General features: G+C 57.1%; 230 protein-coding genes, 4 tRNA genes, 3 rRNA genes, 7 pseudogenes and 1 riboswitch (1 of these 245 cut by a window edge). Of the genes and pseudogenes, 124 read left to right on the forward strand and 120 right to left on the reverse strand.

Features of this window, described 5'->3' with window-relative positions:
• Positions 1-39: 39 nt before the first annotated feature.
• A complete protein-coding gene (locus tag SynMITS9220_RS10660; RefSeq protein WP_186989175.1) occupies positions 40-1,095 on the forward strand; it encodes a CapA family protein in 1,056 nt (351 codons plus the stop codon).
• Here the strand turns inward: SynMITS9220_RS10660 and SynMITS9220_RS10665 are convergent.
• Positions 1,092-1,658, reverse strand: a complete 567-nt coding sequence (locus SynMITS9220_RS10665; RefSeq protein ID WP_255483061.1) for a M23 family metallopeptidase — start codon at positions 1,656-1,658, stop codon at positions 1,092-1,094. The two genes, SynMITS9220_RS10660 and SynMITS9220_RS10665, sit on opposite strands and share 4 nt — an antisense overlap.
• 547 nt (positions 1,659-2,205) lie before the next feature.
• Complete coding sequence (locus SynMITS9220_RS10670) at positions 2,206-2,727, reverse strand: 30S ribosomal protein PSRP-3 (protein WP_115125577.1); 522 nt, start codon at positions 2,725-2,727, stop codon at positions 2,206-2,208.
• A 116-nt stretch (positions 2,728-2,843) separates the two neighbouring features.
• On the opposite strand from SynMITS9220_RS10670, the gene SynMITS9220_RS10675 reads away from it, so the two are divergent.
• A complete protein-coding gene (locus tag SynMITS9220_RS10675) occupies positions 2,844-3,593 on the forward strand; it encodes an HAD family hydrolase (protein WP_370594397.1) in 750 nt (249 codons plus the stop codon).
• A 13-nt stretch (positions 3,594-3,606) separates the two neighbouring features.
• On the opposite strand, the gene SynMITS9220_RS10680 is transcribed toward SynMITS9220_RS10675, so the two are convergent.
• On the reverse strand, positions 3,607-4,959 hold the full coding sequence (locus SynMITS9220_RS10680) for an aminopeptidase P N-terminal domain-containing protein (RefSeq protein ID WP_186989179.1): 1,353 nt from the start codon (positions 4,957-4,959) through the stop codon (positions 3,607-3,609).
• 53 nt (positions 4,960-5,012) lie between these two features.
• On the opposite strand from SynMITS9220_RS10680, the gene SynMITS9220_RS10685 reads away from it, so the two are divergent.
• From SynMITS9220_RS10685 to ald, 5 genes are read left to right on the forward strand one after another with little or no spacing between them, the layout of a single operon-like run.
• On the forward strand, positions 5,013-6,026 hold the full coding sequence (locus tag SynMITS9220_RS10685) for a CNNM domain-containing protein (RefSeq protein ID WP_115125579.1): 1,014 nt from the start codon (positions 5,013-5,015) through the stop codon (positions 6,024-6,026).
• Positions 6,023-7,333 carry a GTP-binding protein gene (locus SynMITS9220_RS10690; protein WP_186992126.1) on the forward strand — a complete coding sequence of 437 codons (1,311 nt, stop codon included), beginning with the start codon at positions 6,023-6,025 and terminating at the stop codon, positions 7,331-7,333. The genes SynMITS9220_RS10685 and SynMITS9220_RS10690 overlap by 4 nt, the downstream gene beginning before the upstream one ends.
• 2 nt (positions 7,334-7,335) lie before the next feature.
• Positions 7,336-7,926, forward strand: a complete 591-nt coding sequence (locus tag SynMITS9220_RS10695; RefSeq protein WP_186989181.1) for a nicotinate-nucleotide adenylyltransferase — start codon at positions 7,336-7,338, stop codon at positions 7,924-7,926.
• 6 nt (positions 7,927-7,932) lie between these two features.
• Positions 7,933-9,666: an NAD+ synthase gene (locus SynMITS9220_RS10700; RefSeq protein WP_186989183.1), complete on the forward strand. Its 1,734-nt coding sequence runs from the start codon at positions 7,933-7,935 to the stop codon at positions 9,664-9,666.
• 29 nt (positions 9,667-9,695) lie between these two features.
• Complete coding sequence (ald, locus tag SynMITS9220_RS10705) at positions 9,696-10,835, forward strand: alanine dehydrogenase (protein ID WP_067095824.1); 1,140 nt, start codon at positions 9,696-9,698, stop codon at positions 10,833-10,835.
• Positions 10,836-10,839: 4 nt separating this feature from the next.
• Here ald and SynMITS9220_RS10710 read toward each other — a convergent pair whose 3' ends face one another.
• The 13 genes from SynMITS9220_RS10710 to SynMITS9220_RS10770 form a co-directional block, all read right to left on the reverse strand.
• Positions 10,840-11,271 carry a YchJ family protein gene (locus SynMITS9220_RS10710; protein ID WP_186989185.1) on the reverse strand — a complete coding sequence of 144 codons (432 nt, stop codon included), beginning with the start codon at positions 11,269-11,271 and terminating at the stop codon, positions 10,840-10,842.
• On the reverse strand, positions 11,271-12,341 hold the full coding sequence (locus tag SynMITS9220_RS10715; protein ID WP_255483063.1) for a DUF3326 domain-containing protein: 1,071 nt from the start codon (positions 12,339-12,341) through the stop codon (positions 11,271-11,273). Before SynMITS9220_RS10715 ends, SynMITS9220_RS10710 begins: the two co-directional genes overlap by 1 nt.
• A complete protein-coding gene (locus SynMITS9220_RS10720; RefSeq protein WP_186989187.1) occupies positions 12,338-12,529 on the reverse strand; it encodes a hypothetical protein in 192 nt (63 codons plus the stop codon). Before SynMITS9220_RS10720 ends, SynMITS9220_RS10715 begins: the two co-directional genes overlap by 4 nt.
• 292 nt (positions 12,530-12,821) lie before the next feature.
• The gene (locus tag SynMITS9220_RS10725; protein ID WP_067095813.1) at positions 12,822-13,157 is read right to left on the reverse strand and encodes a 2Fe-2S iron-sulfur cluster-binding protein; all 336 of its coding nucleotides are present in this window, start codon (positions 13,155-13,157) and stop codon (positions 12,822-12,824) included.
• A 149-nt stretch (positions 13,158-13,306) separates the two neighbouring features.
• Positions 13,307-14,257: a F0F1 ATP synthase subunit gamma gene (locus SynMITS9220_RS10730; protein ID WP_186989189.1), complete on the reverse strand. Its 951-nt coding sequence runs from the start codon at positions 14,255-14,257 to the stop codon at positions 13,307-13,309.
• 11 nt (positions 14,258-14,268) lie between these two features.
• Complete coding sequence (atpA, locus tag SynMITS9220_RS10735; protein WP_186989191.1) at positions 14,269-15,789, reverse strand: F0F1 ATP synthase subunit alpha; 1,521 nt, start codon at positions 15,787-15,789, stop codon at positions 14,269-14,271.
• Positions 15,790-15,849: 60 nt separating this feature from the next.
• Positions 15,850-16,398 (reverse strand): ATP synthase F1 subunit delta, encoded by a 549-nt coding sequence (atpH, locus tag SynMITS9220_RS10740; RefSeq protein ID WP_067095801.1) that lies wholly within the window; start codon positions 16,396-16,398, stop codon positions 15,850-15,852.
• On the reverse strand, positions 16,398-16,919 hold the full coding sequence (locus SynMITS9220_RS10745) for a F0F1 ATP synthase subunit B (protein ID WP_186989193.1): 522 nt from the start codon (positions 16,917-16,919) through the stop codon (positions 16,398-16,400). The genes atpH and SynMITS9220_RS10745 overlap by 1 nt, the downstream gene beginning before the upstream one ends.
• Entirely contained in the window at positions 16,916-17,383 is a 468-nt protein-coding gene (locus SynMITS9220_RS10750; protein ID WP_067095796.1) for a F0F1 ATP synthase subunit B', read from the reverse strand. The genes SynMITS9220_RS10745 and SynMITS9220_RS10750 overlap by 4 nt, the downstream gene beginning before the upstream one ends.
• A 90-nt stretch (positions 17,384-17,473) precedes the next feature.
• Positions 17,474-17,722: an ATP synthase F0 subunit C gene (gene atpE / locus SynMITS9220_RS10755; protein ID WP_007098848.1), complete on the reverse strand. Its 249-nt coding sequence runs from the start codon at positions 17,720-17,722 to the stop codon at positions 17,474-17,476.
• Between the two features lie 170 nt (positions 17,723-17,892).
• Entirely contained in the window at positions 17,893-18,618 is a 726-nt protein-coding gene (atpB, locus tag SynMITS9220_RS10760; RefSeq protein ID WP_067095994.1) for a F0F1 ATP synthase subunit A, read from the reverse strand.
• 25 nt (positions 18,619-18,643) lie between these two features.
• The gene (locus tag SynMITS9220_RS10765) at positions 18,644-18,979 is read right to left on the reverse strand and encodes a hypothetical protein (RefSeq protein ID WP_186992130.1); all 336 of its coding nucleotides are present in this window, start codon (positions 18,977-18,979) and stop codon (positions 18,644-18,646) included.
• A gap of 104 nt (positions 18,980-19,083) precedes the next feature.
• Positions 19,084-20,286 carry a methyltransferase gene (locus SynMITS9220_RS10770; protein ID WP_186989195.1) on the reverse strand — a complete coding sequence of 401 codons (1,203 nt, stop codon included), beginning with the start codon at positions 20,284-20,286 and terminating at the stop codon, positions 19,084-19,086.
• A 159-nt stretch (positions 20,287-20,445) separates the two neighbouring features.
• On the opposite strand from SynMITS9220_RS10770, the gene SynMITS9220_RS10775 reads away from it, so the two are divergent.
• The 7 genes from SynMITS9220_RS10775 to SynMITS9220_RS10805 all read left to right on the forward strand — a co-directional run bounded on the left by SynMITS9220_RS10775 (position 20,446) and on the right by SynMITS9220_RS10805 (position 28,421).
• Positions 20,446-23,361 (forward strand): phycobilisome rod-core linker polypeptide, encoded by a 2,916-nt coding sequence (locus tag SynMITS9220_RS10775; protein ID WP_186992132.1) that lies wholly within the window; start codon positions 20,446-20,448, stop codon positions 23,359-23,361.
• Positions 23,362-23,773: 412 nt separating this feature from the next.
• Positions 23,774-24,259 carry an allophycocyanin gene (locus SynMITS9220_RS10780; RefSeq protein ID WP_067095786.1) on the forward strand — a complete coding sequence of 162 codons (486 nt, stop codon included), beginning with the start codon at positions 23,774-23,776 and terminating at the stop codon, positions 24,257-24,259.
• 39 nt (positions 24,260-24,298) lie between these two features.
• The gene (apcB, locus tag SynMITS9220_RS10785; RefSeq protein ID WP_067095780.1) at positions 24,299-24,787 is read left to right on the forward strand and encodes an allophycocyanin subunit beta; all 489 of its coding nucleotides are present in this window, start codon (positions 24,299-24,301) and stop codon (positions 24,785-24,787) included.
• Between the two features lie 5 nt (positions 24,788-24,792).
• Entirely contained in the window at positions 24,793-24,993 is a 201-nt protein-coding gene (locus SynMITS9220_RS10790; RefSeq protein WP_006851140.1) for a phycobilisome linker polypeptide, read from the forward strand.
• Between the two features lie 110 nt (positions 24,994-25,103).
• Complete coding sequence (locus SynMITS9220_RS10795; protein WP_186989197.1) at positions 25,104-26,372, forward strand: FtsW/RodA/SpoVE family cell cycle protein; 1,269 nt, start codon at positions 25,104-25,106, stop codon at positions 26,370-26,372.
• Positions 26,373-26,460: 88 nt separating this feature from the next.
• Positions 26,461-27,126, forward strand: a complete 666-nt coding sequence (locus tag SynMITS9220_RS10800; RefSeq protein ID WP_244276886.1) for a cytochrome c biogenesis CcdA family protein — start codon at positions 26,461-26,463, stop codon at positions 27,124-27,126.
• A 2-nt stretch (positions 27,127-27,128) separates the two neighbouring features.
• Complete coding sequence (locus tag SynMITS9220_RS10805) at positions 27,129-28,421, forward strand: cytochrome c biogenesis protein ResB (RefSeq protein WP_186989199.1); 1,293 nt, start codon at positions 27,129-27,131, stop codon at positions 28,419-28,421.
• Here the strand turns inward: SynMITS9220_RS10805 and queF are convergent.
• Complete coding sequence (queF, locus tag SynMITS9220_RS10810) at positions 28,393-28,803, reverse strand: preQ(1) synthase (RefSeq protein ID WP_067095761.1); 411 nt, start codon at positions 28,801-28,803, stop codon at positions 28,393-28,395. The genes SynMITS9220_RS10805 and queF overlap by 29 nt on opposite strands.
• Positions 28,804-28,962: 159 nt before the next feature.
• Positions 28,963-29,036: riboswitch (Glutamine riboswitch) on the forward strand.
• A 62-nt stretch (positions 29,037-29,098) separates the two neighbouring features.
• Here queF and SynMITS9220_RS10815 point away from each other — a divergent pair.
• The 3 genes from SynMITS9220_RS10815 to SynMITS9220_RS10825 all read left to right on the forward strand — a co-directional run bounded on the left by SynMITS9220_RS10815 (position 29,099) and on the right by SynMITS9220_RS10825 (position 29,983).
• Positions 29,099-29,314: a DUF4278 domain-containing protein gene (locus SynMITS9220_RS10815; protein ID WP_067095989.1), complete on the forward strand. Its 216-nt coding sequence runs from the start codon at positions 29,099-29,101 to the stop codon at positions 29,312-29,314.
• A 70-nt stretch (positions 29,315-29,384) separates the two neighbouring features.
• Complete coding sequence (locus SynMITS9220_RS10820; RefSeq protein WP_186989201.1) at positions 29,385-29,612, forward strand: hypothetical protein; 228 nt, start codon at positions 29,385-29,387, stop codon at positions 29,610-29,612.
• 32 nt (positions 29,613-29,644) lie between these two features.
• Entirely contained in the window at positions 29,645-29,983 is a 339-nt protein-coding gene (locus SynMITS9220_RS10825; RefSeq protein ID WP_067095755.1) for a P-II family nitrogen regulator, read from the forward strand.
• 17 nt (positions 29,984-30,000) lie between these two features.
• Here SynMITS9220_RS10825 and SynMITS9220_RS10830 read toward each other — a convergent pair whose 3' ends face one another.
• Positions 30,001-30,828, reverse strand: a complete 828-nt coding sequence (locus SynMITS9220_RS10830) for a TlyA family RNA methyltransferase (protein WP_186989203.1) — start codon at positions 30,826-30,828, stop codon at positions 30,001-30,003.
• A gap of 98 nt (positions 30,829-30,926) precedes the next feature.
• On the opposite strand from SynMITS9220_RS10830, the gene SynMITS9220_RS10835 reads away from it, so the two are divergent.
• From SynMITS9220_RS10835 to fumC, 4 genes are all read left to right on the forward strand, one after another.
• Positions 30,927-31,142 (forward strand): hypothetical protein, encoded by a 216-nt coding sequence (locus SynMITS9220_RS10835; protein ID WP_186989206.1) that lies wholly within the window; start codon positions 30,927-30,929, stop codon positions 31,140-31,142.
• Positions 31,143-31,203: 61 nt separating this feature from the next.
• Positions 31,204-32,499 carry an adenylosuccinate lyase gene (gene purB, locus SynMITS9220_RS10840; RefSeq protein ID WP_186989207.1) on the forward strand — a complete coding sequence of 432 codons (1,296 nt, stop codon included), beginning with the start codon at positions 31,204-31,206 and terminating at the stop codon, positions 32,497-32,499.
• Positions 32,500-32,514: 15 nt separating this feature from the next.
• Complete coding sequence (locus SynMITS9220_RS10845; protein WP_115125595.1) at positions 32,515-32,622, forward strand: adenylosuccinate lyase; 108 nt, start codon at positions 32,515-32,517, stop codon at positions 32,620-32,622.
• A gap of 19 nt (positions 32,623-32,641) precedes the next feature.
• Entirely contained in the window at positions 32,642-34,039 is a 1,398-nt protein-coding gene (fumC, locus tag SynMITS9220_RS10850; RefSeq protein ID WP_186989210.1) for a class II fumarate hydratase, read from the forward strand.
• An 11-nt stretch (positions 34,040-34,050) separates the two neighbouring features.
• Here the strand turns inward: fumC and SynMITS9220_RS10855 are convergent, their stop codons facing one another.
• Positions 34,051-36,825, reverse strand: coding sequence for an RNA helicase (locus SynMITS9220_RS10855; protein WP_186989212.1), 2,775 nt, complete (start codon positions 36,823-36,825; stop codon positions 34,051-34,053).
• A gap of 73 nt (positions 36,826-36,898) precedes the next feature.
• Between SynMITS9220_RS10855 and SynMITS9220_RS10860 the strand changes: the two genes are divergently transcribed.
• The 5 genes from SynMITS9220_RS10860 to SynMITS9220_RS10880 are packed head-to-tail and all read left to right on the forward strand — an operon-like array spanning position 36,899 to position 40,368.
• Positions 36,899-38,047, forward strand: a complete 1,149-nt coding sequence (locus SynMITS9220_RS10860; protein ID WP_186989214.1) for an aminotransferase class I/II-fold pyridoxal phosphate-dependent enzyme — start codon at positions 36,899-36,901, stop codon at positions 38,045-38,047.
• Complete coding sequence (locus SynMITS9220_RS10865; protein ID WP_186989215.1) at positions 38,047-38,787, forward strand: alpha/beta hydrolase; 741 nt, start codon at positions 38,047-38,049, stop codon at positions 38,785-38,787. The genes SynMITS9220_RS10860 and SynMITS9220_RS10865 overlap by 1 nt, the downstream gene beginning before the upstream one ends.
• Positions 38,787-39,548, forward strand: coding sequence for a methyltransferase (locus SynMITS9220_RS10870; RefSeq protein ID WP_186989217.1), 762 nt, complete (start codon positions 38,787-38,789; stop codon positions 39,546-39,548). Before SynMITS9220_RS10865 ends, SynMITS9220_RS10870 begins: the two co-directional genes overlap by 1 nt.
• On the forward strand, positions 39,545-40,216 hold the full coding sequence (gene bioD, locus SynMITS9220_RS10875) for a dethiobiotin synthase (protein WP_186989219.1): 672 nt from the start codon (positions 39,545-39,547) through the stop codon (positions 40,214-40,216). Before SynMITS9220_RS10870 ends, bioD begins: the two co-directional genes overlap by 4 nt.
• Positions 40,213-40,368 (forward strand): hypothetical protein, encoded by a 156-nt coding sequence (locus SynMITS9220_RS10880; RefSeq protein ID WP_186989221.1) that lies wholly within the window; start codon positions 40,213-40,215, stop codon positions 40,366-40,368. The genes bioD and SynMITS9220_RS10880 overlap by 4 nt, the downstream gene beginning before the upstream one ends.
• An 18-nt stretch (positions 40,369-40,386) precedes the next feature.
• Here SynMITS9220_RS10880 and SynMITS9220_RS10885 read toward each other — a convergent pair whose 3' ends face one another.
• On the reverse strand, positions 40,387-40,671 hold the full coding sequence (locus tag SynMITS9220_RS10885) for a hypothetical protein (RefSeq protein WP_255483065.1): 285 nt from the start codon (positions 40,669-40,671) through the stop codon (positions 40,387-40,389).
• Between the two features lie 60 nt (positions 40,672-40,731).
• On the opposite strand from SynMITS9220_RS10885, the gene bioA reads away from it, so the two are divergent.
• Complete coding sequence (gene bioA, locus SynMITS9220_RS10890) at positions 40,732-42,015, forward strand: adenosylmethionine--8-amino-7-oxononanoate transaminase (RefSeq protein WP_255483066.1); 1,284 nt, start codon at positions 40,732-40,734, stop codon at positions 42,013-42,015.
• Between the two features lie 23 nt (positions 42,016-42,038).
• Here the strand turns inward: bioA and SynMITS9220_RS10895 are convergent, their stop codons facing one another.
• Together SynMITS9220_RS10895 and SynMITS9220_RS10900 are read right to left on the reverse strand one after the other, a co-directional pair.
• Positions 42,039-42,305 (reverse strand): DUF3143 domain-containing protein, encoded by a 267-nt coding sequence (locus SynMITS9220_RS10895; protein WP_255483067.1) that lies wholly within the window; start codon positions 42,303-42,305, stop codon positions 42,039-42,041.
• Entirely contained in the window at positions 42,247-42,774 is a 528-nt protein-coding gene (locus SynMITS9220_RS10900) for a J domain-containing protein (protein ID WP_186989223.1), read from the reverse strand. The genes SynMITS9220_RS10895 and SynMITS9220_RS10900 overlap by 59 nt, the downstream gene beginning before the upstream one ends.
• A 60-nt stretch (positions 42,775-42,834) precedes the next feature.
• Here SynMITS9220_RS10900 and SynMITS9220_RS10905 point away from each other — a divergent pair, with 60 nt between their 5' ends.
• Positions 42,835-43,599, forward strand: coding sequence for a 16S rRNA (guanine(527)-N(7))-methyltransferase RsmG (locus tag SynMITS9220_RS10905; RefSeq protein ID WP_186989225.1), 765 nt, complete (start codon positions 42,835-42,837; stop codon positions 43,597-43,599).
• Here SynMITS9220_RS10905 and SynMITS9220_RS10910 read toward each other — a convergent pair.
• The 14 genes from SynMITS9220_RS10910 to rpsT form a co-directional block, all read right to left on the reverse strand.
• A complete protein-coding gene (locus SynMITS9220_RS10910) occupies positions 43,575-44,783 on the reverse strand; it encodes an aldo/keto reductase (protein WP_186989227.1) in 1,209 nt (402 codons plus the stop codon). The genes SynMITS9220_RS10905 and SynMITS9220_RS10910 overlap by 25 nt on opposite strands.
• Complete coding sequence (locus SynMITS9220_RS10915) at positions 44,783-45,181, reverse strand: ferredoxin (RefSeq protein WP_186989229.1); 399 nt, start codon at positions 45,179-45,181, stop codon at positions 44,783-44,785. The genes SynMITS9220_RS10910 and SynMITS9220_RS10915 overlap by 1 nt, the downstream gene beginning before the upstream one ends.
• Before the next feature lie 30 nt (positions 45,182-45,211).
• Positions 45,212-45,604: a DUF1257 domain-containing protein gene (locus SynMITS9220_RS10920; protein ID WP_115125607.1), complete on the reverse strand. Its 393-nt coding sequence runs from the start codon at positions 45,602-45,604 to the stop codon at positions 45,212-45,214.
• Entirely contained in the window at positions 45,604-45,813 is a 210-nt protein-coding gene (locus tag SynMITS9220_RS10925; RefSeq protein ID WP_067095710.1) for a DUF2997 domain-containing protein, read from the reverse strand. The genes SynMITS9220_RS10920 and SynMITS9220_RS10925 overlap by 1 nt, the downstream gene beginning before the upstream one ends.
• A 71-nt stretch (positions 45,814-45,884) precedes the next feature.
• Positions 45,885-46,694: a HEAT repeat domain-containing protein gene (locus tag SynMITS9220_RS10930; RefSeq protein WP_186989230.1), complete on the reverse strand. Its 810-nt coding sequence runs from the start codon at positions 46,692-46,694 to the stop codon at positions 45,885-45,887.
• Between the two features lie 15 nt (positions 46,695-46,709).
• On the reverse strand, positions 46,710-46,835 hold the full coding sequence (locus tag SynMITS9220_RS13400; RefSeq protein WP_255355652.1) for a hypothetical protein: 126 nt from the start codon (positions 46,833-46,835) through the stop codon (positions 46,710-46,712).
• A gap of 39 nt (positions 46,836-46,874) precedes the next feature.
• Positions 46,875-48,638: a sodium:solute symporter family protein gene (locus SynMITS9220_RS10935; RefSeq protein WP_186989232.1), complete on the reverse strand. Its 1,764-nt coding sequence runs from the start codon at positions 48,636-48,638 to the stop codon at positions 46,875-46,877.
• A 28-nt stretch (positions 48,639-48,666) separates the two neighbouring features.
• Positions 48,667-49,707 (reverse strand): 23S rRNA (adenine(2503)-C(2))-methyltransferase RlmN, encoded by a 1,041-nt coding sequence (gene rlmN / locus SynMITS9220_RS10940; RefSeq protein ID WP_186989234.1) that lies wholly within the window; start codon positions 49,705-49,707, stop codon positions 48,667-48,669.
• Positions 49,704-49,856: a high light inducible protein gene (locus tag SynMITS9220_RS10945; protein ID WP_066911119.1), complete on the reverse strand. Its 153-nt coding sequence runs from the start codon at positions 49,854-49,856 to the stop codon at positions 49,704-49,706. The genes rlmN and SynMITS9220_RS10945 overlap by 4 nt, the downstream gene beginning before the upstream one ends.
• 68 nt (positions 49,857-49,924) lie before the next feature.
• Positions 49,925-54,028, reverse strand: coding sequence for a DNA-directed RNA polymerase subunit beta' (locus SynMITS9220_RS10950; RefSeq protein ID WP_186989236.1), 4,104 nt, complete (start codon positions 54,026-54,028; stop codon positions 49,925-49,927).
• Positions 54,029-54,075: 47 nt separating this feature from the next.
• On the reverse strand, positions 54,076-55,980 hold the full coding sequence (locus SynMITS9220_RS10955; RefSeq protein WP_115125612.1) for a DNA-directed RNA polymerase subunit gamma: 1,905 nt from the start codon (positions 55,978-55,980) through the stop codon (positions 54,076-54,078).
• 48 nt (positions 55,981-56,028) lie between these two features.
• The gene (gene rpoB, locus SynMITS9220_RS10960; protein ID WP_115125613.1) at positions 56,029-59,322 is read right to left on the reverse strand and encodes a DNA-directed RNA polymerase subunit beta; all 3,294 of its coding nucleotides are present in this window, start codon (positions 59,320-59,322) and stop codon (positions 56,029-56,031) included.
• Positions 59,323-59,593: 271 nt separating this feature from the next.
• Positions 59,594-60,379: a TatD family hydrolase gene (locus SynMITS9220_RS10965; protein WP_186992138.1), complete on the reverse strand. Its 786-nt coding sequence runs from the start codon at positions 60,377-60,379 to the stop codon at positions 59,594-59,596.
• Between the two features lie 73 nt (positions 60,380-60,452).
• Complete coding sequence (gene rpsT, locus SynMITS9220_RS10970) at positions 60,453-60,758, reverse strand: 30S ribosomal protein S20 (protein WP_067095687.1); 306 nt, start codon at positions 60,756-60,758, stop codon at positions 60,453-60,455.
• Between the two features lie 110 nt (positions 60,759-60,868).
• Here rpsT and hisD point away from each other — a divergent pair, with 110 nt between their 5' ends.
• Entirely contained in the window at positions 60,869-62,191 is a 1,323-nt protein-coding gene (gene hisD / locus SynMITS9220_RS10975; protein WP_186989238.1) for a histidinol dehydrogenase, read from the forward strand.
• 3 nt (positions 62,192-62,194) lie between these two features.
• Here hisD and rpiA read toward each other — a convergent pair whose 3' ends face one another.
• Both rpiA and SynMITS9220_RS10985 read right to left on the reverse strand, forming a co-directional pair.
• The gene (gene rpiA / locus SynMITS9220_RS10980; RefSeq protein ID WP_186989240.1) at positions 62,195-62,911 is read right to left on the reverse strand and encodes a ribose-5-phosphate isomerase RpiA; all 717 of its coding nucleotides are present in this window, start codon (positions 62,909-62,911) and stop codon (positions 62,195-62,197) included.
• A gap of 37 nt (positions 62,912-62,948) precedes the next feature.
• Positions 62,949-64,025: a trypsin-like peptidase domain-containing protein gene (locus SynMITS9220_RS10985; protein ID WP_370594398.1), complete on the reverse strand. Its 1,077-nt coding sequence runs from the start codon at positions 64,023-64,025 to the stop codon at positions 62,949-62,951.
• Between the two features lie 323 nt (positions 64,026-64,348).
• Here SynMITS9220_RS10985 and grrP point away from each other — a divergent pair, with 323 nt between their 5' ends.
• The 8 genes and pseudogenes from grrP to SynMITS9220_RS11025 all read left to right on the forward strand — a co-directional run.
• Complete coding sequence (gene grrP, locus SynMITS9220_RS10990) at positions 64,349-65,269, forward strand: extracellular substrate binding-like orphan protein GrrP (RefSeq protein ID WP_186989242.1); 921 nt, start codon at positions 64,349-64,351, stop codon at positions 65,267-65,269.
• A 36-nt stretch (positions 65,270-65,305) separates the two neighbouring features.
• Positions 65,306-65,620, forward strand: coding sequence for a GrrA/OscA1 family cyclophane-containing rSAM-modified RiPP (gene grrA / locus SynMITS9220_RS10995; RefSeq protein ID WP_186989244.1), 315 nt, complete (start codon positions 65,306-65,308; stop codon positions 65,618-65,620).
• Entirely contained in the window at positions 65,617-66,762 is a 1,146-nt protein-coding gene (gene grrM / locus SynMITS9220_RS11000) for a cyclophane-forming radical SAM/SPASM peptide maturase GrrM/OscB (RefSeq protein WP_186989247.1), read from the forward strand. Before grrA ends, grrM begins: the two co-directional genes overlap by 4 nt.
• Positions 66,763-66,921: 159 nt before the next feature.
• On the forward strand, positions 66,922-67,389 hold the full coding sequence (gene rimP, locus SynMITS9220_RS11005; RefSeq protein ID WP_186992142.1) for a ribosome maturation factor RimP: 468 nt from the start codon (positions 66,922-66,924) through the stop codon (positions 67,387-67,389).
• A gap of 54 nt (positions 67,390-67,443) precedes the next feature.
• Positions 67,444-68,907 carry a transcription termination factor NusA gene (nusA, locus tag SynMITS9220_RS11010; RefSeq protein WP_186989249.1) on the forward strand — a complete coding sequence of 488 codons (1,464 nt, stop codon included), beginning with the start codon at positions 67,444-67,446 and terminating at the stop codon, positions 68,905-68,907.
• Positions 68,904-69,185 (forward strand): YlxR family protein, encoded by a 282-nt coding sequence (locus tag SynMITS9220_RS11015; protein WP_067095672.1) that lies wholly within the window; start codon positions 68,904-68,906, stop codon positions 69,183-69,185. Before nusA ends, SynMITS9220_RS11015 begins: the two co-directional genes overlap by 4 nt.
• Before the next feature lie 62 nt (positions 69,186-69,247).
• Entirely contained in the window at positions 69,248-72,634 is a 3,387-nt protein-coding gene (gene infB / locus SynMITS9220_RS11020) for a translation initiation factor IF-2 (protein ID WP_186989251.1), read from the forward strand.
• Positions 72,634-73,188: pseudogene (locus tag SynMITS9220_RS11025) on the forward strand (low-complexity tail membrane protein); the annotation flags it as partial. The gene infB and the pseudogene SynMITS9220_RS11025, both read left to right, overlap by 1 nt.
• 513 nt (positions 73,189-73,701) lie before the next feature.
• On the opposite strand, the gene SynMITS9220_RS11030 reads toward SynMITS9220_RS11025, so the two are convergent.
• The gene (locus SynMITS9220_RS11030; RefSeq protein WP_074160755.1) at positions 73,702-73,923 is read right to left on the reverse strand and encodes a DUF3493 domain-containing protein; all 222 of its coding nucleotides are present in this window, start codon (positions 73,921-73,923) and stop codon (positions 73,702-73,704) included.
• Positions 73,924-74,005: 82 nt separating this feature from the next.
• On the opposite strand from SynMITS9220_RS11030, the gene SynMITS9220_RS11035 reads away from it, so the two are divergent.
• Together SynMITS9220_RS11035 and SynMITS9220_RS11040 are read left to right on the forward strand one after the other, a co-directional pair.
• Positions 74,006-74,078, forward strand: a tRNA-Thr gene (locus SynMITS9220_RS11035).
• Between the two features lie 1,066 nt (positions 74,079-75,144).
• On the forward strand, positions 75,145-75,300 hold the full coding sequence (locus SynMITS9220_RS11040) for a hypothetical protein (protein ID WP_170951776.1): 156 nt from the start codon (positions 75,145-75,147) through the stop codon (positions 75,298-75,300).
• 320 nt (positions 75,301-75,620) lie between these two features.
• Here the strand turns inward: SynMITS9220_RS11040 and SynMITS9220_RS11045 are convergent, their stop codons facing one another.
• Together SynMITS9220_RS11045 and SynMITS9220_RS11050 are read right to left on the reverse strand one after the other, a co-directional pair.
• Positions 75,621-75,803: a hypothetical protein gene (locus tag SynMITS9220_RS11045; protein WP_115125626.1), complete on the reverse strand. Its 183-nt coding sequence runs from the start codon at positions 75,801-75,803 to the stop codon at positions 75,621-75,623.
• Positions 75,804-75,819: 16 nt separating this feature from the next.
• Positions 75,820-76,002 carry a hypothetical protein gene (locus SynMITS9220_RS11050; RefSeq protein WP_186989253.1) on the reverse strand — a complete coding sequence of 61 codons (183 nt, stop codon included), beginning with the start codon at positions 76,000-76,002 and terminating at the stop codon, positions 75,820-75,822.
• 151 nt (positions 76,003-76,153) lie between these two features.
• Here SynMITS9220_RS11050 and SynMITS9220_RS11055 point away from each other — a divergent pair, with 151 nt between their 5' ends.
• Positions 76,154-77,347 carry a DUF389 domain-containing protein gene (locus tag SynMITS9220_RS11055; RefSeq protein WP_370594335.1) on the forward strand — a complete coding sequence of 398 codons (1,194 nt, stop codon included), beginning with the start codon at positions 76,154-76,156 and terminating at the stop codon, positions 77,345-77,347.
• Between the two features lie 123 nt (positions 77,348-77,470).
• Positions 77,471-78,538, forward strand: a complete 1,068-nt coding sequence (locus SynMITS9220_RS11060; RefSeq protein WP_186989255.1) for a metallophosphoesterase — start codon at positions 77,471-77,473, stop codon at positions 78,536-78,538.
• Between the two features lie 98 nt (positions 78,539-78,636).
• Here the strand turns inward: SynMITS9220_RS11060 and psbA are convergent, their stop codons facing one another.
• The gene (gene psbA / locus SynMITS9220_RS11065; protein ID WP_186490358.1) at positions 78,637-79,716 is read right to left on the reverse strand and encodes a photosystem II q(b) protein; all 1,080 of its coding nucleotides are present in this window, start codon (positions 79,714-79,716) and stop codon (positions 78,637-78,639) included.
• A 193-nt stretch (positions 79,717-79,909) separates the two neighbouring features.
• On the opposite strand from psbA, the gene SynMITS9220_RS11070 reads away from it, so the two are divergent.
• From SynMITS9220_RS11070 to SynMITS9220_RS11085, 4 genes are all read left to right on the forward strand, one after another.
• Positions 79,910-80,068 (forward strand): hypothetical protein, encoded by a 159-nt coding sequence (locus SynMITS9220_RS11070; RefSeq protein WP_170951850.1) that lies wholly within the window; start codon positions 79,910-79,912, stop codon positions 80,066-80,068.
• Positions 80,069-80,103: 35 nt separating this feature from the next.
• Positions 80,104-80,457, forward strand: a complete 354-nt coding sequence (locus SynMITS9220_RS11075; RefSeq protein ID WP_255483069.1) for a hypothetical protein — start codon at positions 80,104-80,106, stop codon at positions 80,455-80,457.
• Between the two features lie 114 nt (positions 80,458-80,571).
• The gene (locus SynMITS9220_RS11080; protein WP_255483070.1) at positions 80,572-80,931 is read left to right on the forward strand and encodes a hypothetical protein; all 360 of its coding nucleotides are present in this window, start codon (positions 80,572-80,574) and stop codon (positions 80,929-80,931) included.
• Positions 80,932-81,010: 79 nt separating this feature from the next.
• Positions 81,011-81,379, forward strand: a complete 369-nt coding sequence (locus tag SynMITS9220_RS11085; RefSeq protein ID WP_186989257.1) for a hypothetical protein — start codon at positions 81,011-81,013, stop codon at positions 81,377-81,379.
• Here the strand turns inward: SynMITS9220_RS11085 and SynMITS9220_RS11090 are convergent.
• On the reverse strand, positions 81,358-82,305 hold the full coding sequence (locus tag SynMITS9220_RS11090) for an aspartoacylase (protein WP_186989259.1): 948 nt from the start codon (positions 82,303-82,305) through the stop codon (positions 81,358-81,360). The two genes, SynMITS9220_RS11085 and SynMITS9220_RS11090, sit on opposite strands and share 22 nt — an antisense overlap.
• A 55-nt stretch (positions 82,306-82,360) precedes the next feature.
• Here SynMITS9220_RS11090 and SynMITS9220_RS11095 point away from each other — a divergent pair, with 55 nt between their 5' ends.
• The 4 genes and pseudogenes from SynMITS9220_RS11095 to SynMITS9220_RS13510 all read left to right on the forward strand — a co-directional run bounded on the left by SynMITS9220_RS11095 (position 82,361) and on the right by SynMITS9220_RS13510 (position 85,892).
• Positions 82,361-83,350, forward strand: a complete 990-nt coding sequence (locus tag SynMITS9220_RS11095) for a glutathione S-transferase C-terminal domain-containing protein (RefSeq protein ID WP_186989261.1) — start codon at positions 82,361-82,363, stop codon at positions 83,348-83,350.
• Positions 83,347-83,985 (forward strand): DUF2301 domain-containing membrane protein, encoded by a 639-nt coding sequence (locus SynMITS9220_RS11100; protein WP_186989263.1) that lies wholly within the window; start codon positions 83,347-83,349, stop codon positions 83,983-83,985. The genes SynMITS9220_RS11095 and SynMITS9220_RS11100 overlap by 4 nt, the downstream gene beginning before the upstream one ends.
• Before the next feature lie 62 nt (positions 83,986-84,047).
• Positions 84,048-84,482 (forward strand): annotated as a pseudogene (locus tag SynMITS9220_RS13505) (ATP-binding cassette domain-containing protein); the annotation flags it as partial.
• Between the two features lie 180 nt (positions 84,483-84,662).
• Positions 84,663-85,892 carry an ABC-F family ATP-binding cassette domain-containing protein gene (locus SynMITS9220_RS13510; protein ID WP_370594399.1) on the forward strand — a complete coding sequence of 410 codons (1,230 nt, stop codon included), beginning with the start codon at positions 84,663-84,665 and terminating at the stop codon, positions 85,890-85,892.
• On the opposite strand, the gene SynMITS9220_RS11110 is transcribed toward SynMITS9220_RS13510, so the two are convergent.
• Positions 85,873-86,370 (reverse strand): hypothetical protein, encoded by a 498-nt coding sequence (locus SynMITS9220_RS11110; protein ID WP_186989267.1) that lies wholly within the window; start codon positions 86,368-86,370, stop codon positions 85,873-85,875. The genes SynMITS9220_RS13510 and SynMITS9220_RS11110 overlap by 20 nt on opposite strands.
• Before the next feature lie 157 nt (positions 86,371-86,527).
• On the opposite strand from SynMITS9220_RS11110, the gene SynMITS9220_RS11115 reads away from it, so the two are divergent.
• A complete protein-coding gene (locus SynMITS9220_RS11115) occupies positions 86,528-86,746 on the forward strand; it encodes a CP12 domain-containing protein (RefSeq protein ID WP_067096415.1) in 219 nt (72 codons plus the stop codon).
• A 106-nt stretch (positions 86,747-86,852) separates the two neighbouring features.
• Here SynMITS9220_RS11115 and SynMITS9220_RS11120 read toward each other — a convergent pair whose 3' ends face one another.
• Both SynMITS9220_RS11120 and cgtA read right to left on the reverse strand, forming a co-directional pair.
• Positions 86,853-87,035, reverse strand: a complete 183-nt coding sequence (locus SynMITS9220_RS11120) for a hypothetical protein (protein ID WP_067096726.1) — start codon at positions 87,033-87,035, stop codon at positions 86,853-86,855.
• Positions 87,036-87,151: 116 nt separating this feature from the next.
• On the reverse strand, positions 87,152-88,141 hold the full coding sequence (cgtA, locus tag SynMITS9220_RS11125; protein ID WP_186992150.1) for an Obg family GTPase CgtA: 990 nt from the start codon (positions 88,139-88,141) through the stop codon (positions 87,152-87,154).
• Positions 88,142-88,201: 60 nt separating this feature from the next.
• Between cgtA and SynMITS9220_RS11130 the strand changes: the two genes are divergently transcribed.
• Positions 88,202-89,434 carry an ABC transporter ATP-binding protein gene (locus tag SynMITS9220_RS11130; RefSeq protein ID WP_186989269.1) on the forward strand — a complete coding sequence of 411 codons (1,233 nt, stop codon included), beginning with the start codon at positions 88,202-88,204 and terminating at the stop codon, positions 89,432-89,434.
• Between the two features lie 13 nt (positions 89,435-89,447).
• Here SynMITS9220_RS11130 and SynMITS9220_RS11135 read toward each other — a convergent pair whose 3' ends face one another.
• The 4 genes from SynMITS9220_RS11135 to SynMITS9220_RS11150 all read right to left on the reverse strand — a co-directional run bounded on the left by SynMITS9220_RS11135 (position 89,448) and on the right by SynMITS9220_RS11150 (position 94,444).
• A complete protein-coding gene (locus SynMITS9220_RS11135) occupies positions 89,448-91,823 on the reverse strand; it encodes an endonuclease MutS2 (protein ID WP_186989271.1) in 2,376 nt (791 codons plus the stop codon).
• The gene (locus SynMITS9220_RS11140; RefSeq protein ID WP_186989273.1) at positions 91,823-92,221 is read right to left on the reverse strand and encodes a VOC family protein; all 399 of its coding nucleotides are present in this window, start codon (positions 92,219-92,221) and stop codon (positions 91,823-91,825) included. The genes SynMITS9220_RS11135 and SynMITS9220_RS11140 overlap by 1 nt, the downstream gene beginning before the upstream one ends.
• Positions 92,222-92,382: 161 nt before the next feature.
• Complete coding sequence (gene hemB, locus SynMITS9220_RS11145; RefSeq protein WP_186989275.1) at positions 92,383-93,384, reverse strand: porphobilinogen synthase; 1,002 nt, start codon at positions 93,382-93,384, stop codon at positions 92,383-92,385.
• 52 nt (positions 93,385-93,436) lie between these two features.
• On the reverse strand, positions 93,437-94,444 hold the full coding sequence (locus SynMITS9220_RS11150; protein WP_186992160.1) for a DnaJ C-terminal domain-containing protein: 1,008 nt from the start codon (positions 94,442-94,444) through the stop codon (positions 93,437-93,439).
• 117 nt (positions 94,445-94,561) lie between these two features.
• On the opposite strand from SynMITS9220_RS11150, the gene SynMITS9220_RS11155 reads away from it, so the two are divergent.
• The 4 genes from SynMITS9220_RS11155 (at position 94,562) to fldA (ending at position 97,690) form a co-directional block, all read left to right on the forward strand.
• Complete coding sequence (locus SynMITS9220_RS11155) at positions 94,562-94,930, forward strand: hypothetical protein (RefSeq protein ID WP_186989277.1); 369 nt, start codon at positions 94,562-94,564, stop codon at positions 94,928-94,930.
• A gap of 4 nt (positions 94,931-94,934) precedes the next feature.
• Positions 94,935-96,584 (forward strand): SulP family inorganic anion transporter, encoded by a 1,650-nt coding sequence (locus SynMITS9220_RS11160; protein ID WP_186989279.1) that lies wholly within the window; start codon positions 94,935-94,937, stop codon positions 96,582-96,584.
• A gap of 277 nt (positions 96,585-96,861) precedes the next feature.
• Positions 96,862-97,029: a hypothetical protein gene (locus SynMITS9220_RS11165; protein WP_186989281.1), complete on the forward strand. Its 168-nt coding sequence runs from the start codon at positions 96,862-96,864 to the stop codon at positions 97,027-97,029.
• Between the two features lie 154 nt (positions 97,030-97,183).
• Positions 97,184-97,690, forward strand: a complete 507-nt coding sequence (fldA, locus tag SynMITS9220_RS11170; RefSeq protein WP_186989283.1) for a flavodoxin FldA — start codon at positions 97,184-97,186, stop codon at positions 97,688-97,690.
• A gap of 54 nt (positions 97,691-97,744) precedes the next feature.
• Here fldA and SynMITS9220_RS11175 read toward each other — a convergent pair whose 3' ends face one another.
• The 8 genes from SynMITS9220_RS11175 to SynMITS9220_RS11210 all read right to left on the reverse strand — a co-directional run bounded on the left by SynMITS9220_RS11175 (position 97,745) and on the right by SynMITS9220_RS11210 (position 105,779).
• Positions 97,745-98,704 (reverse strand): NAD(P)/FAD-dependent oxidoreductase, encoded by a 960-nt coding sequence (locus SynMITS9220_RS11175; protein ID WP_186989285.1) that lies wholly within the window; start codon positions 98,702-98,704, stop codon positions 97,745-97,747.
• Positions 98,705-98,706: 2 nt separating this feature from the next.
• Positions 98,707-99,516, reverse strand: coding sequence for an alpha/beta fold hydrolase (locus SynMITS9220_RS11180; protein WP_186989287.1), 810 nt, complete (start codon positions 99,514-99,516; stop codon positions 98,707-98,709).
• Positions 99,517-100,135: 619 nt separating this feature from the next.
• Positions 100,136-101,170: a chlorophyll a/b binding light-harvesting protein gene (locus SynMITS9220_RS11185; protein ID WP_186992162.1), complete on the reverse strand. Its 1,035-nt coding sequence runs from the start codon at positions 101,168-101,170 to the stop codon at positions 100,136-100,138.
• 1,446 nt (positions 101,171-102,616) lie between these two features.
• Entirely contained in the window at positions 102,617-102,889 is a 273-nt protein-coding gene (locus tag SynMITS9220_RS11190; protein WP_186992164.1) for a DUF3303 domain-containing protein, read from the reverse strand.
• A gap of 453 nt (positions 102,890-103,342) precedes the next feature.
• Entirely contained in the window at positions 103,343-103,810 is a 468-nt protein-coding gene (locus SynMITS9220_RS11195; protein ID WP_186989289.1) for a hypothetical protein, read from the reverse strand.
• A gap of 319 nt (positions 103,811-104,129) precedes the next feature.
• Positions 104,130-104,393 carry a Nif11-like leader peptide family natural product precursor gene (locus SynMITS9220_RS11200; protein WP_186989291.1) on the reverse strand — a complete coding sequence of 88 codons (264 nt, stop codon included), beginning with the start codon at positions 104,391-104,393 and terminating at the stop codon, positions 104,130-104,132.
• 656 nt (positions 104,394-105,049) lie between these two features.
• Entirely contained in the window at positions 105,050-105,244 is a 195-nt protein-coding gene (locus SynMITS9220_RS11205) for a hypothetical protein (RefSeq protein WP_186989293.1), read from the reverse strand.
• Between the two features lie 232 nt (positions 105,245-105,476).
• Entirely contained in the window at positions 105,477-105,779 is a 303-nt protein-coding gene (locus tag SynMITS9220_RS11210; protein ID WP_186989295.1) for a hypothetical protein, read from the reverse strand.
• Positions 105,780-105,894: 115 nt separating this feature from the next.
• On the opposite strand from SynMITS9220_RS11210, the pseudogene psbE reads away from it, so the two are divergent.
• A pseudogene (gene psbE, locus SynMITS9220_RS13515) lies at positions 105,895-105,981 on the forward strand (cytochrome b559 subunit alpha); the annotation flags it as partial.
• A 473-nt stretch (positions 105,982-106,454) separates the two neighbouring features.
• Here psbE and SynMITS9220_RS11215 read toward each other — a convergent pair.
• Complete coding sequence (locus SynMITS9220_RS11215) at positions 106,455-106,907, reverse strand: MAPEG family protein (protein WP_186989297.1); 453 nt, start codon at positions 106,905-106,907, stop codon at positions 106,455-106,457.
• 302 nt (positions 106,908-107,209) lie between these two features.
• On the opposite strand from SynMITS9220_RS11215, the gene SynMITS9220_RS11220 reads away from it, so the two are divergent.
• Positions 107,210-107,914, forward strand: coding sequence for a response regulator transcription factor (locus tag SynMITS9220_RS11220; protein ID WP_186989300.1), 705 nt, complete (start codon positions 107,210-107,212; stop codon positions 107,912-107,914).
• 868 nt (positions 107,915-108,782) lie between these two features.
• Here the strand turns inward: SynMITS9220_RS11220 and SynMITS9220_RS11225 are convergent.
• Entirely contained in the window at positions 108,783-109,064 is a 282-nt protein-coding gene (locus tag SynMITS9220_RS11225) for a DUF3764 family protein (protein ID WP_186989302.1), read from the reverse strand.
• 988 nt (positions 109,065-110,052) lie between these two features.
• On the opposite strand from SynMITS9220_RS11225, the gene SynMITS9220_RS11230 reads away from it, so the two are divergent.
• A complete protein-coding gene (locus SynMITS9220_RS11230; protein WP_067096462.1) occupies positions 110,053-110,394 on the forward strand; it encodes a hypothetical protein in 342 nt (113 codons plus the stop codon).
• 122 nt (positions 110,395-110,516) lie between these two features.
• On the opposite strand, the gene SynMITS9220_RS13405 is transcribed toward SynMITS9220_RS11230, so the two are convergent.
• Both SynMITS9220_RS13405 and SynMITS9220_RS11235 read right to left on the reverse strand, forming a co-directional pair.
• Entirely contained in the window at positions 110,517-110,645 is a 129-nt protein-coding gene (locus SynMITS9220_RS13405) for a hypothetical protein (protein WP_255483073.1), read from the reverse strand.
• A gap of 52 nt (positions 110,646-110,697) precedes the next feature.
• Positions 110,698-110,922 carry a hypothetical protein gene (locus SynMITS9220_RS11235; protein WP_067096734.1) on the reverse strand — a complete coding sequence of 75 codons (225 nt, stop codon included), beginning with the start codon at positions 110,920-110,922 and terminating at the stop codon, positions 110,698-110,700.
• A 419-nt stretch (positions 110,923-111,341) separates the two neighbouring features.
• Between SynMITS9220_RS11235 and SynMITS9220_RS11245 the strand changes: the two genes are divergently transcribed.
• Positions 111,342-112,535, forward strand: a complete 1,194-nt coding sequence (locus SynMITS9220_RS11245) for a class I SAM-dependent RNA methyltransferase (protein ID WP_255483074.1) — start codon at positions 111,342-111,344, stop codon at positions 112,533-112,535.
• 11 nt (positions 112,536-112,546) lie between these two features.
• Here SynMITS9220_RS11245 and SynMITS9220_RS11250 read toward each other — a convergent pair whose 3' ends face one another.
• Together SynMITS9220_RS11250 and SynMITS9220_RS11255 are read right to left on the reverse strand one after the other, a co-directional pair.
• The gene (locus SynMITS9220_RS11250) at positions 112,547-112,945 is read right to left on the reverse strand and encodes a phage holin family protein (RefSeq protein WP_186989304.1); all 399 of its coding nucleotides are present in this window, start codon (positions 112,943-112,945) and stop codon (positions 112,547-112,549) included.
• Complete coding sequence (locus tag SynMITS9220_RS11255; protein WP_186989306.1) at positions 112,942-113,382, reverse strand: hypothetical protein; 441 nt, start codon at positions 113,380-113,382, stop codon at positions 112,942-112,944. The genes SynMITS9220_RS11250 and SynMITS9220_RS11255 overlap by 4 nt, the downstream gene beginning before the upstream one ends.
• A 64-nt stretch (positions 113,383-113,446) precedes the next feature.
• Here SynMITS9220_RS11255 and SynMITS9220_RS11260 point away from each other — a divergent pair, with 64 nt between their 5' ends.
• The 3 genes from SynMITS9220_RS11260 to SynMITS9220_RS11270 all read left to right on the forward strand — a co-directional run bounded on the left by SynMITS9220_RS11260 (position 113,447) and on the right by SynMITS9220_RS11270 (position 118,749).
• Positions 113,447-113,830, forward strand: a complete 384-nt coding sequence (locus SynMITS9220_RS11260) for a hypothetical protein (protein ID WP_186989308.1) — start codon at positions 113,447-113,449, stop codon at positions 113,828-113,830.
• A 131-nt stretch (positions 113,831-113,961) separates the two neighbouring features.
• On the forward strand, positions 113,962-117,513 hold the full coding sequence (smc, locus tag SynMITS9220_RS11265; RefSeq protein WP_370594336.1) for a chromosome segregation protein SMC: 3,552 nt from the start codon (positions 113,962-113,964) through the stop codon (positions 117,511-117,513).
• Between the two features lie 60 nt (positions 117,514-117,573).
• Complete coding sequence (locus tag SynMITS9220_RS11270; protein WP_186989310.1) at positions 117,574-118,749, forward strand: PRC-barrel domain-containing protein; 1,176 nt, start codon at positions 117,574-117,576, stop codon at positions 118,747-118,749.
• A gap of 41 nt (positions 118,750-118,790) precedes the next feature.
• Here the strand turns inward: SynMITS9220_RS11270 and msrB are convergent, their stop codons facing one another.
• From msrB to SynMITS9220_RS11285, 3 genes are all read right to left on the reverse strand, one after another.
• Positions 118,791-119,216, reverse strand: coding sequence for a peptide-methionine (R)-S-oxide reductase MsrB (msrB, locus tag SynMITS9220_RS11275; RefSeq protein WP_186989312.1), 426 nt, complete (start codon positions 119,214-119,216; stop codon positions 118,791-118,793).
• Between the two features lie 27 nt (positions 119,217-119,243).
• On the reverse strand, positions 119,244-120,530 hold the full coding sequence (locus SynMITS9220_RS11280) for a glycosyl transferase (RefSeq protein ID WP_186989314.1): 1,287 nt from the start codon (positions 120,528-120,530) through the stop codon (positions 119,244-119,246).
• Positions 120,531-120,559: 29 nt separating this feature from the next.
• Positions 120,560-120,641, reverse strand: a tRNA-Leu gene (locus SynMITS9220_RS11285).
• Positions 120,642-120,789: 148 nt separating this feature from the next.
• Here SynMITS9220_RS11285 and accC point away from each other — a divergent pair.
• Positions 120,790-122,136 (forward strand): acetyl-CoA carboxylase biotin carboxylase subunit, encoded by a 1,347-nt coding sequence (gene accC, locus SynMITS9220_RS11290; RefSeq protein ID WP_186989317.1) that lies wholly within the window; start codon positions 120,790-120,792, stop codon positions 122,134-122,136.
• Positions 122,137-122,158: 22 nt separating this feature from the next.
• Here accC and SynMITS9220_RS11295 read toward each other — a convergent pair whose 3' ends face one another.
• Complete coding sequence (locus SynMITS9220_RS11295; protein ID WP_186992170.1) at positions 122,159-122,488, reverse strand: YggT family protein; 330 nt, start codon at positions 122,486-122,488, stop codon at positions 122,159-122,161.
• A gap of 89 nt (positions 122,489-122,577) precedes the next feature.
• Here SynMITS9220_RS11295 and psbX point away from each other — a divergent pair, with 89 nt between their 5' ends.
• From psbX to SynMITS9220_RS11315, 4 genes are all read left to right on the forward strand, one after another.
• A complete protein-coding gene (gene psbX / locus SynMITS9220_RS11300) occupies positions 122,578-122,700 on the forward strand; it encodes a photosystem II reaction center X protein (RefSeq protein ID WP_066910860.1) in 123 nt (40 codons plus the stop codon).
• Positions 122,701-122,781: 81 nt separating this feature from the next.
• On the forward strand, positions 122,782-123,759 hold the full coding sequence (locus SynMITS9220_RS11305) for a Ycf66 family protein (RefSeq protein WP_186989319.1): 978 nt from the start codon (positions 122,782-122,784) through the stop codon (positions 123,757-123,759).
• Positions 123,760-123,800: 41 nt separating this feature from the next.
• The gene (locus SynMITS9220_RS11310; protein ID WP_186989321.1) at positions 123,801-124,289 is read left to right on the forward strand and encodes a Tol biopolymer transporter periplasmic protein; all 489 of its coding nucleotides are present in this window, start codon (positions 123,801-123,803) and stop codon (positions 124,287-124,289) included.
• A gap of 20 nt (positions 124,290-124,309) precedes the next feature.
• Positions 124,310-124,774 (forward strand): TolB family protein, encoded by a 465-nt coding sequence (locus SynMITS9220_RS11315; RefSeq protein ID WP_370594337.1) that lies wholly within the window; start codon positions 124,310-124,312, stop codon positions 124,772-124,774.
• Between the two features lie 14 nt (positions 124,775-124,788).
• Here SynMITS9220_RS11315 and SynMITS9220_RS11320 read toward each other — a convergent pair whose 3' ends face one another.
• Genes SynMITS9220_RS11320 through SynMITS9220_RS11330 form a run of 3 tightly spaced genes read right to left on the reverse strand, consistent with a single transcriptional unit; the run spans position 124,789 to position 127,377 of the window.
• Positions 124,789-124,998: a chlorophyll a/b-binding protein gene (locus tag SynMITS9220_RS11320; RefSeq protein ID WP_067096604.1), complete on the reverse strand. Its 210-nt coding sequence runs from the start codon at positions 124,996-124,998 to the stop codon at positions 124,789-124,791.
• A 6-nt stretch (positions 124,999-125,004) separates the two neighbouring features.
• Positions 125,005-127,011, reverse strand: a complete 2,007-nt coding sequence (locus SynMITS9220_RS11325; RefSeq protein ID WP_186989325.1) for an ABC transporter ATP-binding protein/permease — start codon at positions 127,009-127,011, stop codon at positions 125,005-125,007.
• 24 nt (positions 127,012-127,035) lie between these two features.
• Complete coding sequence (locus SynMITS9220_RS11330; protein WP_186992172.1) at positions 127,036-127,377, reverse strand: histidine triad nucleotide-binding protein; 342 nt, start codon at positions 127,375-127,377, stop codon at positions 127,036-127,038.
• 72 nt (positions 127,378-127,449) lie between these two features.
• On the opposite strand from SynMITS9220_RS11330, the gene SynMITS9220_RS11335 reads away from it, so the two are divergent.
• The gene (locus tag SynMITS9220_RS11335; protein ID WP_186989327.1) at positions 127,450-129,000 is read left to right on the forward strand and encodes a YifB family Mg chelatase-like AAA ATPase; all 1,551 of its coding nucleotides are present in this window, start codon (positions 127,450-127,452) and stop codon (positions 128,998-129,000) included.
• 31 nt (positions 129,001-129,031) lie between these two features.
• Here the strand turns inward: SynMITS9220_RS11335 and SynMITS9220_RS11340 are convergent, their stop codons facing one another.
• The 5 genes from SynMITS9220_RS11340 to def all read right to left on the reverse strand — a co-directional run bounded on the left by SynMITS9220_RS11340 (position 129,032) and on the right by def (position 131,022).
• The gene (locus SynMITS9220_RS11340; protein WP_170951854.1) at positions 129,032-129,175 is read right to left on the reverse strand and encodes a hypothetical protein; all 144 of its coding nucleotides are present in this window, start codon (positions 129,173-129,175) and stop codon (positions 129,032-129,034) included.
• 149 nt (positions 129,176-129,324) lie between these two features.
• The gene (gene rpsU, locus SynMITS9220_RS11345) at positions 129,325-129,495 is read right to left on the reverse strand and encodes a 30S ribosomal protein S21 (RefSeq protein WP_006043142.1); all 171 of its coding nucleotides are present in this window, start codon (positions 129,493-129,495) and stop codon (positions 129,325-129,327) included.
• Between the two features lie 53 nt (positions 129,496-129,548).
• A complete protein-coding gene (locus SynMITS9220_RS11350; RefSeq protein WP_115126628.1) occupies positions 129,549-130,157 on the reverse strand; it encodes a DUF3747 domain-containing protein in 609 nt (202 codons plus the stop codon).
• Positions 130,158-130,214: 57 nt separating this feature from the next.
• On the reverse strand, positions 130,215-130,412 hold the full coding sequence (locus tag SynMITS9220_RS11355) for a hypothetical protein (RefSeq protein WP_066910887.1): 198 nt from the start codon (positions 130,410-130,412) through the stop codon (positions 130,215-130,217).
• A 4-nt stretch (positions 130,413-130,416) separates the two neighbouring features.
• A complete protein-coding gene (gene def / locus SynMITS9220_RS11360; RefSeq protein ID WP_186989329.1) occupies positions 130,417-131,022 on the reverse strand; it encodes a peptide deformylase in 606 nt (201 codons plus the stop codon).
• Positions 131,023-131,087: 65 nt separating this feature from the next.
• Between def and SynMITS9220_RS11365 the strand changes: the two genes are divergently transcribed.
• Positions 131,088-133,001 carry a prolyl oligopeptidase family serine peptidase gene (locus tag SynMITS9220_RS11365; RefSeq protein WP_186989331.1) on the forward strand — a complete coding sequence of 638 codons (1,914 nt, stop codon included), beginning with the start codon at positions 131,088-131,090 and terminating at the stop codon, positions 132,999-133,001.
• On the opposite strand, the gene SynMITS9220_RS11370 is transcribed toward SynMITS9220_RS11365, so the two are convergent.
• From SynMITS9220_RS11370 to SynMITS9220_RS11400, 7 genes are all read right to left on the reverse strand, one after another.
• Positions 132,986-133,666, reverse strand: coding sequence for a class II aldolase/adducin family protein (locus SynMITS9220_RS11370; RefSeq protein WP_186989333.1), 681 nt, complete (start codon positions 133,664-133,666; stop codon positions 132,986-132,988). The two genes, SynMITS9220_RS11365 and SynMITS9220_RS11370, sit on opposite strands and share 16 nt — an antisense overlap.
• The gene (gene mtnA, locus SynMITS9220_RS11375; RefSeq protein WP_186989335.1) at positions 133,653-134,765 is read right to left on the reverse strand and encodes an S-methyl-5-thioribose-1-phosphate isomerase; all 1,113 of its coding nucleotides are present in this window, start codon (positions 134,763-134,765) and stop codon (positions 133,653-133,655) included. Before mtnA ends, SynMITS9220_RS11370 begins: the two co-directional genes overlap by 14 nt.
• A gap of 110 nt (positions 134,766-134,875) precedes the next feature.
• Positions 134,876-136,144: a SufS family cysteine desulfurase gene (locus tag SynMITS9220_RS11380; protein ID WP_186989337.1), complete on the reverse strand. Its 1,269-nt coding sequence runs from the start codon at positions 136,142-136,144 to the stop codon at positions 134,876-134,878.
• Complete coding sequence (locus SynMITS9220_RS11385; protein WP_186989339.1) at positions 136,141-137,337, reverse strand: SufD family Fe-S cluster assembly protein; 1,197 nt, start codon at positions 137,335-137,337, stop codon at positions 136,141-136,143. The genes SynMITS9220_RS11380 and SynMITS9220_RS11385 overlap by 4 nt, the downstream gene beginning before the upstream one ends.
• Before the next feature lie 2 nt (positions 137,338-137,339).
• A complete protein-coding gene (gene sufC, locus SynMITS9220_RS11390) occupies positions 137,340-138,128 on the reverse strand; it encodes a Fe-S cluster assembly ATPase SufC (protein ID WP_186989341.1) in 789 nt (262 codons plus the stop codon).
• Positions 138,129-138,182: 54 nt separating this feature from the next.
• Positions 138,183-139,622, reverse strand: coding sequence for a Fe-S cluster assembly protein SufB (sufB, locus tag SynMITS9220_RS11395; RefSeq protein WP_186989343.1), 1,440 nt, complete (start codon positions 139,620-139,622; stop codon positions 138,183-138,185).
• Positions 139,619-139,804: a hypothetical protein gene (locus SynMITS9220_RS11400; protein ID WP_186989345.1), complete on the reverse strand. Its 186-nt coding sequence runs from the start codon at positions 139,802-139,804 to the stop codon at positions 139,619-139,621. The genes sufB and SynMITS9220_RS11400 overlap by 4 nt, the downstream gene beginning before the upstream one ends.
• A gap of 470 nt (positions 139,805-140,274) precedes the next feature.
• Here SynMITS9220_RS11400 and sufR point away from each other — a divergent pair, with 470 nt between their 5' ends.
• The 7 genes from sufR to SynMITS9220_RS11435 all read left to right on the forward strand — a co-directional run bounded on the left by sufR (position 140,275) and on the right by SynMITS9220_RS11435 (position 145,791).
• A complete protein-coding gene (gene sufR / locus SynMITS9220_RS11405; RefSeq protein WP_186989347.1) occupies positions 140,275-140,949 on the forward strand; it encodes an iron-sulfur cluster biosynthesis transcriptional regulator SufR in 675 nt (224 codons plus the stop codon).
• On the forward strand, positions 140,946-141,329 hold the full coding sequence (locus SynMITS9220_RS11410; RefSeq protein ID WP_255483076.1) for a hypothetical protein: 384 nt from the start codon (positions 140,946-140,948) through the stop codon (positions 141,327-141,329). The genes sufR and SynMITS9220_RS11410 overlap by 4 nt, the downstream gene beginning before the upstream one ends.
• Positions 141,330-141,407: 78 nt before the next feature.
• The gene (locus tag SynMITS9220_RS11415) at positions 141,408-141,998 is read left to right on the forward strand and encodes a phycobiliprotein lyase (RefSeq protein ID WP_186992177.1); all 591 of its coding nucleotides are present in this window, start codon (positions 141,408-141,410) and stop codon (positions 141,996-141,998) included.
• Positions 141,999-142,091: 93 nt separating this feature from the next.
• Positions 142,092-142,850 (forward strand): phycobilisome rod-core linker polypeptide, encoded by a 759-nt coding sequence (locus tag SynMITS9220_RS11420; RefSeq protein WP_067096647.1) that lies wholly within the window; start codon positions 142,092-142,094, stop codon positions 142,848-142,850.
• 194 nt (positions 142,851-143,044) lie between these two features.
• Positions 143,045-144,118 (forward strand): DUF4912 domain-containing protein, encoded by a 1,074-nt coding sequence (locus tag SynMITS9220_RS11425; RefSeq protein WP_186989348.1) that lies wholly within the window; start codon positions 143,045-143,047, stop codon positions 144,116-144,118.
• 10 nt (positions 144,119-144,128) lie between these two features.
• Complete coding sequence (locus SynMITS9220_RS11430; RefSeq protein WP_170951853.1) at positions 144,129-144,311, forward strand: hypothetical protein; 183 nt, start codon at positions 144,129-144,131, stop codon at positions 144,309-144,311.
• Positions 144,312-144,327: 16 nt separating this feature from the next.
• Positions 144,328-145,791: a phosphatidylserine/phosphatidylglycerophosphate/cardiolipin synthase family protein gene (locus SynMITS9220_RS11435; RefSeq protein WP_186989349.1), complete on the forward strand. Its 1,464-nt coding sequence runs from the start codon at positions 144,328-144,330 to the stop codon at positions 145,789-145,791.
• Between the two features lie 63 nt (positions 145,792-145,854).
• Here SynMITS9220_RS11435 and SynMITS9220_RS11440 read toward each other — a convergent pair whose 3' ends face one another.
• Both SynMITS9220_RS11440 and SynMITS9220_RS11445 read right to left on the reverse strand, forming a co-directional pair.
• Positions 145,855-146,412, reverse strand: a complete 558-nt coding sequence (locus SynMITS9220_RS11440; RefSeq protein ID WP_186989350.1) for a hypothetical protein — start codon at positions 146,410-146,412, stop codon at positions 145,855-145,857.
• Between the two features lie 20 nt (positions 146,413-146,432).
• On the reverse strand, positions 146,433-146,642 hold the full coding sequence (locus SynMITS9220_RS11445; protein WP_186989351.1) for a hypothetical protein: 210 nt from the start codon (positions 146,640-146,642) through the stop codon (positions 146,433-146,435).
• A 406-nt stretch (positions 146,643-147,048) separates the two neighbouring features.
• On the opposite strand from SynMITS9220_RS11445, the pseudogene SynMITS9220_RS13410 reads away from it, so the two are divergent.
• From SynMITS9220_RS13410 to SynMITS9220_RS11460, 4 genes and pseudogenes are all read left to right on the forward strand, one after another.
• A pseudogene (locus tag SynMITS9220_RS13410) lies at positions 147,049-147,204 on the forward strand (phospholipase); the annotation flags it as partial.
• A 959-nt stretch (positions 147,205-148,163) separates the two neighbouring features.
• On the forward strand, positions 148,164-148,835 hold the full coding sequence (locus SynMITS9220_RS11450) for a hypothetical protein (protein ID WP_186989352.1): 672 nt from the start codon (positions 148,164-148,166) through the stop codon (positions 148,833-148,835).
• A 634-nt stretch (positions 148,836-149,469) separates the two neighbouring features.
• Positions 149,470-149,586: pseudogene (locus tag SynMITS9220_RS13520) on the forward strand (phospholipase D-like domain-containing protein); the annotation flags it as partial.
• Between the two features lie 39 nt (positions 149,587-149,625).
• Positions 149,626-149,904 (forward strand): hypothetical protein, encoded by a 279-nt coding sequence (locus tag SynMITS9220_RS11460; protein ID WP_186989353.1) that lies wholly within the window; start codon positions 149,626-149,628, stop codon positions 149,902-149,904.
• Positions 149,905-150,191: 287 nt separating this feature from the next.
• On the opposite strand, the gene SynMITS9220_RS11465 is transcribed toward SynMITS9220_RS11460, so the two are convergent.
• Positions 150,192-150,497, reverse strand: coding sequence for a hypothetical protein (locus SynMITS9220_RS11465; RefSeq protein ID WP_186989354.1), 306 nt, complete (start codon positions 150,495-150,497; stop codon positions 150,192-150,194).
• Between the two features lie 79 nt (positions 150,498-150,576).
• Between SynMITS9220_RS11465 and SynMITS9220_RS13420 the strand changes: the two are divergent.
• Both SynMITS9220_RS13420 and SynMITS9220_RS11470 read left to right on the forward strand, forming a co-directional pair.
• A pseudogene (locus SynMITS9220_RS13420) lies at positions 150,577-150,735 on the forward strand (phospholipase); the annotation flags it as partial.
• 39 nt (positions 150,736-150,774) lie between these two features.
• On the forward strand, positions 150,775-151,068 hold the full coding sequence (locus tag SynMITS9220_RS11470; protein WP_186989356.1) for a hypothetical protein: 294 nt from the start codon (positions 150,775-150,777) through the stop codon (positions 151,066-151,068).
• Between the two features lie 203 nt (positions 151,069-151,271).
• Here the strand turns inward: SynMITS9220_RS11470 and SynMITS9220_RS11475 are convergent, their stop codons facing one another.
• Positions 151,272-152,066 carry a hypothetical protein gene (locus tag SynMITS9220_RS11475; RefSeq protein ID WP_186989358.1) on the reverse strand — a complete coding sequence of 265 codons (795 nt, stop codon included), beginning with the start codon at positions 152,064-152,066 and terminating at the stop codon, positions 151,272-151,274.
• A 142-nt stretch (positions 152,067-152,208) separates the two neighbouring features.
• Between SynMITS9220_RS11475 and SynMITS9220_RS13425 the strand changes: the two are divergent.
• Positions 152,209-152,373, forward strand: a pseudogene (locus SynMITS9220_RS13425) (phospholipase); the annotation flags it as partial.
• Between the two features lie 39 nt (positions 152,374-152,412).
• Here the strand turns inward: SynMITS9220_RS13425 and SynMITS9220_RS11480 are convergent.
• A complete protein-coding gene (locus tag SynMITS9220_RS11480) occupies positions 152,413-153,327 on the reverse strand; it encodes a LysR substrate-binding domain-containing protein (RefSeq protein WP_186989360.1) in 915 nt (304 codons plus the stop codon).
• Positions 153,328-153,960: 633 nt separating this feature from the next.
• On the opposite strand from SynMITS9220_RS11480, the gene SynMITS9220_RS11485 reads away from it, so the two are divergent.
• Both SynMITS9220_RS11485 and SynMITS9220_RS11490 read left to right on the forward strand, forming a co-directional pair.
• The gene (locus tag SynMITS9220_RS11485; RefSeq protein WP_255483078.1) at positions 153,961-154,332 is read left to right on the forward strand and encodes a hypothetical protein; all 372 of its coding nucleotides are present in this window, start codon (positions 153,961-153,963) and stop codon (positions 154,330-154,332) included.
• A 177-nt stretch (positions 154,333-154,509) separates the two neighbouring features.
• Positions 154,510-156,168, forward strand: coding sequence for an alpha-D-glucose phosphate-specific phosphoglucomutase (locus SynMITS9220_RS11490; RefSeq protein WP_186989362.1), 1,659 nt, complete (start codon positions 154,510-154,512; stop codon positions 156,166-156,168).
• A 3-nt stretch (positions 156,169-156,171) separates the two neighbouring features.
• Here the strand turns inward: SynMITS9220_RS11490 and SynMITS9220_RS11495 are convergent, their stop codons facing one another.
• Genes SynMITS9220_RS11495 through SynMITS9220_RS11505 form a run of 3 tightly spaced genes read right to left on the reverse strand, consistent with a single transcriptional unit; the run spans position 156,172 to position 160,951 of the window.
• Complete coding sequence (locus SynMITS9220_RS11495; RefSeq protein ID WP_186989364.1) at positions 156,172-156,480, reverse strand: hypothetical protein; 309 nt, start codon at positions 156,478-156,480, stop codon at positions 156,172-156,174.
• The gene (locus tag SynMITS9220_RS11500) at positions 156,477-159,878 is read right to left on the reverse strand and encodes an efflux RND transporter permease subunit (RefSeq protein WP_186989366.1); all 3,402 of its coding nucleotides are present in this window, start codon (positions 159,876-159,878) and stop codon (positions 156,477-156,479) included. Before SynMITS9220_RS11500 ends, SynMITS9220_RS11495 begins: the two co-directional genes overlap by 4 nt.
• An 11-nt stretch (positions 159,879-159,889) precedes the next feature.
• Positions 159,890-160,951, reverse strand: a complete 1,062-nt coding sequence (locus tag SynMITS9220_RS11505) for an efflux RND transporter periplasmic adaptor subunit (protein WP_186992181.1) — start codon at positions 160,949-160,951, stop codon at positions 159,890-159,892.
• 146 nt (positions 160,952-161,097) lie between these two features.
• Between SynMITS9220_RS11505 and SynMITS9220_RS11510 the strand changes: the two genes are divergently transcribed.
• Entirely contained in the window at positions 161,098-163,302 is a 2,205-nt protein-coding gene (locus tag SynMITS9220_RS11510; protein ID WP_186992183.1) for an AAA family ATPase, read from the forward strand.
• A gap of 90 nt (positions 163,303-163,392) precedes the next feature.
• Here the strand turns inward: SynMITS9220_RS11510 and SynMITS9220_RS11515 are convergent, their stop codons facing one another.
• Both SynMITS9220_RS11515 and SynMITS9220_RS11520 read right to left on the reverse strand, forming a co-directional pair.
• Complete coding sequence (locus SynMITS9220_RS11515) at positions 163,393-164,016, reverse strand: alpha/beta hydrolase (protein WP_186989368.1); 624 nt, start codon at positions 164,014-164,016, stop codon at positions 163,393-163,395.
• A gap of 230 nt (positions 164,017-164,246) precedes the next feature.
• Entirely contained in the window at positions 164,247-164,915 is a 669-nt protein-coding gene (locus tag SynMITS9220_RS11520; protein ID WP_186989370.1) for a 4'-phosphopantetheinyl transferase superfamily protein, read from the reverse strand.
• On the opposite strand from SynMITS9220_RS11520, the gene bcp reads away from it, so the two are divergent.
• The gene (bcp, locus tag SynMITS9220_RS11525; RefSeq protein WP_186989372.1) at positions 164,914-165,381 is read left to right on the forward strand and encodes a thioredoxin-dependent thiol peroxidase; all 468 of its coding nucleotides are present in this window, start codon (positions 164,914-164,916) and stop codon (positions 165,379-165,381) included. The genes SynMITS9220_RS11520 and bcp overlap by 2 nt on opposite strands.
• On the opposite strand, the gene SynMITS9220_RS11530 is transcribed toward bcp, so the two are convergent.
• Together SynMITS9220_RS11530 and SynMITS9220_RS11535 are read right to left on the reverse strand one after the other, a co-directional pair.
• Positions 165,329-166,057: a type III pantothenate kinase gene (locus SynMITS9220_RS11530; protein ID WP_186989374.1), complete on the reverse strand. Its 729-nt coding sequence runs from the start codon at positions 166,055-166,057 to the stop codon at positions 165,329-165,331. The two genes, bcp and SynMITS9220_RS11530, sit on opposite strands and share 53 nt — an antisense overlap.
• 2 nt (positions 166,058-166,059) lie before the next feature.
• Positions 166,060-166,833, reverse strand: coding sequence for a phosphoadenylyl-sulfate reductase (locus tag SynMITS9220_RS11535; RefSeq protein ID WP_186989376.1), 774 nt, complete (start codon positions 166,831-166,833; stop codon positions 166,060-166,062).
• Positions 166,834-166,902: 69 nt separating this feature from the next.
• Here SynMITS9220_RS11535 and SynMITS9220_RS11540 point away from each other — a divergent pair, with 69 nt between their 5' ends.
• The 6 genes from SynMITS9220_RS11540 to SynMITS9220_RS11565 are packed head-to-tail and all read left to right on the forward strand — an operon-like array spanning position 166,903 to position 174,921.
• Complete coding sequence (locus SynMITS9220_RS11540; RefSeq protein WP_186989378.1) at positions 166,903-168,075, forward strand: NAD(P)/FAD-dependent oxidoreductase; 1,173 nt, start codon at positions 166,903-166,905, stop codon at positions 168,073-168,075.
• Positions 168,072-169,784 (forward strand): GTPase HflX, encoded by a 1,713-nt coding sequence (hflX, locus tag SynMITS9220_RS11545; RefSeq protein ID WP_186989380.1) that lies wholly within the window; start codon positions 168,072-168,074, stop codon positions 169,782-169,784. The genes SynMITS9220_RS11540 and hflX overlap by 4 nt, the downstream gene beginning before the upstream one ends.
• Entirely contained in the window at positions 169,777-171,621 is a 1,845-nt protein-coding gene (locus SynMITS9220_RS11550; protein ID WP_186989382.1) for an SLC13 family permease, read from the forward strand. Before hflX ends, SynMITS9220_RS11550 begins: the two co-directional genes overlap by 8 nt.
• Positions 171,622-171,625: 4 nt before the next feature.
• The gene (locus tag SynMITS9220_RS11555) at positions 171,626-173,029 is read left to right on the forward strand and encodes a TrkH family potassium uptake protein (protein ID WP_115126604.1); all 1,404 of its coding nucleotides are present in this window, start codon (positions 171,626-171,628) and stop codon (positions 173,027-173,029) included.
• 24 nt (positions 173,030-173,053) lie between these two features.
• Positions 173,054-173,758, forward strand: coding sequence for a TrkA family potassium uptake protein (locus SynMITS9220_RS11560; RefSeq protein ID WP_067096688.1), 705 nt, complete (start codon positions 173,054-173,056; stop codon positions 173,756-173,758).
• Positions 173,759-173,766: 8 nt separating this feature from the next.
• On the forward strand, positions 173,767-174,921 hold the full coding sequence (locus tag SynMITS9220_RS11565; RefSeq protein ID WP_186989384.1) for an anhydro-N-acetylmuramic acid kinase: 1,155 nt from the start codon (positions 173,767-173,769) through the stop codon (positions 174,919-174,921).
• A gap of 6 nt (positions 174,922-174,927) precedes the next feature.
• Here the strand turns inward: SynMITS9220_RS11565 and SynMITS9220_RS11570 are convergent, their stop codons facing one another.
• Positions 174,928-175,221, reverse strand: coding sequence for a hypothetical protein (locus SynMITS9220_RS11570; protein WP_186989386.1), 294 nt, complete (start codon positions 175,219-175,221; stop codon positions 174,928-174,930).
• A gap of 140 nt (positions 175,222-175,361) precedes the next feature.
• On the opposite strand from SynMITS9220_RS11570, the gene SynMITS9220_RS11575 reads away from it, so the two are divergent.
• On the forward strand, positions 175,362-175,676 hold the full coding sequence (locus tag SynMITS9220_RS11575; protein WP_186989388.1) for a hypothetical protein: 315 nt from the start codon (positions 175,362-175,364) through the stop codon (positions 175,674-175,676).
• A gap of 63 nt (positions 175,677-175,739) precedes the next feature.
• The gene (locus SynMITS9220_RS11580; RefSeq protein WP_067096700.1) at positions 175,740-175,967 is read left to right on the forward strand and encodes a hypothetical protein; all 228 of its coding nucleotides are present in this window, start codon (positions 175,740-175,742) and stop codon (positions 175,965-175,967) included.
• Here SynMITS9220_RS11580 and SynMITS9220_RS11585 read toward each other — a convergent pair.
• Positions 175,945-176,115, reverse strand: a complete 171-nt coding sequence (locus SynMITS9220_RS11585; RefSeq protein ID WP_186989391.1) for a hypothetical protein — start codon at positions 176,113-176,115, stop codon at positions 175,945-175,947. The two genes, SynMITS9220_RS11580 and SynMITS9220_RS11585, sit on opposite strands and share 23 nt — an antisense overlap.
• A gap of 77 nt (positions 176,116-176,192) precedes the next feature.
• On the opposite strand from SynMITS9220_RS11585, the gene SynMITS9220_RS11590 reads away from it, so the two are divergent.
• Positions 176,193-177,917, forward strand: a complete 1,725-nt coding sequence (locus SynMITS9220_RS11590) for an ABC-F family ATP-binding cassette domain-containing protein (protein ID WP_186989393.1) — start codon at positions 176,193-176,195, stop codon at positions 177,915-177,917.
• Between the two features lie 115 nt (positions 177,918-178,032).
• Entirely contained in the window at positions 178,033-178,224 is a 192-nt protein-coding gene (locus SynMITS9220_RS11595; RefSeq protein ID WP_186992288.1) for a hypothetical protein, read from the forward strand.
• Positions 178,225-178,230: 6 nt separating this feature from the next.
• Here the strand turns inward: SynMITS9220_RS11595 and SynMITS9220_RS11600 are convergent, their stop codons facing one another.
• Positions 178,231-179,412, reverse strand: coding sequence for a trypsin-like peptidase domain-containing protein (locus SynMITS9220_RS11600; protein WP_186992185.1), 1,182 nt, complete (start codon positions 179,410-179,412; stop codon positions 178,231-178,233).
• Between the two features lie 192 nt (positions 179,413-179,604).
• On the opposite strand from SynMITS9220_RS11600, the gene SynMITS9220_RS11605 reads away from it, so the two are divergent.
• The 9 genes from SynMITS9220_RS11605 (at position 179,605) to SynMITS9220_RS11645 (ending at position 185,435) form a co-directional block, all read left to right on the forward strand.
• Positions 179,605-179,868, forward strand: a complete 264-nt coding sequence (locus SynMITS9220_RS11605; protein WP_067096781.1) for a DUF2973 domain-containing protein — start codon at positions 179,605-179,607, stop codon at positions 179,866-179,868.
• Between the two features lie 56 nt (positions 179,869-179,924).
• A complete protein-coding gene (locus SynMITS9220_RS11610; RefSeq protein ID WP_066911878.1) occupies positions 179,925-180,308 on the forward strand; it encodes a hypothetical protein in 384 nt (127 codons plus the stop codon).
• Between the two features lie 55 nt (positions 180,309-180,363).
• The gene (locus tag SynMITS9220_RS11615; protein WP_186992290.1) at positions 180,364-180,540 is read left to right on the forward strand and encodes a hypothetical protein; all 177 of its coding nucleotides are present in this window, start codon (positions 180,364-180,366) and stop codon (positions 180,538-180,540) included.
• A gap of 15 nt (positions 180,541-180,555) precedes the next feature.
• The gene (gene hrpB, locus SynMITS9220_RS11620; RefSeq protein ID WP_186989395.1) at positions 180,556-183,093 is read left to right on the forward strand and encodes an ATP-dependent helicase HrpB; all 2,538 of its coding nucleotides are present in this window, start codon (positions 180,556-180,558) and stop codon (positions 183,091-183,093) included.
• A 69-nt stretch (positions 183,094-183,162) separates the two neighbouring features.
• A complete protein-coding gene (locus tag SynMITS9220_RS11625) occupies positions 183,163-183,306 on the forward strand; it encodes a chlorophyll a/b-binding protein (RefSeq protein ID WP_186989397.1) in 144 nt (47 codons plus the stop codon).
• 114 nt (positions 183,307-183,420) lie between these two features.
• A complete protein-coding gene (locus SynMITS9220_RS11630) occupies positions 183,421-183,597 on the forward strand; it encodes a hypothetical protein (protein WP_369818458.1) in 177 nt (58 codons plus the stop codon).
• Positions 183,587-184,744, forward strand: coding sequence for an exodeoxyribonuclease VII large subunit (gene xseA / locus SynMITS9220_RS11635; protein ID WP_186989398.1), 1,158 nt, complete (start codon positions 183,587-183,589; stop codon positions 184,742-184,744). The genes SynMITS9220_RS11630 and xseA overlap by 11 nt, the downstream gene beginning before the upstream one ends.
• Positions 184,745-184,789: 45 nt before the next feature.
• A complete protein-coding gene (xseB, locus tag SynMITS9220_RS11640) occupies positions 184,790-185,071 on the forward strand; it encodes an exodeoxyribonuclease VII small subunit (protein ID WP_186989401.1) in 282 nt (93 codons plus the stop codon).
• Positions 185,064-185,435, forward strand: a complete 372-nt coding sequence (locus SynMITS9220_RS11645) for a DUF2834 domain-containing protein (protein WP_186992187.1) — start codon at positions 185,064-185,066, stop codon at positions 185,433-185,435. Before xseB ends, SynMITS9220_RS11645 begins: the two co-directional genes overlap by 8 nt.
• 20 nt (positions 185,436-185,455) lie before the next feature.
• Here the strand turns inward: SynMITS9220_RS11645 and SynMITS9220_RS11650 are convergent, their stop codons facing one another.
• From SynMITS9220_RS11650 to SynMITS9220_RS11700, 11 genes are all read right to left on the reverse strand, one after another.
• Positions 185,456-185,806 carry a hypothetical protein gene (locus tag SynMITS9220_RS11650; RefSeq protein WP_186989403.1) on the reverse strand — a complete coding sequence of 117 codons (351 nt, stop codon included), beginning with the start codon at positions 185,804-185,806 and terminating at the stop codon, positions 185,456-185,458.
• A gap of 49 nt (positions 185,807-185,855) precedes the next feature.
• Positions 185,856-186,791, reverse strand: a complete 936-nt coding sequence (locus SynMITS9220_RS11655; protein ID WP_186989405.1) for a YihY/virulence factor BrkB family protein — start codon at positions 186,789-186,791, stop codon at positions 185,856-185,858.
• Positions 186,792-186,895: 104 nt separating this feature from the next.
• Positions 186,896-187,012: ribosomal RNA gene (gene rrf, locus SynMITS9220_RS11660) — 5S ribosomal RNA — on the reverse strand.
• A 116-nt stretch (positions 187,013-187,128) separates the two neighbouring features.
• Positions 187,129-189,994: ribosomal RNA gene (locus tag SynMITS9220_RS11665) — 23S ribosomal RNA — on the reverse strand.
• 394 nt (positions 189,995-190,388) lie between these two features.
• Positions 190,389-190,461, reverse strand: a tRNA-Ala gene (locus SynMITS9220_RS11670).
• Positions 190,462-190,470: 9 nt separating this feature from the next.
• Positions 190,471-190,544, reverse strand: a tRNA-Ile gene (locus tag SynMITS9220_RS11675).
• A 183-nt stretch (positions 190,545-190,727) separates the two neighbouring features.
• Positions 190,728-192,212, reverse strand: a 16S ribosomal RNA gene (locus SynMITS9220_RS11680).
• The 16S, 23S and 5S rRNA genes sit together here with 2 tRNA genes alongside, the layout of an rRNA operon.
• Positions 192,213-192,812: 600 nt before the next feature.
• Positions 192,813-193,559 (reverse strand): inositol monophosphatase family protein, encoded by a 747-nt coding sequence (locus SynMITS9220_RS11685; protein ID WP_186992189.1) that lies wholly within the window; start codon positions 193,557-193,559, stop codon positions 192,813-192,815.
• Between the two features lie 70 nt (positions 193,560-193,629).
• Entirely contained in the window at positions 193,630-195,303 is a 1,674-nt protein-coding gene (locus tag SynMITS9220_RS11690; protein ID WP_370594338.1) for a TolC family protein, read from the reverse strand.
• Positions 195,304-195,327: 24 nt separating this feature from the next.
• Positions 195,328-196,725: a TIGR03279 family radical SAM protein gene (locus SynMITS9220_RS11695; protein ID WP_186989407.1), complete on the reverse strand. Its 1,398-nt coding sequence runs from the start codon at positions 196,723-196,725 to the stop codon at positions 195,328-195,330.
• A gap of 19 nt (positions 196,726-196,744) precedes the next feature.
• Positions 196,745-197,653, reverse strand: a complete 909-nt coding sequence (locus SynMITS9220_RS11700; RefSeq protein WP_186989409.1) for an undecaprenyl-diphosphate phosphatase — start codon at positions 197,651-197,653, stop codon at positions 196,745-196,747.
• Between the two features lie 41 nt (positions 197,654-197,694).
• On the opposite strand from SynMITS9220_RS11700, the gene SynMITS9220_RS11705 reads away from it, so the two are divergent.
• The 3 genes from SynMITS9220_RS11705 (at position 197,695) to nadB (ending at position 200,740) form a co-directional block, all read left to right on the forward strand.
• Positions 197,695-198,468, forward strand: coding sequence for a DUF3120 domain-containing protein (locus SynMITS9220_RS11705; protein WP_186989411.1), 774 nt, complete (start codon positions 197,695-197,697; stop codon positions 198,466-198,468).
• A 117-nt stretch (positions 198,469-198,585) separates the two neighbouring features.
• Complete coding sequence (gene psbU / locus SynMITS9220_RS11710; RefSeq protein ID WP_067098846.1) at positions 198,586-198,963, forward strand: photosystem II complex extrinsic protein PsbU; 378 nt, start codon at positions 198,586-198,588, stop codon at positions 198,961-198,963.
• Between the two features lie 91 nt (positions 198,964-199,054).
• The gene (gene nadB / locus SynMITS9220_RS11715; RefSeq protein ID WP_186989413.1) at positions 199,055-200,740 is read left to right on the forward strand and encodes an L-aspartate oxidase; all 1,686 of its coding nucleotides are present in this window, start codon (positions 199,055-199,057) and stop codon (positions 200,738-200,740) included.
• 46 nt (positions 200,741-200,786) lie between these two features.
• Here nadB and SynMITS9220_RS11720 read toward each other — a convergent pair whose 3' ends face one another.
• Positions 200,787-201,728, reverse strand: coding sequence for a vitamin K epoxide reductase family protein (locus SynMITS9220_RS11720; RefSeq protein WP_186989415.1), 942 nt, complete (start codon positions 201,726-201,728; stop codon positions 200,787-200,789).
• A 75-nt stretch (positions 201,729-201,803) separates the two neighbouring features.
• Here SynMITS9220_RS11720 and rimO point away from each other — a divergent pair, with 75 nt between their 5' ends.
• The 3 genes from rimO to SynMITS9220_RS11735 all read left to right on the forward strand — a co-directional run bounded on the left by rimO (position 201,804) and on the right by SynMITS9220_RS11735 (position 206,239).
• Positions 201,804-203,204 (forward strand): 30S ribosomal protein S12 methylthiotransferase RimO, encoded by a 1,401-nt coding sequence (gene rimO, locus SynMITS9220_RS11725; protein ID WP_255483088.1) that lies wholly within the window; start codon positions 201,804-201,806, stop codon positions 203,202-203,204.
• Positions 203,201-204,427, forward strand: coding sequence for an MFS transporter (locus SynMITS9220_RS11730; RefSeq protein ID WP_186989417.1), 1,227 nt, complete (start codon positions 203,201-203,203; stop codon positions 204,425-204,427). Before rimO ends, SynMITS9220_RS11730 begins: the two co-directional genes overlap by 4 nt.
• Before the next feature lie 237 nt (positions 204,428-204,664).
• Positions 204,665-206,239, forward strand: coding sequence for a B12-binding domain-containing radical SAM protein (locus SynMITS9220_RS11735; protein WP_186989419.1), 1,575 nt, complete (start codon positions 204,665-204,667; stop codon positions 206,237-206,239).
• Positions 206,240-206,245: 6 nt separating this feature from the next.
• Here SynMITS9220_RS11735 and SynMITS9220_RS11740 read toward each other — a convergent pair whose 3' ends face one another.
• Positions 206,246-206,620 carry a DUF4346 domain-containing protein gene (locus tag SynMITS9220_RS11740; protein ID WP_186989421.1) on the reverse strand — a complete coding sequence of 125 codons (375 nt, stop codon included), beginning with the start codon at positions 206,618-206,620 and terminating at the stop codon, positions 206,246-206,248.
• 24 nt (positions 206,621-206,644) lie between these two features.
• Positions 206,645-207,826, reverse strand: coding sequence for a GNAT family N-acetyltransferase (locus SynMITS9220_RS11745; RefSeq protein WP_186989423.1), 1,182 nt, complete (start codon positions 207,824-207,826; stop codon positions 206,645-206,647).
• Between the two features lie 85 nt (positions 207,827-207,911).
• Here SynMITS9220_RS11745 and SynMITS9220_RS11750 point away from each other — a divergent pair, with 85 nt between their 5' ends.
• Positions 207,912-208,376, forward strand: a complete 465-nt coding sequence (locus SynMITS9220_RS11750; RefSeq protein WP_255483090.1) for a hypothetical protein — start codon at positions 207,912-207,914, stop codon at positions 208,374-208,376.
• Here the strand turns inward: SynMITS9220_RS11750 and SynMITS9220_RS11755 are convergent.
• Positions 208,334-209,050 (reverse strand): RibD family protein, encoded by a 717-nt coding sequence (locus tag SynMITS9220_RS11755; RefSeq protein WP_255483091.1) that lies wholly within the window; start codon positions 209,048-209,050, stop codon positions 208,334-208,336. The two genes, SynMITS9220_RS11750 and SynMITS9220_RS11755, sit on opposite strands and share 43 nt — an antisense overlap.
• On the reverse strand, positions 209,028-209,948 hold the full coding sequence (locus tag SynMITS9220_RS11760; RefSeq protein ID WP_186989425.1) for a 6-carboxytetrahydropterin synthase: 921 nt from the start codon (positions 209,946-209,948) through the stop codon (positions 209,028-209,030). The genes SynMITS9220_RS11755 and SynMITS9220_RS11760 overlap by 23 nt, the downstream gene beginning before the upstream one ends.
• A 51-nt stretch (positions 209,949-209,999) precedes the next feature.
• Here SynMITS9220_RS11760 and SynMITS9220_RS11765 point away from each other — a divergent pair, with 51 nt between their 5' ends.
• Positions 210,000-210,575 carry a shikimate kinase gene (locus SynMITS9220_RS11765; RefSeq protein WP_186989427.1) on the forward strand — a complete coding sequence of 192 codons (576 nt, stop codon included), beginning with the start codon at positions 210,000-210,002 and terminating at the stop codon, positions 210,573-210,575.
• 3 nt (positions 210,576-210,578) lie between these two features.
• Here the strand turns inward: SynMITS9220_RS11765 and SynMITS9220_RS11770 are convergent, their stop codons facing one another.
• Positions 210,579-210,842 carry a chlororespiratory reduction protein 7 gene (locus SynMITS9220_RS11770; protein WP_186989429.1) on the reverse strand — a complete coding sequence of 88 codons (264 nt, stop codon included), beginning with the start codon at positions 210,840-210,842 and terminating at the stop codon, positions 210,579-210,581.
• Here SynMITS9220_RS11770 and SynMITS9220_RS11775 point away from each other — a divergent pair.
• Entirely contained in the window at positions 210,841-211,551 is a 711-nt protein-coding gene (locus SynMITS9220_RS11775) for a DUF6816 family protein (RefSeq protein ID WP_255483094.1), read from the forward strand. The genes SynMITS9220_RS11770 and SynMITS9220_RS11775 overlap by 2 nt on opposite strands.
• Here SynMITS9220_RS11775 and SynMITS9220_RS11780 read toward each other — a convergent pair.
• Positions 211,523-212,251, reverse strand: coding sequence for a glutathione S-transferase family protein (locus SynMITS9220_RS11780; protein ID WP_186989431.1), 729 nt, complete (start codon positions 212,249-212,251; stop codon positions 211,523-211,525). The genes SynMITS9220_RS11775 and SynMITS9220_RS11780 overlap by 29 nt on opposite strands.
• A 296-nt stretch (positions 212,252-212,547) precedes the next feature.
• Between SynMITS9220_RS11780 and SynMITS9220_RS11785 the strand changes: the two genes are divergently transcribed.
• From SynMITS9220_RS11785 to SynMITS9220_RS11805, 5 genes are all read left to right on the forward strand, one after another.
• Positions 212,548-212,754, forward strand: a complete 207-nt coding sequence (locus SynMITS9220_RS11785; RefSeq protein WP_066911775.1) for a DUF751 family protein — start codon at positions 212,548-212,550, stop codon at positions 212,752-212,754.
• Between the two features lies 1 nt (position 212,755).
• A complete protein-coding gene (rbfA, locus tag SynMITS9220_RS11790; RefSeq protein ID WP_186989433.1) occupies positions 212,756-213,172 on the forward strand; it encodes a 30S ribosome-binding factor RbfA in 417 nt (138 codons plus the stop codon).
• Positions 213,165-214,781: a glycoside hydrolase family 3 N-terminal domain-containing protein gene (locus SynMITS9220_RS11795; protein WP_186989435.1), complete on the forward strand. Its 1,617-nt coding sequence runs from the start codon at positions 213,165-213,167 to the stop codon at positions 214,779-214,781. Before rbfA ends, SynMITS9220_RS11795 begins: the two co-directional genes overlap by 8 nt.
• Positions 214,782-214,850: 69 nt before the next feature.
• Positions 214,851-216,062 carry a TPR domain-containing glycosyltransferase gene (locus SynMITS9220_RS11800; RefSeq protein WP_186992201.1) on the forward strand — a complete coding sequence of 404 codons (1,212 nt, stop codon included), beginning with the start codon at positions 214,851-214,853 and terminating at the stop codon, positions 216,060-216,062.
• The gene (locus SynMITS9220_RS11805; RefSeq protein WP_186989437.1) at positions 216,059-216,868 is read left to right on the forward strand and encodes a uroporphyrinogen-III synthase; all 810 of its coding nucleotides are present in this window, start codon (positions 216,059-216,061) and stop codon (positions 216,866-216,868) included. The genes SynMITS9220_RS11800 and SynMITS9220_RS11805 overlap by 4 nt, the downstream gene beginning before the upstream one ends.
• Here the strand turns inward: SynMITS9220_RS11805 and SynMITS9220_RS11810 are convergent.
• Genes SynMITS9220_RS11810 through zds form a run of 3 tightly spaced genes read right to left on the reverse strand, consistent with a single transcriptional unit; the run spans position 216,847 to position 219,302 of the window.
• Entirely contained in the window at positions 216,847-217,431 is a 585-nt protein-coding gene (locus SynMITS9220_RS11810) for a hypothetical protein (RefSeq protein WP_186989439.1), read from the reverse strand. The two genes, SynMITS9220_RS11805 and SynMITS9220_RS11810, sit on opposite strands and share 22 nt — an antisense overlap.
• Positions 217,382-217,831, reverse strand: coding sequence for an SRPBCC family protein (locus SynMITS9220_RS11815; RefSeq protein WP_067098778.1), 450 nt, complete (start codon positions 217,829-217,831; stop codon positions 217,382-217,384). Before SynMITS9220_RS11815 ends, SynMITS9220_RS11810 begins: the two co-directional genes overlap by 50 nt.
• Before the next feature lie 4 nt (positions 217,832-217,835).
• The gene (gene zds, locus SynMITS9220_RS11820; RefSeq protein WP_186992203.1) at positions 217,836-219,302 is read right to left on the reverse strand and encodes a 9,9'-di-cis-zeta-carotene desaturase; all 1,467 of its coding nucleotides are present in this window, start codon (positions 219,300-219,302) and stop codon (positions 217,836-217,838) included.
• A 111-nt stretch (positions 219,303-219,413) separates the two neighbouring features.
• On the opposite strand from zds, the gene SynMITS9220_RS11825 reads away from it, so the two are divergent.
• The 4 genes from SynMITS9220_RS11825 to SynMITS9220_RS11840 all read left to right on the forward strand — a co-directional run bounded on the left by SynMITS9220_RS11825 (position 219,414) and on the right by SynMITS9220_RS11840 (position 221,786).
• Positions 219,414-219,824, forward strand: coding sequence for an iron-sulfur cluster assembly accessory protein (locus SynMITS9220_RS11825; RefSeq protein ID WP_186989441.1), 411 nt, complete (start codon positions 219,414-219,416; stop codon positions 219,822-219,824).
• A gap of 63 nt (positions 219,825-219,887) precedes the next feature.
• On the forward strand, positions 219,888-220,307 hold the full coding sequence (locus SynMITS9220_RS11830; RefSeq protein ID WP_186989443.1) for a hypothetical protein: 420 nt from the start codon (positions 219,888-219,890) through the stop codon (positions 220,305-220,307).
• Between the two features lies 1 nt (position 220,308).
• Entirely contained in the window at positions 220,309-221,514 is a 1,206-nt protein-coding gene (locus tag SynMITS9220_RS11835) for a lipid-A-disaccharide synthase-related protein (protein ID WP_186989445.1), read from the forward strand.
• Positions 221,511-221,786, forward strand: a complete 276-nt coding sequence (locus tag SynMITS9220_RS11840; RefSeq protein ID WP_186989447.1) for a hypothetical protein — start codon at positions 221,511-221,513, stop codon at positions 221,784-221,786. The genes SynMITS9220_RS11835 and SynMITS9220_RS11840 overlap by 4 nt, the downstream gene beginning before the upstream one ends.
• Here SynMITS9220_RS11840 and SynMITS9220_RS11845 read toward each other — a convergent pair.
• A protein-coding gene (locus tag SynMITS9220_RS11845) for a TIGR01777 family oxidoreductase (protein ID WP_186989449.1) crosses the window boundary here: on the reverse strand, positions 221,722-222,340 show its 3' portion. The gene runs 326 nt beyond the window's last position; only the last 619 of its 945 coding nucleotides appear in the window; its start codon lies beyond the right edge, outside the window — the gene reads right to left on this strand; its stop codon occupies positions 221,722-221,724. The two genes, SynMITS9220_RS11840 and SynMITS9220_RS11845, sit on opposite strands and share 65 nt — an antisense overlap.

Raw genomic sequence — 222,340 nt, forward strand, 5'->3', positions numbered from 1 at the left:
GGCAATAAAATAATCAAAAGCCATTCAAAATTACTACGCATGAAATCTAAACTGAAACTTGGCTTAGCGCTTAGCACATTTATAATTTGTGGGTGCGTCACAACTTCGCCATCCTTAACTGCAGAGACTGACATATCAGACTTTTACGAAAAAGCAGCTCCTAACGAAAACAGCAGCAAAGCCATTGAATTTACGTTTACTGCATTTGGTGACTCGGGATGGGCAAAAACACATACAAGCCGGCCAATCTATGAAGGCGGCTTTAAACAAGCCTTTAAGCGATTTGACCCTAACAAAACCACACTTGGAGACATTAATTACATTAACTGGGAAACAAGCATTGGCACACATTGCGAGCAATTCTGGAGCAAGTTATCTCCTAGCACCTATGCATTCTTAACACACCCCAAAGAACTTGAAGATACCATTGACCTTGGATTCAATGTTATTGGATTGGCTAACAATCATACCTTTGACTGCCTTCGCTCAAAAGAAGGCAACGGACCATTGCAAACCTATAATTTCGTCAAATCAATTCGAAGCCAAAATCCAAACATTGCCCTGAGTGGAGTTTACGAACAAAGGTTTCAAGAACCCATACAGAGCAATATCAAAACAAAACAAGGGATAGTCCCAATCACATTTGCGAGTGCTTATGTAGGAGGCAGCCAAAGCCATTGTGCAAATATGCTCTGTGTACTCAATTTGGGAGCAATCAAAAAGTCTTTTACTGACACGAGCAGGCTTAGAATTCTCGCCTTACACAGCTGGGATAAAGCAACTCACGCTAGGTTAAAAGCTGTATTAACAACCATGATTCAAGAAAATATGATTGATATTGGCATAGGATCTGGTCCTCATATCAAGGAGCAGATTAAAATCGTAAAAACAAGCCAAGGAAATAAGATACTGGCAACAAGCCTTGGCAATTTCATTCATCCAAGCCTTTCAGCGCAAGCAAAAAATGTAGCTCTTCAATCAATCTGGAGCTTTAATGAACAAACAAAAACCTTCAAGCTTCTAGAAGCAAATGGGATAAAGATCAGCTGCGACGGAGGCGAGTGCGTCAACAAAGGCAGGCAACGTGTCTTTTAAACATTATTCTGAACATTCATCTTGCCCAGAAATATTTCTGGATCCAGTGCGATTCCCTTTGGATCTCTAATCTCAAAATGGAGATGAGGACCAGTACTTCGCCCAGTATTTCCCATTTTTGCGATCACATCACCCCGAATAACAGCCTCACCAACTCGAACAAGAACCTCATCGCAATGCGCATAACGAGTCCTGTACCCATCAGGATGCTGAATTTCGACCATCAGCCCATAGGCACCTAAATACTCTGCGAAAACCACACGCCCAAACCGTGAAGCATGAATTGCTGTTCCAATGTGATTAGCAATATCAATTCCTGAATGATGCCGAGACCAGCGTGGCCCAAAGCCCGAGGTGAAAACACCTGAAGCAGGTAGAGAATAGGCCTTCAGCGACAACTCATTCAGGTAGTCGGCAAAGGATGCAAACGAACAGACTTGAGCAAGTGAATCGGGCGCCTCTCCAAAGCTTGCAGCAGCCCAAGCAGATTCAAGCAGCGAGGCAGAAGCAACTTCGACTGCGGCAGACTCATTAAAACAATGCTGCTCAAACAAAGCGACCATGGATCGCTTATTCAATAGTGGGGAAGAAGCCTGAAATACATTTTTCCCGCTCTTGCCGAGGAGGTCTGATCTCTCAGAATTCTGAATCCTTAATGGAGCGAGTCTGTTCAAAATCTCCATGCTTGATGTCACTGCGAATGTTGCAGAGGAGAGCCCAAGCGCGAGAAAAGAAGAGAAAGAAATCAACCCATTAAAAATATTTCGTGAGAGTGTAACAGACTATTGCGGAGATCCGACGTTCAAATTCGCGAGGATTGGTGATCAATATCACCATCGAAGAATCAAGCAATCATTCTGATGAATGGCGGCATCAAAACCCACTCATCGAAGACCCACCTTGAAGCAACACACTATTCCAGGCTGCAGGCAACAAGAGCCAAGCATCGCCGCAAACAATCAATTCAAATCAGCGTCGAGCAGGCATTCCGAATCATCCAATCGTTGCGACAAAGACTGCATGAAAATCTCCCTAAAAACGATTTCTCGACATAAAAAAAGCAGGCAATTGATTGCCTGCTGAACTCGACACAATGCTGATTGAGCTGAATCAAGCGGTACCGCAGAAGGTCACATCGGGGAACTTGAGCTTGGCATCGTCCAGACTCTTGCCCTTGCCCTCTTCCTGCCAGTAATTGATCACTTCAGTGGCTTTGTTCAACACCTCAACACGTTCGTTATCCGTGATCCAAGACTTGCCTTCGAGCTCACTTTTGAGAGTTTCCCAGGCGTCTTCACGAGGCCAGAAGAAATAGGCCGTCAAAGGACTGGGCCCGCCACCAACAATTTGATCAACGGCAAGCGCCACGTTGTCGGGCAACCAGAGAATCTTCAGCAGGAAGCGTCCCTCATCAGCCTTCGGGGTGTATCCCGATGGCACACCATCAGCATCGATCGTGGCTGATGCCAATGCAGCACTGCCGCCACGCATCACTGGACGACCTTCCTTCGGCTCCTGCTGCTGATCGGCCTCTGCGCTCTTAGGAGTCTCCGTGCTCTGAGGAGCCTGATCAGCTGCTGCTGCCTCGGTAGCGACCTCTTGGTCGACGGCAGCGCCTTCGGAAACCGTCATGGTGTCAGCGCTCAAGAATCAAGGACAAAGAACTAACCTACCAGCCGCCAAAACCCATCCCCCTGGACCGGCACGCATCCACCAGCCAGCTTCTGCTGTTCGATATCGACGGAGTGATCCGTGATGTGTCTGGCAGTTATCGCAAAGCCCTCCAGGCAACCGTTGAGCACTACAGCGGCTGGCTGCCGGCTCCGGCCTGCATTGATGCTCTCAAGGGCGAAGGACGCTGGAACAACGACTGGGATGCAAGCCTCGAGCTGCTGCGCAGGCACGGCACATCACTGCCAGCCAGGCACGACCTGATCGATGTCTTCAGCAATTTCTATTTTGGCGGCGATCCCGATGGCGATCCAGGCGCATGGACGGGGTACATCAGCGATGAACCCTTACGGGTACAACGCGACTTCTTTACCGCGCTGGACCAGAACGGCTGGGGTTGGGGTTTCGTGAGTGGCGCGGAACCTCCCTCGGCACGCTTCGTGCTGCAGCAGCGTCTGGAACTGGTCAATCCCCCCCTGATCGCCATGGGCGATGCCCCTGACAAACCTGACCCCACAGGTCTTGTGCAACTCAGCGACAGACTTTTACCCCGTCGCAGTGGAGGCGTTGTCGCCTACCTGGGTGACACGGTTGCTGATGTTCAGACTGTTCTCAACGCCAGAACCCAACGACCCGATCGGCAGTGGATCAGTCTCGCAGTGTCACCACCACATCTTCTGCCCGGAAGTCAGGAACGAAGCGCTTATGAGCAGCAGCTGATGTCCGCCGGTGCGGATCTGATCCTGCCCAGTACTGAAGCAGCGATCCAATGGTCGAAGGGCAGCCAAGGAGCTGACAGCCATGGGCACTCAGCGTCCATTCGCTGACGCAGTCCGACCGTTAGCGCTCCATGTCTGCAACCGCCTTGAGAGCTCCGGCAGTGAGTACTTCATGACCACAGGAGACGTCCTCAAGGTCCCTGACCGCGACATCGTCCTCAATGCGGATACCGATCCCCTTCCAGCGCTCGTCAATCGCAGGCTGTCCTTCGGGAACCGCAAGACGGTCACTGATGTAGAGACCAGGCTCCACCGTTAGGACGATGCCTGGTTCCAGCTGCACATGATGCTCGCCGAGCCGATAGGCACCGACGTCGTGAACATCCAGCCCGAGCCAGTGGCCAGTTCGATGCATGTACAGATGCCGGTAGCTTCCCTGCTCGATCAAGCCATCCACCTCTCCCACCAACAGTCCCAGATCCACAAGACCCTGCACCAGAACATGCACAGCCGCGTCATGCACGTCCTCGGCGGTGTGACCGGGTTTGACCATGGCAATCGCTGCTTCCTGTGCCTCAAGCACCAGGGAATAAAGCTCCCGCTGCTCTCCACTGAAACGGCCGCTCACCGGAAATGTCCGTGTGATGTCGCCGTTGTAGTAGTCGCGGAGGGAGCAGCCGGCGTCAATGAGCAGGAGATCCCCGTCCTGTAGGACTGCACTGTTGTCGATGTAGTGCAGCACGCAGGCGTTGTCGCCGCCGGCAACGATCGAGCCGTAGGCGGCTCCACGGGCTCCCAGCTCGAGGAAATGCTGTTCGATCAGAGCCTGAATTGTCCGCTCGGTCATTCCGGGATGCACGGCAGCCCTGGCCAGCTCATGGGCGGAGGCGGAGATCCTGCACGCCTCACGGAGCCGTTCCAGCTCAGCGGGTTGCTTGCGCAAGCGCATCCGATGCAGCAGCGGGCAGGGCGCCACCAGAGCCTGTGCGGCACTGCCGGTGCGTGAAACCCGATCGAGCTGCGCACCCCACGAACGCAACACCAGAGGTTCGATCGATGGATGACTACCAACACGAAAGGCGATGCCTTCCGCACCATCGAGGTACTGAGGAAGCAGGGCATCGAGCTCCACGCGCGGATGGGAGAGATCAGCTCCGAAGCGCTCCACCGCACCCTCACAACCCCAGCGCCGACCGGTCCAGACCTCAGCAGCAGGCTCGCGGGGATTCACGAAGAGCACAAACCGCTCACCCTCAGGGCGATGTGGCAGGAACAGGGCCACGGCATCGGGCTCATCAAACCCTGTCAGATACCAGAAATCGCTGTTCTGGCGAAACGGCCACTCCGTATCCGCATGGTGTGTGACCAGCGTCGCGGCAGGGATCACCGCGGCGACCCCGCCCAGTTCAGCCAGGAACCGCTCACGCCGATCCGCGAACAGCTGAGCATCAAAAACAGGGGCGAGATCAGCCACGACAGAGACAGGGCACCGGAGAAACGTCAGGATGGCAGTCAAAGCGCCCGAGCATGACCTCCGACCTGCTGATCCTTCTCTTGTTGGTGGTGGTGGTGCTGACCGGATCCGCCCTCTGCTCCGGAGTGGAAGCAGCGCTGCTCACCGTGAATCCGGTGCGCGTGCATGAACTTGCAGCCCGGCCGAAACCGGTAGCCGGAGCACGCAGGCTGGCCCAGCTAAGGCTGCGTCTGGGTCGGACTCTGTCGGTGCTGGCAATCACCAACAACGGCTTCAACATCTTCGGAAGCCTGATGCTCGGTGGCTACGCCTCCTGGGTGTTCACGGAAAAGATGGACGCGGGCAATGGAGCTCTGGCTCTGTTCTCGGTCAGCCTCACGGTTCTGGTGATCCTGCTTGGGGAGATCCTGCCCAAAGCGATCGGAAGCCGCCTGGCATTGCCGGTCTCCCTGGCAAGCGCTCCGGTTCTGCATTGGCTGGGCGTGATCATGCGACCACTGGTGCTACTGCTGGAGCGACTGCTTCCGGCGATTACCGAAGAGAGTGAGATCAGCACGGATGAGGAAGAGATCCGGCTGCTGGCAAAACTCGGATCTCAGAAAGGGCAGATCGAGGCCGATGAAGCCGCAATGATCTCCAAGGTCTTCCTGCTCAATGACCTCACTGCGCGTGATCTGATGACACCGCGAGTGGCAGCTCCAACACTGGATGGCGCCTGCAACATCGAGAAGTTGCGTGTTGAACTGCTTGAAAACGAAGCGCAGTGGTGGGTGGTCCTGGGTGACGCGGTGGACAAGGTTCTAGGCGTCGCCAACCGTGACCGTTTGCTGAGCGCCCTGGTGCGCAACAAGGGACATCTCACGCCAGCCGATCTCAGTGAGCCGGCTGAGTTCGTTCCCGAAATGATCCGAGCCGACCGCCTGCTGACCGGCTTCCATCGCGACAACAGCGGTGTACGGGTCGTGGTGGATGAATTCGGTGGCTTCGTTGGCGTGATTGGCCCGGAGGCCGTACTGGCCGTTCTGGCCGGCTGGTGGAGAAAGACCTCAGGCGAGGTAGCGCCATGAGGGCCATGGAGGATCGCTGCAGAGATCTGCTGCAGGGTTGGAGAGACAAGCTTGAACTGAATCGGCGCGAACAGGGTCTTCTGGCCGGCGCGCTCCAGCTTCTGGATCGCCAGCTTGAACGCCTGGATCAAAGCAGGCTTCGGATCTCGGTCTTCGGCCGAGTGGGCGTCGGCAAGTCCAGCTTGGTGAATGCCCTGGTCGGTCAGCAGCTGATGGCCACGGATGTGGCCCACGGCTGCACGCGTCAGCAGCAGGCCGTGGCTTGGCCAAGAACTGTTCCAGGCCTGCTGATCGTCGAACTGGTCGACACCCCTGGCATCGACGAAGTGGATGGTCCGGCTCGGGCCCGACTGGCGGCCAGGGTGGCGCTGCATGCCGATCTGGTGCTTCTCGTACTGGACGGCGACATCACACGTGTGGAACTTGAGGCCCTGGATACGCTCCAGACCATGGGCAAGCCGGTGTTGACGGTGCTGAACCGCAGCGATTGCTGGCCAGAGGATCAACTACCGGATCTGCTGCGCAGCATCCACAGCCGACTTCCAGCAGGACTGCCGACTCCACTGGCGGTGTCCGCCGCACCGCGCCGGGCTGTTCAACTGAGCGATGGCCGCATCCGCAGCCGTGAGCAACCGGCCGACGTGGACGCACTGGCGAGCGGTCTCAGCCGTCTGCTTGAACAACACGGTCAGAGCCTGCTGTTGCTGAACAGCCTGAAGCAGGCCACACGCATTCAGCAACAGCTGGAGACAGGCAGATTGCAGCGACGCCGGAGGGAAGCCCAGGGACTGATCGGGCGCTACGCCGCGCTCAAGGCCACCGGCGTTGCTGCCAACCCGCTGCTGCTTTTGGATCTGGCTGGGGGATTCGCCTGTGATGCGGCCCTTGTCCGCCAGCTTTGCTCTCTGTATGGCCTTCCTCTTGGGGGACCAGCGGCCCGCAAATTGATCCGCCAACTGAGTGGACAGAACGCTCTGCTGGGGGGAGCACAGCTGGGGCTCCAGGTCGTCTTGGGCGCGTTGCGCCAGCTGTTGCTGCTGGCCGCACCCTTCAGTGCTGGCCTGACACTGGCCCCTGCCGCACCCGTGGCCCTGGCCCAGGCGGCACTGGCCGTGCACACGACACGACGCACTGGTCGGATGACGGCACGCTGGCTACTGGAGGAACGGGGCCGAGGGCGCCGACTTCAGCCAGGGCCAGCCACTCTGATGCGACGGCTTGCACAGTCGGATCACGGCATCGTCGAGCTGATGCAGGAGTGGCCCCAGCAGCAGACACGTCCACCGCTGCCCTCGCTGTTGCCCTGACCATGGCGACAACGGCCAGAGCTGAGATTGCACTGCTCGGAACCAGTGCCGACCCTCCGACCGTGGGCCATCAGGCGCTGCTGGAAGGACTGTTAACCCAGTTTGACCGAGTCGCCACATGGGCCAGTGACAACCCGATGAAACGCCATGACGCCGATCTTGCTCAGCGTTTTGACCTGCTGAAAACCCTGGTTGAGTCGATCGCGAGCCCCCGGCTTCAACTGGCCCAGGAGCTGAGCAGCCCCTTTGCCGTTACAACACTGAAACGAGCCAGCGAACGTTGGCCTGACCACCGCCTCTGTTTTGTCGTGGGAAGCGATCTCGCTCAACAGATCCCAGCATGGAAAGAGTCTCAGCGCATGTTGCAGCAATGCAATCTCGGCATCGTGCCCCGTGAGGGATGGCCCCTGGAACCGTGCACTTTGGAGACCCTTCGCCAGATGGGTGCAGCTGCGCGAGTGCTGCCTCTGGTGATTCCCGCGGCTGCCAGTTCACAGGTGAAACAAAAGCAGAAACGACATCAGGTGCCGGAATGCCTCTGGCCGCTGCTGCTGAAGCACAATCTTTATGGCTTCAATGCCACCAACCCTTGAGTGCCGATGCGCGTTGCCCTGGCCCAGATCAATCCTGTTGTGGGCGACCTGCTGGGCAATGCCACCCGCATTTTGCAAGGCCTCGACAGCCTGATCGAGACCACGGGCCGCCAACCGGACCTGCTGGTCACGCCCGAGCTCTCGCTCTGGGGGTATCCACCAAGGGATCTTCTCTTCAGCCCCACGCACCTGCAACGGCAACGGGAGGCCCTCGACACGCTCCGCAGTGGCCTGGCCGCCCGTCAGTCGGACATCGCGCTTCTGGTGGGAGTCGCTGATCCAGCAGACGATGCCTTGCATCCTGCGCTGTACAACGCCATCACCCTCGTGCAAGTCGGCGGTGATCAGGTGGTGGCCCGAAAGCAACTTCTGCCCAGTTACGACGTCTTTGACGAAACGCGTTATTTCAGGCCAAGCCATGGAGCTGGACAGATCACACTCCATAACGGAGACCGCAACTGGCGACTGGGGATCACCATCTGCGAAGACCTGTGGGTCGACCAAGAACTACATGGCCGTCGCCTCGTGGGACCAGACCCTGTGGCCGATCTGATTCCCGCGCGGATCGATGCACTCATCAACTGCTCAGCCTCACCCTTTGGCCGCCGAAAGGCTGCCCTGCGGCGTCAGTTGGCCGCACGTGCGGCGCAGCGCCTTGGCTGCCCAGTGGTTTACGTCAATCAGGTGGGAGGTAATGACGAACTGGTGTTCGACGGAGCCAGCTTCGTGATGGGCAGCAACTGCGAGACGCCGCTTTTGCAGCTTCCGGTCTGCCGTGAAGCGATACAGATCTGGAATGCCACAGACAGGGCACCATCGGCAGCCAATCAATCAACCGCGACGCAGCGAATCCAGGCTGAACAGCAGGAGATGGAAGCGCTGTTCCGCACTCTGGTGATTGGAGTGAAGGACTATGCCGGCAAATGTGGCTTCCAGAACGTCCTGCTCGGCCTGAGTGGAGGCATCGACTCAGCGCTGGTGGCGGTGATCGCTGCCGCGGCCCTCGGGTCCGATCAGGTGCAAACTCTGCTGATGCCATCTCCGTGGAGTTCGGAAGCTTCACTCGCAGATGCCCTCAACCTTGCGGATCGACTGGGAATCGCCCACACCATCGTTCCGATCGAAACCCTGATGGATGGTTTCCAGACGACATTGACCCCAGCCCTGGAGAGCGTTCCCTCAGGGGTGACAGCCGAAAATCTGCAGTCGCGCATCCGCGGCACTCTGCTGATGGCCATGGCCAATCAGCAGGGACAGCTACTGCTCACCACCGGGAACAAATCGGAGCTCGCAGTGGGCTACTGCACCCTCTATGGCGATATGAACGGCGGCCTGGCCGTGATCGGTGATCTGTACAAATCAACCGTGTTTGCGTTGTGCCAATGGATCGACAGCAGCGAGGCAAGCCTGTGCCGCCAGCAACTGGCACTCCCTGCCGAGGGAGCGCTGATCGGCAGCGCAATCCTCGAGAAACCTCCCAGTGCCGAACTGCGGCCAGATCAGAAAGACAGTGACTCACTCCCCGACTACGACCGTCTTGACCTCCTGCTGATCGACATGATCGAACACCGTCTTAGCGGGCAGCAACTGATAACTGCTGGCCACAATCCTGCAGAGGTGCAACGGATCGAGAGCCTGTTCAGAAGGGCTGAATTCAAGCGCAGACAGGCAGCACCGTTGCTGAAGGTGAGTGCCCAGGCCTTCGGCAGTGGCTGGCGGCTGCCGATCGCCGCCGTCTGAGCCACATTGAAGAGACGACTCCGTCCTCCATGGCCCATTCCGTTCTGACGGCCCCGATGGCCAGTATCGGGGTCCCCACTGAGATCAAGGCCGATGAACAGCGTGTGGCGCTCACCCCGGATGCGGTCCGCGAACTGGTAACCCACGGCCTTGAGGTGCGGATTCAGAACGGAGCCGGGGCCGGGGCAGGCATTAGTGACGACGCTTTTGCAGCGGCAGGAGCCAGGCTTGTGAATCGCGAGGAAGCCTGGGCGGCTCACCTGGTGGTGAAAGTGAAGGAGCCGCAGCCGGAGGAGTTCAGTCTTCTGCGGGACGACATGGTGCTGTTCACCTACCTGCATCTGGCGGCTTACAGCCAGGTGGGAGAGGCCCTTCTGGATGCCGGCACCACAGGTGTGGCCTACGAAACGGTGCAGTTGGAGAACGGAAGCCTGCCGCTACTGGCCCCGATGAGCGAAATCGCAGGACGACTCGCTGCGCAGGTGGGAGCAAGGCTTCTGGAACGGCCCAATGGCGGCCGCGGCGTCTTGATGGGTGGTTGCACCGGCGTGCGTCCGGCCCGCGTTGTGGTGCTGGGAGCCGGCACGGTGGGCTGGAATGCGGCACGACTCGCTGCCGCGATGGATGCCGAGGTGCTGCTTCTGGATCGCTCCCCCGAGCGGTTACGCAGCCTTGAGGCCGACCGCCGTGGGCGGCTGATCAGCATGGTCAGCAGTCGTGGACTACTGGAGCGTTTGGTACCGACCGCGGATCTGCTGATCGGTGCGGTGCTGACCCCTGGCGGCCGGGCACCGACTCTGGTGGATGAGGAGATGGTCAAGCAGATGACGCCGGGATCAGCAATCGTCGACGTCGCTGTTGACCAGGGAGGGTGTGTGGCCACGAGCCGTGAAACCACGCACACGGATCCAACGGTGTTCATCCACGGCGTGCAGCACTATGCCGTTGGCAACATGCCCGGGGCCGTGCCCTTCACCTCCACCGAAGCTCTGGTGAGCGTGACCCTGCCCTACATCCTCGGCATCGCAGGCCGAGGCCTCGAGGAGGCCGTCACCGAGCGTCCAGAACTGCTCTCGGGTCTGAACACTGTCAAGGGAGCGGTCTGCCATCCAGGAGTCGCCAAAGCTCTGGGGGTTCCACCGCGCCACCCGATGGCCTGCCTGCGCTGATCGTTCAGTCCAGTGAGCGGATGTAGAGCCACTCCCCTGTCGCCACTCCATTTCGTCTGCGGAACAGCGAGTGTTCCTTCAACACGTGGCGTTGCCCACCGGCGCTGAAGACGGCCTCGAAACGCACGGTTCCCTCAAGATCATCCGAACATCCAGCCTCAGAGGCCAGCACCTTGAGGCCATGCCATCGGGTCTGGCGGCAACTGGCCCGCAGCTCTCGCCTTCGCTCAGCAGCTGCACTGGCGGCAACAGGGTGGGTGGCGATCAGATAATCCACCTCCGAGAGCGCGTAAGCGGAGTAGCGGGATCGCATCAATTGTTCGGCGGTCTCCGCCTTCAGCCTGCCTCGGTGAAGCGGTCCGCAGCACTGAAGCAGTGGATCTCCGCTTCCACATGGACAGGGACGGTCTCCGGAATTTGCAAAGCCCAGTGCCATCAATTCAGCTCCTGCATGGAGGGCAGAGGTCGAACGAGAGACGCCGTGGCGATGCCCTCGCGCAGGGCGGTCACCAGGCCCGCGGCTTCTGCGTAGGAACCGGCTTTCAGGATCTGATTCCCACAACCCAGAGCCTCTGCACTGACCGACAGCACGCCTGGATTGTTCACCGCGATCACAGGAACGCCACGTTCCAGGCTGGCAAGCACAGCCTCCCCTCCAAGCGCACCATCCGGCACCACAACGGCACCCAGCTGGTCGGCGACGAGATCATCTCCAGCCATCGAACAGCCTGAGGACAGATCCAGCAGATCAGGCGCCCTGCTCAGACCCACCAACACACAGGCAAGAAAGGTGTAGCCGAGTTCCTCCCCTGCAGCACGGGGATCAAGGTCAACGTCGAGGGGCAGGGCCTCCAGCGCTGGCGCGTGAGCGCAGGGAATCTGCAGATGCCGAACCAGCAGATGACTGATCACCGCTTCAGCGCCGGCGAGAGCATCGACACCCGTGCCGTGGCGATAGGCCGCCAACGTCTCAGTGTCCAGCTCGTCGGGGAATCGAGCCACCACTGCAATGGCGGTAGACCCTGCCGCCTTAAGGCGCTCTGCCGCTCTCAGGAGCGTATCGGGTCGATCCAAAGTCCCCCAGCTTGTGCCGCTGTCGCCGGCAGCCAGATGCACACCCAGAGGCTCATCAGTGCGGACCACCGCGTTGATATCAAGGCCAAGACTGGCCCTGCAGCCCTCCGCCACCTGACGATGTCGCAGCAGCAGGTCCGATTCGATGCCGGCATCCAGCAACAGGCCGATGCGCTGACTGCGCCTCGGGCGCAGTCCCCAGGCAGCTGCGGCAAAACGATCGAGGCTGTAACCCTCCACATAGTGAATGCGTGGATCACGCCAGTACAACGAGGCTCCATTGATCACATTGGGATGGGTGATCAGGCAACCGCTGGCTGCTGCCAACAGGCGGGCACTTGGCAGGGCATCGCCAGCGAACCCACCGATCTCACAGCCGATACCCGTCGGCACAACCATCAGCGTGGGCAACGGCGCAGCGAAGACCGTCATGGGTTGATCAGCACGGCTTCGACCTCAAGCGCAACCTGGGATGTTTCAGCGGAGCGTTGGATGGAGGTGATCGCCCAGCGCAACGGCTCACCCTCCCGTTGAAGCTGCTCGAGAACCCAGGAGCGAAGATCGTCGATAGCGCACAACTCGGGACTGATCAGCGACAACCTCCTGAAACTGAGCTTCATGACCAAAAGGCAAAGACCGAAAACAAATCAGGTGCCATCGCTGTGATCCTCGCAACCGATCCACTGCGCAAGTTTCAGGCCTCAGTGCTCGGGTTGACCGGTGCATTCGAGCAAGCCAGCAACACCGACAAACACTCTTTCCTCAAACAGATGTGAGAGAGGCACTGGAGAAGCTGCATTCCAGCAGCGGCAAAGAGCTGCGCGGCATGGATTACGACAGCTTCATGGAACTGCTGAACGCCGAGGCTTGAAAACATCCCTGCTGAGAGATGAACAGAACCCTGTTGAAGAATCAGCTCTGATACTGACCGAACTGAGCCTGATACAGGGCATCCTCCTGGCCAGCCACCGCCATGAGGTCACTACGAGGGAAGGAAACGCAGAGAAGAGCGAAGCCCTCATTGCGCAGATCCTCCTTGACCCCCATCGCATCAGGCTGGTGAACCTCACCCTCTTGGATGCGTGCAGCACAGGTGGTGCAGACTCCCGCGCAACAGGAACTGGGCACGGGCACTTCGGCCTCTTCAGCAGCGGACAACACGGTCTGGTTGTCACGGCACTGAAAATGGTGACGCTGGCCATCAAGCTCAAGGGTGATGGCATAAACAGCAGATGTGGTGTCGCTCATCTTTCTTGGAACACTCCCAACGATGGCTTCTGCTCAGCGTAGAGGCCGCCTGAATCCACCTCAGCGTCCTTGCATCAGCGCTGGCAAAAAAAAGCCGGCCTCATGGCCGGCTGAAAAATAAAGAGATGAGGCATCAGTCCGCAAGCGGATCAAGCCATTGCAGCGGCGCCACCCACAACCTCAAGAATTTCCTGCGTAATCGCCGCCTGACGCGCCTTGTTGTAATCAAGGGTGAGCGTCTTAGCGAGAGCCTTGGCGTTATCGCTGGCATTGTTCATCGCCATCATTCGGCTTGCAAGCTCAGAGGCTGCAGCCTCCTGAAGAGATCTCAGCAGCTGGTTCTGCAGGTAAAGGGGCAGAAGGGCATTGAGCAATTGGTCAGGGCTCTGCTCAAACACAATGTCCGAAGGCAGCTGGGGCTGGGTATTACCCGGCCCTGCTCCCGATTCAACCCGGAGCTCTCCGTCTTTGGTCGTGAGACGGAAAATCTCGTCATCAGCCTCAGCAATCCCCTGAGGATCAAGGGGGAGCAGAGTCTGAACAACAGGGTTACAGCTCACCAGGTTGATGAACTTGGTGTAGATGATCTCAACACGATCGGTGCTCTCGGAGAGGAACTCAGCGAACACCTCATTGGCGATCGATCCTGCTTCATCAGCTGTCGGGACCTGCTCAAGACCAGTGAAGGTGGCCTGAATGGGGTAGCTCCGATTCGTGAAATAGCTGATGGCTTTACGACCGATCAACACCAGATCAACCTTGTACCCCTTGCCCTGAAGCTCAGCAAAACGCGTCTCAGTGCGTTTGATGATGTTGGCGTTGTAGCCGCCACAGAGACCTCGGTCGCCGGTGACAGCAACCAGGGTGATGGTCTCGACATTGCGCTGCTCGAGAAGGGGAGCATCGGCATCTTCGAAACGCATACGTGCCTGGAGGTTTTCAAGCAAACGAGCGAGCCGATCCGCAAAGGGGCGACTGCGCAGGACCTGCTCCTGAGCACGACGAACCTTGGCCGCAGCCACGAGACGCATGGCCTCAGTGATCTTGCGGGTGTTCTTGACAGATTTGATCCGATCTCGGATCTCCTTCAGATTTGCCATGTCTCAGGGCCTCAGTTGGCGGAAGCCAACATGGTGGAGGTGACTTCGGAAATAGCCTCCTTGAGAATGGTTTCCGCCTCAGGGCTGAGCACCTTCTCGTCCTGAACCTTCTTGATGAACTCAGGCTTGTTGCTCTTCAGGTACTCGCGGAGCTCCCGGGAGAACTGAACCACCTGATCCTCGGGGACATCATCAATCAGGCCCTTAACGCCTGCATAAACAATGGCGACCTGCTCAGCCAGAATCAGTGGACTGAACTGAGGCTGCTTGAGAAGCTCGCGAAGACGCTTGCCGCGTCCGAGCTGTTTCTGCGTTGCTGCATCAAGATCGGAAGCGAACTGCGAGAACGCAGCCAGCTCATCGAACTGAGCGAGCTCAAGCTTGAGGGTGCCAGCAATTTTCTTGATGGCCTTGGTCTGGGCAGCACCACCAACTCGGCTCACTGAAATACCCACGTTGATGGCAGGACGCAGACCCGAGTTGAACAAATCGGAACTGAGGAACACCTGACCATCGGTGATCGAAATCACATTGGTGGGGATGTAGGCGGAAACGTCACCAGCCTGGGTCTCAATAATCGGCAGAGCCGTCATGGAACCCTTGCCCATGGCATCGGAAAGCTTGGCAGCTCGCTCGAGCAAACGGCTGTGGCAATAGAACACGTCGCCGGGGTAGGCCTCACGTCCGGGCGGACGACGGAGCAGCAACGACATCTGGCGGTAAGCCTGAGCTTGCTTGGAGAGGTCGTCGTAAATGACCAGGGTGGCCTTGCCCTTGTACATGAAGGCTTCAGCGATCGAAGCACCCGTGTATGGAGCGAGATATTGCAGTGCAGCAGGATCGGAGGCGTTTGCAGCAACGATCACCGTGTAATCCAGTGCGCCGCGCTCTCGCAGAACCTCCGTCACCTGGGCGACGTTTGCAGCTTTCTGACCAATGGCGACATACACACAGATCACGTCCTGATCGGCCTGATTCAGGATGGTGTCGATCGCGATAGCAGACTTGCCGGTCTGGCGGTCACCAATGATCAGCTCACGCTGGCCTCGGCCGATGGGAATCATCGCGTCGATGGCGGTGATGCCGGTCTGCATGGGCTCATGCACCGACTTGCGCTGAATGATGCCCGGAGCGGGAGACTCAATCAGACGAGTCTCAGTCGTTGCGAGATCACCTTTGCCGTCGAGAGGAACTCCAAGGGAATTCACGACACGACCCAGCAGAGCATCGCCGACAGGAACCGATGCGATCTTGCCGGTTGCACGGACGGTGCTGCCCTCCTGAATGCCGAGACCTTCACCCATCAGCAAGGCGCCGACATTGTCATCCTCGAGATTGAGGGCAATGCCTTCAGTGCCGTCTTCAAATTCAACGAGTTCACCGGCCATCACCTCTTGGAGGCCGTAAACGCGGGCGATGCCATCACCCACCTGCAGGACAGAACCAACGTTGCTGACAGATACAGACTTGTCGTAGTCCTCAATCTGCTGTTTGAGAATCGCGCTGATCTCGTCGGGACGGATGGAAACCATGGCTGGTAAACCCTTTGACGGGGAATAAGAGAAAAATCTGAAGGGTGAAGAAAAAAACGGTCAGCCCGCCTTAGCAAGCGAGAGACCGAGTCGCCTTACTTGGCCGGAAAGACTAGCGTCGATGACCTGAGAGCCCACATTGATCACGAAGCCGCCAATCAGGCTCGGATCGATGGTGAGGTCAATCTCAACGGACCCGCTGCCGACCATGGACTGAACCTTGGCGGTCAGAGATGCCTTTTGAGTGTCTGTCAGGGCCTGAGCCGAGCGGACATGGGCCAGCGAAATCTTGCGGGATTCGCGGTAAAGCTCGAGATACCGACTCAGAACGGCATCAAAAGCGGTGAGGCGGTAGCGATCGGCCAGGACCTTGAGCAGATTCAGCAATGAAGGCTGGATCTGCTCGCTCAGGAGCTGCTCAAGGGCTTTTTTCTTGGCCGTTGGCTCAAGCACCGGAGAGGTCATGGCATCTCGCAGTGACTCACTGCTGTCCCAGAGAGCAATGAGCTCCTTGCACTGGGCTGCCACGTCATCAGACTCATTGCGAGCATTGGTCACTTGCAACAACGCTTCGGCGTAAGGGGTGGCCAAGGTATTGAGAAGGGGCATCAGGCATCCTCCAGATTGTTGATGGAGGCGTCGATGAGACGGGCTTGAGCCGAAGCATCGAGACGTCCGGGCAGGTCGGCCATCACTTTGTCGATGGCGGCCAGAGCAGCTTCACGCCGTAGCTCCTCGGTCAGACGAGCACCTTCGGCGTTCAGATCAGCAAGGGCATCCTGCTTGAGGGCAGCCATTGCCGCGATGGTTCGCTGCTCACCGTCCGTACGGATGGCTTGTGCCCTGGCGTGGCCATCGGCACGGATCTTCTCAGCTTTTTCTTTGGCAGAACCGAGGTCGGCCTGCGCCTTACTCAGCTCTGTGGTGGCAGTTTTGAGCCTGTTTTCAGCATCGTTCAATTCCTTAAGAATCGATTCACGACGACGCTCAAGAATGCCGCCAAGCAATCCCTTAAGGAAGTAGACGAGCAACCCGATGACAATGACCAGATTGATCAGGTTTGTCTCAAGGGGATTGAGGTTGATCGCGAAACCACCCTCTGCAGCAAACAAGGTGACAAGAGACATCATGAAACAGCCAGCAGACGTTGAATGATCTTTGTGCTGAACTCATCGACCTTGCCCATCAGCTGCGACTGAGCCTGCTCTCGCTGTGCCTCAATCTCCCGACGGGCTTGTTCCCTCGTGCGATTGGCATCGGCTTCAGTTGTCGCGATGGCCTCGCGATACAGATTGTCGACCTCCTGCTCAGCTTCGAGGATGGCGGCCTGAGCGGCCTGGCGAGCGCCTCGGAGTTGTTCAGTGAGTTCAGCCTCAAGACGCTGGACTTGCTCAAGCTTTTGCTTGGCATCAGCAAGGCTTGTGGAGATGTAACCCTCACGATCTTCCACGACCTTGCCGACCGGCCGGAAGAAGAGGGAATTGAGCAGGAAGGTCAGGAGAACCACCTGGACTGCCATTAAAGGCAAGGTGGCATCGAGGTCAAAAAGACCTCCCTCCGGCACCGCTGCTTCAGCAAGCAGAAGCCAGGTCATGAAAAAGGAGCGCTGAGGAAAAGCTGATGAAGAGGAGAAGGATCACACCTGGGAGCAGCCATCAAGCTGAGGGAGCTCCCAGGAAATGGATCAACCGGCGAAGGGGTTGGCGAACAGAAGCACCAGAGCCACAACCAGGCCGTAGATCGTCAGCGACTCCATGAATGCCAGAGAAAGCAGCAGGGTGCCGCGGATCTTGCCTTCAGCTTCAGGCTGGCGGGCAATACCTTCAACAGCACCTTGGGAAGCGCTGCCCTGACCGATACCAGGGCCGATAGCCGCCAGGCCAACAGCCAGGCCAGCAGCAACGACGGAAGCTGCGGAAGTAATGGAATCCATGTTGAGAGCGTTGGGGGGGGGATGCGCAGTAGCGCTGAGCAAATGAAGTGGGGATTGGTTCCCCCTGCGCAGGGACACTCTCTGTTGCAAGAGAGCGGGCCCGAGTCATGAGCGTCGGACCTACGCGCAGAAGTGTTTAGCAGATCGCCTTAACGGCGAGCATTTGTCACCTAGTGGTGTTCATGCAGACCTTCGCCGATATAGAAGGCAGCCAATGTCGCGAAAATCAGAGCCTGGATCGCACTGGTGAACAGTCCAAGCAGCATCACAGGCAGAGGAACGATGAGAGGAACCAGATAAACAAGAACTCCAACCGCAAGTTCATCTGCCAGGATGTTTCCGAAAAGTCGGAAAGACAGTGAAAGTGGTTTTGTGAACTCCTCAATGATCTTGAAGGGGAGCATGATCGGAGTTGGCTCTACATAGAGCTCAAAAAATCTCAGACCCTTTTTGCTCAATCCCGCATAGAAGTAAGCGAGAGAGACGAGCAGAGCCATCGCCACTGTGGTGTTGATGTCTGCCGTAGGAGCACCCAGTTCACCTTCAGGAAGTTCAAAAACTTTCCAAGGAATCAGAGCGCCACCCCAATTGCTCACAAAAATGAACAGGAACAGGGTTCCAATGAAGGGCAGCCACTCTCGATAATATTTTTCTCCGATCTGATCACGAGCGAGATCACGCAGATAATCCCAGAGGAATTCGAGCAGGTTCTGCACGCCTCTTGGGTCGCGATCCAACTTGCGCGTACCAACAAGGACGAGAGCAAGGAGAGCGCCGATCAGGATCCAGGAACTCAGAAAGACCTGGCCGTGAAGATTGAGGTTGCCGATCTGCCAATACAGATGGTTCCCGACCTCCAGTTCAGCGAAAGGCAGTGTGAAAGGCAGCAAAGCCATTGAAAGCAGAAGGGGATGCGCGAGCTCAGCCGTCAATGACGGTCTGAAGAATCAAGGCGGGTTTATAGAGAAGGAAGCCGATGAAAGCAGGAAGGATCTCAAGCTGAGGGAACTTGGCCGCTGCAACAACGAGCAGCACAGGCACAACCAGCTGAAACCGACCCACTTGACGGGAACCTCCGCCGAGCCGAGCCACGCTGCGGGCGAGGAGGCGCAGGTAGAGAACACCAGCGCAAGAACCCACCAACAGGCTGCGGGCAACCATGGCGTCGAAACCAACTAGAGCGACAAGAACCGCAACTAGTGAAACCGCCAGAGTGGCCAGCATCAGGCGCCGTTGAAGTCTGGCGTAGTCGGCCATTCCAGAATCGATCGCAACGGTTGCCGCGGGTGATTCTGTGGGGTCGTTAGCCAGCAAACAGTGCCTGAGGAAGCGCGCGGAATCTATCACGCGTTTTCTCGCGCTCAGGTTCTGGAAGCTTCCAGAAGCAGCAGCCGGCGCGACAAGAGACCTCTTGCCACTGAAACGGTCTCAGGCCCGAGGTTGAGGTCACCCAAAGCCGTTTTGGGCTGGCGCTCAACAGCTTCAAGCAATGCCAGCTCGGATGCCGAGAGAGCAATCGGCTCCAGATCCGGACCCAAAAGGCTGGAGGAAGGCCAACCCCATAAACACGACTGTCGCCGACCAATGGCCTGGAGCAAGGCTGAATCGTCCTCCCAGCGGTTGGATTGCACGGGTTGCTTGGCCACAAAGAACTCGAAATGACTGATCTCAGGGTCGAGGTCTTCAACCAGCAGCCACTGTTCACGCTCAGGGAGCATGGCTGCACGCTCCAGCAGTTCACCTGACAGCAAACGGCTCAGATCCCATACGGCGGGATTCGAGAAGCCGGCGAACTGAAGTCCGGCGGCTTCGATCAGGTCGAACAGGCGCCTGAGGTCGTAACTGGTCTCCTGCGGATGGAGGTACATATCAGCGAAATTCGAATCGGCAGCGGTATCGATCAGCCAACGCTGCTCATAGTTCTGGCGCAGACGATTGCCCTCAGGCAAAACCTGAAAGAGTTCACGGCCAAGACGCAGACCTTCGGCTCCGCTACCAGCACCCAATCGGCACAACGCACGCTGGGTTCGATGAATCTCCCAACGTCCCCCATCGGCGTAGAGGAACAAGTGGATCAATCCTGTGTCTGCCAACAGCGAACCCAGAGCCTTCATTCCCGCCAGCGGCTCGCGCAGGTGATGCAGAACGCCCACGGAATTGATGTAGTCAAAGGGGCCCTCACCCTTGAGATCGAGAAGACTGCGCTGCTCCTGACGCAACGCATCCACCTGATCCGCGGCACCGGATCGCTGCAAGCGTTCACGGGCTACTTCAAGAGCTCCCGCACTGATATCCACCGCCAGGATCTGCGCTCCTGGATTGAGGTGACAGAGGTAATCCGTGCTGACGCCCGTCCCACAACCCGCATCAAGAATTCGCAGAGAAGCCGCTGGATCAGCCTGCGATGGCACTGCACCATGCACTGCTGCCAGAACGCTTTCATGGCACCAGCGCCAGTTGTAGCCGGGAGGCGGTCCGTCCTGAAGCGGATCCCCCGGATATGGGAACCGGTCATAAAAGTCACTCACCACAGGGGTGGCGGCATCCGAGGGCTTGGGGTTCATCGGCGCGTCGGTTTCCGATCTCATTATTCGGTCTGAACCATTTCAGGGTGGGCATCGAAAACGGGTCTGAAGGAGCAACCCCTGCAAACATTTGTTCATGCCTGTTCGAGAGCCCTCGGGACGAGCCGTAACGTGGCCGAATCCGGCTTGCTCCCGTTCATGACCGTGACCGCCAGCAGCGGCAGCCCAAGGGTTTCCCCACAGCTGTTCGACACCCTGCCGCTCTCCAGCGTTCGTCAGGCGGAACAACAGGACCGTTTCCCTGACGGGGGCGAACTCGACACGTTGATCACATTCTTCCGCAGCGGCAATGACCGCCTGGAAGCTTCAAAGATCATCGCCAGCAACGCTGAAGCGATCGTCGCCCGCGCGGCCAACAGAATTTTTGTCGGAGGAACTCCACTTTCGTTCCTCGAGGCGCCACTCAGCACAGGCGAAGTGTCCCGGGCACAGGCCGTCGATACCGCCCCGCTGGCGGCTGACCAGGCCGCCTTCGAACAATCCGTGCGCACCTTCACGGGTGACAGCAGCATCACCAAGCGCGGCAATTTCTTCACCCGGCTCCTTGATGTCGGCGGCGGCGATGCCGATGTACGCGTCGTTCTGCCCACGGGTTTCACCGCCATCAGCGTGGCCAAGTACGGCCCTGCATTCATGCGCAAATCGGTGCGCGACCTGGGCTGGTTTCTTCGCTATGTGGGCTACGCATTGGTGGCCGGAGACCCAAGCATCCTTGCGGTGAATACGCGCGGACTGCGCGACATCCTTCTCAAGAACTGTTCTCTGACCGCCACCAATGTGGCCCTTCAGGAGATGCGAGGAGCCTGCGCAGAGCTGCTTCGGGAGCGCCCAGAGGCCCGCCGACTCACCATCGACTGCTTCAACGTGCTCCTGAAGGAACTCGCCATTGCGACGCCTTCCACAAAACAGAAGCTCGGCAGCCGTGTCAGCCAAGGGCTTCAGCTCCCAGCGATCTACGCCCTGGCATCCGAATCAGCACAGCGTTTCGAAATGCGCCCTGGCCTGTCCGGAGCGGAGAAAACTGAAATCATTCGAGCCGCCTACAGACAGGTCTTTGAGCGCGACATCGCCAAGGGCTACTCCCAGACCCCCTGTCGTTCAGAAGCCAGCCAGCTGGTGCAGGGCAAGATTTCAATGCGGGAATTCATCCGCGCGCTGGGCCGAAGCAAGGAATACCGGAATCAGTTTTACGGACCCTTTGTCAACAGCCGGGTGGTGGAACTGGCCTACCGCCATTTCCTTGGACGCGGCATCAGCTCGCTCGAGGAATTCCGCAAAGCCTTTTCGATCGTCAGCGACCAGGGACTGAACGGTCTGATTGATGTGATCGTGAACAGCAGCGAATATGCGCAAACTTTTGGTGAGGAGACTGTTCCTTACTTGCGCGACCTGGGTGAAGAGGCACAGGAGAGTGCTGGCTGGGGATCGAACCGCCGTTTGTTCCGCTTCAGCGCACCGTTCGAGGGAGCACCCCAATACGTCACGCTGTATGCCTCTTACCGCCAGCCTCTCGCTGATCAGCATGTTTACGGCGGCGGCAATGATCCCGTCGGCAATCAGTACGGAGCGATCTTCCCTTCAGACACGGCTTCGGTGACGACGCGTCCCGCACCCTTCAGCTATGACACCCGCCGCCTGCTGGTGAGCAATGGCATGGCGCAACCGGGACAAATGGACAGTCCTCAGTTCCGGGGCAGCCGGCCTCGCAAGGTGGGACCGCGAGTGGTTCGACTCCAGCAGATCTCCACAGGCGGTTCGGCGCTTCCACGCCGCGGCGGCCAGCCGAGTATTCGCAACACCGAATCCTCAACCCAGGCGGTGATCAAAGCCGTCTACATCCAGGTGCTTGGCAACTCCGGCTACGAAGGAGAACGCCTCAACTCCCAGGAAGCCCGTCTGGAAAACGGAGACATCAGCCTCCGCGACTTCATCCGTAGCGTGGCTCGCTCGGATGCCTTTCGCCGTCGCTACTGGGAAGGCCTTTACATCGCCAAGTCCATCGAAGTGATGCACCGCCGCCTTCTGGGCAGGCCCACCTTCGGTCGCTGGGAGATCGATGCTCTCTTCGACACCGCAGCTCGCCGAGGGTTTTATGGCTTGGTCGATGCCTTGATCGACAGCAAGGACTACAGCGACTGCTTCGGTGAAGACACCGTTCCATACGAACGCTTCATTACGCCCAAAGACCTGACCACCCGTCGTGCTCCGGGATTACGCAGGGCATTGGATCCCTCGATCGGGGCCAGAGTCAACGTGTCAATGACTCCACGGCCAGAAGCGATCCGTCGAGAAGCACTCCGAACGACCGGTGACGTCACCAAGAGAAATATCGCTGACAAGAGTCAGCGCAGCCGCTTCGGCGGAAAGTGGACAGCCGACATCAGCGGCTTCACTCCCCCTGAACAGCTGGCCGCTTTCATGCTTCGGCGCTCATCCGGTTCCGCAGCCACGCTGAACCAGTGGTCCCGTCCATCCCAGTCCAACCGTGGACAAGCTGGGCTTCAGGCGGCACTTCCTCTTGGCGATGCCAGTGGTTACAAGCGACGCGAGGGCCTTCCCACCCAGGCATCCCTCGCGCGGGTGTCTAGTGAATCCGAGCTGCGCGAGATCCTTGATGCGACTTACCGACAACTGTTGAATCGCGTGCCACTGGAAACAGAGCGCCTGACGTCAGCGGAGTCATTACTCAGAAATGGGCAGATTGATCTCGATGGCTTCGTCGAATCAGTTGCCCTGAGCGAACCCTTCCAGGATCGACTCTCGCGGATGGCGCCACTTCGTGCTGCCACCGCAGCTAGCCTTGCTCTGCTTGGAAGAGCCTCCACCCCATCGGAGACCAGCCGTTTCCTCCAGGTGAGAGCTGAATCTGGCCAACCGACTGCCGTGCGCAATCTGCTGGAACTCCGCGCCGAAACCGGTTCTGAGCCTTCGGATGTACCTGGGCTCAGCACACTGAGTTCACGCAGTGGCGTGCCGCAGTCAACCATCACTCGAACGGCAAGTCTCTACGGCGGCAATGCGGGCCTGACCCCACGACCCGATCAAGCACTCTGAACATTACGTTCAAAAGAAAGTTTTACTGTCAAAGAACATCAATTAACGTAAAAGTCAGAGTGACTAACTCCTCCTAGTTTGTGCTGGCTGTTTATAAAAAAGAACCTCAATAAACAACAAGAAGTTCAAACAGCGCAGGGCACACTGGCAATGAAGATCTGTTACCAGGACACAGACTCTCCAGATCGCTGCCTGAGAATTAAGAAGGCAGATGTGTCCCTCGCCTTGCGAGGAGCATGCATTCCACAACGGAAGATCAACAGATACAACATCTGATGGCATTCCGACTCGGATCTCCGCGATTCGAGGCACTGCGGCCCTTAAGCTGCTTCACGATCTCAATCGAGATCACCACACCACTCACCGGATATCGGCCTCCTACGGGTGGCTGCTTGCTTCGAGGTAGAACTGCATGAGCATCGTCTCCAACTCGATCATCAACGCGGACGCCGAAGCCCGCTATCTGAGTCCAGGAGAACTGGACCAGATCAAGGCGTTCGTCAGCGGAGGCCAACGTCGCCTGCGAGTCGCTCAGGTTCTCAGCGAGAGCCGTGAACGCATCGTCAAGACTGCAGGCGGACAGCTCTTTCAGAAGCGTCCTGATGTCATCTCTCCTGGCGGCAACGCCTACGGAGAAGCCATGACCGCAACATGTCTGCGGGACATGGACTACTACCTCCGTCTTGTGACCTACGGCGTAGTCGCTGGTGACGTGACCCCGATCGAGGAGATCGGCGTGATCGGAGCCCGTGAGCTCTACCGATCCCTCGGAACTCCCCTCGAGGCCATGGCTGAAGCCGTTCGTGAGATGAAAACCGTGGCAATGGGCATCCTTAGTGGTGCTGATGCCGAGGAAGCCGGCTTCTACTTCGACTACGTGGTGGGCGCTCTCGCCTGATCACCGGAACCAACGCCCCTTCACGTCACTCCTGAGTCCATGCAAGACGCGATCACCAACGTCATCAACAAGTCCGACGTCCAAGGTCTCTACCTGGATACGGCATCCATGAGCAACCTCGAGAGCTACTTCGCAAGCGGTGAGCTGCGCGTGAAGGCTGCCGCAACCATCAGTGCGAATGCTTCCGCCATCATCCGCGATGCTGTGGCCAAGGCTCTCCTGTACTCGGACATCACCCGTCCTGGTGGCAACATGTACACCACTCGCCGCTATGCAGCCTGCATCCGCGATCTGGATTACTACCTGCGTTACTCCACCTACGCCATGCTCGCTGGCGACACCTCGATTCTTGACGAGCGTGTGCTCAATGGCCTGAAAGAGACCTACAACTCCCTGGGAGTCCCCATCGGAGCAACCGTTCAGGCGATTCAGGCCATGAAAGAGGTCACCGCCTCACTGGTTGGCCCTGATGCTGGCAACGAAATGGGTGTGTACTTCGACTACATCTGTTCCGGTCTCGGCAACTGAGCCCCATGCGGTTGTTCAAAGTCACCGCCTGCATCCCCAGCCCTGAGAAGGTTCGGACGCAGCGCGAATTGCAGAACACCTTCTTCACCAAGTGGGTTCCCTACGACAGCTGGTTCGCTGAACAACAGCGCATCCAGAAACAGGGTGGACGCATTATCAAGGTGGAGCTCTGCACCGGCGGGCAACAGGTCAACGTCGGCAACTGAAATTCAATTCAAAGGTGTGTTCAAACCCGGCCTCTGGTCGGGTTTTTTGTTGTGATCCCTTGGCAAACCGGCCTAAGGACGGCTCAATACATGCAACACCTCCGATCGTTTTGAGCAGCCCCACCGTGATCTCCAAAAGGAGTCGATCCTCACGTCAGGGCACCCTGCGGGAACAGCAGAAGGCTGCTGCTGGATCCAAGCCTTTCTGGGAGCGGTTTCTTCCGCTCGACTGGTCGCTCTGGCCTGCGGAAGCACGCCTGCTGCTGACACTCACGGCCATCTGGAGCCTGGCAGGCCTGCTGGTGCTCGCGTCAGCCAGCTGGTGGGTCGCGGCCCGTGAACAAGGAGAAGGGGCGTACTACGTCAAAAGGCAGCTGGTGTGGATGGCCGCCAGCTGGAGCCTGATGTCATTCACCGCATCGATCAATTTGCGGCGCTGGTTGAAATGGGCGGGGCCCGCACTCTGGATTGGCTGCCTATTGATTGCAGCGACTCTGGTGATGGGAACCACCGTGAACGGCGCCAGCCGCTGGCTGGTGATCGGCCCAATTCAGATTCAGCCTTCCGAACTCGTGAAACCGTTTGTCGTGCTGCAAGCTGCAAACCTGTTTGCACACTGGAAACGGACCGGGCTGGATCAGAAGCTGCTTTGGCTGAGCAGTTTTGGAATTCTGGTGCTGCTGATTCTCAAGCAACCCAACCTGAGCACAGCTGCGTTAAGCGGCCTTCTGATCTGGCTGATGGCCTTCTCAGCAGGACTTCCGCTGTTTCAGCTGTTCGGGACGGCCATCGGAGGAGCACTGCTGGGCACCGCCAGCATCCTGATCAACGAATACCAACGTCTACGCGTGATCTCCTTTCTGAATCCATGGAAGGATCCGCAGGGTGATGGATATCAACTCATTCAAAGCTTGCTGGCGATTGGCTCGGGCGGGGTTTTCGGCCAGGGCTTTGGTCTCTCGACTCAGAAACTTCAATATCTGCCGATTCAGAGCACCGACTTCATCTTCGCGGTCTACGCCGAAGAATTCGGTCTGGTGGGCTCCTTGCTGCTGCTTCTCTTCCTGATGTTGATCGGCTATTTGGGACTGCGCGTTGCCCTCCGATGCCGCAGCAATCAGGCCAGGCTCGTTGCCATCGGTTGCGCGGCACTCCTGGTAGGCCAATCGGTGATGAACGTGGCCGTGGCATCCGGAGCCATGCCAACCACCGGACTGCCACTGCCGCTGGTGAGCTATGGAGGCAACTCACTGCTTTCGAGTTTGATGATCGTCGGACTTCTGATCCGCTGCTCTCTGGAATCCACAGGCTTGATCGGTGGGCGGGGCCAAGCTCAACGACTGGCATCGGATCAACGCCGTTCACGCCCTGATCGATAGGCTGAACTCCGAGTTTTTCTGAACCGGCTTCACCATCGCCTTCCTCGACCTGGCACTGTCCGATCTGGCCCGAAGCGGTGAAGACCTACTGAATCATGCACTTCAGCAGCCTGGTCCGCTCAGTCTTGGTGCTGTTCTGGTCGTGGGAGCCCTCACCAGCCTTGGACCGTGCTCACTGTCGCTGCTGCCGGTGACGCTGGCGTACCTGGCCGGATTTGAAAGCGATCAACCTGCTTGGCAACGAAGTCTTGCCTTTTGCGGAGGCATCGTGGGGGCCCTGGTGATGCTGGGCAGCCTGAGCGGACTGCTGGGTGGCATTTACGGTCAGGTACCTGGTCTGATCCCCACCCTGGTTGCGTTGCTGGCCGTGGTGATGGGGCTCAACCTGCTTGGAGTTGTGCGACTGCCCCTGCCGGCAGGCCCGGATCCCAATGCCTGGAGCCGCAAGGTGCCAGCACCGCTGGCACCGATTGCCGCTGGCCTGGCCTTCGGTCTTGCCGCTTCTCCCTGCACTACCCCTGTGTTGGCCGTTCTGCTGGGCTGGATTGCCAGCAGTGGCAACGCAATCACAGGACTGGTTTATCTCAGCAGCTTCGGAATCGGCCAGGTGCTGCCTTTGCTCCTTGCTGGAAGCATGGCGGCGTCCCTTCCCAAGCTGATGGCGATGCGCTCGATCAGTCGCTGGATCCCCAGCATCAGTGGTGTCGTGCTGCTCACGATCGGCACGCTCACTTTGCTGACGAGGCTGGTCTAAGCATGCGTTTGTTTAAACGACTGCTGGCACTGCTCTCGAGCCTGCGTCTGGCCATTCTGCTGTTGCTGCTGATTGCACTGGCCAGTGCCGTAGGCACGATCATCCCTCAGCAAGAAGCACCTGAGCTCTACCTGGAACGCTTCAATGCCGACCCATGGCTGGGATTGATCAACGGAAACCTGATGCTGCAAGTGCAGCTCAATCACGTTTACTCAAGCGTCTGGTTTCTCTCACTGTTGGCACTGCTCGGGCTGGCACTCACCTTGTGCAGCTGGAGGCGTCAATGGCCGTCACTGAAGGCGGCTCTGCGCTGGACGGATTATTCCCGCCCACGCCAACTGAGCAAACTGGCCCTGGCAGAGACCGTCACCTGCAGCGACAGCAGCGCCGCACTGAATGATCTGGCCTTAGAGCTCAGGGAACAGGGCTGGAACGTGAGACAGCAGAACGGTCGACTCGCCGCCCGACGAGGCGTCATCGGTCGCGTGGGTCCTTTGCTGGTTCATACAGGTCTGGTCCTGCTGCTGATTGGAGCAGCCTGGGGTGCACTGGCAGGACAACGGCTGGAGCGATTTCTCGCCCCTGGACGCTCACTTGATCTGCTGAGTCCAGCCGGCGAAAACAGACTGAGCCTCACCCTGCAGGATTTCGCCATTGAGAGAGATCCCGCCGGCCGACCGGAACAATTCAGCTCGACCTTGCTGCTCAGCCCTCAAGGGAATCAACAAGAGGAACGCACGATCAGCGTGAATCATCCGTTGCGATATCAGGGCATCACCGTTTACCAAGCGGACTGGTCGCTGGCGACGATCACTGTGCAGCTTGGCCGCAGCCCCTTGCTGCAACTGCCATTAAGCAACTTCCCAGAACTGGGCGACCAGATCTGGGGACTCGTGCTCCCCACACGTCCAGATGGGAGTGAACCCGTGTTCCTCAGCACCGGCAGTGAACAAGGTCCGGTGCAGGTGTTTGATTCAGACGGAAGTTTGATCACCAATCTCAGGCCCGGTGGAGACGGGGCTGAGGTGCGAGGACTGCCGCTGAGAGTGGTCGAGATCATGCCGGCCAGCGGCCTGCTGCTCAAGCGTGATCCAGGCGTGCCACTGGTTTATGCAGGCTTTGCGATCACGCTGCTAGGGGGTGGGCTGAGCATGGTGGCCACACGTCAGATCTGGGCTGTTGCTGAGACACAGCAAGCCAAGCTTCACGTCGGCGGCCTTTGCAATCGAAACCTTGCGGGCTTTGCCACAGAGCTTCCCCTGCTCATTAACAGGGTTGGCGCTCTCCATGGCTGACGCGCACCACGGTGTGTACGTTTCCGCGGGGATAGAAATCAGCCTCCAACTGCATCCAAACCGGATCGCAAGCCTCAACCAAGTCATCGAGGATGCGATTGGCGACCTCTTCGTGGGAGATGGTGCGATTCCTGTAACTGTTCACGTAGAGCTTGATGGCCTTCAGCTCAACGACCCGAGGCCCAGGTTGATACAGAAGTCGCAGCACAGCGAAATCGGGGTAACCAGAGAAAGGACAGAGACAGGTGAATTCCGGCAGCTCGATCGAGACCTCATAGGCACGGCCTTGGCGAGGATTCTCAAAACAGATCAGCTCTGCATCGGCAATGGCCCGTTCCCCATAAAGGGGAGTGCGGGTGGTCTCCGCGGGGGATGCACTCATGGTCGAGAGACGACACAACGGTTTGTGAAGACCTTAAAACCCGACATGAGTGTCGCAAGCGCAGAACAAAGCTTGGAAATTCACGATTTCGAGCCTTGATTCATTCCAAACTGTTCACCATGAACAACATTTATGCGGTAGTAATGCATTGAAGGACAAATCGTTGGGCTCGGGCCTGCTCTTACAGACCTCTTCAGCCGGAAGTAGCCACCCGCGTGGCGAAGCAACGCTCCTTCCCACGAAGCGGTCCCGATCAACGATCGGAGCACTCACCACCCTCTTCGAGGCCACTCCTATGACCACGACACAACGCACCTATCGCGGCATCCCCTACAACCCGGCGCAGCATGAGCGCCTAAGCCCAGCCAGGGTTGATCACACCTATCGCGGTCAGCACTACGACGCGCCTCTTTGCCATGCAGCGGCGGCTGAGTCAACCGTGGAACTCCATTACCGCGGCAGCGTTTATCAGCACCGCCGCGAGCAGGCCAAGAAGCCACTCAACTCCTGATTCGGTATCAACGCGTACATCCGTAAAAGCATCGGCAAGCCGTAATGGGGATGTCGACTGAGGCTTCTACATGGATCTCCGCTTGCTCGCTGAAGGCCCTTCCTTCCGGTTGGTCCCAGCCAGCGTTCATGGAATCCTCTGGCTTCAGACCCATTTCGAATCCGAGCACTGGGAACTCCTCGCCGAAGGTCACGTGATTGTGAGTCGGACGGACGCTGAAACACTGATGCTTGACGCCTCCGCAGCCGGCCTGAGCATGAATCCACTTCCTTCCCTGATCCCTACCCAACACGCCTGAGCTCTTAGCTTTTCCAAAGCCGGATAACAGCAATGAAAAAAGTCGAAGCGATCATCCGCCCTTTCAAGCTTGAAGACGTCAAGCTGGCATTGGTGAATGCGGGAATCGTCGGGATGACCGTGAGCGAAGTCCGTGGTTTCGGCCGCCAGAAAGGGCAGGTTGAGCGTTATCGCGGTTCGGAATTCACAGTGGAATTCCTGCAGAAGCTCAAGATCGAGGTGGTCATCGACGATGCTCGTGTTGACACCGTGGTCAATGCCATTGCCGAAGCCGCGAAGACAGGTGAAATCGGAGACGGCAAGATCTTTATCTCACCGGTTGACACCGTGGTTCGGATTCGTACAGGCGATCGCGACGGATCAGCGCTCTGAATCAGATGCTGCTGCCATCACTCACCCAAGGTTGCTGAGACCACATTCTCAATCATTGGAGTGTCGACCTCGTGGTCGATGTACGAGGTCAACCACAGCAGATATTCATGGTTACCGGCTGGTCCGGTCAGGGGAGAAGCCACCAGCCCCGATGGCTTCCAGCCAAGCGGCTGAGCTGCTTCGATCACGTCAGTAATGGCATCAATGTGGGCCGCTGGGTCACGCACCACACCGCCTTTACCGACCCTCTGCCGTCCAACCTCAAACTGAGGTTTCACCAACACGATGGCCTCGCAGTCCTTGGCATCAAGACCCTCAGTGATCATCAGACCACGCAGAGCTGGAAGGACTAACGAGAGAGAGATGAACGACACATCGGCCACGGCCAGTGTCGGGCGTTGATCGGCTTCCCCATACAACTCCTCGGCTGTCAGACGCCTCAAGTTGGTCCGTTCACGCAAGACCACCCGCTCATCGGTGCGCAGGCTCCAGGCGGTCTGGCCGTAACCGACATCAATGCCATAGACACGGCTAGCGCCGTGCTGCAGCAAGCAATCGGTAAAACCACCAGTTGAGATTCCACCATCGAGACAGACGCGTCCGTTCACCTCAACGGGGAAGACCTGCAAAGCGCCCAACAACTTGTCTCCACCCCTTGAAACGAATCGCGGCGGTTGCTCCACCTGAACCAGCGACTCTTCCGCCACTTCCTGGCCGGGCTTCTCAAGACGCTGTCCATGAACATCACGAACCTTGCCGGCACGAATCAATCGCTGGGCCTGCTGGCGTGATGAAGCCAGGCCCAAAGTGAGCAGATGCAGATCCAGTCGGCGTTTACGAGCCATTTCTTCATAAAAGCAGAGGCAAAATCCGAACAAACCTGCGTGGTTCTCCCAGGAACCCAGACAACTCCTTGAGGATCGATCCGAACCGCAACACGGTTATGTCCGCCAAGCAGCAGCCACGGCACCGCCGCAGCCCTCTCAACGTGGTGGAACTCCTGCATCCCGGAACCTTCGTCACCATCGAAAATCACCCCAACGATCTCCCCCCCTTCCAAGTGATCGAATGTCGAGGTGGACGCTGCACGGTTCGACAACAAGCGTGGGGACAGCACGTGCAATGGGAAGTGGAACATCGGCGCCTGCGTTCTGCCTGAGAACCTGGAAACGAACCTGCGTCACCGTATGGTCGAGGATTGACCGTTTGTCTGCGATCCCTTGATCGAGCGCTACACCTTGCCCGAAATGGGCGCGATCTGGACCGATCAGGCCAAGTACCAGAGCTGGCTTGATGTTGAAGTGGCTGCCTGTGAGGCCAACTGCAGCCTGGGACGCGTTCCCAACGAAGCCATGGAGGACATCCGCAGCAAGTCGGCTTTTGAGCCAGCACGGATCCTCGAAATCGAAGCGGAAGTGCGTCACGACGTGATCGCCTTTCTCACCAACGTCAACGAGCACGTCGGCGATGCAGGTCGCTACATCCACGTAGGGATGACCAGCAGCGATGTGCTGGACACCGGTTTGGCCTTGCAGCTCAAGGCTTCCGTCGTTCTGCTGAGGAAGGAACTCAGCGCTCTTGACGCGGCCATCACCAAACTGGCGTCTGAACACAAGTCCACCGTGATGATCGGTCGTTCCCATGCCATTCATGGTGAACCGATCACATTTGGCTTCAAGTTGGCTGGCTGGCTGGCCGAGACCCGCCGCAATGCCGAGCGACTCGAACGGCTGGAGCGGGATGTGGCCGTGGGTCAGGTGAGCGGAGCCATGGGCACCTATGCCAACACTGACCCAGAGGTGGAACGTCTCACCTGCGATCGGCTGGGCCTCACCCCCGATACCGCGAGCACCCAGGTGATCTCTCGCGATCGACATGCGGATTATGTCCAGACCCTGGCACTGATCGGCGCCTCACTGGATCGCTTTTCCACTGAAATCCGCAACCTTCAGCGGACGGACGTGCTCGAGGTGGAAGAGAGCTTTGCCAAAGGTCAGAAAGGCAGCTCGGCCATGCCGCACAAACGCAACCCCATTCGCAGTGAACGCATCAGCGGTCTGGCCAGAGTGCTGCGCAGCTATGTCGTCGCCGCATTGGAGAATGTGGCGCTCTGGCATGAGCGGGATATCAGCCACAGCTCAACCGAGCGAATGATGCTCCCCGACTGCTCGGTGACACTGCATTTCATGCTGCGGGAGATGACAGCTGTGGTGGCAGGTCTAGGGGTGTACCCAGGAAACATGCTCCGCAATATGAACGTGTACGGCGGCGTGGTGTTCAGCCAGCGGGTGCTGCTCGGGCTGGTGGATGCAGGTATGAGCAGGGAAGATGCCTATCGAGTGGTGCAGCGCAATGCTCACAGCGCCTGGAATAACGATGGGGGGGATTTCCGCCGCAACCTTGAAGCTGACCCCGAAGTCACAGCCAAGCTGAGCCCCCAGCAACTAGACGATTGCTTCAGCACCGATCTACACCAGGCAAATCTGGGGGTGATCTGGGAACGCCTGGGGCTTTGAGGCCTGGTCTGAACCATGTTCTGGACCCCCTATGCAGACTGGATTTACGTGGTCGTCAGCGTCAGCGGCATGCTGCTGATCATTGTCCTCGTGCTCAGACCCGGAGCGGGTCCACGTTCTTAACGCATTCACCTGCCCTGCGATGTCAGAAGCGACCAGGATCGAACACGACAGCATGGGGGCCGTGGAAGTCCCCGCAGAGGCTCTCTGGGGAGCGCAAACACAACGGTCTCTGAAGAACTTCGACATTGCGGACGACCTCATGCCTGCGGAGCTGATTCATGCCCTCGCCCGCATCAAACAGGCCGCAGCAAGCGTGAATGCCCGCCTCGGCGTCATCAGTGAGAGCGACTGTGCCGCCATCGCGACGGCGGCTTCAGCAATTGCAGACGGTCAGCATGATGATCAGTTCCCCTTGCGCGTCTGGCAAACCGGCAGCGGCACACAGACGAATATGAACGTCAATGAGGTGATCAGCAACCTGGCGGCTCAGGCTGCGGGTGAGCCGCTTGGCAGCCACCGGCCGGTGCACCCCAATGACCATGTCAACCGTTCCCAATCCACAAACGATGCCTTCCCTGCGGCAATTCACGTGGCAGCCGCCGCAGGTGTCGAACATCGACTGCTTCCTGAACTCGATCGATTGATCGATGTTTTCGCAGCCAAAACCGAGCTCTGGAAAGACCTTGTGAAGATCGGCCGCACCCATCTGCAAGATGCGGTTCCGCTCACCCTTGGACAGGAGGCATCAGCGTGGCGCGACCAGATCGCGGCCGCCCGCGCTCGCGTTGCATGCAGTCTCGCGGAGGTCTATCCATTGCCACTCGGCGGCACCGCGGTGGGAACGGGCCTGAATGCTCCCGATGGTTTCGCCGAACAGGCTGCTCAGGAACTGGCGCAACTCACAGGACTCGCTTTCAGCTCAGCCCCCAACAAATTTGCTGTGATGGCAAGCCACGACGGGCTAGTCCATACGATGGCACAACTGCGCCTGCTTGCCGGGAGCTTGCTGAAGATCGCCAATGACATCCGCCTTCTGGCCTGTGGTCCGCGCGCAGGACTCGCAGAGTTGCATCTGCCCGAGAACGAGCCGGGAAGTTCAATCATGCCGGGCAAAGTGAACCCAACCCAGTGCGAAGCGATGGCCATGGTTTGCACTCAGGTGATCGGCCTGGATGCTGCAGTGGCGATGGCCGGAGCTGGCGGCCACCTACAGATGAATGTCTACAAGCCGCTGATCGGCTTCAATCTGCTTCGCTCGATCACCCTGCTCACGGATTCCTGCCGCTGCTTCCGTGTGGCCATGGTCGAGGGAATCGAACCGAACAGGGCCAGGATTCAGCGTGATGTTGAGCAGTCCCTCATGCTGGTGACACCTCTGGCTCCGATGATCGGGTACGACAAGGCCAGTTCAATTGCGAAATACGCCCATGAGCAGGGTCTGAGCTTGCGCGATGCGGCTCTGGACCTTGGCTATGTCAGCGCTGAGGACTTCGACCGCATCGTCGATCCCGCTGACATGGCACGTCAGCAGGGCTGAAGAAACCGCTATCAGGCGGCCCGTTCCGTAGCGGGATTGAGACCCTCTGACTCCGCTGCGGCAGCCTTCTGCAGATCGTCAGCTTCAGCAACAGGAAAACGGTTGATCGCCTTGAGGGCCTGACGGGCATGGCCGCGTAGCTGCTCACTGATCGCTTCGCAGTAGGGAACCTGTGCCAACAGATCCACCGTGCGGCGCATGATCCGCACCACATCACCTTCATCCAGAGAGGTGTTGGCAATCAGGTCATTCCAGGCCGTGCCACTGGCCCATGCCGCCACCAGTCCCATCAGCTCGGGCTCCCACCAGGCCGGGACAACAACCTGATGACGTTCCTGTGCGCGCAGCAACTCACGGCGCAGACCGGAGAGGTCGTGCAGTGCCTCCTCGGCAAGGGGTGGCGCTGGGAATCCGCTCCAGAGGTCCGGACGGTTCACCTCCGTGCTGATCGCTTCAAACACGGCGGCCAGCTCTGACGGCGGCAGATCATCAAGGTGACCGCTCATCAGGGCCAGACCAAGCCAGAGTTCGTTGTCGCCACGGAGAGCCGCCACGGTGCGACCGATCTCCGTGGGTTCGAGCTCATCAAGAGCTGCGAAGTGCTGAAGGATCTCCATCAGAGCGAGAAAGGTCTCCCAGTGACGGTTGGCGCGATGGTGAAGCAGTTGCTGCCGCTCGGCGATCTCCAGCTCCAAGTCCTCCATGCGCCGGCGGTGCTTCTTAAGTTGCTTGCGATCTCCCCAGCGATGGGCGGGGTGAGCTTCGAGATCGGCTTCAAGGGTCTGCACCGTCTGCGCCTGGGAGAGCACTTCTCCTGCCAGGTCGTACTGAGGGGTCGTCATGTCATGGCGCTGAGCCATATGCCCCACTGCCAGAGCCAAACCACCGCTGCTCTGATCCCCATGGCGGAGCTCACCGGAACGACCGAGTTCTGGAGCTAAGACGCCATCCACTTGCAGACAGCTCAGCTCCGCATGCAGGCTCACCACCGCCTGACAGGGCAACATCAACCAAACGTTGTCGATGGTGAGGCAGAGCAGCAGCGGGAACTGTCCTGGTCCCTCGCACTTCTCCACGATCACCGCCGGAGTCACGCCACCACGCAGTTGCGGGGCCTTCAGGCTGACCAGCGTTCCGACGCTCGCAAACTGCAGAGCCAGCGTGAGCTCATGCGCCAGGGTTTCCTCGGCCTGTTGCTGAAGGATGCGCATCAGTCGGCGCTCTTCGCGCAGGCGCCCACGCCGTTTTTCGTAGTCCTCGAAGTCTTCCCACGGCACATCACCCGCCGACCCCTGCAACTGCCCAAGCTGCAGACGCAACTGCTCAAGGATCTCCTCCTCCTCGACCAAGTCCAGGCTGGCCAGGTAGCGGCCGAAGCTGCGTTCCACCAGCTCGCGCGCCTTGGCCAGATCATGGCGCTGCAGCAGGTTGAGGACCATCCCATAACTGGGGGTGAACTGGCTCACCAGCGGATCTGGAGGACTCGTTGCCAGCTGACCGGCTTCGCGCACTCCTTCAAAACGGCTCTGCACCGTGACCACATAGCCCTGGGAGTCGAGTCCACGCCGTCCTGCTCGACCAGCCATCTGCAAAAACTCACTGGCCATCAAGGGGCGATGGCCACGCTCTGTGCGTTTGGACAGTGACGCAATCACTGTGGTGCGCGCGGGCATATTGATGCCCGCCGCCAGTGTTTCTGTGGCAAAAACCACCTTCACCAGACCTTGCTGGAACAACTCCTCAATCAGCTCCTTCCAGGCCGGGAGGACTCCTGCATGGTGCGCAGCGATGCCACGCAGCAGGGCATCAGCGTGAATGCCATCGCGAACAGCTTCAGGATTGGCTGAGGTGTAGGCGTTGAGACGCTCACGGATTCGGGCCTGCTCCGCCTCGGTCACCAAGCACTGCACCCCCAGGTCGCGAACGGCCTTATCGCAACCACGACGACTGAAGATGAAGTAGATGGCTGGCAACATGTCGCGCTCGGCCATCTGGGCCACCACAAAGCTGATCGGTGGCGGTTCGGGCTGCGGAGGCCTGGGGGAACGGCCCTTGCGCTTGTGTCCCTTGGGAGCTCGCCAGACCTTGCAGTTGGGATGAAGGCCTGTGCCCTGCTCATTGAGCAACGGGTGCAGCCCCTTGGCACTGCAGAAACCGAAATGCAATGGCACAGGCCGAAAGTCACTCAGCACAAGCGTGGTGGGACCGTGCACCTTTTCGATCCAATCAGTGAGCTGCCCGGCATTGGCCACCGTGGCCGAGAGCGCCACGAGCTGGACAGGCGGCGGTGAGTGAATGATTGATTCCTCCCAAACGGTGCCGCGCTGAGAGTCATTCATGTAGTGGCACTCATCCAGCACCACGGCCTCCACATCGGCGAGTGGATCGTCATGCTCGTCCGCCTCGGCATAGAGCATGTTCCGGAAGATCTCCGTGGTCATCACCACGATTGAGGCATCCCTGTTAACGCTCAGATCACCGGTCATCAGGCCCACGTTCTCCGCACCGAATTGCTCTCGGAAATCGCGCAGCTTCTGGTTGGAGAGAGCTTTCAGTGGTGTGGTGTAAAAAACTTTCTGGCCATGTGCCATGGCGCGATGGATGGCGTACTCACCGATCAAGGTTTTTCCAGATCCTGTGGGCGCACTGACCACCACGGAATGGCCTTGGTTCAGAGCGTCGATCGCCTCCAGCTGAAAGTCATCCAGCGGAAAAGGAAACAACTGCGACGGATCCGGCGACCCTCCCTGCACGGGCTCTGAAGGCTGGTTGTCTTGATCCGCCATGAGTCAATCCTAGGGACGCCGCCAAAAGGGCAGTGCATCCCCAACACGATCGGCTTGGACCGAGACTGCATGCATGAGCACTCCTCCGGCCCGTCGCCGTCAGCTGCGCACCTGGTCGCCTGCCGGGAAGCAGGAGCTTGTCCAGGCCGTCACCGCTGGTTCGGCATGTGGCCCGGAGCTGTTTGACCTGGCGAGCAACGATTATCTGAGCCTCTGCCGGCATCCTTCCCTGATCGCCGCGGCCGAGGCGCAATTGCGATGCAGCGGCGTGGGAGCAGGCGGCTCACGGCTGGTGAGCGGCAGCCGCCCTGTGCATGACCAATTGGAGTCAGAGCTGGCGCAATGGCTCGGCCGCGACAAAGTGTTGCTGTTCCCAAGCGGGTTTCAGGCCAATCTTGCGGCGGTTAAAGCCCTGGCGAACAGGCACACCACCGTTGTCGCGGATCGGCTGATTCATCACTCATTGCTGGTGGGCGTGCAAGCCAGCGGTGCCCGACTCCGGCGTTTTGTCCACAACGATCTTGAATCGCTGGAGCGTCTGATGCTGCGCTGTCGCAGCGAGCATCCAGACGCGCACCTGCTGGTGATCACTGAAAGCCTGTTCAGCATGGAAGGCACCAGTCCAAGGGTGCATGAGCTGGCAACACTCTGCGAGCGCCATAACGCGAGCCTGCTCCTGGATGAGGCCCATGCCCTCGGTGTACTTGGCGAAGGAGGCCGTGGCCTCGGCTTTGGAGAACGGAGAGTGACGATGCTCAGCGGCACCTTCGGCAAGGCTTTCGGCAGCGGCGGAGCCTTCCTGGCCTGCAATGGCGAGCTTGGAGAGCAATTGCTTCAGGAAAGCGGAGCCTTCCGATACACAACTGCACTGGCACCACCCCTGGCTGCTGCAGCTCTTGCCGCTCTGGAGCTGATGCGGAACAACCCCGACTGGGGCCAGACACTGGTTCAACGCAGCAACACCTGGCGTGACCGCCTCGTCGAAGCAGGCTGGGCGCGACCGACAGGTGGCGGGCCGATCGTGCCACTGCTCGTTGGAGAGGATCAGCGATGTCTGAATTTGCAACGCCATCTCGAACTCTCGGGCCTTTTCACCGCTGCAATCCGCCCACCCACCGTTCCGGAAGGCAGTGCCCGGCTACGTCTGGTTCTGCATCGCCTCCTTCCCGATGAGACATTGGAATCACTGCTGAGGGCCCTGTCAGATGGCCGCGTTTCCTGATGAAACAGGTCATCGCCATGCATGGCTGGAGCAGCGACAGCACAGCTTGGGCTGCATGGGAGCGTCATTTCAGCCATCGCGGCTGGCTCTGGCAAAGCGGCGAACGCGGCTACGGCAACAGGCGATCTTGCAATCCAAACTGGGCAGAGCCAGCCAGCGGCGGCACAAACCCATGCAAGGCCAGGCAGCGCAGGGTCGTGATCGCCCATTCCCTCGGCCCCCATCTGCTGGAACCCTCTGTGCTGAACCAGGCCACGGATGTGGTGCTGCTCGCCAGCTTCGGGCGATTCGTTCCGCAGGGACCGGAGGGGAGGGCGTTGCGCACTGGCCTTCGGGGCATGCAGAACGCGATCGGCAGTCCCGGTGAGGCCAAGATGCTCAGAACCTTCCTGAAACGCGCAGCGCAACCCGCTGATGTGTGCGGTCTGCCACCTGGACCGGAACAGCACGGACTCTCCCAGCGTGGGAGGGACTGTCTAAAAGATGATCTTGAGCGCCTGATCAAAACCTCGGGCCTGCCAACGGGCCTGCCAAAAACCGCCCGTGTGCTGGTGGTGGATGGGATGGATGATGCGATCGTTGCACCGGCAGCAAGCCGTGAACACCTTTTAGCCCTCACGAGCCACCTGCAGAAAGCGCCCGAGCAATGGCAGCTCCAGGATGTCGGTCACGCACTGCTGGTCCCGGATCTGCTCGTGCGGGTCCAGCAGTGGCTGGATCACAACAGTCGAGCAAACTGATGGCCCCCATCGACAACTGGGGCGACAAAGTCCTCAGCCGTTTCGATCAGTCGGCGCAGAACTACAACGCCTCAGCAACGCTGCAGCATGCTGTGGCCGGTCAGCTGGCGAACCATTGCAGACAACAGGCCGTCCCCAGAGGACTGTGGGTCGACCTCGGCAGCGGCACCGGACACCTGGCTGAGGCGCTGGAAGCCCGGCACCCAGGGCAACGTGTGCTGCGTGTGGACGGCAGCGAGGCCATGCTTCGCCAACAACCGCTCTCCTCCACAACCCAGCAATGGGATCTGAGAGGACCGTTGCCACGATGGCCTGAGGCTCCCAGTCTGCTGGCATCAAGCTTCTGTCTGCACTGGTTACCGACACCCGGTGAGGTGATCCGGCATTGGCTGCATCAGCTGGCTCCGGGGGGATGGTTGGCGGTAGCACTGCCGGTCAAAGGTTGCTTCCCTCAGTGGCATCGGGCCGCGGAAACCACCGGCATCCCCTGCACAGCTCTTGCCTTCCCAGAGATGGAAGCCTTGCTCCGATGGGTCAGGGCGGATCAGATCAGGATGCGGGAAGACATGCACTGCAATGCTGTAGCTCCAACCCTGCCCAAGCTGCTGAAACCGCTGCGCAAGGTTGGAGCGGACTGCAGCACGCAGCCGTCGCTGCCGGTTCGAGACTGGCGCACACTGCAGCAGGCCTGGCCCGATCATGATGGTGCGGGACAGCTCAGACTCACCTGGGTGATCCAGTTGCTGCTGATCCAACGATGAGACCGAGCTCAGCTGCACTGCGCCTTGTGGTCTGCGGCACCGACACGGATGTGGGCAAAACAGTGGTCAGTGCACTGCTGGTCCAGGGGCTGAATGCTGTGTATTGGAAACCGGTGCAGAGCGGTCTGGAGGACGGCGGTGATCGTGAGCGGGTGGTGGAGCTGATCGACCTTCCCTCCGATCGCTGGATTGCTGAGACCTATGCCTTCCAGGCAGCTGTTTCACCCCATTGGGCAGCGGAACTCGAAAACAGACGCCTAGATCCGACGCAACTGACGCTTCCAGCTACGGGGACCAGGCCACTGGTGGTGGAGACCGCCGGAGGACTACATGTCCCACTCACTCGCTCCTGGCAGCAGATCGATCAGCTGCAGGAGTGGATGCTGCCCGTTGTTCTGGTGGCCCGCAGCGGGCTGGGCACACTGAATCACACCCTGCTCAGTCTTGAAGCGCTACGCAACCGCAAGATCCCTGTGGTCGGCTTGATTCTGAATGGGCCTGCCCATGCCGACAATCCGCGAACTCTCAGTGAGATCGGCGATGTTCCTGTGCTGGCGGAACTGCCCCCCTTGCATCCTCTCAACGCGGAAACTCTGCGCCATGCATGGTGCAACCAGGGCCTCGGCCCTAAGTTCGAGGCATTTGCGAACCATCCGGACAACCGATGACAAGCCGTCAGACCTGGGCCACAGTGGCCGTTGCGCTCCTCTGCGGCGGCATCCTCGTGCTGTTCACCGATGTTGAAGTGCAGCTTGTGCGCTGGTTCAACTGCGGGCCGATCGCAACCCTCGGAGAACAAGACAGCAAGGTCTGCGAGTAGAGAGCTCAGGCAGTGATTTCAACCCATGGGTCGAGATCTCAAAGGGCATCTGCCCATCAGTAGGGCCACGTGGCGCACGGCCATGGACAGAGTCCATCCCTGACGAAGCTGTTCATGAATCTGTTCAATCTGGGAGGGTGACCAGCCACGCATTTCAAGCCGCGCCTTGATCGAGGGCCATCCACCTTCAAAAAAAATGCTTCGACAACCATCGCTGCCAGGTCCACAGCGAGGGCGCTGCAAAGCCGGCTCCACAAATCGATTGGATGTTGACCGCACTCGATGGTTGTCTGTCTGATTCATGGCCATAGCTGGCCTCGCAATCCTGCGCCCATGATGACCACAGGCCTTCAAGCGTGCCCAGTGTCACGGAACCATCACCCCAACCTCTGGCCACCCTTCACGTCGATCACCACCACGCCGGCTCTGGAGCAGGTGGTACGCGGTGAAGGGGCCCTGCTCTATCGAGCTGAAGGACCACCACTGATTGATGCGATCAGCAGCTGGTGGGTCACGCTTCACGGCCATGCCAACCCGGTGGTTGCTGCTGCAATCGCCGAGCAGGCCGCCACGCTTGAGCAGGTGATTTTCGCGGAATTCACCCATCCTCAAGCGGAACGACTGGCATCACGCCTGGCCCAGCGAACTGGACTGGATCGTGTTTTCTTCTCGGACAACGGCTCCACCGCGGTGGAAGTAGCCCTCAAAACAGCCGTGCAGTGGTGGCACAACCGCGGCGAACCACGCCAGCAACTCATCGCATTCGATGGGGCTTATCACGGCGACACCTTCGGAGCGATGGCGGTCGGAGCACGCAGTCTGTTTAGTGAACCGTTCGATCCAATGCTGTTTCCGGTGCGACGGGTTCCCTGGCCCCAGACCCACTGGAATGACCAAACGGTAGAAGCCAGTGAACAGAGGGCTCTTGATGACCTGGCACTGGCTCTGAAAACGCCCACCGCGGCGGTGATTCTCGAACCGCTCATCCAGGGTGCTGGCGGCATGCGCATGGTTCGGCCTCAGTTTCTGCAGGCCGTGGAACAACAGGTCAGGCGCGCCGGCAGCCTGCTGATCGCCGATGAGGTCCTCGCCGGTTTTGGTCGTTGCGGCCGCCTGCTGGCATCCCAGCGAGCGGGAATCCAGCCGGATCTGGTGGCACTATCCAAAGGACTCACCGCCGGATTCCTGCCGATGGGCATCACGATGGCCAGCGAAGCAATCTTTCAGGAATTCCTCGGCAGCGATCCAACCAAAACCCTGTGGCATGGTCACAGCTTCACGGCCAACCCACTCGGCTGCGCAGCGGCCAATGCAAGCTTGGATTTGCTCGAAGCGGACCCTGCCTGTCATGAGCAGTTCGAACAACGCCATCAGGTCAGGCTGGAGCGATTGGCCGACCATCCCAGGGTGCAACGCGTCAGGCTCTGCGGCACCATCGCCGCCTTTGATCTCGTCACCGACGGTGAGCAGGGGTATCTCAATCCTGCAGGCAAGGTGCTCCGCGGCCTCGTGAGAGATCAGGGCGTGCTGATCCGTCCCCTCGGGGATGTGGTTTATCTGCTGCCGCCGCTCTGCATTAGCGACGACCAGCTGGATCAGTGCTACGACGCTCTGCACAGTGGGCTTGATGCTCTGCCTGGCCGATGAGCCCTGGTCGAAACCACTGATGCTCACGGACCAAGACGGAGTGCAGCTTCCACATCCTCTCGGGTCAGGCCATAGGGGTAGGAACAGGAGCGGGTTGGCTGCTCCGAAGTCCAGATCACTCCAAGATCCTGCTGATCGAGCTTCAGCAGTGCACTCCAGGCTGGCTGCTCCCAGACCCAGTCGCAGGGGTCCTGATCACTGCGGGTGGCGCCCAGCGACTGCAACCACTGCTCAAGTGCCCGCAGGGAATGCTGGTTGAGCGGCGTGTCCGCTGAAGGAAGTGATGCCATCGGAATCACCGGGCTGCGCATCCATGAGCTGAGTCTGCTCCTCCACTAGCCAACTCGGCTGCACCTGAAGTTCAAGTCCTCGGCTCCAGGCCACACCAACGCCAAGCAGCAGACAGAGCAGCAAAGACCCCAGCAACAAGAGCAGTGAGAGCCATTCACCACCGGAGAGGGGACGACGCTGACCGATCGCATGAGGAACCGGCAGGGAAGGCATCACGCTCTGCTGTATCGCGTCCCTTTCCCGCAGCGCAGCGTCGTACACACGACGACGACGTGGATCGGCGAGCTGCTCATACGCTTCTCGCAGCAGCCGAAATTGGCGAGCCGCATCCTGTGCCGGCAAACGGGTGGTGTCTGGATGCACCGCCTTGCTCAAGCGACGGAAGGCCTGGCGCAAAGCATCAGCATCAGCACTGCGAGAGACACCCAGTCGCTCGTAATAGGTGATGTCTTGAGCCTGAGGGGCCATTGCGTTGAGCAGCACCTGGGCATCAACGCCATTCTAGAAAGGTGTGACGGTTAGGCCGCCATGCCGGACACATCGCCGTTCGCCAATCCGGGACCCGAGCTCTGGAAATTGCTCGGATGGAGCCCTGATGCCGGACAGCTAAGACAGTTCATTGAGCTTCAGCAGCTGCTTGAAGACTGGAACAGCCGCGTCAATCTCACCCGGCTGGTGGAGGGGGAAGATTTCTGGATTGCTCAGGTTTTTGACAGCCTCTGGCCTCTGTTACCCGAGCTGATGAGCCCAGACACTGCTCGCCGCTGCATCGATGTGGGCACAGGCGGAGGCTTCCCTGGCCTGGCTGTGGCCATTGCTCTTCCAGGCGCTGAGCTGACCCTGGTGGATTCAGTGGGACGCAAGACCGCTGCCGTGGCTGCAATGGCGAAGTCGATGGGCTTCGGCGATCGGGTGCTGGTCCGCACAGAACGGGTGGAACTCACGGGTCAGGATCCCAGCTGTCGAGGCACGTTTGATCTTGCGATGGCCCGTGCCGTGGGCGCAGCTCCGGTGGTGGCGGAATACCTCGTGCCGTTGTTGCGCAGGAGCGGAGAGGGCTTGCTCTATCGCGGGCGCTGGCACGACACGGATGACATGGCGCTCCAATCAGCACTGAAGCCGCTGAAAGCTCGCTCTCTAAGGCTGCAACGTATGGAACTGCCCTGCGAGCGAGGAGCTCGCACCCTGGTCAGGATTGGTCCTGAAGCGGCAACACCCAGGGCCTACCCACGGGCCACAGGCATGCCCAGCAAAATGCCCCTCGGGGTTCAAGCCGACGACAGTCGCTCCTGAGCAGCGCCGCCCGCCCGCTCACGCAGGCTGCGCAGAAGGCTGGGAATACGGTCCCTCCAGGGACTGTCATTCAAAACCGACAACAGCAGCTCCTCACTCACGCTGGCATCAAGCGCATCGGCATTGGCTCCCGGAAACCAATGACCGGCACGACCCAGCAAGCCGTAACGCGCCTTGACGAAGCCCTCCAGATCCCATGCCTCAAGCAGGTTGTGCAGCCAAAGCAGCATCGGCAGGTTGATCTCCCCTGGCGTGTCCTGCCATTCGGGCAATCCCTCTCTCCAACTTGTCAGCCATGAGGCACCAAGGGCATCGCATTCCGCAAGTCGAAGGCGAGATTCGATCGGCGCCACCAACTCCTCCGCCTGATCCAGCAGGGAAACCGCCTCGAGATGCAGATCAAGGTCTTGGGGACGTGCAGCACCAACGCTCAACGTGTGCACCCGCGAATCACGGAGGCAGAAGAGATCATTGAACACAATCGGATGCAAGGGTTGCGTGAGCTCCAGCAGGCGGGGACCGGGGGTGTGCAGGTGCCCTCCCTTATCGGTGGGACTGATGATGAACACGCCCATGTCCTGACGACTGGCTGCTGCGATCGCCGGCTCGTTGTCCTGACGGATGAAGTACCAGTGCAGGTTCACGTAATCGAAAACGCCCGCTTCGATGGCATCAACAATGAGATCGGTGTCTCCATGGGTGGAGAAGCCCACATGACCGATCCGGCCTTGGGCCTGCCAGCGACGCACGACATCAAGGCAGCCTCCGGGTCGGATCGTCTGATCGAGATGGGAATGGAGATTGATGCCATGAATCGACAGCAGATCCACACGATCCACATCGAGACGGGTGAAGGACAGTTCAAGATCAGCTTCGAAAAGCGCCGCATCTGACTGAGGTGGAACCTTGGTCTGCAGGATTCGCGATGGATCCGGACAATCCGGCAGGGCCCAACCGAGCTGTCGCTCTGAACTGCCGTAGTGGCGGGCGGTTTCCACATGATGAAAACCCGTCTGCACTGCTCGTTTCAGGGTGCTGCGCAACAACTGCTGGGATTGAGCTGTGATTGCATCGGCCTCAAGATCACTCCAGCTCTGCTGAAAGCGCATGCCTCCCAGTGACAGCACTGGCATTGAAATCTCGGTGCGCCCGAAGCGACGGGTTGGCAGACCGGAACTCCCCATCAGCCGTGATGAGTGTTGCGAGGAAGCTGACGACGTGGTCGAGCTGGCGACGGAACACCCATCGGCAGCAGTTCCTGGGCATCCAGCTGACGCTTGAGCCCTGGCAGATCATTAAAAGCAACCCAGTGGATGCAGTCCACAGGACAGGTCTCGATCGCTTCCTGGATGCAATCAGAGGTATCTCCATCCTGACGAACTGCCCTGGAGCGCCCGAGATGAGGCTCAATCACAAAGGTGTTCGTGGCCACATGCGCGCAGTAACGGCAACCAATACAGGCCGCTTCATCAACCCACACCGCCTTGGGCTGAAGCCTGCCGCCCAGGACAGGCTCCAATCCTGTCCGCTCGTCTTGATCAAAAGACGTTGCGACATAGGCGACAGCCGCTGGATTCTTCACAGGATCAACCTTCTGGACAAAAGACCTGGTTCAGGCGTCCCAACGGGTCACCACCAGCTCGATAGATCCATCCTGGCAATCACGCTGCTCTGTGACATCAAAACCTTCATGACGCGTGGCTTCCAGCACTGACCTCAGTGCATAGCGCTGCGTCAGACGGGAGAGAAAACGCTCAACAGGCACAGGCTGACGCCACAGGTCCAGATCAGTGACGAACTCGTAGGCATGATTCGATTCGTTCCATCGGAACCCGAAGTCGGCACCACCGTCAACGGCGACTGCCAGCTCAGCTTCGACGGTCTGCCCTTTGTAACCACGCACGGTCTGCTGACTGTCGCCGGGCGTGTAGCCCAGATCCTCGAGAGCTCCACGCAGCGGAGCCAGCTGACGGAGTTCGGTTTTAACAGTACTGAAATGAGACATCAGGAAGGCTCGACGGACTGGGACTGGGACTGAGTGACGGGCTGGGTCGAAGTGAAAGCTTCGGAAGTGGGCTGGCGTCGTTCAACAGTGCCTAGCGCTGTTTCAAGACGATCCGTGAGTTGCAGGCAGGCTTCACCGGTGACCCCTTCAACCCGCTCTTCAACACGACCATCGGGGCGAATGCGAAATCGCACTGTGCGCTGAGGCATGCTCCATCACAGAATTAAACGCATGTTAAGGGGAAGTGATAGGAGCCGGAGTTCCCTGTTACGTGATCGGATCAGATCAACAGACCTTCGTCCAGCAGAGTCTGAAGACGATCCACGAGCTCGGGATTATCGAGCTGCTCAAGGGCAGTGCGGGCTTCATCACGCACCGTTGTTTCACGATCCTGAAGCAGAGCTGCCACGAAAGCTTCAACCATCTCATCCTGACGGGGTTTCACAAGCTGATCGTGAAGCCGTCCCAGGGCCCAGATGCAGTTGCTGCGCACAACGGGTTCACTGTCGATCTTCAGGCTCAGCAGCAGCTGACCTGCCGCGAGATCAGCCTTCACTGGAGAGGTGCTGCCGGCCTCCGCGAGTGACACAGAAGCCCAAAGACGCACGGATGCCACATCCACCTGCAGGGCCCTGATCAATGGATTGAGCACGGGCGCATCCGGGTAATTACCAAGACTCCAGGCCGTGGCCTTACGGACGTAAGCATTGCTGTCGAGCTGCAGAAGCCGCAGCAGAGCTTCCACAGCCTGCAGGGAAGGGTTCCGACCCAGTGCGTAAACAGCACTCATCCGCACCACTGGACAGGTTTCATCGAGCAGTGGCAGGAGCAGGGGAACAGCACGGGGGTCGCGATGTTCACAGAACACCCTTAGTCCCTGAAGGCGCTGGTCATGCCCCTGCTTGAGCCATTCCAGGCCCTCATCACAAGCTCGAACCGCCTCTAGGGCATCGCCTTCCGGATCATCCGGGGCAATCTCATCGAGGGGATCGCCCATGAGCTCTGCGGCGAGTTCACGCGCCAGCACATCAGGATCGATGGCCAGCTCAGCCATGAGGTCCTCGTTCTGGATGCTGGATGAATCGCCCATCAACCGATCGTAATCTCAGCTGATCGGAGCAGGCGCCAGCATGTCGCCTGGGAGCCAGATGCGAGCGCTCACAGCGACAAGGGCCAGCGCGAACAGTGCCACGATCAAGATGGGAAGCAAGGTGCTGCGGAAAAAAGCCAAATCGCTGCCGGATGTCTGAGCATTGTGACTGGCGCCCGATCAGACCGGAGCAGCGGATCGTCCTGTCCAGCGCAGAAGCATCCAAGACACCACTGCCAGAACCATGCCGAACCAACCCATCAGCTGCTGATGCAACAGGAATGCGCCTGATCCAAGCAAAGCTCCGAACAGCAACCCCGAACTGAATAGAAAACGAGCCAGCAGATCCGAGAGGGATTCTGATGCGGTCGCCTCAAGGCCACGGCGCCACTGGCTCCAGCCAGGTCCCGGAGGACGAACCTTCAGCACAAACCGTTCCAGAACAGCCGGGGACTCCGGCGGGGTCAACAGCATCACCGTGATCCAGACCACCGCCGTGAAGCCTGTGGTCACCATCAATCGTTCTCCATAGTCAGCGATCTGAAGCAGAGGAACCACCGAGGTCACCAGGCCCACCACAAACCCGCAGAGCATGGCGGCCAGCTCGGCTGCGGCATTGATCCGCCACCAGAACCAGCGCAGCACGAGGACGACACCCGGGCCGGTGCCGATGGCGATCACCAGCCGGAACACCGTGCCGATGCTGTCACTGATCAACGCGGTGACCACACCCAGCACCAGCAGCAACACACTCATCAGCTGACCCACCAACAGAAGCTCCCGCTGAGAAGCATTGGGCCGCAGGAAGCGCTGATACAGATCGTGAGTGAGGTAACTCGCTCCCCAGTTGACGGATGTACTCACGGTGCTCATGAAGGCAGCCACCAGAGAGACCACCACCAGTCCGAGCACCACCGGGGGCAGAAACTGAACCGCGAGTGTCGGATAGCTGAGTTCCCAGTCGGCCTGGTCAGGAAGCAGCACCAGGGCCGCCAGGGCCACAATCACCCAGAGCCAACTGCGCAGCAGGTAGTTGACCACCAGAAACACCCAGCCTGCGAGCCGCGCCTGCTGTTCATCCTTGGTGGCCAGCATCCGTTGGATGAACTCACCACCGCCGTCACTGCGGCGGAAACTCCACCACTGCACGGTGAGATAAGCCAGAAAGGTGGAGACACTGATCCCCGCACCGCCGATCCAGTCGAAACCATCGGAGCCCCAGCGCCAGGGCACGATCGACAACAGTTCAGGGCGGCCCAGCGCATCCAACTGATCCAGCAGTGATTGCATTCCCCCGGCTGCATGAACAGCAGCCCACGCCACAGCACCTGCCCCCAGCAGTGCCAGCAGGAGCTGAATGAAATCGGTGATCACCACGGCCCACAATCCACCGGCAACGGTGTAAGCGAGCACCAGGGCGGCCACGATGATCAGCAGCACCAACGTGTCGGAGAGGCCACCGGCTGCCTGAATCGGCTGATCGGAGACGATGCCCAGTGCCGCGACCACCTTGCGCATAGCGAGGAAGGCATAACCGATGCCGATGCAGTTCACCGGTAACGCCAGCAGAAAAGCCTTGATACCGCGTAGCCAGGCAGCGGCAGGGCCTCCATATCGCAGCTCCGTGAATGCGGCATCAGTGAGCACGCCGCTGCGTCGCCATAACGGTGCAAACACCACGGCCATCGCCACGTGCGCCAGCCCAAAGCCCCACCACTCCCAGTTCGCCGCAAGGCCCCGCGTGCCCACGATTCCCGCAACATAAAGAGGGGTATCGATCGAAAACGTGGTGGCCGCCATTGACGCACCGGCGAGCCAGCCGCTGAGCCGCCGGCCTGCCACGAAGTAATCGTCCTCACCGCGATTGCGTCGCGCCAACCAGAGACCGAGGGCCAGCGTGGCCGCCAGATACACGATCAGAATGATCCAGTCGATCGGAGCCATGGAGGCGCGCAGATCGTCGCAGTCTCCCTTACTTCTGTCGCGATCGCCTCAGTTGACCACAAGCCGCATCCTGATCAAGGCCTCTGCTGGAGCGCAGGCTGACAGCGACGCCACGACGTTCCAGCACGCGGCGAAATCCCTCGATGCGTTCACGTGATGGCCGCTGAAACTCCTCTTCCTCAATTGGGTTGTAGGCAATCAGATTGACGTGACTCTGAAAGCCGCCGACACGATCAGCCAGTTCCTCGGCATGCTCCGGGCGGTCATTGAGTTGTCCAAGCAGGATGTATTCGAAGCTCACCCGCCGGCCGGTGACCTCCAGATAGTGGCGGCAGTCGTCGAGCAGAGCGTCATAGGGATAGGCCTTGGCGGTGGGGATGAGATCTTCCCGCAGCTGCTGATTGGGCGCGTGCAGACTCACCGCCAGGGTGAATTGAGCTCTGCCGAGAGTTTCAATGGCCAACTCAGCAAGCTGAGGCAAAGTTTTTGGCACGCCAACGGTGCTCACCGTGATCCGGCGCTGGCCGATGCCCAAATCATCATTGAGACAGCGGATCGCCTCCAGCACTGCACGGCTGTTGAGCAGAGGTTCGCCCATTCCCATGAACACAATGTGAGAAGGACGGCGATCCATCACCTCCCGCACACTGAGCACCTGGTCGACGATCTCATGGGTCCGCAATGAACGCTGCAGCCCATCTTTTCCCGTGGCACAAAAACGGCAGGCCATTGGGCAGCCCACCTGACTGGACACACAAACGGTCAGACGTTGGTCCGTGGGAATACCCACAGTTTCAATGGTTTCACCGTCATCAGTGGCCAAAAGCAACTTGGTGGTGGCATCGGAAGCCACAGAGCGATGCACCTCTTTCAGGCGACCGATGCTCACCCCCTGATCGTTGAGCGTGGCTCGCCAGGCCTTGGGCAGAACAGTGATGTCATCCAAGGAGTGTGCACCCTTGGAATAAAGCCAGTCGTGAAGCTGACGTCCGCGGAAGGCTTTCTGCCCCTGGGACACCACCCAGTCCTGGAGCTCGGCTGCGCTGCAACCGAGCAGAGCTTTGCTCACCAGATCAGAAGACCGTGTCCAAGCTTGATTTCCACCGCAAGTAAGGCAATGAAACCGAGCATGGCCATCCGTCCATTCAGACGCTCGGTGTGAGTGTGGAACCCATACCGAGGCAGACGACGAACGGGAATCGTGGTGGGTTCAAGCATGGACAGAGCCGGCTTCAGCGCACAGTTTGAAAGGGACAGGGTGATGGACGCGAAGGCGACCACAGATTTCACTCATCGCTGAGAAGTCCCTCCTCCTGAAGGCCCTCAACCGCTTCAGCATCGACCACCTGCTCTTCCTTCAGCTCATTGTCAGCATCAGGGCGGGCAAAGGCGGCGAAGTTGGCACCCCCCTCGATGCCATGACGGCTGCGGGTGGCCTCAAGATCGGCATCACTCGGGTCATCCAGAACCGCAGTGGCATCTTTGACGGGAGCTGCAGGCATGTCGACGGTGTAGTCCGGACGGAGGTTCTGCATACGGCGGTAACCGACGGGGTCCTCGGCAAGGATGTCGGGATGGGGACCGGCTTCGGCACGAAGCTCCTCTTCGAAGCCACTGAAACCGGTGCCTGCAGGAATCAGACGGCCGATGATCACATTCTCCTTGAGACCACGGAGCCAGTCGCTCTTGCCCTCGATGGCAGCTTCAGTCAGAACCCGTGTTGTCTCCTGGAAGGAAGCAGCGGAGATGAAGCTGTCGGTGTTGAGGGAGGCTTTGGTGATCCCCAGCAGAACCGGGGTGAATTCGGCGGGAGCTCCGCCAGTGATCGACATCGCCTGATTGGTGTCCTCCACCTGACGAAGCTCAATCAACTCACCAGGCAACAAGGTGGTGTCGCCCGCATCCTCGACCCGCACTTTGCTGGTCATCTGACGCACAATCACCTCGATGTGCTTGTCATCGATTGACACGCCCTGGGATTTGTAGACGTTCTGAACCTCCGTCACCAGACGATGCTGCAGGTTGGCGATTGCCTCCTGGGCAGCATCCATCAACGGCTTGCGGCTGCGGAGATCCTCGAAGAAACACTCCAGCAGCTCATGGGGGTTGATCGGACCGTCCGTCAACAGCTCGCCGGCCGTCACTTGCTGGCCATCGTTGACCATCACATTGCGGCCCAGCAGGATCGGATACTCGCCGATGGCATCGTCGGTCTCGATGACTGTCACCACAGTCGTTTCGTCATCTTCGCCCTGCTTGATCTCAACGGTGCCGGGCTTTTTGCAGAGGATCGCTGACTCCCGCGGGCGCCGGGCTTCCAGCAGCTCTTCGATTCGGGGCAGACCCTGAACAATGTCACCGGTCTTCTGACGTTCAAACACCAGCAGTGCAAGACCGTCTCCCCGCTGCACCAGATCGCCATCGCGGACGTGCAGGAGGGAATCCGGTGAAATCATGTAGGGACGCCCCAAGCGCAGCGTCACGGACTTGGCATCCACCTGTTCCACCTCGCCGCAACAATCAGCGGGCTGACCTTCGGCGAGAAGATCACCGTCAACAATGCGCTGACCCACCGTCACCGCAGGCTTGGCGGACGTGCTGATGGTCACGGTGTCTTCCGCGCGCTCAACAATCAGGCGGCGCACCGGCTCACTTTCAGTGGCTTCAGGCATCTGGGCGACACCCTCCTGCTTGCAGAGGATTTGCGTGGTGGCCACCACGTCACCAGCCTTGATCGACTGACCGTCCTCAATCTGGAGTTCGGTGTGGGTGGAACCGTGACTGGAATCGGAAATCGTGTCGCGGCGGACCAGGATGCTCTCCAGGATCACGAGCTGAAGGCGCTCGATCGTCTTGGCACGCCTGTCAGGCACGCGTTCCACATCCACCGTCATCTGCGGCGTGGTGTCGAATGTTTCGAGCATCAGCTGTGTGCGCAACAGCTCCACACCCTCAACGGACTTCACCAGCTCGTTGTCTTTGAACGACAGGCGTTGGGTTGCCTTCAGGCCGAGATGAGGACCATTCGGCTGCTTGACATGTCCAAGATCAGGGAGCTGTGCCTCATTGGGGATGGTGTATTCCTCAACTGGACGCAGCAGCAGACCTGAGCCTTCTGGGGTTTCAACGGTCTGCACGTACACCATGGCGTCGGTGCTGATGCCCTTGGCGATCGGTTCACCGGGATTGACCATCACACCGTCACCGGTGAAACGCTCAAGAGCTTTTTTCTCAGTGCAGAGATGAAAGCTGCCGCTGCGCACGATGATCTCGCGCAGGATGTCGTTTTTCTGAGTGACGGTGACGATGCCAGCCGTCTGGCTGAAGATGTCTTTCACCACCTCAGTGCCGGCTTCGATCCACTGACCGTCAGTGATCATCAACAGGGAGATGTCCTTGTTGATCTCATGGGTTTCCTGAGGAATCCAGAGCAGGGTTCCGCCCTTGTTGACCTCGTAGCCGTTCTTGGCAGATCGGGCTTTCTTGATGGCGAGACCAGGAGCGAAACGCACCAGTCCACCGGTCTGGGTGCGGAAGCGATCGTCGTTGAGTTCGGCGACAACTTCGCCACTGCCGATTTTGCTGCCGGGGATCGTGTTGAGGCGGTATCGGGTGCCGTCTTTGGCCTCCAGATTCCAGATCTCACCAGCGTGGGTGGATTCACCCTGCAACTTGAAGTCACGCAAGGTCATCGACGTGGTGACAATCTGCACCTCACGTGAATCTCCAAGGGCTTCACGCAGGCGGACGGCACCGCCGTACTCACTGGCCTGACTGGCTTCCGCGAGCACCTGAGCTTCCGTGACCTGAGCGCCAGCAGTGACCACAGGCTGGGCATTGGGGGGAAGGTTGTACACATCCCCGGCGAGCACCCACATCCTTCCGAGACGCTGTGCTTTATGCGTGATGTTGCCCTGGCGGTCGGTGACTTCCCTGGGCTGAATCGTGGGGTCGTAGCTGACCTGTCCAGCCAGATCACAGATCACGTCCTTGGTGGCCTTCTCAACGCTCTTCTTGACTGCACCAGCAGCGATCTGAGCGACGGTCACGTCCGTGGCGATCTCCTGGCCGTTGTCCACAAACAGCAGCGAACCGCTGGTGATCTCGATCTTCTGAGCCTTGCCCTTGCCGGAGGGATTGATGGTGAGCTTGAAATCAGCTTCAGCCTGCTGGGCGTCAACCCCATGGGGGGTGCGGTAAGGACGCACGCGTGATTTCGCACCGAACTCAACGGTGCCCTCAACCTTGGAGCGGACCACGCCGGATTCGGCGGTTGACACACCACCGGTGTGGAACGTTCTCATGGTGAGCTGCGTTCCTGGCTCACCAATCGACTGAGCAGCGATGATGCCGACGGCTTCGCCGAGATCCACCAGCTCGTTGTGTGCCAGTGCCCAGCCGTAGCACTTGCGGCAAACCGAGCGGTTGGCTTCACAAGTGAGCGGTGAGCGGACGCTCACGGCCTCCACCCCGGCCTTCTGGATCCGCTGCGAGAGGGGGGGATCGATTTCGGTGTTGCGCTCGGCAAGCACCTCACCCTCGCCATTCACTACTTGATCAGCAGTGAGACGACCCACCAGACGATTACCGAACTTGCCGTTCTCTGCCTTCACCACGATCCGACGCATCGTGCCGCAGTCGTCCTCGCGCACGATCACGTCCTGGGCGACGTCCACCAGCCGGCGTGTGAGATAGCCGGAGTCAGCTGTCCGCAGTGCCGTATCCACCAGACCCTTACGGGCGCCATAGGAGGAGATGACGTATTCGGTGACGGTCAGGCCTTCACGGAAGTTGGTACGGATCGGAAGGTCAATGATCTCCCCCTGAGGGTTGGCCATCAGGCCACGCATGCCAACCAGCTGGCGCACCTGGGACATGTTGCCCCGAGCACCGGAGTTGGCCATCATCCACACCGAATTGAGTGGATCGTTCTGGTTGAAGTTCTTCTTGACCGCATCCACCAGACGCTCGTTGGTCTCCGTCCAGGTGTCGATGACCTTGGTATGACGTTCAACTTCGGTGATCACACCAAGGCGATAAGACTCCTCAGTGGCCGTGATCAACTCTTCCGCCTCTCCTAGAAGATCCTGCTTCGCTTCGGGGACCTTCAGATCATCCACAGAAATGGACACCGCAGCCTGAGTGGCGTATTTGAAGCCAAGATCCTTGAGCTGGTCTGCCATGGCAGACGTGGCCGCCGTGCCGTGATGCTTGAAAGCCCAGGCAACCAGTTGCTTAAGGCCCTTCTTATCAACCACATGGTTTCGGAAGGGTGGGGGAGTTTTGGCTAGGGCACGCGCCGCCTGAGCGGCGGCGGCGGCGGCCTTAGCGGCCTTGGCAGCCTTGGAAGACTTGGAGGATTTACGGGATTTGGAAGGAGTGGAGGTCATGACAGCGCTGAGAAATCGTGTTGTTGGAGTAGGTCGGTCTTGATCGTTCAGGTGGCTGCCACTGCATCAATGATGGTGTGATTCATCACCACACGGCCCACGGTGGTGAGGATGTAGCGGCTGATCAGAGCTCCGTCTTCATCAAAACGATCACGGCGGTAAGTCCACTGCTCAAGCCTCGTGCCGTCGGAGAGGGTTTCACTGCTCAGGGGCTCGTCTCGCTCGTCGTCGTCCTCAACCTCACCGTTGAAGCGAACCCAGACCCACTCATGCAGTCCGAGACGATTGTCTTCCAGAGCATGAATGACGTCCTCTAAACCAGAGAACGTGCGACTACGGTCCCCGAATTCAATCGGACTCATCTGCGGCTGAAGCGCCGTGAGGTAGTACGTACCGAGCACCATGTCCTGCGATGGCGTGATGATCGGTTCGCCGGTGGCGGGAGAGAGAATGTTGTTACTCGCCAGCATCAGCATGCGGGCCTCGGTCTGGGCTTCGATCGCCAGGGGCACGTGAACAGCCATCTGGTCACCGTCGAAGTCAGCGTTGAACGCAGGGCAGACGAGAGGATGGAGCTGGATGGCACGGCCATCCACCAATTTGGGCTCAAAAGCCTGAATGCCGAGTCGGTGCAGAGTCGGTGCTCGGTTGAGCATGATCGGATGCCCCTCGATCACCTCCTGAAGGACCTGCATCACCTCGTCATCCGCACGCTGGATGAGCTTCTTGGCGGCCTTGATGTTGTTAACGATGTTCTGACGGATCAGACGATGGATCACGAACGGCTGGAACAGCTCGATCGCCATCTCCTTCGGCAGGCCGCATTGATGCATCTTCAGTTTCGGACCCACCACAATCACGGAACGACCGGAGTAGTCGACACGCTTGCCGAGCAGGTTCTGACGGAAGCGACCTTGCTTGCCCTCAATGATGTCGCTGAGTGACTTCAGAGGACGGTTGTTGGCACCGACGACGGTGCGACCACGGCGGCCGTTGTCGATCAGGGCATCCACGGCCTCCTGCAGCATCCGCTTTTCATTGCGGACGATGATCTCTGGGGCAAGGATCTCCTGCAAACGCGCAAGCCTGTTGTTGCGGTTGATCACCCGGCGATAGAGATCATTGAGATCTGAGGTGGCGAAACGACCACCATCCAGCTGCACCATCGGGCGCAGATCAGGAGGAATCACCGGAATCACATCGAGCACCATCCACTCGGGACGTGCATTGGTGGCAATGAAGTTGTCGATGACGCGCAAGCGCTTGATCAGCTTGGCGCGCTTCTGACCTTTGCTGCTGGCGATGTCCTCACGCAGCTGTTCAGCCACCTCATTCAAGGTGAGATCTTCGAGCAGCTGCTTCAGTGCTTCCGCACCGATACCGACCACCGGCTCGTTCTCAATCTCAGAATCCTCGGCATAGATCTCATCCTCGATCTCCAGCCACTCATCCTCAGTAAGCAACTGCTTGTACTTGAGATCCTTGTGATCACCGGCATCCAGCACCACGTAGCAGTTGAAGTAGACAATCTGCTCCACATCGCGCAGAGGCATATCCAGCAGGATTGCCACGTAGCTGGGGATGCCCTTCAGATACCAAACATGCGAGACAGGGGCTGCAAGCTTGATGAAGCCCATGCGGTGCCTGCGCACCCGGCTTTCAGTGACCTCAACGCCACAGCGCTCACAGACAATGCCGCGGTGACGCACCCGCTTGTATTTGCCGCAATGGCATTCCCAGTCTTTGGAAGGACCGAAGATCTTTTCACAGAACAGCCCGTCCATCTCGGGCTTGAGGGTTCGGTAGTTGATGGTCTCAGGCTTGGTGACCTCGCCCACCACCTGGCCATTGGGCAAGGTGCGCTGACCCCACTCCATCACCCGATCAGGTGAGGCGAGTGTGATCTTGACGTAATCGAAGTGGTTCTCGGTCCGGAGGTTGCTGTTGGTCATTGACGGTTAAGGAAGAGGGAGCGGTTTGTCGGTTCGTTCGTTGATCCGTCAGTCCTCGTCGTAGTCAGCGACACCCAGAGATTCGTAGGTAGGCCGACTGGGGGTGCTGCGACGTGGATTCACGTCCTGCATCAGGTCCACTTCCTTGCCTTCATCGGTGAACACGGCAATGTCAAGACCCAGCGACTGAAGCTCGCGCATCAGCACCTTGAACGATTCCGGCGTCCCAGGGCGGGGGATCGGCTTGCCTTTAACGATGGCGTTGAGAGCCTCGTTGCGTCCCTGCATGTCGTCGGACTTGACAGTCAGCAGCTCTTGGAGGGTGTAAGCGGCGCCGTAGGCCTCGAGAGCCCACACCTCCATCTCTCCGAGACGCTGACCACCCTGCTGGGCCTTGCCCCCCAGAGGTTGCTGGGTGACCAGGGAGTAGGGGCCGGTTGAGCGGGCATGGATCTTGTCGTCCACCAGGTGAACCAGCTTGAGGAAATGGGAGTAACCCACCGCCACAGGCTGATCAAAAGGCTCACCGGTGCGGCCATCGATCAGCTGAAGCTTGCCGGGGTCATCCGGGTTGTAGATCCACTCCTTCCCAGGCTGTTTGGCCGCTGTCTTCAAAAAGGTTTCGACGGTTTGCTGGGACATTTCAGGGCCATACATCTCATCGAAGGGCACGACCTTCACTCGGCAGTCGAGATTGGAAGCGGCCCAACCCATCAGGAGCTCGAACACCTGGCCGACATTCATTCGGCTGGGAACGCCGAGAGGATTCAACACGATGTCCACAGGAGTGCCATCGGGGAGGTATGGCATGTCCTCACGCGGGAGGATGCGGCTGATGATTCCCTTGTTGCCATGGCGGCCGGCCATCTTGTCGCCAACCTGGATCTTGCGGCGTTGAGCCACATACACACGCACCACCATGTTGGCGCCGGGGGGCAGCTCATCACCCTGTTCGCGGGTGTAAATGCGTACATCCACGACACGTCCACGTTCGGTGCTGGGCACCCTCAGTGAGTTGTCACGCACGTCACGGGCTTTTTCACCGAAGATTGCGCGCAGCAGTTTCTCCTCAGGGGGCTGATCGGATTCACCCTTCGGCGTCACCTTGCCGACAAGAATGTCGCCGCTCTCCACAAATGCACCGATGCGGATGATGCCCATCTCATCGAGGTTGCCGAGGCTTTCCTCTGCAACGTTGGGAATCTCTCGGGTGATCTCCTCTGGCCCCAGCTTGGTCTGACGAGCCTCGATCTCGTACTTCTCGATGTGCACCGAGGTGTAGAGGTCGTCGTTGACCAGGCGCTCACTCACAAGGATTGCGTCCTCGTAGTTGTAACCCTCCCAGGGCATGTAAGCGATCAAGACGTTCTGACCAAGAGCGATCTCACCGCCTTCACAGGCGGAACCATCGGCAAGCACCTGACCCACGATCACCGGGTCTCCCTGGCGAACAATCGGACGCTGGTTCAGACAGGTGTCCTGATTAGAACGCTGGTACTTCTGGAGGAAATGGGTGTGTTCGAGACCTTCTTCGTCCTGCACCACAATCGCGGTGGCATCAACGAAGGTGACGGTGCCATTCACCCTGGAGATCGGGACCATCCCCGAGTCGCGGGCAACCTGGGTTTCCAGGCCTGTTCCGACCAGCGGACGCTCCGGACGCAACAGCGGCACAGCCTGACGCTGCATGTTGGAGCCCATCAATGCGCGGTTGGCGTCGTCGTGCTCCAGGAAAGGGATCAAGGAGGTAGCAACAGAGATCACCTGCACGGGTGAGAGCTGCACGTAGTCCACTTGCTCGGGGGGGACCTTCTCAAAATCCTGCCTGTATCGGACAGGGATCAGATCAGCGAGGATCGTTCCGTCGCTGTCGGTCGCCACATCTCCAGGGGCGACACGACATTCGTCCTCAAGATCAGCCGACAGATAAATCGGATCACCCTGCTTGAGCACCCGCCCCTCCTCGACTTTCCAGAAGGGGGTTTCGATGAAACCGTATTCATTCACCCGGGCGTGGGTGGCAAGTGAATTGATGAGGCCGGCGTTAGGGCCTTCAGGCGTCTCGATCGGGCAGAGACGGCCGTAGTGAGAAGGATGGATATCACGCACAGCAAAGCCTGCACGCTCCCGGGTCAGACCTCCTGGACCAAGAGCTGAAATACGACGCTTGTGCGTGAGTTCAGCCAATGGATTCGTTTGATCCATGAACTGACTCAGCTGACTGGAGCCGAAGAACTCCTTGATGGCTGCGACGAGCGGCTTGGGATTGACCAGCTGGGCAGGGGTGAGCGAGTCGGTCTCACCGACCGTCATCCGTTCCTTGATGATTCGCTCAAGGCGGTTCAGACCAACACGCACCTGGTTCTGAAGCAGCTCACCCACGGAGCGGACCCGGCGATTACCCAGATGATCGATGTCATCGAGGCTGGCACCACCAACATCCAGCTCAAGATTGATCAGATAATCAAGGGTGGACAGCACATCCTCATGGGTGAGGGTGCGCACGGAGTCTGGAATCGTGAGACGGAGCTTCTTATTGATCTTGTAGCGACCCACTCGACCGAGGTCGTAGCGCTTGGGATCAAAGAAACGGGTCTGCAGAAGCTGCTGTCCCCCACTGACTGATGGCGGCTCACCCGGGCGCAGCTTTTTGTAGAGCTCAAGCAAAGCCTGATCCTCAGAGCTGATGCCCTCGTCGTTGGCGGCTTCAATCGACTTTTTGTAGTACTCCGGATGCCGGAGCTTGTCGATCACATCGTTGTCCGACAGGCCCATGGCACGCATGAGCACGTGAGCGTTGATCTTGCGGGTCTTATCAACCCGAACGTGCAGAAGATCGTTCTTATCGGTCTCAAACTTCAGCCAAGCTCCACGATTCGGGATGACGCTGGCGTTGTAGGTGCGACGTCCGTTCTTGTCCATTTCATCTTTGAAATAGACCCCAGGGCTGCGCACGATCTGGTTCACGATCACGCGCTCTGCGCCGTTGATGATGAACGTCCCCCGCTCCGTCATCAATGGCAGCTCGCCAATGAACACCTCTTGTTCCTTGATCTCGCCGGTCTCCTTGTTGACCAGACGGCAGGTCACATACATCTGTGAAGCAAACGTCGCATCACGACGCTTGGCCTCTTCCACGTCGTGGCGAGGGCGCTTCAGCCGGTACTCGCTACCGACGAAATGGAGCTCAAGCTTGCCGGTGTAATCGGTAATCGGCGAGAAGCTTTCAAGCTCCTCAATTAGACCTCTCTCAAGAAACCACTTGAAACTGGCACGCTGTACCTCCACCAGATCGGGCAGATAGGTGGCGGTCTTGGCGACCTGAATCGCGCTGCTGCTCATGCGGAGACCTGCAGGTATCGGAGGGGACAGTGGGGCCTGAAGGAGGCAGCCGGTTCAACCATGGAGTGAGCTTTCAACCAAAACAGCGGCTGCCGCCCCTTAGGCAGGGACGACCTCCGCAATTGCTGGCTTCAGAAGACTCGGGTCAGAACAGCTGACGTCGTCAATGCACCGGACGGTAATGGACGCTTCGGGAGCCCAAGCACAGAAAACCATGCTTGGCCAGGCCAATAAGTCATCTTACACTTTCGTGCTTCCGCAACCTCCAAGGTCAGGGAAGCCTGAACAGACGCCTTGCATTGGCAGTGCTGTCCTGAGCGACCTGCTCAAGCGACTGCTGGCGTAGTTCGGCAACACGTGTGGCCACCGAAGCCACAAACGCAGGCTCATTGCGTTTGCCCCGACGAGGCACCGGCGCCAAGAACGGACAATCGGTCTCCACCAGGAAGCGATCCTGAGGAACCTCCCGCGCACAGTCATGGGTCGGCACCGCCTTAGGGAATGTCACGGTGCCGCTAAAGCTGATGTAGAGCCCCAGCTCCAAAAACTGGTGCATCTCCTCCGGGGTTCCTCCCCAGCAATGCATCACGCCGGCCGGACAACGTCCTTCGAGCCGTCGCGCACGCAGTTCCGTCAACATCGGCTCTGCCGCATCGCGGCAATGGATGATCACCGGCAGGTTGAGCTCCACAGCAAGATCGAGCTGGGGTCGCAGGATCGCAAGCTGCTCATCCAAATTCTTGTCTCGGAAAAGATCTAGACCGAGCTCGCCGATGGCCACCACCCGACTGTCATCGAGTGCTGCCAGGCGCAATACATCGGGTGTGTCCTGACTCCAGTGTTTGGTATCCAATGGATGAACACCTACGGAGTAACGCATCTCCGGAAATCGATCCGCCAGCGAGCGGATGGCCGGGATCTCACTCGGCTCGACACAGGCATGAAGGAGCGACGTCACACCGGCCCCCCGCCAACGTTCGGCGACAGCCTCAAGATCCTCTTCGAAGGTTCGAAAGACGATGTGACAGTGGCTGTCGATTAACACCGGAGTGGCCATCGGATCCTGAAACGCGCCTTCGGGATCCATTTTGCAGGGATTGAGTGCTTAGACCCGATCCGGACATCGCGAGTCAGCCCGCAGCAGGAGCTGGATCAATCGCTTTTTTCACGGCAACCGTCAGCCTCGCTTTCTGGTGAGCGCCGGTATTGCGGTGGAGCACGCCACGCTTGACAGCCTTATCGATCTTGCTGAAAGCAGCATTCATGCTGGTCTGAACACCGGCTTTCGCTTCGTCGCCGGGTGTGGCGGTGTAAGCGTCACAGGCACTCAGGCAACGCTTCATCAGAGTGCGCATGGCCGATTTATAGGCCTTGTTCTCGAGGCGATTGCGCTCAGCGATCTCAACGCGCTTCTTTGAGGACTTGTTATTGGCCACAGAGGCGGATTTCTCATCGACAATTCATAACCTTAACTCAGGACCACTTGGCTCCCCATCGAGGTCCTACGCAGTGGCCCTAGCGTGAAGAGACCTGATGACGGGCGTTGATGACCACCCTGAGCACGGAGCCAGCGGCGAGCGGTCTGCCCAGGTGCCTCGAGAGCGCAGCCGGGGCTGAGCAACAGCTCGATCGGATTTCAACCCGCACCACTGGTCAGGCCCAGAGGGAGGCGACTGCAACGGTCGAAGCCATCATCGAACGCGTCCGCCATGAAGGTGACCGTGCCCTGATTGCGCTGACTGAACAGTTCGACGGTTTCCGTCCGGAACCATTGCGCGTTCCCGCGATTGAGCTGCAACAAGCCTGGGAGAGCAGCCCGGCAAATCTGAGAGACGCCCTGGAACTCGCCCATCGTCGGATCCAGGATTTTCACCAGCGTCAGAAGCCTCAGGATCTTGATGTGCAAGGCGTTCATGGCGAACGACTGGGACGGCGATGGCGACCGGTGCAGGCCGCAGGTCTTTATGTGCCTGGCGGGCGGGCCTCCTACCCCAGCACGGTGCTGATGAATGCAGTGCCTGCAAGAGCAGCCGGTGTGGAAAAAGTGGTGATGGTCACTCCAGCAGGACGGACTGGACAGGTGAACCGCACAGTGTTGGCGGCAGCACACCTGGCAGGGGTGCAAGAGGTCTATCGAATCGGTGGCGCCCAGGCGGTCGCGGCTCTTGCCCTGGGCACCGAAACCATCCCCCGCGTCGATGTCATCAGTGGTCCAGGAAATCTCTACGTGACCCTCGCCAAAAAGCTGGTCTACGGGCAGGTCGGAATTGATTCCCTCGCTGGCCCCAGCGAAGTGCTGGTCATCGCCGACGGCTCGGCCAGCGTTGCTCAGGTCGCTTCGGATCTTCTGGCGCAGGCAGAACACGATCCACTGGCTGCCGCCATCCTGCTCACCACGTCCCAGTCTCTGGCTGATGCCCTGCCTGTGGAGCTCGAAGCTCAACTCAGCAGGCATCCCCGTGAGGCCATTTGCAGGAAATCCCTCGGTGAGTGGGGGCTGGTCGTGGTCTGCGACAACCTTGAAACCTGCGCACGCCTCAGCGATCGATTTGCACCGGAACACCTGGAGCTGCTTGTGGAGCGACCGCGGATGTTGGCGGATCGCATTCAGCAGGCAGGCGCCATTTTCATCGGTCCCTGGAGCCCGGAAGCGGTCGGTGATTATCTAGCCGGCCCCAATCACACCCTGCCCACGTGCGGTTCGGCGCGTTACAGCGGCGCTCTGAGCGTGGAAACCTTCATGCGCCACACCTCAATGATCGAATTCAGCCGGGAAGCCCTCGAAGCCACGGGCGGAGCTGTGGTGGAACTCGCCGACAGCGAAGGACTGCACAGCCACGCGAATTCGGTGAAGGTCCGGCTGGACTGACGATCAGCCGGCTTTGTCTAATCGACGAACACCGGCCACGCCGTCGTTCACTTCACCAACGAGCACCTCATCAGCGAGGTTCACAAACAAACCGTTCTCCAGCACACCGGGGATGTTGTTAATGCTTCGTTCCAGATCCACAGGATTGGTGATCCCTGCTTCGAAGCGAACATCCAGCACGAGATTGCCCTGATCGGTCACCACGGGACCGGCCTTGCGATGAGCCATGCGCAGTTCGGCTTGTCCATTCATCGCGGCCAACTGTTGTTGGACCTGACGCCAGGCTCCCGGCAGAACCTCAACGGGCAGAAGAAATTCAAGATTCAGGCGGTCCACCAGCTTGGTGGAGTCCACAACAACAACGAAACGTTCAGCGCGAGCCGCGACAAGCTTCTCCTGGACGTGACATGCACCGCCGCCCTTGATTAGCTGGAACGCAGGATCCACCTCATCGGCACCATCGATGGCCAGATCGATCCGATCCACAGCATTCAGGCTGCGCAGGGGGATACCAAGCTCTGCAGCAAGCACCTCACCTTGAAACGACGTGGTGACACCGACGATGTCCTTGAGCTGTCCGGATGCCAGGCGCTGCCCGAGACCCTTGATCATCAGAGCTGCAGTGGAACCCGATCCCAGCCCCACGATCATGCCGTCACGGAACTGTTCAACCGCCGCTTCTGCGACGGCCTGTTTCATCTGGTTCTGAAGATCTGACATCGCTCAGGTTTAAACCGGCGAGACCGTAGCAAGGGTTTCAGCCGAATCCCGGCAAAGGTTCAGGTTTGACAGGCAGCTGAAGGTCTTTTTCACCACGGATGATCTGCAGTGTGAGCGGCTGATGGATCTCAGCCTGATCGACTTGCTGAAGCAGTGTTTGGGGATCATCCACAGGAACCTCTCCTGCCTTGACCACCAAATCACCGCGACGCAGGCCGGCTCGCTGAGCAGGACTATCAGGCAGAACAGACTGAACCAGAGCACCGGAACGTTCAGGCAGCTCAACCAGGGCATTGGGATCGCGGTTGTGCTCCCTGGCGATTCTGGCCGTGAGAGGAATTAATTGAAGGCCGAGATAGGGATGAACGACCTCTCCGGCCTGTTGCAGCTGTTCAGCAACACGGCTCGCCAGATTGATGGGAATCGCGAAGCCAAGTCCCGCTCCAGGGCCAGATCGCACCAGGGTGTTGATGCCGATCACGCGACCATCAGCATTCACCAGGGGACCACCAGAGTTTCCAGGATTAATCGCCGCATCGGTCTGGATCAGATCGAGACGCTTGTCGTTGAAACCGAGGCTGCTGATGTTGCGATGCAAGCTGCTGACAATTCCGAGGGTGACGGTTCGCTCGAGGCCATAGGGCGTGCCCAGAGCAATGGCCCAGTCACCGACATCCAGCGCATCGGAGTCACCGAGCCTGGCCGGCTTAGGAGACTCACCACCCTCCAGCCGAACCAGCGCCAGATCCGTGACTGGATCACGCCCGATCACAACACCATCGCGTTGATCACCGTCGGCCAGGGTGACATTGACCTCCTCCACCTGCTCCACAACGTGGGCATTGGTGAGCACCAACCCCTCCCGGTCGATCACAACTCCGGAACCCTGACCACGCTGACGCTCCGGTCCATAGCCGGGCTCTCCGAGCAAATCCCTCAGCAGCGGGTCGATCAGATTGGGATCAAAGGGCTGGCGCTCCACGACCCGCTCCGTATCGATTCGGACCACTGCCGGAGCAACGTTGCGCACTGCATCTGCGACAAAACTGTGAGTGCCGGGAAGTGCATTGGCTGCAAGCACCCTGGCCGGCAGGACAATGAATGACAGAGCAATGGAAAGGGTTCCCAACCACCTGAGAACCCATTGCTTGGACAATCGGCCAGGAACCACAGACAAGAGCGAAATAACTGCGCTCACGCTAAGGGGGCCAATCAGAACATTTGGGCTGAATCAACGAGAGCGAATCCAGAATTGGGGTCATTCACCAGAAGAGCTGTGCAGAGTCGGCCTTCCTTTGGCCGATAGGAGCTCAGCCGCAGGGATTGATCAAAACGACAGGATGATCCTGATCGGGCAGGTTTCCAATGGGTCGAACTGGTCGCATCGGTCAGCCGTGCCTAGTGGTGTGATCAAACCGATCCGACGGTGTCATCACCATGCGCCTGATCCAGAAGGCCGCAACCGGCATGCTCGCTCTGTCCACAATCGCCCTTGTGGGCTGTCAGAACGAGAAGCCTGCAGCGGATAACTCCAGCCAGAGTTCCTCAGCGAAGAGTGTCTATGACACCGGCAAGCTGAAAGCTGTGGTCATTGGTGATTCATTGCCGATGGTCAAGAAGGACGGCGACAACTACGACGGGCTGTCATTCGTGGTTCTCGAAGCAATTCGGGATCAGATCAATGTGTCGCCGAAGAAAAAAGATTTAGACGTCAGCATTGAGCCAGTCGCTGCAAGTTCCGCCCGCGACGGCCTGGACATGATCCGCTCCGGAGCTGCTGACATCGCCTGCGGTGTTGCCTTCACCTGGCAGAGACAGCGCTCACTGACCTACACACTGCCGTTCTCCGTAGGCGGCGTGAGGCTCCTGGCCCCAGCGGGCATCGATGGCACTCCCAAGAGCCTGAACGGCAAAACGGTCGGTGTCGTGAAAGACAGCATGGCGGCCAACGTGCTGGCGGCATCGGTGGATGACGCCAATTTCCAGTTTTTCGACACGCCTGATCAAGCTCTGGCTGCCGTCAAGGACGGCAGCGTTGAGATTCTTGGCGGCGACAGTCTTTGGCTGAGAGCGAATAAGGCTGCGACGGCACCGGAAGCCTCATTGGTGCCTGACAGGCCCTATGCCCGCTCCGGAGTGGGTTGCGTGGTGGCTGATACCACTCCCCATCTGCTCAACATCAGCAATCTGGGCATCGGCCGTCTGCTCTCGGGATACATCAACGACGACGACGGAGTCCGCTCGGCCATCAACACCTGGATCGGCACTGGCAGCACCGTGGGCCTGAAGGACGAACAAATCAACCGCTTCTTCACGATCGTGCTCTCCACTGCCGCTGAATTCAATCCGCAGTCCTGACCTTGATTTCTGATTGATCCATCGTTTCTCTCAACCATGAACAAGACAAGCCTTCTCACCTTCGCCGCCGTTCTGGCAACAAGTGCGGTGCTCTGTGAATCGTCCAGAGCCGCCGTGCACAACGAACCCGATCTGGGCAACTCTCTCGAACAACGCATCGAGCGCATGAGTCCTGAGGCCTGGGCCGTCATGCAACGCAATGGCGTTCTGACTGACGAGGAGATCGCTCGTGCCTGGGGCAACGGCGGCGGCCGGGCCTGGGGCAATGGCGGCGGAGTCCGGCGACGGGCTTGGGGCAATGGTGGCGGCGGCTTTGCCAACGGCTACCGCGGTGGATTCGCCAACTGGTGAATCATTCCGATTACGGCCCGATCGGCCTGCTGGTGATCCAATCGACGTCGCTCTGCAACCTCGACTGCAGCTACTGCTACCTGCCGGATCGCCAGCGGCGCAACGTGTTCAACCTTCAGCAGCAGCTACCACTGCTGCTGGAGAGAGTTTATGAAAGCCCGTTCTGGGGGCCCCATCTCTCGATCCTCTGGCACGCCGGTGAGCCGCTGACGCTACCGACCAGCTTCTATGACCAGGCCAGCGCGATCATCCAGCGCCAGACCGCCGGCCTGCAAGAGCAAGGTGTGGTGATCGAACAACACCTGCAAACCAACGCAACGCTCATCAACGAAGACTGGTGCGACTGCTTTGTGCGCAACAAGATTGTGGTTGGAGTGAGTGTCGACGGGCCTGAGTACATTCACAACAGCCACCGACGCTTCAGGAACGGCAAGGGTTCTTACGCCCAGACCATGCGCGGTATCCGCACACTGCGCGAGCGCGGCATCAACTTCCATGCGATTGCCGTGCTGACCGCTGATGCTCTGGAGCAACCAGAGCTGATGTACACCTTCTTTCGTGATGAAGGGATTCATCAACTCGGTTTCAACGTGGAAGAGCAGGAGGGAGTACACACCAGCTCGTCCATGCAGGGCCTGTTGAAGGAAAGGCTTTATCGAAACTTCCTTTCAAGGTTCTGGGCCTGCAATGAAAAGGATGGTTTCCCTCTTCAGGTGCGTGAGTTCGATCAGGTGATGGGCATGATCGCCGGAGGCCAACGCCTACTGCAAAACGAGATGAACCGTCCCTACGCCATTCTCAGCGTGGACGCCAAAGGAAACTTCTCAACCTTCGATCCAGAACTGCTGTCGGTCGAAACCGAACGCTATGGCCTGTTCAATCTGGGCAACATCCGCGATGTGTCGCTGATGGAAGCCACCCAGACAGAGCCGTTTCAAAAACTGCTTCGTGACATGTCTTCCGGGATGATGCGATGCAAACAAGAGTGCGAGTACTACGGGTTCTGCGGTGGTGGAACCGGCAGCAATAAGTATTGGGAGCACGGCAGTCTGGATGCCACAGAAACCTGTGCGTGTCGTTTTTCCAGTCAGATCCCCGTGGATGTGCTGCTGGAGAAGCTGGAAACAGCAGCCGGCCACTGAGCGACGCATCGGATCAAAAGGTGAGCGAACTCCACACGGAAATTGGGGGGGTTGGCAATCCTTTAAAATGAAATCACGGCCCGGTGAGATCCTCTCTCCGGGAGGGTGATCAACGCATCCACCATCGGGCCTGAGCCCGAGACCACCCTTCCCGCGCCCTTGCCTCATCCACTTCTTCCGGATCTCATTTCTTTGGCCAAGGCCACGGCTGAAAGCCATGGATTTGCACTGGTTAGTGCCCAAGTACTGACCCATTTGCAGCCGATGACTCTGCAGGTGCAGATCCGACGCGGCAATGGAGATGACGTTTCCCTGGATGACTGCGCTGGTTTCAGTGCACCAATGGGAGAGGCCATCGAAGCCTCTGCTTTGCTCACGGAGGCCTATGTTCTGGAGATCAGCAGCCCCGGGATTGGGGACAGGCTCCAGTCGGACAGGGATTTTCAGACCTTCCGGAGCTATCCCATTGATGTCGTCCATCAGGACGACGAAGGCAGGGAGCAGCGTTTGTCGGGAACCCTGCTGGAACGCACCGAAGACCACGTGCAAATCAACATGCGCGGCCGGGTCAAACGGATCCCGAGGGATTCAGTGATCAGCGTTGAACTCACAAGCCCCACAGGCTGAACAGATCACAACCGCTCCCGATTTTCCTCTCCTTCACTCCTCCTCGTCACCGCCATGGCACTCGTTCTTCTTCCCGGCCTCACCAACCTGATTGATGACATCAGTGAGGAGAAGAAGCTTCCTCCTCAGGTGGTTGAAGCCGCTTTGCGGGAAGCACTGCTCAAGGGCTATGAGCGCTACCGCCGCACTTTGTATCTGGGCATCGGGGAAGACCCGTTCGACGAGGAATACTTCAGTAATTTCGACGTCGCTCTCGATCTGGAAGAAGAGGGCTACAGGGTGCTCGCCAGCAAGATCATCGTGGAGGAGGTTGAGAGCGAAGACCATCAGATCGCACTGGCTGAAGTGATGCAGGTGGCTGAAGACGCCCAGGCTGGAGACACGGTTGTCCTGGATGTCACACCCGAGAAAGAGGATTTCGGCCGCATGGCTGCGGCCACAACCAAGCAGGTGTTGGCCCAGAAGCTGCGTGATCAACAGCGGCGGATGATTCAAGAGGAATTCGCCGACCTTGAAGATCCAGTCCTGACGGCCCGAGTGATCCGCTTTGAACGCCAGTCCGTGATCATGGCTGTGAGTTCAGGCCTGGGGCGCCCTGAAGTGGAAGCGGAGCTTCCTCGTCGTGATCAGCTACCCAATGACAACTATCGCGCTAACGCCACCTTCAAAGTCTTCCTCAAAGAGGTCAGCGAGGTGCCAAGGCGAGGTCCTCAGCTGTTCGTGAGCCGAGCCAATGCCGGTCTTGTGGTGTATCTCTTTGAAAATGAGGTGCCGGAAATCCAAGAAGGATCCGTGCGCATCGTTGCCGTAGCGAGGGAAGCCAATCCCCCTTCACGGTCTGTGGGTCCCCGCACCAAAGTTGCCGTGGACAGCATCGAACGCGAGGTGGATCCTGTCGGAGCCTGCATCGGCGCCCGCGGCTCCAGGATTCAACAGGTGGTGAATGAACTCCGCGGAGAGAAAATCGATGTGATCCGCTGGTCACAGGATCCTGGCCAGTACATCGCCAACTCGCTCAGTCCCGCAAGAGTTGATGTCGTTCGGCTTGTCGACCCCGTCGGTCAACATGCCCACGTGCTGGTTCCCCCGGATCAGTTGAGCCTGGCGATTGGGCGCGAAGGTCAGAATGTGCGGTTGGCAGCACGACTGACCGGCTGGAAGATCGACATTAAAAACGCGAGCGAATACGACCAGGCCGCCGAGGATGCCGTTGTTTCGGAACTGATCGCCCAACGCGAGCAGGAGGAGGCCCTGCAGCAAGAAGCCGAGGAAAGACTCGCTGCTGAGCAGGCCGCCAGAGCGGAAGAAGATGCCCGCCTGCGCGAGCTCTATCCCCTGCCGGAAGACGAGGAGGAGTACGGCGAACAGTCGGACGAAGCAATGGCTGATGCTGACGTTTACGAGGAGTCAGCTGAATCAGAGGCCGCTGACTCAGAGCCATCGGACGCTGCCACAGGCCAGGAAGAGGGTGAGACTGAAGAGGTGGCTAGTGATTCCAACGAGGAAGGAACCCGGTGAACACCTCACGCCCTGTCCTGCGTCGGTGTGTCGCCTGCCGAGAGCTGTTTGATCGCAGCATTCTTTGGCGGGTCATCCGCGACCATCGGGACGGGGTTCTCCTGGATCAGGGCATGGGTCGTTCGGCCTATCTCTGTCGTAAGGAGAGCTGTCTTGAGGAAGCACAGCGCCGAAAACGCCTGCACAAAGCCCTGCGATGCCAGGTGCCCGACAGCGCGATTGAGGAGCTGAGAACGCGGCTGAAACCAAACAAGGAATCAGCCGCTGAGGCAAGATGAACACTGGCCCCACCTTGTGTGGTGCCCCGAGCACCACGTGCCCGGACCGACCGGAGACCTGAATGACCAGCAGCGGCAAAGTCAGAATCTATGAGCTGTCCAAGGACCTTGGCCTGGACAACAAAGACGTGCTGGATGCCGCTGAGAAGCTGTCCATTGCGGCCAAGAGCCACAGCAGCTCGATCAGCGAATCCGAGGCAGGCAAGATCCGCACGATGTTGAAGAGCGGTGGTGCTCCCCGTCCTGCTGCAGCTCCCTCGAAACCCTCACCAGGGAAGTCAATCCTTTCGGTGAAGAAGGCCGCCGGCGTTGAAGCCTCTGCACCAGTCAAGCCAGCACAGCCGAAACCGGCTCCTGCTCCAGCAGCACCCACCCGTGCTGCAGCTTCGCCCCAGCGACCGCCTGCAAGGCCCGCCGCTCCTGCAAAACCTGCAGCACCTCAGGCCGGTGCGCCCTCGAAAACAACGGCGCAAAAACCCGTAGCTCCACCACAAACACTGGTTCGCAAGGAACCCCCTCTGAAGCAGCCTGCTCAGAAACCGGTTGAACGCCAATCTCAGGCACCCCAGCAGCCGACACCTCGACCCGCTGCTGCCCCAGCACCAAATCGCACGGCCAGCAGGCCAACCGCGCCGCCGTCCAGACCCAGTGCGCCCTCACCCTCAACAGCAGCGAAACCCCGCAATACGGCGCCGATCCGTCGGGCACCAAGCGAAGGAGGTGCGCGCCCAACTCCACCACCACCGGGACGGCCCCAGCCCAAATCACCGGTGAACCGAACGGTGCCAGCCCCGCAGAGGCCGGCCAAGCCTGAACTGGTTGGACGCCCCCAACCGAAGCGGCCTGGAACAGGTGCCCCCCCAAGACCAGGGGCTCCCCGACCCGGAGCTCCCGCTGGTCAGCGCACCGGCTCACCCCAGCGGCCAGCTGGAGCACAACGTCCAGGCGCACCCACTCGACCGGGTTCACCATCTGGCCGCCCAGGTGCCGGACGCCCCGGAAGCACCCTTGAGTTGGTGGGCAAGCCGATCCGTCGCGACAGCACTAGCAACCGCGGTGAAGGAGGGCGGCCTGGTGCGGGGCCTCGCAGTGGAGCTGGCTCCAATCGACCTGCAATGCCGCCCGGCATGCGTAAGCCGGTGGCTCCCGGTGAGCTCATGCAACTGCAGAAGCCCACGGGTCGACCAGCCGTACCGCCACCGCGCCGTCCCGATGGCACTCCTGTCTCTCCCCGTGGGGATGGCCCCAAGGCCACACCACCGGTTAATCGGCCAACCCCCTCTCCTGCAACGGCCCCACGTCGTCCGGGCTTCCGTCCTGGAGCAGGTCCTGGCGGACAACGACGCCCCGGCCGCCCCGACTGGGATGACAGTGCAAAGCTCGAGGCACTGCGCAATCGCTCTCCTCAGAAGCAACGCCAGAAGGTCCACATCATCGGCGAAAACGATGATTCGCTGGCAGCGCAGACCGGTGGTTTTGCCGGTGAACAGGAAAACATGGTGTTGTCGGCGAGCCTTGCTCGTCCCGCCAAACCCAAATCCCAGCAGAGAACCACACCCAAACCTGTGGCGGCCATGCGCAAGCGGCGCAAGGAAACCGCTCGCCAGCGTCAGCGCCGCAGGGCCATGGAGTTGCGTGCAGCACGAGAAGCCAAGCAAGTGCGGCCGGAGATGATTGTTGTGCCGGAGGACAACCTCACGGTTCAGGAGCTCGCCGACATGCTCAGCGTGGAGAGCTCAGAAATCATCAAATCCCTCTTCTTCAAGGGGATTATCGCCACGGTCACCCAGACCCTGGATATGCCAACGATCGAAACGGTGGCCGAGGAATTCGGTGTGCCGGTCCTTCAAGACGACGTTGAGGAAGCGGCCAAGAAGACCGTCGAGATGATCGAAGAAGCAGATCGGGAACACCTGATCCGACGTCCACCCGTGGTGACCGTGATGGGCCACGTTGATCACGGCAAAACAAGTCTTCTGGATGCGATCCGCAAAGCAAGGGTCGCCGCTGGAGAAGCCGGTGGAATCACCCAGCACATCGGTGCTTATCAGGTCGAGATCGAACACAACAACTCAGCGCGCAAGCTCACCTTCCTGGATACGCCTGGTCACGAAGCCTTTACGGCCATGCGTGCAAGGGGAACCAAGGTTACGGACGTCGCTGTTCTGGTGGTGGCAGCCGATGACGGTGTCCGCCCGCAGACGCTGGAAGCCATCAGCCACGCCCGCGCTGCAGAAGTGCCGATCGTGGTGGCCATCAACAAGATCGACAAGGAAGGAGCCTCTCCTGACCGCGTCAAGCAGGAGTTGTCTGAACAAAACCTGCTTGCAGAGGAGTGGGGCGGCGATGTGGTGATGGTGCCTGTGAGCGCCATCAAGGGAGAGAACATCGACAAGCTGCTGGAAATGCTGCTGCTGGTCACCGAAGTGGAAGACCTGCAGGCCAATCCCGATCGCATGGCCCGCGGCACGGTGATCGAAGCGCACCTCGACAAGGCCAAAGGTCCTGTGGCCACGCTCCTGGTTCAGAACGGCACATTGCGCACAGGTGATGTGGTGGCAGCTGGGCCAGTGCTTGGAAAAGTACGGGCGATGGTCGACGATGCGGGAATGCGTCTGAAGGACGCCGGTCCCTCCTTCGCAGTGGAAGCTCTCGGCTTCAGCGAGGTCCCCACCGCCGGCGATGAATTCGAGGTCTACGCAGATGAGAAGTCCGCACGGGCCGTTGTCGGCGATCGAGCCTCCGACGCCCGAGCGACCCGCCTCGCCCAGCAAATGGCGTCTCGCAGGGTTTCGCTCACGGCAATGTCTGGACAGGCCAATGAAGGAGAACTCAAGGAGCTCAACCTCATCCTCAAAGCCGACGTCCAGGGTTCTGTGGAAGCCATTCTCGGTTCTCTGGAGCAGCTGCCCAAGGACGAAGTCCAAGTGCGAGTTCTGCTTTCAGCACCTGGGGAAGTCACCGAGACCGATGTGGACCTCGCAGCTGCTTCCGGAGCCGTGATTATTGGCTTCAACACCTCGATGGCTTCAGGCGCCAGAAAGGCTGCTGATGCCAACAGCGTGGATGTCCGTGATTACGACGTGATCTACAAGCTGCTGGAAGACATCCAGTTGGCGATGGAAGGTCTTCTCGAACCCGAGCTTGTCGAGGAAGCCCTGGGTGAAGCTGAAGTCCGCGCCGTGTTCACCATTGGCAAGAGTGCTGTGGCCGGTTGTTATGTCACGACTGGCAAAATTCAGCGCAACTGCAAGGTTCGGGTCCACCGCGGCAAGGAGATTGTCTATGCCGGCGATCTCGACTCACTGCGTCGCAACAAAGACGACGTCAAGGAAGTGGCCACTGGTTTCGAGTGTGGTGTGGGCACCGATCGTTTCGCTAACTGGCAAGAAGGCGATCGCATCGAAGCCTTCAAGATGGTCACTCAGCGCCGCAAGCTCACCACCTGATGATCAGCCGCCGAGAGCCACTGCTCTGGCTTCAGTTGATGGCGCTAGCCGTCATTCCTCTGGAGCTCGAGCTGATGCGGCTCATCTTGGCCGGACCTGCATACGGTCCGGTCCCAGCTCTCGAGCGTCTGCTGATCTGGGGCCTGGCTGTCGTCGCACCCGGCGTGCTGCTGTGGCGGCGCTCCGCGGACTGGGCATCACTGCTCCTGGTTCGCATTGCGCCTGCCAAGCGAAGTCTTGATCAATGCCGCATCAGCGCCATTCAGCAGCCACTTGGCCTGAAAGCAGCTTTGATCATCGGCATTGCGCTGTTACTGCCGCTGTTTTGGTGGGTCGACCAATCGGCTCTGTTGGTCGTGAACTTCTCGCCCACGCAGAACAGCAGCCGGCTGACGGCGTTGCTGCTGGCTGGACCGTTGCTAACACTCATCCTCTGGCAATGGCAACAGCTCTTCCAGGCCATCTGGCTGTTGACGCGCAGCGACCAGAGCTTCACAGACCTCAAACCAATCATCCCTGCCGAGCTGCAGACCACCCACCTGTCCCTTGGCCTTGGGCTGCTGCAACCGCCGCTTCTGGAATGGGAGGCCGCAGAGAAACCTGGACAGCCATCAAAGGCATCACTCAGAGACGAGAGCGAAGACGAACTCAAGCCATCAGCAGCTGATCCAGCGCCTGATCCCCAAACTGATCCTGCTGAAACCGATGCTGATGAGGTCCTCGTGGAGGACTTGCCTGAAACGAACAACGAGGATCAAGAGGTCATCTCAGCAGACGATCAAGACGCGGATGACGCAGTGGCCTCTATTGACGTCGAAGCCATCGACGTTGAACAAGAGCTCCTCAAAGAGCCCGACGACGACAATCAGAATGGCGAGGGCACTGCAGACAGCGATGTCGCCGGCAGTAATGCTGAAACTGATCAGCAATCAACTCAGCAACCAGCTCTCGATTCAGAACCGAGCTCCCAACCAGAATCCGCAGAGACGGCAGCCAATTCAAACTTACCTGAAAAGAGCTCGGAAAAGAGCAAAATCAGCTCTGCAGAAAACGACGATGAAACAGCTTCAGCCGTCGCCCCGATCGCGATCGAACCAGAGCAATCCCCCGAAGAGGACCACAGCCCCGACCTGAATGGCCAGGTCAGTCCCGACATCACTGGTGCCAGCACTGATGCTGAAGCTCATCACGAAGAGGCCGAGACCTCCGGAAGCGAACAAGGCGATCCAGAGCAACCGTCGCAGCCCACGCCAGGGGGTGCGTGATTCACGCAGCAGCCGTTCCCGCATGGCCGGGTCCAACCCCTGATCTCCCTCGGGTTCAGCGCTCAAAAGCTGTTTGCGTGAACCTGAATGTTAATTTCCTAAGGTCGCCGATGTAGCTCAGCCGGTAGAGCAACGCTTTCGTAAAGCGTGGGTCGCCTGTTCAAGTCAGGTCATCGGCTTCGGTGTTGAACCCTGTTGCAGTCGAAGATTTCGGCTGGAACAGGTTTTTTTGACGCCCAACCAAAACAGCTCAGCCCGCAGCCTCTCCTGAAATTTCAGCGCAAAGGTTGGTAGCTCCGGATTATTCCTTCTGAAACGTATTTAGATCTGTCAAGCAACACCACAAACCAGCTGGTTTGTGACGCCTATGTCATGAACCTGTGCAACGCAAGCAGGCGGGAGCGCTAAAACGGCAACCTTTCGAAATGCTGGGGCTTTAGATTTCCTTTAGATTTGGCCCAACGTTGTTTCTGGGCCCCGCCCTTCGACTCATGGCCAAGAGTAAAAAAGAATTGGCGTTTCTTGGTGGCACGTTCCTGTTCGGACTTGGAGCCCTGGAAGTGTGCCTTCGATTCGGAGGGTTCTAAACGAACACAATCAAGACACCCACTCAGATATCGTCTGTCGGCAATGAGCACGAAGCAAGTTTGCTCGCATCCAAAAAGCCCCGCATTGGCGGGGCAAGGATTCACGAAATCCGATCACTGAAATCAGATTGTGCAATCCACCAGCTTGGTGGGTGACATGTGTGCCGACGTGACATCACAACCCTCAGACGAAGCAGCAAAAGAATGCTGTGCGTCATGAAGACGACGAGCTTTGAGCTCTTTTTCTTTGATCATTGCGAGGGTGTTCATTAGAACCTCCTACAGCGCCTCAAACCCCGTTGCCTGTTTGAGATCGAACTGCGCCCTTCTTAGGGCCAACGTGTTCCAACCTTAATCGATCCAGTGGGACATGTAGAGGTGAATGCCGAACAACTTGTCCCGGGAAGACCGCACTGCCCACAAGAGCACGATTCAAGCCCCATAAGTGCCATAGGTCATGGCTCCAAGCATTGGAGAGCCTGCTGGAGAGCAACGCCAAGCGCGATGCACACACCTCCTGGAAGCGTCGGCGGACAAAGACCACACAAGGGCACCAACTGAATCCAGACAATGGACAGCAGCGCCATCAAGGCAACGCGTCCTCACTGGCTGGGAATCATGGATTGCGGATGATGGCCTGTTCAGACGGTTTCCCGTTATGGTCACCGCTGCAGGAATGGATTCAATGGGCGACTACACCGTTGCAATTTGGGCCACCATCGGGCTTGTTGTGGTGTTCACGGTGCCAGTCGTCTGGCAATTCATGCAACCCAACGACGATGACTTCGGTGATCTGACCAAGCGTCGCAAATAAACGTTGCCTGTGACTTCACAGGACAGCTGATCCCCATAGAGACAACGGAAGCAATCGTTGAGAATTTAAGTAGCAACCTCAATGAGCTCAAAGCTCAAGCAAACTTCAAGCATTCCCATGTACTGCGCTGATCTGCACATAGATTTCGATTAAGGCCAGACATTAAACAAGTCACTCTCCTGACAGCCAAAACAATGCACTCAAGGAGCGAGCCAATAAAAAGAAAATGATGCTAATTTATATCAATTTACTACTTTATCGTCTTTCTGAATTCAATCAAGAAAACACTCATTATTGTTTAAAATTTGACCGCTGCCGAATTAGTTTTCAAGCTGAGACTTCCTGCCTTTGGAATGGCTGTGCTTTGAAGACAGCTGCAACAAACTCGATGCTTTTTCCTGTTCTTCAACTTTCGCCAAACGATTCACAAGATCCCAGGTGTCTTGAGCAGACATTTCACCATCTGCTTCCCACTCCAAAGAAGACAAGTCAGAGGGAGACATCGCGCGGAAGACGGCTTCACAACTTAATGGAAGGACTGCTGGAATCCAGCATTACAACAGCAATCAAATCTTTAATGATTTGGAAGTTGGTACTGGCGAATACGATCACGCTTGATTTTGGCTGAATGAACTCTCCCCAGCGCTCGTTGCCAAAAGCTGTGGCAAAAGCACGACCTTCCGACAATCCAGAAAAACTCATCAAACGATTTAGAGCAGTGACGTCATTGCATTCGTTGAGTCGTTGGCTCAGCTTGTGATGCACAGAGCAGCAGACAACCAACCGTTGAAAAGCTCAGAACAATTCGTGAATCCTTAGATCGGAAATCTTTGCGTCACTCGAACCTGAACAGGTGAGCGCCAACAATCAGACTGCGCTCACCATTGACGAGTTCATGGAGTCGGGCAGCTTGTCCAGCCGCAAAATCAGTCAACTACGTCGCAGTCACATGCGCGATGCCACCTTGGATGAGGTGTTCATTGTGCTCAGTATTGGAGCAAGCCTGATCTCGACCCTGGGCCTGCTTGCTAACAGCTCTGCAGTGGTCATCGGCGGCATGGTGGTGGCGCCATGGATCATGCCTCTCAGGGCGGCAGCCTTCGCCATCCTGCTGGGGGAAGTAAGGCTGCTGGGTCGATCTCTGCGCACTCTGCTGGTGGGGGTTTTGAGCACCACGCTGCTCTCCTTTCTGCTCGGTTCAGTCACTGGCTTGCCACAGTTCGGCACTGAGGTTCTGGCCAGGACCTCGCCCAATTTGCTTGATCTGGGAATCGCACTCGTGGCAGGAGGTCTAGCGACCTATGCGAAGTTGCGAAGCGATGCCGTGAGTTCGCTGGCGGGAACGGCAATCGCCGTGGCTCTAGTGCCTCCTGTCTGCGTGATGGGACTGTTGCTGTCTCACCAGAGCTGGAGTGATGCCCGCGGAGCTGGATTGCTTTTCGCCACCAATCTTCTGGGAATTCTCACGGGCGGGTTGGTCCTGATGGCCTGGAAAGACCCCGAATTCCGCCATGAACTGATCCGAAGTCGACTCAGTGTGGCCAGCTTCACACTCACAGGCCTGTTGCTGATTCCACTGGGAGGCAGCTTCATCGGATTACTGACTCAAGCCAATCGAGAAAATAGGCAATCCATGGTGGAACAAACGGTTCGTAAATTTCTTGTCAATGAAACTCTGACCTTCAGCGATTCGGAATTAGTTGATGTGGAGCATGTTGACATTGACTGGAAAACAACCAAAACAGGTAAGAATAAAGAAGAAGGAATTATTCGGATCATTGTTCGTGTGACGGATCCCGACCTTCCGAGCTACAAACAGGTCACCTTGGTACAAGAGGAGATCAACAAACTCTTACAGAGTAATTACCAGCTTGTCGTCCAACGCACCGCTGTTGATGTGGTTGGGCCGAAAAAAGTGATTCCTGCTGCTCAGGAATTCGAGCAGCCTGAGATCGAACGACCCTCACCAATCAAACAGGCTGAGACTGGCCAGCCCGAAAACAATCCGCTGTCACAACATTCCGGCAATGCGTTCGATGCCCCATGACAGTCTTTCTGAGTGGACACCATCTTCTTGCCAGTTGTTGAAGGGATTACAGGACGCAACCTTCAGCAAATCATCCGGAATCTGATGCCATCCATGCATTGATTCCGGCCATAAACTCGGCAGATGAACCCGACCGGACGCCGAACTTTTCTAAGGCTGATCGCTGGCGCAGCTCTTTCAGGCGGCATCCTGGATGGCCTGTCGCGAAAGACCGGATCACAACAGCTGGGCTCAGTCTCCACTCAGACCCTTGGCGGGTTGAAACTGGGCTTGATCAGCGACCTCAACGGTTCCTACGGAAGCACGAGTTACAGCAGGGCCGTTGAGCGTGGAGTGGCGTTGCTGTTGCGGCAACAACCCGACCTCGTGCTTTGTGCTGGAGACATGGTGGCTGGCCAAAAAAGATCGCTAACCAACAGCCAGCTCAAGGAGATGTGGGCTGGTCTTGAACAAACGGTTCGAGCACCGCTTCAACAAGCAGGGATTCCTTTGCTCCCCGCCATTGGCAATCACGATGGATCGAGTCAACAAGATCAAGGAGGCTGGATCTACGGGCGTGAGCGCCAGCAGGCTGGTCTGTTCTGGCACGGGAATCGCGGAGATCTGCAATCCGGGTTCATTCAAAGCGAGCGATTTCCCTTTCAGTACGTATGGAGACGTCCTGGACTGTTTTTGGTCGTAATCGATGCCTCTTCAGCCAACGTTGATTTTTCACAACGACGATGGATCGAGGCAGCATTGATCTCCACCCATCGCCAACCTGACGATCTCTGCCTGGTGATGGGCCATCTGCCGCTCACTGCCTTCAGCGAAGGACGGGCGCGCTCTGGAGAATGCATCGCCAATCCTCAGGAGCTAGCCGGTTTGATGCGAAGGGGAAGGGTTGATCTGGTGATCTCGGGTCACCACCACGCCTGGTACCCCTCTGAATCACTGGGTTTACGGCTGCTAAGCCTGGGAGCAATGGGCAGCGGACCACGCCGGATCATAGGCAGCAGTGTGACTTCACCACCATCTCTGACGCTTCTTGAGTGGTCTCGACCCTCGAAGCTGATTCGGGAAACGACCATTGATCTCAACACCATGCAGCCCATGGACAGTGATGGTCTCCCTGCCCAGGTGAGTGTTTCTGGTTTTCCCGTGGCTCGCCGCAGAAGCCTGCTATGGCAAAGCGGATCACTGAATGACTGATCTGAGAGCTCACTGACCGACCAGGCAGCCAGCAAAAAGCCCCCTCGTGAGAGGGGGCTTTCCGATTCAGTTGACCTGAATCGTTTGTTGATTCCAGATCAACCGATGGCGGGAGCTTGCAGAGCCACAGGAGTGGACTCAGCAGCAGCCAGGTCGAGGGGGAAGTTGTGAGCGTTGCGCTCGTGCATGACTTCCATGCCGAGGTTGGCGCGGTTCAGCACATCAGCCCAGGTGTTCAGGACGCGGCCCTGACCATCAAGGATGGACTGGTTGAAGTTGAAACCGTTCAGGTTGAAGGCCATGGTTGACACGCCAAGGGCGGTGAACCAGATGCCGACAACGGGCCAGGCAGCCAGGAAGAAGTGCAGGCTACGGCTGTTGTTGAACGACGCGTATTGGAAGATCAGGCGACCGAAGTAACCGTGGGCAGCCACGATGTTGTAGGTCTCTTCCTCTTGGCCGAACTTGTAGCCGTAGTTCTGGGACTCGCTCTCGGTTGTTTCACGAACCAAGGAGGAGGTCACCAGTGAACCGTGCATGGCGGAGAACAGTGAACCACCGAAGACGCCAGCCACACCAAGCATGTGGAAGGGGTGCATCAGGATGTTGTGCTCGGCCTGGAACACCAACATGAAGTTGAAGGTGCCGGAGATGCCCAGGGGCATGCCGTCAGAGAAGGAACCCTGACCGAAGGGGTAAACCAGGAACACGGCGGAGGCAGCAGCCACAGGTGCGCTGTAAGCAACGCAGATCCAGGGGCGCATGCCGAGGCGGTAGGAGAGTTCCCACTCGCGACCCATGTAGCAGAAGATGCCGATCAGGAAGTGAAAGACAACCAGCTGGTAAGGACCGCCGTTGTACAGCCACTCGTCGAGAGAAGCAGCTTCCCAGATGGGATAGAAGTGAAGGCCGATGGCATTCGAGGAGGGAACAACAGCACCAGAGATGATGTTGTTGCCATAGATCAGGGAGCCAGCAACGGGCTCACGGATGCCGTCGATGTCGACGGGGGGTGCTGCGATGAACGCAACGATGAAACAGGTGGTGGCAGCCAGCAGGGTGGGGATCATCAGCACACCGAACCAGCCCACATAGAGGCGGTTGTTGGTGGAGGTGACCCACTCGCAGAACTGCTGCCAGCCATTAGCGCCGGAGCGCTGCTGAATGGTGGTGGTCATGAGAACGGGAAAGAATGTCTCCGAGGAGACGGTTACGGAAGGGCAGGAAGCCCTGCCAAGCGTGATTGTAAAGCAACATTGCGCAAGATGTCGCTTGCTTTATGAAGCCGACGTGAAGAACCATTGAGACCTCGCTCAGGCGCGACCCGCCCAAAGCCAAAGCCCCTAAAGGATCACTTAAGGTTCTCAGGTTGTGTCTCAGGAGACGCCTGTGGTCCTCATTCGTTGGTTGATCGCAGGACAGCGTCTTGAGGAAACCGTTCCCACCAAGGCAGCGCGCCACAGGCGTCATGAACTGGAATCTCAGGGCGCAGTCGTTTACTGGAGTGAACGACTGGTCGAAACTGGCTGAACACCCACACTGAATCAATCCATAACGCCGCGGCCATGCATCCGTCTTCAGCCCCCGCCGTTCGATCGCTGGCCATGGCTCTGACCGCCGTCATGACAGCGGCTCTGACCAGTGCCTGCCAGAAACGGGCTGACACTCAACCATCAACAAACATCAGTCGCGACGCGCAAATCAGCGAGCTGCAAAACCGTGTCGACCAGCTTGAACGACGAGTCAGCAAAAACATGCCTGGTAGTGACGACAGGGGAGAGCGTGTCCCACCCGGGCCGATCAAATCCATCACCTTCCGCAGCGGCACCGCCGACGATCGGCTGAGGATCTATTGGGAAAATGGCAAGGTCAGCAGCTTGCCCTGCACGCTCGAGCAGGGCACATGGGCCTGTGGATAAGCATCTCTAGGGAGTGAATCGGATCCCCAGTCACAGCGAGACATGCCTTCCCACTCCCGAGAAACACCATTGACGAACCATGGGCATCAGGCTGTGAGCGCAGACAGGAAAACCATGAACCGACTGCTGACAGCCGCCACCGGGCTTGCGCTCTGCCTGGGAGGCATCGGTGCTGTGCAAGCTGCACCCTCTTTGCCAGTCGCCCAGCCGAAGGCAGCGAACCTCGCAAGGATGCGAGCGGAGTCTTTGAACGGTGGGCTCGCGTCTTACCGCGCCGCAGCATGCATGTATGAGACAGGGGCAAGCTCATGCCTGATCTCCAAATCGGATCAGGGTTTTCTGTTCGGTTTCCTCGGCGGCCCACCAGGCTGGCAGCAGCAATCACCCCCGCGTCCCACTTTGGAAACGAGAGTGCTCGTCTCACAAGACGGAGAGCGAATCCTGGCTGTTCCTTACAACGGTCCGATCCCCTAATCCCCGGTCAACAGACCACAACGGATTAGTTGACAGACGCTGTTGCTCTGTCTCCGATAGAAGGGTCTTAACCAAGGTCATGAACCTCTCTTCAGTAACCGCCCTGGCTGTGATCGCTGGGACAGGCGCTTTTACAGGCGCCCCAGTCATGGCACAGGCACCAGTGCCAGCATCCCAGGTGCGTGCCTTAAATCTGGCGCGCAACACAGCTGTGACCGAGAACGGTGGGCTCAGCGTCTACCGCCCCCAGCCCTGCATGTTCAAGACCAGCTCGGGCGGCGGAGATTGTCTTGTCGATGACTCTCCCAGTGGTTACACCTACAGCTTCCTTGGTGGAGATCCGGGCTGGCCTGAGGACGGCAGCGATGCCACCACGGAAACCGAAATTCAGATTGCTCCAGACGGTCGCAGTGTCCTCAGCATCATTTACAACGGGTCGCCGCGCTGATTCCCGTTCAGCAAAAGAGCAAGGGCCTCTGTCCAGCTCTGGGACAGGGGCCATTCCTCACGGCTCGTGAGGCTGAGGGCAATGGCCTTTTCCGCGTAAGCCGCTTCATTGATGAAGACAGGGATGGATCCGTCCGGCCCCTCATAGGTAATGGTTGTTCCCTGAGCTGAAACAAACAGCGGATCACCGCAGCGAAGGGGGATCCAATCGCGGTCCTGAAGCTGCGGGTGAATCAGTGCAGCCGCCTCACCTGAAGCATCTCGCGGCAGATCAAGGCTTTTGAGGTGACGGTGGAGCACCAGCTTCTTTGGGTAACAGGCTTGGCCTGAGACGACTTTCGCAATGGCCTCAAACACCGCCTGAAGCGCCAGCTGCGTCTGTTGAACGATGTCATGCCTACGAACACTTTGAGGCACTGGCCCCACTTCAATCACAAGTCCGCAAGGCCAACGCTCCACCATGAAGCCCTGTTGCGCGACATCGGCTTCATGCAGATAGACCTGTAGCCCCAGCGATGACTGGACCAGCGCAGCTAGGGCCAGGTCAGCTGGCCTGCGGCCGTACACCACCAGGCAGTTACCCATCGCAGCTGTGGTGCTGTGCAGGTCAACCACCAGGTCACAGGGTGTTTGGCCCTCAGGCCCGAACATGCGCTGCAGTTCCAGGGCTCTCAGCATTTCACGATCGCACTGCTCGGGGTTGGTCGCGCTTTGCTGCAGGAGATCGGGACGGAAGGAACGATTGAGATCGCGATCGCAATAACGACGACCCACGGCGCGGGCCTCCGGATTACCAATCACTGTTTGAACGACACATCCACACGCGTCAATTAGCTCCTTCTGAACAGCCCATTGCTCCAGAAGCCAGGGAGCATTGACTTCATTGCCGTGGGTACCAGCCACCACCAGCACTCGGGGGCTTGCCATCAGGTCGCTGCACTCATCCACAGCCTGAAGGACAATGCCTTGAAACGGAACCGTGATGTCGATTCCTCCACTGATCGTTCGCAGTGTGCGAAAGGGCTGGCAGTGGCAGTGGCAACGCCTGATGACAGGGCTAGGGCCCGCGGATGACCAGGGCAACTACCAAAGGCCAGACAGCGCTCCGATGCAAACGTCGGTCCCGGAGGCAGAGGATCTGCAGGAGCGAGCCCCAAACCGACGACCTCGGCTGCTGATCGGACGCAGCTGTCCGTGGGCACACCGCACCTGGCTGATGGTGAAGCTGCGAGGTCTTGAAAGCAGTCTTGAGGTGATCACCGCCAAGGCTGACCACGAGGAGGGACGATGGCGACTGGATCCCAGCTGGCTGGGCTGCACCAGCCTGTTGGAGCTGTATCGCCGCTGTGGGGCGGAACCCAGTCTGCGAGCGACGGTGCCGGTGCTGGTGGATCCTGGCCGCAACGAACAACAGCAGCCACGGCTTCTCGGCAACGACAGCACGCCACTCACCTTGGCTCTGAATCGCTGGCCTACAGCACCTGAAGCCCCCGACCTGGCTCCTGTCAGCCTGCAGGAACGGATTGAAAGCTGGCAGGAGCTTCTACAGCCAGCGGTGAACGACGGGGTTTACCGCTGCGGCTTTGCCCGGAATCAGTCGGCCTATGACCAGGCAAGTGCCGCCATGGCTGATGCTCTTGAGGAGATTGAACGAAGTCTTAGCAAGGAGGGGCCATGGCTTTGCGGTACAACCCTGACCCTTGCCGACGTCCGCCTGTTCCCAAGCCTGATTCGCTGGGAGGCTGTCTACGCCCCCCTGTTCGGATGCAGCGCAAAACCCCTTTGGATGCTGCCTGAACTGTGGAAATGGCGACAACGGTTCATGGCTTTGCCTGGAGTGGAGGCCACCTGCGACGCTGCAGCCTGGCGCCATGACTACTTCGGCGCCCTCTTTCCTCTGAATCCCGGCGGAATCGTTCCGCAAGGCCCGAAGCTGAGCACACTGGTGAACAGCACCATTCCCCAGCCATGACAACCGCCGATCCCCAGTTCGACGGAATGTATGGACCTTTCACCATTACGTCGACGGATAGAGAGGAGGTTCAGCGTTACAGGATCTGTCTGCTGGTCAGCGGCATCTCGCTGAGCGCCGGGCTGCTGCAGTGGTGGCTGGTGGGGGGGCATTGGGCCTGGCTTTGGCTTCTGCCTCTAGGCGTCAGCCTCGGGCTGGCCCTGCAGTGGATTCATATTTATCTGCGACCGCTGCATCAAGCGCTGCAGCTGTTTTGGCTGCTTGGCTGTCTGGGGTGGCTGGTGCTGATGCTTCAAACATCAGCCCATGAAGCCCTCGACACGCTGGCGATCCAACCCCGATGGCTCCTGGCCATTGGACCGATGTTTGCAGCTCTTACCGGGATCGGCTTCAAGGAATTCTTCTGCTTTCGTCGTCCGGAGGCCGTGGGCCTCACATTGCTCCTTCCCATAGCTCTTCTGGGACGGCTGCTGGGGCTGATTGGCAACGGCGCCTGCGGAATGTTGGTGCTGGTCGCCGGGCTGCTGCTGGTCGTGCTCGCCGTGCGGAAATTCGGCATGGAGGCAGCAGCTGATGTTGGAGACAAGAGCGTGTTTGCTTATCTAGACGCCCAGCGCGAGGAAGCAGGCTCGTGAGTCTGATCAGCCTGGTTGGTGCTTCCAAAGATTTCGGCATCCGAACCCTGTTCGAGGACCTCACGCTGCATATCCGTGAAGGGGACAGGGTTGGATTGATCGGACCGAATGGAGCCGGTAAATCCACTCTTCTGCGGGTTCTGTCAGGAAAGGAACCACTTGGAGGCGGAGAGCGGCGCTGTTCCTCCCGTCTGAGAATTGAGCTGGTTGGTCAGGACAGCACGGTGGAGCCTGGGCTCACCGTGCTGGAACAGGTGCTGGCCGGCTGTGGAGAAAAGCGGGAGCTCCTGCTGCGCTTCAGCGCCGTCTCTGAGGCGGTGGCCCAGTCTCCTGACGACACAACGCTGATGCGAGAACTCGGTGCTCTGAGCGAACGCATGGACGAGGAGGGAGCCTGGGGGCTTGAGCAACAGTGCCAGGAAGTGCTGCAGCGCCTGGGAATCAGCGATCTACACCGCCCGGTGGAGGATTTATCCGGGGGCTATCGCAAGCGAGTGGGCCTGGCCTCGGCACTGGTTGCCGGCCCAGATGTGCTTCTCCTGGACGAACCGACAAACCATCTGGATGCAGCGGCTGTGGAATGGCTGCAGAGCTGGTTGGATCGGTACCCAGGAGCTGTGGTGCTCGTCACCCACGACCGTTATGTGCTCGACCGTGTGACACGCCGAATTGTGGAAGTGGAGAGGGGACAGGCCTCCAGCATTGATGGCAATTACAGCGCTTATCTGCAGCGCAAAGCTGACCAGGAGGTCTCAGAAGCCGCTGAAGCTGCCCGATTCAAGAGCGTGATGCGACGGGAACTGGCCTGGCTGCGTCAGGGCCCCAAGGCGCGGAGCACCAAGCAGAAAGCTCGCATTCAGCGAATCGAGGAGATGCGGGCAGCACCCCCGAAAACCAATCGCAGCCAACTGGAGATGAGCAGCGTCAGCCGTCGGATCGGCAAGCTCGCGATCGAAGCTGAGCAACTGACGGTCACCGCTGATGGCCAGGTCGACGGCCCGGTCCTTCTGAAGGATTTCACCTACAGCTTCAGTCCCGAGGATCGGGTCGGCATCATCGGACCCAATGGCAGCGGCAAATCCACCCTGCTGGACCTGATCGCCGGACGGCGGCAAGCCACTGCTGGCAGTCTCCGCCTTGGAGAAACAGTGCATCTCGGCTATCTCGATCAGCACACCGATGCACTCACAGAAGGGCGTGGACTCGAGCGCAAGGTGATCGAATTCGTCGAAGAGGCCGCATCTCGAATTGATTTAGGAGGAGAGCAACTGAGTGCCTCCCAGCTGTTGGAGCGATTTCTATTCCCGCCCGCTCAGCAGCACAGTCCGCTCAGCAAGTTGTCAGGAGGGGAGCGACGACGGCTGAGTCTGTGTCGAATGCTGATTCAGGCTCCCAACGTTTTGCTGCTGGATGAACCCACCAACGATCTCGATGTTCAAACGCTGAGCGTTCTGGAAGATCTGCTCGAAGACTTTCGCGGCTGTGTGGTGGTGGTTTCTCACGACCGCTACTTTCTGGATCGAACCGTCGATCGTCTGTTCTGCTTCGAGCAAGGACGTCTGCAGCGTTTTGAAGGCAACTACAGCGCCTTTCTTGACCATCGCCGGAACCAAGAAAAGAGTGCCGCGGCTGAAGGCAACCGCAATCGCTCCAATGAGGAGCAAACCAGCAAAGAGCTGGCTTCGAAGAACCAGGGTCCACGTCGACGCAGTTTCAAGGAATCACGAGAACTGGAATCACTGGAACATGAACTACCTCAGATGGAGCAGCGCAAAGCAGACCTCGAGCAAGCCATCTCCAGCGGCCAAGGCGATCTCACCAGCCTGAGCCACGATTTGGCCAGCCTGCTGGAAGCGCTCGAAACCAGTGAAGAACGCTGGCTGGAACTCAGTGAACTGGTTCCCTGAGAGAACGGCGACGACGACGAGGATGCGTCAGTTCTCCGCCAGGGTCACCAACCAGACCCACGTTGGAGTTCATTAAGGGAACAGGACAACTCAATGGCGTGGAGGGGCGACCACTCCACGGCGCTGGTCTCACTGCTTGACCAGAGGCTTCGGCCAGTTTCATCACGGTGGGGCGGTAATCGTCCGCTGAGCGATGCAAGGCCATCTGGTCACCCATGCGACGCAGGTAAAGATCATGCGACCAAAAAATCTGGTTGTGCTCGAAGGCCTCGCAGGCGGCCTGTAGTGAGCTGAAGCGCTGACTCACCAGCCCTGAAGGAGCACATTGCTTCCACTCAAGAACCTCCTGAAAGCTCAGACCGCAACGCCATTGACGCTGTTCTGAGAGATAGCAGAAGTTCTCCGGACCATTGATCCAGAACATGCGGCCCTCTTCATCCATGAAGTGGCGCCCCTGTCGTTGCCTGATTCGCACCATGACCACGAACCCTTTCTTCTTTGCTGGTAGCCGAGGTCACCCGACCAAGTCATGAGTGTTGATACGGAAACGAGGTCTGATGTCTGGCAGCTGGCAGCACGGCGCAACGGCCGTATGGTGTGGGCGTCGACATTGGTTGGGACACGCCAACGACTCCATGAAATCCATCGACGAACACATCAAGAAGGACCAGAGCGAGCTCGAAGCTGCCAAGGCAGAGGGCAACGATGCCAAGGTTCGCCACTTCAGCGAAGAGCTTGAGTCCCTGCAGGACTACAAGAAGGAGCATCCCGGCGACAGCCACGATCCCACTCCCATTGAGCTCTATTGCGAAAACAACCCGGAAGCTGATGAGTGCCGCGTTTATGACGACTGAATCGTGCGCTGCGCAATCAACTCAACAAAAAAGCGGGGATCAAACCCCGCTTTTTTGTTGAGCAGCCACGATCAAGAGCTCGGCATGGTGAACCATGCCGCGTGGGTCACTGATCTTCGTTGAAATCGGCAGGGCTGCCTGTGAGGCTGCACACCACGGCTTCCTCTGGCTTCATGGCATGCACTCCAGCAATTGGACGACCGCGACGGCGCAGGGCCTCGATTTGCTGGGGCGTTTGACAGCGAGCGATCAACTGGCCCTGGGTGTCGAAACAGGTGAAGAAGGTCATCGGACGTTCTCTCATTGTTCCCGTTATCGCCATCCAACGCTGAACGCACAAGTCTTCGTGGGAGCCCGAACACGCTTCTCGACAAATGGATGAAGTCAATGGATGAAACAAATGGCTCAGACGCCCAGTTCGATCCAGACCTGATTCAACAGATCTTTCAGTCCTTGACCCATCACAGCTGAAATCAACAGTGGCCTCCGACCACTTTCTTGTTCCAGAGCCTCCACTAATGCGTCGCGACCCGACTCATCCAGAAGCTCAAGCTTGTTCACCACGAGCAAGCGCTGACGATCCACCAGGCCATGGCCATAAGCCTCTAACTCCTTCTCCACCACCTTTAGATCACCCAGTGGATCATCCGCCCCTCCATCCACGACGTGAATCAGCAGGCGGGTGCGCTCGATGTGGCGAAGAAAATCATGCCCGAGTCCGGCACCCTGGGCGGCACCGGCAATCAGGCCAGGAATATCGGCAAAGACCGTGCCATCTCCGGTCGGACGGCGCACCACACCGAGATTGGGCACCAAGGTTGTGAAGGGGTAATCGGCGATCTTGGGACGGGCTGCAGACAAGACGCTGATCAACGTGCTTTTGCCGGCATTGGGCAAACCGATGATTCCGACCTCGGCCAGCAGCTTCAATTCAAGCTGGAGAGGCCACTCCTCTCCGTCGCGACCTTCAGTGCACTTTTCGGGCGCACGGTTGCGGTTGCTCAGATAGTGGGCATTTCCCAGACCGCCGCGGCCTCCGAACGCCACCATGAGCTGCTCTCCAGGCGCGGTCAGATCACCCATGAGGATGCCGGTGGTGAGATGTCGCACCTCCGTTCCGCAGGGAACATGAATGACCAGAGGCTGGCCAGACGCACCGGTGCAGCGATTGGGGCCGCCCCGACGACCATCAGTGCCTGCAAACAGTCGCTTGTACTTGAAATCCAGCAGCGTCTGAAGATTCGAGTCAGCCTCGAGGACCACGTGGGATCCATGCCCCCCATCCCCACCTGAGGGACCACCGGCTGGAACGTACTTCTCACGACGGAAGGCCACGATGCCATCACCGCCACGGCCGCCACGGACGGTGATGCGCGCCTGGTCGATGAACTGCACGAAAAGCTTCGATCGGGACCAGTCACCAACCCTAGGATCGCGAGGCACGGGAGATTGAGCTTGGCCGGCGTTCGCTTCGAGGCGCTCAGCAAGAGCTATCCAGGTCGTGGTGGGGGGGGGCCCGTCGAGGTGATTCGTGACCTCTCACTGTCGATTGAAGATGGTGAATTTCTGGTTCTGGTCGGTCCTTCCGGCTGCGGTAAGAGCACCTTGCTCAGGCTGATGGCAGGCCTTGAGACACCCAGTGCAGGTGAAATCCTGGTGGGGCAGCAAGCTGTAACCAAGCTGAGGCCTGCCAAGCGCAATGTGGCGATGGTGTTCCAGAGCTATGCGCTGTATCCGCATCTCAGCGTTCGCGACAACCTCGGGTTCGGACTGCGTCGCAGCCGCCGCCGCCGTGCCATCGAGCAGCTCCATGACCAATTGCATCGCAGCACACGCGAGCTGCCGCGCCTGCTTCAAGTCCGATCTGAACGGGAAGCGAAGGTGGAACATCGGGTGCTGGAGGTGGCCCGGGCTCTCGAATTAGATCAGCTGCTGGATCGACGGCCCAAGGAGTTATCCGGTGGTCAGAAACAACGGGTGGCGCTCGGGAGAGCCATGGCGCGTCAGCCGGATGTCTTTCTGATGGACGAACCGCTGAGCAATCTCGATGCCAAGCTGCGCGGCAGCACCCGTACTCGCATCGTGGACCTCCAGCGTCAGCTGGGGACCACCACTCTTTACGTGACCCACGACCAGGTGGAGGCCATGACCATGGGTCACCGGATCGCCGTGCTCAATCACGGGCGGCTTCAGCAACTGGGCACACCGATGGAGCTCTACCGCTGGCCATCAAACCTGTTTGTGGCCCAGTTCATCGGCAGCCCTCCCATGAATGTGCTGCCAGTCCAGGTGGGTCGCAGCCAGACACTCCACCTGGGCGAACGCCGGGTGAGTGTGGAGGGTCCCCTCAGTGCTGCACTGGCAGGTTTCGAGGGCCAACGGCTCCATGGAGGCATTCGTCCCGAAAATCTCAAGGTGGCACCTGCCACCAACCGAAACCTGCAAGCAGACGTCAGTCACAGTGAAGTGCTGGGCAACGAACAGCTGATCACTTGCAGGCTGCTCGATGGGGAGCACTTGGTACAGGTCAGGGCAGATCCAGGTCTCAGAGCAATACCAGGCAGTCGCATTCATCTCGATGCTGATCCCCATGGATGGCGCCTATTTGACGACCAGGGGGACGCCATTCCGATGCCGACACCCCCATCAGAACGAGACGACACACCGGTGCTTCCCGATCTGACCTGAAGCGAAGCCCTCTTCAGCGCACCCAGATGACACTGCATCCAGCGCCACCATCACCCTGCTCAGCATCCAGCACACGCTCCACGTAGTCCAGTGAAGCCAACCAGTCGCGCAAGCCACGTTTGAGGCGACCGGTGCCGATGCCATGGATCACCCAGACAGGGCCATTTGCCCCTCGCAGAACATCGTCAACAGCAGCCTCAGCTTCATGCACACGCATGCCCCGCACATCAATTGTGTTGCGTGAGGTCCGCACCTCAGCAGCGCCACTGCCTCGGCGCGCCTTGATCTGAACCACGGGTGCTGGAGGTTCAGGTTTGCGTCCATCAAGACTCTCCACAGCTGAAAGCTCAACGGTGCTTCGCATCACCCCACAGCGCACATTCAGCTGCAAGCCATCGTCGGAAACAGCCAGTACCTCAGCAGCTTTGCCGAGTGCCAGCACACGGATGCGATCACCCACCTGAGGGCGCCAACCCAGATGCTGTCGTCGCTCTGGCTCAGGTCGATGACGGTCTTCGAGCTTGCGCAGACGCTGACCGGCTTTCCGTGCCGTTTCACCATCGGCCTGATCGTCACGGAGACGACGGATGAGTTGCCGTACTTCCTTCTGCCCTGAGCGAATCGAGGTCTCGAGGCGCTGCCTGCCCCGTTCCTGCCGTTCAGCGGAATGTTGTTTCTGTGTCTCCCAACGCTTCAGCAGTTCTTCATGCAGCAGTTCAGTTCGGGCCAAGAGGGCAGCTGCATCCTCGGCAGCAGCCTGCTGACGCTGACGTTGTTCCTCTAGTCCACGGATCACAGTGTTGGCCTCCCCATCCCCGCGTGGTGAGAGAAGGCTGCGAGCTTGATCAATCACCCCGGCATCTAGACCGAGCCGCGTGGCGATGGCGAGAGCATTGCTTCGACCAGGAATTCCCCAGAGCAAGTGGTACGTCGGAGAGAGGCTTTCACTATCGAAAGCAACCGACGCATTCTCAAAACGGGGATCGTTGTACTTGAGAGCCTTGAGCTCACCGAAATGGGTCGTGGCCACGGTGAGCCTTGCACGATCGGCCAGCTCACGTAACAAAGCCGTGGCCAGAGCACTGCCTTCGCTGGGATCCGTACCGGCTCCCACTTCATCAAGCAGCACCAGAGCAGGAGCTGGGCCCGAGCCGATCGACTCCAGGATGCGACTGATGCGCTTGATATGGCCACTAAAGGTGGACAAGCTCTGCTGCAGTGATTGCTCATCGCCGATATCAGCAAGAACCTGGGCACACCAAGGCAGGGTTGGGCTGCCAGTGCAGGGGAGCCAGAGCCCTGCACGTGCCATCAGTGCAGCAAGCCCAAGACTTTTGAGCGTGACGGTCTTGCCACCGGTGTTTGGCCCCGTGATCGCAACCACCCTCAGAGAAGCCGAGACATCAACGCTGACGGGAACGACCGATGGCCCCTGCTCTTTGCGCTCCTGCCACACCAGCAGAGGATGACGCAGATTCTGCAGTGTGAACGGAGCATCACTTGCGGCCTCGAGCCGAGGGGGAACAGCACCCAGCCACTGCCCGTAACGACCTCGTGCCAGAGCCACGTCTAGCTCCAATAGCACCGCCATCAGTGCGAGCAAACCATCGACCTGCTCAGCAACAGCAGCACTGAGTTCGGCGAGAACACGCTGCTCCTCCTCACGGATCCTGCCGTCGAGATCCGCCAACCGATTCCCCAGATCGACAACCGACTTGGGCTCCACGAACACTGTGCTGCCCGAGGCGGAACTGTCATGAACCATGCCCGGGCACTGGCCACCAGCTCCAGCTTTCACAGCGAGCACAGGTCGTCCATGCCGCTGAGCGATCACCGTGTCCTGAAGATGTGCTGCCCAGCGCCGGATCACATCCTGCAATTTGTCGCGCCTGCGTGACCGCAGCTCTTGCCATTGCCGACGGAGTCCCTCCAGCGAGGCACTGGCGCGATCGGCGACGCGACCTCCTTCTTCAATGGCGAACTTCAGGCGTTGTTCCAGCTCCGGCAAGGTGGCCACATCCGAGAGCAGAGCAGTGCACACCGGCCTGAGCTCAGGATCATCGATCTGTCGGCGCAGACGACGCGCTGCAGCCAGGGTGTCGGCAACTGCGAGCAGCTCCTCACCGGAGGCAACACCTCCCTTGCTGCAACGCAGCAGAATCAGATCAAGATCAGCCACCCCTTGGAAGCTGAGGCCTCCATCTAAAAGGCCGTCCAGGCTTGCCATCTCCTGCGTTTTCGCCTGAAGGATGAGGCTTTCAGGAAGAGATTCCGGCAGTAAACCTTGGCAGCAGTGACGTCGCCCCTGGAGCGTGCTGGTGAAGCTGGAGAGATGCTGGCAGAGGCGCGGCCACTCGAGCAGCTCCAGCGTTTCTACAAGAGCGGACATCAATCGGGCTGAGCGACTCCAGGTTGATTGGTGGGGATTCCCCCTGGAGGCTCATAGAGCATCTCCAACCAGTTGCCTTCGGGATCGCGTAGGTAAAAGGATGCCGTGCCGTCGCGATGGTCATGAACACCACCCACCGCGACACCTGAAGCCTTCAAGCGGTCATGAACCACATCCACATCTGCGCGATCGCGGAAATGGAAGGCGAAATGGGGACCTGCAGCCTTGTATTTAGGCCCCAGCAAAGCCAGACCATCGCGGGAATCACCAGCTTCGAGGTAGCACCAGTCGTTGGCCTCCCAAACCATGCGCATGCCAAGGCCGGTGTAAAAACTCACAGCTCGTTCCATGTCGCTGACGCGGATGGCGACATGACCAAGGCGCTGCACGGCAGACATGAACGATCTCATTCAGCCCACATATTCTGTAGGTCGCAGACCCCGGAGCGGTGGCCTGACTGTGAATTCAATCCAGGAACGGATCGAAAGCCCTCAGAAACGAACGAGTGCTCAGGCAACCCACACCAGAGACAGCCAATCTCAGCTCCTGGTCAACAAGATCATCCCTGCTTTAACCATTCAGCGGCATCGCAAGCGTGATAAGTGAGGATCAGATCAGCTCCAGCCCTTTTAAAGCTGAGCAGCGTCTCGAGAACCACGGCTCGCTCATCAATCCATCCCTTCTCGGCCGCTGCCTTGACCATCGAATATTCACCACTGACGTTGTAGGCAGCGATGGGCAGCTCCGACTCCAAACGGAGACGATGAATGATGTCGAGGTAAGCAAGACCTGGCTTCACCATCATGATGTCGGCCCCTTCCTGTTCATCGAGCTGGGCCTCGGTGATGGCTTCCCTGGCATTGGCAGGATCCATCTGATAGGTGTCCTTGTTTTTAGGAATCGGCTTGCTAGCCGTCGCGCGCGGGGCTGAATCCAGTGCTTCGCGAAAGGGGCCGTAATAAGCGGATGAATATTTAGCCGTATAGCTGATCACACCGACGTGCTCAAAGCCTTCATCGTCAAGGGCTTCGCGGATGGCACCGACTCGACCATCCATCATGTCGCTGGGCCCGATGAGATCAGCACCTGCACGGGCCTGCATCACAGCCTGTTTGCAAAGCTGCTCAATGGTTTCATCGTTGAGCACAACGCCTTGCTCACTCACGATGCCGTCATGGCCATCGCAGGAATAAGGATCCAGGGCGACATCCGTCATGATCGCCATCTCAGGGATCTCCTGCTTCAGCTGGCGGATTGCACGAGGGATCAGACCATTTTCGTTAAAGCACTCAGCCCCGTCCTCGGTTTTAAGTCCTTCAGCCACCTTGGGGAAAAGCACCACGCAACGGATGCCCAGATCCCAGGCACGTTTCACCTCACCAGTGAGTTGATCAAGGCTCCAGCGACTGGCGCCCGGCATGGCGCCAATCGGCTCCACTCCAGCACCTTCATGCACAAACAACGGATAAATGAAATCTGCTGGGGAAAGACTGTTTTCACGGACCATGGCTCGCAACGCCGGCGAGCGGCGCAGGCGACGCGGGCGGTAAGTGAGGTCCATCAGCAGCCTTGATCGGTGCAGGAGATCGTAAGCGTCAACAGCCGTCAGGGTCTCAAAGACGAGCGCTCTGTAGCCAGTCGCTACGGGGATCGTCGGTTCGGGCTTCTCTGAGCTGCTCCAGCAGATTGCGCTGCTGATCCGACCATTGGCTGGGCCACTGCACGCTGAGATTGAGGAGCAGATCACCACGTCCGGCTTTCAAGGGCCAACCTTTCCCTTTCAGACGCAGGCTCCTGCCAGGCGATGTACCGGCGGGAATCGAAACCTCAGCCTCACCGTCAGGTGTCATGACCTTCACCAGGCCACCGAGAGCAAGCTCATCAATGGAGACGGGCAGGTCCGCACGTAGCTGATCACCATCGAGACGCCAGACCGGGTGCGTTTGCACCTCGAGATTGAGATAGAGATCTCCGCGGCGTCCGGTTCCCGGCTGCAAATTCCCCTTGCCTTTGAGCCGAAGCTTGGATCCTGTTTTGACCCCGGCAGGGATCCTGACTTGAACCCTCTCATCATTCACAGAGAGAGTTCGCTCAGCACCGCGGAAAGCCTCGGCGAAGGTCACTTTCACACTGGCTTCAGCATCGAGATTCAAAGGAGTCCTCGAGGCCCCTCGGGGGAAACCACCACCGCCGGCGAAACCTCCCCCAGGAAAGCCACCACCAGGGAAACCACCGCCGGCGAATCCGCCTGGAGCGCCTCCAAAGCCTGCATTACCAGGGCCACCGAAACGACCCAGCAGGTCATTGATGAAATCGTCGAAGTTGCCGTAGCGGCCAAAATCAACATCAAACCCTCCGGCACCCGCTCCAGCACCAGGAGCTCCGGCCTGATTCCAGTACTGACCAAACTGTTCATATCTGCGGCGCTTATCCGGATCGGAAAGCACCTCATAGGCTTCGCTCACCTCCTTGAATTTGGCCTCAGCATTGGCATCACCGGGATTCACATCGGGGTGATATTGACGCGCCAACTTGCGAAAAGCCCGCTTGATCGCATCGGCATCAGCACTGCGCTCTACCCCGAGCACCTTGAAGTAATCGCGGTATCCACTGCCGGCCATGGTGATCGCTGCGCTCCAAGAGCTCCGATTGGTCTCAGTGTCCCAGTTCCGTCCGGGGTTCGGCACCGATGAAGGAGGCCGGATGCCCGTACGTGGGAACGCACGTACATTTCGCAAATGCTCAAAGTTCTTCTGCTTGGCGCACTCAGCAGCCTCAACATCGCCTTCATTGGCAGTGGCACAGCCAAAGCAGGTCCCGATCCCGGCGCTCTGGCTGACTTTCTGAGCCGAACCAAGGTCATTTATTACGGATCCTGGCGCTGCCCGGCATGTCAGTACCAAGCACGACTATTCGGCGATGCGGCAATCCGTCTTCCCTACGTGGAATGCGGGAAACCCGAGGAACTACCGATCCAAGCGGCTGCCTGCAAACAAGAGGAAATCCGGGCTTATCCCACCTGGATCCTGCCCAACGGTGAGCGACGGGAAGGTGTGCAATCCCTGGAGGGCCTAAGGATCTGGTCTGGAATGCCCGAGACCCCCTAACACGATGACCGCGAGCAGGCGTTCCCTGATCAACGGCTTTCAATGGCGACACTGGCGGGGAGATCTCACAGGTGGTGTCACTGCTGCAGTCGTGGCACTGCCACTGGCCCTGGCGTTCGGCAATGCAGCGCTAGGCCCGGGAGGGGCGATTTACGGTCTCTACGGAGCGATTATCACAGGCTTTTTTGCAGCACTGTTTGGCGGAACACCGGCCCAAGTGAGCGGACCGACAGGCCCGATGAGTGTCACGGTGGCAGGTGTGGTCAGCAGTCTCGCGGCAGTCGGAGCGAGCCGGGAGCTCAGCCAGGGAGACATGCTTGCCATGGTGATGGCCGCGGTGGTTCTTGGAGGATTACTGCAGATCCTGATGGGGGTGCTTCGCCTCGGGCGATACATCACTCTGGTTCCCTATTCCGTGGTCTCCGGGTTCATGTCGGGGATCGGCGTGATCATTCTGTGCCTCCAGATTGGCCCTCTGTTGGGGATCAGTAGCCAGGGAGGAGTGGTGTCCTCGCTGCAAATGGTGAGCAGCAATTTCACGCCCAACCCCGCTGCAGTGGCGGTGGGCATCGCGACACTGGTGGTGGTGTTCGCCGCACCACGACGGGTGACCAAAGTGATCCCCTCACCATTGTTGGGGCTTCTGCTGATCACGCCACTCGCGCTGTGGCTATTTCCAGAAGACCTACCACGCATCGGTTCGATCCCTGAAGGAGGACTGAGCTTCAGCGCTCCGAACTGGAGCAACCACCTCCCGCTCTTGCTCAAAGCGGGGTTGGTGCTTGCTGTGCTCGGAGCGATTGACTCGTTACTCACATCGCTAGTGGCTGACAACATCAGCCAAACCCGCCATCGATCAGACCGGGAACTGGTGGGTCAAGGCATTGCCAACAGCATCTCAGGACTGTTCAGCGGGCTCCCAGGTGCAGGGGCAACGATGAGAACGGTGATCAACATCCGATCAGGCGGACGAACACCCCTTTCAGGCATGACGCACTCCGTGGTGCTGCTTGTCTTGTTGTTAGGAGCCGGACCTCTTGCCGAAGGCATCCCAACAGCACTGCTGGCGGGAATCCTGATCAAGGTCGGGCTGGACATCATCGACTGGGGCTTCCTGCTTCGAGCACACAGGCTGTCGTTCAAAACGGCACTGGTGATGTGGGGAGTTCTCTTGATGACAGTGTTTTGGGATCTCATCGGGGCCGTTCTTGTAGGAATGTTCGTGGCCAATTTGCTAACGATTGAATCGCTGACGAATCATCAGCTCGGCAACATGAACACCGGAACGGGACATCTGACGACCCAAGAGCAGGGTTTAATGAAACGCTGTGGTGATGATCTGATTCTGTTCCGAATGCAAGGCCCGCTAAGTTTCGGCGCAGCGAAGGGAATCAGTGAACGAATGATGCTGGTAAGGAAATACAAAGTGCTACTTCTTGACATCACAGATGTGCCACATCTAGGCGTCACAGCAAGCCTTGCCATCGAGAGAATGGTTAAAGAGGCTGAACGACAGCAGCGCAGAGTACTGGTGACGGGGGCAAGCGGAAAAGTCAAACAAAGGCTGGCGCAATTTGGGATCAAACATCTCATCGACGAAAGACTTGAAGCTTTAGGTCAAGCAGCGGACTGGATCAACAAGACAAACAACTGACTCGAGAAAACGAATAAAACTCCTTTTAAGACAGGACAAACAATCAAGAACAGAAGAGATACTGGAAACTCATCAATGCAGAACAATGAAAATCCATAGAGAGAAAATAATAACAATTTGAGACGAAAATGCAAAGATCAGGAATAAAGTCTTCCGGCCAATTACGACTGCCTAAACCACAAATCAAACCAATAACAATCGATACACCGTCACGTAAAAACGTCGCAGGCGATAAGGCAAGAGAAGGATAAAGTTTTTGCCAGAGAAGAAGGCAACCATGGCCTTGGCAGGTAAGCAAACCCTGGAAGCATTTATCGACTACATCGAATCCGATTCACTGAATCGCAAGAAATGGCTGCAGCGCGTCAGAGAGGCTGGATTCGATCAGGCATTGTCGGAATACCGTGAAATGGCATCGCCAAAAGGGATGCCGTTGCAGATGTGACGAGAGCCGTGCTAAAAACAGCAAGGTCAACACAAAATGTCACAAGCTTGTAGCAAAATTACAGGCAAGCGTGTCACATACAACCAAGAAGCGCGTCAAAAGCGGGAACAACCTTGGCCGGAAGCAAGGATGATGATCCAGTTATCCAATTCCTATGGCTTTCACGATTTTCTTTGCAACATCAACGGGCAAAACGGAAGATATTGCCGATCGCCTGAAGGAACTTCTGGGGACTGATGCCAAAGATGTAGACAGCATCAGCGGTGTCGACGAATTGGCTTCTGCAGAAGCTCTCGTCTGCTGCATTCCAACTTGGAACACAGGTGCCGATGAAGCACGTTCAGGTACAGCCTGGGACGACCTGATTACTGAAATTCCTGGTCAAGATTTCGCTGGTAAGCCCGTTGCGATTCTTGGATTGGGCGACTCCTCAGGTTACGGCGACTATTTCTGTGACGCCATGGAAGAGCTGTATAGCGCATTCCAAAAATCTGGCGCAAAACTGATCGGTCAAGTATCTCCTGAAGGTTATACCTTTGATGAGTCAAAGAGTGTGATCGACGGTAAGTTCTGTGGACTGCCTATTGACGAAGACAACGAGTCTGAACTCACCGACCAACGCCTGTCTTCTTGGGTTGCGCAAATCAATTCAGAAGCCTGATCATCGATCAGAAAATAAATAAAAAGCGCCTTCGGGCGCTTTTTTTATTGCTTATTAGCGGTGTACCCAATCGACTCTGATTTCTTTACGCTGATTTAGGAATTTATCGATCGACATTGCCGCAATGCAACCATCCGAGCAAGCAACAACGGCCTGCTTAAAAGGGGTATTGCGAATATCGCCAATCGCCCAAACACCATCCAATCCAGTCATCATGTCATCGTTGACTTGAACACCACCTTCTTCAGTCAGAGGAATCTGACCATGCAAGTAATCGGTAATTGGCAAACTACCAGATGAATAAACAAAGACACCATTCACATCTAATTGAGTATCTTCGTCATTACCTGATTCTTGGAGCTTAACAGCAGTTACCCCAGAATCGTCACCATCCACAGAAGTCAACCGTGTTCGCTTCCAGTGCTTCACGTTTGGCGCAGATTGAAGCTGAGAGAGACCAGTACAATTTGTATTTGGCTTACTGTTCGTGATCCAATGAACAGTCGAAGCAAATTTGGTTAAAACAAGAGCCTCATCAATGGCCTCCTGATTGGACCCGTAAACTGCAACTTGCTGATTTTTATAAAATGCACCATCACACGTGGCGCAGTAACTGACACCTCGACCAAGAAACTGATCTTCACCGGGAAGTGTTGATGTGCGTCCCATTGCTCCAGTTGCTAGAACAAGAGTTTTCCCTTTAAAGGTTCCTTCAGGGGTATAAACTGTTTTTTCAGAGCCGGATAAGTCAATTCCATAGACTTGAACCTGCTGATAATTTGCACCATAACTAATTGCCTGATCTCTCATTGTTTTGAGCAAATCAGCACCAGAAGTATCTGCTGGAACGCCAGGATAATTTGCAATTTTATGGGTAATTGCAAGGGCACCAACGGCTGGATTTTTATCTAAAATATAAGTCTTCAATGAAGAGCGCGCTGTGTAGAGGGCACAGGCGCAACCAGCTGGACCACCGCCAACAATGATGACATCAGCTTCGAAAATATCCGACATAATTAACTCCGAGCGAGAGAAGTAAAGTCATTGGAACTAAGCTCACGGTCAATCCATGGACCAGGAACCATTTGAATGAATGCTGTAATCAATTGGGCTACATGTTGAGATTGGTCAAACTGAAAGAAATGGCGACCTTTTTCCATGCAAACAAATCGATCTCCAGATTTTAGCGATTTAGACCATCGGTCGCGTGAATTAGTGTCAACGACAAAATCGCTTTCACCATTCAAAACAAATGTTGGGACCTCTTTAGGTGTATTTAAATCTGGAATATGCTGCTGATTAACAATAGAACCTTGAGTAAATTCATTGTCTAAACATTTTGCCAAAAGGCAAGGAAGCACCTCAACAGCACGAGGATTTTGATGGGAGAAGAGCAAAGACGACAAATGTCTCAAAATGGCTTGCCTTGAAGATGGCAATTGACTCCGCATGTCCAAGTAGTGAGAGGACCAGTGGTTGGCTGAGAGGGTATCAACAGAAAGCAGTGTAAGGGATTTTACCAGGTCAGGGTACTTTTCTGCGAAAAGACAAGCAACCGTGCCACTGATACCGTGGCCAACCAGGTGCATCGGCTCAGGAGACGCCACAAGCGTCTGACGAAGCAGGTCATGCACCGTGGCAACAGAGCAAGACTCATCAAGATCATGCTGGAAGGACCAACGCTGTACAGAGAAGGTCCGACTTAATAATTGAGCAACACGCTTATTGAGGCAATGCAAGGTCGGCTGCAGATCAATCCAAAGGACCTTGTCTTGAGGCATATGTTGCACCATTTCATTTAGTTTGAAAGAGTGCAGCACTGGCATGCAGGCACAACTAACAAGCCGTCGTATAAAATGGAATCACGCTAAGTAGACAATACGACTATGCCAAGGGGGTTGCCATAGAAATCGAACCTTGGGAAATCCTCTGTTTCAGGTGTTTGATGAGCTTCTGATCAATCTTGTCGGCAGATTGCTCAAGACAGATCAGAGATTGATAAGCACTGTCAGAGATGAATCCAGCACATGTTGTCTCAAGGTATAAATCAACCACCTTGGAATGAGTGGCGAGCAATTCAGATTGACTACTAGACAAGAGAGCAACACGCAATCCTTAAGCAAACCTAAACGCATAGAGGCTAGCTTTCGGGTATCAGATGAATCACGCGGAGGGGTCTTATCAAGCAGGTCGCCAATTGGCCATACGATGACACCAGACGCACCGAACGCAGCAGAAGGGATCGAAACATCTTGAAGCTCAGGCTACGCAAGGATCAAGCAAGCATCAAAAGGGCTCTAGTTGTACATCTATGGTGTACAACAACTCGTTGCGTCAACATTCAATGATTCAAGACAACAAGTCTCAATCAAGGGTAAGGAAAAAATAGACAAAAAAAAGCCCCTTAAACAGGGGCCTTTGCAGTGAACTGACCGTAAGAAAGAATCAGTTGATTTTTGCCTTATCCATGGATTCAAAAGCATTCACAACGCTCTTGAAGTTGAAACCCATGCCCCTGAGAGCATGCCAGAGATGTCCCTGAAGGAAGAAGAAGGCAAGATAGAAGTGAGTGTTCGCCAACCACGCACGAGCCGTGTGTGCATCTCCCGAAAGAGTGGACGTGTCGGTGAAGTAAGGGGAGAAAGCGAAATTCAGTTTCAAAGGAGCGCCATACAATTCGACGGGATAAATCGTCGTATTTTGAGCGCACCAGATCGCTGTCACAAAACCCATCAGTGCGATGCCCGCGAGTGAGTAAGAAAGGATCGACTCACCGTTGTAAATCAGGACTTTTTTGAAAGGACCGAAGGGGGAACTGATGATATGCCAAACGCCACCGATCGTGAGAATGAACGCAAGAACAGCATGACCACCCATCACATCTTCCAAACTACTGATCGTCAGGAAGTTGGTCTGATAGCCCCAGACCATGCCGAGATCAATATTGGGCTCAACAGTACGAACTGCTCCAAGTGAGGCATCGTAAATGCCGTGGACTCGAGCCCATTCAACGAAGGCGATGACACCCAAACCAAGGAAAATCAGGTGATGACCAAGGATAAAAGTGAGCTTCTTGGGATCATCCCAGCTGAAATCGAACTTTTTGGCGCGTCCAGTTGCTTCGGAAAGATCCTTAGGAGCACGAAGAGTATGCCAAATACCAGCAGCACCCAGAACTGCGGAGGAAACAAGGTGCGTAGCAGCCACCACAATCAGGGGCTGTGAGTCGACGATGACTCCACCATCCCCAACACCGAGCCCCAAACCAGCCAGGTGAGGAATCAAAATCAAACCCTGCTCACCCATCGGCAGGGAGCCGTCGTATCGAGCGAGTTCAAAAAGCGTGAATGCTCCGGCCCAGAACATGATGAGACCGGCATGTGCAGCATGCGCAGCGATGAAAGAGCCGGAGCGCTTCGCTACTCCAGAATTTCCCGCCCACCAGTCATAAGAGACTGATGAATTTCCATACGATTGCATTGGGAAAATGAAAGGCATTCACAACCTAATAACCGATCAATTTGCTCTAATCGTCCGTTAACAATAGTTTTCAAGCTAAAAATTTATGAGACAGGCTTTAAATCCTTTTTTAACCCGAGCTCGTAGCGTATGACAGCCGCGCTAACGGAACGTCACGAAAAAAAGCGAAAGCTTGTGAAAAGTAAATATTGCTAGGTGGAATGACTTCAGTGCTGTAGGAACGAGAGACGCCATACCTTAAGAGCAGCAAAACATGACCTAGAGCCAGGACGAGGGAATGATCATGAGGCTAGAAAAATACTGTCGGCAGTCACAAATGATCAAGAATTTAAACAGCTTCAATGACAATGAGAAGCAAAAGAATTGATGTGAACCAAATCTGAATGATGGCCATTGGAGCCCAAGCCGCAAAGACCAGGATTGGCAAAATACACACGCCAAGTTAAAACAAATAAGACAAGAAAGATGTATGAAATATAAAAAATAGATCAAAAAACAGCGTCAACTTTGCAAGCAAGCAACTAGGTAGAAATACAGGATTCAAAATCTACCGTGGGAACAATCATTACTAACACAGAAAGATCGATTAAAAGCCGATAATCGAACATCTGATAATCCACAAATGTCAGTGAGTTCATCGAATCAAATATCTCGACGACTAGGGCCAAGTGGGGGTTGGCGAAGTAAACGTGTGAGAATTGCTATGGCACTAAGGCAACAGGGATGGTCTTACAAAACAATCTCAGAACATCTATTTGTGTCACCAAAATCGATCATGCGCGATATTAAATGCTTTGTCATTAATCCAAGAAATTTACCTCGACCTTGAAAGGCCGAGTCTATGGATTAAAAACAAAAAAAGTTGGAATTGATTGATTAACAATCAAAACCATGAAGCCAAACATCTTGGAGGAAGTCAAGAACGGATTGAGGAGTTGTCAGCCCGACAACTCCTTAATCCAGATGCCGGTGCCCACCTGCATCATACTCAAAACAGCCATAAAGACTGATAGAGCAGCGATTATCCAAGTCGCAAACTAATTGTGAACGAGAAGCAAGCGAAGATCTCAACATTTTTAACAGAGCTGAGAATCATCAAGTTCAAGCGAAGGGGTTAGATGCTACAAAAACTAAAAATAAGTCGGCAGTGGCACCGATCGATCTGGTTTCAGCCGCTGATAAAACTCACTAAGTCTCATGCGGGCAAAGACTAAAACCAAACAGACAGGCATATTGAAGAATGGTCGACAACAAGTCTGTCATCACTCACACATTGAGTCGATGCATCACAACACGACAAATAAGATAGTCGAAAAAGAATATGCAAGAAGCAGGCTAGAAGATAGGAATATCGACAAATTATGTAACTAGATCCTTCAAACAGAGCATTTAGAAAACACAATGCTCCTCTCTATTCAAGTGAAGCATTGTGCAGAAAATCTAGGATTAGCTGTATGCCTTAGCAATCAGAGGACCAGCCTGATCATCAGTCAGAACAGGAGTCACTTCCCAATCAAGATATTCTGCCCATTCAGCAGCATGTTCATAACATGCATCAGCATTATCTGCCTCGACTAAGATCCAACCTTCGACGGAACCTGGGGCATGAAAGCGCTTCCAAGATTGACAGGCTGGGAAAGGCGCTCCTGTTGATAAAAACTTCTTAGCTGCAATCTCATGATATCCAGTCTTAAAAGACCAATGCATCAAAAAAGTCATAAGAAAAAAAATTGACATGAACAGGATCGCACAAAATCAGCAAAAAAGATAGTTGTGAACGGATCTGAATTGTCACTATCAATACAACCCACGCAAGTCACAAGGGCATACAAGCCAATGAATCAATCGAGGTCACTCAAACAATGACAACACAAACAAGCCAACCCCAAAAGCAAGGAATAGTCCAAGCGCAACAAACACGTTATTGATGCAACCCGATCACTCTAAGTAGAAACACTTATCTAGCGCGAGGCACTAAGCCAAGGTTTGATACCTGCAAGTTCACCATATGCAAACATTTGCAATCAAGAAACAGCAGAGGAGCTGTGCTGTAGGCACACAAAAAATCAGAAACCCAAGAATTTAAGGTTCAACGCTGGAAAACCATCCAGCGGTCTGACCTAATTTAAACAAACAGAGATAGGATTGATTGACAAAGATCAATCTTCGGGATTAGCCTTCGATACTACGTTCAAGAGGTAGAATATCCTCATCAGAAGAATCCTTGGATATTGTTGGAACTGGTATTGCGACTTTAGCCTTTGCTTTTTTAATCGTAAATGGAGGAACTGCAAATGATGGAATTGGCACACGCACAGAGAATTGGCTAGTTCCTACAGGCACATTATTAATAGAACCTATTCTAGGACGATTAGGCAGCACTTCTTCGCCAGAAGCATCATAGATAAACGCAAAAACATCAACATCCTTGATCAAACTTTTAGCAGTACTTTTAATCTCACCATCCAATATATAGCACCCTGAACGATAGCCTTTTGGCTGTTTAGAGGCAGGATCAGCAGTATCACATTTCACGAGGTCAAGCTGGCTTAATTCAAGATCGAGCGATTCGGCAGAAGGAACAACAGCAAAAAAAGACAAGCAAAAGATAAAAATAATTGACAGAATAGTGTTTTTCATAAACATCATGATAAATACAATCTCTTGTGCACAATGCTGCATATCAAGGAAAATAGCAAACGCAAATTAGCAAAGACATGTATCGATTGTATCACTGAGATCGCAATACGACAAGAAGAGCAGCACGTAAAATCTAATCACTTGATTAAAATCAATCCAGTAAGATCATTACGTTTGCATGCATAGATCTAGAATGATCAGAATGTTCAGAACAAGCTGTCAAACTCTGATTGAATCATTGAACAAAAATAACGTAGGCAATCTCACAAGAAGGAAAATTCTAGATGTCAACAAAACAAGTATTCAAAGAGAGATTCGATTATTGTTTTGAATAGAAGCCACGCCGCTCAACACATCTCTTGAATCGCTTGGATTCATATAACCAAAACTTTTCTTTATCGAGAACAAAGCCCTCGGCCAAGGCAATCGCAACGACATGATCTTCATTATTCGCCTGAGCGATTTTTTGCTGAAGAGTCGCATCATCCTTGAGCCTAGAAAGGAAAGCACAAAGATCTTGTTCTGACTGCTGACACTGCTGAAATCTCCCCATATAAAAGGGCATTGTCTCGCGAGAGTTCATAAACAGATCGAAAGGAATCTCAAGATACAAGCAATTGACAAGCCAATTACAAACAAATAACTATCTTAAATTAAGATAGTTACATCAACTGTTTAGCTTTATTGAATAAGTTAAATTTAAAACTCAGCGACAGCGGTGGGAACAGACGCAACCAAGAGCAAGCTATTTTTAAGCTTTAAGCAAAAACAAGACAGACTGACTTAGGTCTTACAAACGAAACAATCAGAAATTTCAGCGTATATCTTCATTTGACAAGATTAATAGTCCATCGACGACCACCCATTCGATCGTCTTCAGAATAACAATTAGCCAGTAAAACTCCACTAGCACTACGCACTATACATTCAAGACCATCTTTAGTTGTAACAAAGCTAGAAGCATTGGGGCAGACAAGATGCTTCGAACCACTACTCATAGCTTTAACAATATGCGTCCAAATAAGATCAATATTTTCGTCAGTAGGGGTAGCAAAATGCATCAAGACATTTATAAACTAAGTTTATACTAGACAAACTAACGACTCACGCAATGTACTGATGGTCACAACAGGTGGGGCTTATGAACGAACCTGCACTAAAAACATCGTTCAAGCCTTAGTTAATACAAACAAGTCAATTAAATTCTGCGAAATGACTGCTTTAAAGTCATGACACTATTTATTTTTTAATCCGCGAGGCAATATCCATATAATCAAAACCGTCTAAATCATCAATGTCCTGTGGTGCAAAGCCCTGTGGTTGAACAGTTTTGGCCATACTCAAGAACTCACTGATGTAACCGCGTCGGAGGGTACGCGCAGGAATGCGCTTAGGAGAAAGGTCGCTAATGGTTGAAAGCTCAAGTGCAGTCATTATAGAACTTCATGAATTCATACGAAGAAGGCTTTTCCGCGCATCGGACTTAGAGCGGAAACTGGAGCACAACAAAGTCCACGACGACAGCGGGCTCAAGAGCTGAGGGCAAAATCAAGGCGCTCTAAACAGCTGATCGTCGCGCCAATAAAATCTCAAATTACCGCAAGAGTGAGGTCAACTCGTAATCATTTTAGACGCGGAGACTTACAATAAAATCAGGATTAGCTGATTAGACAACATCACTAAGGGCATATCGCAAAAACTTGAAGACAGAAATCGGACTCAACGTCATCCAAATTTCATACAACGTCAGGCGATCTGATGACACAAAGCACTGGGATTCATAGATCCGATTAAATCTATCGTGACGAATCGATTGATCTCGTCGCTGCTCAAGTTGCCTTTGCTGATGCGCAAAGTCTTCCTGAGCAGCAACGGCCTCATCAATGACCAGGAACCAGCTTTCACCACCTTTCAGAGCTTTAGAGAGCCACTGAAACAAACTACTGATCAGAGAAAGTAATTTTTGCATCTAACCAAAAAGACATCTGATCATAAGACCCGTTCTTCGCTCTCCTTAGTGCTCAGCAACACATGGGTGGAGAATTGACCGTTGCTATTGATGACTTCGGTTCGAGAATCGTCGGGTGAACACGCGAATCATGCTGATCTACGCTGGCATTTTTATTGCAGGCTTTCTATTCGTCTCAACAGGACTGGCTTACGACACATTCTGAGCAATGGTCAAAAACCGAATTTAGTGCTGATAGCAATCCATGCAATGTGTCGTCAAACAGTGAAGACTATTCTATATAATCTGTGAATTTTGAGATGACGACACATCCAATAGCAACGCTACTAATAACAAGTGACTACTATTTAGAAAGAAAGTGCTACCCGCAACGAATAGGAATCAACACATGGATCGTTCAAAGCAACATAACTATCCAAGAACTGTCTATGACAATGCCTGGGAAGATCTAAGTGTGATGTACGAAAGCTGGAAAACAGTCCACGGAATCGATCGACAGTTCTGCATCGATATGCTCCACAAATTTGCCAACTATCTTGAACATGAAAAACACTAGAATTAACGCAAATACAAAATTTTAATTATCAATAAAACGAAGGTTTTGTCATCAATTTGATAACATTTAAGTGCAAGATTGATTACAAGATCAGAGAACTCAAATAATCAAAAAGTTCCTCAAGTTGAAATTAAGGCTGACAAACAGACACCGTAAAGAAAGCCACTGCAAAGCAGACCAAAAGCCCAGCATACGGACCTGAGGAGTGAGATATTTACAAGATAAGAAACAAGATAAATAGCTCGAAGGATTGGATGCGCAAATGCAACAACAACCGCAAAAGCTGGAAGCAGAAGACCATTCAAGACGACAAGAATAGCCAGGATAGTTGCCGGAGCATGCAGAGAGAATGATTCAAAACTATTTTGCTGAGCCCAGCTGGCTCTTTTCCCCCAGGCGGGATAACGATCAAACATTGCGCGTAGAGACGAAAGATCACTCATCTCAAACTGAGCTTTAAAGCGAGCCACATAAAGCGGCGCAATACTCAAAATCACCATTCCAAATGACAGAACAAGCGACCACACGTAAGGCGCCACTTCAGCGTGAGGGGAAAACTGTGCCAAGAACATTGATTAAAAATTTAAATTGATGTATTCCAATCCATCATCCTAATGAGCATCGTTCGTTAAAACAAGTTGTTGTATTAGCGCCTATGCAGTAATACTGAAGCTGATGCTGGTCAACGCGAGAACCTCTATTGCCTCTTGACGCATCATTGATTCTCGGTTGTTCAACACAAGTCACCAAAATCGGGAATGCTCCCGTATTGAGCCTTAGAGATCATCACATGAGATGTTCAGGCTGTGTGAGGCCACAATGAATTGCATTCAAGCCACGAACTCACTAGCCTGATCAAAAAGATGTCCAGCGCGTGCTCATCAACCCGAACGAACTTCCGCTTAAGCAAGCAGCTGACCGATGCCAAGCGCTGTTAAGCAGCAAAAAAGTTTTGGTTTGTAGTAAGAACAGATTAACACTGACTGCTTTATGTCTTTGCACGCCTATTCTACAATCACTGATTGGTGGGGCAACCACTGAAGAGGAAGGACTAGACTTACAGCTAAAATTCAACCCTGATCTTTTGATTACAAGTGAAGACCTTGAGAAGGGATATGGTATTCGTCTTGTAGAAAGAGTCAAAACCCACAGTCCCAAAATTACTGCCCTGATTTTTCTAGGGCGAGAAACAACTGATGTTGTCCATGAAGCGATGGATGCTGGAGCAGATGGAGTTATGTTCATGTCATCGGTGGGATCAGGGCATGGAGACTTCATTAATGCACTGACCACGACAAACAATGGTGGTGTCTATTATCCGAAATCAGTTCGTACAGCCGCTACAGCAACGATCAAACAACCTCCTGAGCTCATCGATCCATTGTCTGAGCGCGAGCGTGAGGTTCTGCGCTGCATTATCCAAGGGATGAAAAATTCTGAAATCGCAGAATCGTTATTCTTGTCTTCAGAAACAATCAAAAGTCATGTCAGTACTACAATCCAGAAGCTAGGAGTTAGAGATCGAACTCAAGCTGCTGTTTTTGCTCTCACTCATGGTTTGGTCGAAGTCGATATTTAAGTTCTGACCAACCTGATATCACTCAGTAAGGGCAACGACTCTCTTGAGGGCATGAATCAATCTTGAACAGTCTTGCGATGACGTCTGCCATTCGAGCAACCAAGCCACTCGCAACAGACGCATTGAACTCTTAGAGTATTTGTACTTAGTTCAACTCTATGACGAGCTCAAATCTGCTTGTTCTATTCGTCAGCTTTTCGACAGCCTGCCTCGTTCTGAGCATTTACAAAATCAACCAGACAGCTCAGTGAGTTGTCGCAAATGATTCTCCGGACAAAGTTCTGGCTGTGAAAGCCAGGCTTGTCTCAAAGCCAGCCCTCATCGGTCACTCCAAAAGATCAAGCGAAGTCGCCCAGCGCGATCACCAGATTGACGGTCGCGCCCCAGAGGTCTTTACATTTCGCAATAGCTTGCGTAAACTTCTGTAAATGACTCGACCACCATGTTTGGAACAACTGATCTCCTGGTTCTTGTAGTGAGTTTTGGGGCAGCCTGCTTCACGCTCAGTCTCTACAAAAGCGCTAAAGCAACGTCCTGAGAATTCAAAGCAATCTGCGTAGCAGTGAACCACTGTTGCAGCTCTTCACCCTGGCTAACGATGGCTATATTAAAGATAATTACAGAATTATCTTAAAAACCTGCTAAATAATTACTTACGGTTTGCGACCGAGAATTAATCAACCTCATCGTCAATATCGCAAATTAAGGGATTATAGTTTTACAATTCCGTAAACATATGATCTGGGTGATTACAGTGGTTACTTGAAATCAGTCAATACCAAACTAAAGATTCAAAAATTGCATCATCAATCAGCTAGGCAGGTGTGATTCTGCCTAAACGAGCAAAAACCACCGTTTCGCCAGAGATCTAATCAGCAAGCCAACGCGTGATCAGCGTCCCTTCATAAATATGGCCAGAAGCCTCAACAATTGGCTTGGTCTGCGGATTCATGAAAATGTCATACAGAACATTTTCCGGCCCTTGAAATATGACGGTTGCCCTTTTTGGGTTTTCCTGAGAAACACCGAGATAGAAAATCTTGACACCCATTTCTGAGAACATGACCTGCTGCTCAGGCGCTTCCATATAGGCTTTGTATTCTTGGAAGGTATTGCTGAGCTCGAAATCGAGAACAGTGGTTTCGATCATTGCTAATTAGACCAAAAGTTGATTCAGCCAAGGATATGCAGTGAGAGCTGTGATGGCATCGAACCAGTCAGATCAGCAGTCATCGCGTCGTCCAAGAAGGCTGCACTCGCCAACGCTATCAAGTGGAAGCAGCTCTGGAACCAATCCCAGCAAGCATCTGCGTGTGAAGCAGAGGCTGACCAAAGCTGAATGCCCTGTGCTTGAACTATTGAGCAACCAGGTTGCTGCGGCATGAGGAGAAATTGTTATCCCACCTTGACTGTTCCCGAGGCAACTCTAGAACTCTGGAAGAGGCACGATTCGAATGGAAATCCACACTGCCCATGCCGAACCAATTGGTGAATTTATCCATGAGGGAGATCACAAGCCATTTCGCGCTTTAGCATGTCCAATTGGCCCCAGCTGCAGACTTACAAGTCAAACAGCACCAATCCAAAAAGAGTAAAGCCGAGCGACACAAAACGCTGGCATGTCATTGTCGAGTCATCAGTCAAATCTGAGATTTCGCAGTGGCGAAAGAAAGAGTCTCCAGTCAAAAAGAAGTGTCAACAGGTGTGGTGATCTCAATTCAGATGCATCCATAAGCTCTGTAGCAAATTTCAAGTGAGGTCACAAAAACTGAGAGCATTTCAGCCTTGATTTTGCTTTTGATACATCGGAATGCATTCATTTTTATTGAACAACCCAAACTAATTTTCAAGCTAAAGAGACAGGATTGGGAACAATGAAGTCAGCAATACCTTGATCATTAAATTTTGGCAAAAATCACCGAGGTCTTCCTCTTAAGCGCTGCACCAGGCAATTCCCCTCATCGAGCAAGCTGGCGTTGGTTGGTCGAGAAACCAAGAAAAGGACACCTCTCGATCCTTTTGGATTCGTTGCAAACTGCCACCTCAACCGTTCGAAGATCAAAACCGTATTGAGAAGCTTCAGATACGAGGGCAACAGCAGGGAAAGGCGATGATCGAACGGCACTCGGCATCGATTGATGGCATCTAAGTTCTTCCATGTTCACCATGAGTTTCGGGCCGGGAAAGCCCAGCAATGGTGGGAGACAGCTCAGAAAGCCATGGCTCCAGGAGGAGGCTGGGATGAGGCAGTCGCGAATAATTTGAAGGATGGTTTCTATAACCATTGCTTCTGCCCGGTTGGTCCAGAAGGACCTGCGTTCTGCATCTGGGAAGTGCGTGAGGACATCACTGCGCAGCAGTTCCAGGATTTCATCGACGGTCCAAACGGTGTGAACTTTGGACTTGGAGCATGGATGAATATCTGCAAAGAGATCAACGTCGAACTGGCTGGGAATCCCCCTTATCCGCGCAAGTTCTGAGCAACATCAGGACTATGGCCTGGATCTGTTCCATCTAGGCCTTCACAAGGCTTCTTGGTCGATCAGACATCCGATCTCTTCTGCTCGCTCTGAGCTGCGAAGACGAAACGTGAGCTCAGGCTCTAGCGAACCGAATCAAAGGTGATTCCCATCACTCTGGTCAGCACGAGATAGCCGCCCCAAGCGATCACGTTCAGACCGATCGCCCAGAACCAGACCGTTTTGGTTGTTTGGCTGGTGTCCTCATCCATGAGTCATTAGCTCGTCATCCCATGAGCACAACACCATGCTCAACATCACGGCTCAGGCTGCAGCCTGCTCTGTTGTGTTGCGAAGAACTTTCTCTTGTAGTTGCTGAACAGCGCAAAGGGCCTCGTGGGCAGGCCACCCATGCTTGTTCATCAGCTCCTCCACCAGATAGTCGGGAGAGTTGGAGATTCGAGCGTTGAGATCAGCCACAGCCCTGTCGTCACGGGCTAGTGCATCGAGTCGGAGTGATCGAAGTTTTTGAAGACTTGGCTGATTCATCCCCACACTTTGCCTGTTGGTGGTTCCTGACCACCATCAAATGACTGTGGAACACAGCTCAAGTGGCCGCTCCATAGTGTGATGATCTCTGCCCAGACACTCTGATGGGGGCCTTCCAGCCCCCGCGAGTCAATTGGGTGATAAGGCTGACTTCACCCCATCTCCCTTAAGGGTCAGGCAGCAACAGGGGCTGCTTGACGGGAGAAACGAACGATGTTGTTCGCAGTTACGGGTTTGCTCTTACCGAGCAGGCTTCAGTCACCCTCCTTATGCCCCGTCGAAACCATTGCAGCCCCGAGAAGGGGGAATGGAGCTGAGCGGAATCGAACCGCTGTCCGAAACACTGGTGTGGATCACCTAGTCCGGTCGAGACCGGACGTTGTCATTCTGACAGCAGTGGTGAAGCGGAGCAGGAAGTCTTGGGGAGTGGGTACCGACATGCGCCGCAGTTGATTCATGGCGTCGCCGTGTTGCCCCAAGGTCTCGAGGAGATCGGCAGCCAGGAATTGCAGACACTCGGCGCCAAAGAGGTCACACCATTACGTCGTGCCGCAGCATTTCAAGCCGACATGGCCTGCTTCTACAGGCTTCACCTGCAATGCCGGCTGCCCTTCAGGTTGTTGCGGGAGATGGCACGCTTCCGCTGCGACGGTCGCGATTCGCTTTACGACGGAGTTCAGCAGGCCCTCGACTGGGAACGCTGGCTGCATCCGTCGATGAGCTTTCGGGTGGATGTGACCGGAACTGCTCCCGGGCTGAACCACAGCCACTTCACGGCGCTCCAAGTGAAAAATGCCTTGATTGATCGCCAGCGTGATCTATGGGGGGAGCGGTCGTCGATCGATCTGGACGAACCCGATCTCTGCCTGCATGTTCACCTGCATCGTGGTGATGCGAGCCTGAGCCTGGATGGCAGCGGCGGCAGCCTGCACCGCAGGGGATACCGAGCCGCCGTGGGGGTGGCTCCACTGAAAGAGAACCTTGCCGCAGGGCTGATCAGACTGACTGGCTGGGACGGAAGCACCCCACTCATCGATCCCTGCTGCGGTTCAGGAACGCTGCTGATTGAAGCTGCCGCGACGGCACTGCAGCGATTCCCTGCTCTGCATCGCAACTTCCTCCTGGAGTCATGGGCGGATTTCGATCCAGATCTGTGGCAGGCAGAACAACACAGAGCCCAGAAACGGCAGCAGCCCGTCAACAATCCACCACGAATCCTGGGCTATGAGCAGGACTCAAAGATTGCCCAACAGGCACGCGACAACATCAGCGCAGCGGGTCTGGAGGACGTGATCGAAATCGTTGAAGCCGATTTCAGGGATGCACCGGCTCCGGAGGCAGACCACGGCGTGGTGGTCTGCAATCCGCCCTATGGGGTGCGACTGGGCCACACCACTGAGCTCCAAGAGCTCTACAGAGAGCTCGGAGCAGTGTTGAAAAAAGATTACGGCGGCTGGGATCTGTGGCTGCTCAGCGGCAATCGAGAATTAACCGGAGCTCTGCGCCTCAAAGCAAAGCGCAGAATCCCCGTGAACAACGGTGGATTGGATTGCCGCTGGCTGCACTACGAGCTGAACAGGCGCTCATCGGATCCAGTCCTTCAGGGGAACTGAACACAGACGATTCATTTACCGAGAACAGCCCTCGTGGTTCGCATCAGACCTTCCAGTGTCTGAGGCAGATACGGCCCTTTGGCGAGCTGACCGCCAATCCGCAGGCTGAATCCGGCTACCACCACATTGAGGATCGCCATCGCCAGCAGCGCTTGGATCAACGACCAACCCCAGGATTCCAGCATCCACACCAGTAGGGCGGCTTCAACAGCCACAAGGGCGAGCAGCATCAGCGTGCCCCCCATGGCAAGAAACACACCGCCACTGATCAGGCGCCGTTTCTCGCGATCCACCTCCTGCAAAGCAATACGGACATGCAGATCCATGACTGAGCCTGCGAGTGCTGTGACCCGGGCGGCAGCGCCAAGTCCTCTGGAGCGCGATTGCTCCGAACGGGGCAGTTCACTCATGAGGATCTCCGTCCACCGGTCAGTAGGGCACCCACCAGAATCCCTACACCAGCAGCAACCGCCAGTGACATCAGGGGTCTGTCGCGCACCGGTTTCTCAAGCTTCGGCCTAAGAGTGCGGTTGAGCTCATCGAGCAGATGCTCAAGCTGCTCCTCCAGCGGATCAAGGTTGTCAGCGAAGTTGCGGGTGCGATCTCCGGCCTGATGGAGCAACTCCTCAAGCTGAACAGTGACAAGGCTCGCTGCCCGGTCGCTCTGGGCAGAAATCAGATGAACCACCTCATCGAAACTGCCGCGGGTGGCTTCAAGTGCTTGATGGGTGACTTCAGGCCAGCGCTTTTGGATCTCTGGCAAGAGACTCTCAAAGCGATCCCGAAAGCGGTAGGCCAGATCCTGGGTGTCCGCAGGCGCATCGGCTGATGAGGGTGCTGAATCCATGGCGATCCTGACGGCCTACCGCAGGGTAGGGGTGGTAACTCTGAGATGACACCCATTGGCATTGATGGGCCATCAGTTGCGCTACGCCCTGTTGGAGCATTTAGGGGCCCCGGATGACCCGGGCGGCTGCCACCTCGATCTGTTGCTCGAGGACGGAGACAGCTGCCGCAGCTGGCGCTTGGAGGCAATTCCGCAATTGGACGGTCCTGCGGTGCAAGCCACACCGTTGCCCCCGCACAGACTGGTATGGCTCGATCGGGAGGCAGCTTCCGTATCCGGCAACAGGGGTTGGGCACGTCGCGTCGTGGCAGGCGCAATGCAAAGCGCCTTGCCCGCTGATCCCAATCAACCCATCCAGGTGGCGCTTGAAGGAATGGATGTGATTGGCCTGAGCGAACCGGTTGTTCTGGAAATCACAGCAGAGCGATGCCGCATGCGCACGCCATAGGACAGCTGCACTGCAAACAGCACTTGAGCTTTTTCAAGGCTCCGCTAATTTCAGACGGCTGACAGCCGTTGCCCCTGTTGGTCCACATCAATCAGGTCGGGCTGACACAGTTCAAGTCCTTCGGGGGAGCGATGAGCATCCCCCTGGAACCCGGTTTCACGGTGGTGACCGGGCCGAACGGTTCTGGCAAGAGCAACATCCTCGATGGAGTGCTGTTCTGTCTTGGCCTGGCCAACAGCAAAGGGATGCGTGCCGATCGCCTGCCTGATCTGGTCAATAGCAATGTGCTGAAGGCCGGCAAATCAGCAGAAACGACAGTGAGTGTTCGTTTCGACCTTTCTGAATGGCAGCCTGACGCCGCCGAGGAAGGACTGGAACCCCCTGAGGAGGGTCCTTGGATCCGTTCAGATCAGACGGAATGGACCGTCACGCGCAAGTTGCGGGTGATGCCAGGAGGCTCCTACAGCAGTAGCTACAGCGCGGACGGGGTCCCGTGCAACCTCCAGCAATTGCAAACCCAGCTGCGCCGACTGCGCATCGACCCTGAGGGCAGCAATGTGGTGATGCAGGGGGACGTGACCCGCATCGTTTCGATGAGCAACCGCGATCGGCGTGGCCTGATCGATGAGCTGGCCGGTGTGGCGCTGTTCGACACCCGCATTGAACAGACCCGGCGCAAGCTCGATGAGGTGCAGGAGCGCCAGGAGCGTTGCCGCATCGTTGAGCAGGAACTGCTGACGGCCCGACAGCGGCTTGAAAAAGACTGCGCCAAAGCCAGGGCTTATCAGGAACTCAAGGACCAGCTCCAACAGGGCCGCAGGCAGGAGCTGGTGTTGGCCTTCGAAGCGGCTCAGGCTGAGCGCCGACGCCTTCAGCAGCGCCAAGAACAGCTCAGCGCCAAGGAGGAGAGCGATGCCCGCTCGATCGAGCAACGCGATCTCAGCCTTCAGGATGCGGCGGGACGACTGCAGACCCTGCAGGAGAGCGTCAAAGCCCTCGGCGAAGACCAGCTGCTGAGTGTGCAGGCAGAGCTGGCGGGGCTGGATCCACAGAGCCGCGAACTGGAACGACAGGCAAGCCAGCATCAGCAGGAGGGAGAACGCCTGCAGGGACTGCGCCATCAGCTGCAAGCTCGCCGCGGCCAGCTGCAGGCTGAAACAGAAGACCTGCGCCTCAACACCAACAACGGCTTGCTGGAGAAAGCCGAGCAGGACTGCAGAGATGCCGAAGCAGCCGTGGAGCTCTCCCGGCGGCGGCTGGGAGAAGTGGCAGGCCGATCAGGCACCTGGCTTGAAGAGCAAAAGCAGCGCTCCGGCCAACGCCAGGAGCTTCAAGGTCGCGTCACACCGCTTCAGGAGGAACGCCAACAGCTGCTGGAACGGCTCCGGCAGGACGAAGAGCGACAACTGGAGCTGGAACAGGACAGAGATCAGGACGGGGCGGAAGATCAGCGGGTCCAGACCCTGCTGGAGCAGCTCGAGCAGGAGTGGCAGACGCTGCTGGAGTCGATTCGCAGCGGCAGAGAGCAACTTCAGCAACTGCTGGAGTCGGTCGCGATCCAGCAACGCACCCGTTCCAGACTCGAGCAGGAACAGACACGGCTCGAGCGCGACATTGCCCGCCACGACAGCCGTCGGGAAGCCCTTCAGGAAAGCAGGGGCACTGGCGCACTGAGGCTGCTGCTCGAATCGGGCCTGGAAGGAATTCATGGCCATGTTGCGCAGCTTGGTGAAGTTGATGAACGCCATCGCCTGGCCCTTGAAGTGGCTGCCGGCGCAAGGATGGCTCAGGTGGTGGTGGACGATGACCGCATTGCGGCTCGCGCGATTGATCTGCTGAAAAGTCGCCGCGCCGGTCGACTCACCTTCCTGCCGCTCAACAAGATCCGAGCTCCTGGCGCGGGAGCGATGGCTGCCACGGCTCGTGGACGCCGTCCCCAGGCGGATGAAGGGAGTGGCCTGATGGGACGCGCTGTCGACCTGATTCGCTACGAAGCGATTTATGCAGACGTGTTCGCCTACGTCTTCGGTGACACTCAGGTGTTCAGCGATCTGAACAGTGCCAGACAATTCCTGGGCCGTTCACGGGCCGTCACCCTCGAGGGTGAATTGCTTGAAAAAAGTGGGGCGATGACCGGCGGAAGCTTCTCGCAGCGCGGAGGCGGGCTGAGCTTCGGTGCCAGCAGTGATGGCGATGAAGCGGCCCCCCTGCGTCAGCGACTGCTGGAGCTGGGAGAGAGCCTGGCCGCCTGTCGACGGGAAGAACAGAGGCTGGTGGAGGCCGTGGATCAGCAGCGACCCACATTGCGGCAGCTGGAACAGCGCCAGGCCGCTCTGGAAGCAGAACGACAGGCTGCCAAGCGTTCCCATGGACCACTGCTTGAACGCGTGCAGCAGCGTCAGCGCAAACTCAGCGAGCTGCAGCAAGCCCAGCAGAAACACCGCCTCAGGCTGGATCAGCTCGAAACGAGCCTGAACCCGCTGCAAACGCAACTCAATCAGCTCAATTCCCAGGAATCCAGCCTCGAAGCCAGTGGTGATGCTGAAGGCTGGCAAGCTCTGCAGCAGGACCTAGAGCGGGTGGATTCTGGTCTTGAGGCCGCACGGCAGCAACGCGATGCACTGCTGCAGAAAGAACGCGACCGACAGCTCTCACAACAGAGGCTCGGAGATCAGCAGCAGGCGATTGAGCGGGAGGAAACATCGCTTCAGCAGGCGGTTCAGGCTCTCTCGGAAGCGCATGGCCGGTGGCGTGAGCAGCAACAGGCGTTGAAGACCCGCAGGGATGCACTGGAAACTCAGCAGCAGGAACTGCAAACCCGATTCGGGGAAGAACGACGCGCCAGAGATGAAGCCGAGGCTGCCGTCGCTGAACAGCGGCAAGCACTGCAGCAGGCCCGCTGGGAACTGGAGCGCCTTCGCGAGGAGCGCAGCTCACTCGAGGAGCAGCTGCGCAACGGCGGGCTGCGCTTAGAAGAGCTGCGGGCAACGCTGCCTGATCCCCTGCCGGAGATCACCGACGAGCTGCGTGAAAGTGGTCTGGAGAGCCTTCAGGAACGCCTGCAGCAATTGCAGTTGCGGATGGAAGCCCTGGAACCGGTCAACATGCTGGCCCTGGAAGAACTAGAAGAACTTGAACAACGTCTGGGAGACCTGGGCGAACGGCTGGATGTACTCAGCCAAGAGCGGGAAGAGCTGCTGCTGAGGATTGAAACCGTGGCCACGCTGCGTCAGGAAGCCTTCATGGAAGCCTTTGAGGCGGTCGACAGCCATTTCCGCGAAATCTTCGCCAGCCTTTCTGATGGCGATGGCAAGCTTCAACTCGACAATCCAGACGATCCGCTCGAGGGTGGCCTCACACTCGTGGCCCATCCCAAGGGCAAAGCCGTCAGACGCTTGGCGGCAATGTCTGGTGGAGAGAAGTCGCTCACCGCACTCAGCTTTCTATTCGCTCTGCAGCGCTTCCGCCCATCGCCGTTCTATGCGCTCGATGAGGTGGACAGCTTCCTAGATGGCGTCAATGTGGAACGTCTGGCGGCCCTGATTGCCCGCCAGGCTGAACAGGCTCAGTTCCTGGTGGTGAGCCACCGCCGCCCCATGATCGGAGCTTCCACTCGCACCATTGGCGTGACCCAGGCCCGCGGTGCCCACACTCAGGTGGTGGGACTTCCCGATGCAGCCTGAACAGCCAGCGCGGGGTCCTTGCGCCAAAATGTCACGCATCCCTCCGGCTGAGGCCCGCGGTTGAGCTTGTCGTCAACTCCGAATGACCCCCTGGCGAACGTGCCCAGTGACCGCCTCTGGTTGAGGTCGGAACTGATGGGTACGCAGGTCATCACCCGCGACAGCGGACGTCGCCTGGGCGTTGTGGGAGAAGTGGTCGTAGATATTGACCGCCGTGAAGTGGTGGCCCTGGGATTGCGCGACAACCCGCTCACCAGGTTCCTGCCTGGCCTACCGCGCTGGATGCCCCTCGACCGCATCCGCCAGGTGGGGGATGTGATCCTTGTCGACTCAGCCGACTCCCTGAGCGAAGGCTTTTCCGCTGATCGTTACAGCCGCATCATCAATTGCCAGGTCATCACGGAATCAGGGCAGCAACTCGGCCGAGTCCTGGGCTTCTCGTTCGACATCGAAACCGGTGAACTAACCACCCTGGTGATGGGGGCTTTGGGTGTGCCACTGCTGGGTGAAGGGGTACTGAGCACCTGGGAGATTCCGGTCGACGAGATCGTCAGCAGCGGTGCTGACCGGATCATCGTTTACGAGGGCGCCGAAGACAAACTCAAACAGCTCAATAGTGGATTCCTGGAAAAGCTGGGAGTGGGAGGTGCCAGCTGGGAGGAGCAGGAGAGGGAGCGCTACCGCCTCAATGTTGTGCCCGTCGAGAACCAACTGAGCTCTGGTCAGCCAGCTGAAACGGCACCACGCCAACTTGAGGCCTCTCAGAGCGAACGATTTGAGGCCGAACAGCCGGAACTGGAATATGTGGAGCTGGAACAGCCACGGGGACAGGAGATGCGCCGGCGCCGCTACCTGGATGAACTCTCCATCGATGAACCCGAGCCCTACAGGGAGCCAGAGCGCTATTCCAGGCGCGAGCCGGAGCTTGACGATCGTCGTTACCGGACTCAAGACCAGGACGAACGGGCTTATCGAGAGCCCGAGCCCTCCCGCTATGCAAACCCCATCAGCGAACGCGATCCATCCGGCTATGGAGAACGTCCTCGCTATGACGAGCGTCCCCGTCCGGCGTCCCGACGCCCTGTGGAACGCCCCGGAGCGCCACTGGATGTGGAACCGATGGAGATGCAATCCATTGAGCGCCAACCCCTAGACCTGGAGCCGAAAGCACGCGAACCATGGAATAACGAGCCACCCGAGCAGGCTTCCGGCGAGCCTGTTGAAGATCCCTGGTGAATCAATCAGGGCAGCGCAAGAGTCTGATCAGAACAATCCGTTCAGGAATGAGCACCATCCTTGAACTGCAGTGACGCGCTGTTGACGCAGTAGCGCTGTCCCGTGGGTGCTGGTCCATCGCTGAAGACGTGTCCCAGATGCGAATCACAGCGTGCACAGAGGATTTCTCTGCGCACCATTCCATGGCTGAAATCTTCCTTGGTGACGATGGCCCCGGAACTGACTCCCTGCCAGAAACTGGGCCAACCGGTACCGGATTCAAATTTGGTGCTGGAACTGAACAAAGGGGTATCGCAACAGATGCAGTGGTAGACGCCGTCGCCCTTGTGATTCCAGTAAGCACCGGTGAAGGCCCGTTCAGTGCCTCCGCGGCGAGCCACCTGGAATTGCTCAGGAGTCAGCTGCTGCTTCCACTCCTCAGGGGAGCGTTCAATGCGATCGCTACCGGATGTTGATGGAGTGGTCATGCACTGATCAGAGCTGCGTATCAAAAGCTAGTCGGAAAGAGCCTTTGGCAGCAGGCTCCTCACCTCTTCAGCTAAAGCCGCCACCGCTCCCGGCTGTCCCCGCAGCGCCCTGAGATCCTCGCGCTGACCCTGCAGCCGCTCAGGTTGCTGCAACCAGCCCAATGCCTCGGCTGCGATCTGCTCGGGTGTGATGGCGCCAACCCGCTCAGGAACCACCATCCGGCCTGCGGAAATATTCGGCCAGGCCAGCAGACCATGGTTTCTCATCCTCCAGGCGCTGAGCAGAAGGCCGATCAGTCGCCGTAGTCCAGGCAAGCGAGCCAACAGGCCCATCCAACCGTCCCAGGCCTGCATCACACCCAGATGCTGGGTGGGCACCAGCACAATCATGGGCACTCCCAAAGCTCCCAGTTCAGCCGTGTTGGCACCCACCGTGGTGAGTGCCAGTGAGCATTGACTCAGCACTCCGTGGGCAGGCGGGTCCTCCTGCAGATGGATGAGTGTGCCGGCCTCGGTCAGCAGGCGCCTCCAGGGCCAGCCATCCCCGGGGGGGAGCACCTCGCTGACACCGGCCGTATACCCCTCCGCGATGCGATTGGCAGGGCCTAAGTAACGGAGCAGGTCCTCAGCACTGGTAGTGGGTGCAACGGGCAAAAGAAATCGACAGCCTGGGCGTTTCGCCCTCAATCGATCGGCGGTTTCAAACAGAAAAGGAACACCCACGCTGAGTTTGGCTGGCTTGGATCCCGGCAGCAGCGCAACCCATTCCCCTTCAGGCAAAGGATCGCTTGCTCTGGCATGGCTGGACAGGTCGGCCATCAGATCGCCCACAACCCTGCAACGCGAACGAAAGCGCTTCGGCAACTGCTGCTGCACCTCCGGAGCCATCGCCGCAATGCGGTCATTCCAACGAGGCCAACGGGCCACCCATTCGGCGTAGGTGATGTGTCGATAACCCAGTCGTGCGGAGAGCAACACACTCCAGAACTGATCGCCACCGAGAAAGACCACCACTCCTTGAGCGGGCCAATGACCGAACCGAGCCGGATGAAGCAACAGAGACCAGAACTGAGCCGCAGGAATAATGCGATCAAACTGCTGCCAGCGGCCGGCAGCCTCAGCTTCCATACCTGTGGCGTTGGGGCATGGCACCAGCACCAACCTCAGGCCGAGAGGCGAATGCATGGCTCTGGGTCTGAGCAGCAATTGTTGGTGCAGCTGTTCCGCCAACGGGCGAACCCAGGTGCTCAGCTCGCCGGGTCCGTTGGACACGAACACCACAGAGAGCGTTGGATCCGTGGATCGGAACGTCAAGCGAAGCGGATCAGCTTTTGGAAGAGAAATGCGGATGGCGAGACTTGAACTCGCAAGGCCGAAGCCACACGCCCCTCAAACGTGCGTGTCTACCAATTCCACCACATCCGCGTGGTCGATTCAGCCCCTCGGGCTTCATCGGGGATCGATCATACCGGCTGGGGTGCCCGTTAATGCTCTCCCGGCTGACCCCTCAGGGAAGGGATGAACGCCCACGCACGGACACTGATACGATCCGCCCTGGCTTGGTAACTGCGGGATGCCCATCGGCAAGGTGCTGATCGCCAACCGCGGCGAAATTGCTCTCAGAATTCTGAGGAGCTGCCGGGAGATGGGGATCGCCACGGTTGCGGTTTACAGCACCGTTGATCGCAACGCTCTCCACGTTCAACTGGCAGATGAGGCGGTTTGTGTTGGCGAAGGCCCCAGCAACCGCAGCTATCTGAACGTTCCCAACATTCTTGCGGCAGCTACCTCCAGGGGCGTTGACGCCATCCATCCCGGCTACGGGTTTCTGGCCGAAAACGACAAGTTCGCGGAAATGTGCCGCGACCACGGCCTCATCTTTGTGGGACCTTCACCCCACGCGATCCGCTCGATGGGCGATAAGTCCACCGCCAAAACCACCATGCAATCGGTGGGTGTTCCCACCGTTCCCGGCAGCGAAGGTTTGCTTTCAGGAACCAAGGAAGCGGCTGAACTCGCAGCCAGCATGGGTTACCCCGTGATGATCAAGGCCACGGCCGGTGGCGGAGGCCGTGGCATGCGCCTCGTCCAGAGTCCTGATCAGCTCGACACGCTCTTCAAGGCAGCACAGGGGGAGGCAGAAGCAGCCTTCGGGAACCCTGGGCTGTACATGGAGAAATTCATCGACCGCCCGCGTCACGTTGAAGTGCAGGTGTTGGCCGATCGCCACGGCAACGTCGTTCATCTCGGCGAACGTGACTGCTCGATTCAGCGCCGCCACCAGAAACTGCTGGAAGAGGCGCCCAGCCCTGCCCTTGACCCTGAGCTGCGTCGACGCATGGGCGAAGCGGCTGTGGCTGCAGCACGCAGCATTGACTATGAGGGCGCCGGAACCGTCGAGTTCCTGCTGGACCGCAGCGGTGGGTTCTATTTCATGGAAATGAACACCCGCATCCAGGTGGAGCACCCTGTCACTGAGATGGTCACAGGCGTTGACCTCATCACTGAGCAACTGCGCATCGCCGGAGGCGAGCCGATCAGCGTTCTTCAAAAAGACATTCAGTTGCGTGGTCACGCGATCGAGTGCCGCATCAATGCAGAGGATGCACGCCACAACTTCCGCCCCGCACCGGGACGGATCACCGGTTGGTTACCCCCTGGAGGTCCTGGAGTGCGCGTCGACAGTCACGTGTACACCGGTTACGACATCCCACCCTTTTACGACTCTCTGATCGGCAAGCTGATCGTTTGGGGAACTGATCGCACCCATGCGTTGTCACGCATGAAGCGAGCCCTCAATGAATGCGCCGTCACGGGGATCCCCACAACGGTCGACTTCCACCTGGAGATGATCGAACGACCGGAATTCATCAACGGCGACGTCCACACCAAATTCGTTGAACAGGAAATGCTCCCCTGACCTTGACCTGAACAAGGGCCGATCAAGCGATGGCTTGGGAACGCATCAGCATCTGTGAAAGCACACCCTGCTGACCCACCAACAGCTCACGCATGAGGCTGACCAAGCCGAGCCAGATGACCGGTGTTACATCCACACCGCCGATCGGTGCCACAACACGGCGTGTGAGGGCCAGCACAGGCTCTGTCAGCCAGATCACCACAGCCCAGACCCCCGACTTGGAGTCGGCCTTGGGATACCAGGTGAGCACGATCCGCATCAGAAACATCAAGCTCCATGCGGCCAGCAGCAGACCCAGGATCAGATGCACTGTCGGCAGAACCTGAAGCAGGGTCGGCGTCACAAAGCTCAAAGCAACGGGATCAGCATCGTAGAAAGTCGCCAACGATCCCTAAGATCGCTCTTGCCTTGAATCCAGGGTTTGGTTCCGGCCCGATCGCTATGACTCCCTCCCTCACCAATTTCCTTCTCAGCCTGGTCGCGGGTGCCGTGATCGTGGTGGTGCCTGCTTCCATCGCACTGTTCCTGTTCAGCCAAACCGACCAGGTGGACCGAAAGCTCTGAAGGGACTGGCGCGCTTCGTAAACTTGAATCAACAGTTCCCGGTTTCGAAGAATCCGGTGAACGCTTTTCGAGGTCCTAATCGTGGTTAACGCCAGTCTTAATTGGGCCAGCATCGTTGGCATCGTGCTGGCCGTTGGCGGCGCAATGCTGTATTTCATGCGCAGCTTCAAGCCTGCGCTCGCCCGCGATTACGACGTTTTTTTTGCAGCCATCGGCCTGCTCTGCGGCGGAATTCTCTTCTTCCAGGGCTGGAGACTTGACCCGATTCTCCAGTTCGGACAGTTTTTGTTGGCCGGCACAACGGTTTTCTTCGCCTACGAGAGCGTTCGTTTGCGAGGAATCTCAGCAGAGCAAGCACGCCGCTCGGCCTACTTCGATGACGAACCGCCCGCCAGGGGGCAAGCCCCGGGAATGCGCGGCGGTTACGACGACTCCTACGACAGCTTCGACGAACCTCAGCCACTGAGACGCCGCTTCGCAGGCCAGGAATTTGACCGCAATGAAGGCCAGGAGGACGACTTCTACCGCCCACGCCGAAATTCCAGAGCAGCGATTCCTGAGCAAGCCGCAAGTCGACGACGTGGCAGGCCTGAAGAACCCTCCAGCTGGAGGCAGGACAGCGAGCAGGATCGCCGCATGGCCCGCTTCGGCAATCGAGACGACGACCGCCCATCCACGGGCCCCAGCTTCGGTGATCGCCGTAATCAGCGGGAGGATCAGCGACGCGGCAGCAGGCCCAGCGCGGCTTCTACCCGCGAAGGAGGACCTTCAACCGCCTCGCCTCGTGCATCTTCCGCTCGCACAGCCTCCCCTCGCCCAACCGAGGAGTCACAGGCATCAGTGTCCCGTTCGCCTTTTATCAATCGCTCAGCAGCGACAACACCGCCTGGAGTTCCGCAGGGGACACCGTTCCGTCAAGCTGCTGAAGATGCGGCCTACAGCCCAAGTAGACGTCAGCCTGGCCAGGGGACCCCGCCCGACACGCGTCCCCAGGATTCAGGACGAACGCCTCCCCGCAGTTCGCGTCCACGGGACAACAGCTCCCGCTTCGACGACTGATCCGCTCCCCTGCGCTGCTGCTGCTGCTGATTGGTCTGCTGATGGCCGGGTGTAGCGGCAGAACTCAGCGGGCACCAAGTTCCCTTCTGCCTGAACAGCAGCAGCAGCCGGCCCTCAGTGGAGACGGCAGCAAGCTGGCAGTGATTGTTGACCAGCGCGGCAGACCGACCGTGCAGTTAAAGAACCTTCGTGGCGGCGGTCGTCTGCAGCTGCGCCATCTCAACGGGCAACAGCCCCACAGCTCTCCTTCCCTGAGTTGGAACGGTCGCTATCTGGCGGTGATCATTCAGCGCGGCAACCGACGGCTTGTTTTGATCGAAGACCGACTCAGTGGCCGAGCCCATCCGCTTCGCCTCCCCTCAGGTCGCACTCCCGTGCGACTGAGCCTCTCGCCCGATGGACGTCAGCTAGCGGTGCAAACCGCCGATCGAGGACGTTGGCAGGTGGAACTGCTTGATCTCAGCGGACTGCTCGAACCGGATCGACGCGGTGGGCTACGCCGCTCAAATCCGGCAGAGCTTCAGCCATGAGAGCTCAATGGCCGCGATTGATGGCACTGCTGCTTGGGCTTTGCCTGATGGGCTGTGGTCCATCCGGTCTACGCCCCGAGCGTGGCATCAGCAGTGCCCTGCAGCGCAGTTCAGACAGCCGGCGATGGCCCTCCATGGGCAACCGCTGGTTGGCGTCCATCGCCAGTCGCAACGGTCGGGAACGCGTCGAGCTTGTGGATCTACGCAACGGTCAGCCGGTGCCGCTGCCTGGCCTCAATCAGGCGGATGCACAGCCGATCAGTGTCAGCGTCAGCGCTGATGGCAATCGCATTGCCCTGATCCGCAGCCGAGATGGACGCACAGAACTGATGCTCTACCGCCGTGGTGTGGGAATCCTGCAACGCTTACCCGTTGAACCCGCAGGAGTTCCCAGAGAGGTCAGCCTGGATGGGTCAGGACGTCTCCTTGCTGTGCAGGTGAGCCGCCAGGGGCGATGGGATGTGGATCTGATCCGTTTACCTTGACCAACGATTGACGCTCAGGGAACCAGACCAGACCAATGCAGGAAGGTGTCGTGGCTCAGCGCTTCCACAAGCAGCACTGAAAGAAAGCCGATCATGGCGAAACGGCCATTGACACGCTCTGCATAGCCGCTCCAGCCGAATGCAGGAACATCACTTGTGGTTGCTGAGGGTGTCTGGTCGGCAGGAGCCTCAGGCGGCTTCGCTGAGTCGGTCTCGGAAGTCATCGGGGATCAAACGCGGCCAAATTCATAGCCTGCCGCGGGAAGCAGACGCCATCCTCCCTTGCCATCGAGTTCAAGAACCGTGTCATGGAACTCTCGAAGAGTTGGCCTGTGGCCAACACTGATGAATGAAATTTCACGTCGGCAAAGCAGTTCATAAAGATGCCGTTCCGTAGCGACGTCCAGAGCGCTGGTTGCTTCATCAAGCACCACCATGTGCGGAGCATTGAGCAGCAACCGGGCAAAGGCGAGACGCTGCTGCTCGCCAAGAGACAACAGGCGCGGCCAGTCCTGCTTCACATCCAGATCGGGATAGCGGTTAACCAGATCAGGCAGCCGCACTTCCTGGAGAACGGAGCGGAACTGATCAGCATCAAAGCGATCGGGCTGGAGTGGATAGGCCAGCTGTTCACGCAGGGAACCCAGCAGCATGTAGGGCTTCTGGGGGATAAAGAGCATGTCGCCGGCAGGAGGACGTTCCAGATGACCGTCACCACTGACCGGCCAGAGTCCACTCGCCAACCGCAGGAATGATGTCTTGCCGCAACCTGAAGGACCCACCACCAGCAGCCGCTGGCGGGCCTCCATGCTGAGGCTGAGGTCTTTGATCAGAACCCGGTCGCTCTGAGGAGGCACCAGATCAACATGACTGAGCAGTAGCCGACTGGCCTCGACCTCCTTGGCGTCATGAAGAGTGCCGAGTTGATCGTCTTCACTGCGGTGCGTGATCTCATCAACCCTTCCCTGGAATCCCTCCAGTCGGGAAATGCTGGCTGAAAAGGCTGCCAGACGATCAATGTTGTTGACGATATAGCTGACTGAAAAAAGCACCTGAGAGAAGGCGATGCTGGCCTGTCCGAAAACACCAAAATCAACCTCTTTAGCGAAGTAAATGGGTGCGATAACCAGCCAAGGGAGAAAGCGAGAAAAGTAATCGTAAGAACGCTGAATCACACTGATCAGCGCCTCCCAGATAATCAGTCGGTTGTAGTTGCTGATAGCGCCGTCCAGTCGGCGGTTGGCCTCCTTCCCCTCTTGCTTTTCGCCGCCATAAAAGGCAATCGACTCGGCGTTATCGCGGATATGGACGAGCCCATAACGGAAGTCGGCTTCCAGCTTGAGCTGCTGATAATTCAAGGCCACCAGCTTGCGACTGGCATAAACAATGAGAGTGGTTCCAACGACGGAGTAAACGATCAGCAGCTGGGCAAGACGACCATTAATTCCCCACAGCACAAGGATGAAACTGAAGAAGGTGAGCAGAGCCGTGATCACCTCCACAACAACACTCAAGCTGGTGATCGTGAAACTGCGGGTATCGTCAGCAATCCGTTGATCAGGGTTATCGATATCAGAAGCGTTCTCATCGTTGGGATTGAGAACGTAGTAAGCACGATTGGAGAGATAGCGACCCAGTAGACGCGAGCTGAGCCAGCGCCTCCACATCAAACCCACCTTGGGGATCAGATAGCTCTGCACCGCGCGAATCGGCAGCGCAAGCACCAGGCAGAACGCATAGATGGCGACGATGTTCCAGAAACTTGAAACGTCGTAGGCAACCAGTGCATTCTCGATATTGCGGGCGATATAGCTGATGCCGACGTTGATGCCGTTGATCACCAGAATCAGCAGAGCGATCACACCAAGCAGCAACCAGGGAAGCCAACGGCCTTGCCGGAGTTTGCTGCGGAACGCAATGAAGAAACCGGCTCCTGCCAGCGAGCAAGCGAGCACGACCGGACCAATCCAGCCTGACCAGATCGATCGAACGATCTCATCGACTCCGGGGAGAAAGCGATCCTGCAGTGTCGGGATCAATTGATCCGTCAGGGCCACAACGAGCGTGAGCAACCCGAGCGTGACTCCGATCACCACAAGCAGCAGTGAGAGCACCAGCAATAAGAACTGCCAGGTGCGAGTTTCCTCCACAGGGAGGAAATAGGGCTGGGCCAGGCGCTGCAGCTTGCCCAGCTGCGCACCCAGTCCCTGGGCAGGACGCCGAGGGGTGGTTGTCATGGAGTCATTCTCACTGAATCTGGATCAACCGGGGGGCCAATCCAGTGCGCGACCTCCGATCACGTGCACATGCAGATGAAACACGGTCTGACCGGCGGCGGCACCGCTATTGATCACCGTTCGCCAATCCTTGAGCCCCTCCTGCTTGGCCACTCGGGCCGCAACAAGCAGTAGATGTCCAAGCAGAGCAGCGTGCTCTTCGCCGACATCCTGGAGACCCACAAGCGGTTCACGTGGGATCACGAGTACGTGAACGGGAGCCTGGGGAGCGATGTCGCGAAAGGCGAGGCAATGCTCATCGCTATAGACCTCATCGCAGGGAATCTCACCCCGCAGGATGCGAGAAAAGATCGTGTCCTCGGCCATGGCAAAGGGGCTGGGGGGGGGCAGGTAATGGGACAGGCAGGGCATCAGATCCATGCACCGCTCATCAGTTCAATGCTGGCACGCTGCCTCAGTGCGTCACTGCTCGGTTTCGACGCCATTCCTGTGACCGTCGAGGTGGATCTGGCTCCAGGGTTACCAGGGCTGCAGCTGGTGGGCTTGCCCGATACCGCCATTCAGGAGTCAAGGGAGCGTGTGAGGGCCGCTTTGCGCAACAGCGGATTTCGCGGCCCTCTCGTGAGAGTGGTGGTGAACCTGGCACCTGCAGATCTGCGCAAGGAAGGTCCCGCATTCGACCTCCCCATCGCGTTGGCTTTGCTTGTGGCGAGTGGACAGCTCGATGCACCTGTACTCAATGGGCTTTGGTGTGCCGGAGAGCTGGGGCTCGATGGCAGCATCAGGCCCTGCCGCGGGATCCTGGCCATCGCCTGCCAGGCGGCTGAGCAAGACGCCCGCGCCCTTGCCGTCTCGGCAGGTGATGCGGCCGAGGCCTCCCTGGTAACCGGCCTGCTGATCCGCAGCGCATCCACACTTCAAGAGCTCGTGGACCTTCTTCGCAGTGGCCCAACTGGAGCGCATCAACGCGGCAGACAGTCCGCACAACCAGCCATTCAGCAATCCGCTCCAGCCTCTGAATCAACCGAGCAACTGCTGCACCTTCCCGGACAAGATCTCGCTCGTCAGGGACTCGCCATCGCTGCTGCCGGCGGTCATCATCTGTTGTTGGTGGGTCCGCCTGGATGCGGCAAAACAGTTCTGGCCCATCAGTTGCCCTCTCTGCTTCCTCCTCTGGAAAGGGAAGAAGCCCTGGAAATCACCCGCCTGCATTCGATTGCCGGACTCATCCGCGGAAAAGGGCAGCTGATCCAGCAACGACCCTTTCGAAGCCCACACCACAGCGCAACAGCTGCCGCATTGCTTGGAGGGGGTGCCCATCCCCGACCAGGAGAACTCAGCCTTGCCCACGGTGGAGTGTTGTTCCTGGATGAACTGACCGAATTCCCTCGATCAGTGCTCGACCAGCTGCGCCAGCCCCTCGAGGAGGGCGTGATCTGGTTGAGCAGAGCAAGGCTCAGCTGCCGCTTCCCCAGCCGGGTGACCCTGGTCGCTGCCGCCAATCCCTGTCCTTGTGGATGGTCAGGCGATCGCCGCTGCATCTGCAGTGAGCTGAAACGTCGTCGCTACTGGGGGCGGCTATCAGGACCACTGCTCGACCGGATGGATCTACAGTTGAAACTCGAACCAGCAGAGCCCGACAGTTTGCGGCGAAGCATGACTGAGGAGACTCCTGCGCAGGATCCGACATTCAACGCGGCCTCTATTCATCGCGCCAGGGTGCGAATGCGTGAGCGCAATCCTGATGGTCTGACCAACCGGGAACTGAATGCCGAGGGCCTGCAGCGTCATGGACGGTTCAGGCCAGACACCATCGGCCACTGGGAGGAGGTGATCCGGGCACGACGTTTGAGCATGCGCAGCGGACTACGTCTGCTTCGGGTTGCCAGGACAGTGGCTGACCTCCGTGCCAGTGACCAGGTGTCCATTGAGAATCTGGCCTCTGCCCTTCGTTTCAGGAGTTTCGATGTTGCTGAGCCATGGAGCTGACCAGGGCCCAGACAACACCAGGCTCAACTGGTCATCGAGCTGACCTGGGATCATCCCGATAAGGCTGAGGTCCGATGGCCGGAGGAACGGTCATCTTCTCCTCTCTGGGATTTCCCATGGCATGGGAAAGGGTTTCAGCCATCCAGGAGCGGAATGCATTGATTGAGCGACCCATGGTGTTGATTCCTCATCTCTTCCTTCAGTCTCGACAGGACAGAGGAGGAAGCCAACAGGCCGAAATACGGGTTTTTGGCCCTTGTTCAAAAACTAAAACTGCACCACCAACCCGCTGAGACGTTGATCGACTCAGCGGCCGAATCGGATTCAGCGACGGCGGCGACGCTGCTGAGCTTTGCGCTTGTACTTCTCGATCGGTGTTTCGTGGTGACGCAGACGCTTGAGGTCAGCGAAGATTCCAGCCTTGGAGACCTGACGCTTGAAGCGACGCAACGCCGATTCGATGCCTTCGTTTTCGCCGACCGTGACCTGAGTCATTCAACAAGCAAGAGATTTCCAGCGCACTAACCTAGCAAGTGACCTCAAGGGGTCTATTCGGTTTGTTCAGGGACAGCTGTCTCAGCCGCACTTTCTGAATCCGACTGAACGCCGTCGCGATACACATAGAGATGTCCGAGGGTGCGCTTACCGTATTGACGGCGCATCAGCCGCCAACCGGGCTCGAGCTTCAGTTGAACGAAATTGTTGCCGAAGCCGCCTGCCCGAGCCACCAAAAAAGTGGGTTCCGATGGATTACGCGTTGGCACAGCCATCAACTGAACGTCATTCGCCGACTTGATCACCGTTAGGCGATAGCTGGTGCCCAGGTCGTCAGCGCCGATGCGCAGCGAATAACCGTTGCCGTCGATATAGCGATTGCAGATACCCGTGAAATCAAAGGTTGCCAGCAACGGATCCACCACTCCTGGAGCCACTCCACTCACCGAGTAGCAGGGGCGAGCACTCGTGCGTTGCTCGTAGATATTCAGCTGGGATCGTTCACCGGAACCGATCGGAGCCGAGACCAAAACAAATTTGGTTTCATCGACCTCAGCGGTTGTGAACAGGGAGCCCTGAGCACGCACCGAGGAGATCAGTCCTGTGGCGACAGTGGCACCGAATACCGAGAGAGCGGCAGCGGCGATCCGTAAACGGGCCATCGAAGCAAAAGAATGTGCCTGGATCGTAAAAGTGCCGAGGCTCTTCGGCTGCCTCGATCAGGCCGGTTTGTTGAGTCGAATCGCAACCAGAAGTGACCCAACCGTGGCCGGGAGTGTCAGCCCGAGGATCCATCGGGTGAGCGTGACACCCAGATCGGGATCGCCATAGGCGAGTTCAAACACACTTCCTGTGGCAGCGATGCCGAGCACACAGGCCAGGGCCAGGAACAGCCCTGCAAGGGGTTTCATCGGCATGGAATCAGGGGATGGAACGCACGTCAGACGACTGAAAGCCATGGTCCTTCAGCTCTTTGCTGAGCTCACTGGCGTCGGTCACCCGATCGACGAACAACACACCAGTGAGGTGATCCATTTCATGCTGAATGCAGCGAGCCATCAGGCCATCAGCCTTCATCGTGCGCGGGCGACCCATCTCATCGCGGAAGCCCACCTGCACTGCACTGGGTCTCACCACATTGAGATACACGCCGGGAATGCTGAGGCATCCCTCCTCGTAGGTGTCGAGGCTTGCACTGGCCGACACGACCTCAGGATTGATCAACACCAGTGGCGGAGTCGTGGAATTCTCCGGATCGAGATCGATCACCAGCAACTGCTGGTGAATCCCAACTTGAGGAGCAGCTAGGCCGATCCCCCGAGCGGTGTACATGCTGCGCAGCATGTCCCGAACCAGATCCCTCACCGACTCATCAACCTTGCCGATCCGACGGGCATCAACCCTCAGCGCCTCATCACCCATGGTGTGGATCTGAAGCGGAGGCGTGTCTAAGACCTTCTTGGGCACTGCCACCGAGGAGCTGGTCTTCTCCGCAGAACGTGCCAACTGGGCGAAGCTCCTGGCCAAGGTCTCAAACTCCGTCCGATCTGTGCTGATCTTAGGCAGTCTCCTCTGAGCATCGGATTGCAGTCATGAGCCGTCCCCAGCCCCTGTCCGCAAGGACTGCCCTCGGACGCCTACCGGTTTTGAAATCACCACGGATCGTGGGCAACTGGGTGCTCTGGCTGGAGCAGAGACCTCATGAAAAAGGACGGACCACAGCCATGATCCGCCCCTGGCTCCAGACCGATGCAACAGCGAAGGAACTGACGGCAGCACCCGCCAACCTGCGCTGCCGAATTCATGAATACGGCGGTGGGGCCATGGCCGTGGCCCTGATGGGAGACGAACTACTACTGACCTGGATCGACGACGGCGACGGCTGTCTATGGCAGCAGACCTGGCATGGATTGGGCAGTGAGGATTGCTCAGCCCTCAAAGCGGAGGCACAACCGATTCGCATCAGCGCACCTGGCGCATGGGCCCTGGGAGGAGGCCTGATTGATCAAACACGGCTGCGCTGGTTGGGAGTGATGGAGTGCAACGGCCGTGACCAGCTGGTGAGCGTTGCCCTGAGTCAGAGCGATCAACATCCCCAGGTGCTTCACACAGCCGATGATTTCGTCGGCTATCCAGCGCTCAGCGCGGATGGAAGCCAGCTGGCCTGGGTGGAATGGCGACAGCCCGCCATGCCCTGGGATGCGAGCGAGCTTCGTTGCGCCTGCCTCTCGCCAGAGGGGCAGCTGATGCGGGTGCAGACGCTGGCCGGGAGCCGACCGGAAGCTGAGCAGGCCATCTCCGTGTTTCAACCCCTGTGGCAACCCGACGGCAGCCTGATCGTTGCCGAAGACAGCAGTGGTTGGTGGAACCTGATGCGGCTTGCCGATCCCGCCAGCGGAAAGCGCCACTGGGAGCGTCCATGGCCCATGCAGGCGGAAACCGCCATGCCCCAGTGGGTGTTTGGCATGAGCACCAGTGCCTGGGATGGCGAGCAGCTACTGGCAGCGATTTGCTCTGAAGGACGCTGGGAGCTGAAGCAGCTGAGAAGCGACGGCACGGTCCTCAATCTGGATCAGCCCTTCGATGATCTGGCCGATCTCCATGCCGACGCAGGACGGGCCGTGGTGATCGCCAGCAGCTCCCAGATCGGCCAGGGTCTGCTGGAGCTGGAGTTGAGCACCGGTGATTGGCAGCACACTCCAGCCGGCGAGGCCGCACTACCGATCGAAGCCATCAGCAGCGCCGAACCGTTGTGGTTTGAAGGCGCCGGCAACCTACGCACTCATGCCTGGTACTACCCGCCCCTGGGTGGAGCCAGCAGCGAAACGCCCTTACTCGTAAAAAGCCATAGCGGACCAACCGCCATGGCTGGCCGCGGCCTCAACCTTGGCATCCAGTTCTGGACAACCCGAGGCTGGGGAGTCGTGGATGTCAATTACGGAGGGTCCACCGGATTCGGGCGGGCTTACCGGGAGAGACTGAACAGCGCCTGGGGGGTCGTGGACGTGCAGGACTGCGCCTCCGCTGCAATGGCTCTAGTGGAGGCAGGCCAGGCCCATCCGCACAAGATCGCCATCGAAGGAGGTAGCGCCGGTGGATTCACCACCCTGGCCTGCCTCTGCTTCACCGATGTGTTCCGGGCAGGAGCATGCCGCTACGCCGTCAGCGACCTCACCTCTCTGGCTTCGGAGACACACCGCTTTGAGGCCCGCTATCTCGACTCGCTTGTGGGGGCCTGGCCTGAGGAGCGGGCCCGCTATGAGCAGCGCTCACCGCTCCAGCATGCGCAATCCATTCGCTGCCCAGTGATCTTTTTCCAGGGTCTGCAGGACAAGGTGGTGGTGCCGGAACAAACGGAACGCATGGCCGCCGCTCTAAGCAGCAATGGGCTTCCTGTCGAGGTGCAGACCTTTGCAGAGGAAGGTCATGGCTTCCGCGACAGTGCCGTGAAGGTGCAGGTTCTGGAGGCAACGGAGCGTTTCTTCCGTCGTCAGCTCGGGCTCTGATCCGCCTGACCGTAGTGAAGGCCGCGGAACTGGGCATGCACCGCTTGCATCTGCTGCGTGGACAGCAGCGGGGGCTCCCCCAACTGCAGAGCCTGCAGATACATCCGCGCCAGGGTCTCCACCTCAACCGCCACTCGTAATGCGGACTCCAGATCTTTCCCCAGCGTCACCATTCCGTGCCTGGCCAGCAGACAAGCATTGCGTTGGGCCAGAGCATTCACCACGTTGTCGGAGAGTTCCTTCGTCCCGAAAGTGGCGTAGGGAGCACAACGAATCTCATCACCACCAGCTACGGCAACCATGTAGTGAAATGCAGGAATGCCGCGGTCATGGCAGGCCAATGCCGTGGCATGAATCGGGTGGCAATGAAGCACCGCCATGGCTTCGGGGCGGCAGCTGAGCACATCCGCATGAAGACGCCATTCCGACGACGGTCGCCGCTGCTTCTCTTTCAGGGGTTGTCCAGACAGATCCAGTGCCACCAGATCACCAACCTCCATCTGTTCATAAGGAAGGGAACTGGGAGTGACCAAAATCCCCTCCTCAATCCGAACCGAGAGGTTGCCGGAAGTGCCCTGATTGAGGCCTGTGCCATTCATGCGGCGCGCCACAGTCACCAGCTGCTGACGCAGCGCCTGATCATCGAAGCGATCAGCCACAGCCATACAGACTCTTCAGCCCCTCCTCACTGGCATCCGCCACACCCCGATCGGTAATCAGCGCAGTGACAAGCCGGGCAGGCGTCACATCAAAGGCAGGGTTGAAGCCATCACTGCCATTGGGTGTGAGCTGCACCTGAGCCAGAGTGCCTGCCGCTGGTCCATCGAGCAGACGGCCCTGAATTGCCGTGACCTCCTGGGGGGAGCGGGCTTCGATCGGGATCTCCGCCACCCCGTCATCCAGGCTCCAGTCGATGGTTGATGCGGGGAGCGCCACATAGAACGGCACCGCGTTGTCATAAGCCGCCAGGGCCTTCAGATAGGTCCCGATCTTGTTGCAGACATCTCCACGGCGGGTGGTGCGATCCGTTCCCACAATCACCGCATCCACTTCACCGTTCTGCATCAGGTGACCTCCAGCGTTGTCCACGATCACGGTGTGGGGAACTCCTTCTCTGCCGAGCTCGTAGGCCGTGAGCGATGCACCCTGGTTGCGGGGTCGGGTCTCATCCACCCAGACATGAAGATCAAGACCGGCGCGTCGGGCCTTGTAGATCGGGGCTAATGCCGTACCCCAGTCAACCGTGGCAAGCCAGCCAGCATTGCAGTGGGTCAACACCTGAAAAGGCTTGTTCTTGCGGACTTCTGGCCTGGCCGCCGCGAGCCGCTGAATGATCTCGAGGCCGTGGTCACCGATGGCGGAGCACATGGCCACATCCTCATCAGCGATCAAACCGGCCTCCTCCCGAGCGGCAACTGCCCTTTTCGCCGGAGGCAACGCCAACACACGATCACGCACACGCTCCAGCGCCCAGCGCAGATTCACAGCTGTGGGGCGCGTGGCATTGAGTTGGTCAAATGCCGCCGCCAGGGCTGCATCACTGGCGTCATTCTGCAAAGCCAGCATCAGGCCATAGGCACCGGTCACCCCGATCAACGGAGCGCCACGAACCACCATGGTGCTGATGGCCGCAGCCGCCTGCTCACAGCTGCTGAGGGAGCGGGTGCCGAAGCGATGGGGCAACTGGGTCTGATCAATCACCCAGACCGAGCGACCGTCCGGTTCCAGTCCGATGGTGCGCCAGGCCTGGCCATCAATATTCATCCGGATCGCGTCGATAGACCTGGGCCAATCTGCCTGTCCGCTTCACAGCATCCCCACGAAGCACGCAACCCGTGATGGCAGCGACTCATGGCCAAGGCCATGCTCATGGCTCAGGAATTGTCACGGAAAAATGTGATCACGCCCTGCAGCTCATCGGCGAAGCGATCGATCTCCGCCATCGTCGTGATGAAGCTGAGACTGGCGCGGGCTGAACCGGTGACTTGATAGTGGCGGTGCAGTGGCTGACAGCAGTGATGTCCGCTGCGAATGCAGATCCCAGCAAGATCGAGCATGGCGGCGATGTCGTTCGCATGAACACCATCCACAAGAAAGGTGGCGAGAGCACCACGACCAGGCTGTTGCTGAGGCGTCGGGCCAAGAATGCGCAGACCGTCAATCGCCTGCAGACGATTGAACAGATGCAGCGTGAGTTGCGCTTCCCAAGCTGCGATGTTCTCAAGACCGATCTGCTCGAGATAGTTGAGCGCAGCGCCCATCCCCACGGCCTCACCAATGGCGGGCGTGCCGGCCTCGAACTTGTACGGAAGATCGGCCCAGGTGCTGTGATCCAGATACACGTCCTGAATCATTTCTCCACCGCCAAGGAAAGGCGGCATCGACTCCAGCAGGGCTTCTTTCGCCCAGAGGAAACCCATCCCGGTGGGTCCACAGAGCTTGTGCGATGAACCCACCAGGAAATCAGCTCCCAAAGCCGACACCGAGGTGCGTTGATGAGCAAGGCTCTGACAGGCATCCACCAGCACCAATGCACCGGCTGCATGTGCTGCCGGAATCACCAGCTCCAGAGGGTTACAACAACCCAGGGTGTTGCTGATGTGCACAAGGCTGACCAGTCGTGTGCGATCGCTGAGTTTGGAACGGAAATCGTCAAGATCCAGTTCACCTGTTTCGGTGACCCCGGCATGGCGCAGGACACAGCCCGTTCGCTGAGCCAGGAGTTGCCAGGGCACCAGGTTGCTGTGGTGCTCCATCAATGTGAGCAGAATCTCATCCCCTTCACGCAGATTGGCGTTACCCCAGCTGCGGGCTACGAGGTTGATGGCCTCCGTGGCATTGCGGGTGAACACAATCTCCTGAGGACCAGCTGCTCCGACAAAGGCGGCGGTGGTGGTGCGTGCCGCCTCAAAATCCTCGGTAGCCCTGGCACTGAGCTGGTGTGCACCTCGATGCACATTGGCGTTATCACAGGCGTAGTAGGCCTGCAGCGCTTCGAGAACCACCCGGGGTTTCTGGCTCGTGGCGGCGTGATCGAGATAGATCAGAGGGTCGCCCTGAGACGATCGCTGATCAAGAATCGGGAAATCAGAACGAGTCCGTTCCGCTAGAGAGACGCCGGTATCACGAGACAGTGTGGTCATAGGGGTCGAGAGGGGTCAGCGATCGCTCCGGAAGCCATCCAGGCCTTGGCAGCTCCTGGCAGGCGATCGACCACTTCGCAACAGAAACCTCTGAGTAGCAGTGCAGCTGCTTCGTCGCCGTCAACTCCTCGACTCCGAAGGTAGAAAAGTTCCTCCTGCTGCAGCTGGCTGATCGTGGCGCCATGTGCGCACTTCACATCGTCGGCAATGATTTCAAGCTCAGGCTTGGCGTCAACACGCGCACGCCGCGACAGCAGCAGACTGCGACTGAGTTGGGCTGCATCCGTCCGCTGTGCCGCTCTGGGCACCTGAATAGCACCGTTGAAAATGCTGTGGGAACGATCAGCCGCAACAGCTTTCTGCAACTGATCAAGCTCACCCTCAGGACCACCGAAACGCATGCTGCTGTGCGTCGCGAATTGTTCGTCAGCTGTTGTCAACGAGAGGCCATGGATGCCTGTGGTGGCCTGCCCCTCTAGTTGCAGCACACGCGGTTCGAGGCGCCCGAATCTCCAGCCTCGACAAACGCTGGTCAACGCATAGTGGCTGCGAGGCTCCTGTTCGATAGCAAGGTGCGCCATCAGCGACGCGTCACCGTTGCCACTAGCAAGAACACCGTGATTCAACCGCGCGTCTTGCCCCAGATGCACCTCCAGCACATGGCTATGAGCGCATTGCCCATCAGATGATGAGGATCCTGATGGGAAGACCTCCAGAAGCTCCAGCTCCGCATTCGACTCCAGCAGCAACAACACCCGGGTGGCAGTCAGACCAGCCCCGGTGGCAAGCACAAGTTCCAGAGCGGAGACCTTGCCGCAAACCCGCAGAGCGAGAACGTGCTGGCTGTGAGCATGATTGAGCTCAACGGGCCAGGCCTCGGCACAGCCGCAGTGATCCAGGGTCTGACCGAGGTGACGATTCAGCTCAGCATCAGTGAGCGGGGTCACGCCCTCCGGAAGCGAAACACCGTCCAGAGGATCCATCTGTCCTCCGAGCACAAGCCGCGTCACACCGTCTGACACCTCAGGCATCAAGGGGTTGGAGGTCTCGCTGACCTCGGGAAGTGTGGCTAAGACCTCAAGACGTTTGAGATCGGTGAGTCGCCAGGCTTCCTGTTTACGAGTGGGCAGTCCCAGCCGTTGGAGGGCTTCCCGTCCTCGCTGCTGCACCGGTGCCAGCACACTGCTCACCATGATCAGGCCACTCCCTCGGCGGCGAGCTGCTTATCAACCCAGTCGTAACCAGTTTTCTCCAGCTCGATAGCCAGATCACGGCCGCCGGTGCGCAGGATGCGGCCAGCGGCCATCACATGCACGTAATCGGGGGTGATTTCATCGAGCAATCGCTGGTAATGCGTGATCAGGATCGTGGCGTTCTGCTCACTGGAGAGCTGATTCACACCACCAGCCACGATGCGCAGAGCGTCGATATCCAGACCGGAATCGGTTTCATCCAGGATCGCTACCACCGGTTCCAGCAGTGCCATCTGCAGGATTTCATTGCGCTTCTTCTCACCACCGGAGAAGCCCTGGTTGACGCTGCGCTCGAGGAATGCAGGATCCATCTGCACCACCTTGAGCTTCTCGCGCACGTGGTCTTCAAAGTCGAAGGTGTCGAGTTCTTCCTGACCCCGCTTTTCGCGCCTGGCGTTGGTGGACACGCGCAGAAATTCCAGATTGCTGACGCCGGGGATCTCAACTGGGTATTGAAAGCTCAGGAACACACCAAGCCGAGCACGTTCTTCTGCCTCCAGTGCGAACAGGTCTTCTCCGCGGTAACGAACACTGCCGCCGGTGACCTGATAAGCGGGATGGCCGGCCAGAACTTTGGAGAGGGTGCTTTTACCGCTGCCGTTTCGGCCCATGATCGCGTGAATTTCACCGGCTCTGATCTGCAGATTCACGCCTTTGAGGATGGGTTGATCCTCTACAGATGCATGCAGATCATTGATGTCGAGAAGAAGCTCAGCGTCGGGGCGAATCACAGTTAAAACAGAACAGGGAAGATGATCGTCAGAAATTGAGCCTGAAAGGAGGGTTCAACCCACAGACCCTTCAAGCTTCAGGGCCAGAAGTTTGTCGGCTTCGGCGGCAAACTCCATCGGCAGCTGGTTGAACACATCACGGCAGAAACCACTGACCATCATCGAGACGGCCTCCTCGAACCCGATGCCGCGGCTCTGCAAATAGAAGAGCTGATCTTCTGAGATTCGGCAGGTGCTGGCCTCATGCTCCACCGCAGATTCAGGCTGCTGAGAGCGGATATAGGGGTAGGTGTTGGCTGCAGCTTGATCTCCGATCAACATCGAATCGCACTGGCTGTAATTGCGCGCACCTTTTGCCGCAGGTCCGATCTGCACCAGTCCGCGGTAACTATTACTGGAATTGCCGGCACTGATCCCTTTGCTGACGATGGTGGAACGGGTCCGTGCACCGATATGCACCATTTTTGTGCCGGTATCAGCCTGCTGTTTGTTATTGGTGAGCGCTACTGAATAAAATTCACCAACAGAATCTGCCCCCTGCAGCAAACAACTGGGATACTTCCAAGTAATCGCTGAACCGGTCTCCACCTGAGTCCAGCTGATGCGACTGCGTGCGCCACGACACTGACCGCGTTTGGTCACAAAGTTGTAGATACCGCCAACGCCGTTCTCGTCACCGGCGTACCAGTTCTGAACGGTGGAATATTTGATCGATGCATCATCAAGTGTCACCAGTTCAACCACCGCCGCATGGAGCTGATTGGTATCGAACATCGGGGCAGTGCAACCCTCGAGGTAACTCACGGAAGCACCTTCCTCCGCCACGATCAGGGTGCGCTCGAACTGTCCAGTATCTCCTGAATTGATCCGGAAATAGGTGGAAAGCTCCATCGGACATTCGACACCTTTGGGAATGAATACAAAGGAGCCATCACTAAAAACAGCGGAGTTGAGAGCTGCAAAATAATTATCGTTACTTGGCACAACAGAGCCGAGATATCGCTCAATCAATTCTGGATGATCTTTAACAGCTTCACTAAAGGAACAGAACACAACTCCATGCTCAGCAAGCTTTTCCTTGTAAGTGGTGGCAATGGAAACACTGTCAAAAACGGCGTCAACAGCAACGTTGCTCAGGCGTTTCTGTTCACTCAGAGGAATCCCGAGTTTGTCGAAGGTCTCAAGCAGCTTGGGGTCAACTTCTTCGAGTGAGCTCTTTTTAACCTGCTGCTTGGGAGCTGCGTAATAAACGATGTCTTGATAATCAATCGGGTCGTAACCCAGCTCAGCCCAGTCAGGCTCTTCGAGTGTGAGCCAATGCCGGAAAGCCTTGAGACGGAAGCGAAGAAGAAACTCAGGCTCTTCTTTCTTGCTGGAGATGAGTCGCACGATCTCCTCGCTGAGGCCCTTGGAGATCTTTTCAGTCTCGATATCAGTAACAAATCCGTACTTGTACGGCTGGCTAACGAGATCTCGCGTGGAAGTGGACGTCATGAACAAAGAGCTCCCGCCAGGTCGTTTTTGTGACGGGCCAGCTCCTTCAGAACTGTGGCCAGAACATCACGATCACCAAAGGAGGAAGTATTGGTGCGTTTCGCGCCGGTCTCAGCGATATTGCGAATGACGTCCAATATCTCCGTGGTTGGCTCTTGATTGCCGGCGAGGGCTTCAGTCATGGCGGCGAACGTTGGCAAGAGTGTCGGAGCCAGGGAGATACGAAACAAAATGGTTTCGTATTTGGAGCCTAGAGCACGGATCCATCACCCGACCATGTGACCATTGTGACGGACGTCGGTTCTAACCGGAAAACCCTGCCGGCGCGGCGCCACCAGAAAACGATGCCCAGACAGGCACCACCTCCCCCTGGGTCAGGTCGTGATCGCCTCGGCATCCAGAGCCGCTTTTAGGAACAGTTGATCCAGGCGATCACCCAATGGAAGCCTGGACTGACATCAATGGATGCATGCCGTTGTCACCAACAGAGGCGGTTACCGCCCTGATCCAGTGCGAAGAATCAAGAGCAAGCAGTTCGGCGGACGTTGCAGCGACCAAGCCTTGTTCTGAGATCATTCTCCACGCCTGCCGCGGCATGACCCAAGGCAATTGGCGCGTTCCCGTGGCATGGTGAAACCATCACCCCGATCTCATGGGCGCGTCAGCTCAGGCTCCCACTCGTGAAGCAACGCTCACCTTGCTCCTGCGGCAGGGTGAGATCAGTGCTGGTGCTCTGGCCAACGAACTGGGGATCTCTGTTCAGGCGATGCGCCGTCATCTGCGCACACTGGAAGAAGAAGGGCTGGTCGAAGCGAGCTCGATCACGGCTGGACCGGGTCGGCCTTCCAACCAATGGAGACTCACGCAGCAAGGCCATCAACACTTTCCAGATGGCAGCGACACCTTTGCGCTGAATCTGCTCGAGTCGATGGCGACAAGCCTGCCGCCTGAGACCTTGGCAACCCTGCTCGAACGACAGGCCCACGAGAAAGCCCATCAGTACAGGCACCAAGTCGGCGAAGGACCGCTTGAACAACGCATTCGCAGATTGGTCAGCCTGCGCAGCAATGAAGGGTATGTCAGCGAAATGGTGCAAGCAGAGAACGGGCACGGCTGGTGCATCAATGAATTTCATTGCTCCGTCCAGAGAATCGCTGAAGAATTTCCGGCTGTCTGCGACCAGGAACTTCAACTGATTCGGATGACATTCCCTGACTGTCGGGTGGAAAGAGTGCACTGGAGGCTGGAATCAGGACATTCCTGCGGTTTTCAGATCAGCCCATCAGGCACGACGTCCAACGAATCCACACCCGGATCCCAACTGTGAGCGTGGATCCAGCGCCGGTTTCAGGCCCATTGGACCGGCAGCAGATCGAACGCATCGACGCCACGCTTCTGCCCGCCGTCGACCGCCACCTTCTGCGGCTGCAGGCCCACTGTCTGGCGACGTTTAAGCAGATCGCCATGCCGCTGCAGCAAGGGCCTTTGCCAACGCGGGATCACTGGCAGGACTGGTGTGATTGCCAGCCTCAGCTGGCCAACGATGCGGACTTCCGGGAACAGCTGATGATGCAGTTCACAGTGATTGCGAGCCAGCTTGAAGAGCTCGCCAGGCAGCTGCAGCTCACTCCACTCGAGCTCCAGCTCAACGATTTGATCCAACACGCCGAAGCAAACAGCCGTCAGCGCTTGTCGAGCTTGGAGTGAACCGATTGCTGGATGCACTCCGAACATCGCGAACCGATCGCTCTCCTGCGATCATCCAAGAGAGACCGTCCGCAGCCGATGACCCTGGACATCCCCGACGCGCCGACATTCTTTCGACTGAGCTGCGGAAGCTGGCGTTCTCAACGGAGCGTGCATCACCTTTTGCACCGCCGCAGCGAAGCAGGCGGCTCGCTCATCGTGGTCGAAGACCTGGAACTGAATGATGAACGTTTGCTGGCCATGGCACGCCAGCACCAGCAGGACCCTGGACTGATCATTGGCGGCAGCTACGTGCGCTGGAGCGCCTCGATGGCCTGGGACCGCGATGGCGATGCTCACGACGGTGAAACCTGCTTCGCGTTGATCGGAGACAGTGAGACCGCTCGCTCCGGCACCATGCTCCGGGATCAGGGCTACGCAGAAAAAGCGCCAGCGACGTCGACCTTTGAGATGGACGACCGGGATGGGCTGATTCTCTGCACGAGCTACGAAATGATGACCGTCTGGGAACGCTTTAGTTTCTCCGGCCCGGACGTGCGTATTCGTTCCAGCACCGTTGAGGGACTATCCAACAACGCGTCTTTCTGCGTGGAAACCAGGCTCAAAAACGACAGCTCAACCACCGGCTCGCAAGGGATGACAGCGCTCGTATCACCCTTCGGCTGGTAAGTGTCCTCTGTTACGGACTGTGAGTAGGCCGGAGGCCGCAAGGGAGTGTGATGACTCCCACTTATACGATCCAGCCAGTGTGTTCCGACTCGAGTGGCCATTCCTCTTCTTCAGTACGCACCAACCACGCAAAACAATCGCGTCGCAGCTCTCAGCGTTGCTTCTGAAGAAACCCAGCGTTCCCTTCAGATGGACATCTCGATGGACGCTGACAACATCGAGACGGTGATCGAGTCGGCTTACCGCCAGATCTTCTTTCACGCGTTCAAGAGCGACCGCGACAGCTTCCTGGAATCACAGCTGCGTGATGGGCAGATCACCGTTCGCGACTTCATCCGCGGGTTGTGTCTCTCGGACACTTTTAAAAGAACGTTTTACGGCTTCAACTCGAACTACAAAGTGGTTCGTCACCTTGTCCAGAAAATTCTGGGACGCAAGACCCACGGTCGCTCCGAGGAGATCTCCTGGTCGATTGTGATTGCGACCAAGGGCGTCGAAGGCATCGTGGATGCTCTTCTCGACAGTGAGGAATATCTCGACGCCTTCGGCTACGACAACGTTCCCTTCCAACGCAATCGCGTACTTCCCGGAAGGGAGTTGGGTGAGACACCCTTCAATATCACCACCCCTCGCTACGACGAGTACTACCGGGGAATTCTCGGTTTCCCCAAGATCATCTACACCGGCAAAGCCAAGAGCCTTCCGGCACGCGCCAACCGCTCCCGTGGTGGTTTCAGCGAAGATTATCTGCCTTGGGTTCGAGGCATGGCCGTCGCAGGCTCAGCCTCTCCCGAAGGCAACCTCGAAATGGATTATCTCTCGAAAGTTCCTTACCGCAGCATCGGCCGCTGAATCGCGTCCCCAGGCGAAGATGTTTGAGCGGAGTCCCCTGTGGGGCTCCGCTTTTTTGTCTGCAGCGTGAGACCTGAAATGGATGCGGGATAGGCAGCTCATGCAGTCAGAAGATGCTGACCACGAGCGATCAAGCTCCCTGAAAACCGGGACTTTCCAGCAAACTGATCCCAAAGAAACCCGGTAGCCCGACCGTGACGCAAGCCATCACATCCCTCGCCCGCATGACCCTGCGTCAGCTGCGTCAGATGGCCAGTGATCTCGGCGTTACTCTCTACAGCCGCAAGAGCAAGGAAGACCTGGTCTCCGCGATTGCCGAAAAGCAGGAACGTCGTGGCGGTGATCTCAAGGCCATCGAAGCGGAACTCAATCCACCCTCGCGCCCCTCGTCCGAGACCCGCGTTGTCTTCCTCCCCAGAGACCCCCAGTGGGCTTATGTGTTCTGGGAGATCTCAGACGACGACCGTCGCCGCGCTCAAAGCGAAGGCGCCGCACACCTGAATCTTCGTCTGGCTGATGTCACAGGCCTGCAGGACGGCTCGGCGCACCCCCACACCCTCCAGGAAGTGCCTGTCGATAGTCACAGCACCGAGTGGTACCTGCCCGTTCCTCTCTGCGACCGCGACTATCGCGTTGAACTCGGCTTCCGCGCGGGCAGCCAATGGATCTCTCTGGCCTTCTCGTCTGTAGCCAGGGTTCCGGCCCTCCACCCCAGCGACCAGATCCTCGATCAGTTCGTACCTTTCAGCCTCGAAACCGCTGCTCCATCACCGGCACCAGTCAGCACACCCAGCTTCGAGCCCACCGACAGCGGCTTGCACGAGCGTCTCTATCAGAGTGCAACCACCCACTTCCGCAGCCGCCGAGTCGGTTCAGAAGTTCTGCACGAACAGGACTCACTCTCCGGGGATCAGCGTGGTCTCAGTGATTCCGGGGCTGGCTTATGGGCAAGCGGCCTCAATGAGTCGGGTCTCGGAGGAGTGGCCCCTCGCCAGCGCACCTTCTGGCTGGTGGCTGATGCGGAGCTGATTGTTTACGGCGCCACTGATCCTTCCGCCCGCCTGACCATCGGAGGAGAGGAAGTGCCTCTCTCCAGCGATGGAACCTTCCGCATCCAGGTTCCCTTCCGTGACGGCGAGCAGACCTACGCCGTTGAAGCGATCGCTGCGGATGGTGAGCAGAAGCGCAACATCACGCTCAACTTCGAGCGCGTCACCCCTGAAGACAACAGCAACCCTGCCAGCGAAGCCAAAACTGAGTGGTTCTGATCCTGTGGGAGTGAACCGAAAAGCCCTGCGCTGGATTGTGGCCATTACCCCCGTTGCAGGGGCCGTCGCATTCCCGGTTCTTGTGCCTCTCACGATGGCAAAAGTCGGGATCGGTGCTGGTGTTGGCCTGGCACTCGTGCTCAGCAGCCTCTGGTTTGTGGGGATGCTGAAAACGTCTGAAATGCCTCACTGACGGATTCGTCAGCAAGATGGTGGGTGGTGGAACACTGCCAGCAGCCGAAACCCAGCAGGTGCTGAACAGGCTGCTGAAACATGTTCATCGACTTGGCTTATTGCCCCTGCTGACACCAGTGTTGCTGGGCTGCAGCCAGGCAGGCCAAGTGGTGGGAGCAGGCATGCCTGATCTGCCCTTGCCGCAAAACTTCCAGCTGCACTTCAATCATCGAGACAGTGGGCGATACCGCAATCCGCTGAACGGCGACTGGCGTAACGGCGACAACCTCGAGGAACAATTGATCAGACAGATCAATGCGGCCAATGAGGAAGTGCTGATGGCCATTCAGGAACTGACACTTCCGCAGATCGCCAACGCGCTGATTCGAGCCAAGCATCGAGGGGTCCGCGTTCAGGTGGTGCTGGAAAACAACTACAGCAAGCCTTGGTCAGGAGAGCATCCAAGCGATTTATCAGCTCACAGCAGGCGAAGGCAGCAGCGATTGCAACAACTGGCAGACAGCAATCGTGACGGCAGGCTCACTGCTGAGGAACGATTGGCTGGCGATGCCATCGCACTCCTAAAGCGCGCTGGCATACCGATGATCGGTGACAGCGAAGACGGCAGCCGAGGCAGTGGCCTGATGCATCACAAATTCGTTGTGGTGGATCGATCTCTGGTGATCACAGGCAGTGCCAACTTCACCAGCTCAGGCATGCATGGTGATGCGGGAGCGTCACGCAGCCGCGGCAATATCAATCACCTACTGAGCATCCGAAGCTCCGAACTAGCTGGGTTATTCCGAGCAGAGTTTGAACAGATGTGGGGCGATGGTCCAGGAGGCGAACAGAACAGTCAATTCGGACGTGGCAAAGACAACCGAGGCTTGAAGGCTGTTCGAGTGAATGGAATAACAATGCACGTGCTGTTTGCTCCTCACTCAAAGAAAAGCCCAGAACATGGACTGATCCTGATCCGTGAGCAGCTGGCTGCAGCGAAGCGGAGTATCGACATGGCGCTGTTTGTGTTTTCAGACCAAAGCCTGACCAATGTTTTGGCAGAGCAAATGAATGCTGGCATCGATATTCGACTCCTAGCGGATCCAAGCTTCGCAAGCCGCTCTTTTTCAGAGGTGCTTGATCTGCTGGGAGTGGAACTCCCCGACCGTTTTTGCAAACTTGAGGCAGACAATCGGCCTCTCAAAACGCCACTGCAAACTGTCGGCACGCCGAGACTGGCAAGGGGTGACAAGTTGCACCACAAGTTCGCGGTGATCGACAACAAAACTGTGATCACAGGCAGCTTCAACTGGTCACCGGCTGCCGCTCACACCAATGATGAAACCCTGCTGGTCATCCACTCACCCAAGCTTGCTGCTAACTTCACTCGTGAGATGAATCGGATGTGGCGCAGTGCTGAGCTAGGGATCACGCCGCGAATACAACGGAAGCTGGATCGGCAGCGAGTCAGGTGCGGGAGTGGAGTTCAAAGGCATTGAAAACGATTTAACCTTGAAATCAAAAGAAAAGAACTCATTTCAATACCTGCAATATATCCAGACCTAGATAGGCTTGAGATTATTCGCAGTCTTGACAATTACTTCAAGAGGAATTGACCAGCCATCGAGAGTAATTTTTCGCTGAGTGATGGGATGGATAATTGTTGTCCATCTATTAGCACGATTACAAAAAACCTTATACGCTTCGCCAAAACTGACTACGTCATCGCAATATGTGCCGCTTAACCCATCACGCGGTTCACCTTTATAAACAAGGAGAACCCCAGAAGAAGAACCCCTCTTTGGAGTCCCATAAAGAAGCCACCTCTCGTGGATGCATTGATTACTGATATAGCTTTCATGATTGACAATTTTTAGGTCAATATAATCGCCTTTAGATAAATCCTTTGGCACCAAATAGTAGCCACTTGGCACCTTAATGCTAAGCCTAAGAATAGCATCTTGGACTCTATAAGCTTCATTCATCTTAGGCTTTAAGGATATGCATCTTTCATGCCATTTTCTAGCCGGCTCTGCGGTCAATGCACGCTCAGCAGTAACCGTCGATACACCAAAAACGCTAATGCATAGAAAACCAAAGAAGATTGATAATTGCTTCATCAGCAGAGCACCTGTAGCTACTAATAACGGAAGTGTTTTACAATCTTAAGCTTACCATCTATCAATTCTTCTCCCAATATTTGATTCGTTGCTTTTTCTACTTCGCAGAAACGTACATTTCCAGGATCAGGATTATCCCATTCCTTGCAAGCTTCCTTAGCCTCATACATTGATGGATACTTACAGCCTACTAGTCCTAGCAAAAGAAGGAAGACTGATAATTTCTTCATTGGTAGAGCGTATGTTGTCCTATCGTAACTCATTGGAAAATGACAGAAAAGCGTGAATACACTGAAACCTATTTTTTATACATTTTAAGCCTTGGCTTGACTAAACTTCAAAGGCACTAGTTAAGGCACACAGCATTATCGCTCACAAGTTATACCAAAGTGTTAATCCCTCAGCATTACTTGCTACCCCTCGAATAAATCCAACCACGAAAATGAAGGGAAGAATAGGCATCACTAAACCCTCTCTCCTAACTGTCAAACCCTCTTCACTTTGCTTTTTTGATAACGGTGAATACCATAAAGGTAGTAAATGGGAAATATCTCATCTGACTACTGTCCGGTACAAAGGCAAGCACTGTTATTGCTAAAAAAAGACAGCACAGAACCAGTTCAGCCAGTTGGGATACTGCTGGTTATCCACTCACCCATGCTTGCTGCCCATTTCACTCGTGAAATGAATCGGATGTGGCGAAGTGCTGAGCTAGGGATAACACCACAAATACAACGCAAACTCGACCGCCAACGGTTCAAGTGCGGGGATGGGACGGAGAAAGTTGATTAAAGGTCGATAAAATAATTTTAAATATCAAATCCGGAGAAATTGAAATCGTTAACCACAAGACCTCATCGCATACTTGCCGAGCCAAGTTGTTTTCTGCTTTCCACCTAGGAGAAAAGAACTTTTGCCAACTCTCCGCATAGCCAGGCAAAGTGAATCTGCCCCAGATCACTTGTCGACTGGTTCAAAATAAATACAGAAGATCCCAAGAAAGACTTATGAAAAGCTCAGACGTATCTCCATCAGAACTTTCATCAAAAGAGACAGTGATCGGCATAAATTAATTACCTAAAAATTTTCCAAATGACGATGCCAGATCCATCATTTTAACGACATCAATTAGCAGCATAGATGTTAGCAGAATGCTGATAATGGCAACTCCCAGAGGGATCGGATTTTTTTTGCGAATAACCCAACAGTCTCTGACAATAAGCGCAAAAAATGAAATGTTGACAATGTAGAGAATGTTCAGTATGAATATGCCAAATACTTTTGAAACAAAAAGCGCGCTAATAACTAGCGAAATCATCGACAATGTCTGAGCAGTCTCAAGTTTTTTGATACTTAGGACATAGTCCTTAAGCAATCCCCTCGCTATATCAGACGTTTTTGAAGTTGGGCTAGGCTCAGTCACGTTACTTGTTAAAAATTTAATTTAACACGCGTCTTCTGCATATTTATAGACAGTTGAAAAAACTTTGCTTATAAGGAATAGTGCTCGTAAAATCTTGATGCGCCATTTCCGGATCAAGTCTGTCCGATCTGCTCCTTTACCCCGTCTACGAACAGAAGCGAAAGCGGCAGCGAACCAAGTACGGGAGTGGGTGGAGATGGCTTAAGAAAGCATGGATGCAAAAAACAATAAGTCTTTACTGATCAAAGACTCACGACAGCAAAGTCACAAGATTGACATTATATGCTAAATTAACACTCTTCTCAAAGATCAAATCGATAAAAACTACATGAAGATGCTTCGAATTACCCTGCTAGCAATACTTATGACAAGCTCATCAGTAAAAGCAGCTTGCAACAAAGAGACTTACAGGGAAGCAAAGATTAGATGTGCAAGCAGTTTAAAACAAGACTGCATACTGAATGTTTACACTGCGATTGAAGGCATAGGCGCAGCCACTGACGCATTGGAATGCTCTTTAGGAGATTTTGGAGAAGCCATGGAAATGACCGTCGAAGATGAAACACCATCCCAATCTCAACCTAATACCAACCCAAAAGTACCCAGAAGAGGAACCGCAACGTCACCAACGACAACCCAACCTGGATCCTTTCAAGGAATTGCACCATTTGGACAAAACAACTCCAATATCCCAACTATGCAAATACCAGGAAATCAATATCCAAGTGCACTACCTCCACATGTAGTGGAAATGATGAACAAAATGCAGCAGACATACGCGCCAAGTCAAACCCAAGTTTCATGCCAAGGAGTCACAACATCAGCATTGACGGGTTTCGACCAAAGCGGGAATAAATCTATAAAGTCAAAACTGGAAAAGTTTGATGTAGTACAGATCGTCAAATCCCAACAGAATGGAGGTAGGACTTATTTCCTTTCCACAAATGGATTTTGGTATGATGCCGGGTATATTAAAAAGACTGCACAGTGCAATCTTTAATATCAAATCACTAACGAACCTTGACCAATAAATAGTACTTCGATTGGAGGGCAATTGCTTCCTGTTTTTTCATCTAAGCAGAGCAGCAGTCGGCATCTGCTCTTGTCCTGATCGGTAAGCCCAAACCGCTGCACCACCCGATGAGCATGAGTCACCCTTGGCTGCCTCTTCTCCTCTGCCAGTGACCTGAGGGCATCGAGCAGATCCTGATCTCGACCCTCCACCAATGGGCGTTATCGGTTGAGTTAGAGGTCCAAATCCCCCTGCTAGGCATCCCGCCAAATCACAGCGGAGACGGCTTTTCCCCTGGCTTGCGCGACTGGATCATCAAAGCGTCCGAGGCGATTGATGCAATAGTCCCTCCCATCCAGCCTCAACCTAACTTGGAGAGCACCGTTGTTGTCCCTAACCCTCGGTGGCTTCTTCAACATCCCTCTCCCTTGCATGGGATTAGGGCTTAGGGCTGACACTCCTCAGAAGCCAAGCCAGATCCATTGATCCAGTAGCCCTTCGTAGCCCTTGGGTGTCTCGAAGAGAGATCCAGTGCCCTTTTGGCTTGGGTTCTGGCTTATGGACTCAGGAGAATCCTGAGCATCCCTGAGCGATTCCTTCAAAACGACTGCAACAACAAACCGTCAGCACACCACCCCTCGCCCGCGGCGACAAGTTGCACCACAAGTTCGCGGTGATCGACAACAAAACTGTGATCACAGGCAGCTTCAACTGGTCACCGGCTGCCGCACACACCAACTATCAACACTAGGATCACGAACATTAAATCAAGTTTGACATGAATTTAAAGATTATTTTGATACTACTTGCTTCATCAGGTCTTGTGATTACATCACAATCAACTGCAAGTGCTTGCGAAAAACCAAATCCAGGCAAATACTGGCTTGGATGGGGTGAAGCCAGATTAATCGTCCCATCATCAGGAAGACCTTACCAGACTTTCAGGGGGCAGAATCATGACTTACCAGGAAAATACTGCAAGTCAGGAGACAACTCTGGAGTAACACGACAAGAGGAAAATGGAAAAATATGGGCTTACACTAAAAGTCCAGACTGATTAAAAAATTGTTGAAGAAAGCTAGCGAAAACTTCCAATCTCCACTGAAAGGCAAAAAGGCATTTCACTTTTGAAATGAATCGGATGTGGCGAAGTGGCGCATGCTGGGAGTCGCCATCAGCTAAGAATCGGCATGTGGATCGTTGGCATCAACTTAAATTTTGTTCATGGGCTTTTTGATATTGAGACATATCTTCAGTTCTGATTTTTTTACTGAGTTGCAATAACCGCTCTAATGGAAGAAGCTCCAACGGATATAAGCAAAATAGTATCAACACCAATCTTACTTACCAAGCACAATAATCACCAAAGCTATTAGGACCTTTTCGTACGGCGCTGACACGTTTTCCATCACCTATTAGAAAAATCGTCTTGCCTGACATTCTCGCTTCTTCACAGACCGCAAAGCCATTCATGCCAGCATTTAGCGTGATCCTCGACGGGCATGCTCCGCTCATCCCGTTGATAATCTCCATCAGGCTGCTGCCCACCTGGTAGCGGTCGAGATGTCCGCCCGCGCATGCCTGCACTGGAGATGGTTTTGCCAGGCTGATCGATCCAAGGGCAATAAAAAAGAGCATGAGAGTTTTCATAATGTGTTTTCTCTGGAGTAGCTAAGTAATTTTTTAGGTTAACAGATGTCATCTCAATTAACGTCACGCTCTTTTAGCTGAAACCCTGCTGGTCATTGAGTCACCCATGCTCGCTGCTCACTTCACACGCGAAATGGACCGAATGTGGCGAAGTGCTGAGCTGGGAATCACACCACGAATACAACGCAAGCTTGATCGGCAGCGAGTCAGATGCGGGAGTGGGGTGGAAAGAAGCTAAGAGGCAAGGGTTACAGTGGAAGTATTCTCCAATAAGCAAATGAAAGTCCTATTTTCATTACTTGCATCGGCGGTAGCAATAAGTCTCTACCTACCCGCGGAAGCCAGCAAAGCAAAGCCAGCGGATATTGAAACGCTTGATCAAATCTGGCAGCAATACGATATCCCTTGCAGGCAGGGAGACCAAAATGCTTGCCTACTAAGAGACCAATATCATATGACAATCAAACAGAATTTCCCCAATGCAGTTCGCGCCATGTGCCCACCAGATATGAAAAGAACCTGGTTTGAAACTGGTCGAAAAGCCATGGCAGCTGGCTGCATGCTGCCTTGATTATTGCCCTGAGAAAAATTCAATCATCTATTTTGCATGATTAAAACTACAATCATAGGAAGCTTTAGCTGGTAACCCTCTGCTGCACACAGCAACGACGGAAAATCACCGGTCGTACACTCACCCCATAGCGCCACTGTTCCAGCATAGACATAACTTTTTGCATATAAATAAATGATCGCCAAAAACACAGAAACTTCTATTCATGGGAAATAGCAATCATCGAATCTGACTCCCAACTCCTCCCCTACAAGGGTTCCTATCATTACCATTGACTGACCTTTGTTAAAGCGTTGGTACGACTTATCTGATCTGTTTATCGTGCACCTGACCGAGCCGCCAAGAAATTCCCCATCCGTCATCTGAAAGAGAATAGCTTTTTCATTGAATGGAATATCATCAATAATACCAGCATATCCAGTTACCCTGATTCTTTTTCCTTTAAGCTGATCTTCGGCACGTGCACTATTTCGATCAAATTCACTGGATATTTGCCTAACAGACATGGACAAATCATATTGCCTGAGCTCCTTAACCTTTGCAACACGTTTCTGCTCTGCTTCGATTGCTTTTTTGTCAGCAATCCTTTGAGATTTGATCTTTTCCAAGCGTTCATTCTCGGCACGCTCTGCATTACGTTTCGCCGCTTCTGCGCTTTCTTGTTTAGCGATTTGAACTCTAATTTTTCTTTCATTAGCGATAGGCATCGATTCACTAATGCTGTCTCCAATTCCAAAGGTAATTGAGAACATAAAGAAATAACCAATAAGGCTTAGTATTTTCCTTAAAGCCGGCCGGCCCTCGGAAGAACTCTTCCATATCAAAACAGGCAAACCAATGAGGCTTGACAGGAATACTGGAAACGCTATAATATTTAAAGACTCAAAAACCTGTGCCTTTGAAACAACAATTCCACAAACTAGTCCGATGATTATTACAACAGGAATTCGGGTCGATCTTCGCTGGAATAAATCAAAAAACTGTTTCAATTGATCCATTACCGATCGAAAAGGGTTGCGTCAATATACGTGACTAAGCTCAAGTCATGGACTAAGAAAGCTCGGAACGTAAAGACTCTATTTATAGAGTAGCTACCAATGAAACAATGCCATCAATAAGCCAGACAAACCAAACGGAAATAATCACGAAATCCTGCTGGTCATTCACTCACCCAAGATTGCCGCTCATTTCACTCATGAGATGAATCGGATGTGGCGAAGTGCTGAGCTAGGGATCACGCCGCACATCCAACGCAAACTGGATCGGCAGCAAGCCAAATGTGGGAGCGGGGTGGAGAGGAGCTGAGATTGTCAGGACTGAGGCGCAATTGACTTGGATGCTGACTCAAGACTCAGCAGTACTTGATTTTGATAACCAGTCAAATGGATCAGAACAACACTCCAAATCATCTAAGGAGTCTGAAAGTGACTGAGCGCGTTGACTCAGATAGAGCAACAGCTGCCTGAAATAGTCAGAATCAGCAAAGCAACGCTTGACCACCAATGAGTCGCCCACAGTCAGACCTGTGGAGAGGGGCAAAGGAACTTTTTTGCCATGGAAATTCCCAATCGTATGAACTGTGACGTAACTGATCGTCACCTGATCTTCAGTTCGTCCCTCCCAACGACTGACCTCATGCCGAACTGCTCCAACAGTTGAACGTTGAAAGCCCAATCCTTTCAGATGATGTTGGATCTTGGGGAATGCACCATCAGGCAATGATAAAACAGGGAAATCTTGTAGATCATCTAACTTCAACTCTACTTTGCGTTGCAACAGTGGATGCTGCTGATCAACCAAAAAAACAGATGGGTAACGAGTAAGGTTAATCACAACAAACTCATCATCATCAACTGGCACATCCGGATAACAACCCAGCCACGCATCCAAGATGGATTCCCTAAGGAGTGCCAATGGATGGCTCACATTCAAAAAGTTAGACGGCCCACATACCCAAGGCTGGGGCAGTTCATTTAAATAATCAGAACCAACTCCATAAACAGCATCTATTCTCATCGACTTGCCATAAGCCCAGCGATAAAGCTGATGCACTTTACGCTCAGCATTCAGAAGAGATAGGTCACCACTTAAGCTCCACTCTCCTTCTAACTTACAAGGATCCAGATCGAGAAACTCCGCAACGGATTTAGCATTTCGAGAAACTGTTGCTTGATTGCAATTCAAACCTAAAGCTGCATCCTTACCAGAACGCAGCCAAATCAGATAATCGAGACACGAAAGACGAAAAACGTCAAACATTAGTCAATGTCAAGAAGTGACAAAACTTCAAATATCACTGAAGCGATTAAATACTAGAGGCAAGGTAAAACTCCAGGGAATTTATGCAAAAGACGCATAGACCTGAATTGAAAAGCATGAATAGCCTTAGCCAACGATATCCAGATTTTATCAAAAACTATCACGCAAGCAATAGACATGCCTGTATAGGCTAAACACGTTAAACATCAAGCAGTCACCACAAATGACTTAGAATTAAGGTACAAATTTTCATCATATTGCGCAAAAGCGATGAGACAAGATGCTGAAAATAGAACATTTCATCACCAGTAATCAAGCAACCTCTGTAAATCCTTCAAGGAAAATACGAACCTGAAGTTAGAAGCCGAAAGAGCGAATTTTCCTCTGCAAATTGGTGATTTCGCAGCATCGCCTGGCCACGATCAAGATCAACTCCTCACAAAGACGCCAGATGATGCTGCAAACCCTTCGGGGATTTGAGCGAATCTGGCTCAACTCAGACATTGATCAATCCAGACAATGGCTTAAAAGAAATCTCACTCCAGCTCAAAGATCAATCACTGAACTGCGTTTCTGAAATCGTCGACATGACCGATCTCAGGTCAGAATGCCGCGACGTGATGGGCCATCCCCGTGAGACTGCCACTGTTCTTTTTGGGCTTGGCCTTGCTGCTGCCCTCAACAGCTCAAGCCAAGCCCAAAAAGGTTCCTTTCCCGACCAGGGAAGAACTGCGTTCACTCCAGCTACTGGCCTATAGCTGTTCGCGCGCCAACGACCAGGAGAGCTGTAGCAAGACTCGCAGCCTTGCCGATCCGCTTATGGACAATCCCAGACTATCGGCTGCCTGCAAAGACACCGTCTGGGAATTGGTTCAGGCCTCACAGGTGGTCACCACCAACAGCTTCCAGCGCCGCGACAGTATCGATCGACCGGCACGCCGTCTGACGTTGGTCTGTTCAGCACCCGAGAAACCGAAGCAACCTGCTGCACCAGCCAAGACTTAAGTGCTCAAACACCTTCTGTTCCTGCTCATAAAGAGAGAGGGCCGGGGCTGGGGTGATTGATCTCCATCACGCTTCAGAAGCCTTGACGCCTGAAAAGTAGCTGCGACAACTGGTCGCGCCGACAACCCTGAACAGCATCTGGCGTGTAAAGGTTCCCGGTATCCGCTCCCGTCAGGGATGACCGCCTCCGCCTCGGCAGAACCCGCTCCAATCTTCGTGCGGCTCGAAGCCCCTTTCACCGACCAGAAGCCGGGCACCTCCGGATTGCGCAAAAGCAGTGCTCAGTTTGAACAACCGCACTATCTCGAAAGTTTCGTTGAGGCTGTGTTTCGCACCCTTCCGGGCGTGCAAGGAGGCACGTTGGTGCTCGGAGGCGATGGCCGTTACGGCAATCTGCGTGCCATCAATGTGATCCTGCGCATGGCCGCAGCCCATGGCCTGAGCAAGGTGATCATCACCACCGATGGCATTCTCTCCACGCCGGCCGCGTCCAACCTGATCCGCAAACGCGAGGCCATTGGCGGAATCATCCTTTCAGCCAGCCACAATCCAGGCGGCCCCAATGGCGATTTCGGAGTGAAGGTGAATGGAGCCAACGGTGGCCCCACACCAGGATCCTTCACCGATGCGGTGTTCGAGTGCACCAAGTCACTGGAGCAATACGCCATTGTTGAAGCTCCCGAGCTGAGTCTCGGGACTCCAGGAACACACCACATCGGTGCCATGGAGGTTGAGATCATCGATGGTGTCGATGACTTTGTGGCATTGATGCAGCAACTGTTCGATTTCGATCAGATCAGGGGTCTGCTGGGCAACGATTTCCCGCTGGCCTTCGACGCGATGCACGCTGTCACGGGTCCCTACGCCAAACGTGTCTTCGAGGATCTGCTGGGAGCACCAGCCGGCAGCGTGCGCAATGGCATTCCACTTGAAGATTTCGGCGGCGGGCATCCGGATCCCAACCTCACGTACGCCCATGATCTGGCGGATCTTCTCCTCAAGGGAGACGACTACCGCTTCGGTGCAGCCTGCGACGGTGACGGCGACCGCAACATGATCCTCGGTCACCACTGTTTCGTGAATCCCAGCGACAGCCTGGCCGTCCTCACGGCCAATGCCACCCTGGCTCCGGCCTATGCCTCAGGCCTGGCAGGCGTCGCGCGCTCCATGCCCACCAGCTCCGCTGTTGATGTGGTGGCGAAGGAACTGGGCATTGAATGCTTCGAGACGCCAACCGGCTGGAAGTTCTTCGGAAATCTGTTGGATGCCGGCCGCATCACGCTCTGCGGCGAAGAAAGTTTCGGCACCGGCAGCAACCACGTGCGTGAAAAAGACGGTCTTTGGGCCGTGCTGTTCTGGTTGCAGATCCTCGCAGTGCGTCGTTGCAGCGTGGCGGACATCATGAGCAGCCACTGGGAGCGCTTTGGGCGGCACTACTACTCACGTCATGACTATGAGGCAGTGCCCACCGATGCAGCCCATGGTTTGTATGACCGTCTCGAAGGCCTCCTGCCTGGTCTGATCGGCCAACCCTTCGCCGGTCGCACCATCACTGGGGCCGACAATTTCAGTTACACCGACCCTGTGGACCAATCGGTCACCCAGGGCCAGGGCCTGCGCATCCTTTTGGAGGACGGCAGCCGCGTTGTCGTGCGCCTCTCTGGCACTGGAACCAAGGGAGCCACCATCCGGGTGTATCTCGAGAGCTATGTGCCCAGCAGTGGTGATCTCCATCAGGATCCCCAGATCGCCTTGGCCGACATGATCAGCAGCATCAACTCGCTGGCGGAGATTCAGCAGCGCACAGGAATGGACTGCCCCACCGTGATCACCTGAGCGTCAGCGACGCCGCTGCCCCCGCCAAGTCGTCTTCTGCGAGCGATACTCCTCCTCGGATGCACTCTCCTGGAGCTGACGCATGCTCTCGATCGATGAGCCAAACATCATGGCGGAGGCGATCACGACGCCTCGGAGATAAAGCAATCTGGTGCGAGGGATCTCGGCCGGTGTATTGCGAATGAATGTGCCGAGAAAAATCGTGAGGATGACGCCGATGCCGGCACCGATGAAGGAAGCCCAGAGCACCTTGAAACCGTTGAATCCAGAAGGGGCAGCGTTGCAGGATTGGGGCTTCAGATCGCGTCTCATGAGCTACTCAGTCTCGGGTCCTGCGTAGGCCCAAGCAGAGACTTGAGAACGACATAAAACACCGGCACAACGAAGAGCGACAGAACGGTGGCAATCAACAGACCACCAAACACAACTGCTCCGAGGGACGTCTGACTACGGGCGCCAGCACCACTGGCGAAGACGAGCGGCATGAACCCGAACAGTGAGGAAATCGCTGTCATCAAGATCGGCCTGAGGCGGGAACCTGCAGCAAAATGTGCAGCCTCCAGTGCATCGGCACCAGCCTGCATCCGCTGATTCGCCATATCCACGATCAGGATTCCGTTGCCAGCAGCCAGGCCGATCAACATCACCAGACCCACCTGGGCATAGACATTGAGCACCTCACCTCGCAAGGCCAGGAAGGCGAGTGCTCCCAGCATGGCTGTCGGTACCGTCATCAGAATGATCAGCGGATCGGAATAGCTTTCGTATTGCGCCGACAGCACCAGATACACCGCCAGGATGCCAAGCGCAAAGATCACCACCGCCAAAGCACCGGCCTTCACTTCCTCACGAGAAATCCCAGTCCAGTCGAAGCTGAGGCCCTGCGGATTGATGGTCTCAAAGATCCCCTTCATCGCTGTAATCGCCTGACCAGAGCTCTTGCCGGCCGCAGGCGTCCCTTCGATCTTGATGGCTCGATAGAGATTGAAGTGAGGCACCACCGTGGGGCCGAGCGTTTCACGCACGCTGAAAAACTCCGCGAGCGAAATCAGATCACCGTTAGAGCTTTTGACGTACAAGGCTGAAAGGCGCTCGGAAGTCGCACGGCTTTCAGCATCAGCCTGCACATAGACACGACGTACTTTGCCCTCCTGAAAAGTGTCGTTCACATAGAGGCCGCCGAAATTGATGCTGAAGGTCTGCATGGCAGCTCCGAAGTCAACGTCAACCGCGGCCATGCGATCGCGATCCACCTGAATCTCGATCTGTGGCGATTCAGGAGCGAACAGCGTATAGACACGGTTGAGATCGGGATCTGCGTTACCCGCCTGGATCAGTCGCCCTGCCGTGCCATAAAAATCAGCCAGGCTGTAGGCCCCACCACTCTGATCGAGAAGCTGAAACTCGAATCCACCGCCAGTGCCATAGCCAGGGATGGCCGGAGGTTCAACAACAAACACCCTGGCACCATCCACCGAACGGGCGAGCTTCTGATTGAGCCTCTCCACGATCGCGCCCACGGTCTGATCCCGTTGCTTTCGCTCGGACCAGTTCCTGGTGCCAAAGAAGAACAGTCCCTTGTTGGGACTGTTGCCATCCAGGCTTGCACCGCTAAACACTGATGCCGCAGTGATGTTCTTTTCCGTACGCAGTACGGCAGCCACCTGCTGGTTAATCGCTTCAGTGACCTGGGTGGAGACGCCCTCCGGCGCTTGCACCACGCCAATTGCATAACCCTGATCTTCGATCGGCACAAACCCGCCGGGAATGGCCCGAAAAGCAACGGCCGTGAGCAGGATGCCGATGCCGAGGATGCTCATCACCAGTCGGCGACGACCGAGAGCCCACTCCAAAGCGGAGGCGTAGCGGCTCTCCATCACGGCATAAGCGCTGTTGAACTTGGCGAAAATGATCGGTGTGAACCAACCCAGGGTGAGGCCTAGAGCTGGATAGAGCGTTACTGGAATGACCCGACTGACCCCCACAAGAATCAAGCCGGTCATGGCTCCACCAAAGGTGCAAGGCAGTGTGAGCGGTCGATCGATCAAGCGCCCCAGCAGCAGACCAATCAAGGCACCAACAGCCATCGGGATCAGCACCAGAGGTGCTCCAGCACCGACCACCAGCAATCCATACACAAAACCGATCACCGTGCCGGCGATGGCATAGCTCCGCCGTCCGGGATCCTTTGACTCACGCGCCAGCAGCAGTGCTGACAACATCGGTGAGAAGGTGAGAGCGTTGAAGGTGGAGATGGCGATCGAAAAGATCACCGTGGCTGCGAACTGTTTGTAGATCGTTCCTGTCGCGCCAGGGAAAAACAGAACTGGCAGGAACACTGCGAACTTCACCAGCGAGGTGGCGATGATCGCTGAGAACAGCTCGTCCATGGTGGCTTTCGCTGCCTGCAAGGCCGTCATCCCCTCCGATTTTTTGGTGGAGGTGTCCTCGATCACGGTGATCGCATCGTCGACCACGAGACCCGTGGCCAGCACCAGACCGAACAGCGTCAGCTGATTCAGGGAAAAGCCGAAGCCAAGGACCAGGCCAAAGGTGCCGATCAATGCCACAGGGATTGCGATCCCCGGAACAAGCGTGGCCTTCCAGTTCTGAAGAAACAGAAAAAGAATCAGAACCACCAGCACCACCGCGTCCCGCAGGGAATTCACCACGCCCTGGATGGAGGCGCTGATGAAGTCGGTGTTGTCGTAGATCTTCTCCATCTTCATGCCCACAGGCATGGTCGTCTCAAAGTTGGCCAACACCTGCTTCACGCCGTCGGAGACCTCGAGAGCATTACTGCCCGAGAGCTGATAAACAGCCAAACCAACAGACGGAACACCCTGAAGATCGGTCGCGCTGACGGCATAGGACTCACCACCAAGTTGGACGCTGCCCACATCTCGGAGGCGCACCAACCCTCCCTCCTCAGCGGTTCGCACCACCATCTGCTCGAATTCCTCAACGCTGCGCAGGCGGCCCTGCAATTGCACGGTGAAGGTGAACTGCTGCCCTTTCGGGGAAGGCTCACCACCAACCTGGCCGGCGGCGACAAGACGATTCTGACTGGACAACTGGTTGACCACATCGGTGGAGGTGAGGCCAAAACTGGTGAGCTTGTCGGGGTCAAGCCACAGCCGAAACGCCAGTTTTCGATTGCCGAAGTAGGTGAGGTCGCCGACACCGCTCACCCGCTTGATGGCATCGGTGAGATTCAAATCCAGCAGCCCACTGATCGTCTCAGCGCTGTAGGTGATCTGGTCAGGATCCGCGCTGCCAAAGTTGTAAACGAGCAGAATCGAGTTAGACGCTTTATTGACGCTCACGCCGGCCTTGCGCACCTCCTCAGGGAGTTGCGGTTCTGCCAGAGCCACACGGTTCTGAACATTGACCTGGTTGATGTCACCGTTGGTGCCGCTGGCGAAAGCCACATCAATGGAGCTGACCCCGTCGGCGGAACTGTTGGACTTGATGAAGTCCATGTTCTCGACACCGTTGATCTGCTGCTCAAGAACACTGGTGACACCCTCCTCAACAGAGACGGCATCGGCACCGGTGTAGTTGGCCCTCACCTTGACGGTGGGAGGAGCGATGTCCGGGAGGTTTTCGATCGGAAGAATTGGAATCGCAATCAATCCCACGATCACGATCAGGATGCTGCAAACCGTTGTGAGAACGGGCCTGGTAATGAAATTATTAGAGGCGGACATGACTCAGTCGCTCAGTTCTGCACCTTCACCGGCACACCGTGACGCAGGCTCAGAAGATTGCTGGTGATCACGTTCTGGCCCAGCTTCAAACCTTTGGTGACCGGATAACGATTGTTCTGGAGGGAACCGAGATTGACCGGCGTTTGCAGCGCAAACAGGGTGGCGGAAGGAATCATTCCCCGGTCAATTCCCCGTTTGATCCTGGCCAGATCAGCCTTACCAGGCTGCGCTTCAAGCTCTTTGAGAGTGCCAAGACGGAACACAAAACTCTGACCGGACGTCTGCGTCACGGCAGCGAAGGGAACGGATGGCTGCTGACGGGAGTCGAGCTGAACCCTGGTCCGCAACCTCTGACCGTTGCGCAGCTTGCCATCTGGATTGGGAAATTGAGCCCTCACCAGAAGGGCCTGGGTTCCGGAGTTGATCCCAGGATCAACCGACATCACCGAGCTGCTTGCCATCACCTCATTGCGACCCGGAAGACTGAGCAACACCGGTAGACCCACCCTGATGCGACTGGCATAGGTCGACGGCACCTCCACCCTGGCCTCCAGGATGTTGTTTCGAATCAACTTGGTGAATGGGTCGCCATTTCTCACCACATCCCCGACCTGAACGGAGACGTCCGCCACTGTTCCAGCGATCGGTGACTGCAGATTGCTGTAAGCCAGCGTGGCCTCCTGAGCTCTGACCTCTTCTCGCGAGGCGATATAAATTGCGCGCCGCTGATCACGCTCGGAGGCTTCCGCGGCACCAAGCGGCACCAAAAATTCATAGCGTTTCAGCTCCAGCAGATCCCTCTGCTCTTTGGCTTTCAACCCGGCCAGTTTGGCCTGCTCCTGAGCTTGATCAAGGGTCATGAGCAACTGACCTGCAGTCACCCGATCTCCCTGAGTGATCTTCAATTCAATGATCCGGCCTGATGCCTGAGCCGCAAGCTGAACCAGATCGCCGGCCTCCAGGGTGCTGACTGTGTCGACATCCTCCGTGAACACAGCCTCGCTGACAGCGGCCTTCTTCACTTCTGGAAGGGGCCTCTGCGCATCGCCACCCTTACCGCAGGCAGCGAGCATGAAGGCCGTCAGGGCCAAGGGGATCAGGTGTCGGTTGAGACGCACAGTCAAGACTCTGTCGGCCGCATTATGACGGCGCTCTTGATGCCAAAGGCTCAACTTGAGCAAGAATCGTCTCACCGGGAATCGACGCCGTGGGCGGACCTCTGAAACAGGATCTGTTCAGCCATCACGGCGAAGCAGCTCGGCAGCGGCAGGCTCCCCTCGCCGATCGCCTGCGGCCGCGCAATCTCGATGAATTCGTGGGTCAAGCAGCAATCCTTGCGGAGGGTCGCCTGCTGCGGCGAGCTATCTCAGCCGATCGTGTCGGCAATCTGATCCTGCATGGCCCGCCGGGAGTCGGAAAGACCACCCTGGCACGAATCATTGCCAACCACACACGAGCCCATTTCAGCTCTCTCAATGCCGTGCTGGCGGGCGTAAAAGACTTGCGCTCCGAAGTGACCTATGCAAGTCAGCGACTTGAACGCCATGGGCTGCGCACCATCCTGTTTATCGATGAGGTGCATCGCTTCAACAGCGCCCAGCAGGATGCATTACTGCCATGGGTGGAGAACGGCACACTCACCCTGATCGGTGCCACGACAGAAAACCCCTTTTTCGAAGTCAACAAGGCACTGGTCAGTCGGTCCAGGTTGTTCCGTCTGCAGAGCTTGGGCCCGGACGACCTCAGTCGTTTGCTGATGACTGCGCTGCATGACAAAGAGCGTGGCTATGGCGACCGTCATGTAGAGATCAGCGCTGAGGCCTCGGCCCATCTCGTCAATGTGGCGGGAGGTGACGCACGCAGCCTGCTCAATGCACTTGAGCTCGCAGTGGAAAGCACCCCTGAAAATCAGGATGGCGTGATCGCCATCGACCTTGGCATTGCTGAGGAATCCATTCAGCAGCGCGCCGTGCTCTACGACAAGCAGGGTGATGCGCACTTCGACACGATCAGCGCATTCATCAAATCCCTGAGGGGCTCGGACGCCGACGCAGCACTGTTCTGGCTGGCACGGATGATTGAAGCCGGTGAAAACCCCCGTTTCATTTTCCGGCGCATGCTGATCTCAGCTGGGGAAGACGTGGGCCTCGCGGACCCCCAGGCCGTGGTGGTGGTCGAAGCCTGCGCCGCGGCCTTTGAGCGCATCGGACTGCCGGAGGGACTGTATCCATTGGCCCAGGCAGCTCTCTACCTGGCATGCACTGAAAAAAGCAACAGCACCAGCGGCATGTTCGAAGCACTACGTCAGGTGCGTGAAGCACAGCGTCAGGAAGTGCCTGCCCATTTGCGCGACGCCAACCGCGATGGCGATGCCTTTGGTGACGGCAAGGGCTATCGCTACCCCCACGCTTTTCGTGAACACTGGGTGGCTCAGCAGTATTTGCCCAGTGCCCTTCAGGGTGAAGCCTTCTGGTCACCGAGTCGCCAGGGCTGGGAAGGACAACGACGCGAACGGATGCTGGAACGGCGCGCTGCTCAGCTCGCAGCCTCAGCTGAGGCTGTCGACGAACACCCTCTGTTGGTGAGCAGCGGACCGGAGCAACCACAGCTGGAGCGGTGGCTGCAACGTCAACTGTCCGTGGATGGCGAACGACAGCAGGAGCTGCGGCAGAAACTTTGGTCCGATCTCAGCTGGCAACGCACGGATCGCGTATTGATCCTTGGCGGGCGTTCGCTGCTCTGGTCGCTTGATCCCCTCGGAGCCGTGGCCGAAGGAGGACTCACGATTCTCTGTGCATCTTCAACAGAACAGCGACGACTGGGAGCACAGCTGCAGTTGCTTGATCCTCTCAATCATCCGGCCATGCTGGCCGATGCTTCCGACCTGGAACGACTGAGCCCGGACCACCAGTTCGAAGTGGTAGGCGGGCGGCTGAATCAGGAGGATCTCAATGGTCCTGACTTTGAAACGTTCTGGGCCCGGGTGAGCTCCCGCTCGACAAGCGGCGCTCAACTGAGGCTGTTGCTGAGTGAACCCCAACTTGGGCCAGCTGGGGGACTGCTCGAGCTGCTCATCAGTGAAAAGAAAGCGAGCACATCGATGTCATCACTGCAGACCCTGGCTGCTCTGGAATCCATCTGGCTGAGCCAAGAGGAACAGCGTCAGAGGCTACTGAGCCAGCTTGAGCGCTGCGGCTGGGTCACGAACCAGAGCAGCTGGCAAGAATCCCTGAAGCTCTCGGTTGAGCCGAGCCTGATCGAACGATGGCTCGGAGAAGACCGTCCTTACCGAAAGGCTCTTGAAAAAACCGGTGAAGCCAGTGAAACCGAACTATCAGAGCTGCGCCGAGAACTTTTACAGCAACGTGGCAACTATCTCCCCCAGAGTCTTCGTCACTGGCGAATCGAAGGTCGACTGGCCTGACACCTTCCATCAAAAGCTGTCATAAAAAAAGCTCCGGCAAAGCCGGAGCTGAAAGAAGAAAGTTGATGAACCCGCGAGGGTTCCCAACAATCACCAGAGGCCGCGAACAGGAGCGGTACGAACAGGCTCAGCGGGGAGGATCTGGTTGGCCTGCACGCATGCGGGCAGGAACACATACCAGGACAGCAGGGATGTGGACTGATCGCCACTGAGACCGTCCTTACAAACGTTCTGAGCACCGTCAGAAACGCCGTTGTCATTCAGACGGAAATCAACGGGCAGCTGCCTCATGATGCCGGCAGAGGAGATTTCTCCATCAGCTGCATCGAGGATGATGGCGGAGCGAAGAGCGACCACGGCGGTCTTCTTCTTCTGCCAGTAGGGGAAGTAGCTGCGAGTCTGGTCGTCCAGGAACTTCACGCCATCGGCGGAGTACAGGAAGCGAGAAACACCAACCAGATCTACGTCGTAGCTCTTGGTCATGCCCTCTTGGATTTCATCAGCAGTCCAACCGGAGTTGTTGATGCCAGCTTCAAGAGCACGGTCAGTGATTTCGCCATCGTTGAAGAACTTGGCGAAAGATGAGGCTTTGGTGGTCCAGACAGCGCCACCTGAGACCCAACGCACAGGGCGCTGAGTGCCAGCTTCAGCGGCGACAGCCAGAGTGGAAATGGAAGCGGCGGCGAGAGCGCCGGCTGCAAAACGGGTGAACACGGACGGCGAGAAAAGACGTCTTTTTAATCCTATCCATAGGAAAAAGACTTGCCAACAAAATCATCGCCTAAAAGCGCAGATGAGGACAAATTCGCCTCACAAGGACCACCTCAGCAAGACTCATGCATCTCAGTAGATGCATGGATCTCGCAGCGAAGCGTCGATGTTGATTCCTTCATTCAGTCGAGTCCATCCCAAACAGCATTCATGTCGATTGAGCTGAAGATTGTTCACGCTGCGCAGAGCAGACAGTCCTGCAGGAATTCCTTCTCGGACACGACAACCCCAAGTCGCCATTCCGCCTGAGACCACAACTGGGCAGCAACCTTGAGATTCAAACCTTGATGCACAGCAGTGCGAAGGTTGGAGCCCACCTCCCAAAAGCCAAGATCCTGCGCTAACGAACCTTGTTGCCACTTGATCGCAGCCTCCTTCAGCAGCCATCGGTCCAACACCTGCTGTCGCAGCTGGTCGCCTTCCAGCTCCATCAACTCACCCTGCTCGAACTCGGTGAAAAAACGGCGCACTAAGGCCGCCGCCGCATGGAGCTTTCGATCGGCACGCTCCAGGTCAACTCCAATGGGCTGTTGAGACCAACCCAGCAGACAGGCATCAGCACAGTGGCTGAGGCTGACATAACCCCACTCATCCGGAAGCTGAGGTGGAGCACCCGATGGTGCGGTCAGCGGCACCTCCAAAGGGTCAACACCGTGCAGGGTCGAGAGACAACTGCGCATCCAGCCGCGTGAGGCTAGGAACTGCTGTGCCCGAGACGCCGTCAGCCCTGCGGCACAAGCGCGCTCCTGGCTGCTCACAACAAGGTCGCCAGCCGGAGCATCAAGACCGATCTGCTGCATCCACAACGCAGTTACGCTGCCGCCGACAGTCCGGTTATCCATGACTCTGCAGATCGGCGATCCCGCCCCTGACTTCACACTTCCAGATGAGAACGGCGAGCCCCTCACGCTTTCATCTCTGAAAGGACAGCGAGTGGTGATCTATTTCTATCCCAAGGATGCGACGCCAGGCTGCACCAAAGAAGCTTGCAACTTCCGCGACCGCTGGAGCGATCTCAAGGCCAATGGCATCAAGGTGCTGGGCATCAGCAAAGACAACGCTGCATCGCACACACGCTTCATTGCCAAGCAAGAACTCCCCTTTACCCTGCTCACCGACGAAGAACCATGCGTAGTGGCCAGCAGCTACGAAAGCTACGGCCTGAAGAAATTCATGGGCCGTGAATTCATGGGAATGATGCGTCACACCTTCGTGGTGGATGCTGAGGGCAATATTGAGTTGATCTACAGAAAGGTCAAAGCCGATTCAATGGCTGATCAAGTGCTGAGCGATCTGGGGCTGGGCTGACCAGCTTCACCAGCGACTGCATCACCAGTTCAGGGGCATGATTCAGCTCAAGCCCCTGGGTCTGCAGAGCTTGCACCAGCAGCGGAGCATCACCGCCGCAGAGCCAAAGCGGAGAAGGATCAAGGTCCTGGGCTCGGAGAATCAAACCAACAAGACTTTCGATCACTCCCCGGCGCATCGCCTCACACGAATCCCTGGGGAACGACAGGCCATCGCAGGAATCCTGCCTCTGGTCGTCAGGATCTTTCAGCGCCTGAGTGCCTGCTGCCATGGCCTGCAACTGCAGCCTCAATCCGGCCGCAAGCCAGCCGCCATTGAAGGCACCGTCTGCAGTCACGCGCGTGAGGCTGAGCACGGTGCCAGCATCAACAACCATCAATGGGCCAGCCTCTGCTGACTGGGTCCAGGCGCCCCATCCCGCCAGCGCCCTGTCAATGCCAAGCCAGTCAGGCACATTGCGAAGCGGAATCGCATCCAGGCAGAGACGCCTGTCTGGCCTGAGCACGGAATGGGCAGGTACAGGTCCCACTGCCGCCCATGAACAAAGTGGTGGAGATCCCTCCAACAGCGACAGTTGCGGCTGGGAATGGCTGTAGCTCCAGACACCGCTCCTGGATTGCTCGGCCCAGTGCCAGCGACTATTGCCGATCAGCAGACAGCGCTGCTCAGAGGCCATGGTCAGATGCCATCGCCCATCACTCCGGGCACGTGGATTCCGCACTCCTGACGCTGTCCACCGAAGCGGGTGCCGCGGCCCTCAGACTCAAGGCCGTCTGGAGCACTGGAATGCCAGTCGCCAACCGTGGAATACCCCTGATCGAAGAGCGGATGCTGAGGCAGGTCATGCTCCTGCATGTAATAGAAGACATCCCGATTGGTCCAACGCAACAAGGGGCGTAGAGACAGACGCTCACGAATCGGATCGAGCACGGTCATGGTCTTGCGCAGCTCTGTCTGGCCGCGTCGCACACCACTGGCCCAGCAGCTCACCTCGCGTCCACTCAGTGCTTCCTCCAGCGGCTCCACTTTGCGGAGACGCAGATACAGATCGAGGTCCTGCTCTCGTCCGGTCTCCCAGAGCCTGCCGTGGACTGCTTCCATGCGGGCAGGAGACATCGAAGACTGCGCCACAACGAGCCGAGTGCCCAGTCGCTCGCAGAGAGTGCTGGCATAGCGATAGGTCTCTGCGGGCAGATATCCCGTGTCCACCCAGATCACAGGCACGGTCTCTCCTCCGGAGAGGCGGCTGAGCATGTGCAGCAAGACAGACGACTGAATCCCAAAGCTGGTGGTCATCGCGAAGCCAGACCCGAATCGATTGAGTGCCCACTGCAGACGCTGCAGAGGCTCCAGCGGCTCCAGCTCCGCGCGCAGGGTTTCGAGACCGGCAGCCGCCGTGCCGGAATCCACACCACCAGCGGTGCTGATCATGTCTTTGGTGCCCTGGCTCATGCACTCCATCCTCCAATGCCGAGGTGACCACAGGTCTGCCTATGGTTTCAACACGCACCAGAGAATGCCTTGACTCCCCCTGCCAGCGGGCAAATTCAACCGATCGTGGTGATCGGTGGTGGATTTGCCGGATTGTCAACGGCGCTTGCCTTCAGTCGCCTGCATCCAAGACCAGCGGTCGTGCTGATCGAACCTCGTGACCGCTTCGTCTTCGTTCCCCTGCTCTACGAATTAATGAGCGGAGAGCTGAAGGGATGGGAGGTTGCACCTGACTACGCATCATTGCTGCAGGGACATGGAATCAGTCACCTGCAAGACCGTGCCAGCTCCATCGACCTCGATGCCCGGTCCGTCACCACAGCATCGGGGCGCGCCCTGCATTACAGCCAGCTTGTGATCGCCACAGGTGCACAACCCGAAGACTTTGGAATCCAAGGAGTCCGGGACAACGCCCTGAATTTCCATACCCTCTCTGATTTACAACCTCTGCAGGAGCGAGTGCAGGAGCTGCGTCGGCGCCCATCTGGCACGAGCTCCCTGGTGATTGCTGGTGCGGGTGCCACTGGGGTTGAACTGGCTTGCAAGCTCGTGGACATGCTCAACGGTGCCGCCACAGTGCAACTCGTTGAGCTCGGTGATCAGATCCTGCCGAGATCGAAAGCCTTTAACAGGGAGCAGGCCGAGAAAGCCTTGAAGAAGCGTGGTGTCACGGTTCACCTCAACACCAAAGTGGAGTCTGTGACAGCGACTTCGGTGATGCTGAGCGGAGCACAGGGCTCGTCCCAGCAGAATCATGACGGACTGATCTGGACCGCAGGCAGCCGTCCGAGCATTCCTGACATCTCTCCCAAGTTGGAGCTCCATCAGGGGCGACTGCCAGTGACTGAATCGCTCCGCCTGCAGGGTTATCCGGAGGTTCTGGCTCTCGGAGATATTGCTGTGAATCCTGATGCCGATGAGCTTTCCAGCTGGCCTCATTCGGCTCAGGCAGCCATCCAGCAAGGTCAATTTGCAGCTCAGGAGCTGAAGGCAAAGCTGCGGGACCGTGATGCAAACACTTTTGTGTTCAATGATCTCGGCGAAATGCTCAGCCTCGGCATTGGCGATGCCTCGATCACCGGTCTAGGCCTCACCCTTGCCGGTCCTCTGGCCTTCAAGCTACGCCGACTGACCTATCTAACCCGGTTACCAGGTCTATCGCTGGGGCTTCGCGCAGCCGGAGCCTGGCTGGTCAGTCCTTGAAACAGGCTCACCTGGCAGGAAGAACCAGGGGGCTGCGTCCATCACAGCTCAAACAGCTGGATCGTCTCAGCCATCGTCGCCACCCCGATGAGTCCGGCGCCGACGTTTTCACGCTGGAGCGGCTTGCCGAGCTGGCTGTGAAGCTCGAGGAAACACTGCATCTGCTGATCGACGACCGTGGCGTCTGCCGACTGCTTTGGATTGGCCCTCTTGGAGAATCCGATCGACTGGACCGACATCTTCAGGGCGGCTCCAGGCGCCGCCCCAGGCAATGGCGCCTGATCAGCACGCTGCATGAACGGCGTTCTCCGGAGCTGGTCCCTGATGGTCGCGATGCGGTGATCGCCCTGGATGTTCAGCCGGAGTCGTGGCTGCGTTATCAGGCAGTGATCTCTACCAGTGGCATCCGTTCCGGTGCTCTCTGGGTTCCAAATCCCCAAGCAGAGAGCGGCTGGAGTTGTGGCGAAACGGGCGATCTAACGATGCTCTGCCACTGCGACACCCCTGCGGGGCAAGGAGATCCGCATGGCGAACCCTTTCAGTCAGGGCAGGAGCACACGGCAACGGTGGACCAGGTGCTGCTGCTCACGCTCACCGGCACGGACCCAGCACGGAACGAGCGTGAGCTGGCCGAACTGGAAGGGTTGGCCCGCAGTGCCGGTGCAAAAACAGTTGCCGTCTGCCGCCAGCGTCAGGGACAGATCAATCCCCAGACCCTCTGGGGCACAGGCAAACTGCAAGAGGCTGCTCTGGACATCCGCAAGCACGGCGCCACGCTCGTGATCACCGACAGAGAGCTCACCCCTGTTCAAGCCAGGAACCTGGAGCGGCTACTGGACAGTCCCGTCATGGATCGCAGCGAGCTGATCCTCGACATCTTTGCCCAGCGGGCCTCCAGTGCTGCAGGTCGCCTGCAAGTGGAACTGGCCCAACTCCGCTACAGACTGCCAAGACTTGCCGGACGCGGATTGAGCCTGTCTCGGCAGGGGGGTGGCATTGGCACCCGCGGACCTGGAGAAACCCAGCTTGAAAAAGACAAGCGTGCCATCAGCCGACGCATCGAACACCTGGGCCGGGAATTGCGCCAGCTGGGAGCACACCGAGCCCGGCTGAGAGAGCGACGTCAGGACATTCCCGGTGTGGCTCTCGTTGGGTATACGAATGCCGGCAAGTCATCGATGCTCAATGCGCTGTGTGATCGCGCTCAAGGAGGCCCTGTCCAAGCCGAAAATATTCTGTTCGCGACCCTCGATCCCACGACACGTCGGCTCTGCTTGCCAAGGGCTGGAGCAGCACCCCGCGAGCTGTTGATCACCGACACGGTGGGATTTATCCGTGAACTGCCGGCCCCTCTGATGCAAGCCTTCATGGCCACGCTGGAGGAAACCCGCAATGCAGACCAGCTCCTGCTGGTGGTGGATCTCGGAGATCCCGATTGGCAGGGACAACTCAAAGCCGTGCACTCCATCCTCGACAGTCTTGGCTGTAAGCAGCCCAGACAGGTGCTGGCCAACCAGATCGACCGATGTGATGCAGGAGCTTTGCAGCGGATCCGTGAACTGGAGCCCGAAGCCCTCTACCTCTCCGCCACGCAGGGGACAGGCCTGAAGGGTCTGCGAACATGGCTTGAACAGACGTTCTGGGAGTCCACACCAGAAACAGTCAGCCCACCTGTCACGGAGCCAACAGGCGCACCCCCCAATGGTTGAGCTCAGTGCCGCTCTGCAGAACGGAGACGCTCTGGTCACGCTCGCTGTGCTGTTGATCGCGGTGGCCCTGTTCATCAGCGGAGCCATGGCGCCAGAGCTGGTGGGGCTGCTCAGTGTCTCGCTGCTGATGATTGGCGGAGTACTGACCCCTCTACAGGCCCTGAGCGGCTTCGGCAGCCCTGCACTGATCACGCTGATGGGACTGTTCGCCGTTTCAGCAGCCCTGTTCCGCAGCGGCGCCCTTGATCGCCTGAGAGAACTGATTGCCTCCGAACGCATCCGTACTCCCAGGCGCATGGTGGGTCTGCTGACCCTGGTGGTGGCACCGATCTCTGGCGTGGTGCCCAACACCCCGATTGTGGCCAGCCTGCTTCCGGTGCTCGAGACCTGGTGCCAAAAGCGAGGGATCGCACCATCCAGGGTTCTGCTGCCTCTGTCATTCGCCACACTGCTGGGCGGCACCCTGACCCTGCTGGGCAGCTCCGTGAATCTGCTGGCCAGTGACGTCAGCCAACAACTGGGCTATGGGTCCCTAGATCTCTTCAGCTTCAGCGCCATCGGCGTGCCGGTCTGGCTCGCCGGAGCGAGCTACATGCTGCTTGCCCCTCGCGCCCTGCTGCCAGACCGAAATGTGCCCGATGATCAGCTCAGCACCAACCAGTCGCTGACTGGATACTTCACCGAAGTCACCATCCCAGGTTCGTCCTCGCTTGTCGGACAGACGCTGAGGCACAGCAGGCTGCAACGTCGCTTCGATGTCGACGTTCTCGAGCTGCAGAGAGGTGGCGAGCGAATCCTTCCACCCCTGGCCGACCGCTGCATCGAGGCGGAAGACCGCCTATTGCTGAGGGTCACACGCGCAGATCTGCTTCGCCTGCAACAGGACCACACGATTCAGCTGGCCTCCGCCAATCGTCCTCCCGCTGATCATCTCGACATCGTCAACGCCGAGCCAGCCCTGTCCAGCGAAGGCGCAGACGGTCAGAAAACCGTGGAAGTTCTGCTGCCGGCTGGGTCCACATTGGCTGGTGCAAGTCTGCGGGAGCTGCGCTTTCGACAACGCCATAACGCAACCGTGCTTGCACTCCGCCGAGGTCAGCAAACGGTTCAGGAGCGACTTGGCCAGGCCGTTCTGCGTGAGGGCGATGTGCTGCTGCTGCAAGCCCCTCTGGATGCGATCCGAGGGCTTCAGGCCAGCAACGATCTGCTGGTGCTCGACCAGCTTGAAAACGATTTACCCACGATCCGTCGCAAGCCTCAGGCCGTGACCATTACGGCTCTGATGCTGCTGGTGCCCACAGTCACCGACGTGCCCCTGGTTGCCGCAGTGCTGATGGCCGTTGTGCTGCTGGTGCTGATGGGATGCCTAAGAACAGGAGAGGTTCAGCGCTCGATCAGACTGGATGTGATTCTTCTGCTCGGATCTCTTTCCAGCTTCAGTGTGGCTCTGCAGACCAGTGGCTTGGCCAATGCCATGGCATCCGACATGGAGAGGCTGCTCCTGAACTGGCCGGCTTACTGGGCGTTACTGGTGATTTTTCTGGCCACCAATCTGATTACCAGCGTGATGAGCAACGCCGCCTCGGTGGCACTGCTGGTTCCTGTGGCCACGCAGCTCGCGCCTTCTCTGAGTCTTACCCCCCAGGATCTGTTGCTCACTGTGCTGTTTGGAGCCAGTCAGTCGTTTCTCACTCCGATGGGATACCAGACCAACCTGATGGTTTTCGGACCAGGGCGTTACCGCTTCTTCGATGTGGCTCGCTACGGAGCCGGTCTCACGTTGCTGATGACCTTCCTGGTTCCAGGACTGATCCTTGCCCAGGCGGGAGGAGGCTAAGCGCATGGCACTGCCTCGGGCCATTCATCGCACTCAGGCTTGGTACCGGCGCCTCACCGTGCCCCAGTTCACGGTGGTGACGGGATTGCTGGTGATCACCCTCGGGACACTGCTGCTGTCCAGCCCGCTCTGCTCCAGCACGAGTGTCGGACTCTGGGAAGCCTTGTTTACAGCAACCTCCGCGGTCACCGTGACAGGCCTCACCGTGATCGACGTCGGCAAGGATCTGACCGTCGTCGGCCAAGGCGTTCTGGCGGTCATGATCCTGGTGGGAGGCCTCGGACTGATGGCGATCACCACCTTCCTGCAGGGATTTGTGGTGCGGGGAGCTTCCCTACGACGTCGCCTGGATCGTGGCCAGACCCTCGATCAATTCGGCGTGGGTGGCGTCGGCGGCACGTTCAGAAGCATTGCCCTCACTGCAGCGGTGCTGATCATGGTGGGCGCCGTTGTGCTCTACACCTACGGTTTTTCAGACCTTCCTGCGGGTGGAGAAAGGCTGTGGGCATCGGTGTTTCACAGCATCTCGGCCTACAACAACGCGGGGTTCGGCCTCTGGAACGACAGCCTCGAGAGCTACCGAACAAATCGGGTGGTGAATGCCGTGATCATGCTGCTGATCGTTCTGGGTGGACTCGGCTGGCGTGTGACCAGCGATCTCTGGAGCAACCGTCAACGACTTAAACGCCGCAATCTCAGTCTTCACACACGACTGGTGCTAAGAACCTCGATTCTGCTGATCCTGATCGGGACCTTCGGGCTACTGCTGACTGAATCCCTCTCCAAAGGGCACATCCTCACCACGATGGGCTGGCCTGAGCGGCTGATGAGCGCCCTCTTCGAATCCGTGAGTGCTCGCACAGCGGGCTTCACCACTGTTCCACTCTCCGAACACAGTGTTTCCGACTCCGGACTCTTGCTGCTGATGGCCCTGATGTTCATCGGAGCCAGCCCTGGAGGCACTGGTGGAGGCATCAAGACCACCACGGTGGCAGCACTGATGGCCGCCACGCGATCCACACTTCGCGGTCAGGATGATGTCGTCATCCGGCATCGTCAGATTCCCGACAAGGTGGTGCTGAGGGCCGTGAGCATCGTGATGGCATCGCTGATGTTTGTGCTGGTGATGGCACTGCTTCTTGCCCTCACCACCAATCAGAACGGCGAAGAGCCACTCACCTTCCTGGAACTTCTGTTCACTTGCATCTCAGCCTTTGCCACCGTGGGGATGGATCTGGGCGTCACTGAACAGCTCGGGCGCTTTGGTCAGCTGATCCTGGTGGTGGGAATGTTTGTGGGCCGACTGGGGATCCTGCTGCTGCTGAGTGCCATCTGGGAGAGCTTCGACCGAAACCAGCTGCAGCGCCAGAATCGGATTGGTTATCCCCGTGAGGATCTCTATGTCTGAACGCGACTCGTTGGGGCTCATGCCATGAGGGATTGGTGGCACTGGTCGCCTGCTGAAGACAGCGACCCCCGCAGCTTTGGCATCGTGGGCGTCGGACGCTTCGGCAGTGCTGTTTGCCGCCAGTTGATGCAGAGCGGAGCAGACGTGCTTGCTGTGGATCGTTCCCCGAAGGCGATCGAGGAACTCCGGCAACTCGAGCCGTCGATCGAAGCAAGGGTCCTCGACTGCACCGACGAGGAATCGCTCAGGGAAGCCGGCATCCTCGACATGGACACCGTGGTCGTGGCGATCAGCGAACCGATCGAAGCCAGCATCACAGCCACCCTGATCGCCAAAGACAGCGAGGGCACTCGAGTGCGCCGGGTGATTGCGAGGGCCACCAGCGATCTGCACGAAAAAATGCTGAAACGCGTTGGTGCCGACCGCGTGGTGTTTCCTTCGCGGATGCAAGGAGAGCGCCTGGGTCTTGAACTAGTTCGTCCCAATCTGATGGAGCGGTTGGAGCTCGACGAGCTCAACTCAATCGAGGAGATCAAAGTGCCGGAGCGCTTTGTTGGACTCTCACTGCGCGATCTCAACCTGCGTAAGAACTACCGCGTCAATGTGCTGGCAGCCGGCCCGGCTGCCGACCTGATGGTGAATCCACCCGCAACACACGTTCTGATGGAAGGCCACGTTCTGGTGGTGATGGGTTTGACGGATGACCTCCAGAACCTCCCCCGCACCTGAGCGGAATCATGCGCGTTCTCGGGCTAATGAGCGGCACCAGCGCCGATGGAGTGGATGCCGTTCTTGCTGAGTTCAGTGGACGATCAAGCCGCCCACGCTGGACCCTGATCCACAGCGCTTTCTGCCCTTATCCCTCAGATCTACGCAAGCGCATGCTGGCCGTGGCCCAGGGTGAAGCAGCGCCTGCAGCGGCCTTTCTAGAACTGGCTGAAGCGATCACTGATCATCAGGCAAAGGCTGCTGAAGCATGCGATCCCGATCGTTCAGCCAGCCTCGTTGGCTGCCATGGTCAAACCATCTGGCACCGCCCACCTGACTGCGACACAAGAGGCCAGAGCCGGCGTGGGAGCAGCTGGCAGATGCTTCAGGGTCCGCTGCTCGCACGAATACTGCAGCGACCTGTGGTGTACGACTTCCGAGCCGCCGACTTGGCTCTGGGAGGGCAGGGTGCACCCCTGGTACCCATGGCTGATGCGGCTCTGATCGGCAGGATCAAAGGCTGGCGGGCACTGCTGAATCTCGGCGGCATCGCCAACATCACCCTGATTCCCCCATCACGCGGTCCAGACCGGAAACAACCTGTGCTCGGCTGGGACTGCGGCCCCGCCAACAGCCTGATTGACCTGGCGATGACCGTCTTTAGCGATGGGAAAGAGCGCTGTGACATGAACGGAGCCATGGCTGCGCTGGGGCAGGTGATGGATGAGCCGCTGACGAGCTGGCTCCGTGAGCCCTATTTCCTGAAGAGAGCACCGAAGTCGACCGGTCGGGAGCTGTTCGGTCGCAAGGATCTGGAACGGAGGCTGAGCGAGCTTCAACCGGCCTGCCCCGAAGACCAGATGGCGACACTCACAGCGTTGACAGCTGCAGTGGTCGCTCAGGATCTACAGCATCTGAGCGATCTCGACCTTCCCCTGCCAGTAGAGATGGTGGTGGCCGGTGGAGGGCGCCGCAACAGAACTCTGATGCGGGAATTGCAGGCGCGTTGCCATGGCCTCAGAGTGCACCCAAGCGACGAGCTGGGACTGCCATGCGAGACCCGCGAAGCCCTGGTGTTCGCGCTGCTGGCCTGGTGGCATCACCGCAATCATCCAGGCAATGCGCCATCGATCACTGGAGCTCAACGCAGCTGTGTTCTGGGGGTCCGCGCCGAACCGGCCTGAACCCTCTCAACCGGGTCGGTGCAACCGCAACCGCCTGGGAGCGCCCCGGAGTCGACGAGGCTGCTGCGCCTCGAGAGCTGAACGCAATCGCTCCGTGGATGTCGGAGCTGGGACCACTGAGGAACCCGCCTGCTCCAGCCTCTGAACTCCCTGCTGAATCAACACTTTGGCCATGTTGCTGACGGTTCGGGACTCCTGCTCAGCAAGAGCCGTGAGACGAAGACAGAGATCTTCGGGCAGAACCACCTGAATCCGGGGCGATTTCGGCTTCCCGCTGGATGAGGTTTGGCGGGTCGCCACGAACCGTGAGGCAGAGATACCTAAAAGTGTACTGAGATGCGCAAGGGTAGTATCCAGCACTATGATGCGGTCATCGATTCACCCCTTCCACGCGGCTCATCACCCCAGGACTGCACATCAACGATTCCGCCAGGACTGCCATGCCACGCACAACCAGCCAGGCCCCCAGCACCCGCCAGCCAGCCCCTCGCAACCGAAGGGCTGGCGGCTCGCGTCGATCCCGCCGTGCCGCTGAAAACAGCGATGTACTGGTCTCGGCTGTGATTAGTTCCTATCTGCTCACACACCTGCACCATGTGCTGCAGCGAGCTGAATACGGAGCTGTCCAGGAAGGAAGGATGTCCCAGGCGGCCAACTATGCGCAGCTCCGCAAGGTTCTCTGCATGGATGCGCGCAGCATGGAGGATGCCTCCGCAGCCGGCCTCAAGGAAGCCGATCTCGACCAGGCTGCCTAACAGAGAAGGTCCATGGGCGCTCAGGGCGGGCATGGATAGGGTTGATGGAGATGGTGGTGCGCCATGAGCAACGCTGCAGAGCTCTACGCAAAAATCGAACAGGACCGGGATCTGACACGCGCCTTGTTCAGGCAGGCTCTTCAGAATCCTGACGGGGCCGTTCAGACCATCTGTCAGGTGGGAGAACAGATGAACCTTTCAGTGACCCATGACGAGGTCAAGGCGTTCATCAACAGCCTGGATGACGAACTCAGCAAACAGTGGCTGGTCAAAGCGAGGGGCGGTCTCTGATCAGTTGGCTGGACTGGCTGGGTGAAGCCGGAACAGGCAGACGATCCCTGCTACCACCTCCCCCGGCCCAGCTGAAGAACAACCAGTAACTCACCAGAGCCAGCCCTGCGGCCACTACCAGGGCGGCGACCTGCTCCAGCCTTCGCATCAACGCAGCTTCTCTCTATGAGCACAGTCTGCCCACACCTCGACGCGAGATGATTGAGTTTCTCCGCGTCTTCGCCGGTGCTGCGACTCGAGCACGTCAGCAAGATCTATCCCACAGGGGAAGTGCTTCGGGACGTCACCTGGGAGATCAAACCAGGTGATCGCATTGGCCTTGTGGGTGTCAACGGCGCAGGCAAATCGACTCAGATGCGGTTGATCGCGGGCCATGAAGAGCCGACCAGCGGCTCGGTCGTTCGCCAGGGGGAACCACGCATCGCATTCCTGCAGCAGGAATTCGATGTCGACCCCAATCGCTCAGTGCGGCAGGAACTCTTTCAGGCGTTTGGGGAAGCCGCCACGGTGCTGAACCGCCAGCGCGAAGTCGAGGAGGCAATGGGCTCTGACCAAGCAGCTGAAAATCCCGACCACCTCGATGAGTTGATCCACGAGCTGGGACAACTGCAAAACCGATTCGAAGCCCTGCATGGCTACGAACTGGATGCCCGCATCGACAAGCTGCTGCCCACGATCGGCTTCACGCCAGACAGTGCGGAGTGTCAGGTCGGAGACTATTCGGGTGGCTGGCAGATGCGCATCGCCCTCGGCAAGATTCTTCTTCAGGAACCGGATCTACTGCTGCTCGATGAGCCGACCAACCACCTGGATGTGGAAACAATCCAGTGGCTTGAGGGCTATCTGCAAGAACAAACAGCAGCCCTGGTGGTCATCAGTCACGATCGAACCTTTCTCGATCGCGTCTGCAACCAGATCGTCGCCACCGAAAGGGGAATCTCCAGAAGTTATCTCGGCAATTACACCGCGCATCTGGAACAGAAGCAGCTGGAAAAGGAGGCGACTCAGGCGGCCTTCGACCGTCAGCAGAAGGAGATCGCAACCCAGCAGGCCTACATCGATCGATTCAGAGCCAGTGCCACGCGAAGCACCCAGGCCAAGAGCAGGGAAAAACAGCTCGACAAGGTGGAGCTGGTGGACGCTCCGATCGAAAGCGTTGGCGGACCAAGTTTCCGGTTCCCGGATGCACCCCGGTCCGGCGCCCAAGTCGCTCTGATGGAGAACCTCACCCACAGCTACGGCGACCAAATCCTCTTTCTCGGAGCGGAACTCGAGGTGGAGCGAGGGGATCGCATTGCTTTTGTCGGGCCGAACGGAGCGGGCAAATCCACGCTTCTGCGACTGATCATGGGGATGGAGTCACCGGACGAGGGCTCGGCCCGCCTAGGCGAACACAACGTGATCGCGCGTTATTTCGAACAAAACCAGGCAGAGGCTCTGGACCTGAGCAAAACCGTGATCGACACCATGTTTGAAGCGGTACCGGACTGGACGCAGACCCAGGTGCGCTCGCTGCTGGGCAGCTTTTGCTTCAGCAACGACACCGTCTTTAAAGAGGTCGGCAAGCTCAGCGGTGGCGAGAAGGCACGGCTTGCACTGGCCCTGATGCTGCTGACACCTTGCAATCTCCTGGTGTTGGACGAGCCCACCAACCATCTCGACATCCCAGCCAAGCAGATGCTGGAAGACGCTCTCTGCGCCTACGAGGGAGCGGCACTGCTCGTCTCTCACGATCGGTATTTCATCTCCCGTGTGGCCAATCGCATCGTTGAGCTGCGGGATGGCGAACTCGTGCTTTATCGAGGGGACTACTCCTATTACGTTGAAAAGAAAGCCGAGGAGAAAGAGGCCGCCGAAGCCGCCCTCAGGCAGGCGCAACAGGACGCAAAGAGAAAAGCCAAACGCGAGAAGCAGAAAGAGCGAGACGCGAAACGTAAAAGTGCGGCATGAGTCCAATCCAGCGGCACGCAAGACGAAACTTCACGAACTGTTAGGCAGGAAGACTTATTTCGCTTTACCCGCCCTGAACGTGTGCATAGGCTGACATCACCGATCCCGGCACTCGATGAGAAACGCTGAAATTCAGTCCGCCGGTATCCAAGACATCAAACTGAGCAGCCCCAATCCAGCAGGCGACCATGAGCAGACATGGGATGCCGTGGAAACCTATTTCGAGTGCATCACCACATGCTCCCTAGACGATGGTGAATGCATCACACGCTGCGTTGAGCAACTGAAGGATGCGGATGACGCCTGACCCAGATCAGGGCATCTTCAGAGCACGCATCTCAACGGGCCTCACCGTTACTGGCAGTTGCCTTCCCTGTCGCTGCACGCTGAGGATCAGTGGCTGACCAACACCGCTGCGATCAATGGCTGTCACCACTTCAGCTGGATTACGCACGGCCTGTCCGCCCACTGACACGATGACATCGTTGACCTGAAGGCCGGCCAGAGCTCCTGGTCCACCAGGCATCACCGAGCGGACAACTGCGCCGGGTGGCACGGTCCCGCCAGGCGTTGACGCTGGAATCGTCGACAAACCGATCCCCACCATGGGGTGACTGGCTCGTCCCTGGTTCACCAGCTGCAAGGCGATCGTTTTGGCCCTGTTGATCGGGATCGCGAATCCAAGGCCTGCGCCAGGACCCGAGCGCACCAATGTGTTGATCCCCACGACCTCACCCGCGGAATTGAGCAAAGGGCCACCGGAGTTCCCGGGGTTGATTGCCGCATCGGTCTGAATCAGATCCAGACGTTTGCCCTGGATTCCAAGCTGGGACACGTTCCTGTTGAGGTTGCTCACGATTCCCAGGGTCACGGTGTTCTCAAGCCCGAAAGGATTACCGACAGCGATGGCCCAGTCGCCAACACGCAACCGATCCGAATCGCCAAGCGGAGCGGTTGGCCAGAGACCTCCTCCCTGGAGCTTCACGACCGCGAGATCGGTCACCGAGTCCTGACCCACCACCTGGCCGGACACGCGTCTGCCATCAGGCAATCCCACCATCACCCGATCCGTGTTCTCAACGACATGGGCGTTGGTCAGTACCAGTCCCTGCCCATCGAAGATCACACCACTGCCCTGACCACGTTCGACTCGGGCTCTGGGGGCCACCGAGCCCTGCAAGCCGAAGAATCGCTGAAAGAAGGGATCCATTAACAGTCCATCTGGCAACCCAGATCCACGGGCTGTTCGCACCGTTCGCTGCGTTTCCAGCGTGACCACTGCAGGACCGCTTTTCGCCACGGCCGCTGCCACAAAGGATTGAGCTGCCAGACCCGCTGAAGCTGGAACCTGAGGTGCGGCCACAGCACCCCGCTGCGGTAAGACCAGCCCAACCGGAGCTGCCAACGACAGCCCCATCATCAAAGGCACGACCCTGCGGCGGACACGCGTCACCGGAGCCGGCTTCTTGACAGAAATGGTGGGTGCCACAGCCATGGAGAGGGCAATGAGGAATGTCGAGAAACTGACCTTAATGAGGTCAATCCACTGCGGATAGGGGGGCTCTCCCTTGATTCCATGACCAGATGCAACCAAACAATGCGCCATGAACGAGCACAACTGGGCGAGCAATAGCGATGATGGGGGGCAAGAGAGGGTGTGTCCCAGCTCGACAACCGCCGTCATCCCATGATCAGCAGTCTTTTTCCCCTGATTTACGGATTGGTCTTCCTGGCCTTGCTGTGGCAAGCCTTCCGGGTGATGGGACGCGGATTCAGCGCAGCTGTGCGTTCTCCAGGAACGACTGAAACCCCTTCAGACCGAACGGGCAAAGTGACCATTCACCCGGAACTGCTCGATGGTGATGGCCGATTGACCGAGGAGGACCTACTTACCGTTCGATTCAGTGGTGAAGATGAGGCTGGCGAACCTGGTGTGCGCCCCAATGAATAGGTTAGGTAAGAAAGCTGCGCGGCAGCTCGACTCGGACTCGTAGGGGGAACCTCCTGTTGGATCAAAGAACACGGATCGTTGCCGCGGTGATCAAATCCGTGAAACTCCCTCCCCGCTTTCGACTGCGCCTTCTCAAGGAAGATCCTGTGCGGTTGGAACTCAGCCTGACGCCCGCCTACGGCAAGGATCCAATCCAGGTGGGGCTGGTGGAATCACTCGATCTTGTCGCTCGACGCGACCGCGAAGGGCGAATCCCCAGGGATCTTCAGGGCACCTGGGACTGGACTGTCAGGCATGGCCAGGTCAGCACCGGTGGCTGGAACCCCTACTTAAAAGAAGCCCTGCAGACGATGTTCGAGACAGGACTGCCTGCGATCGTCTACGAGGAACTCACCGGAGAGGATTACCACCCGGTTGATGGGGCTCGCCACGTGCGCTGACCGCCCTCAGGCTGCTGGCACGGTCTCCCTTCGGCAGCTCGTCACGTGTAACGCCGTGCCAACAGATACAGCCAAGCCGGTCAAGATCGGGGTAAAAAACTCTGGACCGGCCTTTAAGGATTTCTTCATGGCCACGCTGAAACATCGCAGCGCACCGCTCATCCGCTTGCTCACTGCAATGGGAGCATTGACCAGCATTTTGCTGCTGGGGATACTCAACTTCGTCAGCTGACGCCGATCGTCGCCCTTGGGTTCCTTTCCCATTGATGGTCTTCTGCCTGAGCTCTGCGCTCGACTCCACAGCTCAGGAACGCTGATCCTTCAGGCACCACCTGGAGCAGGCAAGACCACCCGAGTTCCTCTGGCATTGATGGGAGAACTCGTTGACGCTCCGCGAGCTGAGGGACGCATCCTGCTGATTGAGCCGCGACGACTGGCGGCCAAAGCGGCAGCAACACGACTGGCTGAGTCCATCGGCGAACCAGTGGGCAAACGCGTGGGGTACTCAGTCCGCAACGAACAGCAACGCTCAGACGCCACGACCATCGAAGCCATCACTGACGGGCTGTTCCTGCGGCGTCTTCAGTCACAGCCCGACCTACCTGGGGTGGCAGTTGTGATCTTCGATGAATTCCACGAGCGCCGCCGCGACAGTGACGTGGCCCTTGCACTACTGCGAGAAGCCAGACGCCTGCTGAGGCCGGATCTCAAGCTGCTGCTGATGTCAGCGACCCTCCAGCTCGAGGCGCTGAGTGCTCAATTCGATGCTGCTGACACGCTCACCAGTCAGGGAAAAGCGTTCCCGGTGGAGACACGCCACTGCCCGCCTCGCAACAAAGAGCAGCTTGAAACGCATGTGCTCAGGGCGCTTGAGGAGGAATTGATCGAGCTCGAACAGGGTCGGCACACGGGAGACACTCCCCCTGGGGTGCTCGTCTTTCTCCCCGGTCTGCGTGAGATCGAACGGTGCAGGCAGAAGCTCATGGGAGTGCAGCATCTGCAGAACTGGCAGGTGCTGACACTGCATGGCCAGCTCTCCCTCAAACTTCAGACCGAAATCCTCAGGTCCTGCGACCAGCGCTGGCAGGGACGCATTGTGCTGTCGACATCCATCGCGGAAAGCTCTCTCACCCTGGATGGCATACGCCTTGTGGTGGACGCAGGATTGAATCGCCACACGCGTTTTGATCCAGGCACCGGCATGGAGGGGTTGGTGACCGTGCCAGCCAGCGTTGCCAGCGCGGATCAGAGGCGGGGACGAGCCGGTCGGCAGGGACCCGGACGCTGCGTGCGCCTTTGGTCAGCGGCTGACGAGCAACGCCGACCAGCCCAAGACCCTCCGGAACTGCAACGGGCCGATCCACAACCCACCGTTCTTGACCTGGCGCAGTGGGGTGCTGGTCTGGGAGAAGAGCTCGACTGGCTGGAGCCACCACCAAAACCACTGTTCCAGGAAGGGCAGCAACAGCTAAAGCAGCTAAAACTGCTGACGGATCAGGGGCGGATCACAGCCATTGGCCAACAAGTGGCAGCGTTCGGCATGCACCCAAGGCTGGGGCTGATGTTGATCCAAGCGAGGCGTTGGGGACTTGAAGCACTGGCCTGCGATCTGGCTGCGCTACTGAGTGAACGGGATCTCCCCGGAAGCCGGGATCATGGATGTGACATCGGCCATCGTCTGCAGCGGCTGAGAGACACAGCGCGCTCCAATCGACACGACGGCCTCGGCAGCATGCGCCAGCAGAGCCGGCAGTGGCAAAGACAGCTGCGTGGGATCAAGCCACCAGAGACGCCGTTGGCCTTGAACGACCCAGAGGACCTCGCTGTCGCCCGGCTGATCGCCACGGCATTCCCCGAGTGGCTTGCCCTGGCTCGACCAGAACGACCAGGAGCATTCCTGCTGCGACAGGGTCGTGGCGCTCTACTGCCAACATCAGACCCCTTGTGCAGCGCCGAGGCCCTGGCCATCGCCCGACTTGATCTCAAGGAGCGCGATGCACGCATTCGCCTGGCAGTGCCCATCAGCCGTCGTTATCTCGAAGACATCGCCTCTGAACAGGGGGAGTGGCACGAAAAGGTCGTGTGGAACGACAAACAGCAGGGACTCCGCGCTGAGCGAGTGCTGAACCTTGGTGCGATCGAATTGCAGCGCCAGCAGCTGCCCCGCCCCTCGGCCGATCTGGTGAGCCATGCGTTGCTGCAGCACCTTCGCGACCATGGCCTCAACCCTCTCCCTTGGACTGAACGCTGCGAACAGCTGCGTCGGCGCCTTCAGATCGCCCACATCCACCTGGGAGGGCCATGGCCCAATCGCACACTCCAAGAACTGCAGAGAGCACCTGAGCTCTGGATCAAAGAGGCCAGCCTGAGCTGCAGGAGCTGGCAAGACCTGAACAGCGACGACCTGATCGAAGCGTTGTGGAGTGATCTCAGCTGGGCACAGCGACGGGAACTGGACACCTTGCTTCCCGAGCGGCTGAGGATTCCGAGCGGCAGAGACGCCAGAGTGACTTACGGAGATGACGACGCCGTGCTGTCGGTGAAGCTGCAAGAAATGTTCGGCAGCAGCCAGGGACCGATCCTTCTGAACGGAGCATTGCCGGTGACCCTTGAACTGCTGTCCCCAGCTGGCCGTCCCTTGCAGCGCACCAAGGACCTTGCGGGCTTCTGGGCCGGCAGCTACGACGACGTGCGTCGTGAGATGCGCGGCCGGTACCCGAAACACCCGTGGCCGGAATCACCGATGACAGCTGCTCCCACTAGCAAGTCAAAGAAGTGGTCGTAATGTCGCATTCACGACAGGCAACAAAACTCCATTGTTTGTTACATTGGCTGAAGTCACGGATCACGACCCATGTCTGACAACGCAACCCGCTTCGGCTTCGTCAACTTTGCTGAAACCTGGAATGGCCGCCTGGCCATGATGGGCTTCGTCATCGGCCTGGGTACCGAGCTGCTCACCGGCCAGGGCATCCTGTCCCAGATCGGCCTCGGTTGATCGCGAGATCACCCACTGAAAGCGATAAGCACTCCAAAACCCCTACGGCATGCCGGTGGGGTTTTTCAATGTCTGCCGTCGCTGCGAGAGAGTATGCAGAGTTGTTCTCTGCCCTTGCCCCGTTTCTTCGCCGGCAATCGCCGCGATGGTGCCAGGTTGCTGAGCAGTGCACTGGTGCTTCTGTCGATCGGGCTGACCCAGCTGGACCAGCAATGGGGCCGCATCCTCAGTGTGATCGCTGGTGCTATCTGCATCTACTGGGGTTTCGCCTATCGCCGCCTTGATCGCTAACGCTATCCCCAGCTACTCCGTCAAGGAGCTCAACAGCGCTGTCGGCTCACTGCTCGAGCGTGGTTTCGCCCCCCGTTTTCTGGTCCAGGGCAGTGCATCACGACCCCAGGTCAAAAAGGGACATCTCTGGATGAACCTCACCGATGGGGAGGCCACCATCACGGTGGTCTGCTGGGCCTCACGGTTAAACCAGCTCGATTACGTGCCGGCGGACGGAGACGGCATCACGGTGGTGGGAAAGCTGAATTTCTGGGCGGCACGAGCCAGTCTCGCCGTACAGGCCATCGACATCCGCCCGAGTCTCTCCACCGTGGAGCGACGCTTTGAAGCTGTCAAAGCGCTGCTGGCATCAGAAGGGTTGATTGATCCAGCAGCTCGAAGACAGCTGCCGTTAGTCCCAACTCGAATTGCGCTGTTAACGAGCGTGCCCAGTTCAGCCTTGGCGGACATGCTGAGAACAGCCAGAGAGCGATGGCCACTGGCCGAGCTGCTGATTGTTCCAATCCCAGTTCAGGGCTCCGTCGCTCCACAAATCTGCGCAGCACTGGAGCAACTCAACCAGGTGCAACCTCAGTTGAAGCTGGATGCTCTGGTTCTGGCCAGAGGAGGAGGAAGCCGAGAGGATCTCATGGTGTTCGACGACGAACAGGTCTGTCGTGCCATTGCCTCTTTCTGCTGTCCGGTCGTGACAGGTCTGGGGCACGAAGACGACCTCACCGTGGCCGATCTGGTGGCGGATCACCGAGCTGCCACCCCCACCGCGGCGATCGTCAGCCTCTTTCCGAGTCGAGACTCAGCCTTGCAAACAGTCCGGCAGCAACGTTTGCAGTTGGTTCAACAACAACAATGGCGTTTCAAACGAGAACGAGAGCGGCTGCGGCAGAAGCATCAACTGCTGCAAAGTGTTCAGCCACAAACTGTGCTGCAGCGCAGTCGACTGCAGTTGGATCAACGCCAGCAACTACTGAAGGCCCTCTCACCAGATCGCTGGTTGAGGCGAGGTTTTGCCAAGGTGATGCAGCTCAACGGCACAGTGCTGGAGTCGGTGAGTGAAGCCAAGCCCAATGACGATCTGGTGATTCAGCTTCGAGATGGGCAGATCGGCGTGACTGTCCAATCCGTTCAGGCCAACATTGGATCCCCTTGACCCAGACGAAACCCTCTGAATTGATGCCAACGCCCACTTTTCTCCATGCCGAAAAAATCCCAAACGATCAAGAACGATCCACAGGCGACTTGGCGCAAGCAAGCTGAAGCACTGAACTATGAGGAGGCGCTTCAGGCTCTCGACCTGCTCCTAGCAAGACTTCAGGATGAAGCTCTACCGTTATCCGAACTTCAGAGCAGTTATCAACGAGCAGAGATTTATCTGAATCGATGTGAACAACTCCTCAGCCAAACAGAACAGAATATTCTTCAACTCAATCAAGAAACATTGACCACTGAGACCTTTGAGCAGCGGAATGATGCGTAGTGTTCTGATCTGGAGCTATATGTTTCTGGCCGTGCTGGGTGCCGTCTTGCCCTGGCAAGCCAATCTGGAATTCATGCAGACGGGAACGGGCTCAGGCTTCGATCTCAGTGGCTTCATCAGGGATGCCAATCTGACTGCAGCGTCACGATCCCTCAGCCGCGATCTGATCATCGGCGCCACGGCATTCACCATCTGGATCACCATTGAAGGGCGCCGTTTGCAGGTCAAACGCTGGTGGGTCTCCTTGCTGCTCTGCGTAACCGTGTCGTTTGCCTGCGGTGGACCCTTCTTTCTGCATTTGCGTGAACGCCGTCTTGTGGAGCTTGAAAAAGAGAATCAACCGATCGATCCAATGCCTGAGTGACCAAGCCAACCAGATCCGCCTCAGTTTTCTACATCTTCCGCAGTCACATCAATCGTGACAGAACTGGCAGGGGTTGAATCAACTTCAACCTTCGAGTTAGCAACACTGGAGGTATCGGCTGTTGAAAAAGAAGACCCACAAACAGCACAAACTGGGGTTGCCTGCAACGATGCTGAACCGCAGTTGGGACAAACCTGCATTCGGCTTTGCAACACCTTCCAGCCAATCCAACCCACACCCCCAAGGATCACAGGGAGTGTCAGCAGAACTAAGGCCACTCCGCCAATCACATCGATCAATGCTCTACCGAGAGGCGTCGGCAGCAACAACAAGAGGGCCAGGAGCCAGACCAGAGGAGGCAGTCGACCCATATCAACCAAATCCCGTTGAATGAATGATCTCTATGATCTCTGATTCAGGTCAATCTGGAACGACAGGAAAGAACGGATCACCGCCCTTCTTCATACGCATATTGGCCAGCTCCACACTCCAGCACTGTCCGAAATAAATCACAACGCCAACCATCCAGATCCACAATGTCAACACAAGGACTCCGCCGATAACGCCATAGGCTTGAAATCGAGACCCCAGTGACAAAACACTTCGACTGACAGCAAGATTGAGGATTGTCAGCAAAAACCCGATCAGTAAGGAGCCAGGAATCAATGGCACAAAAGGAACTTTTCGACTTGGAAGCAAGAACTGCAACAACAAAGCCATGCCTGAGAAACCCAGAAAAGGAATCAACAATCGACCAAACTGAAGCACAGGCAAATCAGGAAAAATATCAGTTAGCCAGGGCAAGGAGCGAGCCAGCTCATCAACAAACGCCGCCGGTGCCATTCGCAGATTGACGCTGATTTGATCAACAACGATGAGAAGGCCTATCAAAATCACAACGAAAAAGGCTTCGATTCTCACCCGCACAAAGCGATAAGCCTGAGCTCCAAGCGGCAATACATCAGGCAATGGCTGCAACACATCACGCCATAAACGGTCAGCTCCACGCTGCAATGTCAAATAAACATTGCCAGCAGTGACCAACAAAACGGCTGCACCAAGGAGGCCAGCACCAAATCCCTGGGAAACAAGTTGCTGAAGAGTTTGGCGAATGATCTCAACCGCAGGAGGCGGAAGTACACCGCCGACATAGATCAGAATTTGATCATCAAGGTTCGGCTGCCGTCCCAGAAGCCAGGACGCCAAAGACAATGAAATCAGCAGAATCGGGAAGATTGACTGAAGTGTGTAGTAAGCGAAAGCGGCACTGAGATCAACACAATCAAAAGACGCCCAACGCAGACAAGCCCTCCAAAGAGAGCGGCAAATTTGACGAATCGACAGCATCTCCGCCATGAATTCTGTCAAAGTTATCGATCCAAACTAGCGCGCCAAGGCACAAAAAAAGCCACCCCTCAAGGGTGGCTTTCTTCGCATCACATGCGTGATAGAAATGTTTTACCTGGCATCGAGCTATTTTCTCAGGGGGCTACCCCCCAAATATCGTCGCCGCTGCTGCGTTTCACAACCGAGTTCGAGATGGATCGGAGTGGTTCCACAACGCTATGGACACCAGGATAGAAAACATTCCCAAGGTTGAACCCTGAGAACTGCATAGGACATCACCAACAACTTTCATCGTTGATCATGCGTCTGAATCGAATAAATCATCGCCTCAGGCAAGAACCAAATCATGGTCAAGCCCTCGGTCTATTAGTACTCCTCCGCTGCATCCATTACTGGACTTCGACGTAGAGCCTATCAACGGGTGTTCTTCCCGTGACCTTACTGGGTTACCCCATGGGAATACTCATCTTGAGGTGGGCTTCCCACTTAGATGCTTTCAGCGGTTATCCACTCCGCACATGGCTACCCAGCGTTTACCGTTGGCACGATAACTGGTACACCAGAGGTGCGTTCCTCCCGGTCCTCTCGTACTAGGGAGAAATCCTCTCAATATTCCTACGCATACACCGGATATGGACCGAACTGTCTCACGACGTTCTGAACCCAGCTCGCGTACCGCTTTAATGGGCGAACAGCCCAACCCTTGGGACCGACTTCAGCCCCAGGTTGCGATGAGCCGACATCGAGGTGCCAAACCTCCCCGTCGATGTGAACTCTTGGGGGAGATCAGCCTGTTATCCCTAGAGTAACTTTTATCCGTTGAGCGACGGCCCTTCCACTCAGAACCGTCGGATCACTAAAACCGACTTTCGTCCCTGTTCGACTTGTAGGTCTCACAGTCAAGCTTCCTTCTGCTTTTGCACTCGTCAGCTGATTTCCAACCAGCCTGAGGAAACCTTTGTGCGCCTCCGTTACCTTTTAGGAGGCGACCGCCCCAGTCAAACTGCCCACCTGATACTGTCCGCTCCCCGGATAACGGGTGAACGTTAGAACCCTAGCTCTGAAAGAGTGGTATCTCACCATTGACTCCCTAGTACCCACGAGCACTAGATCAACGTCTCCCACCTATCCTGCGCATTCAGAGCCCGGGCACAATACCAAGCTACAGTAAAGCTTCATAGGGTCTTTCTGTCCGGGTGTATGTAGTCCGCATCTTCACAGACAATTCTATTTCGCCGAGCCTCTCTCCGAGACAGCGCCCTGATCGTTACGCCTTTCGTGCGGGTCGGAACTTACCCGACAAGGAATTTCGCTACCTTAGGACCGTTATAGTTACGGCCGCCGTTCACCGGGGCTTCAGTCGCCAGCTTCGCTTACGCTGACCGGCTTCCTTAACCTTCCGGCACTGGGCAGGCGTCAGCCCCCATACATCGTCTTGCGACTTAGCGGAGACCTGTGTTTTTGGTAAACAGTCGCCAGGGCCTTTTCACTGCGACCACCTTGCGGTGGCACCCCTTCTCCCGAAGTTACGGGGCTAATTTGCCGAGTTCCTTAGAGAGAGTTACCTCGCGCACCTCGGTATTCTCTACCACCCCACCTGTGTCGGTTTCGGGTACTGGCAGTTATGCCTTAACGGGTATAGAGCTTTTCTTGGAAGCATGACATCACCGACTTCGCTGCCGTAGCAGCTCGTACTCACGCCTCAGCTCGGAACGTTTTCGCCGCTCCTCATAGCCTCGAACGCTTGAACCAGTAACCAACGTCTGGCTCGGCTAGCCTTCTCCGTCCCTCTTCCCAAAACATAACCGGTACAGGAATGTTGACCTGTTATCCATCGACTACGCCTTTCGGCCTGACCTTAGGACCAGACTAACCCTCCGCGGACGAGCCTGCCGGAGGAACCCTTAGGGTTTCGGTGCATGGGATTCTCACCCATGTTTTCGCTACTCAAGCCGACATTCTCACTTCCATGCAGTCCACGCCCGCTCACGCTAACGCTTCGCCCCACATAGAACGCTCCCCTACCATAAATCCGCAGCTTCGGTACAACGCTTAGCCCCGTTCATTTTCGGCGCAGGATCGCTCGACCAGTGAGCTATTACGCACTCCTTTGAGGATGGCTGCTTCTAGGCAAACCTCCTGGTTGTCTGGGCAATCCCACCTCCTTTATCACTTAGCGTTGATTTGGGGACCTTAGCTGGCGGTCTGGGCTGTTTCCCTCTCGACCATGGAGCTTATCCCCCACAGTCTGACTGCCTCGCTACACACAGGGTATTCAGAGTTCATCTCGATTTGGTACCGCTCTCGCAGCCCGCACCGAAATGGTGGCTTTACCCCCCTGCTGGAGCACGAGACGCTACGCCTCAACGTATTTCGGGGAGAACCAGCTAGCTCCGGGTTCGATTGGCATTTCACCGCTAACCACAGCTCATCCAGTGACTTTTCAACGTCAGTTGGTTGGGACCTCCACTTGGTATCACCCAAGCTTCATCCTGGCCATGGTTAGATCACCCGGGTTCGGGTCTATAAATACTGACAAACGCCCTATTCAGACTCGCTTTCGCTATGGCTCCACCATTTCCGGTTTAACCCGCCAGTACCTATAAGTCGCCGGCTCATTCTTCAACAGGCACACGGTCACCCGATAAGTCGGGCTCCCATTGCTTGTAAGCTCACGGTTTCATGTTCTATTTCACTCCCCTCCCGGGGTTCTTTTCACCTTTCCCTCGCGGTACTGTTTCGCTATCGGTCACACAGTAGTACTTAGCCTTACGAGGTGGTCCTCGCGGATTCACACGGAATTTCACGTGCTCCGTGCTACTCGGGATACAGCTAGGTCAGTTCAGTTTTCGTGTACGGGGCTTTCACCTTCTTTGGCGTGTCTTTCAAACACTTCCACTAACATCCCTTTTCCACATTGCTGTCCCACAACCCCGATGGTCGAAACCATCGGTTTAGGCTCTTCCCCGTTCGCTCGCCGCTACTCAGGGAGTCGTTTTTACTTTCCTTTCCTCCAGCTACTAAGATGTTTCAGTTCGCTGGGTTGGCTCGTGCCAGCCTATGGATTCAGCTGGCCGTTCTAAGGGTTGCCCCATTCGGAAATTCCCGGATCAAAGCGTGTTTCCAGCTCCCCGAGACTTATCGCAGGTAACCACGTCCTTCATCGCCTCTGTGTGCCAAGGTATCCGCCGTGAGCTCTTTGTAGCTTGACCATTTAATCTCCAAAACGCTTGCTGTCGTTGAAACAGATTCTGAACGATTCATTGCTGAATCAATCATCAAACTCCCAATTGCTCGACACAATTAGAAGAACGTTATGGAGTCTCGGCTCTTGCTCAAGAATTGACATCATCCTAAAAAAGAATGATGCATCCATGAGAGATGCTTTATTCTTACAGACTTTTTCCTATGCAGTTGTCAAGGTTCTGCTAGACATCAAACTGCTTAAACAGTTCGAGCCCAGCATCTTATCAACCAAAAGATCATGATAATTCACGTCATTTCGGAATGACAGGAAGCTGGGGTCATGCCAGCGGACACATCTAAATCACATCACATTCGAGTTCACCTTCCATCATTCAGAAGATGGAGATTGAGTTCGATCAGTGGAGGTTAGGAGACTCGAACTCCTGACATCCTGCTTGCAAAGCAGGCGCTCTACCAACTGAGCTAAACCCCCAACACCGAATGGGCCATCCTGGACTTGAACCAGGGACCTCACCCTTATCAGGGGTGCGCTCTAACCACCTGAGCTAATGGCCCAGGAAGACTCAACCCTTGTGGGATGTGACCTAGACAAAGTTTAGGAACTGAAAATTTCCATCAAGCAATCCATATCTCTATGTATTCTTGACTTCAAAATTGAGGTACCGATCGACCTAAGGTGACAGGATTTCGGCCTAAGAATTAAGTACTCAGACATCAAAATCATTGTTTGTCTCCCTGTTAGGAGGTGATCCAGCCGCACCTTCCGGTACGGCTACCTTGTTACGACTTCACCCCAGTCATCAGCCCCACCTTCGACGTCCTCCTCCACAAGGGTTGGAGTAACGGCTTCGGGCGTGGCCAACTTCCATGGTGTGACGGGCGGTGTGTACAAGGCCCGGGAACGTATTCACCGCAGTATGCTGACCTGCGATTACTAGCGATTCCTCCTTCACGTAGGCGAGTTGCAGCCTACGATCTGAACTGAGCCACGGTTTATGAGATTTGCTTGTCCTCGCGAACTTGCTGCTCTTTGTCCGTAGCATTGTAGTACGTGTGTAGCCCAGGATGTAAGGGGCATGATGACTTGACGTCATCCACACCTTCCTCCGGTTTATCACCGGCGGTCTCTCTAGAGTGCCCAACTAAATGCTGGCAACTAAAGACGTGGGTTGCGCTCGTTGCGGGACTTAACCCAACATCTCACGACACGAGCTGACGACAGCCATGCACCACCTGTCACTGCGTTCCCGAGGGCACTCTCTCGTTTCCAAGAGATTCGCAGGATGTCAAACCCTGGTAAGGTTCTTCGCGTTGCATCGAATTAAACCACATACTCCACCGCTTGTGCGGGCCCCCGTCAATTCCTTTGAGTTTCACACTTGCGTGCGTACTCCCCAGGCGGAACACTTAACGCGTTGGCTACGACACCGAGGGGGTCGATTCCCCCGACACCTAGTGTTCATCGTTTACGGCCAGGACTACAGGGGTATCTAATCCCTTTCGCTCCCCTGGCTTTCGTCCATGAGCGTCAGTTATGGCCCAGCAGAGCGCCTTCGCCACTGGTGTTCTTCCCGATATCTACGCATTTCACCGCTACACCGGGAATTCCCTCTGCCCCTACCACACTCAAGCCCAACAGTTTCCACTGCCATGATGGAGTTAAGCTCCACGTTTTAACAGCAGACTTGAAAGGCCGCCTGCGGACGCTTTACGCCCAATAATTCCGGATAACGCTTGCCACTCCCGTATTACCGCGGCTGCTGGCACGGAATTAGCCGTGGCTTATTCCTCAAGTACCGTCAGATCTTCTTCCTTGAGAAAAGAGGTTTACAGCCCAGAGGCCTTCATCCCTCACGCGGCGTTGCTCCGTCAGGCTTTCGCCCATTGCGGAAAATTCCCCACTGCTGCCTCCCGTAGGAGTCTGGGCCGTGTCTCAGTCCCAGTGTGGCTGATCATCCTCTCAGACCAGCTACTGATCGATGCCTTGGTGAGCTCTTACCTCACCAACTAGCTAATCAGACGCGGGCTCATCCTCAGGCGAAATTCATTTCACCTCTCGGCATATGGGGTATTAGCGGCCGTTTCCAGCCGTTATCCCCCTCCTGAGGGCAGATTCCCACGCGTTACTCACCCGTCCGCCACTAACCCGAAGGTTCGTTCGACTTGCATGTGTTAAGCACGCCGCCAGCGTTCATCCTGAGCCAGGATCAAACTCTCCGTTGTAGATCAAGTCCTCTTAAAGGCTTTCACCTCTTCAACTTGATTTGCTTTACCCACTCATCAGCACTGGCGCACTGATTGCAGTTAAAACCACCTTCCTCTGACAGAAGGGTTCTTAAGAGTGCACTTAGAATCTCTCCCTCGTGACTTTCCAGGATCTCAGATCCGGTCGTTGCTCCACAACGCGCACACCGACAACATCAAAAGCTCGTGAAAACTTCTAATCTTGTAAGCACGTTGCTTCTTTGCAACTAAAAATTGTTGACGGGACCTCACACTTACATCGCTATATCATCAAGCTCAATCACCAAACCTTTCAGCTCAGCAATCAAAACTCGACGCGATGAAAGCGTCAGTTCCTAAACTTTTCGATTGTCCAGGTTCTGCCGTCGCGTTCCCTCTCAGGAACGGTTGGCGGTGCGGTCTCGCGACCGCTTGTGAAACCTACAACACCGTGGGATCGCTCCCTCTTGGCCTTGTAAGCACCCCTAAACATTACAAGCTCGCGCTCTTCATGCTCAGTGACTGCGCTCCAGGCTTCCGCCTGCCGCGCAGTCCAAAAACATAACTCACAAACACCCCCTGACGCAACTGATCAGCCAATCAGGGAAGCAGCAACGACTCTCCCCAGGGCCTGAGACGCTCAAGTTCAGCCTGCGAACTCGCTGCGATCACAGGAAAACTGACATCGGAAAGATCTTGTCCAGGCGTCAGCGCCGCCGGATCGTGATCAAGCCATTGCAGGGGACAGCCCAATTCGCTGAGAACCAGCCAGGCTGCTGCCAGATCCCAGATCTTGGGTGTGGCCTCCAGGGCTGCAACGGTCTGTCCCATGGCGACGCTGACCAGATTCAGGCTGGCAACACCAAGCAAGCGAATTTTTCCGGGGAAAGGATCCTGATGCCGGCGTTGCAGCACCCGAATTGCTCGACTACAGAGCGAAACACAGGTACTGCCTGACTGAAGACGAGTCTCTGGAGAAAGAGCTTTGCCGTTGCGCCAGGCTCCTCGCCCGCGAATCGCCACAATCCGTTGACGCAGAGAGGGGATGTCCAGAAAAGCCTCAGTCGGTCGGCCGTCGACAAAACGAGCCACAGAAATCGCCCAATAAGGGATTCCGGCAGCGAAATTGGTGGTGCCGTCGAGAGGATCTACGACCCAGAAGGCAGAGGAAGATGGACATGCTTTCTCTCCCTCCTCACTGAGGGTGAATTCAGCGGGAGCCAGTGCAGAGAGACCATTGACCAACGCCTCATCGCTCCATCGGTCACAAGCGGTGATCAAGGATCCATCTGCCTTGGTATCGGAAACGATGTTTCCGAAATCCTGTCTTTGCCGATCTGCGACCATGTCGAGCAGCTGATGAACGGCAAGTAACTGCTGGGGGTTGAGGAATCTTGAGGTCAACGTTGCCTCATCATCAAGATCCCAGCAGAGAAGCTTGGCAGGCGGGTATAAGCGGAGTTGGCTCGATCGGAAACTCTTCTATCGATAATGATTGAGATTTTTCGGCGGGTAAATCCAAACGCGGACAGGACGCAACCTCATCCAGTCCGGTATACCTCCTCAACTCGGCAATGGTGATGTTGTAATCAACAAGAGCGTCAACATAACGAAGCTGAGCTCTTGTGAGATCCCTCTGATTATCAACCACCTCACGCTGCGTCGCTACACCTGCCTGGAATCGAAGCCTGGCGAGACGCAACGCTTCTCGCTGAGATAACACTTCTCGAGAAGTTGTACGGATTGCTTGTTGGTTGTCTCGTAGATCGTAGAAGCTTTGCTCAACTTGAAGGCGAATTTTTCCACGTTGATCGGCAAATTCATAAGCACTTGCATCGGCAGCCTGCTTGTTTCGTCGATACTGAGCACGAGCGCGTCCCCCATCAAAAATATTCCAAGTTGCCGCAAGACCGACGGTATTGTCAGCGGTCCAACCGTAGGCATCAGTATTAACGGGAGGGACAGCTCTGGCCTGACCCTGGAATCTCTGTGCATTAAAATTATTAAAGATACTTAGGACTGGCTGCACACCAGACAAAGCAGCATTTGCATTGCTATTATTAATTGAAATATCAAGAATAATTTGATCGAGCTCTTCTCGGAAGGCATAGGCCGCAACGATACTTTCCTGAAGTGATGGCTGCCAAATCCCAACAACTCGTGAGGGCGAAGCGGCAGTCGGAGTTACATCCTGCGGCAAATCAGTAATCCTTGCCAAGTCCCGACGGGATCGGGCCTGGAAATTAAGATTACCGGTCAGAATATCTTGGTCTCGAGCAAGTTGAGTTTCAGCTTCAAGCACTTCGAGCTTGGTTGCGACTCCTGCCTGATAACGAGCCCGTGCATCTCGCAAGCTAATTAGAGAAGCAGCCACAGACTGCTTACCAACATTCACCTGTTCGTCATAGCGCTGGAGATCGTAATAGGCAGTCGCCGCAGATAGGCGAAGATCTCTGAGAGCGATGAGGTAAGAGTCTCGAGATTTCTCAAAAGTATCGCGTGCTGAGGCAATCTCAGGAACACGGCCAGGATCAATTAAATTCCAATTCAGCTGAGCAGCGAAATTGGCCGTGGAAATTTTACTTTTAGTGAGGGTTCCGCTCTGCCCAGAAGCGAAAGATTGCTGTTCACCAGCCAGGTATTGAGGCAGACCGTTAGCGGTGAGATTGAGAGTTGGATACCAACTGGCGATCGCTGCTCTCAAGCTCGACTTAGCCTGCTGAACCTGGAGAGCCACAGCTTTCAACCCTGGATTGTTGACTTCAGCCAGCTGTTCAACTTCAGCGAGCGTGAGCGGTCTGAGCTCTCGAATGCGCACCTGACCCGGCTGATTGGGCAGAGCAAGGCTCGGTGATGCGTTCAGTGAATCGAGGGTGTCCGGCAGTGTTGTTGCTGCTGGAGGCAAAACTGAGGGGTCTGCCTGAGGCCTGGATCCCTTCAGTTCAATGGCCGTCGGCAGAGTGCTCTGATCGATCAGAGCAGCACCGTTGTCTGAGGACGCTTCCAAAGACTCTTGAGCGGAAGCAACTCCAGCGAGATGAAAGGGCGCAAAGCCTGCAATCAGAAAAAGGCTTGCAGCTGTCCGGCGCACATTGAATCCAGTTCTAGGAGAACTTTAGGTGGTTTTTTCTAGATCACCGAGCACTGCAGCCACGATGTCAGCTGCTCCATGAACAATCCGAATCGGGACAGGAAGTTGTGCCTGAACCTGGTCCAAAGTCATGTCATCGAGGAATACAGGCTGGCCCTGCCGCAACATCACTGATGGCAACAGCAACTGATCCCCCAGGTCCTGATCCTTGAGGCCATCCAGCAAATCCTGACCAGTCAACAGACCGGTGACCACCTGATCCTGTCCCCAGTAGGGACTAGGAAGACCATGCATCTGCAGGCAGACGCCTTCAATCCCGTTGAGGCGCTCAGTGACGGTCTCCAGAGCCTTATCGACGAGACGACCCACCACCCAGCTGCTGCGCAGCGGCGCAACAACACGCTCTGGCAATGATTCCGTGGCCTCATCCAGCGACTCGAGGAACGCCCGGATCGTTCCCACACCATTTTCTTGCTGAGGGAGATCCTCGTAGCTGACGCGAGGGGGAAGGGGACGACCCGCAATCAGATACCACTCATCCGACAGCCAAACAAAACGACTGCCGAAACGCCCTTGGAACTCCGACTGCAGCGGTTCCACTGCATCAATCACCCTCGAGGCATCTTCAGGGGTGACGGCCCGCAACCCATCACCAGGCGGTCGGAAGCGTGTCAGGCCCACCGGCACCACTGCCGCTGAAAGCACAGCAGGCCACTCAACACCTGCAAAACGAGCGAGATCGCACAGGGTGTTGACGAGTGCATCACCGTCATTGAGACCTGGACACACCACCACCTGCGCATGAATCTGCAACTTGCGCTGCGCAAACCACTCCAGCTGCTGCAGCAGCTTTCCTGCTCGTGGATTCTCGAGAAGAGTGGAGCGCAGATCGGGGTCTGTTGCATGCACTGACACGAAAAGCGGTGTCAGCCGTTGCTGCTCAATCCGCTCCCAATCGGCATCACTCAGGTTGGTGAGAGTGAGATAGGAGCCGTAAAGAAAGCTGAGTCGATAATCGTCATCTTTGAGGTAAAGACTGTCTCGATGGCCAGGCGGCTGCTGGTCGATAAAGCAGAAGGGGCAACGGTTGGTGCATTGACGAAGGCCATCAAAGAGAGCTTCGGTGAAACCAAGCCCCAAACCATCGTCGGCATCCTTCTCCAACTCGACGCAATGCAGCTCACCGGCGCTGTCACGAATCTCAAGCGTCAGCTCCTCCTCAACAATGAGGTAGCGGTAATCAATGAGATCTCGGGGACGGACTCCATTGATGCTGAGCAGCTGATCTCCTGGTTCAAATCCCAGTTCCTCTCCAATGGAACCTGACTCGACTGAAGCCACAACCGCAGGTTCTGGCTGTCGTGAGGGGCTTGCAGGATCCAGAGCCGTGACAGCAACTCCTGCGGAAGGCTCATTCCACACAGCAAGGAGGCAACTCCTCTCAGTTTGGGCCGGCGGCGGACCACCAGACCAGCAGTAACACTCCGAAAAGGAGTCGGTAGATCACAAAAATCCAGGTGCTGTGACGTTGCAGGTATTTCAACAGCCAGTCGATGGCCAGCCAGGAGACCACTGCTGCAGACACAATTCCAATCAACAGAGGGAGCGGACCACCGGCGCTGGGCTCGCTGAATGCATCTTTCAATTGCACCAAACCAGCCAGGGTGATGGCTGGAATCCCCAGCAGAAATGAAAATCGGGCCGCATCCGGACGCTTCCAGCTGTCGAACAGCGAGGCGGTGAGCGTGCTTCCTGATCTGGATACCCCAGGGATCAGAGCGAGCACCTGCGCCAGACCCACCACCAGGCCATCACGCCCTTGCACCTGATCGAGTCGCTTGAGGCGCGGGCCAAGCTTCTCTGCCAGGGCGAGTAGCAACGCCATCACAATCGAAACGACGGCGATCACCGGTTCGCTGCGCAGAGGAGACGTCTCATAACCAGGCCAGAACAATTTGATGCCAAGCCCCACCACCAGGATCGGCACGGTGCCAATGGCCATTGCAATCCCCAGGCGGGCTTCCGGCTCACGCCACTGACCTCTCCGCAAGGCAGCGCTGATGCCCTTCCAAACCCCCACAAGGTCGTCGCGGAAGTATCCGATCACCGCAACGATGCTGCCCAGCTGGATCACCGCTGTGGCCGACACACCGGGGTCCTGCCAGCCGGCTAGAGCGGGCACCACCTTCAGATGGGCCGTGCTGCTGATCGGCAGAAACTCAGTCAGCCCCTGAACAACTCCCAGGACGATATTTCTCCAGATGGCCTCGAGCAGTCCGGGTTCTGACACGTCTGGCGTCCTGAACACAAGTTTGAAGACGCTATCGCCAGGCCCAACGTCCGATGACATCAGACGCCTCACAAAAACGCTCAATGAGGCGCAAATCTTCTATGGTCACATTCCTTTCTTCACGTTCAGGCGGGGGTGGATCCTTGTTCAGTGGGCTGATACGCAACCAAGCCCTTGCTGAGCCGGTCCAGCCGATCGCTCTTGGAAGGGTTGGATTGCCCTTCTGGGCATCGATGCTCGTGGTGCTGCCTGTCTTTGTGCAGGCTCCATGGGTGCGTGAACAGCCCTTCAGCTCCTGCCTGTTCGGTTTTGTGCTCCTTTCAGTGGGCGTGATCACCCATTCGATCGCACCCAGTCGATGGAAGGACTTCGGCGCTCTGCTGGTTGGCTTCAGTGGCAGCTGGCTGGCTGGCAGCCTTTTCTGGGGTTGGCTTGCTTGCCACCCAGTACTTCATCTCCCTGTGGAAGCGTTTGCCTTGCCTCTGGCAATCACCGGCCTGCAAACGCGATGGCGTCTTGGATGTGCCTTCTATTTAGCTTCGCTGCTAGGCACAGCTTTCACGGATCTGGCCATGGCACTCACCGGTGTGATGGCCCTCTGGCCTGCGGTGATTGCAGCATCCCCTACAGAAGCCTCTGTTCTCCTCCAGGACGCAGCGGCCTTCGTGCTGACGCCAAGCTCTCTGCTGACGGTGAGCGCTTCAGGAATCATCATTTTTCAGCTTGTTCAGTACTGCAGATCTCGCAGCAGCCTGTCCATGGCGTCAGATCGAGGCTGGGCTGTAGCAGCGGCAGTGCTGTTCACAACCCTCTTGATTGATGGCTTGTTTCTGTCGCTGTCTCTGCTTGCGCCAGAACTCAGCGGCCTGGTCTGAAACGAACTGCAAAAAACTGCGACCCCTTGCAACTGATCCCGGCAATTGCACTTGTATGGTTTGCAAGCCGGCAGTGCCGGTAATCATCCCGTTCCGATCTTCTAGACGGAGAGTTCCATGAAGCGTCTGCTGTCCTGGCTGACAGGCATTCTTGTGATGGCAGGCCTGCTGATGGGCCTGTTGCTACCCGCGAGCGTTCAGGCGGCTGACATCCGCAACGTGGCTGACGACAAAATCGCCGAACGTGGCGAAAAGGTGGATCTCAACAATTCCTCCGTCCGTCGCTTCCAGCAGTTCCCTGGCATGTATCCCACCCTCGCCGGCAAGATCGTGCTGGGTGGCCCCTACGACAGTGTGAATGACGTTCTTTCGCTGGATCTCACCGATCGGCAGAAAGAGCTGTTCGAGAAGTATCGCGACAATTTCACGGTGACCGAACCATCGATTGCTCTCAACGAGGGTTTCGATCGGATCAATGATGGCCAGTACCGCTGAGGCAGCTCACTGAAAACGCCGATCTCCACTGATTGGATTGCTCAGATTGCGGTCAAACCGCCGGACAACCCGGCGGTTTTTTGGTGCTGACATGAGACCCTTGGGCACTGGCAACGAACCCATCCCCTCAGGTCCCTGGGACGTCGTGGTGGTTGGTGCTGGAGCCGCAGGCCTGATGACCTGCCTTGAGCTGCCAGACGGGCTGCGAGTGCTGCTGGTCAACCGAAACACCAGCCAGCGCTCATCGAGCCGATGGGCCCAGGGCGGGATCGCATCCGTCACTCGTCGCGATGACCACAGCGGCAGCCATGCGACAGACACCATCCACGCCGGCGCAGGTCTTTGCGACGGCGATGCTGTTCGTCTGCTCGTTGAACAGGCACCGCACTGTGTCGACAGGCTGCTCGAGCTGGGGATGGATTTCGATCGGAACAGCGACGGGAGCCTGGCCACAACCCTCGAGGCTGCGCACAGTCATCACCGTGTGCTGCATGTCCAGGACCGAACCGGCCATGCTCTGGTCGATGTGCTTCGGCAGCATGCCGAGCAGAGGCCTGGGTTGCTGCATCGGCGGGGTGTTCGCGTCAGCCAGCTCTGGGTGGAGAACGGACACTGCTGCGGCGTCCAGGTTCTTGACGGGTGCAGGCTGCAATGGATTCGATCGAGAGCCGTGGTCCTCGCCACTGGAGGCGGAGGGCACCTCTACACCAACACCACCAATCCAGCTCAAGCCGCAGGAGAGGGCATCGCCCTGGCCTGGGCTGCAGGGGCCGCGGTTGAAGATCTTGAGTTCGTTCAATTTCATCCCACAGCTCTGAAGCTTCCCGGAGCTCCCTGTTTTCTGATCTCCGAGGCCGTGCGAGGAGAAGGAGGACGACTCGTGGACGCCGCGGGAAACAGTCCGGTCACTGACCTGCCAGGGGCTGATCTCGCTCCGAGAGACCAGGTGAGCCGTGCACTCTTGAAAAGCATGCGCCTCCAGGGCATCGATCACATCGGCCTGGACCTTTCAGAGATCCCCCGCGACCAGGCTGAGCGCCGCTTCCCCACCATTCTTGAGCGCTGTCGCAACCACAATCTCAATCCTCTTGAGCAACCAATCCCTGTGGCGCCTGCAGCCCACTACTGGATGGGAGGCGTAGCAACGGACCTCAATGCCGCGACATCGCTGCCAGGCCTCTACGCAGTTGGGGAGGCGGCCTGCACCGGGCTGCACGGTGCCAATCGTCTGGCGAGCAACTCCCTGATGGAATGCCTCGTCTTTGCTCGCCAACTGGGAGCGATCGACCTGCCAGCTGTTTCAGAGGATGAAAGAGAACACTGGAGGAACCGGGGATACAGCATCAGCACCAGTGAGATCCATGCCCGCAGCAACACCAGCATCGGGGAGCTCACGCGCAGCATCGATCAGCTGAGTGAACAGTGCTGGGATGTGGCAGGAGTCAATCGCTCCCGAGCGGGGATGCAGACACTGCTGCAGATGACCAGAAGTGCCATGAGTCCGCTGGAGCGGGAAGAACTGCTGTGCGTCGTTCATCGCCAATCCCATCAGCAATTGCTGGAACTGGAGGAGCCCAGTCGCCAGGAACTGAACCTGCTACTCGATCTCATCCATCGTCAGCGCACCACTGCCCTGCTCCTGGAAGCCTGTCTGTTTAGAACCGAAAGTCGGGGAGGACATTTCCGCAGTGATGCCCCCTGCTCCCTTCCCCAGTGGCGCCGACACAGTCGGCAGGTGAAGGGAGAAGGGATTCAGACCCGCAGCGTCACTGAATAACCAACAGTCGTAGCAGACAGTGGGCTACTCAGAGGTGGAAGGGCCTTCAGAAGTTGGTGTCTCCCTTGAAGCCGGACAAACCTGCAAGGGTTTTCAGATCTTTGACGCCTGAATCAAGCTTTCCATTGATCTCCCAGGTGGGGAAGCCTTCGATCTTCTTGCTCTGGCAGAGGGCGCGTTGACTGTTCTGACCATCCTCAGCACATTCAACGACGTTGAGCTTTTTGGCAGCTTCTAAACCGAAGTCCTCCTTCTGCTCATGACAGTGAGGACACCAGTAGGCGCTGTACATGACAGCTCCCATGGAGGTGAGATGTTCAGCCAGCGCGACCTTGGCAGGAGTGCTTTCGGTCGTCACAAGCGGAGGTGCACCAGGGCCGGTCACGGCAGCTTCGGGGCGTTCAGGGTCCAGAACCGAGGCCCAGATCAGACTGCCGAGCAACACTGCCAAAGCCAGGAGAATGCCCCGAAAGAACAACTGTGAGGGGTCGTCCCATCCACCGCCGATCATGGAAAGGATCAGCAACAGAATCGACAACGTCGCTGAAAGCACACAGAAAAAACAGAAAGCCTGAATCTTGAAGACCATCAAGCCCAGCAGCACCAAGCTGAAGACAGCCATTCCCAGGGAAACAGTGAACAGTCCCCACCAGGTGCGCCGGGACAGATCACTGCGGTTCTCCATCAACCCCGGCAGCAACGGCACAAGAGCCATCACCAGAACAGCGAGGTAAGCCAGCAGACCGGCAAAGGACAACGGAATGCTGAAGCCATCCGTCTGAACAAGGGTTCCCCAGGGGCTATTCAGGACTGTGTCGCACCCATCTCCGCCCATCGGGCAGGTGAAGTCACCGAACATCCCCCAACGCTTAAGGGTGATCGAAGCGGTATCGATCACCCCGACGGTTGCCAGCACCGCCATGCTGATGCGTGCCCATTTGAAGCCCTGATCCTGACGACGTCGGCTGGTGAGTCGGGTGGTGCCCATGCGCACGAAACTGATTGCTGAAATTTTGGCAGCAATCAGCACGAGATTTATGGTGAAAGTTGATGCGTCGTGCCCATGTCACCGGACCAAGCTCCCGGACGCGACATGGTCAGCACACGCCCGACCGTGGCTTTCGCCCATTTGGGATGCGAAAAGAACCGGGTCGATACTGAACACATGCTCGGTCTGCTGACGCGAGCGGGCTATGGCGTCAGCAGTGACGAAAGTGACGCCAACGTGGTGGTGGTCAACACCTGCAGCTTCATCCAGGAAGCCCGGGAAGAATCAGTCCGCACACTGGTGGGACTCGCTGAGCAAGGCAAGGAACTGATCATCGCCGGCTGCCTGGCACAACATTTTCAGGAGGAGCTGCTCGAGTCCCTGCCGGAAGCCAAAGCCATTGTGGGCACTGGCGATTACCAGCACATCGTGGAAGTGCTTGAGCGGGTCGAAGCTGGAGAACGCGTCAATCGGGTCAGCAAAAACCCGACGTTCGTCGGCGATGAAACACTGCCCAGATATCGCACCACTGGCGAAGCGGTTGCCTATCTCAAAGTGGCCGAAGGTTGCGACTATCGCTGCGCGTTTTGCATCATTCCGCATCTACGCGGAAATCAGCGTTCAAGAACGATCGAATCAATCGTTGCAGAAGCCCATCAACTGGCGGAACAGGGCGTTCAGGAACTGATTCTGATCAGCCAGATCACCACCAATTACGGGCTGGACATCTACGGCCGTCCTCGGCTTGCAGACCTGCTCAGGGCCCTCGGCGAAGTGGAGATTCCCTGGATTCGGGTTCATTACGCCTACCCCACAGGCCTGACTCCTGAGGTGATCTCCGCTTATAGGGATGTCCCTAACGTTCTTCCCTATCTCGATCTGCCTCTCCAGCACAGCCACCCCAAAGTGCTGAGAGCCATGAACCGTCCCTGGCAGGCGGATGTCAACGAACGATTGATGAGTCAGTTGCGGGAGCAGCTGCCGGATGCCGTGATGCGCACCACGCTGATCGTGGGCTTCCCCGGTGAAACAGAGGAGCAATTTGACCACCTGGCTGGGTTCCTTGAAAGCCAGCGATTCGATCACGTTGGGGTGTTCACTTATTCAGCAGAGGAAGGGACCGCTGCGGCCAAGCTCCCGAATCCCGTACCAGCCGAGATTGCCACCGCCAGGAAAGATCGGCTGATGACCCTGCAACAACCGATCTCAGCCGAAGCCAACACCCGCTGGGTGGGACGCACCGTGGATGTCCTGATCGAGCAGCACAACCCGACCACAGGAGCCATGATCGGACGCTGCGCTCGCTTCGCACCTGAGGTGGATGGCGAAGTGCAGGTTCAGCCTCGTGCTGACGGCTTGCAAGCACAACCGGGAACCATGGTTCCAGTACGAATCAACGGAGCCGACATCTACGACCTGAGCGGCGAGATCGTGGGGGCAAGCGAGATGGTTGCGTCAGCTCGCAGCAGCCATTGAGCCACCCTTCATCACATGCACGCCAACGCATTATTTTCCTAATCGCATCCGGCTTGAGCACTGCCGGTTCCTTCGCAGGGATCACGGCCAAAGGCTGGATCCTGATGGATGAAACCAAAGCACCCATGGTGCTGGCGCTGAATTTTGCCGCACTCTCCCTACCCACAATTTTGGTAAGCGGGCCGGCAGGCGTGCGCACCGATCGCGTTGGCTGTGAGCGGGTGTTAATCCAGGCACAGTGGGCACTGCTATGCGCAAGCCTGCTTGGAGCGATTTCCATCCCGATCTTCGACGGACAAGCACAGGTCTTGATGCTGCTGGCCAGCACCTTGCTGGTGGGCATTGCCGGTGCCTATGAACTCACGGCTCGCAATAAGTACTGCGCTCTGCTGGTGGACGACAACTCCGAGCTGGCGCCCTTCCTGACGAGCTTCTCGGTGGTCTTCAACGTCGGCAAGCTAGTGGGCCCCCTTCTGGGGGGCCTACTGATCACTCTGGCGGGTTCGGCCACGGCGCTCACTCTGGATGCAGCCACTTATCTGTTCCCGATCGCCAGTGTGATCTGGCTGCTGAATCCGAAAACGGAACTGGAGGAGCGCAGTGCTCCTGGGAAAAAGGCGTCGTTACGGGTGGCCTGGCGGGAATGCGGCAGCACCCTGAGGCACGTGCTGATGTTCACCGGCTTGATGTGTGTGGTGGGGTTCTTCCACCCTGGACTTGGGCCCTTGATCGCCGCTCGTGAGCTCGGGAATGCACCGATGGATCTTGCAGCTTTCACCAGCGTTCTGGCCCTGGGAAGCATTGCTGGTGGACTGCTGCTGCAACGCAACAGTCATCGTTTCTGCCGAAGACCCTCTCTGACCCTGGCAGGGTTTGCATTAGTCACCGCCGTGGCTCAGCTGGGGATGGCCATTGGAGGTGATGTGCCCTTCTTGCTTGCCATGACTCTCTTAATCGGAGCAGGTACCGCAGGGCTTCTGAGCAGCAGCAATTTGATCACCCAGGTGGGTTCGAGCCAGATCCTGCGCGGGCGGATGGCGGGTCTTGGTCAAATTGCCTTTCTGGGTGGCGGTGGGCTCAGTGGTCTGATCGCCGCGCAAGTCACCGTCACTTTTGGTCTTCAGGCGACCTTCGCCATCAGCGGCACTCTCGGCATTGTTCTGGCGCTGCTTGAGATCTGGCGCCGCGGCGGGTCTGTGCTGACTGAAGTCAGATCAATTTGATTCGGCGCAGAACAAAACTGATCGTCACAGCAGTTGCCAGTCCGGCTCCGACCAAACCCACGTAGATGAGGACGCCCATCACTGTCAAAGATTGCAAGCCCTATTACATCAGACATCAGGCCTGGAATTACCCAATCCCCCTTAAGCTTCTGCACAACGAAATCAAATAGAAACGGAAGGTTCTGTCCGCAGGGTCGACCGCACGTCACAGACAGACCAACTTGCTCGCCTCGGATCATGCGCACCCTCTTTATCTATCCCCTCTTCCCGAAGACCTTCTGGAGTTACGAGAAGATTCTGGAGCTGGTGAATCGCAAGGTGTTGCTTCCCCCGCTGGGGTTAGTGACGGTAGCGGCGCTGCTTCCCCAGGAATGGGACATGAAGTTGGTGGACCGCAACGTGCGGGAGATCACTGAAGACGAATGGAACTGGGCCGAACTTGTGGTGATCTCGGGAATGATCGTCCAAAAGGACGATATGCAGATTCAGATCGCCGAGGCCAAGCGCCGTGGAATTCCAGTTGCTGTAGGAGGCCCCTACGCCAGTTCCACTCCGGATGCGCCTGAAATCGATCAGGCCGACTTCAAAGTGCTCGATGAGGGGGAAATCACCCTGCCATTGTTCATCGAAGCGATCCAGCGAGGTGACAGCGGCGGACGTTTCAGTGCTGAAGGTGACAAGCCTGATGTGACCTCCACTCCCATCCCTCGCTTTGATCTGCTGCAGCTCGAGGCCTATGACTCGATGAGCGTTCAGTTCTCGAGGGGTTGTCCGTTCAATTGCGAGTTCTGCGACATCATCGTTCTCTACGGACGCAAGCCACGCACGAAAAAACCGGAACAGCTGATCGCTGAGCTTCAGTATCTGCATGACCTCGGCTGGAGGCGATCGATCTTCCTAGTCGATGACAACTTCATCGGCAATAAGCGCAACGCCAAGCAGCTGCTCCCCCAAATCAGACAGTTTCAGGAAGAGCGCGGCTATCCCTTCAGCTTCGCGACTGAGGCCTCGGTGGACCTGGCCGACGACGAGGAGATGATGCGCATGATGCACGAAGCGCGTTTTGAGAGTGTGTTTCTCGGCATCGAAACTCCCGACGAGGCGAGTCTCGAAACCTCCAGAAAACTTCAGAACACCCGCAACCCTCTGGATGCTGCCGTTGACAGGATCACCGCAAACGGCATCCGTGTGATGGCAGGTTTCATCATCGGTTTCGACGGTGAAAAAGACGGCGCCGGCCGACGCATCGTTGAGTTCGTGACCAGAACCGGAATCCCGGCGGCGATGATGGGCATGCTGCAGGCCCTTCCGAATACAGCGCTTTGGCATCGCCTTGAGAAAGAGGGCCGACTGATCCAGGACAAGTCCGCCGCCAAGGGTGTGAACCAGACCAACCTGCTCAATTTCAAACCCACCCGCCCCATCCGGGACATCGCCAACGAATACGTGGATGCCTTCTGTGCGCTCTACGAACCCAACGCATACATGGATCGGGTTTACTCCTACTACCTGAAGATGGGAGCTCCCCGCTGGAAGGGCACATCAAAACTGCCCACCTGGACTGATATCAGAGCTTTATCCATTGTGGTTTGGAGACAGGGAATCAAGCGGGACACTCGCAGTCGCTTCTGGCGTTACATGCTCAGCATGGCTCGACGCAATCCAGCCATGTTGGAGCAATTCCTGGTGGTGCTCGCCCACAACGAACACTTCCTTGAGTACCGCGCGATCGTTCAACGCGAAATTCGCGAACAGCTGGAATCTCTCCCTCCCGAAGAACCCAGTACATCCCGCGAACTGATGACGGCCTGAACTGATTCAGTCCTGCGTGTAGGCCACTCCCGCTTTCAGGCAGGCTTCTGCTTTTTGCAACTCTCGGCCGAGATACAGAGCATGATCCAGACGGCTGACGGGACGAGTTCCATCAGCCTCGGTCAGCGCAATGCCCAACTCCTTTGCGGTTCTGCCACGGAAGCTTTTGCTCGGCTGACGGGGGCCACCGCCACGGCAGGCGAGAACCTCTCCTGTTTCAGGGTCAGTCGCACGGCCTCGCTCATCAAGATCATTGCTGTAATGCTCAGCGACGAGCTCGCCGGCCTCGGCATCCAGCTTGATCAGGAAGTAACCAGACGGGTCGAGCTCGATGAATCGCTGCGAGAGCTGATCATCAAGTGAGGAGGTGCCTTCTGCCATTGTCACACCTTACAAATGATCGCCTCAGGCCATCAATTCAGGCGGCTTGCTGCGGAAGGGAAGCTCGTCATTGATGGCCTCGATCTCCTCTTCCATCAGACCATTCGCCCTCGGTAGCCAGGAACGGATCAAACCATCCATACGCGGTTCATACCAACGATGCAGGCTGGTCCGGGCTTGAGCCACAAAACCACGTCGGCGCTTGTGACTGCCACCCGCTCCTGGATCAAAGCTGTGCAGGCCCCGACGCAGAGCCCACTCGATCGGAGCGTAATAACAGACCTCAAAATGCAGGCAATCGATCTCTTCTTCACTGCCCCAGTAGCGCCCCCAGAGATGGGACTCATCCTGAATGCAAAGAGACATCGCTACAGGCTCAACGGGATCTCCGCGGTGGGCACTAAACAGCACCACATGCCTTGCCAGAGCGGGGTCCACCAGTCGATCAAAAAATGTGCTCTGAAGATATTTGCTCCCCCAAGGGCCCCAACGGGCGCAATGCTGCTCGTAAAAGGAATGCATCCGCTCCAGCAGCTCAGGCGTGAGTTCTGGTCCGGTCAATGGGGTCACGACCAGTCCTGACTGATTGACCGCCTTGCGTTCCCGCTTGATATTGCGCCTCTGATTGGCATTGAAGCTTGCGAGATAATCGGAAAAATCCTTCTGCCCTTCTGCAGACCAAAGACTCTGGTGATTCACCCATGCCGCACAGCCCGCAGCTTCCGCCAAGGGCTGCCAGAGAGGGTCCACGTAGAGAAAGTTGCAGCTGAGAATGTTGTTGCGAGCAGCAAACTCATCAATCAGCCGCAACATCATGACTGTGATGTCCTGCGCATCTTCATCGGGATGGATATGGAAGCGATAGCCCTGAACGGGGCTGACGGGGCTCATGCCGATCAGCTTGGGGTAGTAGCGCAGTCCCAAATCACCTGCCAGGCGTGCGAAAGACTGATCGAAAATGAATTCGCCATAGCTGTGACCCTTGAGATAAAGAGGAGCGATGGCAATCAGGCTCTCTTCGCCCCTCCAAAGCGACAGGTGCAGTGGCTGCCAGCCCTGATCCGGAGCCACACTGCCTGAGAGTTCCAGGGCTTCCAGCCAGGACCAGCGATAGAACGGGCTCACTTGTTCTGCGAGCAAGTCCTCCCATTGCGACTGGGGAATCTCATGGATGCTGCGATGCCAACGAGCCGTGAGCGATGCCATCCAGGGCCAATTGAAACGCCTCGGCAATGACACTAACCAGCGCAACCCCAAGGGGAGACAATGAAGACGCGATTGGGCCGTGGTCATGCCCAAATGGACTCGGCACAACCTGAGATGGGCCACAGCTCTGTTGCTCTCGCCGCTGCTTCTGGAGGTGAGCTCCTGGCATCAAAACGCCAAAGCGGGGCTGTTCCAGCCGTTGATTCAGCTGTTACAACCACGGATTGAACGCCAGCTTGTGAGCGAATGCCTTCAGCTGGCTGAACAGGCTCTGGATGGCGTTGCTGCCGAAATCGCTCCGAAAAGCTGGTTGAACAGCGCTGTCGAGCAGCCCTGCCGGAGACTGGCCCGCCCTGTGAGTGAATGTCTGATCAGAGAAACCAGCCGCAGTGGCAGAGAGCTGGGAGTGTTGACAGAACTCCTGAGAGGCAGAGTCGGCGACGACGCGCGTGCGGTGATCAGGCGTTGCCTGGCCTCCCTGACTGGTCTGTCCCAATCCAGCCTGAATCAGAGTCCCGTTCTGGAACTGATGGAGCGATTCCGTCGGTAATGCACCAGGAGTTCATGGTCTGCGAGGGAACGCGCCTCCACCAGACTCCACGCCTGCGAAGACGCCAGCGACGCTGGTAGTGGAGTGTCCGACTGCAGCAACCAGTTGAAGGATCCGCCCAGGATCCTTGGACTCAAGGTCAGTTGCAACTCATCAACCGCATCCTGGGCGAAGAAAGAGTGAGTCAAAACAGCGCCACCAAGTAGGACCAGCCGGAACCAGCCTTTGGAGGCCAGATCGTTCAGCGTTTCGCTCCAGCAGGACGACAACCGACAACAGGACTGGAAGCCAGGAGCAGACCCGTCGCATCCAGACAGCAGATGACGTTCGAAAGGTTGCTGGAAAAAAGGCCACTCCAGAGGAAATCCAACCTCACGACTGACCACCAACGCTGCTGGCTGAGGCGAGCGTCCTTGGACTTGACGCTGGTTCAGCAGATCACGATCACGAATCACACAACTGGAGTGATGGGCTCTGAGTGTGCCCGCTCCAATCAGGGCTGCATCACTCCAGGCGAGCGCCTCCTCAAGGACACGACGATCAGCCGATCCACCGAGCTGAGCAGCTCCTCCGCTCGGTGGAGCCAGACGACCATCAAGACTGACAGCCAGCACCAGACGAACCGTGGGGCGCTGCAGCGATGAGGAGAATTCAGACAGGAAGCGCTGCCTCAAGCGCCGAAGGAGTCATCTCCAGTTGTGGAACTTCGGCATAAACCTCAGCCGCATTGTTAGGGCTTTCCTGGAGGCGCACTTTGTGGAGATTGGCACCAATCGCCTTGATGGGAGAAGAGAGGCGATCGGCGATATGAAGGGCGATATTTTCAGCGGTGGGGACGCATTCAGCGAAAAAGGGCACATCCTTATTCAGGAATGTGTGATCAAACGGCTCGACCACAAGGTCGTCCACGAGGCGTTGCAGCGCGGAAAGATCGCAGACCATGCCTGAGCGCGGATCGATGGAGCCTCGCACCGTGACATCCACCAGATAGTTGTGACCATGACCGTGGGGACGTGCGCACTTGCCGTAGATGCGCTCGTTCTCGTCCTGGCTGAGTTCAGGTCTTGCCAGACGATGGGCAGCAGCGAAATGGGTGCGGATCGTGAGAAAGGCGTCCATGGGATGTCCGAGATAGTCGGCCCAGAGGCCTGGTTGTTCGTAAAGGCGCAATGCCGTGATGGGCAGATGGGGACTCAGACGAGCCCAAATCTGCCGGACGATGGCCTCAGTGGTGGGTAGACAACCCTCCGGCTTGGACACATCGAATTCGGGCCAGGCATCGTTGAGAAAGCGAAAGTCGAGCTGACCGGTGACCTCGCTGCGGATGGCGTGCTTCACCTCCGAGAGATTGAGCACCATGCCATGCGAATCAAGGCCACCGGCCATCGAAACGATCAGCTCATAGTTGTGACCATGCCCAGGAGCCAGTGCACAGGGGCCGAAGCGCGCGGCATTGTCATCAGCGGACAATTCAGGCAACCAGTACCGGTGGCTTGCACTGAAACAGGCACGTCGTGTGATGACGCAGCCACGTCCGCGGCCATGACGTGCAATTGACTTCATTTCAGTCATGTGACGGTCCGGCCAGAGGGCATCCTAATGAGCTAACGGCAATTCCGAGTCATGGCGGAGACCACTCCAACCCTGCGGCAGCGTCTGGGAGGACGCAGTCTCTATCTCGTGGGCATGATGGGCAGCGGCAAAACCAGCACCGGCAGGCCTTTGGCGGAGAGGCTGGGGTATGGATTCGTCGACGCGGATGCGGTGATCGAACAAGTGGCTGGCTGCACCATCTCCGAAATCTTTGAACGTGATGGTGAAGAGGAATTCCGCAGCCTCGAAACGCAGGTGATGCGGTCCATCAGCGAACGTCATTCCCTTGTCGTGGCGACCGGTGGCGGCGTTGTCACCCGGACCGAAAACTGGGGAATGATGCACCAGGGCATTGTGATCTGGCTCGATGTCGAACGCCGTCAGCTGCTGCAACGCCTGCAGAGCGACACCACGCAACGGCCGCTGCTGATGACAGGGGATCCTGCCGAAACACTTGACGAGATTCTCAAGCAGCGACGCCCTCTGTACGACGAGGCAGATCTCACAGTGGTGATCGAATCCGAATCAGCCGACGTCGTTGCAGACGGCATCATTCAGCTGCTGCCGGAATTAATCAAGGATCCACCCAAAGAACGTCCGGAATGAGGCTCAGGAGCCGGGTGGATCGAGACGCACCGCATACCACTGCAGAGCGATGCCAGGCGAGATTTCCAGTTCACAGGCTGTATCCAACAGGCGCAGTGCAGCTTGTTCCGGGCTCTCGCAACTGCTGAGATCCGAAGGCCAGGGGTCCAGATCCTGCAGTCGGCCGGCAAGCCATGTCAGGGTGTCGGCCGCTGTGAGCAGCTGTTCAGGTTCGCCTGGCACCAACACCACGTAGTGATCGAGGGATCGAATCAGAGGGTCGGACATGGCAAAAGCGTTGTTGACACTGCTGATCACCATGCTGCTGCAGCTTGTGTCAGTCCAGTCCGCCGCCGCGGCCAGTGATCGTGGAATCAGCTTCCTTGAGCAGCGTTTCGAAAGCTGGCCGCAATGGTCCCTGCCGGCACCTCTGCCTCGCCCCCGCGCCAAACAAGACCTGATCTATCCCGACTGGTTTTCAGGGACATGGGAAGTGACCAGTGAGGCACTGGATGATTCAGGCCAACCCATTCCCAACGATCCCCCCCTGGTGCACGAGGTTCGTTTCCTGCGCAACCGTCGCAGCGAACTCATCGGTGACCGCCCTTTCAACGCCGCCGCAGTGGGGAAAGCACTGCTTGGCGAGCAATTGCTGTCGGTCGAACAGGACTCCAACCAGGTGAACCGTCAGCTAGCGAGGTTTCGAGACGATGTGTTGCTCGAAACCACCGTGATTGGCCGGCGAGAGACGAGCCCGAAAGAGACCACTGATTTTTTCAGCGATGAACTCGTCCTACAGATCCTGCACGGACCGGGGGCGCCGAGACTGAGCCGGATTGAGACTCTCACGCACTATGTGCGCTGTGGAGAAGACATCTGCGCCGACCAGCGTCAGGTCAGCCATGCAGGGCCCGGACTCAAAACCGATCAAACGCTGGAGGGACGCAGCAGCCGTTTCAGACTGACGCTCAGACCACTGGCGCTGGAGCAAGGTTGATCAGCCGGGTCTCCAGTTGATCGCGCCAGCGAAACAGATTCTGAAGACGTGGATGATCACTGATCCCTGGAACCCCTCGGCCGGCGAGTGATTCTCCCGAGGAAGCAGGAAAACGCAGCAGCGACAACTGGGCAGCAACCGCAAGATCCGCAAGGCTGATGCCATCTCCAACCAGATAGCCATTGAGATCCACGCCATCGGCGACGGCGCACAGACTGCTGAGCATCGACGCTCTCTGCTCCTGACCAAGCAATTCTCCAAGACTGCTGAGCCAACCACCTGGCAGACCCGACATCACCTGGCGCACTGGTGAGGGGACATCATCGGGAAGCAGCACGTCGCGCAGCTGAGCATCATCGGCAGCCGCCTGCACAAGCGCAGCCCTGACGGCAGCAGCAAGAGTGGTGTCGGCCCAATCCTCAATCAGCTGCATCTGAGCACGCTGGCGAGGATCCGCTGGAATCAAAGCTGGCTCAGGCCTGAGTTCCTCCAGATATCGGCAGATGGCACTGGAATCGGACACCACCTCATCCCCATCCACAAGAACAGGGACCTGCCGCTGACCGGAAAGACGGAAGAGTGAAATCTGACCGATACCAGGCGTGACCTCAACCTCGCGAAAACTGAGTCCCTTGGCTTGCAAGGCCATCCGCACCTTGAGGCAGAAAGCCGAGTGACGAAACTGATGAAGCTCCAGCATGTCCAAGCCAGGTCAGGCGCTGGAACGGTAGCCATTCAGATCTGCTCCTCGCCATCGGATCTGGAGCAGCCATCACGACTGACCCCCACCTAGCTCAGAATCCCCTCGGCATTGTTCGACCACTGGACAGCGAGACATTCTTCTTCTGTATTTGCTCCAGATAGACTGAAATGTGTCAACAAGGTCTTCTTATTGAGAACTTGCTGCTTGTCATTGAGTGCCCTCTCCTCTGCCGCAAGTCACAGCCATTCGGGAAGCACCGGCGGAGTCCCCAAGACACCCTGCAATAACTGGCCATGAAAGAATTTTTCATCAACGTGACGCGCTACCCGCGCTACTTGATCGCTTTCAGCCTGGGTGTGATCAATTCAGTCGCAGAACCACTCGCACGTCGTCGCAGCAATCCGGTCACTGCCGTCGCCCTAATCGGCGCTCTGATCAGTGGGTTCCTCAGTCTGAGCTTTGTCCTGCGTGCCATGGTGTCTTCAGCACCGCAGAGCTGACATGGCCCCGGGACGTCGGGTTGAACGCGTGGCAGCCCTCATCCGGAGAGAGATCAGTGAGCTGCTGATCAACGGCATCCGCGATGAGCGCGTGCATCAGGGCATGGTGAGCATCACGAACGTTGAGGTCAGCGGCGACCTTCAGCACTGCAAAATTTTTGTCAGCGTGCTGGCGGACGACGAAGCTCGCATAGAGGTTATGGATGGTCTCCAGGCCGCCAGTGGCTACCTCAGGGGGGAACTGGGTCGTCGTCTGCAGATGAGACGAGCGCCTGAAGTGGTGTTTCAGCTCGACCGCGGCCTCGAGAAGGGGACGTCCGTTCTGCACCTGCTCGGAGAACTGGAGCGAGAGCGAGAGGTGAAGGGCAGCCCCCCCGCCGGCAGCGACGACGCCGAGTCTTCAGACTTCAATGACTGAGGCTGAGCGTCGCCAGTCTGTGGCCAGGCTTTTGGTCATCCGTGCCAGCGGCCATCGCGAAGACCGGCAGAGGCAGTACCCACGTTGGGAGCACTGCAACCGTGAACTGCAGCGGCTGCTGAAGTCGGGAGTTGGCGGGGTGATCCTGCTGGGTGGCACAGCCACGGAGCTGCAGCAGCGATGTCGAACGCTCCGCAGCTGGAGCGACAGCGAAGACCTGCTGCTCTGCGCCGACGTGGAAGAGGGAATTGGCCAGAGATTTCCTGGTGCTTCCTGGTTGGCTCCACCGATGGCGCTGGGCCGGCTGCATCAAACCAACCCGAAACAGGCTCTAGAGCTGGCTGAGCGTTACGGCCGCACAACCGGGGAGCAGGCGCAACGTTGCGGTCTCAACTGGGTGCTCGCTCCAGTCTGCGATGTGAACAGCAATCCTGAAAACCCTGTGATCAATGTGAGGGCATGGGGCGATCAACCTGAGTCCGTTGCGGATCTCGTGGCAGCGTTTCAACGTGGCCTTGATTCCGCTGGTGTTCTCGGCTGCGCCAAGCACTTTCCCGGTCACGGCGATACATACCAGGATTCCCACCTGGAGCTTCCTCTGATCAATCACGGACGCAGCCGGCTCGACCAGGTGGAACTGGTGCCATTCCGGAGATTGATCGACTCGGGAATCGCCAGTGTGATGACAGCACATCTACTGATTCCGGCCCTGGACGACTCGCAGCCGGCGACCTTGTCGCACGCGGTGCTGACAGATCTGCTGCGATCAGAGCTTGGTTTCACTGGCCTTGTCGTCACCGACGCACTGGTGATGGAGGCAATCAGCAGAACGACAGGTCCTGGAGAAGCCGCGGTTCAGGCCTTTGCTGCTGGAGCCGATCTGATCCTAATGCCCGCTGATGCCGATGCGGCGATTGATGCAATCTGTGCAGCACTGGCAGAGGGAAGGATCCCTGAGTCCCGCCTGGAGGAGTCACTGAAGCGACGCACAGAAGCCTTGCATCGCTGCGAAAAGCCCTGCTTCAGCGACAACGAGGTTGAGTTCGAAACAGCAACAGACCGAGCGTTGTGCATGGAACTGATCGACAGCTCACTGGAGGTGCAGGGCCCACTGCTTTCACAACATCGTGATCAAACCGGTAGGGCCTTGATCCGGGTGGATGGCGTTCTCCCCTGCCCATTCCTGCATGCCAGTGCTGCGGCGATCACCACACCCGAACGCCATGGATACAAAACTCTGATCTGCCACGACAGGGGGATTGAGCCCTGGAGCACCGAGAAATTCTCCGCCGGGCCGCTTGACCTGGAGCGACTGGGAGAGGGGCCCGTGTTCCTGCAGTTGTTTCTGCGCGGCAATCCATTCCGCGCCGGCCAGCAGCGCCAAGAATCCTGGGCTGAAGCCATCCAGCAGTTGCTGGGAGTTGAGCGCCTATCGGGCTTGGCGGTCTATGGCTGTCCCTACCGGTGGGACTCTCTGCGCAAACTCATCCCGGACAGCATTCCTGCGGGGTACAGCCCGGGTCAGATGCCTGACGCACAGCAGCAGCTCTTGAATCGGATGTGGGGTTTGAAGGAGGAGGCGCACGAACGCCAAGACTTCACCGACTAAACAAACGAAGCCTGTCGAAACCGCAGCGTTGGAACCGCCTTAGCCTCTGCGGCAGTGCTCATCACCAACATGCTCAGCCTCTCGATGATCGTGCGCGATGAGGAAGCGCGGATCGAGGACTGCCTCAAGTCTGTCAAGGACTTCGCGGATGAGATGGTTCTTCTCGATACCGGCTCAGTGGATCGCACCATCGCCCTGGCAGAGGCCTGCGGCGCTCGGGTGGAACGGATGGATTGGCCAGGAGACTTTGCGCCGGCACGCAATGCGGCCCTAGAGCTCGTGAAGGGTGACTGGGTGCTGGTACTCGATGCCGACGAAGAGCTCCGCTCAGAAGCAATCCCGCAGCTCAAAGCCTTGATGGCACAGCCGGATGTGCTGGTGATCAATCTGCTGCGACACGAACTGGGAGCCGCAATGGCTCCCTACTCCAACGTGAGCCGCCTGTTTCGCCGACATCCACGACTGCGATGGAGCAAGCCTTATCACTCGATGATCGACGAGAGCGTGGATGCGCTGCTCAAGCAGGAGCCCGGCTGGCGGATTGCCAACTGCACCGAACCAGCTCTGCTGCATGAGGGGTATCGACCGGATCTGCTGGCTGGATCGGATAAGGCGGACAGGCTGCGTCAATCGATGGAGAGCTGGCTGAAAGACCAGCCCAATGACCCCTATGCCTGCGCCAAGCTCGGTGCTCTGGAGGTGAGCGACGGCAACCGGGACAGGGGGCTCAAGCTTCTTCGCCACGGCCTGGAGCAATTGCCCGAGGGCGATGGCAGCAGTGCTGAACGCTATGAACTGCTGCTCAATCTCGGAATCGCGCTGGCTTCAGAAGACAGCGAAGCTGCCGTGAAGTGCTATCGAGAAGCGCTTCAACAACCGTTGGAGACCCGTCTGAGCCTGGGTGCGCGTCTCAACCTGGCGGCCTTGCTGATGCAGCGCAACGAACTGGAGGAAGCCATTCAGCTCACCACAACAGCCTGTCAACGGGCGCCCGAAGTGGCACTCGCCTGGTACAACCTGGGGCTGATGGAGCGCCGTCGTGGCGATCTGCTGGCTGCGATCAAGGCTTACGAGCGATCCCTGAGCGTGAATCCCTCCCACGCGGAAAGCCATCAGAACCTTGCCGTGGCCAGGCTGATGGGGGGTGATATCGATGGTGCACGCACAGGCTTCCGACAGGCCATCGCGCTGCTGCGCGCACAGGAGCGACAGGGAGAAGCCAACGCCCTGCATGCCCAGGTGCATGGACTGGTGAAGCTGGACGATGAGGCCAGCGCATGAGCGCCGATCACACCCAGCCTTTACTGGGAACCACGGTGGTGATCACACGCGCCCGTGAACAGCAGAGCGAAGGCCGCAGGCTGCTGCAGTCGCTTGGTGCAAGGGTTCTCGACCTACCGGCTCTGGAAATCGGCCCGCCTGACAGCTGGGCTCCGCTCGACGATGCCCTCGCTGACCTGGAGAACTTTCACTGGTTGATTGTCTCCAGTGCCAACGGTGTGGACGCGGTGGAGTCGCGGCTGCAGCTCAGGGGACAGGGTCTGATGCAACGCCCCGAGAGTCTCAAGATTGCAGCCGTGGGACGGAAGACCGCTCAGCGTTTGGAAGAACTTGGGGCACCGGCCGATTTCATACCGCCCACATTCGTGGCCGACAGCCTGATTGATCATTTCCCTGTGTCTGGCTGGGGGTTGAGAATCCTGCTGCCGCGGGTGCAAAGCGGCGGACGCACTCTTCTGGCAGAAGCCTTCGGAGAAGCCGGCTCAAGGGTGGTGGAGGTGGCGGCCTACGAATCCCGCTGCCCAACATCCATTCCGGCAGACACCCTGAAAGCACTGGAGAATGGAGAGGTCGACGTGATCAGTTTCAGCAGCGGAAAAACCGTCACCCACACCGTGCAGCTGCTGGCGGATGCCCTCGGACATTCAGACATTGAGCAGCTGTTCAAAAAGCCTGCAGTGGTTTCAATCGGCCCACAAACCAGCCAACGCTGCAGAGAACTACTGGGCAGAGTGGATCAGGAGGCGACACCTCACGACATGGAGGGACTGGTACAGGCCTGCGTTCAGGCAATGCAGAGTCGCTGAGATTCTCTGGAGATTGAAAGACTCAAACAACCTCGATCCAGATCGATGCTGTTCACGGTCCAACCGATCGGCAGCAGGGCCGCAGCATCACCGGGGCAACGGCCGCGGGGTCCAACGCAGACCGTCCCTGAGACCTCAGAGAGGCTGACAAGCGCTCGCAGTTCAGCACCGACGGCCACCACACCCCTCACCTTGAAATCTGGACCAGCTGCCGCGTTCGGATCGACCTGAGAGGTCATGGCCGTCGAGCTGACCATGGTGGGCGCGAAAGGGTCAGCCCGACCCTCCGGCACCGATGACAAGACCTGTTCACGAGTGGGCAGGGGAATCAGGCCAGTAGCAAGTGAGGAAGGCCTGGACAAAGAGATCTCTGCCGGAGGCTGATGAGACGGCAGCGCCTCGGCTGATGGCGCTTTGTTGTCTTCCTGTCCACATCCGCTAAGGCCACCTAGAACGACAACCGAAAGCAAAGACGCCCAAGAGACTGAGGCCGAGATACGGGAGGCCGTCACCTCAGCTCTGCGCTGCGTATCCGCTTTCCACCAGATCGCGGAATCGGTCAAGGTTGGCCTGAAGTTCCTTCGTCACGATTCCACCAAGAATGCTGGGTTCCATCAAGGGGGCCAGAACACCTGGCAGTTCATAGGTCACGCTGAGCTTCACGGCAGTGAGCTGAGGTTGTTCGGCGTAGAAGCGCACCCCTCCTTTGGTGGGCAGACCTCCGACCGATTCCCAATGGAGTTGCTGAGCTTCAACCCTCTGAGTGATTCGGGCCTTCCAATGAAAACGGAAACCCTGTGCTGCCAGTGTCCAGTCGGTGAGGTCGGGATCATCGAGGGTTTTAACGGATTGGATCCAGCGCATCCATTTGGGCATCGCCTCCAGATCGCTCCAGACATGCCAAACCTGATCAACGGGAGCCTTGACTTCAGTGGTTACGGAATGTTCGAGCCAACGTCCCATCGATTCAAGCCACTGCGGTGTTCACGGCAAGTCGAGCCGGTTGCCCCAGGATGGCAGCAGCGGCCAGATGTCCGCTCATGGTGGCTCCTTCCATGGAGTCGATGTAATCCTGGCGGGTGTAGCTCCCTGCCAGATAAAAATTGCTGATCGGCGTGCTCTGGTCAGGTCGGTAAGGCTCCATTCCTGGCGCTTCCCTGTAGAGAGACTGCGCCAGCTTCACCACATTGCTCCAGGTGAGTTTGAGATTTGCGGCGGATGGAAACAGCTCTCGAACCTGACGATCGGTGTGCTCAACGATGTCTTTAACAGACTTGCGCATCCAAGGGTCACCAGGCGTCAGCACACACTGCAGCAGCGAACCCTCACCTTGTTTGCGGTAATCCTCGGGACTCGCCAAAGCAAGATCCGCGAAACAGCTGAAGTCGGCATCTGCGGTGTAAAGCAAGTTGTTCAGACCGGCGGGGTGACTGAGGTCGCCACGACTCTCGCCCTTGCTCTCACCGAGTTCCGTAACCCAACCGTCGTAACGCAACTGGACAGTGGCAACAGGCACCGCCTCGAGATGATGAATGGCCTCGAATTGAGGAAAACGACTCCATTCCTCTGGAAGCAAACGCTGGATGCCCGGCACGTCACAAGCGGCCAGGTAGGCATCGGCAACAACATGCTGTTCGCCATCAGGGGTGCTCAACTTCAGGCCCGTGACCTCCGGTTGATCCCCGTCACTGAACTCAACCTGCTTCACAGGGTGGCGGAGATGCAGCTTGCCACCACGCTGCTGGATGTAATCGAGAATGGGACCCGTCAGCCAACGATGGGGTGATCCTTTGAGCAGATTGAGCTTGGAGGCCTCAGTTTTGGCCGCGAACATCATGAAGATGGTCAGCATGCATCGGGCCGAAATCGTTTCGCAATCGATAAAACCAAGTGCGTAAGCAATCGGGTTCCACATCCTGCGAATGCTCTCTGGGCTGCCGCCATGGCCGACGAACCAGTCTTGAAAACTGACTGAATCGAGCGCTCGAATGGTTCGCATCGCGCCTTCGTAATCGACCAGACCTCGAACGATCGGACTGGTGCCGAGAGCTAGAGCATTGCGCAGTTTGTCGATCCAACCCAGCTGGGGGGTGGTGAAAAAGGCTTTAAGCCCGTTGAAAGGGGCACCGATGGGGAATCGAAAATCCAGTTCCCGCAGGTCACCACCCTGATTAACAAACAAATGGGTGTGATCCTTGGGCAAGAGATTGTCGAAAGCACCCACCTTGCGCATCAACGCGAACAGGTTCGCGTAATTGAAAAAGAAAACATGCAACCCCATCTCGATGTGGTTGCCATCCGGGTCCACCCAGCTGCCCACCTTTCCGCCCATGAAAGGACGAGCCTCATAGAGATTCACCTCATGGCCTGCATCCACCAAATCCACAGCAGCGGAGAGGCCAGCCAGCCCAGAACCCACAATCGCGACCCGCACCGTCATCAGTGCAACTGCGAGGACTCTATGAATTGATCAGGCTCAACTGCTTTAGGCAGAACAAGCGAAGGGTTCATAAAGTGAACGCAGGATCCAGTGCTAGTGCCTCCGATGTCCAGCATCGAAACCACAACTGAGACCGCGACAGCCAGTGAGTCTCATACCGCAAGAGACGGAAAAGGCATCTTGATTACAGGGCCTGCCATGCAGCAGCTGGCCAGACTTTGCAGCGATCAAGGAAGCCAGCAGGTTCTGAGGGTGGGCGTGCGCTCTGGAGGCTGCAGCGGCATGAGCTACACGATGGATTTTGTCCCTGCGACAGACATTCAGAACGACGATGAGCGATATCAATACGAAGCACCCGATGGCGCCTGTTTTGAAGTGATCTGTGATCCCAAAAGCCTGCTCTACATCTACGGAATGCAATTGGACTTCAGCACTGCGCTGATCGGCGGGGGCTTCAATTTCACCAACCCCAACGCCACTCAGACCTGCGGCTGCGGAAGCTCCTTCGCCGTTTGATCCATCGAGGAGCATCAAGCTGCTGTGGGAATCTGAAGGCATTGCCCGACCGATCAGCACTCCATGGAGTCCAGCCAGGAAAGTCTCTTCCAGCAGGCGATGAACCGTTACCAGCAAGGAGCTCCTGCGCAGGAGTTGCTCGCTGATTTTGAGACCATCACCGCAGCGGCCCCTCGCCAGTCAGCAGGCTGGACGTGTCTGGCATGGCTGCAGTTACTGAATGATCAGTCAGAAGAAGCTCTGCGTTCTGCTCGGATGGCCGTCAAGCTGAATAATCAGGATCCTCAGGCCCGCATCAATCTGTGTCTGGCGATGCTGGAAACCAAAGCCAAAGGCGTCAGGGATCAGATTGAAGTGGTTCAGCAGGTGCTGGCACTTGCACCCGAAGTGGGAGCTGAGCTGAAGGAATCCATTGACGACGGTCTCAAACGCCGACCGGAGTGGCCGGCACTGCTCAAGGTGAAGGCCTGGCTGGAGCTCTGACGTGGGCCGACTGCTGCTACTCAGCAACGGCCATGGGGAGGATCTATCTGGTGCGCTGCTTGGACAGGCACTCCAGTGCGAAGGCCATGCAGTGGACGCTCTTCCTCTTGTGGGCAAAGGACAGCCTTATCGGGACGCAGGCATCGCACTGATCGGAGGCACCCAGGAATTCAGCACGGGTGGCCTGGGTTACACCAGCTTGCGTGGTCGACTAACCGAGCTGTTGCAAGGACAGGTGGTCTATCTGCTGCGACGCCTGCTGAGGTTGCTGCGTATCGCCGGGCGCTACGACCAAGTGGTGGTGATTGGCGATGTGATTCCAGTGATGGCCGCCTGGCTCTGCAGACGGCCTGTCACGACATACCTCGTGGCCTACTCAAGTCACTATGAGGGGAAATTACGCCTGCCCTGGCCGTGCGCTGAGTGCTTGCGCAGCCCTCGTTTTCAGGCCGTGTTCAGCCGCGATCAGCTCAGTGCAGACGATCTGAGCTCACAGCTGCGCAAGCCAGTCATGTTTCTGGGCAATCCGTTCATGGATCCGATCCTGAGGGACGATCGTCGCTTGCCACAGGCACGCCGACGACTGGGACTGCTGCCAGGAAGCCGCCGACCTGAACTGGAGCACAACCTGGTGCTTCTGCTGAGAGTGGTGGAACAACTACCGGCACCTTTGCTGAGCAGTGGTGAGCTTCAGCTTGAGCTGGCATTGGTGTCCTCACTTTCCGACACTGCACTGTCAGCGCTGATTGACCCCATCGGCTGGAGCCTTCAAAAGGCCGACAACGGACCAACAACCCTGCTGTTTCGCAACGCCCATCGGGTACAGATCCACCGGGGTGGATTCGGAGCAGTCCTGCACAGTTCCGATCTGCTGCTGTGCATGGCAGGAACGGCAGCGGAACAGGCCGTGGGTCTGGCCCGACCGGTGCTGCAGTTGGTGGGTCGAGGTCCTCAGTTCACTGCAGGATTTGCGGAAGCCCAGCGCCGTCTGTTGGGTCCAACCGTGTTCTGTGCAGATGGCGAGGTGGGCGCACCAGCCACCCTTGAACGCACAGCTGCACTAGCCCTCGAGCTCCTGGAGCGCAGCCATCTTGATCAACAGCTACGGCGACGCTGCCATGACGAAGCACTCAACCGCCTCGGCAAAGCCGGCGGCGGCAGCAGGATGGCGGCATCGATCTCTCAGCTGCTGCAGCCGTCCGAATGAGTGAGCCGAACTCCGAACCCGCCTGGAAACGCTGGCTGGATCGCATCCTTGTCCTGAATGTCTTCCTGGTCATAGCTGGGGCTGGATGGTTCGCTGTTGCAGTGATTGGCAGCAGTCAGGGCCTGGAGGCGCCGATGACATTGTTCATGCGCCTGTGGGAACCCCTGTTCACACCAGCCATCGGCCTGCTGATGGGCGCAGCCGTGCTCAGCGGTTGCTGGAGCTGGTGGCAACGTCGAGTGCAACGGGCAGAGTCGGGCAGAGGAAGTTGAAACCAAGCGCCTCGAGGCGACTTGAACTCACGAACTGCCCCTCCAGAACAACCTTGGAGCCATCACCCAGCAGCAGCTGCAGCATCGGACCTGGCACCGGCAGAAGACTTGGTCTACCGAGACAACGGCCAAGACTTCCTGCAAAGACAGCCATGGTCACAGGGTCGGGAGCCACAGCGTTGATCACGCCAGACCAGGAGTCCGTTTCCAAGGAACTCTGAATAATCCTGCATAAGTCGCCACGTTCAATCCAGCTCATCCACTGCTGACCGGAGCCGATCGGGCCGCCGAAGCCGGCGCGGAACACCGGCAACATTTTGGCGAGAGCCCCTCCCTGGGAGGACAACACAATGCCGATTCGCAGCACAACGAGCCGAGTTGCTGCGGGCTTTTCAGCGGCAGCCTGCTCCCACTTCTGACACAGACGGGCCAGAAAATCCTGCCCAACGGAGCTGCTCTCCTCAAAGCGTCCATCAAGACTGGTGCCGAAATAGCCAACAGCTGAGGCATTCACCAGCACGGATGGAGGCTTGGCCAGCGTGGCCAGGGCACTC

Origin of the sequence: Synechococcus sp. MIT S9220, from assembly GCF_014304815.1 — a bacterium.
Lineage (GTDB): Bacteria > Cyanobacteriota > Cyanobacteriia > PCC-6307 > Cyanobiaceae > Synechococcus_C.

Coding starts and splice junctions, on each gene's coding strand:
- ald (WP_067095824.1), top strand. CDS start 9,696: ATGGCCCATTCCGTTCTGACGGCCCCGATGGCCAGTATCGGGGTCCCC.
- infB (WP_186989251.1), top strand. CDS start 69,248: ATGACCAGCAGCGGCAAAGTCAGAATCTATGAGCTGTCCAAGGACCTT.
- SynMITS9220_RS11325 (WP_186989325.1), bottom strand. CDS start 127,011: ATGACAACCACCCCTCGGCGTCCTGCCCAGGGACTGGGTGCGCAGCTG.
- smc (WP_370594336.1), top strand. CDS start 113,962: ATGAGCATCCCCCTGGAACCCGGTTTCACGGTGGTGACCGGGCCGAAC.
- SynMITS9220_RS10765 (WP_186992130.1), bottom strand. CDS start 18,979: ATGGCCGACTACGCCAGACTTCAACGGCGCCTGATGCTGGCCACTCTG.
- SynMITS9220_RS11150 (WP_186992160.1), bottom strand. CDS start 94,444: ATGGCCGGCAGTGGATACCGCGATTACTTCAAGGTGCTCGGGGTAGAG.
- SynMITS9220_RS11585 (WP_186989391.1), bottom strand. CDS start 176,115: ATGCGAAGGCTGGAGCAGGTCGCCGCCCTGGTAGTGGCCGCAGGGCTG.
- SynMITS9220_RS11075 (WP_255483069.1), top strand. CDS start 80,104: ATGCATCCGTCTTCAGCCCCCGCCGTTCGATCGCTGGCCATGGCTCTG.
- SynMITS9220_RS11450 (WP_186989352.1), top strand. CDS start 148,164: ATGAAGATGCTTCGAATTACCCTGCTAGCAATACTTATGACAAGCTCA.
- rpiA (WP_186989240.1), bottom strand. CDS start 62,911: ATGTCAGATCTTCAGAACCAGATGAAACAGGCCGTCGCAGAAGCGGCG.
- SynMITS9220_RS10820 (WP_186989201.1), top strand. CDS start 29,385: ATGGATCTCCGCTTGCTCGCTGAAGGCCCTTCCTTCCGGTTGGTCCCA.
- sufR (WP_186989347.1), top strand. CDS start 140,275: ATGGGCGCGTCAGCTCAGGCTCCCACTCGTGAAGCAACGCTCACCTTG.
- SynMITS9220_RS10790 (WP_006851140.1), top strand. CDS start 24,793: ATGCGGTTGTTCAAAGTCACCGCCTGCATCCCCAGCCCTGAGAAGGTT.
- nadB (WP_186989413.1), top strand. CDS start 199,055: ATGAGACCCTTGGGCACTGGCAACGAACCCATCCCCTCAGGTCCCTGG.
- SynMITS9220_RS11165 (WP_186989281.1), top strand. CDS start 96,862: ATGGCCTTGGCAGGTAAGCAAACCCTGGAAGCATTTATCGACTACATC.
- SynMITS9220_RS10730 (WP_186989189.1), bottom strand. CDS start 14,257: ATGGCAAATCTGAAGGAGATCCGAGATCGGATCAAATCTGTCAAGAAC.
- SynMITS9220_RS11500 (WP_186989366.1), bottom strand. CDS start 159,878: ATGTCCGCCTCTAATAATTTCATTACCAGGCCCGTTCTCACAACGGTT.
- hemB (WP_186989275.1), bottom strand. CDS start 93,384: ATGGACCTCACTTACCGCCCGCGTCGCCTGCGCCGCTCGCCGGCGTTG.
- SynMITS9220_RS11040 (WP_170951776.1), top strand. CDS start 75,145: ATGGTCACCGCTGCAGGAATGGATTCAATGGGCGACTACACCGTTGCA.
- SynMITS9220_RS11470 (WP_186989356.1), top strand. CDS start 150,775: ATGAAAGTCCTATTTTCATTACTTGCATCGGCGGTAGCAATAAGTCTC.
- hisD (WP_186989238.1), top strand. CDS start 60,869: ATGACCACCCTGAGCACGGAGCCAGCGGCGAGCGGTCTGCCCAGGTGC.
- fumC (WP_186989210.1), top strand. CDS start 32,642: ATGTCAGAAGCGACCAGGATCGAACACGACAGCATGGGGGCCGTGGAA.
- xseB (WP_186989401.1), top strand. CDS start 184,790: ATGCCGAAAAAATCCCAAACGATCAAGAACGATCCACAGGCGACTTGG.
- SynMITS9220_RS11085 (WP_186989257.1), top strand. CDS start 81,011: ATGAACCTCTCTTCAGTAACCGCCCTGGCTGTGATCGCTGGGACAGGC.
- SynMITS9220_RS11685 (WP_186992189.1), bottom strand. CDS start 193,559: ATGGTCGCAGATCGGCAAAGACAGGATTTCGGAAACATCGTTTCCGAT.
- SynMITS9220_RS11720 (WP_186989415.1), bottom strand. CDS start 201,728: ATGGGCACCACCCGACTCACCAGCCGACGTCGTCAGGATCAGGGCTTC.
- SynMITS9220_RS11745 (WP_186989423.1), bottom strand. CDS start 207,826: ATGGCATCGCTCACGGCTCGTTGGCATCGCAGCATCCATGAGATTCCC.
- SynMITS9220_RS11655 (WP_186989405.1), bottom strand. CDS start 186,791: ATGGCGGAGATGCTGTCGATTCGTCAAATTTGCCGCTCTCTTTGGAGG.
- atpB (WP_067095994.1), bottom strand. CDS start 18,618: ATGGCTTTGCTGCCTTTCACACTGCCTTTCGCTGAACTGGAGGTCGGG.
- atpE (WP_007098848.1), bottom strand. CDS start 17,722: ATGGATTCCATTACTTCCGCAGCTTCCGTCGTTGCTGCTGGCCTGGCT.
- SynMITS9220_RS11110 (WP_186989267.1), bottom strand. CDS start 86,370: ATGGTGCGAATCAGGCAACGACAGGGGCGCCACTTCATGGATGAAGAG.
- SynMITS9220_RS11625 (WP_186989397.1), top strand. CDS start 183,163: ATGTCTGACAACGCAACCCGCTTCGGCTTCGTCAACTTTGCTGAAACC.
- SynMITS9220_RS10685 (WP_115125579.1), top strand. CDS start 5,013: ATGACCTCCGACCTGCTGATCCTTCTCTTGTTGGTGGTGGTGGTGCTG.
- SynMITS9220_RS11475 (WP_186989358.1), bottom strand. CDS start 152,066: ATGGATCAATTGAAACAGTTTTTTGATTTATTCCAGCGAAGATCGACC.
- sufB (WP_186989343.1), bottom strand. CDS start 139,622: ATGACGTCCACTTCCACGCGAGATCTCGTTAGCCAGCCGTACAAGTAC.
- SynMITS9220_RS10895 (WP_255483067.1), bottom strand. CDS start 42,305: ATGGCATCACTTCCTTCAGCGGACACGCCGCTCAACCAGCATTCCCTG.
- SynMITS9220_RS10695 (WP_186989181.1), top strand. CDS start 7,336: ATGGCGACAACGGCCAGAGCTGAGATTGCACTGCTCGGAACCAGTGCC.
- SynMITS9220_RS11315 (WP_370594337.1), top strand. CDS start 124,310: ATGGCACTGCTGCTTGGGCTTTGCCTGATGGGCTGTGGTCCATCCGGT.
- SynMITS9220_RS11320 (WP_067096604.1), bottom strand. CDS start 124,998: ATGACTTCCGAGACCGACTCAGCGAAGCCGCCTGAGGCTCCTGCCGAC.
- rbfA (WP_186989433.1), top strand. CDS start 212,756: ATGGCCCCGGGACGTCGGGTTGAACGCGTGGCAGCCCTCATCCGGAGA.
- SynMITS9220_RS10725 (WP_067095813.1), bottom strand. CDS start 13,157: ATGAGCGACACCACATCTGCTGTTTATGCCATCACCCTTGAGCTTGAT.
- SynMITS9220_RS11195 (WP_186989289.1), bottom strand. CDS start 103,810: ATGAAAAACACTATTCTGTCAATTATTTTTATCTTTTGCTTGTCTTTT.
- SynMITS9220_RS11175 (WP_186989285.1), bottom strand. CDS start 98,704: ATGTCGGATATTTTCGAAGCTGATGTCATCATTGTTGGCGGTGGTCCA.
- SynMITS9220_RS11760 (WP_186989425.1), bottom strand. CDS start 209,948: ATGACTGAAATGAAGTCAATTGCACGTCATGGCCGCGGACGTGGCTGC.
- SynMITS9220_RS10780 (WP_067095786.1), top strand. CDS start 23,774: ATGAGCATCGTCTCCAACTCGATCATCAACGCGGACGCCGAAGCCCGC.
- SynMITS9220_RS11080 (WP_255483070.1), top strand. CDS start 80,572: ATGAACCGACTGCTGACAGCCGCCACCGGGCTTGCGCTCTGCCTGGGA.
- SynMITS9220_RS11825 (WP_186989441.1), top strand. CDS start 219,414: ATGTCCAGCATCGAAACCACAACTGAGACCGCGACAGCCAGTGAGTCT.
- SynMITS9220_RS11365 (WP_186989331.1), top strand. CDS start 131,088: ATGAGCCGTCCCCAGCCCCTGTCCGCAAGGACTGCCCTCGGACGCCTA.
- SynMITS9220_RS11750 (WP_255483090.1), top strand. CDS start 207,912: ATGCCCAAATGGACTCGGCACAACCTGAGATGGGCCACAGCTCTGTTG.
- SynMITS9220_RS11595 (WP_186992288.1), top strand. CDS start 178,033: ATGAGAAACGCTGAAATTCAGTCCGCCGGTATCCAAGACATCAAACTG.
- SynMITS9220_RS11400 (WP_186989345.1), bottom strand. CDS start 139,804: ATGACTGAAGCCCTCGCCGGCAATCAAGAGCCAACCACGGAGATATTG.
- SynMITS9220_RS10710 (WP_186989185.1), bottom strand. CDS start 11,271: ATGGCACTGGGCTTTGCAAATTCCGGAGACCGTCCCTGTCCATGTGGA.
- SynMITS9220_RS10660 (WP_186989175.1), top strand. CDS start 40: ATGAAATCTAAACTGAAACTTGGCTTAGCGCTTAGCACATTTATAATT.
- SynMITS9220_RS10665 (WP_255483061.1), bottom strand. CDS start 1,658: ATGGTCGCTTTGTTTGAGCAGCATTGTTTTAATGAGTCTGCCGCAGTC.
- grrP (WP_186989242.1), top strand. CDS start 64,349: ATGCGCCTGATCCAGAAGGCCGCAACCGGCATGCTCGCTCTGTCCACA.
- SynMITS9220_RS10930 (WP_186989230.1), bottom strand. CDS start 46,694: ATGGGCGATTCATCCAGCATCCAGAACGAGGACCTCATGGCTGAGCTG.
- SynMITS9220_RS10700 (WP_186989183.1), top strand. CDS start 7,933: ATGCGCGTTGCCCTGGCCCAGATCAATCCTGTTGTGGGCGACCTGCTG.
- SynMITS9220_RS11225 (WP_186989302.1), bottom strand. CDS start 109,064: ATGATCGAAACCACTGTTCTCGATTTCGAGCTCAGCAATACCTTCCAA.
- SynMITS9220_RS11435 (WP_186989349.1), top strand. CDS start 144,328: ATGGTGGGTGGTGGAACACTGCCAGCAGCCGAAACCCAGCAGGTGCTG.
- mtnA (WP_186989335.1), bottom strand. CDS start 134,765: ATGAATATTGATGGCCAGGCCTGGCGCACCATCGGACTGGAACCGGAC.
- SynMITS9220_RS11535 (WP_186989376.1), bottom strand. CDS start 166,833: ATGAGCCAGGGCACCAAAGACATGATCAGCACCGCTGGTGGTGTGGAT.
- SynMITS9220_RS11480 (WP_186989360.1), bottom strand. CDS start 153,327: ATGTTTGACGTTTTTCGTCTTTCGTGTCTCGATTATCTGATTTGGCTG.
- SynMITS9220_RS11780 (WP_186989431.1), bottom strand. CDS start 212,251: ATGCTGGAGCTTCATCAGTTTCGTCACTCGGCTTTCTGCCTCAAGGTG.
- SynMITS9220_RS11765 (WP_186989427.1), top strand. CDS start 210,000: ATGGCGGAGACCACTCCAACCCTGCGGCAGCGTCTGGGAGGACGCAGT.
- nusA (WP_186989249.1), top strand. CDS start 67,444: ATGGCACTCGTTCTTCTTCCCGGCCTCACCAACCTGATTGATGACATC.
- rpsU (WP_006043142.1), bottom strand. CDS start 129,495: ATGACTCAGGTCACGGTCGGCGAAAACGAAGGCATCGAATCGGCGTTG.
- SynMITS9220_RS11350 (WP_115126628.1), bottom strand. CDS start 130,157: ATGGCCCGTTTACGGATCGCCGCTGCCGCTCTCTCGGTATTCGGTGCC.
- SynMITS9220_RS11770 (WP_186989429.1), bottom strand. CDS start 210,842: ATGTCCGACCCTCTGATTCGATCCCTCGATCACTACGTGGTGTTGGTG.
- SynMITS9220_RS11260 (WP_186989308.1), top strand. CDS start 113,447: ATGGGCCATCAGTTGCGCTACGCCCTGTTGGAGCATTTAGGGGCCCCG.
- SynMITS9220_RS11230 (WP_067096462.1), top strand. CDS start 110,053: ATGGCATCTAAGTTCTTCCATGTTCACCATGAGTTTCGGGCCGGGAAA.
- SynMITS9220_RS11440 (WP_186989350.1), bottom strand. CDS start 146,412: ATGAAGCAATTATCAATCTTCTTTGGTTTTCTATGCATTAGCGTTTTT.
- SynMITS9220_RS11555 (WP_115126604.1), top strand. CDS start 171,626: ATGGCACTGCCTCGGGCCATTCATCGCACTCAGGCTTGGTACCGGCGC.
- SynMITS9220_RS10920 (WP_115125607.1), bottom strand. CDS start 45,604: ATGTCTCATTTCAGTACTGTTAAAACCGAACTCCGTCAGCTGGCTCCG.
- SynMITS9220_RS11060 (WP_186989255.1), top strand. CDS start 77,471: ATGAACCCGACCGGACGCCGAACTTTTCTAAGGCTGATCGCTGGCGCA.
- SynMITS9220_RS11605 (WP_067096781.1), top strand. CDS start 179,605: ATGATCAGCAGTCTTTTTCCCCTGATTTACGGATTGGTCTTCCTGGCC.
- bcp (WP_186989372.1), top strand. CDS start 164,914: ATGACTCTGCAGATCGGCGATCCCGCCCCTGACTTCACACTTCCAGAT.
- SynMITS9220_RS11650 (WP_186989403.1), bottom strand. CDS start 185,806: ATGGGTCGACTGCCTCCTCTGGTCTGGCTCCTGGCCCTCTTGTTGTTG.
- SynMITS9220_RS11050 (WP_186989253.1), bottom strand. CDS start 76,002: ATGAGTTTTTCTGGATTGTCGGAAGGTCGTGCTTTTGCCACAGCTTTT.
- atpA (WP_186989191.1), bottom strand. CDS start 15,789: ATGGTTTCCATCCGTCCCGACGAGATCAGCGCGATTCTCAAACAGCAG.
- SynMITS9220_RS11135 (WP_186989271.1), bottom strand. CDS start 91,823: ATGTCCGCTCTTGTAGAAACGCTGGAGCTGCTCGAGTGGCCGCGCCTC.
- SynMITS9220_RS10885 (WP_255483065.1), bottom strand. CDS start 40,671: ATGAATCAGACAGACAACCATCGAGTGCGGTCAACATCCAATCGATTT.
- SynMITS9220_RS11415 (WP_186992177.1), top strand. CDS start 141,408: ATGACCCTGGACATCCCCGACGCGCCGACATTCTTTCGACTGAGCTGC.
- SynMITS9220_RS11460 (WP_186989353.1), top strand. CDS start 149,626: ATGAATTTAAAGATTATTTTGATACTACTTGCTTCATCAGGTCTTGTG.
- SynMITS9220_RS11795 (WP_186989435.1), top strand. CDS start 213,165: ATGACTGAGGCTGAGCGTCGCCAGTCTGTGGCCAGGCTTTTGGTCATC.
- SynMITS9220_RS11190 (WP_186992164.1), bottom strand. CDS start 102,889: ATGACTTTTTTGATGCATTGGTCTTTTAAGACTGGATATCATGAGATT.
- SynMITS9220_RS10770 (WP_186989195.1), bottom strand. CDS start 20,286: ATGAACCCCAAGCCCTCGGATGCCGCCACCCCTGTGGTGAGTGACTTT.
- SynMITS9220_RS11235 (WP_067096734.1), bottom strand. CDS start 110,922: ATGAATCAGCCAAGTCTTCAAAAACTTCGATCACTCCGACTCGATGCA.
- SynMITS9220_RS11250 (WP_186989304.1), bottom strand. CDS start 112,945: ATGAGTGAACTGCCCCGTTCGGAGCAATCGCGCTCCAGAGGACTTGGC.
- SynMITS9220_RS11550 (WP_186989382.1), top strand. CDS start 169,777: ATGGTTGAGCTCAGTGCCGCTCTGCAGAACGGAGACGCTCTGGTCACG.
- SynMITS9220_RS11735 (WP_186989419.1), top strand. CDS start 204,665: ATGCGCACCCTCTTTATCTATCCCCTCTTCCCGAAGACCTTCTGGAGT.
- SynMITS9220_RS10965 (WP_186992138.1), bottom strand. CDS start 60,379: ATGGCCACTCCGGTGTTAATCGACAGCCACTGTCACATCGTCTTTCGA.
- psbU (WP_067098846.1), top strand. CDS start 198,586: ATGAAGCGTCTGCTGTCCTGGCTGACAGGCATTCTTGTGATGGCAGGC.
- fldA (WP_186989283.1), top strand. CDS start 97,184: ATGGCTTTCACGATTTTCTTTGCAACATCAACGGGCAAAACGGAAGAT.
- SynMITS9220_RS11340 (WP_170951854.1), bottom strand. CDS start 129,175: ATGGGTCGCTCAATCAATGCATTCCGCTCCTGGATGGCTGAAACCCTT.
- SynMITS9220_RS11380 (WP_186989337.1), bottom strand. CDS start 136,144: ATGACCACACTGTCTCGTGATACCGGCGTCTCTCTAGCGGAACGGACT.
- SynMITS9220_RS11355 (WP_066910887.1), bottom strand. CDS start 130,412: ATGCCGATGAAACCCCTTGCAGGGCTGTTCCTGGCCCTGGCCTGTGTG.
- SynMITS9220_RS10775 (WP_186992132.1), top strand. CDS start 20,446: ATGACCGTGACCGCCAGCAGCGGCAGCCCAAGGGTTTCCCCACAGCTG.
- SynMITS9220_RS11210 (WP_186989295.1), bottom strand. CDS start 105,779: ATGCAAAAATTACTTTCTCTGATCAGTAGTTTGTTTCAGTGGCTCTCT.
- SynMITS9220_RS11565 (WP_186989384.1), top strand. CDS start 173,767: ATGCGCGTTCTCGGGCTAATGAGCGGCACCAGCGCCGATGGAGTGGAT.
- SynMITS9220_RS11335 (WP_186989327.1), top strand. CDS start 127,450: ATGCTGGCACGCTGCCTCAGTGCGTCACTGCTCGGTTTCGACGCCATT.
- SynMITS9220_RS11030 (WP_074160755.1), bottom strand. CDS start 73,923: ATGCGGGAACGGCTGCTGCGTGAATCACGCACCCCCTGGCGTGGGCTG.
- SynMITS9220_RS11575 (WP_186989388.1), top strand. CDS start 175,362: ATGCCACGCACAACCAGCCAGGCCCCCAGCACCCGCCAGCCAGCCCCT.
- SynMITS9220_RS11160 (WP_186989279.1), top strand. CDS start 94,935: ATGACCGCGAGCAGGCGTTCCCTGATCAACGGCTTTCAATGGCGACAC.
- SynMITS9220_RS11465 (WP_186989354.1), bottom strand. CDS start 150,497: ATGAAAACTCTCATGCTCTTTTTTATTGCCCTTGGATCGATCAGCCTG.
- rimO (WP_255483088.1), top strand. CDS start 201,804: ATGTCACCGGACCAAGCTCCCGGACGCGACATGGTCAGCACACGCCCG.
- SynMITS9220_RS10690 (WP_186992126.1), top strand. CDS start 6,023: ATGAGGGCCATGGAGGATCGCTGCAGAGATCTGCTGCAGGGTTGGAGA.
- SynMITS9220_RS11490 (WP_186989362.1), top strand. CDS start 154,510: ATGACCGCCTCCGCCTCGGCAGAACCCGCTCCAATCTTCGTGCGGCTC.
- SynMITS9220_RS10870 (WP_186989217.1), top strand. CDS start 38,787: ATGGCCCCCATCGACAACTGGGGCGACAAAGTCCTCAGCCGTTTCGAT.
- SynMITS9220_RS11495 (WP_186989364.1), bottom strand. CDS start 156,480: ATGAGACGCGATCTGAAGCCCCAATCCTGCAACGCTGCCCCTTCTGGA.
- SynMITS9220_RS11600 (WP_186992185.1), bottom strand. CDS start 179,412: ATGGCTGTGGCACCCACCATTTCTGTCAAGAAGCCGGCTCCGGTGACG.
- SynMITS9220_RS11385 (WP_186989339.1), bottom strand. CDS start 137,337: ATGGTGAGCAGTGTGCTGGCACCGGTGCAGCAGCGAGGACGGGAAGCC.
- SynMITS9220_RS11505 (WP_186992181.1), bottom strand. CDS start 160,951: ATGCTCGCTGCCTGCGGTAAGGGTGGCGATGCGCAGAGGCCCCTTCCA.
- SynMITS9220_RS11445 (WP_186989351.1), bottom strand. CDS start 146,642: ATGAAGAAATTATCAGTCTTCCTTCTTTTGCTAGGACTAGTAGGCTGT.
- SynMITS9220_RS10750 (WP_067095796.1), bottom strand. CDS start 17,383: ATGACCTGGCTTCTGCTTGCTGAAGCAGCGGTGCCGGAGGGAGGTCTT.
- SynMITS9220_RS11830 (WP_186989443.1), top strand. CDS start 219,888: ATGGAGTCCAGCCAGGAAAGTCTCTTCCAGCAGGCGATGAACCGTTAC.
- SynMITS9220_RS11785 (WP_066911775.1), top strand. CDS start 212,548: ATGAAAGAATTTTTCATCAACGTGACGCGCTACCCGCGCTACTTGATC.
- SynMITS9220_RS10855 (WP_186989212.1), bottom strand. CDS start 36,825: ATGGCGGATCAAGACAACCAGCCTTCAGAGCCCGTGCAGGGAGGGTCG.
- SynMITS9220_RS11645 (WP_186992187.1), top strand. CDS start 185,064: ATGCGTAGTGTTCTGATCTGGAGCTATATGTTTCTGGCCGTGCTGGGT.
- SynMITS9220_RS11705 (WP_186989411.1), top strand. CDS start 197,695: ATGGTCACATTCCTTTCTTCACGTTCAGGCGGGGGTGGATCCTTGTTC.
- SynMITS9220_RS10860 (WP_186989214.1), top strand. CDS start 36,899: ATGAGCACTCCTCCGGCCCGTCGCCGTCAGCTGCGCACCTGGTCGCCT.
- accC (WP_186989317.1), top strand. CDS start 120,790: ATGCCCATCGGCAAGGTGCTGATCGCCAACCGCGGCGAAATTGCTCTC.
- SynMITS9220_RS10715 (WP_255483063.1), bottom strand. CDS start 12,341: ATGACGGTCTTCGCTGCGCCGTTGCCCACGCTGATGGTTGTGCCGACG.
- SynMITS9220_RS11815 (WP_067098778.1), bottom strand. CDS start 217,831: ATGGGACGTTGGCTCGAACATTCCGTAACCACTGAAGTCAAGGCTCCC.
- SynMITS9220_RS11205 (WP_186989293.1), bottom strand. CDS start 105,244: ATGACTGCACTTGAGCTTTCAACCATTAGCGACCTTTCTCCTAAGCGC.
- SynMITS9220_RS10835 (WP_186989206.1), top strand. CDS start 30,927: ATGTCCGCCAAGCAGCAGCCACGGCACCGCCGCAGCCCTCTCAACGTG.
- SynMITS9220_RS11560 (WP_067096688.1), top strand. CDS start 173,054: ATGAGGGATTGGTGGCACTGGTCGCCTGCTGAAGACAGCGACCCCCGC.
- SynMITS9220_RS10830 (WP_186989203.1), bottom strand. CDS start 30,828: ATGGCTCGTAAACGCCGACTGGATCTGCATCTGCTCACTTTGGGCCTG.
- SynMITS9220_RS11045 (WP_115125626.1), bottom strand. CDS start 75,803: ATGTCTCCCTCTGACTTGTCTTCTTTGGAGTGGGAAGCAGATGGTGAA.
- SynMITS9220_RS11330 (WP_186992172.1), bottom strand. CDS start 127,377: ATGGCCGAGGACACGATCTTTTCTCGCATCCTGCGGGGTGAGATTCCC.
- SynMITS9220_RS11200 (WP_186989291.1), bottom strand. CDS start 104,393: ATGAACTCTCGCGAGACAATGCCCTTTTATATGGGGAGATTTCAGCAG.
- SynMITS9220_RS10805 (WP_186989199.1), top strand. CDS start 27,129: ATGCGTTTGTTTAAACGACTGCTGGCACTGCTCTCGAGCCTGCGTCTG.
- bioD (WP_186989219.1), top strand. CDS start 39,545: ATGAGACCGAGCTCAGCTGCACTGCGCCTTGTGGTCTGCGGCACCGAC.
- SynMITS9220_RS11805 (WP_186989437.1), top strand. CDS start 216,059: ATGAGCGCCGATCACACCCAGCCTTTACTGGGAACCACGGTGGTGATC.
- SynMITS9220_RS11370 (WP_186989333.1), bottom strand. CDS start 133,666: ATGGCTGTGGCTGATCGCTTCGATGATCAGGCGCTGCGTCAGCAGCTG.
- SynMITS9220_RS11700 (WP_186989409.1), bottom strand. CDS start 197,653: ATGTCATCGGACGTTGGGCCTGGCGATAGCGTCTTCAAACTTGTGTTC.
- apcB (WP_067095780.1), top strand. CDS start 24,299: ATGCAAGACGCGATCACCAACGTCATCAACAAGTCCGACGTCCAAGGT.
- SynMITS9220_RS11310 (WP_186989321.1), top strand. CDS start 123,801: ATGGCCGGGTGTAGCGGCAGAACTCAGCGGGCACCAAGTTCCCTTCTG.
- msrB (WP_186989312.1), bottom strand. CDS start 119,216: ATGACCACTCCATCAACATCCGGTAGCGATCGCATTGAACGCTCCCCT.
- SynMITS9220_RS10950 (WP_186989236.1), bottom strand. CDS start 54,028: ATGACCTCCACTCCTTCCAAATCCCGTAAATCCTCCAAGTCTTCCAAG.
- atpH (WP_067095801.1), bottom strand. CDS start 16,398: ATGCCCCTTCTCAATACCTTGGCCACCCCTTACGCCGAAGCGTTGTTG.
- SynMITS9220_RS11185 (WP_186992162.1), bottom strand. CDS start 101,170: ATGCAATCGTATGGAAATTCATCAGTCTCTTATGACTGGTGGGCGGGA.
- SynMITS9220_RS10900 (WP_186989223.1), bottom strand. CDS start 42,774: ATGGCCCCTCAGGCTCAAGACATCACCTATTACGAGCGACTGGGTGTC.
- SynMITS9220_RS10905 (WP_186989225.1), top strand. CDS start 42,835: ATGCCGGACACATCGCCGTTCGCCAATCCGGGACCCGAGCTCTGGAAA.
- psbA (WP_186490358.1), bottom strand. CDS start 79,716: ATGACCACCACCATTCAGCAGCGCTCCGGCGCTAATGGCTGGCAGCAG.
- SynMITS9220_RS13405 (WP_255483073.1), bottom strand. CDS start 110,645: ATGGATGAGGACACCAGCCAAACAACCAAAACGGTCTGGTTCTGGGCG.
- grrA (WP_186989244.1), top strand. CDS start 65,306: ATGAACAAGACAAGCCTTCTCACCTTCGCCGCCGTTCTGGCAACAAGT.
- SynMITS9220_RS11100 (WP_186989263.1), top strand. CDS start 83,347: ATGACAACCGCCGATCCCCAGTTCGACGGAATGTATGGACCTTTCACC.
- SynMITS9220_RS11180 (WP_186989287.1), bottom strand. CDS start 99,516: ATGCCAGTGCTGCACTCTTTCAAACTAAATGAAATGGTGCAACATATG.
- SynMITS9220_RS10910 (WP_186989227.1), bottom strand. CDS start 44,783: ATGGGGAGTTCCGGTCTGCCAACCCGTCGCTTCGGGCGCACCGAGATT.
- SynMITS9220_RS11155 (WP_186989277.1), top strand. CDS start 94,562: ATGCTCAAAGTTCTTCTGCTTGGCGCACTCAGCAGCCTCAACATCGCC.
- rpoB (WP_115125613.1), bottom strand. CDS start 59,322: ATGAGCAGCAGCGCGATTCAGGTCGCCAAGACCGCCACCTATCTGCCC.
- SynMITS9220_RS11115 (WP_067096415.1), top strand. CDS start 86,528: ATGAAATCCATCGACGAACACATCAAGAAGGACCAGAGCGAGCTCGAA.
- SynMITS9220_RS11800 (WP_186992201.1), top strand. CDS start 214,851: ATGCTCAGCCTCTCGATGATCGTGCGCGATGAGGAAGCGCGGATCGAG.
- SynMITS9220_RS11580 (WP_067096700.1), top strand. CDS start 175,740: ATGAGCAACGCTGCAGAGCTCTACGCAAAAATCGAACAGGACCGGGAT.
- SynMITS9220_RS10880 (WP_186989221.1), top strand. CDS start 40,213: ATGACAAGCCGTCAGACCTGGGCCACAGTGGCCGTTGCGCTCCTCTGC.
- SynMITS9220_RS10825 (WP_067095755.1), top strand. CDS start 29,645: ATGAAAAAAGTCGAAGCGATCATCCGCCCTTTCAAGCTTGAAGACGTC.
- SynMITS9220_RS11740 (WP_186989421.1), bottom strand. CDS start 206,620: ATGGCAGAAGGCACCTCCTCACTTGATGATCAGCTCTCGCAGCGATTC.
- SynMITS9220_RS10745 (WP_186989193.1), bottom strand. CDS start 16,919: ATGATGTCTCTTGTCACCTTGTTTGCTGCAGAGGGTGGTTTCGCGATC.
- SynMITS9220_RS11530 (WP_186989374.1), bottom strand. CDS start 166,057: ATGGCCTCTGAGCAGCGCTGTCTGCTGATCGGCAATAGTCGCTGGCAC.
- SynMITS9220_RS10670 (WP_115125577.1), bottom strand. CDS start 2,727: ATGACGGTTTCCGAAGGCGCTGCCGTCGACCAAGAGGTCGCTACCGAG.
- SynMITS9220_RS10935 (WP_186989232.1), bottom strand. CDS start 48,638: ATGGCTCCGATCGACTGGATCATTCTGATCGTGTATCTGGCGGCCACG.
- SynMITS9220_RS11120 (WP_067096726.1), bottom strand. CDS start 87,035: ATGACCTTCTTCACCTGTTTCGACACCCAGGGCCAGTTGATCGCTCGC.
- SynMITS9220_RS10865 (WP_186989215.1), top strand. CDS start 38,047: ATGAAACAGGTCATCGCCATGCATGGCTGGAGCAGCGACAGCACAGCT.
- SynMITS9220_RS11090 (WP_186989259.1), bottom strand. CDS start 82,305: ATGGCAAGCCCCCGAGTGCTGGTGGTGGCTGGTACCCACGGCAATGAA.
- SynMITS9220_RS11140 (WP_186989273.1), bottom strand. CDS start 92,221: ATGTCTGCCGTGCAGCGCCTTGGTCATGTCGCCATCCGCGTCAGCGAC.
- SynMITS9220_RS11520 (WP_186989370.1), bottom strand. CDS start 164,915: ATGGATAACCGGACTGTCGGCGGCAGCGTAACTGCGTTGTGGATGCAG.
- SynMITS9220_RS10815 (WP_067095989.1), top strand. CDS start 29,099: ATGACCACGACACAACGCACCTATCGCGGCATCCCCTACAACCCGGCG.
- SynMITS9220_RS11840 (WP_186989447.1), top strand. CDS start 221,511: ATGAGTGAGCCGAACTCCGAACCCGCCTGGAAACGCTGGCTGGATCGC.
- SynMITS9220_RS11775 (WP_255483094.1), top strand. CDS start 210,841: ATGGCAAAAGCGTTGTTGACACTGCTGATCACCATGCTGCTGCAGCTT.
- psbX (WP_066910860.1), top strand. CDS start 122,578: ATGACTCCCTCCCTCACCAATTTCCTTCTCAGCCTGGTCGCGGGTGCC.
- SynMITS9220_RS10955 (WP_115125612.1), bottom strand. CDS start 55,980: ATGACCAACAGCAACCTCCGGACCGAGAACCACTTCGATTACGTCAAG.
- SynMITS9220_RS10945 (WP_066911119.1), bottom strand. CDS start 49,856: ATGCTTGAACCCACCACGATTCCCGTTCGTCGTCTGCCTCGGTATGGG.
- SynMITS9220_RS11095 (WP_186989261.1), top strand. CDS start 82,361: ATGTCGATTCCTCCACTGATCGTTCGCAGTGTGCGAAAGGGCTGGCAG.
- queF (WP_067095761.1), bottom strand. CDS start 28,803: ATGAGTGCATCCCCCGCGGAGACCACCCGCACTCCCCTTTATGGGGAA.
- SynMITS9220_RS10720 (WP_186989187.1), bottom strand. CDS start 12,529: ATGAAGCTCAGTTTCAGGAGGTTGTCGCTGATCAGTCCCGAGTTGTGC.
- SynMITS9220_RS11215 (WP_186989297.1), bottom strand. CDS start 106,907: ATGTTCTTGGCACAGTTTTCCCCTCACGCTGAAGTGGCGCCTTACGTG.
- SynMITS9220_RS10925 (WP_067095710.1), bottom strand. CDS start 45,813: ATGCCTCAGCGCACAGTGCGATTTCGCATTCGCCCCGATGGTCGTGTT.
- SynMITS9220_RS10845 (WP_115125595.1), top strand. CDS start 32,515: ATGTTCTGGACCCCCTATGCAGACTGGATTTACGTGGTCGTCAGCGTC.
- SynMITS9220_RS11255 (WP_186989306.1), bottom strand. CDS start 113,382: ATGGATTCAGCACCCTCATCAGCCGATGCGCCTGCGGACACCCAGGAT.